This window comes from Methylomonas rapida (assembly GCF_024360925.2).
Lineage (GTDB): Bacteria > Pseudomonadota > Gammaproteobacteria > Methylococcales > Methylomonadaceae > Methylomonas > Methylomonas rapida.
Genome location: NZ_CP113517.1, coordinates 402,361 through 628,659 on the forward strand (window position 1 = coordinate 402,361; position 226,299 = coordinate 628,659).

At 51.9% G+C, this 226,299-nt stretch carries 230 protein-coding genes, 3 tRNA genes, 1 other RNA gene and 1 pseudogene (1 of these 235 only partly in view); 118 read left to right on the forward strand and 117 right to left on the reverse strand.

What is annotated here, in order from left to right:
• Positions 1–35: 35 nt before the first annotated feature.
• The 26 genes from tkt to NM686_RS01970 all read left to right on the forward strand — a co-directional run bounded on the left by tkt (position 36) and on the right by NM686_RS01970 (position 23,888).
• On the forward strand, positions 36–2,045 hold the full coding sequence (gene tkt, locus NM686_RS01845) for a transketolase (RefSeq protein WP_255190250.1): 2,010 nt from the start codon (positions 36–38) through the stop codon (positions 2,043–2,045).
• A gap of 67 nt (positions 2,046–2,112) precedes the next feature.
• Positions 2,113–2,808 carry a hypothetical protein gene (locus NM686_RS01850; protein WP_255190251.1) on the forward strand — a complete coding sequence of 232 codons (696 nt, stop codon included), beginning with the start codon at positions 2,113–2,115 and terminating at the stop codon, positions 2,806–2,808.
• A gap of 275 nt (positions 2,809–3,083) precedes the next feature.
• Positions 3,084–4,070, forward strand: a complete 987-nt coding sequence (locus NM686_RS01855; RefSeq protein WP_255190252.1) for a transaldolase — start codon at positions 3,084–3,086, stop codon at positions 4,068–4,070.
• A 107-nt stretch (positions 4,071–4,177) separates the two neighbouring features.
• Positions 4,178–5,254, forward strand: a complete 1,077-nt coding sequence (gene fbaA, locus NM686_RS01860; protein WP_255190253.1) for a class II fructose-bisphosphate aldolase — start codon at positions 4,178–4,180, stop codon at positions 5,252–5,254.
• A 267-nt stretch (positions 5,255–5,521) separates the two neighbouring features.
• Complete coding sequence (locus NM686_RS01865) at positions 5,522–6,046, forward strand: flagellar basal body-associated FliL family protein (protein WP_255190254.1); 525 nt, start codon at positions 5,522–5,524, stop codon at positions 6,044–6,046.
• Positions 6,047–7,027 carry a flagellar motor switch protein FliM gene (fliM, locus tag NM686_RS01870; protein WP_255190255.1) on the forward strand — a complete coding sequence of 327 codons (981 nt, stop codon included), beginning with the start codon at positions 6,047–6,049 and terminating at the stop codon, positions 7,025–7,027.
• Between the two features lie 21 nt (positions 7,028–7,048).
• Positions 7,049–7,498 carry a flagellar motor switch protein FliN gene (gene fliN, locus NM686_RS01875; RefSeq protein WP_255190256.1) on the forward strand — a complete coding sequence of 150 codons (450 nt, stop codon included), beginning with the start codon at positions 7,049–7,051 and terminating at the stop codon, positions 7,496–7,498.
• A complete protein-coding gene (gene fliO, locus NM686_RS01880) occupies positions 7,498–7,938 on the forward strand; it encodes a flagellar biosynthetic protein FliO (RefSeq protein ID WP_255190257.1) in 441 nt (146 codons plus the stop codon). The genes fliN and fliO overlap by 1 nt, the downstream gene beginning before the upstream one ends.
• Positions 7,939–7,960: 22 nt before the next feature.
• Positions 7,961–8,683 carry a flagellar type III secretion system pore protein FliP gene (gene fliP, locus NM686_RS01885; protein ID WP_269022252.1) on the forward strand — a complete coding sequence of 241 codons (723 nt, stop codon included), beginning with the start codon at positions 7,961–7,963 and terminating at the stop codon, positions 8,681–8,683.
• A gap of 15 nt (positions 8,684–8,698) precedes the next feature.
• Positions 8,699–8,968: a flagellar biosynthesis protein FliQ gene (fliQ, locus tag NM686_RS01890; RefSeq protein ID WP_255190258.1), complete on the forward strand. Its 270-nt coding sequence runs from the start codon at positions 8,699–8,701 to the stop codon at positions 8,966–8,968.
• Positions 8,965–9,741, forward strand: a complete 777-nt coding sequence (fliR, locus tag NM686_RS01895) for a flagellar biosynthetic protein FliR (protein ID WP_255190259.1) — start codon at positions 8,965–8,967, stop codon at positions 9,739–9,741. The genes fliQ and fliR overlap by 4 nt, the downstream gene beginning before the upstream one ends.
• A complete protein-coding gene (gene flhB, locus NM686_RS01900) occupies positions 9,741–10,868 on the forward strand; it encodes a flagellar biosynthesis protein FlhB (protein ID WP_255190260.1) in 1,128 nt (375 codons plus the stop codon). The genes fliR and flhB overlap by 1 nt, the downstream gene beginning before the upstream one ends.
• Before the next feature lie 18 nt (positions 10,869–10,886).
• Complete coding sequence (flhA, locus tag NM686_RS01905; protein WP_255190261.1) at positions 10,887–12,992, forward strand: flagellar biosynthesis protein FlhA; 2,106 nt, start codon at positions 10,887–10,889, stop codon at positions 12,990–12,992.
• Between the two features lie 19 nt (positions 12,993–13,011).
• Complete coding sequence (gene flhF, locus NM686_RS01910; RefSeq protein ID WP_255190262.1) at positions 13,012–14,436, forward strand: flagellar biosynthesis protein FlhF; 1,425 nt, start codon at positions 13,012–13,014, stop codon at positions 14,434–14,436.
• Between the two features lie 31 nt (positions 14,437–14,467).
• Entirely contained in the window at positions 14,468–15,301 is an 834-nt protein-coding gene (locus NM686_RS01915) for a MinD/ParA family protein (RefSeq protein WP_255190263.1), read from the forward strand.
• 11 nt (positions 15,302–15,312) lie between these two features.
• On the forward strand, positions 15,313–16,044 hold the full coding sequence (locus NM686_RS01920; protein WP_255190465.1) for an RNA polymerase sigma factor FliA: 732 nt from the start codon (positions 15,313–15,315) through the stop codon (positions 16,042–16,044).
• Between the two features lie 102 nt (positions 16,045–16,146).
• Positions 16,147–16,521 (forward strand): chemotaxis response regulator CheY, encoded by a 375-nt coding sequence (cheY, locus tag NM686_RS01925; RefSeq protein WP_255190264.1) that lies wholly within the window; start codon positions 16,147–16,149, stop codon positions 16,519–16,521.
• 17 nt (positions 16,522–16,538) lie between these two features.
• Positions 16,539–17,261: a protein phosphatase CheZ gene (locus NM686_RS01930; RefSeq protein ID WP_255190265.1), complete on the forward strand. Its 723-nt coding sequence runs from the start codon at positions 16,539–16,541 to the stop codon at positions 17,259–17,261.
• Between the two features lie 10 nt (positions 17,262–17,271).
• Complete coding sequence (locus NM686_RS01935) at positions 17,272–19,506, forward strand: chemotaxis protein CheA (RefSeq protein ID WP_255190266.1); 2,235 nt, start codon at positions 17,272–17,274, stop codon at positions 19,504–19,506.
• 110 nt (positions 19,507–19,616) lie between these two features.
• Positions 19,617–20,363 carry a flagellar motor protein gene (locus NM686_RS01940; protein WP_255190267.1) on the forward strand — a complete coding sequence of 249 codons (747 nt, stop codon included), beginning with the start codon at positions 19,617–19,619 and terminating at the stop codon, positions 20,361–20,363.
• A gap of 11 nt (positions 20,364–20,374) precedes the next feature.
• Positions 20,375–21,241, forward strand: coding sequence for a flagellar motor protein MotD (motD, locus tag NM686_RS01945; RefSeq protein ID WP_255190268.1), 867 nt, complete (start codon positions 20,375–20,377; stop codon positions 21,239–21,241).
• The gene (locus NM686_RS01950; RefSeq protein ID WP_255190269.1) at positions 21,238–22,044 is read left to right on the forward strand and encodes a ParA family protein; all 807 of its coding nucleotides are present in this window, start codon (positions 21,238–21,240) and stop codon (positions 22,042–22,044) included. The genes motD and NM686_RS01950 overlap by 4 nt, the downstream gene beginning before the upstream one ends.
• Positions 22,041–22,757, forward strand: a complete 717-nt coding sequence (locus NM686_RS01955; RefSeq protein WP_255190270.1) for a chemotaxis protein CheW — start codon at positions 22,041–22,043, stop codon at positions 22,755–22,757. Before NM686_RS01950 ends, NM686_RS01955 begins: the two co-directional genes overlap by 4 nt.
• A 25-nt stretch (positions 22,758–22,782) precedes the next feature.
• The gene (locus tag NM686_RS01960) at positions 22,783–23,256 is read left to right on the forward strand and encodes a chemotaxis protein CheW (protein ID WP_255190271.1); all 474 of its coding nucleotides are present in this window, start codon (positions 22,783–22,785) and stop codon (positions 23,254–23,256) included.
• A gap of 24 nt (positions 23,257–23,280) precedes the next feature.
• Entirely contained in the window at positions 23,281–23,454 is a 174-nt protein-coding gene (locus NM686_RS01965) for a hypothetical protein (protein WP_255190272.1), read from the forward strand.
• Positions 23,454–23,888, forward strand: coding sequence for a DUF2802 domain-containing protein (locus tag NM686_RS01970; protein WP_269022260.1), 435 nt, complete (start codon positions 23,454–23,456; stop codon positions 23,886–23,888). Before NM686_RS01965 ends, NM686_RS01970 begins: the two co-directional genes overlap by 1 nt.
• 13 nt (positions 23,889–23,901) lie before the next feature.
• Here NM686_RS01970 and NM686_RS01975 read toward each other — a convergent pair whose 3' ends face one another.
• From NM686_RS01975 to NM686_RS02005, 7 genes are all read right to left on the reverse strand, one after another.
• Positions 23,902–24,720 carry a glycosyltransferase family 2 protein gene (locus NM686_RS01975; RefSeq protein ID WP_255190274.1) on the reverse strand — a complete coding sequence of 273 codons (819 nt, stop codon included), beginning with the start codon at positions 24,718–24,720 and terminating at the stop codon, positions 23,902–23,904.
• Positions 24,717–25,466: a glycosyltransferase family 2 protein gene (locus NM686_RS01980; protein ID WP_255190275.1), complete on the reverse strand. Its 750-nt coding sequence runs from the start codon at positions 25,464–25,466 to the stop codon at positions 24,717–24,719. Before NM686_RS01980 ends, NM686_RS01975 begins: the two co-directional genes overlap by 4 nt.
• A gap of 172 nt (positions 25,467–25,638) precedes the next feature.
• Positions 25,639–26,463, reverse strand: coding sequence for a glycosyltransferase family 2 protein (locus NM686_RS01985; RefSeq protein WP_255190276.1), 825 nt, complete (start codon positions 26,461–26,463; stop codon positions 25,639–25,641).
• Positions 26,464–26,467: 4 nt separating this feature from the next.
• Complete coding sequence (locus tag NM686_RS01990; RefSeq protein WP_255190277.1) at positions 26,468–27,739, reverse strand: O-antigen ligase family protein; 1,272 nt, start codon at positions 27,737–27,739, stop codon at positions 26,468–26,470.
• Between the two features lie 41 nt (positions 27,740–27,780).
• Positions 27,781–28,629, reverse strand: a complete 849-nt coding sequence (locus NM686_RS01995) for a glycosyltransferase family 17 protein (protein WP_255190278.1) — start codon at positions 28,627–28,629, stop codon at positions 27,781–27,783.
• Between the two features lie 12 nt (positions 28,630–28,641).
• Positions 28,642–29,646: a hypothetical protein gene (locus NM686_RS02000; protein WP_255190279.1), complete on the reverse strand. Its 1,005-nt coding sequence runs from the start codon at positions 29,644–29,646 to the stop codon at positions 28,642–28,644.
• Positions 29,647–29,777: 131 nt separating this feature from the next.
• The gene (locus NM686_RS02005) at positions 29,778–30,875 is read right to left on the reverse strand and encodes a glycosyltransferase family 9 protein (protein ID WP_255190280.1); all 1,098 of its coding nucleotides are present in this window, start codon (positions 30,873–30,875) and stop codon (positions 29,778–29,780) included.
• 81 nt (positions 30,876–30,956) lie between these two features.
• On the opposite strand from NM686_RS02005, the gene msbA reads away from it, so the two are divergent.
• Complete coding sequence (gene msbA, locus NM686_RS02010) at positions 30,957–32,696, forward strand: lipid A export permease/ATP-binding protein MsbA (protein ID WP_255190281.1); 1,740 nt, start codon at positions 30,957–30,959, stop codon at positions 32,694–32,696.
• Positions 32,697–32,800: 104 nt separating this feature from the next.
• Here the strand turns inward: msbA and NM686_RS02015 are convergent, their stop codons facing one another.
• The 4 genes from NM686_RS02015 to NM686_RS02030 all read right to left on the reverse strand — a co-directional run bounded on the left by NM686_RS02015 (position 32,801) and on the right by NM686_RS02030 (position 36,211).
• The gene (locus NM686_RS02015) at positions 32,801–33,880 is read right to left on the reverse strand and encodes a phosphotransferase enzyme family protein (protein ID WP_329959160.1); all 1,080 of its coding nucleotides are present in this window, start codon (positions 33,878–33,880) and stop codon (positions 32,801–32,803) included.
• On the reverse strand, positions 33,874–34,461 hold the full coding sequence (rdgB, locus tag NM686_RS02020) for an RdgB/HAM1 family non-canonical purine NTP pyrophosphatase (RefSeq protein ID WP_255190283.1): 588 nt from the start codon (positions 34,459–34,461) through the stop codon (positions 33,874–33,876). The genes NM686_RS02015 and rdgB overlap by 7 nt, the downstream gene beginning before the upstream one ends.
• Positions 34,462–34,481: 20 nt before the next feature.
• Positions 34,482–35,231, reverse strand: coding sequence for a ribonuclease PH (rph, locus tag NM686_RS02025; RefSeq protein ID WP_255190284.1), 750 nt, complete (start codon positions 35,229–35,231; stop codon positions 34,482–34,484).
• A gap of 83 nt (positions 35,232–35,314) precedes the next feature.
• Entirely contained in the window at positions 35,315–36,211 is an 897-nt protein-coding gene (locus NM686_RS02030) for a serine/threonine protein kinase (protein ID WP_255190285.1), read from the reverse strand.
• 56 nt (positions 36,212–36,267) lie between these two features.
• Here NM686_RS02030 and NM686_RS02035 point away from each other — a divergent pair, with 56 nt between their 5' ends.
• Positions 36,268–37,119 carry a YicC/YloC family endoribonuclease gene (locus NM686_RS02035; RefSeq protein ID WP_255190286.1) on the forward strand — a complete coding sequence of 284 codons (852 nt, stop codon included), beginning with the start codon at positions 36,268–36,270 and terminating at the stop codon, positions 37,117–37,119.
• Between the two features lie 361 nt (positions 37,120–37,480).
• Here NM686_RS02035 and NM686_RS02040 read toward each other — a convergent pair whose 3' ends face one another.
• Complete coding sequence (locus NM686_RS02040) at positions 37,481–38,398, reverse strand: DUF3466 family protein (RefSeq protein WP_255190287.1); 918 nt, start codon at positions 38,396–38,398, stop codon at positions 37,481–37,483.
• A 139-nt stretch (positions 38,399–38,537) separates the two neighbouring features.
• On the opposite strand from NM686_RS02040, the gene NM686_RS02045 reads away from it, so the two are divergent.
• The gene (locus NM686_RS02045) at positions 38,538–39,788 is read left to right on the forward strand and encodes an ISL3 family transposase (RefSeq protein ID WP_255187011.1); all 1,251 of its coding nucleotides are present in this window, start codon (positions 38,538–38,540) and stop codon (positions 39,786–39,788) included.
• A 176-nt stretch (positions 39,789–39,964) separates the two neighbouring features.
• On the opposite strand, the gene NM686_RS02050 is transcribed toward NM686_RS02045, so the two are convergent.
• From NM686_RS02050 to NM686_RS02060, 3 genes are all read right to left on the reverse strand, one after another.
• Complete coding sequence (locus NM686_RS02050; protein ID WP_255190290.1) at positions 39,965–40,702, reverse strand: hypothetical protein; 738 nt, start codon at positions 40,700–40,702, stop codon at positions 39,965–39,967.
• Between the two features lie 491 nt (positions 40,703–41,193).
• Positions 41,194–41,988, reverse strand: a complete 795-nt coding sequence (locus NM686_RS02055; protein WP_255190291.1) for a UDP-2,3-diacylglucosamine diphosphatase — start codon at positions 41,986–41,988, stop codon at positions 41,194–41,196.
• Between the two features lie 35 nt (positions 41,989–42,023).
• On the reverse strand, positions 42,024–42,812 hold the full coding sequence (locus NM686_RS02060) for a phosphate signaling complex PhoU family protein (protein WP_255190292.1): 789 nt from the start codon (positions 42,810–42,812) through the stop codon (positions 42,024–42,026).
• 277 nt (positions 42,813–43,089) lie between these two features.
• Between NM686_RS02060 and trxC the strand changes: the two genes are divergently transcribed.
• Positions 43,090–43,524 carry a thioredoxin TrxC gene (gene trxC, locus NM686_RS02065; protein ID WP_255190294.1) on the forward strand — a complete coding sequence of 145 codons (435 nt, stop codon included), beginning with the start codon at positions 43,090–43,092 and terminating at the stop codon, positions 43,522–43,524.
• Positions 43,525–43,537: 13 nt separating this feature from the next.
• On the opposite strand, the gene NM686_RS02070 is transcribed toward trxC, so the two are convergent.
• Positions 43,538–44,068, reverse strand: a complete 531-nt coding sequence (locus NM686_RS02070; RefSeq protein ID WP_255190295.1) for a globin family protein — start codon at positions 44,066–44,068, stop codon at positions 43,538–43,540.
• A 214-nt stretch (positions 44,069–44,282) separates the two neighbouring features.
• Positions 44,283–44,885, reverse strand: coding sequence for a peroxiredoxin (locus NM686_RS02075; protein WP_255190296.1), 603 nt, complete (start codon positions 44,883–44,885; stop codon positions 44,283–44,285).
• Positions 44,886–45,128: 243 nt separating this feature from the next.
• On the opposite strand from NM686_RS02075, the gene NM686_RS02080 reads away from it, so the two are divergent.
• Positions 45,129–45,641 carry a hypothetical protein gene (locus tag NM686_RS02080; protein WP_255190297.1) on the forward strand — a complete coding sequence of 171 codons (513 nt, stop codon included), beginning with the start codon at positions 45,129–45,131 and terminating at the stop codon, positions 45,639–45,641.
• 191 nt (positions 45,642–45,832) lie between these two features.
• On the opposite strand, the gene nadC is transcribed toward NM686_RS02080, so the two are convergent.
• The gene (gene nadC, locus NM686_RS02085) at positions 45,833–46,660 is read right to left on the reverse strand and encodes a carboxylating nicotinate-nucleotide diphosphorylase (RefSeq protein WP_255190298.1); all 828 of its coding nucleotides are present in this window, start codon (positions 46,658–46,660) and stop codon (positions 45,833–45,835) included.
• 100 nt (positions 46,661–46,760) lie between these two features.
• Between nadC and ampD the strand changes: the two genes are divergently transcribed.
• Positions 46,761–47,303: a 1,6-anhydro-N-acetylmuramyl-L-alanine amidase AmpD gene (ampD, locus tag NM686_RS02090; protein WP_255190299.1), complete on the forward strand. Its 543-nt coding sequence runs from the start codon at positions 46,761–46,763 to the stop codon at positions 47,301–47,303.
• On the opposite strand, the gene nudE is transcribed toward ampD, so the two are convergent.
• A complete protein-coding gene (nudE, locus tag NM686_RS02095) occupies positions 47,292–47,864 on the reverse strand; it encodes an ADP compounds hydrolase NudE (protein ID WP_255190300.1) in 573 nt (190 codons plus the stop codon). The two genes, ampD and nudE, sit on opposite strands and share 12 nt — an antisense overlap.
• Positions 47,865–47,979: 115 nt before the next feature.
• Between nudE and yrfG the strand changes: the two genes are divergently transcribed.
• Entirely contained in the window at positions 47,980–48,654 is a 675-nt protein-coding gene (gene yrfG / locus NM686_RS02100) for a GMP/IMP nucleotidase (protein WP_255190301.1), read from the forward strand.
• Here yrfG and rhlB read toward each other — a convergent pair.
• A complete protein-coding gene (gene rhlB / locus NM686_RS02105; protein ID WP_255190302.1) occupies positions 48,584–49,912 on the reverse strand; it encodes an ATP-dependent RNA helicase RhlB in 1,329 nt (442 codons plus the stop codon). The genes yrfG and rhlB overlap by 71 nt on opposite strands.
• Positions 49,913–50,013: 101 nt before the next feature.
• On the opposite strand from rhlB, the gene trxA reads away from it, so the two are divergent.
• The 3 genes from trxA to NM686_RS02120 all read left to right on the forward strand — a co-directional run bounded on the left by trxA (position 50,014) and on the right by NM686_RS02120 (position 53,687).
• A complete protein-coding gene (gene trxA / locus NM686_RS02110; RefSeq protein ID WP_255190303.1) occupies positions 50,014–50,340 on the forward strand; it encodes a thioredoxin TrxA in 327 nt (108 codons plus the stop codon).
• A gap of 177 nt (positions 50,341–50,517) precedes the next feature.
• Entirely contained in the window at positions 50,518–51,774 is a 1,257-nt protein-coding gene (gene rho / locus NM686_RS02115; protein ID WP_255190304.1) for a transcription termination factor Rho, read from the forward strand.
• A gap of 218 nt (positions 51,775–51,992) precedes the next feature.
• Positions 51,993–53,687, forward strand: a complete 1,695-nt coding sequence (locus NM686_RS02120) for an ABC transporter ATP-binding protein/permease (RefSeq protein ID WP_255190305.1) — start codon at positions 51,993–51,995, stop codon at positions 53,685–53,687.
• A 100-nt stretch (positions 53,688–53,787) separates the two neighbouring features.
• Here the strand turns inward: NM686_RS02120 and hemE are convergent, their stop codons facing one another.
• The 17 genes from hemE to NM686_RS02205 all read right to left on the reverse strand — a co-directional run bounded on the left by hemE (position 53,788) and on the right by NM686_RS02205 (position 75,921).
• Positions 53,788–54,852, reverse strand: a complete 1,065-nt coding sequence (gene hemE, locus NM686_RS02125; RefSeq protein ID WP_255190306.1) for a uroporphyrinogen decarboxylase — start codon at positions 54,850–54,852, stop codon at positions 53,788–53,790.
• Between the two features lie 161 nt (positions 54,853–55,013).
• A complete protein-coding gene (locus NM686_RS02130) occupies positions 55,014–56,555 on the reverse strand; it encodes an AAA family ATPase (RefSeq protein WP_255190307.1) in 1,542 nt (513 codons plus the stop codon).
• Positions 56,545–57,627, reverse strand: coding sequence for a 3-dehydroquinate synthase (gene aroB, locus NM686_RS02135; RefSeq protein ID WP_269022270.1), 1,083 nt, complete (start codon positions 57,625–57,627; stop codon positions 56,545–56,547). Before aroB ends, NM686_RS02130 begins: the two co-directional genes overlap by 11 nt.
• The gene (gene aroK / locus NM686_RS02140; RefSeq protein WP_269022899.1) at positions 57,608–58,153 is read right to left on the reverse strand and encodes a shikimate kinase AroK; all 546 of its coding nucleotides are present in this window, start codon (positions 58,151–58,153) and stop codon (positions 57,608–57,610) included. The genes aroB and aroK overlap by 20 nt, the downstream gene beginning before the upstream one ends.
• Positions 58,154–58,366: 213 nt before the next feature.
• Positions 58,367–59,092, reverse strand: coding sequence for an orotidine-5'-phosphate decarboxylase (gene pyrF / locus NM686_RS02145; RefSeq protein ID WP_255190308.1), 726 nt, complete (start codon positions 59,090–59,092; stop codon positions 58,367–58,369).
• Positions 59,093–59,480: 388 nt separating this feature from the next.
• Positions 59,481–61,169, reverse strand: coding sequence for a glycosyltransferase family 4 protein (locus NM686_RS02150; protein ID WP_255190309.1), 1,689 nt, complete (start codon positions 61,167–61,169; stop codon positions 59,481–59,483).
• A 525-nt stretch (positions 61,170–61,694) separates the two neighbouring features.
• A complete protein-coding gene (xrtD, locus tag NM686_RS02155; RefSeq protein WP_255190310.1) occupies positions 61,695–63,260 on the reverse strand; it encodes a VPLPA-CTERM-specific exosortase XrtD in 1,566 nt (521 codons plus the stop codon).
• A gap of 1,118 nt (positions 63,261–64,378) precedes the next feature.
• Positions 64,379–65,392 carry a hypothetical protein gene (locus NM686_RS02160; RefSeq protein ID WP_255190311.1) on the reverse strand — a complete coding sequence of 338 codons (1,014 nt, stop codon included), beginning with the start codon at positions 65,390–65,392 and terminating at the stop codon, positions 64,379–64,381.
• 283 nt (positions 65,393–65,675) lie between these two features.
• Positions 65,676–66,587, reverse strand: coding sequence for a glycosyltransferase family 2 protein (locus tag NM686_RS02165; protein WP_255190312.1), 912 nt, complete (start codon positions 66,585–66,587; stop codon positions 65,676–65,678).
• A complete protein-coding gene (locus tag NM686_RS02170) occupies positions 66,584–67,138 on the reverse strand; it encodes an LbetaH domain-containing protein (protein ID WP_255190313.1) in 555 nt (184 codons plus the stop codon). Before NM686_RS02170 ends, NM686_RS02165 begins: the two co-directional genes overlap by 4 nt.
• Before the next feature lie 19 nt (positions 67,139–67,157).
• A complete protein-coding gene (locus tag NM686_RS02175; protein ID WP_255190314.1) occupies positions 67,158–68,348 on the reverse strand; it encodes a glycosyltransferase in 1,191 nt (396 codons plus the stop codon).
• Positions 68,321–69,553: a glycosyltransferase gene (locus NM686_RS02180; RefSeq protein WP_255190315.1), complete on the reverse strand. Its 1,233-nt coding sequence runs from the start codon at positions 69,551–69,553 to the stop codon at positions 68,321–68,323. Before NM686_RS02180 ends, NM686_RS02175 begins: the two co-directional genes overlap by 28 nt.
• Before the next feature lie 56 nt (positions 69,554–69,609).
• Complete coding sequence (locus NM686_RS02185; protein ID WP_255190316.1) at positions 69,610–70,422, reverse strand: hypothetical protein; 813 nt, start codon at positions 70,420–70,422, stop codon at positions 69,610–69,612.
• A gap of 1 nt (position 70,423) precedes the next feature.
• Positions 70,424–71,704 (reverse strand): hypothetical protein, encoded by a 1,281-nt coding sequence (locus NM686_RS02190; protein WP_255190317.1) that lies wholly within the window; start codon positions 71,702–71,704, stop codon positions 70,424–70,426.
• Positions 71,705–71,745: 41 nt separating this feature from the next.
• Positions 71,746–73,179: an oligosaccharide flippase family protein gene (locus NM686_RS02195; protein ID WP_255190318.1), complete on the reverse strand. Its 1,434-nt coding sequence runs from the start codon at positions 73,177–73,179 to the stop codon at positions 71,746–71,748.
• A 134-nt stretch (positions 73,180–73,313) separates the two neighbouring features.
• On the reverse strand, positions 73,314–74,546 hold the full coding sequence (locus NM686_RS02200) for a glycosyltransferase family 4 protein (protein WP_255190319.1): 1,233 nt from the start codon (positions 74,544–74,546) through the stop codon (positions 73,314–73,316).
• Positions 74,547–74,988: 442 nt separating this feature from the next.
• Entirely contained in the window at positions 74,989–75,921 is a 933-nt protein-coding gene (locus NM686_RS02205; RefSeq protein WP_255190320.1) for a DUF4351 domain-containing protein, read from the reverse strand.
• Between the two features lie 739 nt (positions 75,922–76,660).
• On the opposite strand from NM686_RS02205, the gene gmd reads away from it, so the two are divergent.
• The 7 genes from gmd (at position 76,661) to NM686_RS02240 (ending at position 85,807) form a co-directional block, all read left to right on the forward strand.
• Positions 76,661–77,782, forward strand: a complete 1,122-nt coding sequence (gene gmd, locus NM686_RS02210; protein ID WP_255190321.1) for a GDP-mannose 4,6-dehydratase — start codon at positions 76,661–76,663, stop codon at positions 77,780–77,782.
• A 4-nt stretch (positions 77,783–77,786) separates the two neighbouring features.
• Complete coding sequence (gene fcl / locus NM686_RS02215; RefSeq protein WP_255190322.1) at positions 77,787–78,752, forward strand: GDP-L-fucose synthase; 966 nt, start codon at positions 77,787–77,789, stop codon at positions 78,750–78,752.
• A gap of 494 nt (positions 78,753–79,246) precedes the next feature.
• A complete protein-coding gene (locus NM686_RS02220; RefSeq protein WP_255190323.1) occupies positions 79,247–80,287 on the forward strand; it encodes a LysM peptidoglycan-binding domain-containing protein in 1,041 nt (346 codons plus the stop codon).
• 58 nt (positions 80,288–80,345) lie between these two features.
• A complete protein-coding gene (dprA, locus tag NM686_RS02225; protein WP_255190324.1) occupies positions 80,346–81,443 on the forward strand; it encodes a DNA-processing protein DprA in 1,098 nt (365 codons plus the stop codon).
• A gap of 8 nt (positions 81,444–81,451) precedes the next feature.
• A complete protein-coding gene (locus NM686_RS02230) occupies positions 81,452–81,919 on the forward strand; it encodes a DUF494 family protein (RefSeq protein ID WP_255190325.1) in 468 nt (155 codons plus the stop codon).
• Between the two features lie 16 nt (positions 81,920–81,935).
• Positions 81,936–84,254 (forward strand): type I DNA topoisomerase, encoded by a 2,319-nt coding sequence (gene topA / locus NM686_RS02235; RefSeq protein WP_255190326.1) that lies wholly within the window; start codon positions 81,936–81,938, stop codon positions 84,252–84,254.
• 167 nt (positions 84,255–84,421) lie between these two features.
• On the forward strand, positions 84,422–85,807 hold the full coding sequence (locus NM686_RS02240) for an IS4 family transposase (RefSeq protein ID WP_255187523.1): 1,386 nt from the start codon (positions 84,422–84,424) through the stop codon (positions 85,805–85,807).
• 207 nt (positions 85,808–86,014) lie between these two features.
• On the opposite strand, the gene NM686_RS02245 is transcribed toward NM686_RS02240, so the two are convergent.
• Positions 86,015–86,470, reverse strand: coding sequence for a DUF192 domain-containing protein (locus NM686_RS02245; RefSeq protein ID WP_255190327.1), 456 nt, complete (start codon positions 86,468–86,470; stop codon positions 86,015–86,017).
• A 114-nt stretch (positions 86,471–86,584) separates the two neighbouring features.
• Here NM686_RS02245 and NM686_RS02250 point away from each other — a divergent pair.
• The 14 genes from NM686_RS02250 (at position 86,585) to cydB (ending at position 101,029) form a co-directional block, all read left to right on the forward strand.
• Positions 86,585–86,668, forward strand: a tRNA-Leu gene (locus NM686_RS02250).
• 115 nt (positions 86,669–86,783) lie between these two features.
• Positions 86,784–88,085 carry a trigger factor gene (gene tig, locus NM686_RS02255; RefSeq protein ID WP_255190328.1) on the forward strand — a complete coding sequence of 434 codons (1,302 nt, stop codon included), beginning with the start codon at positions 86,784–86,786 and terminating at the stop codon, positions 88,083–88,085.
• A gap of 8 nt (positions 88,086–88,093) precedes the next feature.
• A complete protein-coding gene (gene clpP / locus NM686_RS02260) occupies positions 88,094–88,726 on the forward strand; it encodes an ATP-dependent Clp endopeptidase proteolytic subunit ClpP (protein WP_329959161.1) in 633 nt (210 codons plus the stop codon).
• Between the two features lie 97 nt (positions 88,727–88,823).
• Positions 88,824–90,095 (forward strand): ATP-dependent Clp protease ATP-binding subunit ClpX, encoded by a 1,272-nt coding sequence (gene clpX, locus NM686_RS02265; protein ID WP_255190329.1) that lies wholly within the window; start codon positions 88,824–88,826, stop codon positions 90,093–90,095.
• A 149-nt stretch (positions 90,096–90,244) separates the two neighbouring features.
• Positions 90,245–92,659 carry an endopeptidase La gene (lon, locus tag NM686_RS02270; RefSeq protein WP_255190330.1) on the forward strand — a complete coding sequence of 805 codons (2,415 nt, stop codon included), beginning with the start codon at positions 90,245–90,247 and terminating at the stop codon, positions 92,657–92,659.
• A gap of 208 nt (positions 92,660–92,867) precedes the next feature.
• Positions 92,868–93,140: an HU family DNA-binding protein gene (locus NM686_RS02275; RefSeq protein ID WP_255190331.1), complete on the forward strand. Its 273-nt coding sequence runs from the start codon at positions 92,868–92,870 to the stop codon at positions 93,138–93,140.
• A 13-nt stretch (positions 93,141–93,153) separates the two neighbouring features.
• Positions 93,154–93,229: transfer RNA gene (locus NM686_RS02280), tRNA-Val, on the forward strand.
• Between the two features lie 6 nt (positions 93,230–93,235).
• Positions 93,236–93,312 (forward strand) — tRNA-Asp (locus NM686_RS02285).
• Positions 93,313–93,408: 96 nt separating this feature from the next.
• The gene (locus NM686_RS02290) at positions 93,409–95,277 is read left to right on the forward strand and encodes a SurA N-terminal domain-containing protein (protein WP_255190332.1); all 1,869 of its coding nucleotides are present in this window, start codon (positions 93,409–93,411) and stop codon (positions 95,275–95,277) included.
• Between the two features lie 211 nt (positions 95,278–95,488).
• Complete coding sequence (locus NM686_RS02295) at positions 95,489–96,022, forward strand: hypothetical protein (protein WP_255190333.1); 534 nt, start codon at positions 95,489–95,491, stop codon at positions 96,020–96,022.
• Between the two features lie 412 nt (positions 96,023–96,434).
• On the forward strand, positions 96,435–97,127 hold the full coding sequence (gene phoB, locus NM686_RS02300) for a phosphate regulon transcriptional regulator PhoB (protein ID WP_255190467.1): 693 nt from the start codon (positions 96,435–96,437) through the stop codon (positions 97,125–97,127).
• Between the two features lie 5 nt (positions 97,128–97,132).
• Positions 97,133–98,407 (forward strand): phosphate regulon sensor histidine kinase PhoR, encoded by a 1,275-nt coding sequence (phoR, locus tag NM686_RS02305; protein WP_269022279.1) that lies wholly within the window; start codon positions 97,133–97,135, stop codon positions 98,405–98,407.
• A 127-nt stretch (positions 98,408–98,534) separates the two neighbouring features.
• The gene (locus NM686_RS02310) at positions 98,535–99,926 is read left to right on the forward strand and encodes a cytochrome ubiquinol oxidase subunit I (protein WP_255190335.1); all 1,392 of its coding nucleotides are present in this window, start codon (positions 98,535–98,537) and stop codon (positions 99,924–99,926) included.
• A gap of 2 nt (positions 99,927–99,928) precedes the next feature.
• Entirely contained in the window at positions 99,929–101,029 is a 1,101-nt protein-coding gene (gene cydB / locus NM686_RS02315) for a cytochrome d ubiquinol oxidase subunit II (protein WP_255190336.1), read from the forward strand.
• A gap of 34 nt (positions 101,030–101,063) precedes the next feature.
• Here the strand turns inward: cydB and ssrS are convergent.
• The 3 genes from ssrS to NM686_RS02330 all read right to left on the reverse strand — a co-directional run bounded on the left by ssrS (position 101,064) and on the right by NM686_RS02330 (position 101,785).
• Positions 101,064–101,243: non-coding RNA, 6S RNA (ssrS, locus tag NM686_RS02320), on the reverse strand.
• A gap of 21 nt (positions 101,244–101,264) precedes the next feature.
• Entirely contained in the window at positions 101,265–101,561 is a 297-nt protein-coding gene (locus tag NM686_RS02325; RefSeq protein ID WP_255190337.1) for a cell division protein ZapA, read from the reverse strand.
• Positions 101,558–101,785, reverse strand: coding sequence for a TIGR02449 family protein (locus tag NM686_RS02330; RefSeq protein WP_255190338.1), 228 nt, complete (start codon positions 101,783–101,785; stop codon positions 101,558–101,560). Before NM686_RS02330 ends, NM686_RS02325 begins: the two co-directional genes overlap by 4 nt.
• Positions 101,786–101,893: 108 nt before the next feature.
• Between NM686_RS02330 and NM686_RS02335 the strand changes: the two genes are divergently transcribed.
• From NM686_RS02335 to sixA, 4 genes are all read left to right on the forward strand, one after another.
• Complete coding sequence (locus NM686_RS02335) at positions 101,894–102,418, forward strand: UPF0149 family protein (RefSeq protein ID WP_255190339.1); 525 nt, start codon at positions 101,894–101,896, stop codon at positions 102,416–102,418.
• A 9-nt stretch (positions 102,419–102,427) separates the two neighbouring features.
• On the forward strand, positions 102,428–103,738 hold the full coding sequence (gene pepP / locus NM686_RS02340) for a Xaa-Pro aminopeptidase (protein WP_255190340.1): 1,311 nt from the start codon (positions 102,428–102,430) through the stop codon (positions 103,736–103,738).
• A complete protein-coding gene (ubiH, locus tag NM686_RS02345; protein WP_255190341.1) occupies positions 103,739–104,947 on the forward strand; it encodes a 2-octaprenyl-6-methoxyphenyl hydroxylase in 1,209 nt (402 codons plus the stop codon).
• Positions 104,948–105,008: 61 nt separating this feature from the next.
• On the forward strand, positions 105,009–105,488 hold the full coding sequence (gene sixA, locus NM686_RS02350) for a phosphohistidine phosphatase SixA (RefSeq protein WP_255190342.1): 480 nt from the start codon (positions 105,009–105,011) through the stop codon (positions 105,486–105,488).
• Between the two features lie 62 nt (positions 105,489–105,550).
• On the opposite strand, the gene NM686_RS02355 is transcribed toward sixA, so the two are convergent.
• Together NM686_RS02355 and NM686_RS02360 are read right to left on the reverse strand one after the other, a co-directional pair.
• Positions 105,551–106,066 carry a DUF5658 family protein gene (locus NM686_RS02355; protein ID WP_255190343.1) on the reverse strand — a complete coding sequence of 172 codons (516 nt, stop codon included), beginning with the start codon at positions 106,064–106,066 and terminating at the stop codon, positions 105,551–105,553.
• A 135-nt stretch (positions 106,067–106,201) separates the two neighbouring features.
• A complete protein-coding gene (locus tag NM686_RS02360) occupies positions 106,202–109,465 on the reverse strand; it encodes an EAL domain-containing protein (RefSeq protein WP_255190344.1) in 3,264 nt (1,087 codons plus the stop codon).
• A gap of 84 nt (positions 109,466–109,549) precedes the next feature.
• On the opposite strand from NM686_RS02360, the gene NM686_RS02365 reads away from it, so the two are divergent.
• Positions 109,550–110,656 (forward strand): ISAs1 family transposase, encoded by a 1,107-nt coding sequence (locus NM686_RS02365; RefSeq protein WP_255187025.1) that lies wholly within the window; start codon positions 109,550–109,552, stop codon positions 110,654–110,656.
• A 231-nt stretch (positions 110,657–110,887) separates the two neighbouring features.
• On the opposite strand, the gene NM686_RS02370 is transcribed toward NM686_RS02365, so the two are convergent.
• The 3 genes from NM686_RS02370 to NM686_RS02380 are packed head-to-tail and all read right to left on the reverse strand — an operon-like array spanning position 110,888 to position 112,529.
• Positions 110,888–111,370 carry a protein disulfide oxidoreductase gene (locus tag NM686_RS02370; protein WP_255190345.1) on the reverse strand — a complete coding sequence of 161 codons (483 nt, stop codon included), beginning with the start codon at positions 111,368–111,370 and terminating at the stop codon, positions 110,888–110,890.
• Entirely contained in the window at positions 111,367–112,110 is a 744-nt protein-coding gene (locus tag NM686_RS02375) for a M48 family metallopeptidase (protein ID WP_255190346.1), read from the reverse strand. Before NM686_RS02375 ends, NM686_RS02370 begins: the two co-directional genes overlap by 4 nt.
• A gap of 2 nt (positions 112,111–112,112) precedes the next feature.
• On the reverse strand, positions 112,113–112,529 hold the full coding sequence (locus NM686_RS02380; RefSeq protein ID WP_255190347.1) for a group II truncated hemoglobin: 417 nt from the start codon (positions 112,527–112,529) through the stop codon (positions 112,113–112,115).
• Positions 112,530–112,652: 123 nt separating this feature from the next.
• Between NM686_RS02380 and NM686_RS02385 the strand changes: the two genes are divergently transcribed.
• Entirely contained in the window at positions 112,653–113,318 is a 666-nt protein-coding gene (locus NM686_RS02385) for a Bax inhibitor-1/YccA family protein (RefSeq protein WP_255190348.1), read from the forward strand.
• Between the two features lie 69 nt (positions 113,319–113,387).
• Here the strand turns inward: NM686_RS02385 and NM686_RS02390 are convergent, their stop codons facing one another.
• The 7 genes from NM686_RS02390 to pap form a co-directional block, all read right to left on the reverse strand.
• A complete protein-coding gene (locus NM686_RS02390) occupies positions 113,388–113,789 on the reverse strand; it encodes a septal ring lytic transglycosylase RlpA family protein (RefSeq protein WP_255190349.1) in 402 nt (133 codons plus the stop codon).
• Positions 113,790–113,970: 181 nt separating this feature from the next.
• A complete protein-coding gene (locus NM686_RS02395; protein ID WP_255190350.1) occupies positions 113,971–114,330 on the reverse strand; it encodes a SirB2 family protein in 360 nt (119 codons plus the stop codon).
• Positions 114,331–114,348: 18 nt separating this feature from the next.
• On the reverse strand, positions 114,349–115,632 hold the full coding sequence (locus NM686_RS02400; RefSeq protein ID WP_255190351.1) for a TRAP transporter large permease: 1,284 nt from the start codon (positions 115,630–115,632) through the stop codon (positions 114,349–114,351).
• A 3-nt stretch (positions 115,633–115,635) separates the two neighbouring features.
• Positions 115,636–116,109 carry a TRAP transporter small permease gene (locus NM686_RS02405; RefSeq protein ID WP_269022286.1) on the reverse strand — a complete coding sequence of 158 codons (474 nt, stop codon included), beginning with the start codon at positions 116,107–116,109 and terminating at the stop codon, positions 115,636–115,638.
• Between the two features lie 11 nt (positions 116,110–116,120).
• Positions 116,121–117,125: a TRAP transporter substrate-binding protein gene (locus NM686_RS02410; RefSeq protein WP_255190353.1), complete on the reverse strand. Its 1,005-nt coding sequence runs from the start codon at positions 117,123–117,125 to the stop codon at positions 116,121–116,123.
• 15 nt (positions 117,126–117,140) lie between these two features.
• Positions 117,141–118,025, reverse strand: coding sequence for a TRAP transporter TatT component family protein (locus NM686_RS02415; protein ID WP_255190354.1), 885 nt, complete (start codon positions 118,023–118,025; stop codon positions 117,141–117,143).
• Complete coding sequence (gene pap / locus NM686_RS02420; protein WP_255190355.1) at positions 118,012–119,505, reverse strand: polyphosphate:AMP phosphotransferase; 1,494 nt, start codon at positions 119,503–119,505, stop codon at positions 118,012–118,014. The genes NM686_RS02415 and pap overlap by 14 nt, the downstream gene beginning before the upstream one ends.
• A gap of 199 nt (positions 119,506–119,704) precedes the next feature.
• Here pap and NM686_RS02425 point away from each other — a divergent pair, with 199 nt between their 5' ends.
• The 3 genes from NM686_RS02425 to NM686_RS02435 all read left to right on the forward strand — a co-directional run bounded on the left by NM686_RS02425 (position 119,705) and on the right by NM686_RS02435 (position 122,939).
• The gene (locus tag NM686_RS02425) at positions 119,705–119,902 is read left to right on the forward strand and encodes a hypothetical protein (RefSeq protein ID WP_255190356.1); all 198 of its coding nucleotides are present in this window, start codon (positions 119,705–119,707) and stop codon (positions 119,900–119,902) included.
• 192 nt (positions 119,903–120,094) lie between these two features.
• On the forward strand, positions 120,095–122,374 hold the full coding sequence (locus NM686_RS02430; protein WP_255190357.1) for a Tex family protein: 2,280 nt from the start codon (positions 120,095–120,097) through the stop codon (positions 122,372–122,374).
• A gap of 181 nt (positions 122,375–122,555) precedes the next feature.
• Positions 122,556–122,939, forward strand: a complete 384-nt coding sequence (locus NM686_RS02435) for an exosortase system-associated protein, TIGR04073 family (RefSeq protein WP_255190358.1) — start codon at positions 122,556–122,558, stop codon at positions 122,937–122,939.
• A 156-nt stretch (positions 122,940–123,095) separates the two neighbouring features.
• Here the strand turns inward: NM686_RS02435 and NM686_RS02440 are convergent, their stop codons facing one another.
• Positions 123,096–126,530: an SbcC/MukB-like Walker B domain-containing protein gene (locus NM686_RS02440; RefSeq protein ID WP_255190359.1), complete on the reverse strand. Its 3,435-nt coding sequence runs from the start codon at positions 126,528–126,530 to the stop codon at positions 123,096–123,098.
• Between the two features lie 375 nt (positions 126,531–126,905).
• On the opposite strand from NM686_RS02440, the gene NM686_RS02445 reads away from it, so the two are divergent.
• Positions 126,906–127,046: a hypothetical protein gene (locus NM686_RS02445; RefSeq protein WP_255190360.1), complete on the forward strand. Its 141-nt coding sequence runs from the start codon at positions 126,906–126,908 to the stop codon at positions 127,044–127,046.
• Positions 127,047–127,388: 342 nt separating this feature from the next.
• Here NM686_RS02445 and NM686_RS02450 read toward each other — a convergent pair whose 3' ends face one another.
• The gene (locus tag NM686_RS02450) at positions 127,389–128,669 is read right to left on the reverse strand and encodes an NAD(P)/FAD-dependent oxidoreductase (protein WP_255190361.1); all 1,281 of its coding nucleotides are present in this window, start codon (positions 128,667–128,669) and stop codon (positions 127,389–127,391) included.
• A 439-nt stretch (positions 128,670–129,108) separates the two neighbouring features.
• Between NM686_RS02450 and rnk the strand changes: the two genes are divergently transcribed.
• Positions 129,109–129,531, forward strand: coding sequence for a nucleoside diphosphate kinase regulator (gene rnk / locus NM686_RS02455; protein WP_255190362.1), 423 nt, complete (start codon positions 129,109–129,111; stop codon positions 129,529–129,531).
• 612 nt (positions 129,532–130,143) lie between these two features.
• On the opposite strand, the gene NM686_RS02460 is transcribed toward rnk, so the two are convergent.
• From NM686_RS02460 to NM686_RS02470, 3 genes are all read right to left on the reverse strand, one after another.
• Positions 130,144–130,614: a MarR family winged helix-turn-helix transcriptional regulator gene (locus NM686_RS02460; RefSeq protein ID WP_255190363.1), complete on the reverse strand. Its 471-nt coding sequence runs from the start codon at positions 130,612–130,614 to the stop codon at positions 130,144–130,146.
• Between the two features lie 146 nt (positions 130,615–130,760).
• Positions 130,761–131,267 (reverse strand): DUF5658 family protein, encoded by a 507-nt coding sequence (locus NM686_RS02465; RefSeq protein WP_255190364.1) that lies wholly within the window; start codon positions 131,265–131,267, stop codon positions 130,761–130,763.
• A gap of 78 nt (positions 131,268–131,345) precedes the next feature.
• Positions 131,346–131,732, reverse strand: a complete 387-nt coding sequence (locus NM686_RS02470) for a hypothetical protein (RefSeq protein ID WP_255190365.1) — start codon at positions 131,730–131,732, stop codon at positions 131,346–131,348.
• Between the two features lie 492 nt (positions 131,733–132,224).
• Here NM686_RS02470 and NM686_RS02475 point away from each other — a divergent pair, with 492 nt between their 5' ends.
• From NM686_RS02475 to NM686_RS02605, 27 genes and pseudogenes are all read left to right on the forward strand, one after another.
• Complete coding sequence (locus NM686_RS02475; protein ID WP_255190366.1) at positions 132,225–134,969, forward strand: Hsp70 family protein; 2,745 nt, start codon at positions 132,225–132,227, stop codon at positions 134,967–134,969.
• A 72-nt stretch (positions 134,970–135,041) separates the two neighbouring features.
• Positions 135,042–138,068 carry a DEAD/DEAH box helicase gene (locus tag NM686_RS02480; RefSeq protein WP_255190367.1) on the forward strand — a complete coding sequence of 1,009 codons (3,027 nt, stop codon included), beginning with the start codon at positions 135,042–135,044 and terminating at the stop codon, positions 138,066–138,068.
• 153 nt (positions 138,069–138,221) lie between these two features.
• Positions 138,222–138,557 carry a CCDC90 family protein gene (locus NM686_RS02485; protein WP_255190368.1) on the forward strand — a complete coding sequence of 112 codons (336 nt, stop codon included), beginning with the start codon at positions 138,222–138,224 and terminating at the stop codon, positions 138,555–138,557.
• Between the two features lie 28 nt (positions 138,558–138,585).
• A complete protein-coding gene (locus NM686_RS02490; RefSeq protein WP_255190369.1) occupies positions 138,586–139,167 on the forward strand; it encodes a Uma2 family endonuclease in 582 nt (193 codons plus the stop codon).
• Positions 139,168–139,225: 58 nt separating this feature from the next.
• On the forward strand, positions 139,226–139,654 hold the full coding sequence (locus NM686_RS02495; protein ID WP_255190370.1) for a DUF29 domain-containing protein: 429 nt from the start codon (positions 139,226–139,228) through the stop codon (positions 139,652–139,654).
• Between the two features lie 185 nt (positions 139,655–139,839).
• Positions 139,840–140,343, forward strand: coding sequence for an Rpn family recombination-promoting nuclease/putative transposase (locus NM686_RS02500; protein ID WP_255190371.1), 504 nt, complete (start codon positions 139,840–139,842; stop codon positions 140,341–140,343).
• Positions 140,312–141,418: an ISAs1 family transposase gene (locus tag NM686_RS02505; RefSeq protein WP_255187025.1), complete on the forward strand. Its 1,107-nt coding sequence runs from the start codon at positions 140,312–140,314 to the stop codon at positions 141,416–141,418. Before NM686_RS02500 ends, NM686_RS02505 begins: the two co-directional genes overlap by 32 nt.
• Before the next feature lie 21 nt (positions 141,419–141,439).
• Positions 141,440–141,985, forward strand: a complete 546-nt coding sequence (locus tag NM686_RS02510) for a DUF4351 domain-containing protein (RefSeq protein ID WP_255190372.1) — start codon at positions 141,440–141,442, stop codon at positions 141,983–141,985.
• Positions 141,986–142,338: 353 nt separating this feature from the next.
• Positions 142,339–143,328: a UDP-N-acetylglucosamine 4,6-dehydratase (inverting) gene (gene pseB, locus NM686_RS02515; protein WP_255190373.1), complete on the forward strand. Its 990-nt coding sequence runs from the start codon at positions 142,339–142,341 to the stop codon at positions 143,326–143,328.
• Between the two features lie 15 nt (positions 143,329–143,343).
• The gene (pseC, locus tag NM686_RS02520) at positions 143,344–144,501 is read left to right on the forward strand and encodes a UDP-4-amino-4,6-dideoxy-N-acetyl-beta-L-altrosamine transaminase (RefSeq protein WP_255190468.1); all 1,158 of its coding nucleotides are present in this window, start codon (positions 143,344–143,346) and stop codon (positions 144,499–144,501) included.
• 19 nt (positions 144,502–144,520) lie between these two features.
• Positions 144,521–145,246, forward strand: a complete 726-nt coding sequence (gene pseF, locus NM686_RS02525) for a pseudaminic acid cytidylyltransferase (protein WP_269022294.1) — start codon at positions 144,521–144,523, stop codon at positions 145,244–145,246.
• 61 nt (positions 145,247–145,307) lie between these two features.
• On the forward strand, positions 145,308–146,549 hold the full coding sequence (locus NM686_RS02530) for a class I SAM-dependent methyltransferase (RefSeq protein WP_255190374.1): 1,242 nt from the start codon (positions 145,308–145,310) through the stop codon (positions 146,547–146,549).
• A 58-nt stretch (positions 146,550–146,607) separates the two neighbouring features.
• A complete protein-coding gene (locus NM686_RS02535) occupies positions 146,608–148,323 on the forward strand; it encodes a thiamine pyrophosphate-binding protein (protein WP_255190375.1) in 1,716 nt (571 codons plus the stop codon).
• The gene (locus NM686_RS02540) at positions 148,320–149,051 is read left to right on the forward strand and encodes an SDR family NAD(P)-dependent oxidoreductase (RefSeq protein WP_255190376.1); all 732 of its coding nucleotides are present in this window, start codon (positions 148,320–148,322) and stop codon (positions 149,049–149,051) included. Before NM686_RS02535 ends, NM686_RS02540 begins: the two co-directional genes overlap by 4 nt.
• Positions 148,993–150,267, forward strand: coding sequence for an ATP-grasp domain-containing protein (locus tag NM686_RS02545; protein ID WP_269022296.1), 1,275 nt, complete (start codon positions 148,993–148,995; stop codon positions 150,265–150,267). Before NM686_RS02540 ends, NM686_RS02545 begins: the two co-directional genes overlap by 59 nt.
• Positions 150,264–151,118 carry an N-acetylneuraminate synthase family protein gene (locus tag NM686_RS02550; RefSeq protein WP_255190378.1) on the forward strand — a complete coding sequence of 285 codons (855 nt, stop codon included), beginning with the start codon at positions 150,264–150,266 and terminating at the stop codon, positions 151,116–151,118. Before NM686_RS02545 ends, NM686_RS02550 begins: the two co-directional genes overlap by 4 nt.
• A gap of 168 nt (positions 151,119–151,286) precedes the next feature.
• The gene (locus NM686_RS02555; protein WP_255190379.1) at positions 151,287–152,138 is read left to right on the forward strand and encodes a hypothetical protein; all 852 of its coding nucleotides are present in this window, start codon (positions 151,287–151,289) and stop codon (positions 152,136–152,138) included.
• A 5-nt stretch (positions 152,139–152,143) separates the two neighbouring features.
• On the forward strand, positions 152,144–154,105 hold the full coding sequence (locus NM686_RS02560) for a hypothetical protein (RefSeq protein WP_255190380.1): 1,962 nt from the start codon (positions 152,144–152,146) through the stop codon (positions 154,103–154,105).
• A 113-nt stretch (positions 154,106–154,218) separates the two neighbouring features.
• Positions 154,219–155,067: a flagellin N-terminal helical domain-containing protein gene (locus NM686_RS02565; RefSeq protein WP_255190381.1), complete on the forward strand. Its 849-nt coding sequence runs from the start codon at positions 154,219–154,221 to the stop codon at positions 155,065–155,067.
• A 66-nt stretch (positions 155,068–155,133) separates the two neighbouring features.
• Entirely contained in the window at positions 155,134–155,562 is a 429-nt protein-coding gene (locus tag NM686_RS02570) for a flagellar protein FlaG (protein ID WP_255190382.1), read from the forward strand.
• Between the two features lie 26 nt (positions 155,563–155,588).
• Positions 155,589–156,986 carry a flagellar filament capping protein FliD gene (fliD, locus tag NM686_RS02575; protein ID WP_255190383.1) on the forward strand — a complete coding sequence of 466 codons (1,398 nt, stop codon included), beginning with the start codon at positions 155,589–155,591 and terminating at the stop codon, positions 156,984–156,986.
• A 22-nt stretch (positions 156,987–157,008) separates the two neighbouring features.
• Entirely contained in the window at positions 157,009–157,395 is a 387-nt protein-coding gene (gene fliS, locus NM686_RS02580; protein WP_255190384.1) for a flagellar export chaperone FliS, read from the forward strand.
• Positions 157,382–157,723, forward strand: a complete 342-nt coding sequence (locus NM686_RS02585) for a hypothetical protein (protein WP_255190385.1) — start codon at positions 157,382–157,384, stop codon at positions 157,721–157,723. Before fliS ends, NM686_RS02585 begins: the two co-directional genes overlap by 14 nt.
• Positions 157,724–158,121: 398 nt before the next feature.
• Positions 158,122–158,685: pseudogene (locus tag NM686_RS02590) on the forward strand (transposase); the annotation flags it as partial.
• Positions 158,686–158,971: 286 nt separating this feature from the next.
• Entirely contained in the window at positions 158,972–159,826 is an 855-nt protein-coding gene (locus tag NM686_RS02595; RefSeq protein ID WP_255190386.1) for a flagellin N-terminal helical domain-containing protein, read from the forward strand.
• 26 nt (positions 159,827–159,852) lie between these two features.
• Complete coding sequence (locus NM686_RS02600; protein ID WP_255190387.1) at positions 159,853–162,363, forward strand: 6-hydroxymethylpterin diphosphokinase MptE-like protein; 2,511 nt, start codon at positions 159,853–159,855, stop codon at positions 162,361–162,363.
• 55 nt (positions 162,364–162,418) lie between these two features.
• Entirely contained in the window at positions 162,419–162,619 is a 201-nt protein-coding gene (locus tag NM686_RS02605; RefSeq protein WP_255190388.1) for a hypothetical protein, read from the forward strand.
• Here the strand turns inward: NM686_RS02605 and NM686_RS02610 are convergent, their stop codons facing one another.
• A complete protein-coding gene (locus tag NM686_RS02610) occupies positions 162,620–163,420 on the reverse strand; it encodes a cytochrome C assembly family protein (RefSeq protein WP_255190389.1) in 801 nt (266 codons plus the stop codon).
• 126 nt (positions 163,421–163,546) lie between these two features.
• Here NM686_RS02610 and ffh point away from each other — a divergent pair, with 126 nt between their 5' ends.
• The 9 genes from ffh to NM686_RS02655 all read left to right on the forward strand — a co-directional run bounded on the left by ffh (position 163,547) and on the right by NM686_RS02655 (position 169,609).
• Positions 163,547–164,902 carry a signal recognition particle protein gene (gene ffh, locus NM686_RS02615; RefSeq protein ID WP_255190390.1) on the forward strand — a complete coding sequence of 452 codons (1,356 nt, stop codon included), beginning with the start codon at positions 163,547–163,549 and terminating at the stop codon, positions 164,900–164,902.
• Between the two features lie 84 nt (positions 164,903–164,986).
• Positions 164,987–165,238 (forward strand): 30S ribosomal protein S16, encoded by a 252-nt coding sequence (gene rpsP, locus NM686_RS02620; RefSeq protein ID WP_255190391.1) that lies wholly within the window; start codon positions 164,987–164,989, stop codon positions 165,236–165,238.
• 5 nt (positions 165,239–165,243) lie between these two features.
• On the forward strand, positions 165,244–165,753 hold the full coding sequence (rimM, locus tag NM686_RS02625) for a ribosome maturation factor RimM (protein ID WP_269022302.1): 510 nt from the start codon (positions 165,244–165,246) through the stop codon (positions 165,751–165,753).
• A 6-nt stretch (positions 165,754–165,759) separates the two neighbouring features.
• On the forward strand, positions 165,760–166,503 hold the full coding sequence (trmD, locus tag NM686_RS02630) for a tRNA (guanosine(37)-N1)-methyltransferase TrmD (protein WP_255190392.1): 744 nt from the start codon (positions 165,760–165,762) through the stop codon (positions 166,501–166,503).
• A 9-nt stretch (positions 166,504–166,512) separates the two neighbouring features.
• A complete protein-coding gene (gene rplS / locus NM686_RS02635) occupies positions 166,513–166,860 on the forward strand; it encodes a 50S ribosomal protein L19 (RefSeq protein WP_255190393.1) in 348 nt (115 codons plus the stop codon).
• 96 nt (positions 166,861–166,956) lie between these two features.
• A complete protein-coding gene (locus NM686_RS02640) occupies positions 166,957–167,466 on the forward strand; it encodes a methylated-DNA--[protein]-cysteine S-methyltransferase (protein ID WP_255190394.1) in 510 nt (169 codons plus the stop codon).
• A complete protein-coding gene (xerD, locus tag NM686_RS02645; RefSeq protein ID WP_255190395.1) occupies positions 167,463–168,350 on the forward strand; it encodes a site-specific tyrosine recombinase XerD in 888 nt (295 codons plus the stop codon). Before NM686_RS02640 ends, xerD begins: the two co-directional genes overlap by 4 nt.
• A 3-nt stretch (positions 168,351–168,353) precedes the next feature.
• Positions 168,354–169,133 (forward strand): acyl-ACP--UDP-N-acetylglucosamine O-acyltransferase, encoded by a 780-nt coding sequence (gene lpxA, locus NM686_RS02650; protein WP_255190396.1) that lies wholly within the window; start codon positions 168,354–168,356, stop codon positions 169,131–169,133.
• Between the two features lie 53 nt (positions 169,134–169,186).
• Positions 169,187–169,609, forward strand: coding sequence for a transcriptional regulator (locus NM686_RS02655; RefSeq protein WP_255190397.1), 423 nt, complete (start codon positions 169,187–169,189; stop codon positions 169,607–169,609).
• Here NM686_RS02655 and NM686_RS02660 read toward each other — a convergent pair.
• From NM686_RS02660 to msrB, 5 genes are read right to left on the reverse strand one after another with little or no spacing between them, the layout of a single operon-like run.
• Positions 169,606–171,729 carry a TonB-dependent receptor plug domain-containing protein gene (locus NM686_RS02660; protein WP_255190398.1) on the reverse strand — a complete coding sequence of 708 codons (2,124 nt, stop codon included), beginning with the start codon at positions 171,727–171,729 and terminating at the stop codon, positions 169,606–169,608. The two genes, NM686_RS02655 and NM686_RS02660, sit on opposite strands and share 4 nt — an antisense overlap.
• An 8-nt stretch (positions 171,730–171,737) precedes the next feature.
• Entirely contained in the window at positions 171,738–174,101 is a 2,364-nt protein-coding gene (locus NM686_RS02665) for an EAL domain-containing protein (RefSeq protein WP_255190399.1), read from the reverse strand.
• Positions 174,094–174,651: a YfiR family protein gene (locus tag NM686_RS02670; protein WP_269022307.1), complete on the reverse strand. Its 558-nt coding sequence runs from the start codon at positions 174,649–174,651 to the stop codon at positions 174,094–174,096. Before NM686_RS02670 ends, NM686_RS02665 begins: the two co-directional genes overlap by 8 nt.
• A gap of 57 nt (positions 174,652–174,708) precedes the next feature.
• Positions 174,709–176,007 carry a M18 family aminopeptidase gene (locus tag NM686_RS02675; RefSeq protein ID WP_255190401.1) on the reverse strand — a complete coding sequence of 433 codons (1,299 nt, stop codon included), beginning with the start codon at positions 176,005–176,007 and terminating at the stop codon, positions 174,709–174,711.
• Positions 176,004–176,399, reverse strand: a complete 396-nt coding sequence (gene msrB, locus NM686_RS02680; protein ID WP_255190402.1) for a peptide-methionine (R)-S-oxide reductase MsrB — start codon at positions 176,397–176,399, stop codon at positions 176,004–176,006. The genes NM686_RS02675 and msrB overlap by 4 nt, the downstream gene beginning before the upstream one ends.
• Positions 176,400–176,625: 226 nt before the next feature.
• On the opposite strand from msrB, the gene NM686_RS02685 reads away from it, so the two are divergent.
• Both NM686_RS02685 and NM686_RS02690 read left to right on the forward strand, forming a co-directional pair.
• A complete protein-coding gene (locus tag NM686_RS02685) occupies positions 176,626–177,903 on the forward strand; it encodes an NAD(P)/FAD-dependent oxidoreductase (protein ID WP_255190403.1) in 1,278 nt (425 codons plus the stop codon).
• Between the two features lie 9 nt (positions 177,904–177,912).
• On the forward strand, positions 177,913–178,113 hold the full coding sequence (locus NM686_RS02690) for a YgaP family membrane protein (RefSeq protein ID WP_255190404.1): 201 nt from the start codon (positions 177,913–177,915) through the stop codon (positions 178,111–178,113).
• Positions 178,114–178,246: 133 nt separating this feature from the next.
• Here the strand turns inward: NM686_RS02690 and NM686_RS02695 are convergent, their stop codons facing one another.
• Entirely contained in the window at positions 178,247–178,972 is a 726-nt protein-coding gene (locus NM686_RS02695; RefSeq protein ID WP_255190405.1) for a UDP-2,3-diacylglucosamine diphosphatase, read from the reverse strand.
• A gap of 170 nt (positions 178,973–179,142) precedes the next feature.
• Complete coding sequence (locus tag NM686_RS02700) at positions 179,143–179,655, reverse strand: peptidylprolyl isomerase (RefSeq protein ID WP_269022310.1); 513 nt, start codon at positions 179,653–179,655, stop codon at positions 179,143–179,145.
• A gap of 179 nt (positions 179,656–179,834) precedes the next feature.
• On the opposite strand from NM686_RS02700, the gene cysS reads away from it, so the two are divergent.
• Positions 179,835–181,271, forward strand: a complete 1,437-nt coding sequence (gene cysS / locus NM686_RS02705) for a cysteine--tRNA ligase (protein ID WP_255190406.1) — start codon at positions 179,835–179,837, stop codon at positions 181,269–181,271.
• Between the two features lie 10 nt (positions 181,272–181,281).
• Positions 181,282–181,911 carry a methenyltetrahydrofolate cyclohydrolase gene (fchA, locus tag NM686_RS02710; protein ID WP_255190407.1) on the forward strand — a complete coding sequence of 210 codons (630 nt, stop codon included), beginning with the start codon at positions 181,282–181,284 and terminating at the stop codon, positions 181,909–181,911.
• A gap of 8 nt (positions 181,912–181,919) precedes the next feature.
• Here the strand turns inward: fchA and tpx are convergent, their stop codons facing one another.
• The 13 genes from tpx to queF form a co-directional block, all read right to left on the reverse strand.
• Positions 181,920–182,426 (reverse strand): thiol peroxidase, encoded by a 507-nt coding sequence (gene tpx / locus NM686_RS02715; protein WP_255190408.1) that lies wholly within the window; start codon positions 182,424–182,426, stop codon positions 181,920–181,922.
• A 29-nt stretch (positions 182,427–182,455) separates the two neighbouring features.
• Complete coding sequence (der, locus tag NM686_RS02720; protein ID WP_255190409.1) at positions 182,456–183,847, reverse strand: ribosome biogenesis GTPase Der; 1,392 nt, start codon at positions 183,845–183,847, stop codon at positions 182,456–182,458.
• 2 nt (positions 183,848–183,849) lie between these two features.
• Positions 183,850–185,064: an outer membrane protein assembly factor BamB gene (gene bamB / locus NM686_RS02725; protein WP_255190410.1), complete on the reverse strand. Its 1,215-nt coding sequence runs from the start codon at positions 185,062–185,064 to the stop codon at positions 183,850–183,852.
• An 11-nt stretch (positions 185,065–185,075) separates the two neighbouring features.
• Positions 185,076–185,729 carry a YfgM family protein gene (locus tag NM686_RS02730; RefSeq protein ID WP_255190411.1) on the reverse strand — a complete coding sequence of 218 codons (654 nt, stop codon included), beginning with the start codon at positions 185,727–185,729 and terminating at the stop codon, positions 185,076–185,078.
• Between the two features lie 21 nt (positions 185,730–185,750).
• Positions 185,751–187,049 carry a histidine--tRNA ligase gene (gene hisS / locus NM686_RS02735; RefSeq protein WP_255190412.1) on the reverse strand — a complete coding sequence of 433 codons (1,299 nt, stop codon included), beginning with the start codon at positions 187,047–187,049 and terminating at the stop codon, positions 185,751–185,753.
• A gap of 20 nt (positions 187,050–187,069) precedes the next feature.
• Positions 187,070–187,837 carry a type IV pilus biogenesis/stability protein PilW gene (gene pilW / locus NM686_RS02740; RefSeq protein WP_255190413.1) on the reverse strand — a complete coding sequence of 256 codons (768 nt, stop codon included), beginning with the start codon at positions 187,835–187,837 and terminating at the stop codon, positions 187,070–187,072.
• The gene (gene rlmN / locus NM686_RS02745; protein ID WP_255190414.1) at positions 187,827–188,942 is read right to left on the reverse strand and encodes a 23S rRNA (adenine(2503)-C(2))-methyltransferase RlmN; all 1,116 of its coding nucleotides are present in this window, start codon (positions 188,940–188,942) and stop codon (positions 187,827–187,829) included. The genes pilW and rlmN overlap by 11 nt, the downstream gene beginning before the upstream one ends.
• A complete protein-coding gene (gene ndk, locus NM686_RS02750; RefSeq protein ID WP_255190415.1) occupies positions 188,917–189,348 on the reverse strand; it encodes a nucleoside-diphosphate kinase in 432 nt (143 codons plus the stop codon). The genes rlmN and ndk overlap by 26 nt, the downstream gene beginning before the upstream one ends.
• 54 nt (positions 189,349–189,402) lie before the next feature.
• A complete protein-coding gene (gene secD, locus NM686_RS02755) occupies positions 189,403–191,250 on the reverse strand; it encodes a protein translocase subunit SecD (protein ID WP_255190416.1) in 1,848 nt (615 codons plus the stop codon).
• Between the two features lie 75 nt (positions 191,251–191,325).
• Positions 191,326–191,676: a preprotein translocase subunit YajC gene (yajC, locus tag NM686_RS02760; RefSeq protein WP_255190417.1), complete on the reverse strand. Its 351-nt coding sequence runs from the start codon at positions 191,674–191,676 to the stop codon at positions 191,326–191,328.
• Between the two features lie 121 nt (positions 191,677–191,797).
• Positions 191,798–192,655, reverse strand: coding sequence for an archaetidylserine decarboxylase (gene asd / locus NM686_RS02765; protein ID WP_255190418.1), 858 nt, complete (start codon positions 192,653–192,655; stop codon positions 191,798–191,800).
• Positions 192,652–192,936 carry an EscU/YscU/HrcU family type III secretion system export apparatus switch protein gene (locus tag NM686_RS02770; RefSeq protein WP_255190419.1) on the reverse strand — a complete coding sequence of 95 codons (285 nt, stop codon included), beginning with the start codon at positions 192,934–192,936 and terminating at the stop codon, positions 192,652–192,654. The genes asd and NM686_RS02770 overlap by 4 nt, the downstream gene beginning before the upstream one ends.
• Before the next feature lie 4 nt (positions 192,937–192,940).
• Positions 192,941–193,330, reverse strand: coding sequence for a preQ(1) synthase (gene queF / locus NM686_RS02775; RefSeq protein ID WP_255190420.1), 390 nt, complete (start codon positions 193,328–193,330; stop codon positions 192,941–192,943).
• Between the two features lie 223 nt (positions 193,331–193,553).
• Between queF and NM686_RS02780 the strand changes: the two genes are divergently transcribed.
• Entirely contained in the window at positions 193,554–193,904 is a 351-nt protein-coding gene (locus NM686_RS02780; protein WP_255190421.1) for a hypothetical protein, read from the forward strand.
• 48 nt (positions 193,905–193,952) lie between these two features.
• Here the strand turns inward: NM686_RS02780 and NM686_RS02785 are convergent, their stop codons facing one another.
• Positions 193,953–194,525, reverse strand: coding sequence for a methyltransferase family protein (locus tag NM686_RS02785; RefSeq protein WP_255190422.1), 573 nt, complete (start codon positions 194,523–194,525; stop codon positions 193,953–193,955).
• A 64-nt stretch (positions 194,526–194,589) separates the two neighbouring features.
• Between NM686_RS02785 and NM686_RS02790 the strand changes: the two genes are divergently transcribed.
• The 3 genes from NM686_RS02790 (at position 194,590) to NM686_RS02800 (ending at position 198,105) form a co-directional block, all read left to right on the forward strand.
• The gene (locus NM686_RS02790) at positions 194,590–195,285 is read left to right on the forward strand and encodes an ABC transporter ATP-binding protein (protein WP_255190423.1); all 696 of its coding nucleotides are present in this window, start codon (positions 194,590–194,592) and stop codon (positions 195,283–195,285) included.
• Between the two features lies 1 nt (position 195,286).
• A complete protein-coding gene (locus NM686_RS02795) occupies positions 195,287–197,701 on the forward strand; it encodes an ABC transporter permease (protein WP_255190424.1) in 2,415 nt (804 codons plus the stop codon).
• A 182-nt stretch (positions 197,702–197,883) separates the two neighbouring features.
• Entirely contained in the window at positions 197,884–198,105 is a 222-nt protein-coding gene (locus NM686_RS02800) for a CNNM domain-containing protein (protein ID WP_255190425.1), read from the forward strand.
• Between the two features lie 75 nt (positions 198,106–198,180).
• Here NM686_RS02800 and NM686_RS02805 read toward each other — a convergent pair whose 3' ends face one another.
• The 33 genes from NM686_RS02805 to NM686_RS02960 form a co-directional block, all read right to left on the reverse strand.
• Complete coding sequence (locus NM686_RS02805) at positions 198,181–198,945, reverse strand: DNA adenine methylase (protein ID WP_255188554.1); 765 nt, start codon at positions 198,943–198,945, stop codon at positions 198,181–198,183.
• Positions 198,911–199,099 carry a Com family DNA-binding transcriptional regulator gene (locus NM686_RS21750; RefSeq protein ID WP_407942360.1) on the reverse strand — a complete coding sequence of 63 codons (189 nt, stop codon included), beginning with the start codon at positions 199,097–199,099 and terminating at the stop codon, positions 198,911–198,913. Before NM686_RS21750 ends, NM686_RS02805 begins: the two co-directional genes overlap by 35 nt.
• Before the next feature lie 130 nt (positions 199,100–199,229).
• Positions 199,230–199,925 carry a DUF4376 domain-containing protein gene (locus NM686_RS02810; RefSeq protein WP_255188555.1) on the reverse strand — a complete coding sequence of 232 codons (696 nt, stop codon included), beginning with the start codon at positions 199,923–199,925 and terminating at the stop codon, positions 199,230–199,232.
• Between the two features lie 8 nt (positions 199,926–199,933).
• Complete coding sequence (locus tag NM686_RS02815; protein WP_255188556.1) at positions 199,934–200,770, reverse strand: hypothetical protein; 837 nt, start codon at positions 200,768–200,770, stop codon at positions 199,934–199,936.
• A complete protein-coding gene (locus tag NM686_RS02820; protein ID WP_255188557.1) occupies positions 200,763–201,338 on the reverse strand; it encodes a hypothetical protein in 576 nt (191 codons plus the stop codon). The genes NM686_RS02815 and NM686_RS02820 overlap by 8 nt, the downstream gene beginning before the upstream one ends.
• The gene (locus NM686_RS02825; RefSeq protein WP_255190428.1) at positions 201,338–202,384 is read right to left on the reverse strand and encodes a baseplate J/gp47 family protein; all 1,047 of its coding nucleotides are present in this window, start codon (positions 202,382–202,384) and stop codon (positions 201,338–201,340) included. The genes NM686_RS02820 and NM686_RS02825 overlap by 1 nt, the downstream gene beginning before the upstream one ends.
• Complete coding sequence (locus NM686_RS02830; protein ID WP_255188559.1) at positions 202,381–202,779, reverse strand: phage GP46 family protein; 399 nt, start codon at positions 202,777–202,779, stop codon at positions 202,381–202,383. Before NM686_RS02830 ends, NM686_RS02825 begins: the two co-directional genes overlap by 4 nt.
• 7 nt (positions 202,780–202,786) lie before the next feature.
• Positions 202,787–203,251: a phage baseplate assembly protein domain-containing protein gene (locus NM686_RS02835; RefSeq protein ID WP_255188560.1), complete on the reverse strand. Its 465-nt coding sequence runs from the start codon at positions 203,249–203,251 to the stop codon at positions 202,787–202,789.
• Entirely contained in the window at positions 203,232–204,278 is a 1,047-nt protein-coding gene (locus NM686_RS02840; RefSeq protein ID WP_255190476.1) for a phage baseplate assembly protein, read from the reverse strand. The genes NM686_RS02835 and NM686_RS02840 overlap by 20 nt, the downstream gene beginning before the upstream one ends.
• Entirely contained in the window at positions 204,271–205,455 is a 1,185-nt protein-coding gene (locus NM686_RS02845; protein ID WP_269022317.1) for a DNA circularization N-terminal domain-containing protein, read from the reverse strand. The genes NM686_RS02840 and NM686_RS02845 overlap by 8 nt, the downstream gene beginning before the upstream one ends.
• The gene (locus tag NM686_RS02850; protein ID WP_255190478.1) at positions 205,455–207,530 is read right to left on the reverse strand and encodes a phage tail tape measure protein; all 2,076 of its coding nucleotides are present in this window, start codon (positions 207,528–207,530) and stop codon (positions 205,455–205,457) included. Before NM686_RS02850 ends, NM686_RS02845 begins: the two co-directional genes overlap by 1 nt.
• Positions 207,531–207,847: 317 nt before the next feature.
• On the reverse strand, positions 207,848–208,150 hold the full coding sequence (locus NM686_RS02855) for a phage tail assembly protein (RefSeq protein WP_269021840.1): 303 nt from the start codon (positions 208,148–208,150) through the stop codon (positions 207,848–207,850).
• 74 nt (positions 208,151–208,224) lie between these two features.
• Positions 208,225–209,565, reverse strand: coding sequence for an SGNH/GDSL hydrolase family protein (locus NM686_RS02860; protein WP_255190480.1), 1,341 nt, complete (start codon positions 209,563–209,565; stop codon positions 208,225–208,227).
• Between the two features lie 41 nt (positions 209,566–209,606).
• Positions 209,607–209,972, reverse strand: a complete 366-nt coding sequence (locus tag NM686_RS02865) for a phage tail tube protein (protein WP_255190481.1) — start codon at positions 209,970–209,972, stop codon at positions 209,607–209,609.
• A gap of 67 nt (positions 209,973–210,039) precedes the next feature.
• Positions 210,040–211,500 carry a hypothetical protein gene (locus tag NM686_RS02870; protein ID WP_255190482.1) on the reverse strand — a complete coding sequence of 487 codons (1,461 nt, stop codon included), beginning with the start codon at positions 211,498–211,500 and terminating at the stop codon, positions 210,040–210,042.
• Positions 211,497–211,985, reverse strand: coding sequence for a phage tail terminator protein (locus NM686_RS02875; protein ID WP_255190483.1), 489 nt, complete (start codon positions 211,983–211,985; stop codon positions 211,497–211,499). Before NM686_RS02875 ends, NM686_RS02870 begins: the two co-directional genes overlap by 4 nt.
• A gap of 1 nt (position 211,986) precedes the next feature.
• The gene (locus NM686_RS02880; RefSeq protein ID WP_255190484.1) at positions 211,987–212,490 is read right to left on the reverse strand and encodes a phage protein Gp36 family protein; all 504 of its coding nucleotides are present in this window, start codon (positions 212,488–212,490) and stop codon (positions 211,987–211,989) included.
• Positions 212,490–213,137, reverse strand: coding sequence for a hypothetical protein (locus NM686_RS02885; RefSeq protein ID WP_255190485.1), 648 nt, complete (start codon positions 213,135–213,137; stop codon positions 212,490–212,492). The genes NM686_RS02880 and NM686_RS02885 overlap by 1 nt, the downstream gene beginning before the upstream one ends.
• A 105-nt stretch (positions 213,138–213,242) precedes the next feature.
• On the reverse strand, positions 213,243–214,139 hold the full coding sequence (locus NM686_RS02890; RefSeq protein ID WP_255190486.1) for a Mu-like prophage major head subunit gpT family protein: 897 nt from the start codon (positions 214,137–214,139) through the stop codon (positions 213,243–213,245).
• Between the two features lie 36 nt (positions 214,140–214,175).
• Complete coding sequence (locus tag NM686_RS02895; protein WP_255190487.1) at positions 214,176–215,183, reverse strand: phage protease; 1,008 nt, start codon at positions 215,181–215,183, stop codon at positions 214,176–214,178.
• Positions 215,184–215,539: 356 nt separating this feature from the next.
• Complete coding sequence (locus NM686_RS02900) at positions 215,540–215,941, reverse strand: hypothetical protein (protein ID WP_269021843.1); 402 nt, start codon at positions 215,939–215,941, stop codon at positions 215,540–215,542.
• Positions 215,942–215,943: 2 nt separating this feature from the next.
• On the reverse strand, positions 215,944–216,396 hold the full coding sequence (locus tag NM686_RS02905) for a regulatory protein GemA (RefSeq protein ID WP_255190489.1): 453 nt from the start codon (positions 216,394–216,396) through the stop codon (positions 215,944–215,946).
• Positions 216,393–216,572, reverse strand: a complete 180-nt coding sequence (locus NM686_RS02910; RefSeq protein ID WP_255190490.1) for a hypothetical protein — start codon at positions 216,570–216,572, stop codon at positions 216,393–216,395. Before NM686_RS02910 ends, NM686_RS02905 begins: the two co-directional genes overlap by 4 nt.
• The gene (locus NM686_RS02915) at positions 216,572–217,081 is read right to left on the reverse strand and encodes a host-nuclease inhibitor Gam family protein (protein ID WP_255190491.1); all 510 of its coding nucleotides are present in this window, start codon (positions 217,079–217,081) and stop codon (positions 216,572–216,574) included. The genes NM686_RS02910 and NM686_RS02915 overlap by 1 nt, the downstream gene beginning before the upstream one ends.
• 76 nt (positions 217,082–217,157) lie before the next feature.
• Entirely contained in the window at positions 217,158–217,709 is a 552-nt protein-coding gene (locus NM686_RS02920; protein WP_255190492.1) for a hypothetical protein, read from the reverse strand.
• Positions 217,706–217,942: a hypothetical protein gene (locus tag NM686_RS02925; protein ID WP_255190493.1), complete on the reverse strand. Its 237-nt coding sequence runs from the start codon at positions 217,940–217,942 to the stop codon at positions 217,706–217,708. Before NM686_RS02925 ends, NM686_RS02920 begins: the two co-directional genes overlap by 4 nt.
• Positions 217,943–217,967: 25 nt before the next feature.
• Positions 217,968–218,168 (reverse strand): hypothetical protein, encoded by a 201-nt coding sequence (locus NM686_RS02930; RefSeq protein ID WP_255190494.1) that lies wholly within the window; start codon positions 218,166–218,168, stop codon positions 217,968–217,970.
• Positions 218,165–218,386 (reverse strand): DUF551 domain-containing protein, encoded by a 222-nt coding sequence (locus NM686_RS02935; protein WP_255190525.1) that lies wholly within the window; start codon positions 218,384–218,386, stop codon positions 218,165–218,167. The genes NM686_RS02930 and NM686_RS02935 overlap by 4 nt, the downstream gene beginning before the upstream one ends.
• Positions 218,387–218,395: 9 nt before the next feature.
• Complete coding sequence (locus NM686_RS02940) at positions 218,396–219,334, reverse strand: AAA family ATPase (protein WP_255190526.1); 939 nt, start codon at positions 219,332–219,334, stop codon at positions 218,396–218,398.
• Positions 219,331–219,543: a hypothetical protein gene (locus tag NM686_RS02945; RefSeq protein ID WP_255190527.1), complete on the reverse strand. Its 213-nt coding sequence runs from the start codon at positions 219,541–219,543 to the stop codon at positions 219,331–219,333. The genes NM686_RS02940 and NM686_RS02945 overlap by 4 nt, the downstream gene beginning before the upstream one ends.
• Before the next feature lie 9 nt (positions 219,544–219,552).
• Positions 219,553–221,217, reverse strand: coding sequence for a transposase family protein (locus NM686_RS02950; RefSeq protein WP_255190528.1), 1,665 nt, complete (start codon positions 221,215–221,217; stop codon positions 219,553–219,555).
• 12 nt (positions 221,218–221,229) lie between these two features.
• Positions 221,230–222,339, reverse strand: coding sequence for a hypothetical protein (locus NM686_RS02955; protein ID WP_255190529.1), 1,110 nt, complete (start codon positions 222,337–222,339; stop codon positions 221,230–221,232).
• Positions 222,332–222,535 (reverse strand): helix-turn-helix domain-containing protein, encoded by a 204-nt coding sequence (locus NM686_RS02960; protein ID WP_255190530.1) that lies wholly within the window; start codon positions 222,533–222,535, stop codon positions 222,332–222,334. Before NM686_RS02960 ends, NM686_RS02955 begins: the two co-directional genes overlap by 8 nt.
• Positions 222,536–222,591: 56 nt before the next feature.
• Between NM686_RS02960 and NM686_RS02965 the strand changes: the two genes are divergently transcribed.
• From NM686_RS02965 to NM686_RS02990, 6 genes are all read left to right on the forward strand, one after another.
• The gene (locus NM686_RS02965) at positions 222,592–223,032 is read left to right on the forward strand and encodes a helix-turn-helix domain-containing protein (protein WP_269022321.1); all 441 of its coding nucleotides are present in this window, start codon (positions 222,592–222,594) and stop codon (positions 223,030–223,032) included.
• Positions 223,016–223,294, forward strand: coding sequence for a hypothetical protein (locus NM686_RS02970; protein ID WP_255190532.1), 279 nt, complete (start codon positions 223,016–223,018; stop codon positions 223,292–223,294). Before NM686_RS02965 ends, NM686_RS02970 begins: the two co-directional genes overlap by 17 nt.
• The gene (locus tag NM686_RS02975) at positions 223,291–224,097 is read left to right on the forward strand and encodes a hypothetical protein (protein ID WP_255190533.1); all 807 of its coding nucleotides are present in this window, start codon (positions 223,291–223,293) and stop codon (positions 224,095–224,097) included. Before NM686_RS02970 ends, NM686_RS02975 begins: the two co-directional genes overlap by 4 nt.
• 105 nt (positions 224,098–224,202) lie before the next feature.
• Positions 224,203–224,493, forward strand: coding sequence for a hypothetical protein (locus NM686_RS02980; RefSeq protein ID WP_255190534.1), 291 nt, complete (start codon positions 224,203–224,205; stop codon positions 224,491–224,493).
• Positions 224,494–224,544: 51 nt separating this feature from the next.
• Positions 224,545–224,859, forward strand: a complete 315-nt coding sequence (locus NM686_RS02985) for a hypothetical protein (protein WP_269022323.1) — start codon at positions 224,545–224,547, stop codon at positions 224,857–224,859.
• A complete protein-coding gene (locus NM686_RS02990; protein ID WP_269022325.1) occupies positions 224,852–225,031 on the forward strand; it encodes a hypothetical protein in 180 nt (59 codons plus the stop codon). The genes NM686_RS02985 and NM686_RS02990 overlap by 8 nt, the downstream gene beginning before the upstream one ends.
• Here the strand turns inward: NM686_RS02990 and NM686_RS02995 are convergent.
• From NM686_RS02995 to NM686_RS03010, 4 genes are all read right to left on the reverse strand, one after another.
• Positions 225,028–225,426 carry a single-stranded DNA-binding protein gene (locus tag NM686_RS02995; protein ID WP_329959163.1) on the reverse strand — a complete coding sequence of 133 codons (399 nt, stop codon included), beginning with the start codon at positions 225,424–225,426 and terminating at the stop codon, positions 225,028–225,030. The two genes, NM686_RS02990 and NM686_RS02995, sit on opposite strands and share 4 nt — an antisense overlap.
• Positions 225,427–225,556: 130 nt before the next feature.
• The gene (locus NM686_RS03000; RefSeq protein WP_255188614.1) at positions 225,557–225,739 is read right to left on the reverse strand and encodes a hypothetical protein; all 183 of its coding nucleotides are present in this window, start codon (positions 225,737–225,739) and stop codon (positions 225,557–225,559) included.
• Positions 225,736–225,867 (reverse strand): hypothetical protein, encoded by a 132-nt coding sequence (locus NM686_RS03005; protein ID WP_255188615.1) that lies wholly within the window; start codon positions 225,865–225,867, stop codon positions 225,736–225,738. The genes NM686_RS03000 and NM686_RS03005 overlap by 4 nt, the downstream gene beginning before the upstream one ends.
• Before the next feature lie 173 nt (positions 225,868–226,040).
• A protein-coding gene (locus tag NM686_RS03010) for a DUF2786 domain-containing protein (protein ID WP_255190508.1) crosses the window boundary here: on the reverse strand, positions 226,041–226,299 show its end. It continues 455 nt past the right edge of the window; the window shows 259 of its 714 coding nt (coding positions 456–714); its start codon lies off the right edge, out of view; its stop codon occupies positions 226,041–226,043.

Here is a 226,299-nt window from a genome sequence, read left to right on the forward strand (position 1 = left end):
ACGTCGAACCTAAACAAAATAATAAGGAGACCAACATGCCTTCGCGCCGAGACTTAGCGAACGCCATCCGCGCACTCAGCATGGACGCCGTACAAAAAGCCAACTCAGGACACCCTGGTGCCCCGATGGGGATGGCTGACATCGCAGAAGTATTGTGGAACGACTTTCTGCAACACAACCCCACCAATCCCAAATGGGCCAACCGTGACCGTTTCATCCTGTCCAACGGCCATGGCTCGATGCTGATTTATTCGTTGTTGCACTTGAGCGGCTACAACCTGCCGATCGAAGAACTGAAACAGTTCCGTCAATTGCACTCCCAAACCCCAGGCCATCCGGAATACGGTTATACCGACGGTGTCGAAACCACCACCGGTCCCTTGGGTCAAGGTATCACCAACGCGGTTGGTTTCGCGTTGGCCGAACGCACCCTGGCCGGCCAATTCAACCGTCCTGGCCATGACATCGTCGATCACCACACCTACGTATTCCTGGGCGACGGCTGCTTGATGGAAGGTATTTCCCACGAAGCCTGCTCGCTGGCCGGCTCCATGGGTCTGGGCAAACTGATCGCCTTCTACGACGACAACAACATCTCGATCGACGGTGAAGTGCGTGGTCACGGCAACGTGCACGGCTGGTTCCACGACGACACCCCGAAACGCTTCGAAGCCTACGGCTGGCACGTGATTCCAAAAGTCGACGGCCACGATCCGGAAGCGGTGAGAAAAGCCATCGAAGCCGCGAAAAAAGTCACCGACAAACCGTCCATCATCTGCTGCCAAACCATCATCGGTTTCGGTTCGCCGAACAAACAAGGCAAGGAAGAATGCCACGGTGCCGCGTTGGGCGAAGCCGAAGTGGCTGCGACCCGCGAACAACTGGGCTGGCCGCACGCCCCCTTCGAAATTCCGGCCGACATTCGCGCCGGTTGGGACGCCAAAGCCAAAGGTGAACGTCTGGAAAGCGCCTGGAACGAAAAGTTCGCCGCCTACAAAGCCGCGCATCCTGAACTGGCCGCCGAATTCGAACGCCGCATGGCCGGTGAACTGCCGAAAGACTGGCACGAAAAAGCCAATGCCTTCATCGCTGCCGTCAACGACAAAGGCGAAACCATCGCCAGCCGTAAAGCCTCGCAAAACGCCCTGAACGGCTTCGGTCCGTTGTTGCCTGAACTGATGGGCGGTTCCGCCGACCTGGCCGGCTCCAACCTGACCTTGTGGTCCGGCTGCAAAGACGTCTGCGCGCCAGGCCATGACGGCAACTACGTCTACTACGGCGTGCGCGAATTCGGCATGGCTGCGATCATGAACGGCATCGTGCTGCACGGCGGTTTCCGTCCGTATGGCGCCACCTTCCTGATGTTCAGCGAATACGCCCGTAACGCGCTGCGTATGGCCGCACTGATGAAAGCGCCGAGCATCTTCGTATTCACCCACGACTCCATCGGTCTGGGCGAAGACGGCCCGACTCACCAGCCGGTCGAACAAACCGCCACCCTGCGCATGATTCCGAACATGCAAGTCTGGCGTCCCTGCGACGCGGTGGAATCGGCCGTGAGCTGGAAAGCCGCGATCGACCGCCAAGACGGCCCGAGCACCTTGATCTTCTCGCGGCAAAACCTGCCGCACATGGCGCGCAGCCAGGCGCAGATCGATGCGATCAGCAAAGGCGGTTACGTGTTGCGTGGCGAAGGCACGCCCGATGCGATCATCATCGCCACGGGCTCCGAAGTCGAACTGGCCGTCAAAGCCGCCGAAGCGCTGGAAGCCAAAGGCAAGAAAATCCGCGTGGTGTCCATGCCGTCGACCAACGTGTTCGAAGCACAAGACCAAGCCTACAAAGACAGCGTATTGCCGCCTAGCGTCAGCAAACGCGTGGTCGTTGAAGCCGGTGTCACCGATGGCTGGTGGAAATATGTCGGCAGCCATGGCAGAATCGTCGGTCTGGACCGCTTCGGCGAATCCGCGCCGGCCGGACAACTCTTCAAAGAGTTCGGCTTCACCGTGGACAATGTCGTCGCCAATGTGGAAGCAGTGCTGTAAATAATGAAAAATTGAGGCCCGGCAAAGCGGGCCTCAATACCGTTTCAACGAATCATAGGTGATAAACGTGAAAAAAAATGAATTAACAAAAGCCGTATTGGCAGCTCTGGTTCTGGCTAGCTCCTCTGTAATGGCCGAATCCGACTACCCCGCGGCCGACTTTCAACCTAAAGTTGTTTACAACGACCCTGAATACAAACAAGCCGAGCCTGCTGCAAAAGCTGAGGCTGCCGCGCCTAAAGTAGCGGCTCAGGCTGCGCAAGAAGTTGAGGCTGATTCAGCATATCCTGCGACCAATTTCCAGCCGAAAGTGCTTTATAGCGATTCAGAATATAAACATAGTTCAGCCGCTCCGGCTGCTTCAGGTTCGACTTCGAAAGCCTCATCCGCGCCAAAATCCGCTGCCAGCGCCGCCAATGAAGTCATTCAAACGGAAAAAGCAGGCTCGACCGATTTTTCCATGATTGGTTTGCTGGTTCTGGCTGCTGCCGGTTTCTTGGTTTATAGCAAAAAATCCGGCGGTAAATCCTCTGCCGTAGCGGCAACTGAAGATTACAGCAGAGCGGGCGATTCGACAGGTGTTGAAAAATACCTGGAAAAAATCGGTGCAAACAAAACCGGCGTGGCCAAATATCTAGAAAAACAAACAGCAAATCCTGCGACAGGGGTTGCAAAATACATGGCCAAGCAAATCGTCAAAGACAAAGAGGCTGCCGCTGCTCGCGCTACTGGCGTTGAAAAATATTTGCGCGATAAAGCCTAATGCTTATGTGGGTAGTTCTGATTGAAAGCGTTGTTTGAGATCCAGGCTACCTGCATTAACACGACTTGGATATTGCTAAAGGGATCGCCACAAGTTGCGCCTTATTTGACTACCTTGTGTAGGCTGAGGTCGCGAGGAGTGGCGATTTTGCTTTTAAAGCCAAGCAGGCAAAGCGACTGAATTTTATGGGCAATTCCTGGCGTTTACCTTGGCGGTGAACGACGCAGAATTGCCGAAGTAGATTTAAATCCATTCATATTAACGAGGATATTTTCATGGCAAGAAACTTACTTGAGCAACTCCGCGAGATGACCGTTGTTGTTGCCGATACCGGTGACATCCAGGCGATCGAAACCTTCAAGCCGCGCGATGCAACGACCAACCCGTCTTTGATCACCGCCGCGGCGCAAATGCCGCAATATCAAGGCATCGTTGACGACACCTTGAAAGGTGCGCGTGCGACGTTGGGTGCCAGTGCTTCAGCTGCCGAGGTGGCTTCATTGGCGTTCGATCGTTTGGCGGTTTCTTTCGGTTTGAAAATCCTGGAAATCATCGAAGGTCGCGTTTCCACCGAGGTTGATGCGCGTTTGTCTTATGACACCGAAGGCACTATTGCCAAAGGCCGGGATCTGATCAAACAATACGAAGCTGCAGGTGTTTCCAAAGAGCGCGTACTGATCAAAATTGCCGCGACCTGGGAAGGCATCCAGGCAGCTGCCGTTTTGGAAAAAGAAGGTATTCACACCAACTTGACCCTGTTGTTCGGTCTGCACCAGGCGATTGCTTGTGCCGAAAACGGCATTACCCTGATTTCTCCGTTTGTTGGCCGTATTCTGGACTGGTACAAAAAAGACACTGGCCGCGACTCTTATCCTTCCAACGAAGATCCTGGCGTATTGTCTGTAACTGAAGTTTATAACTACTACAAAAAATTTGGTTATAAAACCGAAGTCATGGGCGCGAGCTTCCGTAACATCGGCGAGATCACCGAATTGGCGGGTTGCGATCTGTTGACCATCGCGCCTTCTCTGCTGGCCGAACTGCAATCCGTTGAAGGTGATTTGCCACGCAAACTGGATCCTGCAAAAGCAGCCGGTTCTTCGATCGAAAAAATCAGCGTTGACAAAGCGACTTTCGACCGCATGCACGAAGAAAACCGCATGGCCAAAGAAAAACTGGCCGAAGGTATCGACGGTTTTGCGAAAGCGCTGGAAACCTTGGAAAAATTGTTGGCGGATCGTTTGGCTGCTCTGGAAGCATAAAAAAAAGAGCGAATCGCGTGCGAAATCGCGCACGCGTTGCTTTTCCGATTTGCAAGGCCGCCGAATCGAGTACGCGGCCTTCGTTCATTATTGATAGGATAAATTTCATGACAAAAATCTTAGATGTTGTAAAACCCGGCGTTGTCACCGGTGAAGATGTGCAAAAAATTTTCGCAATCTGCAAAGAAAACAACTTTGCCTTGCCAGCCGTCAACGTGATCAGTACCGATACCATTAATGCGGTATTGGAAGCGGCCGCCAAAGCCAAATCACCTGTTGTTATCCAGTTTTCAAATGGCGGCGCGGCTTTCGTTGCCGGTAAAGGTTTGAAATTGGAAGGTCAAGGCTGTTCGATTCATGGTGCCATTTCAGGTGCTCACCACGTTCACCGCATGGCGGAACTCTATGGTGTACCTGTCATTCTGCATACCGATCACGCGGCGAAAAAATTGCTGCCATGGGTAGATGGTATGCTGGATGAAGGTGAAAAATTCTTTGCGGCCACCGGCAAGCCTTTGTTCAGCTCGCACATGCTGGACTTGTCCGAAGAGAGCCTGGAAGAAAACATCGAAATCTGTGGTAAATACTTGGCGCGCATGGCAAAAATGGGTATGACCCTGGAAATCGAACTGGGCTGCACCGGCGGTGAAGAAGACGGCGTGGACAATAGCGGCATGGATCATTCCGCGTTGTACACCCAGCCGGAAGACGTGGCTTACGCGTATGAGCACCTGAGCAAAATCAGCCCTAACTTCACGATTGCGGCTTCTTTCGGCAACGTGCACGGCGTTTACTCGCCAGGAAACGTCAAGCTGACGCCAAAAATTCTGGATAACTCGCAAAAATACGTATCCGAAAAATTCGGCTTGCCAGCTAAATCATTGACCTTCGTATTCCATGGCGGCTCTGGTTCGTCTCCGGAAGAAATCAAGGAATCCATCAGCTATGGCGTAGTGAAAATGAACATCGATACCGATACCCAATGGGCAACCTGGGAAGGCGTGATGAACTTCTACAAGAAAAACGAAGGCTATCTGCAAGGCCAGATCGGCAACCCGGAAGGTGCCGACAAGCCGAACAAAAAATACTATGACCCACGCGTATGGCAACGTGCCGGCCAAGAAGGCATGGTTGCACGTCTGCAACAAGCATTCCAGGAATTGAATGCAGTAAACACGCTGTAAATCTTGCAAGGCGACAAAGAGGCGTTGTGCCTCTTTGTCGTTTTCTTCTGTCGTTGCCTGAGTGTCGAAAGTTTGACCCTTGCGACGAAGTCAAAAAGTTCTACATTTGAACTATCTTTGTAAAGCTTGATTCATCTTGATGAGCTTTTCTTCTAAAACAATGTTTTTTCTTGTATTATCGACAGGATAGCGGCCATCGATAATTAGCAAGCCATTAAATCAGTGTTGGTGGCCTATTTAATGCTTCTAATTTCCTAAAGGTAAAAAATGGCCAACGATAAGCCCAAAGAAGGTGGCAAAAAATCCCCCATGAAACTCTTTTTGATTCTGGCAATAGTGTTGCTTTTGCTGGGTGGAGGAGGTGCCGGGTACTACTTCTTCTTATATCGTCCAGCGGAGTCAGGCGAACATGCGCCGGCCGGCGCGGATACAAAAGACAAAAAGGAAAGCGCGGACAAGGCCGAAGACCATGAGCCGGAGACATATCACAGCTTGAATATGCCTTTGCTGGTTAATTTTCCGCCCGGTTCCAGTGCCAAAATTATCAAAATCTCAGTGGCAATTTTGGTGAGAGGGGAAACTGGCGTGGATGTGATAAAAAAACATGAACCCATGATCCGCAACAATCTTTTGATGGCCATTAGTTCGATCGGTGCGGAAAAGGCCAAAACCAAAGAAGGCAAACAGGAGTTGCGAGCGATGATGCTAAATGAAGTTGGAAAGGTAATGGAAAAAATGGCGGGAAAAAACACCGCCAAAGATATTTATTTTACTGAATTTGTAATGCAATAAATGTCAACCGCAGACCTTCTCTCGCAGGATGAAATCGACGCGCTGCTGCATGGCGTCGATGATGGCGACATCGAAACCGTTTATGAAGATGACGAGGCCAATAACGCGGCGCGGTTATATGATTTCAATAGTCAGGAGCGCATCGTTCGCGGCCGGATGCCGACATTGGAAATGGTCAATGAACGGTTTGCGCGTTATTTTCGGATTGCGTTGTTTAATTTTCTCAGGAGAGCGGCGGAAATTTCGGTATCAGGGATTCAGGTGCAAAAATTTTCTGAATTCATCCAGGGTTTATTCGTTCCGACCAATCTGAACGTCATTCGGATGGCGCCGTTACGCGGGCGCGCACTGATTGTGATGGAGCCTCGTCTGGTTTTTACCGCTGTGGACAATTTCTTTGGCGGCGGTGGTCAGTTTTATAACAAGGTCGAAGGCCGGGAGTTTACCCCGACGGAAATGCGGATCATCCGCTTGATTCTCGACATGATTTTCAAGGATTTAACCGAAGCGTGGAAACCGGTGATGGATGTCGGTTTCGAATACATCAATTCGGAAGTCAACCCGCAGTTTGCCAATATCGTCAGTCCTTCCGAAATCGTGGTGATTTCAACCATTCATGTGGAACTGGAAGGCGGCGGCGGCGACATCAATATCGCATTGCCGTACACGATGATAGAGCCGATTCGCGAATTGCTCGATGCGGTGACCAGTGACAGGGGCGAAGTCGACGGACGCTGGCAGGAGTCGTTGAGGGCCGAAATCATGCGTAGCGAGGTGACGTTGAACAGCAAGCTGATAGAAAAAGAAATGTCTATCAGCGAGGTGATCGAATTGAAAAAAGGCGACGTAATCCCTATTGAAATGCCGGAAACCGTCTTGCTGGAAGTTGAGAATGTTCCGGTGTTCAGGGGTAAACTGGGGTTGTCCGACGGCAATTATGCCATTGAAATCATAGAGAAAGTGTCATTGGACAATTTTTGATGCGTTAGGCAGGCTAGGAATATGAGCGAAAACGACGAATTAAGCGATGATTGGGCGGCGGCGATGCAAGAGCAATCCGAAGCCGGCGACGATTGGGCCGAGGCGATGCAGGAGCAGCAGGCAGCCGCCGCCAACAGCGCAGGCGGCTATGCGGCCGCGGAGTTTCCGAATCTGGAGGATTTAAAGCAGAAGCATTACGCCAATTCCGAGGAAGTCAAGCTGGATGTAATTTTAGACGTGCCAGTGACGGTATCGCTGGAAATCGGGCGCACCAAAATCAATATCAGGAATCTGTTGCAACTCAATCAGGGCTCGGTGGTTGAATTGGACCGCTTTGCCGGTGAACCGATGGACGTGCTGGTAAACGGGACGCTGGTAGCGCATGGCGAGGTGGTGGTGGTGAATGACAAATTTGGTATTCGGCTGACCGATATCATTAGCCCATCCGAACGTGTGAAAAAGTTGGGTTGATGGCGAGAAGACTATTGCCGGTATTGCTATTGAGTCTGTTGACTACGTTTGCCGCTCAAGCGGACACGGGCGAGGTACACAAGCCGTCGGCCAATATCGTGTCTCATGCCGATGTCATGCAATGGATGCTGGGCTTGGGCGCCGTGTTGGTGTTGTTTGGACTCTTCGTGTGGTTGCTGCGGAAAAGTGGAACTTTGGTCGGCGGCCACAAAAATGAATTAGCCGTGCTTTCCGGTTTGTCGTTGGGCATGCGAGAAAAGCTGGTGCTGGTTAAAGTAGGCGAGAAACAGTTGTTATTGGGCGTGACGCCGGGGCGGGTGGAAAAGTTGATGGAACTCGAAGGCGAATCCCGTCTGTTTTCAAGCCAGTCGGATAAGGGCGATAATGGCTCGTTCGCGAAAAAGCTGCAGCAGGCCTTGCAGGGAAGAACCGATGCATAGCCGGTGGGCATTATTTTCAATCATGGCGGCAGTTTGTTTGCTGCCTCAATATACATGGGCCGCGACGCCTGGAATAGACGCCATTACCGTAACCACCAACCCGAAAGGGGGTGAAACCTATACGGTCACGATACAAATCCTGGCGATCATGACGATGCTGACCGTGTTGCCGGCCTTGTTGCTAACCATGACGTCGTTTACCCGTATCATGATCGTTTTGGGCCTATTGCGACAGGCTTTGGGTACGCAATCGGCGCCGAGCAATCAGGTGTTGCTGGGGTTGTCGCTCTTTCTGACCGCCTTTGTCATGATGCCGGTGCTGGATAAGGTCAATGAAACCGCGGTTCAGCCTTATCTGGCAGAAAAAATCGACGTGACCACCGCATTGCAAAACGCCTCCGAGCCTTTCAAGCAATTCATGTTGAAGCAAACTCGAGAGGCTGATATCGACATGTTTGTCAGGATTTCCGGTAAGGATGCTATTAGCAAACCGGAAGATGTGCCGTTTTCGTTGCTGGTTCCGGCGTATGTCACCAGTGAGTTGAAAACGGCATTTCAAATAGGATTCTTGATTTTTTTGCCTTTTTTGGTGATTGACTTGGTGGTCGCGAGCGTCTTGATGTCGATGGGCATGATGATGTTGTCGCCCATGATAGTCTCTTTGCCATTCAAACTGATGTTGTTTGTGCTGGCCGACGGTTGGACCTTGGTGCTGGAAATGTTGGCAGCCAGCTTTTATGTCTGATTCGGAGTTGCCGGCATGACACCAGATACCATATCGACTATTGCGCAGGATACGGTTTGGGTTTCCCTGAAATTGATGGGGCCGATTCTTTTGTCATCCCTGGCGGTTGGCTTGGTGGTGTCGATGTTTCAGGCCGCGACATCGATACAGGAACAGACCCTGACTTTTATTCCGAAACTGGCCGCCATTATCACTGTATTGATGATAGCTGGGCCGGGCATGCTGCAAATGCTCATCGATTATTTCCAAGATTTGATGCGCGAAATTCCTCATTTGATAGGATGAGTTTTCGCGAAGACGAACTCATCGCCTTTCTTGCCTCATTCGTCTGGCCCTTCATGCGAGTGAGCTCTATGTTCATCACCATCCCCGTACTCAGTAATAAAAACGTGCCGGCTAGGTTACGGGTGGTGCTGAGCATGTTGATCACGTTTGTGATTTGGCCCGTGCTACCCGAGATGCCCGCTGTCGAGTTGTTCAGTGCGGACGGCTTGCTGGTTACGATTCAACAGGTGGTGATTGGTATCAGCGCAGGCTTTATTTTGCAAATGGTGTTTTCCATCATGCTGTTTGCGGGACAAGCGATTGCCTATGGCATGGGATTGGGATTCGCCTCTATGGTCGACCCCGCCACGGGCATACAAACACCGGTTATCGCGCAACTCTTTGTGCTGGCTTCCAGCTTGCTGTTTCTGGCGGTCGACGGCCATCTGCTGTTGATTGAAATGTTGGCGCAAAGTTTTAAAACCTTGCCGGTTGCCGAGGTGGGGTTTGATCAGGCCGATTTATGGCGGATCATTGCCTGGAGTAGTCAAATATTTGCCGGCGGCTTGTTGTTGGCCTTGCCTATCCTCTCTGCCTTGCTTTTTGTCAACATCAGTTTCGGCATTGCCTCCAAAGCGGCGCCGCAACTGCAACTGTTTGGCGTCGGCTTTCCGATTACCATTTTGTTGGGCATGGTATTGATTTGGATTGGGCTCGCCAGCCTGCTGGAAAGTCTTGCCGGTTTGCTACATGAAGGCCTTATGTTTATCAGTGATTTGCTGAGGATACGCTGATGGCGGAAGATTCCGGTCAGGATAAAACCGAAGAACCTACCGGTAAGCGCATATCGGATGCGCGCAAGAAAGGTCAGGTCCCCCGGTCCAAAGAACTCAACACGTTCATCACCTTGATCGTCAGCGCGGCCCTATTTGTTTCAATGGGCCAATATATGGTACGCGGCTTGCTTAAAATGATGAAGCACCAGTTTGATTTGTCGCGCCCCGTGATATTTGATCCCGCTACTCCGTTGATTTATTTCAAATTGGCAATAATGGAGGGCTACACGGTGGTGGCGCCCTTGATGATCATCCTGATGATCGCCGATTTATTGACGCCGATGTTGATGGGGGGCTGGAATTTCTCCAACGAAGCGTTTGAGCCGAATTTCGCCAAGCTCAATCCCCTGACGGGTATTAAAAAGATCATCGGCATCCAGGGCGTCGTGGAGTTGATCAAAGCCATCATTAAAGTGTTGTTGATAGGTTTCGTGGCATGGAATTTGTTCAAAATCTATTTCGACGATTTCATGAGTTTGAGTCAGTTCGATCCGGAGCAAGCCATTGCCCGTGCCGGTGAAATCATCGTGACATCGGTATTGGTGTTGAGTGCGACCCTTTTATTACTGGTGCTCATAGACGTGCCGTATCAATTGTGGCATCACCGTCAGCAATTGATGATGACCAAACAGGAAGTGCGCGATGAAATGAAAGAGTCGGAGGGCAGTCCCGAGGTAAAGGGTAAAATCCGGCAAATGCAAATGCAGGCCGCGCAGCGGCGCATGATGGAAGCGGTGCCGACTGCCGACGTGATCGTGACCAATCCGACGCATTTCGCGGTGGCATTGAAATATGATCCCAACGGGAATGGCGCGCCGATACTGGTGGCCAAGGGCGTGGACCTGATAGCGGCGCAAATCCGTAACATCGCATTGTCCAACAAGGTTACCTTGGTGGCGGCTCCGACCTTGGCGAGAGCGTTATATTATTCCACCGAGTTGAATCAGGAAATTCCGCGCGGCTTGTTCCTGGCGGTGGCGCAAGTACTGGCCTATGTTTTTCAGCTGCGGGCGGCAACCCAAAATGGCTGGATCAAGCCGGTTCCACCGACTGACGTGCCGGTGCCGGACGAATTCAGGCAATAAGATAGCATCGAGTCCAGCATGGATTTTACAAAAATCATTAATACCTTGAAGACGTTGACCAGCATGGGGCTGGGCGCGCCATTAGTCATCCTGATGCTGTTGGCGTTATTGGTGTTGCCGCTGCCGGCGTTTTTGCTGGATTTGTTTTTCACCTTCAACATTGCGTTTTCGCTGATTATTTTGCTGGTGGTGATATACACCTTGAAGCCGTTGGAGTTTGCGTCGTTTCCGACCGTGATTCTGGTGGCGACACTGTTGAGGCTGGCACTGAACGTGGCGTCGACCCGGGTGGTCTTGATGAAGGGGCATGAAGGCGCGGATGCCGCCGGCAAGGTGATCGAGGCTTTCGGTTCGTTTGTCATCGGCGGGAATTTCGCGGTTGGCGTCGTCGTGTTCGCCATTCTGGTGGTGATCAACTTCGTCGTGGTGACCAAGGGGGCCGGCCGGGTGGCCGAGGTGAGCGCACGGTTCACGCTGGACGCGATGCCCGGCAAGCAGATGGCGATCGATGCGGATTTGAACTCCGGCCTGATCAATCAGGATCAGGCTAGGGCGCGGCGCGAGGAGGTGGCGGCCGAAGCCGACTTTTACGGTTCCATGGACGGTGCCAGTAAATTCGTGCGCGGCGATGCGGTAGCCGGCATCATTATTCTGTTTGTCAACATGATAGGCGGATTGGCGATAGGGGTTGCTCAGCATGATATGAGTTTTGCCGATGCCGCCAATCTTTATGTGTTGCTGTCGATTGGTGATGGCTTGGTGGCGCAGATTCCGGCCTTGTTGTTGTCTGTCGCCTCGGCAATGGTGGTCACCCGGGTCCGGGGCAGCACGCAGGACTTGGGTCAGCAGGTGTCCACGCAATTATTCCAGGACCCGAGAGTCTTGAGTGTCAGCGCCGGTGTCATGGGGTTGATGGGCATCATTCCCGGCATGCCGAATCTGGTATTTATCTTGTTGGCGGCGGCGCTGGCAGGAGGCGCTTATCTGATCGACAGGCGGCGCAAGCTCGAGGAGGAAAAGGCGCTGGAAATGGAGCGCATCGTGTCGCCGCAGCAGCAACTGGCCAAAGCCGAAATCAAGGAGTTGGGGTGGGACGATGTGATGCCGGTCGATACCATCGGTTTGGAAGTGGGCTATCGCTTGATTCCATTGGTCGATAGAAACCAGGGCGGACAGTTGATGACGCGCATCAAAGGTGTGCGGAAAAAACTGTCGCAAGAACTGGGTTTTTTGATCCCGTCAGTGCATATTCGGGACAATTTGGATTTATCGCCGGCCGCTTATAGGATTTCGTTGATGGGCGTTACCGTTGGAGAAGCTGAAATCATGCCGGAGAAGGAAATGGCGATCAATCCGGGGCGGGTGTTTGGATCCTTGCAAGGCATTGCGTGCAAGGATCCGGCCTTTGGCCTGGATGCGGTATGGATAGATGGCGCGCAGAAGGATCATGCCCAAACCCTGGGCTACACCGTGGTCGATCCCGGGACGGTCGTGGCAACTCATCTCAGCCATATTTTGCAAACCAATGCACACGAGTTGTTCGGCTACGAAGAAGCGCAGCAATTGATGGACAATCTGGCCAGGGTGGCGCCCAAGCTGGTGGAGGATTTGGTGCCCAAAACGCTGCCGCTGGGCATCATCGTCAAAGTCTTGCAAAATCTGTTATTGGAAAGAGTGTCGATACGCGATATTCGCTCGATTGCCGAAACTTTGGCGGAGTATGGGACCAAGAGTCAAGATCCGGACATCTTGACGTCGGCGGTCCGGTCGGCCCTTGGGCGCTCAATTGTCCATGAAATCAATGGGGTACAGATGGAAATCCCCGTGATCACCCTGGATCCAACTTTGGAACAAATCTTGCAAAGATCATTGCAGACGGCGGGCGAAGGCGGTGCAGGATTGGAACCCGGTTTGGCGGAACAAATGCATCAGTCGCTGGAAGAAAGCGCTCAGCGCATGGAAATGGAAGGACAGGCTCCGATTTTGTTGGTTTCCTCGTTCATTCGGCCTTGGCTGGCGCGCTTCGTCCGTCATTCGATTCCCGGCTTGCATGTGCTGGCGTACAACGAAATCCCGCAGGACAGACAAATTCGGGTGGTTTCGACCGTTGGCCAGCGTGCTTAATGATTAACGAGGATAGGCGATGAAAATAAAACGCTTTTTTGCAGCAGATATTCGTCAGGCCATGCGCATGGTGAAAGAGGAATTGGGCGCCGATGCCGTGATCATGTCCAATCGCTCGGTGGATGGCGGCGTCGAGATTGTGGCGGCGCGCGATTTCGACGAGCAGGTCATCCAGAAAAATCTGAAGCAACAGCAGGAAGATGAACTGGTGGCCAAGCGTTTGAAAAAATACGATTTGCCGGAATTCGCGGGCGACAATAAACCGTCGCATCTTGTCAGCAGCGCGCGCAAAAAAGGCAATGAAGCGGAAAGCCCCGTGCGCCGCAACATGGACCAGTATTTGGGCTATGCCGAGAAAGTGCAATTGGGCAATGTCAATGCGCAAAAAATCGCCGAAAAGCTCGCCGTCGTGGAGAAACCGGCTTGGGCAACGGGAGCCGCGACGCACAAAGTTGTCGCCGCGGAAGCGCCCAAACCTAACGTCGTGACGGCGTCCAAGCCCGCACCTGCTGCCGCGCATGATGGCTTTTTAGAAGAAATGCGCAAGGAAATGAAGGACATGCGCGCCATGCTGGACGCCAAATTATCCACTATTGCCCAGTTGCCGCGGGCGAACGAGCAACCGATACGCCTGGAGTTGCTGGATCGTTTGAGCGATTGCGGTTTTTCCAAAAATCTAGCCAACAAAATCGCCAATCGTCTGGGTAGTCACAAGCAAATCGAAACCGCGTGGACCAAGTCCCAGGAGATGCTGGCCAGAGTCGTGCCGATTGCCGATGATCGCTTGCTGGAACATGGCGGGATTGCGGCGCTGGTGGGGTCTACCGGCGTGGGTAAAACCACGACGATTGCCAAACTGGCCGCGCAATTCATCCTGAAGCACGGTACCCGGCAAATAGCCCTGATCACCACCGATAATTACCGGATCGGCGCGCATGAGCAAATCAATACTTACGGCAAGATTTTGGATGTACCGGTGCGGGTGGCTGGCGACGCCGAGGAATTACGTCAACATATTGACAGTTTCTCCGATAAACGTCTGATTCTGATCGATACCGCCGGCATGAGCCAGCGCGATCTGCGTTTGGCCGAACAACTGAAAACCTTGCAGCATAACGACCTGCCGATTCAGTCGTATTTGGTGATGTCGGCAACTACTCAATACAAAGCCGCTCTGGAAATCATGGATGCGTTTCATGCGCTGGAACCGCAAGCCACTATACTGACCAAATTCGATGAAGCGGCCAGCAAGGGTACGGCCTTATCGGCGCTGATCGAGCGGCGCATGCCTTTGTCATTCGTTACCGATGGCCAGCAAGTACCGGAAGATATTTATGCACCGGATGCGGATGCATTGATTCAGCAATGTCTGCTGTTGGAAAAAGACGATGATGACTTGGATGCCATGGATTATGATAACTGGATGGCGGAAAGTCATGCATAAACCATTCGACCAGGCGGCTGGAATAAGACAGATGAAAAATATGAAACCGGTACGAGTTATTGCCGTGACCAGCGGCAAGGGCGGCGTTGGCAAGACTAATTTATCGGTCAATATCGGCGTGGCGCTGTCCAAGGTGGGGAGGCGTGTCGCGATTCTGGATGCGGACATGGGCTTGGCCAATGTCGACATCTTGCTGGGCATGTTTCCGGAATTCAACTTGTCGCATGTATTGAGCGGCGAAAAAACCTTGAAGCAAATCATGATGACCGGGCCCGCCGGTTTGAAAATCATTCCGGCTTCATCCGGTATCCAGCGCATGTCGGATTTGTCCTCGGTCGAGCAAGCCGGCGTAATCCGTGCCTTTAGTGAAATAGACAAGGAATTGGATGTATTGATCGTCGATACCGCGGCCGGCATTTCCTCCAGCGTGGTGAACTTTGCTCGCGCCTGCCAGGAAATTATCGTCGTCGTGTGTGACGAACCCACCTCGCTGGCCGATGCCTATGCTTATATCAAGCTGTTGAACCGCGATTATGGCTTGAACAGCTTCCATATCGTGACCAATATGGTGCAATCCGCCGAACACGGGCAGGCCTTGTTCAACAAATTGAGCAAGGTGACCGATCGTTACCTGGATGTGGCCTTGCAGTTCGTGGGGGCTGTACCGAGTGACGACTACCTGAAAAAAGCCGTGCAAAAACAAACCCCGGTGGTGGAGGCGTTTCCGCAGAGCAAATCGGCACTGGCGATTAGAAATCTGGCGCGCAAGATCGATCATTGGCCGATCAAGTTCAAGGCCGGTGGTTATTTGGAATTCTTTGTCGAACGCATGATTCAATACAGCGCCAGGGAGGATGTGGCGTGAGCGGAGCGGCAATGTATGCTGCGATGCAGGCCGGCAACACCGACGACATGGTGTCCCAGCACGCGCCGCTAGTCAAGCGCATTGCCTATCATTTGATGGGGCGTTTGCCCGATACCGTGCAAATCGAGGATTTGATTCAAGCCGGCATGCTGGGGTTGCTTGAAGCCATCAAACACTATGATGCCGGTCAAGGAGCCAGCTTCGAAACCTATGCCGGCATTCGTATCCGTGGGGCGATGTTGGATGAATTGCGCCGCGCCGATTGGACGCCGCGTTCCGTGCATAAAAAAGCCCGCATGGTTGCCGAAGCGATTCGAGAGGTCGAAAATCAAGTAGGCCGCGATGTCAAGGATAGCGAAGTGGCCAGTCACATGGGGATCAGTCTGGAAGAGTATCGGCAGATACTGCAGGATACCCTGTCCTGTAAAACCTTTAGCGTCGAGGAATTGGTCCAGGGCGAAAGCGGCGTCATCGACGACATCCACGACGAAACGCAGCCTGAAGAGCAATTGATACAACAGCATTTTCAGCGGGCCTTGGCCAGGGCGGTTTCCGAACTGCCGGAGCGGGAGCGCTTGGTGGTGTCTCTTTACTATGACGAAGAATTGAATTTGCGCGAAATTGGGCAAGTCTTGGGCGTCAGTGAATCGAGGGTCAGTCAGATTTGCAGCCAGGCCATGCTGCGGCTCCGGGCCAGGCTTGCGGATTGGCTGGAACGGAAAGATAATGACGCAAGACGCTGATTTGTCATGATTACTCTGATTTTGGTGCAATTTTGCCTGCGGTTGACGCGCTTTTTAATAATGATGAAATAATCTGGGTGGAGATTATCCTTGGATAAAAACATGAAAATTCTGATTGTTGATGACTTTTCGACAATGCGCAGAATCATAAAAAACCTGTTGAAAGATCTGGGTTTTACCAATACCGTCGAAGCCGATGACGGCAAAACCGCGCTGCCGATTTTACAAAAAGGAGGCATCGATTTTCTGATTACCGACTGGAACATGCCGGGCATGACCGGGATCGATTTGCTGAAAGCCGTGCGCGCCAATCCCGCTCTGGCGAATTTGCCGGTATTGATGGTGACGGCCGAAGCCAAGCGGGAGCAGATCATTCTGGCGGCGCAGGCCGGCGTCAATGGCTATGTGATCAAGCCCTTTACCGCGGCGACGCTGAAAGAAAAAATCGAGAAAATTTTTGAACGGATCGATGGCTGAGATCGGGAGATTAAACGATGAGTAAGGATCTTCTGAGCCTGGCAAGAGACTTGGTGGCGGCTTTGGAAAAAGGGGACGAGGCTGTTTCCGATGCATTGCTGGATGAACTGGCCGGCCTGCGCGAAACCCAGCTATTCAAGGAAATCGGCCGGTTGACCCGTCAATTGCACGACACCATGGTCAGCTTCAGCGTCGACGCCAGGATTGCCGCGATGACCGAGCACGACATTCCCGATGCGAAGGAGCGTTTGCATTACGTCATCGCCATGACGGAGCAAGCGGCCGATCAGACACTGACAGCGGTGGAAAACCTGTTGCCGATTTCGCAAACCTTGAATGATCAGGTCGAGCAATTATCCGCCAAATGGGGACGTTTTCTGGACAGGGAAATGCCGCTGGCCGAATTCAAAGCCATGACGGCGGAAATCACCGAACATTTCAAGCAGTCCCAGGGCGGCTTGGCCCAAGTACAAGCCGGATTGAACGAGATTTTGATGGCCCAGGGATTCCAGGACATTACCGGCCAGATCATCCGGCGCGTCATCGAACTGGTGCAGGAGCTGGAAATCAGCATGGTCAAGCTGATCAGTATCTCCGGGCGCAAAGTCGCCTTGGGCGAAACGGATCAAACCCATCCTGAATTGCCGGGGCCTGTCGTTCCCGGCGTGGACGATAGGGGGGGGGATGTGGCTACCAGTCAAGTCGATGTCGACGACCTGCTGTCCAGTTTGGGTTTCTGAGGAATAGGCCATGGCGATTGATCTGGGCGACGAAATTCTGCAGGACTTTCTGGTCGAGGCCGGCGAAATATTGGAGCAGTTGAGCGAACAGTTGGTCGAGCTGGAGCAGTCGCCGCAAGACTATGATTTGCTCAACGCCATTTTTCGCGGGTTTCATACCGTCAAAGGTGGTGCGGGATTTTTAGCCATCGATGCCTTGGTGGAAATCTGCCATAACGCGGAAGACGTATTCAACGTGCTGCGGCAAGGCGATCGCCACGTTACGGCGGATTTGATGGATGTCATCCTGCAGGTGCTGGATGTCGTCAACGAAATGTTTGCGCACGTGCGCGCCGGAGAGACACCGCAAGCCGCGCCCGCCGATCTGTTGACCCGACTAAGAGCCTATGCCAGCGCGGAAGCCGCCGATACCGAGCCCGTCTCGCCACTACCTGCGCAAATTGAAGAACGGCGCGCCGAAATGCTGTCGCCTCAAGATTTGGTGGCGCAAGAGTTCGATGCCATGCTGGATGATCACTCGCTACAGGCCGGAGAGGAGCCGGTTTTCGGTGATGACGAAATCACCGAGCAGGAATTCGAAGACCTGCTGGATGCGTTGCACGGCAAGGGCGGTTCGCCGACGCCCAAGCAATCCGGCGCGCCGGCGGCCGATGACGAGCTGATCACCGAGGACGAGTTTGAGCAGTTGCTCGACGAACTGCATGGCAAAGGCAAATTCAAAGCACCGGTGACGCCGGCGACCGAGGCTACTGATTCCGGCGACATCACCGAAGAAGAATTCGAAGCGCTTTTGGATCAGTTGCACGGCAAGGGCAAATTCGACGGCAGTATCGCGCAAAAAGCAGTGACGCCGCCGGCGGCACCCGCAACCGAGGCAAAGCCGGAAGCGGTGGAACCATCCAGGCAAGAAGCCGAGGCGGAGCGGTTGAAACCGGAACCCGCGGCCGCGAAATCCCCGCCAGTTCCCGCCCCGCAAGCCAGGGAAGAGATTCGCGAGGAAGCGGACAAAAGCGTAAGCAAAATCGCCATGCCCGACAATTCGGCGGACAAAGCCAAAGCGCCTTCGGCGCAGGCCGATACCACCGTCAGGGTCGATACCCAGGTGCTCGACGACATCATGAATATGGTGGGCGAACTGGTCTTGGTGCGTAACCGGTTTCAGACCCTGAAAGCGAATCTGGAAGGCGGCGAACAGCTGGCCAAGGCCATATCCAACCTGGATGTCGTTACCGCCGATCTGCAATTGGCGGTCATGAAGACGCGAATGCAGCCGATCAAAAAAGTCTTTGGCCGTTTTCCGAGAGTCGTGCGCGATCTGGCCAGAAACCTAAAAAAGGAAATTCGCCTGGAATTGATAGGCGAAGAAACCGATTTGGATAAAAATCTGGTGGAAGCCTTGGCCGACCCCCTGGTGCATCTAGTCAGAAACGCTGTGGATCATGGTATCGAGATGCCTGATGAGCGCGTGGCCAAAGGCAAGCCGCGCGAGGGCGTCGTCATCCTGAAAGCTTCTCAGGAGGGCGATCATATCCAGTTGTCGATCCAAGACGATGGCAAAGGCATGAATCCTGATGTACTGCGGGCCAAGGTGGTGGAAAAGGGCTTGATGGATGAAGAGACCGCCGCCAGACTGGATGACAAGGAATGCTACAATCTGATCTTCTTGCCGGGATTTTCCACTAAAACTGAAATATCCGACGTATCCGGCCGCGGCGTCGGCATGGACGTGGTCAAGACCCGCATCGCGCAAATGAATGGCGTGGTGGAGGTCGATTCGGTCGAAGGCAAGGGCAGCAACATCATCATCAAAGTGCCGTTGACCCTGGCGATCATGCCAACCTTGATGGTCAAGTTGGCCGGTCAGGCTTTTGCGCTGCCGTTGGCCAGTGTACTGGAAATCCTGGATCTCGATCTCACCAAAACCAACAAAGTCGACAATCAATTGGTGGTCATGGTCAGGAACAAGGCCTTACCACTATTCTATTTGAGCGAGTGGCTGGTCAAGGAACCCAGTTACACGCCTAACAAGCAAAGCACGAGCAGTCACGTGGTGGTTGTGAATGCCGGCGGCAGGCAAGTCGGATTTGTCGTGGATCAGTTGATTGGCCAGGAAGAGGTCGTCATCAAGGCCTTGGGCGCCAAATTGCATGGTCTGGAAGGTTTGGCGGGGGCGACTATCACCGGTGACGGTAAAATAGCTCTGATTTTGGATGTGCCTGGGTTAATGAAAAAGTATGCCGGCTAACGCATGCCGCCTTTATGCGGAGCGAAGATTCATGGCGTTTGCCGACCAGCGCGCATTAATGGCAACTGGCGAATGCTTGCGGCCGACGCATTGACTTAAATAGTGAAGCGATGGATATTTTAAGCATCATCGGAGTTCTGGTCGGCTTTTCCTCCATCATCGGCGGCAACTTGATGGCGGGCGGTGAGTTTGATTCCCTGGTCAATTTGCATGCCTTTGTCATCGTCGTGGGCGGTACATTGGGCGCGACCTTGCTGCAATTTCCATTAAAAGTATTTTGGCGAGGATTGACCATTTTTGTCTGGATTTTCGTGCCCGAAAAGCTTTTATTGCAAAAGCAAATCGACAAGATCGTGCGCTGGAGCACGATAGCCAGAAAGGAGGGTTTGTTGGGCTTGGAGACGATCATCGACGGTGAAAAGGACGGATTTGCCAAGAAAGGCTTGCAGCTTTTAGTGGATGGCAATGAACCCGAAGTGATACGCGATTGCATGGAGGTCGAGCTGGCCACCAAGGAACATCTGGACATGCAGGCGGCAAGAGTATTCGATGCCATGGGCGGGTATTCGCCAACGATAGGCATTATCGGTGCGGTGATCGGTCTGATTCATGTGATGCAAAACCTGGCCAAGCCGGAATTGCTGGGCGCGGGCATTGCCACCGCCTTTGTCGCAACCATATATGGGGTCGGGCTGGCAAACCTGTTCTTTATTCCTGTCGCGAACAAATTGAAGGCGCATATTTTCCGCGCATCGCAAGCCAAGGAAATGATCATCGAAGGCATTTCCTCGATTGCGGAGGGTGAAAATCCTCGCAATATTGAATTAAAGTTGTCCGGCTTTCTGGTCGAGACCTAGGACGCTCAGCCATGACCAGGCGCAGGAGAAGATTCGTCGAGGAAAGTCAGCATCAAGATCGCTGGATGGTGTCGTTTGCCGACTTCATTACCTTGTTGTTTGCGTTTTTTGTCGTGATGTATTCAATCTCGTCGGTCAACAAGGGCAAGTACGAGACTTTTTCCGAATCCCTGGATAAGGCCTTGTTTCACAGCGAAAAAGTCATCAAAGAGGTTCAACCGATTCAAGTGGGCACGATTCCGACCCAAATTCAACCGATTGAATTGCCCAACTTGATTACCGTGTCGGAAGAAGAGCATCAACTGAGTGAAGAAATCATGGAAGAAAAACGCCGTTTGAACGAAGTTTCCGATGAGTTTCAGCGGGCGTTGCAGCCTTTCGTCGAGAGCCAGCTGGTGGGAATCAACAAGCATGACTTTTGGGTGGAGCTGCAAATGAACAGCGAACTATTGTTTGCCAGCGGTAAGGCCGAGTTGTCGCCCAAGGCCATGCCGGTGCTGGAAAAAGTGGCGGAAGTCGTGCGTGATGTGCCCAATGTGATCAATGTCGAGGGCTACACGGATAATGTGCCGATCTCAACCGGCATTTATCCCTCCAATTGGGATTTATCTTCGGCACGGGCCACCAGTGTGGTGAAGGAATTGATCAAAAACAACATCCCGCCAGAGCGCCTGTCGGCCGTGGGTTATGGCGAGTATCACGCGGTGGGCGATAACGCGACCGAGGAAGGGCGCTTCAAGAATCGCCGCGTCGTGTTGGTGTTGATGTCGCAGGCTTTCGCCCGTTATGGCATGAGCGACAAGGAGCGCGCCCGGGTTTTGAAGTTGGCGCCGCAAGAGGATGTGTCGAAACCTGTCGAAAAGGCGCCGGCGCTATGATGAAAATATGGGCGGTTTCCAATCAAAAGGGCGGGGTGGGTAAAACCACGTCCGTGGTGACCTTGGGAGGGCTTTTGTCTTCGTGGGGCTTTAGAACCTTGCTGGTCGATTTGGACCCGCACGGGTCGTTGACCAGTTATTTCAAGATGAATCCCGACCAGATCGAGTTCAGCGTCTATGACCTGTTCCGTGACGCCAGCGAGAGAAAGAAAAACGTCAATCCCGAAAATTATGTGGTCAAGACCGAGTTTGATGGCTTGAGCGTACTCCCCGCCGCCACAGCGATTGCCACTTTGGATAGGCAGGTGGCGCAAATGGGTGGAATGGGCTTGGTGATTGCAAGCGCCCTGGCCAAGTTAAAGGATGATTACGATTATGCCATCATCGACAGTCCGCCCATGTTGGGGGTGTTGATGATCAATGCCTTGGCGGCTTGTGACCATTTGATCATTCCTGTGTTGGCGGAATTTTTGGCTTTGAAAGGCCTGGATAGAATGGTGCATACGATCAATATGGTGTTTCATTCCCGGAAGACGCCACCCAGATTCACTATCGTTCCAACCATGTATGACAAACGAACCAAGGCTGCGCGCGAAAGTTTGGCGGCCTTGCTGCAACAGTATCCCGACAATGTCTGGAATTCAGTGATACCGGTCGATACCAAGGTGCGCGACGCCAGCCGGGTGGGGGCGCCATTATCGTTATTCGATCCGAATGCCAAGGCCGTAGAGGCTTATTCCGAATTATTGGAACTATTATTGCTGGATAAAGCCGGTGACAAATCTTTGGCGAATCGAGCATGACACAAGTCCAACCCAAACAACCTATCGTTCACCAGCAGCTGGCGCTGGACACTTATTTGAGCACACTGCTGGATGCTGTGCCTGACGCGGAAGAGAGTCTGTCTGTCACGCTAGAGAAACAACGCGGCAGAGTTGTAGACGCCGCCGAGTCTTTGCCGGAATCTCGACCCCAATCACACGCCGTCATCGTCGAGCCTGCGCTCGAGCCAAGGCTCAATGCTCTCGTGGCACTGGAAACTCCGGCTAAATTGCACCCACTTTCAGTGATGCCCGAGTGGGCGCAATACGAGTTTCAAGCCCTGTTTTTCAAGGTTGAGCATTTGATCTTGGCGACGCCTCTGACGGAACTTTCGCGGACAATCAAAATCGAGCGCAAGCCCGGCAAAATCCCGGGGCAGCCGTCCTGGTTCATGGGCTTGCTGGATGAAGCCGATAGTCGCATCGGCGTGCTGGATACGGGGCAGCTGATTTTTGGCAAGAGCCGCGGCAGTCAGCGAGACTTGGAGGCCAAGCCGTTCAAGAGTATTTTGATTACCCGGGACAAACGCTGGGGTTTGGCCTGTGACGAAATTTTATCGATAGGCCGCCTGAAGCCGGAAAAAGTCAGATGGCGAACTTCCAGGCAAAAACGGCCTTGGCTGATCGGCACCGTCATCGAAGAACTGACGGCAATTATCGATTTGCAGGAATTGGTACCGCATCGAAAAAGATAAACTTAACTTATTTGGATGAAATGACATGAGCGAAGACAAAAAACAAAGCGATCCCATCATGCAATGGGTGACTTTTTGCCTGGGCGAGGAAAAATACGGTATCAATGTGATGCAGGTGCAGGAAGTCTTGCGCATCAGCGAAATAGCACCAGTGCCCGGCGCGCCGTCTTATGTATTGGGTATCATCAATTTGCGCGGCAATGTCGTGACGGTGATCGATACCCGCAATCGTTTTGGCTTGCCGTCGAAAGAGCCGGACGATGCCTCGCGCATCGTGATCATCGAAACGGACCGGCACATCATCGGTATTTTGGTTGACAGTGTCGCCGAAGTCGTGGAAATGCGCGCGTCCGAAATCGAAACGGCGCCCAATGTAGGCAACGAAGAAAGCTCGAAATATATCCAGGGCGTGACCAGTCGCGACAACAAATTGTTGATTCTGGTGGACTTGAATAAATTTCTCAGTGAAGATGAAAAAGCCGAGCTGGACATGTTTTGAAACATTCAGATGCCAGGAGGATTTGTGTCAGAAATAATGCCCATACCGCCCAGTCCTCCTTTGCCGGGCGTGCAAAAAATCGAAACGGATAAACAGCGTAAAAAACCTACGGCTAAACGGCAATCAAAAGAGGATGCTTCGCTAAATCGACAAGCGCCTAACGATCAACCAGCCCAGCACATTGATGAAATTGTCTGATGAATGAGGTCTTCTTGCTTGTCACCGTAAGCGCTTTCGCCTCACTGTTGATGGTGGGCGCCATCATCTTGCATCGCTTATGGCGCCAGCATAGCAAGCTGAAGCAAGAGGTAGAGCACCTGACCTTGCAGTTGCAAGGGGGGCTAAAGGATGTGGCGGGTTTGTGTTCAGCCGCTGTCGCCGTCGATCGCCGCTTGGCCGCCAATGAAAATGGTGTGAGCAGCTTGCTGAATGCTTTAAATCGCCAGCCGCCGGAAGCCGCTCAGCCGCCTGTGTTTGAGGAAGCCGTTCAGGAAAATGCCTCGCAAGGTTACGAACATGCGATCCAACAAATTCGTGATGGCGCCAATGTTGATGATCTGGTCAAGCATTGCGGACTCACCCGTGATGAAGCCATGTTATTGATGCGCCTGCATGGCAAGCCGCGGCGATGAGTAACAAGTCTTGTCAAAGATATTGGTCCACGCCTAACTGGGCGCGCGTCAGGCTCTTATCGTTCACTCGCGCCAATAAACGCTGATAATTGACATCGTGCTGGCTTCGGTCGTTCTGTCGATGCCACAGATGCAACACCGGTATCGCAAAGCGGCCTTCCTTGCGTTTGATATTTTGATGGATCAGGCGTATGGCGAGATCGGAATCTTCGTAGCCCCAGCCTTCAAAACATTCATCGAAGCCATTGACGGCGATGAAATCGGTTTTCCATACAGCCAAATTGCAGGTCATGGCTTTTTGCCAACCTTGCGGATTTCGATAGCGCCAATGATGCCATGGCAGATACAGCAAGGGCAGCAAGCGGTTGATGTCGCGCTTGAGCCAGTTGACCAAAAAGAAAAAGATGCTTTGTTGATGCAGCTGGATTTTTTCTTGGATTACCTGGTTAGTCAAGACTCGGTTCAATAATAGCCGATTGCCCGGCACGAAATAACCAGGTTCCGCTAGCAGCCGATGTCGGGCGATGAAGTTTGGGAGCATCACGCAGTCACCGTCTACAAACAGCAGGTATGTGCCACGGGCTGCGGCGACCGCCTTGTTCCGAATGCCGCCAGCCCTGAACCCCCTATCCTCATGATACACATGGCTTATGGGGATTGGGCTGTTTTTCATCATGCGCTTGACTAATTCCTGGGTCGCTGCCGTGGAACCATCATCGGCCACGATGATTTCAAAATCATCGTCGCGTTGCGCCAGCAAACTCTGGAGGCAAGCTTCGAGGGCTTCTGGCCAATTATACGTGGTGACGACTACCGAGATGGCGGCATTCATTTATTTTTGTTGGTCAGGTGAAGTTCGCGCAATTTCAAATATTTGTAATAACTGCCTTCGGCATTGGAAATGGCCAGCATTAAACCTTCCGCGCCATCCAGAAATGCAGCTTTAATGAAATAAGTGCGCATGAATGTCCACCAGCCTTTGAGTAGTGCGTGAGGTAGGTTGCTGGATTTACCCCGCTGGAATAATTTCCGCGCCCCTAGAGAAGAATAGGTGTTGACCTTATGCAGGACCTCATCGTTATTGACGTAAGCCTCATGCAAAATCGGATTTTGTAATCTTTCTATGATACCCGTTACTTCGATGTGTTCATGGACGACATCGTCGCTAAAACGGCCAGTCGTGCGCCGGAATAAACGTAATACATAATCTGGCCACCATCCCCCATGTTTCATTTGCCTGCCACAATAGCTGGACAAGCGAGGGATTTCAAAGCCCTGAATATCTGTTTTTAGCATCGCGTCTTGTATTTCTTGTTGCAAGGCTGCACTGATTTCCTCATCCGCATCCAGCGATAGCACCCAGTCGTATTTCGCTTTTTCCAGCGCGCGCTGCTTCTGTGGACCGAAGCCTGGCCAGTCAGTCACGAAAACTTGATCGGTAAATCGTTTGCAAAGATCAACCGTGTTATCGGTGCTGCCTGAATCCAGCACTATGATTTCATCGGCCCAGCGCACCGAGTTTAGGCAGCGCTCTATATTTTGGGCTTCGTTATGGGTGATGACAATGACGCTAAGCATGGTAAATAGTAATCGCTAGGAATGGATAATGTATTTTTCCGGTTGTGTACAAATATTCTTCAAGCGCCTTGCAGTAATTAAACAATTGAATAAATATTTTTCACAAATGCCCCATGTACTACAGGTCGAGACATTTTGTTCAAGGATGCGGTAGCACTAATTAAAAATAAAATTACAACCATTCAAAGCCGCCATTGACTCGATTGCCATGCAGTGTCATGCCATGCAATTTCAATTCATTGTCACGCCAGAGTTTGGCTTGATGTTGCCTTTGTATTTTACCGAGTTTGCGCTGCAACCAGCTCTGGTTTAATAACCGGTAATTATAGCGATAGCCCAAACCTTGTTTGCTATCAAGGCCGCGCTCCCGTTTCATGGCGGTTTGAGTAATGGATCCGTAATGATGCAACCAGGATGAACCGGTTATGGCACAAGGAATACCCGCTTTCTCGGCCTCATGAAAAAACAAAGTGTCCTCGTAGCCTAATAATTTCGGCACGGGTTGAAAATAACCTATCTCGGGCCAGACTGAATCATGAATGGCCAGACAGACCGCATGCCGTCCACCCAGTCTCAAGACGGTTGACATTTTCCGACTTGCGTCATTAGCGAAATTATCGAAGTCGTAATCCAGTGGACCTTCAATCAATGCGGGGGAAATGATTTTTAGTTTATTTTTCTCGGCGGTTTCAATAAGGTTTTCAAGCCAGTTTTCAGAAACGATCACATCATTATTCATGATAATGGTCCATTCCGCTTGTAGCTTGAGGGCTCCCTGATTCCAGGCAACGCCACACCCTAAATTGGAATCATTTAATATAAGATCGCCAATTGGAAGTGCTTTCAAGTATTCCCTGGTATTATCAGTGGAGCCATTGTCTATAATAATCAACCGGCTTAAGTCCAGCCCGTGTTTTATCATGCTATCAATACACTGGCGGGTATATTCAACCTGATTATAACAAGCAAAAGTCACTGCATATTTAAGAGGATTCATCAGTTCAGGGTTTAATCGATAAGGAAGTGGATAAGTCTTTGAGACGCGCTACCTGTGAGGCAAGGCCGGCAATGGTCAGGCCATAAAACGTGCTGGTATATTTCAAGGTAAATACTTCTATACTAATACTGGAAAATATCAGGCAAGTGGTAAAAGCAATGCCTAGATTACAGGCTAATTCGGTTTGCTGGTTGCGTCTATTTTGCCAGAATAATCTTAATGGGATAAAAAATAAACACAATGTCGAAAGCCCTCCTAACGCTCCTGAACGCAGCAAATTGGCCAGAAATTCGTTATGAGGCCCGTTAACAATGGTTTCCTTGATATATGGGGTTGCTATATTCTGTAACCAAGGATCGTTAAGGTGATTTTTGAAGCCTATATCGCCATATCCATGGAATGGGCTATGTTTATAAAGTTCCCAAGATACTTGCCACATACTTAAACGAACACCTGTTGATGTATCGGGATTTGAGTTATCCAGCCAGCTCATAATTTCGCTAAATGCAGAGCCCAATCGTGTGGTTGTTTCCGGAAATAAATAGAGGCCGAACAGGCCAAATAACAAAATAAATGGTAGTATGAAAAAAACAGTTGAACGCATATTCAGGCTGTTTAATTTGAAATTTATCCAAAGTAACAGCAATGGAGGAATGCCAAACCAGCTGCCCCTCGTTTTTGAGCCTATCATCAGATAGACTCCAGCAATCAAACCTAATAATAAAAGTAATTGTTTGCCTTTTTTGGGTTCATGTGGGTTTATCGAGAACAAACAAAATGCGGTTAAAACTAGCACATAAACCCCGAAGGCGTTAGGGTCGACAAAAGGCGTGGCAAATCTTCCACCCCAATGGTCTATTGTCTTGAGGTATTGATGAGCGATAGGCAATAGAATCAAGAGAGCCAAGGGGGCGCATAGGCTCAGAATGGCTGCATAATCTATTTTTTTGTAAATGAAATAAAGAAATATCGGGATGGAAAAAAACATGCGAGCGGGCGCGTCATAAGCTTTGAACAGCCAGTCCTGTCTTAATAATTGGCTGATTAAAATTGCCAGGACGGGTAGCGCCAAAGTAAAGGCGATAGCAGCTAATGTATTGAATGGTAAGGAAGTTATTGCGTGATTGTAGGCGGTCTTGAATTGTATTAAAGCTGGAATCAATATTAAAAATAAACAGGTGTTTGTCCATCCTTTTACCGACAAGAAGCCCAATATACTGCTGGCAATGAGGATTATTAAATAAGCATCAAGCCAGTTTGATTTTGTTTTTTTCAAGATTGTTCGATAGTTAAAAATCATGTGCTTTTAAAAGTAAGTCATTCCGTGTTCACTGGCCGTAGCCATCTTGCATATTTGTCCTGGTTTTGGATTAGATAGGCAGGAAGGTCATCGTTGATGGGTTGGCATTTAAATCGTGCCGTTGGATTCAATATATCCAGGCCATTATTGATTTTTTCTTTTATTTTTTCCGGATCTTTATATTCCGGAGTGTTATATTCCTGGTGAGCAAAGCTCTCCAGTTTCTTTATCATTTGAGAAATATCGGCAATCCAGGTGAAGTGCCAGCCACCATTCGCTATGTATTGAGTCTTGAACTTCTTGAGCCAATAGCGCTTCAATCCGCGTAACATGCCGGATGACTTATAGTTACGAACCCGTTCCGCGCCGCGAAAAAATTGTTTGAAGTTTTTGAAGGTTACAATCCTTGAACCATGCCATATGATGGGTGTTCCATTGTTAACGCATATATTGTTTAAATAATAAGAGTATGCGTATTGTTCAAAATCGCCGCGCAAGTATTTTTCAGGATTGAATTGCTTTATGGCTTCTGGTCGGGGTATTTCATCCAGGTCCGAAATCATGATCCAGTCGTGATCTTCGGCATCAAATAATCCGTTTTCAATATAATCTCGTTGATATCTTTCGTTACGCCAGGCATCAGTGGTATCAAAAGGATGTTCTTGAATCAAAAGATAACGAATCTTCTGTTTGAATTTTTTGAATTTTTCTAAATCAAAATTTATCGGTTTTTCATTGCCTGAAATGGTTTTTGTCGATTCAACAATGACAAAGTAGTCAACATGGTTCCAGAGTGTTTCCAGGCGTAATTCCAGCAGCATGTCTTCATTAAAATAACAAAAGCAATCGTAAATTTTAGGATTCATTTTGTATGATGGTTATTTTAAGAAATAATCTTCGATTTGCGACCTAAATATTGCGGGCTCGCTTTTCAAATATGCTCTATAGTCATTGAGCGCATTGAAGTGGGCGTCAAAATTTTCAAATATGTCTTGGGCCAGTTTCTTGAATGAGGGTAAAAAATCTGGTTTTGAACTATCCATCTTATAAATATCAGGAATTGGCAAGTCTATCTTGTTACCCGCCGACCCCAGTATGCCGGTAATCAAGCAGCATCCATGCATGGCGGCTTCTCTTGGCATCCGGTCGCGGCCTGGATGGTGGCCGAAATCGATATAAAGCTTGGCGGTGCTAAGTTTTTCGGATAATTCTTCCCGATTTAATCCGGAAAGAGGAATAAACTGCCACTGAGGATTATCCTTTATGATTTTCGCAGTGACTTTTTTGCCCTTGGTTGGGTTGTACAGGATAATATTTTTTTTGTTTTCTGTGGATTTTATGTGTTTATCCGTTAAGAATTCTTCATTTATCGAATCAATCAAAGGGATGGGTTGAATGCCACACGACTTCAGGTATTGGGTGGAATGTTCTGTTTGCGAGAAATGGATGATACCTTTTAAAGCTTTTGCCCCTCCCAAAGGTCTTTTGCCTTTCAGAACACGTTTGAAATAACGGAATTTATCGTAAAGTGGAGAGATATGCCTCCGTTCCAGAAAGTTCTCCAAGGATAGCCACCAAAGAGCGGCTTGTGCATGTTTTACTTTTAAGGCAAGTTCTGGATAAACTTCGGGGAATATGATCAGATATCCGGCGCGATCTTCATACATCGAAACAGGGGCGGTGTATTTTAGGTAGGGTGTCGGCGTATTGGCCGCCTTGTTGAATGGTAAATATGTGATGAATGCCGGGAGGCCAAGGCTATTCATATGATCAACTAATTGATGCAAGGCCTCCGGTCCACCCGTTACCGCATTTGACGGACAAACCACCAGGATTTTATCGAATTTTCTGGTTTGATTGGTTGGCGGGTTACTGCTATTCATATAAAATCCTGTATGGGTACTATATTAAACCGGTTGATGAATTAGTTCATCATTAATTGATTTTGGAAAAAATATTTATTTTTAATAATTCGAAAAATAAAATGACAAGAGGCTTGATAATTACGGAATGACTAATTTTTAATTAAATCCAGGCGAGTTGATTTAATGGCCTCGATTACTTTTTGGACTGTTAATGTATCCAAGCATTCGCTATGGCTTTCTCTATTATTTTGACAGCCTTCCCGTTGGCAGGGCACGCAATTTTTAGCGTTTTTACCCTGGATCAAATAAACATTATTGACCCTGCCGGAGCCCGTGGGTGCAAATGGGGAGTGGTTTGCCTGGAAATCGAATGGCCATGGCGCCCATTTGTGGGGATCGGTTGGCCCAAAAATGGCAAAAGTCAATGTTCCTGTCGCGGCCGCCAAATGTGTAATGCCCGTGTCGGGGCCTATGAAAAATAATGCATGTTTTATCAGTGCGGATAGCTGCGCCAACGATAGTTTGCCGGCAAGATTTGTCACTGGGGACTCCAGTTTTTTTTCGAGTGCTTCCAGTTTTCTTTGCTCGGCGGGGTTTCCGCTGCCCGTTAAAACCACCGTGATTTGTTGCTTGGCAAGATAGTTTATCAATTCCCGCCAGCCGTCCATATGCCATTCCTTGTAGCGCCATTGCGGCACTGTGTGAATCACTACATAAGGCGAGGAGGGTAAGGGTAAATCCACAAAATCGGCGCTTGGCGGCGTCAGCTTGGGAATGGCCTTAATGCCCAATATTTGACAAAAACGCAAGTTTTCCAGCACGACATGATTGTAATCAGCGGGAAAAACCAGCCAGGCCGATAATAAGCGTTTTTTCCACCATGCTTTTGTTGGTTCATCCGGCACGAAGCCAATGCGGCTTTTCCCGGCGATGACGGCAATCAGTGTTGGCCTATCTCCCGCTTGTGTTGAAATCGCAAGATCATATTTTCGAAAAAGGCTAACGAGCAGTTTGCCGAATGCTATTATCCCGCTTTTGTTTTTTAGGCAAATGATCTGATTTATGTGGGGATTGCCCTCCAACATGCCGGCATTTGACTGAAAAGTCAAAACATCTAGTATCGCCATCGGATAAGCTTGTTTCAGCGAGCTGATTAGCGGCGTGGTTAACAGTGTGTCGCCCAAAAATCGTAAGGTTATCACTATAATTCGATTCGGCTCTGTTTTGATAAGCTGTTTGACTGGCATTTCAGCATGGACTCATTAGAAGCATAGGCAACATTTTAAAGGTAAAAGCTATTGAATACCCTGGTAAATTCAAATAAGAAAATGACAGACGGTCAAATCTACAAGCGCCTAATGAGCTTTGTACTCCCGTATTGGCGCATGTTTGTGATAAGTGCCATCGGATTTGCAATCTATGCGGCAACCGAACCGGCAGTGGTGATGGTCATCCAGAAAATGATCGATAGCTTTGGTGGAGCAAGTGCCGATAAACAGCAAATTCAATATCTGCCGGCGCTGTTCATCGGATTATTCATCGTGCGCGGCATTGGCGCTTTTTTGGGCAATTACTATCTGTCTCGCATATCGGGCAATCTGATTCACAAGCTACGCTGCACCATCTTCGACCATTATACCCGCTTGTCGGTACAGTATTTCGACACCCATAACAGCGGCTATATGATTTCTCGTATCACCAACAACATTGGTGAAGTTACGCGAGCGACTTCTGATTCGGTAAGATCCTATGTCAGGGAAGGGTTCACGGCGGTGGGTTTGCTTTGGTATTTACTCTATACCAACTGGAAATTGTCATTGATATTTTTGGCTATTGCTCCCGTAGTGGTACTGATGGTGCGTTACGTCGGCAAGCGGTTGAAGCGTTTAAGCCGCAACATGCAGGATACCGTGGGCGACCTGACGCACATTACCTCGGAAATGGTTTCCGGTAATCGTATTGTCAAAAGCTTTGGCGGAGAACGCTACGAAAGGCAGCGATTTAAGGATTGCAGTTTGGAAAATCGCAAGCAGTATCGAAAGCTGATCATGACAATGTCGCTGAATAATCCCTTGATGCAGCTTTTGATTTCGATTGCCTTGGCCGGCATGATGTATTTGGCCATGATGATCATGAAGGCATCCAGTGCTGGCGAGTTTGTCGGCTTCTTTACCGCCGCCTTTTTGCTGCCTAAGCCTATTCGAAATCTGAGCGATGCCAATGCGGAGATTCTACGCGGACTAGCGGCGGCGGAAACCCTATTCGAAGTACTGGATGAACCGATTGAAAGGGATGAGGGTGATTATGAAGTCGAGCGCTGTCAAGGGCGCATCGAGTTTAAAAATCTGATTTTCAGTTATGCAGGCAGTGAAACGCCGGCGCTAAAGGGGATCAATTTAACAATAGAACCAGGGCAAACCGTTGCCTTGGTTGGCGCTTCCGGTGGCGGCAAAAGTTCCTTGATTAATTTATTGCCGCGTTTTTATGATTATGCCGACGGTGAAATTTTGATCGATGGCGTAGAGCTTAAGCGCTATAAATTGGATTGCTTGCGGCGGCAGATCGCCTTGGTCACGCAACACGTTACCCTGTTTAATACCACCGTTGCCAATAATATTGCCTATGGCACCTTGCAAAATGCCGAGCGCAGTCGAATCCAAAAAGCCGCGACGGATGCTTATGCGATGGATTTCATCAATAAAATGCCGCAAGGGCTAGATACCGAAATCGGTGAAAACGGCGTCAAATTATCCGGCGGTCAGCGCCAGCGATTGGCGTTGGCGAGGGCTCTACTGAAAGATGCGCCGATTCTGATTCTCGATGAAGCGACATCGGCTTTGGATACCGAGTCGGAGCGCTACATTCAGGCGGCACTGAATCATGTCATGAAAGGGCGCACGACGTTGGTGGTCGCTCACCGGTTGTCTACTATCGAAAATGCTGATGTGATCTTGGTAATGGAGCATGGACAGATTATTGAGCGAGGCTCTCATCGCGAGTTATTGTCGCGTGATGGGGCTTATGCCAAGTTACATAAAATGCAGTTTCAAGATGAGGATAGAGCTTGATGGCGGCAAATCACGAGCAAAATCCAGTGGGTTTTATCTGAATCCGTGACTCCATATACTGAACTGAAGCATGCTGGCGCCGATATTGAGCCGGTCGCGGTTGGTTAACGGCTCAGATGCAAGCCCTTCAGGTGACTAATGCAGCGTTGTAAGGACGCTTGTTGCTGTTCGATGCTGTCACACAATGCAAATTGAGCCAGAGCGCGCGTTAAATTTTGTTGGGGCTCGGCAGTTTTGAAGTAACGATCCCCGCTCAGGTAATCGTTGAAAAAACGCAGCCCTAATTCAAATGGAATCAGCCAAATGGCGTCATACAGATAATCGCAATCCTGGGCGCTGAAAAAATCGCCGGATTCCCGCAGGTAATTTTGCAGAATGACGCGGCAGCGCTCCAGGTCGAAGCGATTGCTGTGCTTGTCATGGCAGCACGAACGCAGGCAATCGGCGATGTCGTAATGCAGCAAGCCCGGTTTGACGGTGTCCAGATCGATCAGGCTGACGATGCGTGTGCTGCCGGGTTCGAACAAAAAATTGTTCAGCTTGGGGTCGCCGTGTATTACCCGTTCCTGTAACGCGCCGCTGGTTTTGGCGTCTTCGAGAACATCAGTCTTGCCTTGATGGGTCTCGATGAAATCGATGCATTTTTCAAAGGCCTCATCGGATATGATCTGGAGTGGTTGCTCGATTAACCGTTTGTACTCTAGCAAATAACCCGGCGTGATATGGAAACCGGGCAGGGTGTCGTGCAGCAGCGAGGGGCATAGGTCCGCACAGAGATGATGGAAATGGGCGAGGGCAAAGCCGATTTGGCCAGCTTCATCGATATGATGAATACGATTTCTGCTCTCCGCCGGCTGGATCAGTTGCAAAGCGCGCCATAGCTGCTCATCGTCATCGAGGTAAAAAGGTTCGCCCGGTTGGGTCGGGAGCAGTTCGGGAATTTGCAAGAACACCTTTGCCGTCGGTTTTTGCTGGATATGGCGGCCTAGCTGTATCAGATTGTCCATGACCAGCTGCGGTTGAGGAAAGACTTGCGGATTGATGCGCTGGAGTACGAACTCCTGAGAATTGCTCCTGACCCGGTAGGTGTCATTGATCAGGCCGTTACCTAGCGGCTCGATAGCGAGTGCAGTCTGGTGGCCGGCAAATTGCGCGGCAACTTGTTGCAGTTTCTTGTTCACCACCGGGCAAGTTGCTGACGGAGCAGGCGCAGAGCCTGGCCGCGATGGCTGAGTTGATTTTTGGTCTCGGGCGCCAATTGAGCCGACGAACATTGGTGATCTTCCAGCCAAAAAACCGGATCGTAACCGAAGCCGTTCTCACCGATGGCTTGCGGCAAGATAACCCCTTCCCAAGCGCCCTGGGCGATCAATGGCGTCGGATCGGCGGCGTGGCGCAAATAGACCATCACGCAGATGAAGCGGGCGGTGCGTCGTTCGCTTGGAATGCCCTGCATATCATGTAACAACTTGTCCAGGTTGGCTTGGTCGGAAGCGCCAACGCCGGCATATCGTGCCGAAATCACCCCCGGCGCGCCGTTCAAGGCATCGACCACCAGGCCGGAATCGTCGGCGATGGCCGGTAATTGGCAGTGCAACGCGGCATTGCGGGCCTTGATGATGGCGTTTTCGACAAAGGTCAAGCCGGTTTCTTCGGGTTCCACCACGTTGAAATGCGACTGCGGCAAGATGTTGTCATTTTGCAAGATGGCTTGAATCTCGCGAATCTTGCCGGGATTGCCGCTGGCTAATACGATAGTAGACATACAATTATCAATAAGCGGGTTTAACGGGCGCTATCGCGGTTATCCAGGCTTTTTGCAATCTTCAAGGCTTCTTGCTGTTTTTCGAGCAATTGGCGAATGCCTGCTTCGGCTAATTCCAGCATGGCGTTGAGTTCTTCTTTTCGGAAGGCATGTCCTTCGGCCGTACCTTGTACTTCAATGAAGTGACCTGCTTCATTCATGACCACATTCATGTCGGTTTCGGCCTGACTGTCTTCGGCATAGTCCAGGTCCAGTACCGGTACGCCATTAAAAATGCCGACCGATACCGACGCCACCTGGCCATGCAACGGATTTTTCTTGATGCGATTGATTTTTAGCAGATGCTGTATCGCGATGGATAAGGCGACAAAGCCGCCGGTAATCGATGCTGTACGCGTGCCGCCGTCGGCTTGGATCACATCGCAATCGATGGTGATGGTGTTTTCGCCCAAGGCCTTCATGTCCATGGCTGCACGTAGCGAGCGGCCAATCAGGCGCTGGATTTCCAAAGTGCGGCCGCCTTGTTTGCCGCGTCCGGCTTCCCGGTCCATCCGGCTATGCGTCGAGCGCGGCAGCATGCCGTATTCCGCCGTGACCCAGCCTTCGCCTTTGCCCTTTAAAAAACGCGGCACGCTGTTGTCGACACTAGCCGTGCACAAAACCCGGGTGTCGCCAAACTCGACCAATACGGAGCCTTCGGCATGTTTGGTGTAATGGCAGGTAAAACGTATTTCGCGCAGTTGATCGGGAGTGCGTCCGCTTGGTCTCATGATGATCTCGCCAGATAAAAACTGCGGCATTATACTGGCTTTGGGTGGCGAATTTTGAACTATTGACGGGCGAAATACCGGGTTCAAGGCGTCAGCGCCTGTTTCAATTCCTGCACGCTTTGCGGGCGGTTTTCCGGTTGAATCGCCATTGCCCAGTCTATGGCTTGCAATAAATAGTCCGGGATTTTGCGCTTATATGCCTTCGCAGCCGGTATCAGCGCGTCTTGCAACAGACGGTCGGTGGATGCCGGTGGGACACGAAAATCCAGACAAGCGCGCATGCTGGCGCCGATGGCATAAATATCGGTCCAGGGGCCGAGATTACCGTTATTGATGTATTGTTCGATGGGCGAAAAACCGGTACTCAATACTTTTGCGCGTTGGTTGTTGGTGTGGCCAGGAAACTTGCGAATCGCGCCAAAATCCAGTAGCAGCGGGTCGTTATCCGCGCGAATCAGGATATTGGCGGGTTTGATGTCCAAATGTATCAGTTGGTGCTGGTGGATGAGCTCGACGCCTTCCAGCAGTAATTTGAAGGCGGTGAGTAAAAAGCTTTCCGTGATCGGTATGACCTTTTTGTGCAGCAGGCGATCCAGCGTGATGCCGTAATCATAGGTCATTACCATGTACACGGTCTCATGGGCCTGGAAAAAATTGATGACTTCGACGATGTTATGATGTTTCAACGTGGCCAGTACCTTGGCCTCCTCAAAAAATAGCGCGCGGCCACGCATGAACATCGTGCGGGTTTCTGCGCTATTCGGCACGACCACATTGTTCCAGGTCCGATGCGCCAGCTTTCTGGGTAGATATTCCTTGATCGCTACTTGAACCTGATCTTCCAATTGCCTCGCCAGGTACACGGAGCTGAAGCCGCCATGCGCAAGCTCACGCTCGATCATGTACTGATCTATAATGGTGCCCGACTGTAGATAATTCCACTGTTGTGGATACGTTTCCGGGTCGTAGTATTCGGCCATTGTTTGTTCGGTTTGCGGATTCTTGCCGCGATTATAGGTGAAAAATGATTAGAAGCATGACTGCATTCGCTGACGGCGAAATGAATGTCGATAACTTGACCATTCTCTGCGAATTACGGTCTGTGAACCATCGTTATGCCGATGTCGGCGTCAAATTGCCCGAGCGTTTGCGTTTTGCCGAAGCCGATGTGCGCCGGTTGGTTGCCGATAAGCTCAAGCGGGGTAAAATTGAATGCGCTTTGAGCTATAAAAAACAAGCGGAGAGTCAAAGTTTCAACATAAATTTAACGACGGTACGCAATTTGTTGGCCGCCACCCTTGAAATAGAAGCTCAAATGACTAATCCGCGGGCGTTTTCGGCCTTGGATGTCTTGATGTTTCCGGGGGTGCAACATGAAACCGAAATCGAAAAAGAGGCCTTGCGGGAAAAGATCATTGGCTTGGTAAACGAGACGCTTGATAAACTGCTGGATACCCGCGCTCGAGAAGGCGCGCAACTGGCAAATTTGCTGGCCGATCGCTGTGAAAAGGTATTGCGGTTGGTGGAACAGGCCAATAATCGCATGCCAGAGGTGATGAGTCATTTGCGTAACAAACTGATTTCTCGGGTCAATGAATTGGTCGCGGAGCCGAACTTCGATCGCCTGGAACAAGAGTTGGTGCTGCTGGCGCAAAAACTGGACGTGGCCGAAGAGCTGGACCGTTTGCAAGCTCATGTCGCCGAAGTTTTGCGGGCGCTGAAACAAGCCGAGCCGATAGGCAGGCGCCTGGATTTCTTGATGCAGGAAATGAATCGTGAGGCCAATACGCTAGGCTCAAAATCCGCCGATCGGGAAATGACACAAATTTCGATCGATCTTAAAGTGTTGATCGAGCAGATGCGGGAGCAAATCCAGAATATTGAATGAGGTTTCAGACTGTCCTAACCAGTCTCATTAAGCCACTATAGCCCGTGTAACACGTAAGATGTGGTCAGACCGTGTAGGGCGTATTGGCGATAGCGTAAAGCGCCGGATGAAGACAAGCATGCCCCGTTGGTTATTGCACCCTACTGTGCTTAATTTGATTGCGGTCATCCGTTTTTCTGGGTTGGCTGTGAAGTTTCGACCCCAAGCGGCCATCGGCTGTACCGAAAACTGAAAGACTCAGCTAGTGTTTAAAGCGGTCATCAACAACAGGTTTGTGTGGGAGATAGTTTCAGGGGTAAATTATTGAGCACCATAAGAAGCCACCTCCCAAGCGAGGATTTTGAACCGCTTGAAATGTTCTTTATTGTCGGATGTTTTTTCTACGATTAAAACCAATAAAACCAACAAGAGCAGAAGCAAAAAGCCAAATTGAAGCAGGTATTGGTACTGAGGATACTGGCGTCAGTAAATAGGCTTGACCTGACCCACTTAGCGCCACAATTTGACCAGAATCATTGATTCCAAATGCATCAACTAGGTAGCTGTTAGGTATTGTAACCAAACTACTGAGAGTAACTGGAATTGTCGAATTAGATTCCCATAATGCAGCATAATATCGAGAGCCGCCATATATAGTACCAACAATTTCTCCGTTATTATTGATGCTGCGAGCTATACCGTCGCCAAGCGATATAGGTGTTAATGAGCCGGATTGCCAAAGAGTTGCACTATTGCCAAAATATCCAACAATCTGGCCATTATTATTAATAGCGTTAGCCTCACTAACACCTCCAGTTAAGGTTTGAATTGTAAAAGGTGGTGCTGAGTTAGGTTGCAATAATGCTCCTCTAGTAGGGCTGAAAACATTCCCGACGATTTGCCCATTATCGTTTATGCCCGTAGCACCAGCATCTCCTGCAAGCGTAATAGGTGTTGTCGATCCAGGTAGCCATAATACGGCGTTACCATTGTCCATTCCTACCATTTGACCTATGCTGTTAATATCGTAAGCCAAACCATTTCCACTCGTGGTAAGGTAATTGGGCGTAGTCGATCCGGGTTGCCAAAATGCAGCATTACCGTTGGAGCTCCCTACAACTATTCCATTGTTGTTTACCCCAAGAGCTTGACTAAACACCGAACCGTCACCTAGGCTGATCGGGATTGTTGAATTGGCTTGCCAAGACACAGCTTGCCAAAGGCCACTACTGTTTTGCGCAACCCCAACAATCAACCCATTAGCATTAATAGCCTCTGGCACCGTTAAGCTACCACCCAAAGAGCCCAATTCAGTAACGTTATAAACCGAATTAGGGCTCTTCCGTATTTTGCGGAGAAACCACTACATGTAGTGCTATAGTCTTTGCCTGCCACAGTGAGTTTTGCTAAGGTCGACAATTTAACGCTGGAGTATCGTGATGACACAGTCGCTACTTCAAATACCGCTGGATATACCTGATGTTTGTATCGAAAAAGTTGAAACCACCGCCAAAGGCGAGTTCATCATCACGGTCAGTAGTACGTTAACCAGTGCAACCTGCCATCAATGCGGCCAGAGGATCGATAAGTTTTATGGCTATGGCAGAGAAATCACCTTGCGTCATTTGTCGATTTTCGATCGGCCGGTTTGGATCAAGCTAACCCCCAAGCGCTATCGATGCCCTGACTGCCCCAAAGGTCCGACGACCACGCAACAATGTGGCTGGTATAACTGGAAAAGCCCCCATACCAAAGCGTATGAGCAGTGGATATTGCGTGAATTGATCAACAGCAGCGTGACCGACATGGACGTGAAGCACGGCATCAGCGCCGAAGCGGCGGAAGGGATTATCAATCGGCACGTGGCCCAACAAGTTGATTGGTCTGCCATCCAAGGCATTCGCTTGCTGGGACTGGATGAAATCGCTTTGAAAAAAGGGCATCAAGATTTTGTGGTCATCGTGTCGGCTATCGATACCGAGGACCATAAGCGGATTCTGGCGGTGCTGCCCGACCGCAAAAAAGAAACGGTTAAAGCCTTTTTGCAGAATATTCCCGAGGCACAGCAACACGCGTTACAACGCGTCTGCGTGGACATGTATGAAGGGTATCGCAACGCCGTCTATGAGACATTGCCCGGCGTCGAGGTGGTGGTTGATCGCTTCCATGTCGCCAAGCATTATCGAGACGGCGCCGACCAGGTCCGCAAGGCGGAAATGAAAAAACTCAAGAATACCCTGTCTGCCGAGGATTATGCCAAGCTGAAAGGCGCGATGTGGGCTTTTCGGAAGCGCTGGATGGAACTCTCTGCCGATCAGCAAACCGTTTTGCTTTTTCTATTCCAGCAAGCCCCCATTTTGCGAGAAGTCTATATCCAACGGGAGCTTTTGACGGGTATTTTTGAGCGCCGACTCAATAAGGCTGAGGCCGAAAAAGCCTTGGATCGCTGGATGGAGCATATCAAAGTCTTGAAGTTGAAGGGCTTTGATGCGTTTGTCAAAACCTATCAAAACTGGCGAAATGAAATCACCAACTATTTCATTCGCCGGGAAACCAGTGGCTTTGTTGAAGGGCTTAACAACAAAATCAAAAGCATCAAACGACGCTGCTTTGGCATTTACAATACCGTCCGCCTGTTTCAGCATATCTGGCTTGATATCGAAGGGAGACGGTTGTTCGGTTATGCATAACCCTATATGTCGGGGCTACTCCGCGAAATACGGAAGAGCCCGAATTAGCTTGTGTGGTGTTGCCTATCGCCATTGCAATAGCAAAGACAACGAACATTGTCGATTTATTACATCCAATCATAAAAAATCCTTTCAAATAAAATTTCAGTTGCGGGGCTAATTTTCCTGTTTTCCAACTAACGCTTATTCCGAATTTTGTCTATGGCGTTTATTTTTCTATCAGATTTATCTTTGTCCAAAAAACAAATCTCTGTGATTTTGGCTGTTCTAATGATCTCGTCAATAACTGGCTTATCATTAGTCAAAAAATCCTCTAGGCATTTCAGATAATCGGCACTGCTGTAGTTTCGGTGTTCATAATAACGGTTCCAACGCCCTTCTACGCCGTCATCCACCCGATTGCATTCGAAACCGCCTAACTCCTCTATGATTTTAGTAATAACAGGCACTTTCGTTTCCCATTTATCCGATCCCAAGATATTCGATAACTGGATGCAACACAAAGGAATTGATGAATTCGATTTGCCCAAAGAGTTCGGGTAATGGTCGCTGAGATAGACATGAAAACAAATGTTTGGAGTCTTGTTGTAAGTATCACCTCCAGTGTAAAAGCTAATCGATAGGTAGTTGTCATTCCCAGTAAACCAATAGCCTTGGCTTAATCGTTCGTGCGCTTTTTGACGAGGCATAAAAATAACACCGCGTTCCTTCAAAAATTGAAATAGCTCATCGTGTATTTTCAATATTCGTCGATTGCCCAAATTATCGTCAGCATCAGGAACTAATGTTTTTCTTGCCTCAACTCCTTCATATTCATTCAGTAACATTTCAATCACCGACTCAGGCGTTGCGAAGCCGACGGCGTGTTTTTCTAGTCTTGCAAATAATGAGTCAGAGACATTAATAGTTGGCATGGCACACCTTTTTCTAAAAAATTCAGAATTATTCTAAAGCATAGAATGCTAACTCGCAAAAGAATTTTTTAGAGTTCATAAGAATAATAAGAATTTTTAGAATTCCTTAGTGGCTAAGGCTTGCAAACGACTATCGAGCAGTTTTTACTTAAGATCACTCTACCCGACAAATTCTGAGTCAGTGGACTTCCCCAAAATCGTCTCCACTATAGAAAATATACTTGTAGATTATTGATTTAAATAGGCTTTATTGCTATCCCTAGCTCTTTATTAGGGGCATTGCTATAAAATATAAGGCAAGTTAGATGCAGATAACAGTCATTCAACTCTCATAAAATTTGGACTACTGACCGTCTGGAGTTGGCCGAAACCGTAAATCGCCGATTTCAGTCAGTCTATCTCGATAGCTGACGTTCAAATTTTAAGGGATTCGATGATGCCAAAATCGCTGCTCAAAGTGTTAGAGCAGGTTGATGGCTGAGAGTCGCGTTTTAGCTAATATCCGATAATGGCGCTTGCGATGAGTGAGCGATTGTTTCCACTTCCTGTTTTTGCCATCTGATCAATTCCAGGTGGCCATCCTGGTGTTCGATGATGGCAGTGCAGCTTTCGACGAAGTCGCCGGTATTCACGTATAAGAAGCCTTCGATGTCCTTGATTTCGGCGTGATGAATGTGTCCGCAAATCACGCCGTCCACGCCTTCATGCTTGAGGGTTTTGACGATGGTTTCCTCGTAGTCGGACATGAATTTCACGACGTTTTTGACCTTGAATTTGACGAAGGCGGCCAAGGAAAAGTGAGACTGCACGCCAAGAAAGCGTCTGATGGTGCGCAGGATTCGGTTTATTTCGATCAGCCAGTCATAACCGACGGCACCCAGTTTGGCCATCCAGCGATGATGTTGGGCAATGGTGTCGTATTCATCCCCGTGTACCACCAGGAAGCGTTTGCCTTGCTTGGTGGTATGGATGTCCGATTTCTTGATCACGATGTCGCCGAAGACATACTCGTCGTAATCCCTGACATTTTCATCGTGATTGCCGGGCACATAAATGATTTGCGTGCCATGGCGCGCCTTGCGCAAAATTTTCTGGATCACGGTGTTGTGGTCGCGCGGCCAGTACATTTTTTTCGATAGCGCCCAAAAATCGATGATGTCGCCGACCAAGTACAGCTTGTCGCTATCGTTATGTTTTAAAAAATCCAGCAAGGTATCGGCTTGGCATTGGGTGGAGCCGATATGGAGATCGGAAATCCATATCGTGCGGTAAATCGATGTCGTCATAATGTATCTCTCGGACTAAATCTTGCCAAAAGGGCTCATTGACGCAGCTGAAGTGCTTTCCCTGGAGCAAAACTGGCTCGATGCTCGTGCGCATAATCATGGCGGGAGGGCGCATTGTCGGGTGTCGAAAGCCGGCGCATGTCCACGCTATCCAGCATCAGGATTTGATATTCGGCGATATGGCGGGAAAGTCCGGCGCAACGTTCCAGTGCTTTCAGAATGCGCAGCGCGTCCAGTGAGTGATCGATGCCCGAAGAACTTCGCGTCATGATGACCAATTGATGTTCCAGGCTTTGTTGTAGCAGGGTATCGCAGTTCCAGCCATAACGCATCAGTTTGTAAGCTTGATTGGAATAGCGGGTTTCTTGAACTACCGCCATTTTGTCGAGCATGATTTTGATCATCCTGCCAATCTTGATGATGTCCGTCAATAACTCCGCATTGTCGGCGGCGCCGTGGCAAGCGAGCAGCGATTCGCTCAGTCTGGCAAAATCCGCGACTTCATTGCCGATTTTTTCCAGCGTGCCGGCCATTTTGGAAACGATCATCAAGGTGCGCAGATCGCTGGGCAGCGTCAGGCTTGCATCAAGCAAGAGATGAACTTCGTTTTCGATGCGGGCTTGATAATCATCGACTTTGCGGTCGCGGGCAATCACGCGCAAGGCCAGGTCAGCGTCGGCGTAATCCAGTGCATGCAGGGTCTGTTCCAGCTGATACATCAGCAGTTCGGTCATTTCCAGCAGTAGGCCTTGCAAAGCGCCGAGTTTGCCGTCGAAAAGATGCAGCGGGCTTTCGGGCTCGATTTCGCTAGTCTGATTGGTCATGGGTCCTGTCCTGAATCAAGGCGCAATTAGGAATGAATCGAATTGTAGGTATTTTGCGTTACAACAATGTGACAAGGGTTCTCGATGATTCGATTCGCATGAGTCGCTGCTTGGCAAACAGCGTTTTGGGTGCTTGTGGGAGGCAATCGAGCGCCTTACACTATGATGCGTCCTCGGTATATTTGGCTTGGTCCATGCCGGTTAGGGCCTTTTGCTGGCTTGGCGCGATACGGCAAGCCAGGCGGAATGGCTTGTAGACTTCAAAAGGAGTAATGCCATGCATGAATTTTTACATCTGGTTTGCCCGGATTGTTTGGCCGTCAATCGCTTGCCAAGCGGTCGGTTGCAGCAGGAGCCCAAATGCGGGAAATGCCACCGGCCACTGTTCACTGGGCATCCCGTGGAGTTGAAAACCGGAAATTTCGATCGCCACTTATCGCGCAGCGATATTCCGTTGCTGGTCGACTTTTGGGCGGCTTGGTGCGGGCCATGCAAAATGATGGCGCCGGCCTTTTTGCAAGCCGCACCAATGCTGGAGCCTGCCGTCAGGTTGGCCAAAGTGGATACCGAAGCCGAACCGCAACTTGGTAGCCGTTTCAATGTCCGCAGTATTCCAACGTTGATATTGTTCGCGGGTGGACGCGAACTGGCCAGGCAATCCGGAGCGATCGGGGCTCAAGATATTGTGCGTTGGGTAAAGGCTCGGTTGTAACCAGTCGTTGGGATCAGGCCGCGCGCCTGCCCAGTAAACCGTCGCGAGCGTTTTTGCCCATTTCCAGTAACCGATTGGCTAAATTGGCGGAAGCATCTACTTCTTGTAAGGCGGCGGTCAAATGTTCCATCGCGACGTCATAGTGACTATCGTTCGGTGCCAGTTTGAGCAAATGTCCGTGCGCTTCACACAATGGCATGGGTTTAGCGGGTTGCTCGCCGCCGATGACGTCCAGCAAAAACATAAAGTCGTTGCCGGTGACCAGGCTGGGTTTGGCATTATTTCTGGCGAAGGCGGCCATGAAGTAGGCATCCAACAAGGTTGTCCAATCGATATCTTGATCGGCCGGCTTGAACGTCGCGGCTTTGACTAACGCTTTGAGTGGTGCGCTTTGTTCGGCCGCCGGTTTGTTGTTGAAGAAGCGATTGACCCGATAATCTCCCAGCATTTTGTCGTGGAATGCATCGACGATACGGTCGAGCACGTCCTCATTCGCAAGCGGTGCAAATTCTGGCTGTAACGGTAGGGCGTGGACGGCGTTCATTGTTTCCCCTTGTTTTTGGATTTAGGTTAGCGATGTTCCGCTTGCGCCGGCGTGCCTAATGGCGATGTCTCCTGGCGCGTTCGAAAGAACAGGTTGTTTGCGAAGGTCAGTTTTCCAGTAGAAAGGGGTTTGTCAAATCGAGCGAATTTTTCTGTCGAGCATAAAAAAGGCGCAGTGCCGAAGCAATGCGCCCGTTAGCTTTGTCGGCTAGTGATTACAGCTTGTCAGCGTTTTTGCTCAGGTACTCGGCAACGCCCGCGGGGCTGGCGTTCATGCCGGAATCGCCTTTGTTCCAGCCGGCTGGGCAAACTTCGCCGTGGGCTTCGTGGAATTGCAGCGCGTCGATCATGCGGATCATTTCATCGATGTTGCGGCCCAGTGGCAGGTCGTTGACGACTTGGTGACGAACCACGCCGTTTTTGTCGATCAGGAAGCTGCCGCGGAAGGCCACGCCACCAGCGGATTCGACGTCATAGTCTTTACAGATGCTATGAGTGATGTCGGCTGCCAATGTATAACGGACAGGGCCGATGCCGCCTTGGTTGACGGGGGTGTTGCGCCAGGCGTTGTGGGTAAAGTGAGAGTCGATGGAGACGCCAATGACTTCCACGCCGCGGCTTTTGAATTCATCGATACGGTGGTCGAATGCAATCAGTTCGCTTGGGCAAACGAAGGTAAAGTCCAGCGGATAGAAGAAAACAACGGCATATTTGCCGCGAGTCGCTTCAGAAAAACTGAACGAGTCAACGATTTGGCCATCGGCCAATACTGCAGGAACTGTAAAGTCAGGTGCTTGCTTGCCAACTAAAACGCTCATTGCTTTTTCTCCAAAGTTATTTAAAAACAAACGGTTATGAGTGTGTTTGCGCCTATCGGGTAGGGCTGTGGGCTATTCTACACTAAATTACTCGGGAATCATCCTTTGATCCTAGTAAATTTCGCTTGCGCAACTGACAAATTAACGTTAATTTGTAAGCCGACGCTTACATGACTAACGGACGGTATTTGACTCAATGAGACTATCTTGTGGGCTTTATTGACTTAGATGGGTTGATGACGTATGGCAAAGGTTAAACACATTACAGAACCCGATGCTTTTGGCTTTCAGGTTCGGATTGTCCGGCGCGGCAAAGAAAGTAGCCGTTATTTTTCACATAAATTGTGGGGTAGCAAAACCAAATCGTTGAAAGCGGCCATAACGTGGCGCGATCAGATGCTGGTGGTATTGAAGGGCAGCAAGACCCGCTTTTTGAAGCCGCCCAAAAACAAAACCACCACGGGCGTGACAGGGGTTTCCAGAACCATCAAATTCGATCACCGCAAGGATAAAAGTTATTTGTGCTACACGGTGTTTTGGGTAAAAGACGGCAAATCCCGTAACAAAACCTTCCAGGTTGGCAATGTGCAAACGGTGACGGCCGATGATGAATTGCATGCTTTTCGTACCGCGCGCTTGTTCCGGAGTTGCTACGAACATGCGATCGATCACGATGCGTATTTCGACGATAGCAAATTCGTCAACTGGAAAAAGACCCGTTTGTACGAGAACGAAAATTTGAACGCCGTTTCTTGATGGGGGCGGTGGCCTTCGATAGTGGCTGGCTGAACGGGGTGTTCGTTCTGCCAGCTACCGATTTGCTTCTACAGTAACGCTCATGAAGGCTTGGCATCGCCCCGGCAAATGAAAGTTCTGGCTGTAGGAGCGACGCACAGTCGCGATAAATGGCTTCAATTCGCGACTATGCGTCGCTCCCACAATGACTTTCAGAGTAATTCGATGCGCATCGACAAGTCGATTGCGATGATATTTTTGGTCAATGCACCGATAGAAATGTAATCGACGCCAGTGTCGGCCACGCTACGGATGTTTTCCAAGCCGATGTTGCCCGATGCCTCCAGTTCGACTGCGCCCTGGGTGATCGCGACGGCGCGCTTCATGTCTTCCAGCGAGAAATTGTCCAGCATGATGCGATCGGGTTTGGCGGCCAGTGCTTCTTCCAGTTCGCTCAAGGATTCCACTTCCACTTCAACGGGCACGTCGCTCAGGGTTCTGGCCTTGTTGATTGCGGCGCTGATCGAGCCGGCTGCGATGATGTGGTTTTCTTTGATCAACACGGCGTCGAACAAGCCGATCCGGTGATTGGTGCAGCCGCCGCATCTGACGGCGTATTTTTGCGCCAATCTCAAACCGGGCAAGGTTTTGCGGGTATCCAGCACTTTGCAGCCGGTTCCGGCGACGGCATGGGCATAACGACGCGCGGTCGTCGCGGTTGCCGACAAGGTCTGCAGCAAGTTCAGCGCCGTTCTTTCGCCCGTCAACAAAGCCCTGGCGGGGCCGCTGAGGCGGCAAAGCACAGCGTTCGCGGGTACTTCATCGCCATCATCGAAAAACCATTCGATGCCAATGTCTTGGCTGAGTTGCCAGAAAACCGCATCAAACCAGGCCAGGCCGCAAAGCACCATGTCCTCGCGTGTGGTGACTCTTGCCGTTGCCCGTGTGGTTTCCGGAATGATGCTGGCGGTGATGTCGCCGCTGCCCAAATCCTCGGCAAGATAAGCGGCAATTTCTTCGTGGGAGGGGCGTAGGTTCATGATCTGTCTTGGCTGGCGTGAAACATGAGTCCATTATAAACCAACCGGGCCGGACCCTTGGCCGTGAGAAAATACCGCAAACGTTAAATCGCTACCCGACATGCAAATCCATAATCATCGAATCGATTGCGCCAGACAGCTAAATTCCCCGAATTGCGATGAACGTCCCGATCCAGAGGACATCACGTTGCTGGTGATTCATTGCATCAGCTTGCCGCCGGAGCAATTTGACGGTGATTATATCGATCAATTGTTTTGTAACGGACTCAACCCGGATGAACATCCTTATTTTGCCGAAATTCACGGGCTCAAAGTGTCGGCCCATGTCTTGATCCGGCGGGATGGTTCGCTGGTGCAATATGTGCCGTTCGATAGGCGCGCCTGGCATGCCGGGGTTTCTTGGCATCAGGGGCGCGAGCGATGCAATGATTTTTCGATCGGCATCGAACTGGAAGGTTCGGTCAATCAGGTCTATAGCGACAGGCAATATGCTCAACTGGCCGAGTTGGTGCGCGCATTGTTGGCGAACTACCCAGCCTTGAGCCGGGAGCGAATTGTTGGGCACAGTGACATAGCGCCTGGCCGGAAGTCCGATCCCGGCCCCTTTTTTGACTGGCAAAGGCTGAATGATTTATTGGTCTAGGCTGGTTGGCTGGCGCTTGCGCAGGTGCTCGGCCGCCAAATACAAGGCGGCAATCGAACGCGCTTCGCTGCATTCGCCGCTGGTCAATAGACGTTCTATCTGGCTTAACGACCACGGAACCACTTCCAGTTCTTCCGGTTCGTCACCGGCTAGTTTTTCCGGGTACAGGTCTTCCGCCAGAATGATGTCTATCGTATGTTCCAGATAGGCGGGAGCCAACGAAACGGTATGCAGATGATGCAGGCGGCGGGCCCCATAACCTGCTTCTTCCTTCAGTTCACGATTGGCCGCGTCCAGATTGTCTTCCCCAGCATCGATTTTGCCTTTGGGCAGACCCAGTTCGTAGCGATGCAGGCCGGCGGCGTATTCTCTGATCAGTAGCACGGTGTTGTGATCCAGCATGGGCACCACCAGTACGGCGCCTGATGTGCCGCTTTTGGCCAGGCGTTCGTATTGACGAAGTTCACCGCTGCTGAATTCCAGTTCCAATGATTCGATGCGGAATTGCCGCGTTTCGGCGATTACTGCGCGGTTGTGAATGATGGGCATTTTTCTGGACATGGGACTTGCGAGAGGGCTGATAGTCGAAAATGACATCGTAACAGAGCCGTAATGACAAAGCCTCGGCTTTTTCGCTACCATTGAAGCTCGATATATCTCGTTGGAGAGGTCTGTAATGCTCGCGTGGCCCGACATCAAAACCGTGTTATTGGACATGGATGGTACTTTGCTGGATTTGAACTTCGATAATCATTTTTGGCAGGAATTCGTGCCGCTACGTTTTGCCGAGTTGCACGGGTTGACGCTGGAAGAGTCCAAAAGGCAGCTCAAGCCCCGCTTCAAGGCCATGGAAGGCCGGCTAGAATGGTACTGCCTGGATTACTGGGGTGAAGAATTGAAGCTGGATCTCGCCGGGTTGAAGCAGGAGTTGGCGGGCTTGATCGCGGTGCATCCGCATGTCACCGAATTTCTGGAAGCCGTGCGCGGCAGTGGGCGGCGCTTGTTGCTGGTGACCAATGCCCATCGCGGCAGTCTGAGTCTGAAAATGGAAAAAACCTGTTTGCATCGGTTTTTCGATGACATCATTTCATCGCATGATTTTGGTTTGGCCAAGGAGCAGCAGGGATTTTGGCAGGCTCTGCAGGATAAGCACGTGTTTGAGAAACACAGCACGCTGTTGGTCGATGACAGTTTGGCGGTGCTGCGTTCGGCGCAGGCTTTCGGCATTGCTTATCTGGTGTCGATCAGCAGGCCGGATAGCCGGGCGCCGGTCCGGACGATTACGGAGTTTCCGGCTGTGGAGGATTTTCGGGCGATGATGCCGGGGCTGGTACCGGGCGAGGGCCTTTGAATTCCCTGGGCGGCCTGCGGTCGCCACGGGGCGGGCGTTTGCCATGGGGGGCTACTCGCTCGCGCGGTTCGCGGCGTTGCGGTTTGATGACCTCTTCGAGCAATAAGTCCGGCGTAATTGGTTCCACCGGGATTTTTTCGCCGATATAGTCCTCGATGTCCGGCATCGAGTAGGCATATTCCTCGCAAATGAAGCTGATCGCCTCGCCGCTGGCGCCGAAGCGGGCGGTACGGCCGATGCGATGCACGTAGTCTTCCACGTCTTGCGGTAAATCGTAATTGAACACATGCGAAACGTCGGGAATATGCAGACCGCGAGCCGCCACGTCGGTGGCAATCAACAAGTTGACCCGGTCTTCCTGAAAATCGTTGAGCAGACGCTGGCGCTTTTCTTGCGGTACGTCGCCGCTGAGCATGGCCGCCTTGTAGCCGTTGGCCTTCAGGTAATCGTCCAGTTGTTCGGCGCAGCGCTTGGTGTTGACGAAGACGATGCTGCGTACCGGTTGGTGGGATTTCAGCAAGCCGAGCAACAGCGGAATTTTCTGCTCGTTGGCCGGGCAGAAGGCAAACTGGTTGATGGATTTGGACGTCACTTCCTCGGTTTCGATTTTCACCATCACCGGGTTGTTCATGTGCTCGTAGGCCAGTTCGGTGACTTTGTAGGACAAGGTCGCCGAAAACAGCAGATTCAATCGCTTTTCCGGCGGCGGCATGCGGCGCAGCAAGAAGCGAATGTCCTTGATGAAGCCCAGGTCGAACATGCGGTCGGCTTCGTCCATCACCGACACCTGGATATTGTCCAGCGTGAAGGCGCCTTGTTTGTAAAAGTCTATGATGCGTCCCGGCGTGCCGATGATGATGTCGACATTGCCCTTGAGCTTGTCGAGCTGTTTTTGATAGTCGGTGCCGCCATAAATCAGCGCAAATTTCAGATTCAGACATTGGCTCAATAGTACGGCATCCTTGTGAATCTGGATCGCCAGTTCGCGCGTGGGCGCCAGAATCAACGCGCGCGGATTCTTGATTTTTTCGCTTTCATCGTTGATCAGGCGTTGAAAAGTGGCCAACAAAAAAGTGGCGGTTTTTCCGGTTCCCGTCTGCGCCTGGCCGGCAACATCCTTGTCCCGCAGCGCCAACGGCAGAGCTTTGTCCTGGATGGGGGTGCAGTGAATGAAACCGGCTTCTTTCAAGCCCTTGATGATGGAGTCGGACAACTCCAGATTGCTAAAACGCGTTTCCGTCAAATGTGTTTTTTTCATAGCACGATAGGATAACGTAAAATGCCGATAGGTTGAAATCGATTGACAATTGCAGCGAGACAAAACTATAGTTTTGCCTTTGTAAACTATTGGAGAATGGCGTGAGCGACTTAGTCCTTCATGTATCAGATGCTGATTTTAGCGATGCCGTATTGAAAGCCAGCGGCCCTGTTTTGGTGGATTATTGGGCGGAATGGTGTGGCCCTTGCAAAATGATTGCCCCGGTTTTGGATGAAGTGGCCTCTGAGTACCAAGGCAAATTGACCATTGCCAAGCTGAACATCGATGAAAACCCCAAAACTCCACAACATTATGGCGTGCGCGGGATTCCAACGCTGATGCTGTTCAAGGGCGGTGAAGTCGAGGCAACCAAGGTTGGCGCTCTGACCAAGTCCCAGCTCACTGCGTTCATTGACAGCAATATCTAGTCAATACGTCTTAAATAGCCGGTCTTTTCATAAAACGTTTTGATAAGTCCGGCTATTGCGTTAGAATCTTTCGCGCCTGCTTCTTCGTATCCTCAGCTTCCGTAACTAAATCCAACAACCACGTCTGCCATAAACGGCTTCCTGCCGTTTTGCATTTCTTCTTTTCTCATAACCCTTATGAATCTTACCGAGCTAAAACTTAAACAAGTCAGTGAAATTATTTCCATAGCCGAATCCCTGGGCCTCGAAGGTATCGACAGAGCCCGAAAGCAAGAGCTCATCTTTGCCATTCTGAAAAAACAGGCAAAAAGTGGCGAAGACATATTCGGTGACGGGGTTTTGGAAATACTGCAGGACGGTTTTGGGTTTTTACGGACGCCTGGTTGCTCTTATTTGGCGGGTCCCGACGATATTTATGTGTCTCCCAGTCAGATCAGACGCTTCGGTTTGCGCACCGGCGATACCGTCAGCGGCAAGATACGGCCGCCCAAGGAAGGCGAGCGTTACTTTGCGATGCTGAAAGTGGAAAGCATCAATTTCGAATCCCCCGAGCACGCCAAGAACAAGATTTCTTTTTCCAACCTGACCCCGCTGTTCGCCAACAAACGTTTCCGTCTGGAACAAGGCAACGGCACCAGCGAAGACTTGACCGCCCGCATCATCGATTTGATCGCGCCGATAGGCAAGGGCCAGCGCGGTTTGATCGTGTCGCCGCCCAAAGCCGGTAAGACCATGATCATGCAAAGCATCGCCCATGCGATAGCCGAGAAGAATCCGGAATGTTATCTGATCGTACTATTGATCGATGAACGTCCGGAAGAGGTGACGGAAATGGAACGCTGCGTGCGCGGCGAAGTGGTTTCCAGTACGTTCGACGAGCCGGCCACGCGGCACGTGCAGGTCGCCGACATGGTCATCGAAAAAGCCCGGCGTCTGGTCGAACACAAACACGACGTGGTCATTTTGTTAGACTCGATTACCCGTTTGGCGCGGGCTTACAACATGGTGGTGCCGTCATCCGGCAAGCTGTTGTCCGGCGGTGTCGATGCCAATGCGCTGGAAAAGCCCAAGCGCTTTTTCGGTGCGGCCCGAAACATTGAAGAAGGCGGCAGTTTGACCATCATCGCCACCGCGCTGGTGGAAACGGGGTCGCGGATGGATGAGGTAATCTACGAGGAATTCAAGGGTACCGGCAACATGGAGTTGCACCTGGAACGCAAAATCGCCGAGAAACGGATTTACCCAGCCATCAACATCAACCGCTCAGGTACTCGCCGCGAGGAATACTTGGTCGATCCCGACGAGTTGCAAAAAACCTGGATTTTGCGAAAAATTTTGCAGCCGATGGACGAACTGGCGGCATCGGAATTTTTGTTGGGCAAACTCAAGGATTTCAAAACCAACGCCGAGTTTTTCGATTCGATGAAGCGCTAGCCTCACTGGGGTGCAGCCTGAAAAGCCGATATGGGAGGCATCCCATGTCGGCTTTTTTGTTGAGCAATTGACTCATTTCAGTGGTTTAAGTCGCGTTTTAACGTGATTTGACGGTTTTTGAAGTCTAATTTCCAGTCTCCGCCGAAACCGCGGTGCTATTGTTATTGATGGCGCAAATTTGTATATTGCCCCCTCACCTTGAAAATAGGAGTACGGCTTTGCAAACCACCAGCAAATTTTTTATTCAATTCATCCGGCTTGCTGGATCTTTTTGGGATTCCGAGAATAAGGCGACTATTCGCAGCTTGTCGCTGGCCCTGGTGGTTTTGACCATACTACAGATCGTCGTTTCCGTGGTGATTACGGTGTGGAGCGCGGCATTGTTCGACGCCCTCGATCAGCGCTCGATGTCTGGCCTGTTTACCCAAATCGGGCTGATCATCTTGATTTTCATCGCCAACATGGCGATCACCGCCACGCACTTGAAGGTCAAACGTCGCATACAGCTCGATTGGCGCGGCTGGCTGACCGACAAACTGATCGGACAATGGATGCACAAGGGCCGCCATTATCTGGTGACTCACATTCCTGGCAAGCACGACAACCCGGATGGACGTATCGCCGAAGACATCCGCATTTCCACCGAATACGCCATCGATCTGCTGCATAGCCTGTTTTACAGCATTCTGTTGCTGGGTAGCTTTACCGAAATTCTCTGGAGCTTATCGGGCACGATTACGATCGATTTGGGCATTACCCAGTTTTTTCTGAAGGGGCATCTGGTCTGGCTGGCGATCATTTATGCCGCCAGTGCTTCGATATTGGGCTGGTGGATTGGCAGGCCGTTGACCAAGGCCACCGACGAGCGGCAAACGGTGGAGGCCAATTTTCGTTTTGCCCTGGTGAAGGCGCGGGAAAATTCGCAAGCCATTGCGATGATTCGCGGTGAAAGCAATGAAGTGCCGCATTTTCATGATTTGTTCGGCGACATCGTTGCGGCCTGGCATCAGCAGACCAAGGCCTGGGAGAAAATCATGCTGTTCAGCTCCGGCTATTCGGTGTTGTCCATGGCGTTTCCCATTTTGGTGTCGGCCCCCCGGTATATTCTCGGCAGCATCAGTCTCGGTGCGTTGATGCAGTCCGCCCAATCCTTCCAGCACATGGTTTCGGCCTTGTCATGGCCCGTTGACAACATGGGCAAGGTGGCGGAATGGCGGGCGTCGGTGGAGCGGGTGCTCGGCCTGGCGAGTGCGTTGGAGCAATTGGAGCGCGAGATCAGTAAATCCGAACCCAACCGTCTGCATCTGGAAAAGAAGGCGCAATCGGTGTTGCGTTTGAACGATCTTTGCCTGTTGAGGCTGGATGGCATCGTGTGCTTGCCTTGCATCAATGAAGAAATCAAGGCGGGCGACAGAATATTGATTACCGGCAACGCATTTACCGGCAACAAATTGTTCAAAGCCATTTGCGGACTTTGGCCGTGGGGTAACGGCACGATTGAGCTTCCCGGCGAGGAAGCCATATTTTTCATGCCACCTCGACCCTATTTGCCGACCGGTACCTTGAGAATGGCCATTTGCTACCCCTACAGCGAGGATGCCTTCGGCCAGGAAGAACTGGAAAAGGCTCTGGAGCTTGCCGGTCTGAAGGGCATGATTGCGCAACTGGACGAAAGCGCGGATTGGGAAAAGAACCTGGAGCGCGAAGAACAGCAACGTCTCGGCATGGTTCGATTGTTGTTGCAAAAGCCGAAATGGATTTTGATGCAGGAAGCCTTCAGCTCGCTCGATCCTACCAGCGAGGTCGACATGATGCGATTGATCAATCAAAAACTGCCCGATTCCGCGTTGCTGACCATTACCAAGCAGCCGGCGATACAGGCGCTGCATCACCGCGAAATCAACGTTTGTTAGGGAAGCGCTGATTTTGGTGTTGTGAGGATTTCGTCAAAATAACTTTCCGATGTAGGGTACGCACAGCGTACCCTACGCTCAATCGAGAAAATGGGCTTGCCTACAGGTGATATTGCGGACTCAATTCCTTCACCGCATCCACCATCGCCTTGACGTGTTCGGGATTGATGTCCGGCAGGATGCCGTGGCCCAGATTGAAAACATGACCTGAACCCTGGCCGAAACTTTGCAGCACCTGGCCTACCTTCTCGCGTATCACGTCGGGTTGCGCGTACAGCGTGATCGGGTCCATATTGCCTTGCAAGGCAACTTTGTCGCCGACGCGGGCTCTGGCGTTACCGATGTCGGTCTGCCAATCCAGGCCAAGAGCGTCGTAGCCGGTTTCCGCCATTGCTTCCAGCCACAAACCGCCGCCCTTGGTGAACAAAATGGTCGGGATGCTTTGGCCGTCGCGCTGGGTGTGCAATAACTGGCGAACTCGTTGCGCATAGCGGAGCGAAAACTCCATGTAGTCGGCATGGCTGAGCATGCCGCCCCAGGTGTCGAATACCATCACGGCGTCGGCGCCGGCCGCGATTTGGGCGTTTAGATAAGACGCGACCGATTGAGCCAGTTTGTCCAGCATTTGATGCATCAATTGCGGCTGCTCGAACATCATGCTTTTGACTTTTTGGAAGCTCTTGCTGCTTTTGCCTTCTACCATGTAGGTCGCCAGCGTCCATGGGCTGCCGGAGAAGCCGATCAGCGGCACCCTGTCATGCAGGTTGGTTTTGATCAGGCGCACCGCGTCCATCACATAACGCAATTCCGTTTCAGGGTCCGGGATGGGCAAATTGGCCACATCGGCCGCGCTGCGAACCGGATGCGCGAATTGGGGGCCTTCGCCTTCCGCGAAGGACAGGCCTAGCCCCATGGCATCCGGTATCGTCAGAATGTCGGAAAACAGAATCGCCGCATCAAAGCCGAAGCGGTCGATGGGCTGCAAGGTGACTTCGCAAGCCAGCTCCGGATTGGTGCACAATTGCATGAAATTACCGGCTTTGGCGCGGACTTCGCGATATTCGGGCAAATAACGTCCGGCTTGCCGCATCATCCACACCGGGGTGCGTTCCACGGGTTGTCTGAAGAGGGCGCGCAGAAATAAATCGTTTTTTAAAGTTGTCATCGGTCTCGTAGAGTTGTGGGCAATCAAGCAGCTAAGGATTCCGGCAAAATCACATCCCCATTTTACTCCCTCGCCCTCTCCCGAGAGGGGAGGGGGCTTTTACGACACTTTCCTCTGGGTGAGGGAATAAACAGGGACGTTATTTTTGGCCATAACCTGAATTATTGTTTGCGGCGGCTTTCCTTTTGTATCACGTTAAAGCGCTTGACCAGGCCTTGGTTGAATTCGTTCGGCATGTCGGATTTGTTATTCAGGGCATCGATGGATGACGGGAAGGAGCCATAAATCAGTACGTATCTTTCCTGACCTTCCTTGCCGATGCTGTAATACTTCAGGCTGTCGCGGTATTCGGCGTATTTTTTCAGGAAGCGACTGACCCCTTGTTTGTTCGACAATACCATGATCTGCACCGTGTAATTGCTGGCGGGCTGCGACATGATCCAGTCCAGATCGCCGCCGTCAGTTCCGGTTTTGCCGGCGGTGGGTTTTTCCGTTGTTTTGGCGGTTGCCACAGGTGTCTCCACTGTAGGGTTTTCCGCGGGTCTGGGTGGCTCGGCTGCGGGCTCAACGGCAGGCACCGATGGTGCGGGTTCGGGTATTGCAGGCAGTTTTGCCTCGACGGGTGCGGCAGGCGGTACGGGATCGGGACTTGGGGCTGGTATTGACGCGGCGGTTGCTGTCGGCGTGATCTCGATCGTGGGCGGCGTTTCCGGTGCCGTGGGAAGATGCTCTGAGGGCAAATGCTCAGGTATCAAGGCATTGGCCGGTGTCATGCTGTGCGTGTCGACCGTCGGCGCTTTTGTAATTTGTTCTGTAATTTTTTCTACTGACGCAATCGGGGTTGGCTCGCTGCTGGCTGGCTCCGCTTCGGCTGGTGCATCGGCGACGTTGTCTTCGAAAACCATTGGCGGTAACAGGGTATAGGCGGCAAAGCCCGCCGCGGCGACGATGACCAAAACGCCTAGCCATAAACCCAGCTTGCGTTGCTTGCCCTGATAGTGTTCGACCTTGGGCAGTTCGGCCAGCAGCTTGCCCGGAATACCTTGGGTTTGTCGGAACAACTCTTCTGCGAGTTCATCGGTGACGGCTTTGAAGGAAAGTTGAGTGCCTGGTTGTGCTGAAAGATTTTGCAGATATTCCAGGCATTGACGCTGATTGAGCGGGGGCAATTCGATCAGATGACAAGCATCCAGGGTTTTATCGGAACTGGATTTCGTTTGAAACTCGTCGGAATTCATCGCAAAAACCAGCCTCAGACCCGGCAGAGAATAGGCAAAATCGATCAACTCCCCGATCAGTCCTGGTACCAGTTCGCCGGCGTCATCTATCGCCAGCACCACTTTTTGCTTGGCGCAGAAGGCGCGCAATGAGGACATGTCGAAACGCAGATTGGCGCTGCTCAGGTTCAAAAACTGGCTCAGCCGAGTCATGACCGATTCGAAACTCAAGGCGGACGAGCCCGGTAGCAGGCAAATCGGCCAGACGTCCTGATGGCTATTGATCAAAGCCTGAAACAGCGTGGTCTTGCCTATGCCTTCTGGGCCGCACACTATCAAGGATTGCTGCAGATTGGTCAGCAAATGGATCAGCAGATCCAGCTTTTGCGAACGATCAGGCGTCAGCAGTATGCGTTCCGATGTCCTGTTGACGCCAAAGCTGCCAGGGCGTTTCGGGCTATAGGTCAGGTTGTCGTTATCCAGCATACGTGTTCAAGGTCGCTTGCAATTGCGCCAGGTCGACATTGACCGGCAACGAGGCCTTGCCGAGCGCTTGCAGCAGAATCACGCGGATTTTGCCGTCGACGTTTTTCTTGTCGACCGCCATCAAATCCACGTATTGAGCAGTCGTCATAGTTGCGGGTGGTGTTATCGGCAGATTGGCCGTCTTGAACAGGGCAATCACGCGAGCGACGTCGGCATCGTTCAGCCAACCCAGGCGCCGCGACAAATCGGCGGCAAAGCAGGTGCCAATCGCCACCGCCTCGCCATGCAGATAATGGCCGTAGCCACTGCCGGTTTCGATCGCATGGCCGAAGGTATGGCCTAAGTTCAAGGTGGCCCGGACGCCGGATTCGAATTCGTCTTCCCCGACCACTTCGGCCTTGTTGGCGCAGGAGCGCTCTATCGCGTAGGCCAGAGCTTCCTTGTCGCGGGCCAATAACTTGGGCATGTTGGCTTCTAGCCATTGCAAAAATTCCGGATCGCGGATCAGGCCGTATTTGATCACTTCGGCCAGGCCGGCGGATAATTGCCTGTCATCCAGCGTGTCCAGCACATCGGCATCGGCGATCACGCACTGCGGCTGGTAAAACGCGCCTATCATGTTCTTGCCCAAGGGGTGATTGACGCCGGTCTTGCCGCCGACCGACGAATCCACTTGCGCCAGCAGGGTGGTCGGAATCTGGATGAAGGCGATGCCGCGCTGATAGCAGGCCGCCGCGAATCCGCCCATGTCGCCGATCACGCCGCCGCCCAGTGCGATGAGCGTAGCATTGCGGCTAAATTTTTTCGTTAGCAACTGGTCGAAGATTTTTTCCAGATACTGCAGGCTCTTGTATTGCTCGCCGTCCGGCAGAATCACGGTTTCCACGTGATGATCCGGCAGTGCGGCCTGCACTTTGGCCAGGTAAAGCGGGGCAATGGTTTCGTTGCTGACGATGGCGACTTGTTTGGAGCGGATGTGACGGGCCAGTAAATCCGCCTGGCCCAGTAAACCGGAGCCGATGTAAATGGGATAGTCGCGGGAGTTGTCTAGGTTAACGTGCAATACTTTCATGATTTTCCAGAGCAGCCTGATATTGCTGCAAAATGGTTTTGACCACTGTCTTTCCTGGCAGCGAGCCGGAATCGATCGTAAAGTCGGCGCACTCCAGATACAGCGGTTCGCGTTGCGCCAGCAAGGATTGCAAGCGCTCGCGCGGATTGTCGGTGCGCAACAACGGCCGTTGGGTGTCGTGTCGCGTTCTGAATAAAATTTTATCGATGGAGCAATGCAGATACACCACAAAGCCGCTGGCTTTCAAGGCTTCGCGGTTTTCCGGCTTCAACACCGAACCGCCGCCGGTGGCCATCACGATACCTTTGATCGACGTCAACTGCTGGATTACGACCTGCTCGCGCAAGCGAAAACCTTCTTCGCCTTCGTAGGAAAAAATGGTCGGAATATCCACGCCCATGCAGTCCTCGATGACTTTATCGCTATCATAAAACGGGCACTGCAATGCTTTGGCCAATTGCTTGCCGATGGTGGTTTTACCCACGCCCATCAGGCCGATCAAGTAGATATTCTCCAGTTTTTTCATCGATAGCGGGTCAAGGCATGCAAAGGCAAACATTATGCCCACTTTTTGTCATGAATAAAATGCAGGGCATCTTTAATGGAAAAAGCTAAAGCTTTTTCACTCCAGTCGAAATTCAGCAATTGGGGGAGTGCAATAGCTTTAGCTATTGCCCAATAGCGCTGGCATTTTTTGCGTTCACGACATCATTCGCCGGACGAAGGGCTAGAAGTTGCCTTACGCAAACTGCGCCGCAATCTGCGTCTGAATCTTTTCCGCCATGGCCCTACGGTCCGCCGCATCGCGAATCGGACGGCCCACCACCAGATAATCGGCGCCGTTTTGTATGGCTTGTTCGACGCTGACCGCGCGTTTTTGGTCGTCGTCCTCACGGTTGTCGACTGGACGTATGCCGGGCGTGATCACCAGCAGTTTTTGCCCCAATTCCTGGCGTATCATCGATACTTCCAGGCCGGACGAAACGATACCGTCGCAACCTATCTGCAACGCACGTTTGGCGCGCGACAACACCAATTGTTCGACGTCGCAGTGAAAGCCCAGATCATCCAAATCGCCTCTATCCAGGCTGGTCAAAGCCGTGACTGCCAACACTTTAAGGTCGCCCTTGGCCTTGGCAGCCGCTTCCATGATGGAGTCGTTGCCGTGTATGGTGGCTAAATCCACGCCCTTGTTGCTCAAGGCCTTGATAGCTCTGCCCACGGTGGCGGGTATGTCGAAAAACTTCAGGTCGACGAATACCTTTTTCTCGCGCGCTTTCAGCCATTCGATAAAGCCGAAATAATCCCCGGACATAAACAATTCCATGCCTACCTTATAAAAAATCACGGCATCGCCCAGTTCTTCGACCAGTGTCTTGGCCTCGTCGATGCTAGGAACGTCCAGCGCCATGATCAGGCGTTCGCGGACGGGGATGGGTTTGCTGGAGATGAATGAATCAGTCATGTAGCAGGTTCCATTGGAAGGTTGAATATGGAGAGGGATTTTAGACGATGAAGCTCCCTCGCGTCTTGAGGAAGTTCAATTGCCGCTATTCAGAAAGGAACACCAGTTTGTTTATCTTAAAAATTAGTTGAGGCGTATTGGAACCGTTCGTGGTGAGACCGTCGAACCCTGAGCGGTTTTTCCACGCACCAACTTATTGGGTGAGCCTATCAAAACCCGTCCCTTCGACTGGCTCAGGGTGAACGGGGTTTTGATAGGCTCGACTGCGTTTTTTAGGTTTGTAAGGCGTTGGAAAGCAAAGCAAAATCAGTTGTAGGAGCGACGCACAGTCGCGCTTTAAAGCCTAAATTCACGACTATACAGTCTCTCCCAGTGCTTTGTTTTATAGCTACCGGGATGGAGAAAATACGGACAAATGCGAAAAACCCCGTTGGGTTCCAAAGGCTCTGGAGTCCAAATCGTAATCGTTCAGCAAGATGGCAAACACCATAAAGCCGCACACCAAGCCACTCAGTTTGAGTAACTTGTAAGGGCGTAACGGGAAATTGAACAAGTATTCAATCCCGTAGGCCAGGCATAACAATCTGAACAGAAAAATGACCGGAAATTGGGTGTCCGCCAGCAAGACGGTCGCGACCGCGAAAAAAGAAATCAACAGGTCCTGTGTCGAAAAGGAAAAAACTTCCCGGCGCGTTACCCGGGTGCCGATAAAAACCACCAGCATCAGGGTCGCCAGAAAACTATTGGCGATAATATCGATATAGGGATTGCCCAGCTGTTCGCTGGTCAATATGAATCCCGAAAAAGTGGCAGTAATATAAATGCATAGTTTGATCAGCGAATTGACGAAATTGGCTTTGAGCAACAGAACCAATAACGCCGACAAAATCAGGCTGGCCAGAAAAAAGAAGTCTTTTTCGGAAAACAGCGGGAATGATTTGAACATCACGAAAATCATCGCCCATAAATACAGCAAAACCGCAAATTCGATATAGAACCGCGCTCCCCAATATAACCAGCCGAAGCGCCTTAAAATACCTTTGCGGCGGTCGCTGGCATTGATTTCAGGTCTTAGCCGCCAACCCGTTTTATCGGCTTGATAAAAAAACAGCAATATTCCGCCGCAAATCAAAGCATAGGCGCCGATGACGGCTAAATCGCTTTGATAGCGCAGCAGAAACGCGGCCAATAAAAAGATGGACTGCAACGCATAAATGCAGGAAACGGCTTCGGCATGAGTAAAACCGTGCGCCAACAAGCGATGGTGAATGTGGCGTTTATCGGGAGAAAACGGCGATTGGCCGCTATAGATACGCTGGCTCATCACCATCAGCGTATCCAGCACCGGCAGGCCTAAAAGCAACAGGGGCAAGGCAGGATTGAGCGTGACATAGACGTTTTCGACCAGATAAATGCACAGAAACGCGGCCATGAAGCCGATGAACTGACTGCCCGTATCGCCCATGAAAACGATCGCGGGATGGCTGTTGAAGCGCAAAAAACCCAGGATGCCGCCAATCAAGGCCAGCGCGATCAGCGCCAAATCCTTGCCGCCCACGTGCTCGGCGAAAAAGGCAATCGCGGCCAATGTCATCAACATGATGCCGGCCGCCAAGCCATCCAAGCCATCGGAAAGATTGACCGCATTGGTTACGCCCACAACGAAAATAAACGTCAAGGGATACGCAATCCAAAGAGGGGCGTCGTCCAGGCCAAAAAACGGCAGGCATCTCAAGTAAATGCCCTGATATAAAACGAAAATAACGGCCAAGAATTGCCCGAAAAACTTCCATTTATAATTCAAGTTGAATACGTCATCCAGCAAGCCAAAAAGCACGATAATGGAACCGCCGATTAACAAGCTGCTGAAGGGGGCGGCGAATGGCGCGAGCACGGAAACGGTGATAAGGGTGGCCAGCGACAGGCCCAGTCCGCCACATCTGGGGATTGCTTTTTTATGAACCTTGCGTTCGTCGGGTTGATCCAGCATACCCAGGCGCCCGGCCGACTTGATCAAGACAGGCATGGATAACACGCTGATCAATGTGGCCAGAGTAAAGCTTAAGAATAATTCCATTTTATCAATCCAATTGCGACAGAGGCTTTAAGTGTTTTTAAAGCATCCAGTTCATTCCAAAAATACCAAGTCAAACAGCCTAGAAATAATTTCCGCTTATGGTTTCCATGCACTGCGTGGGAACCTGCTCAGGGACGCTCTAGCGTCCCGAACCGCAGAGCGGTTCAGGCTGCATTCCCACGCGGCGCATGGGAACGATGAGCCCGGAGGGCGGGAAGATATTTCAACCAAATCCTAAACTGCATTGAAGCCAAACAGCGTAGGAGCGACGCCTCGTCGCGACTTGAGAAGTCTCAATCGCGACGAGGCGTCGCTCCTACAGAATATTTAAAGAGTGCTCGATCCAGTTTTCCATTCGACTCCCCGTTGGAGGCTGCAAAATCCCCCCTCTCCTTGCGGGTGAGGGGAATACATAATGTACACACCTGATTTATACCCCACTCATCCTGACCTTTTCCCGCCGGGAGAAGGAATTGGCTTACCTTTTTCGACACCCTCAGAAGTCGGGTCAGCAAAATCCGCAAGCTATTTTGGACCAGATTCCAAACCGGCATTCACAGGCACGATGTCCTTGCCGGGCAAATAATCCGGCAACACCGTCACCAAATCCTTCATGAAGGCCTGCAAACGCTGATCGGCCACTTCGATATCCTGCCCTTTGTCCAAGGATGTGACCAATCTGACCAATGAGCCATCGGTACGATGCAGGGTAATCGCGTCGTAGAACAAATACCATTTCACCAGGTATTCGTTGGTAATCGAGCGGCCGCGTTGCTGAAACCAATAATAGACCAGTTGTTTGTAATCGCCTTTTTCGATCACCGCGCGATTGACCATGAGCGGCGTGCCCTGAATTTCCAACTCCGGAAACTCGCGTTGGCCAAAACTGGTAATCTGCCAGCCATCGCCGGGAATACAACTGCGCGGCGAATGCACGGACGCGCCCTTGCGCTGGGATTGATAATAAGCCGAATAAAAATTGACACTGCCCTTGCCGTCGGCCGATGCGTAATTTGCCACGACATAATCGGTCAACTTCAAGGTATCCAGATACTTTTGCTCGATATAGTCGCGCCGCCCTTGCCAGCCAGCCAGTTGCAACGGAAAGTTCAAAAAAGCCTTGCGTTGCGGAATGATTTCCTCATCGCCGCGTAAAAACTGGCCGGACACACCCACGACCAGGATTAGCGCCAGCACGACATAGATCGACTTGTTCAAATAAAAGCCCATTTGCCCGGTCTTGCCAGGGGCAAACCATTCTTCGGGCAATTGCACCAGGTCCGTAAACGCGGTTTTTTTACCGCTGAGCCGGGAAAAAAGCCACATTTCGATGAACAGCAGCACCATGCACAATAAAAACACCGCCCAGCCTTCGAAATCGTGCAAAAAGCCCTCGGCCATTTCGGTGCCCCAATTATTGACCAATAAACCGATTACGCCGATACGGAAGCTGTTCATGAAAATGGTCAATGGCACCGAAGACAAAAAGATCAGGACTTTTTGCCAAACCGGGCCCTTGAACAAATAAGCGCATAAAAAAGACAGGCTGGCCAGTGGGAACAAATAACGCAAACCGCTACAGGCCTCCACCACCTGCAGTTTGTAGCCACCCAGATCGATCACGTTGCCTTCCAGATACACCATGATGTCGCAGGCGCGGATAAACTCCACGCCCAGCCAGGATGACATCAGCTGCAGCTTGGAAGACAGATTGTTGATGATGAACTGCGGGAAGGGCACCATGAAAACCAGAAAAACCAGCGGCACCCAGGCGATTTTCAAGCCGGATTTGCCAAACGCGGCGGCAAAAATGCCAACGACCGCCAGGATGAAGGCATAGTGCTGAATGGTGCGGATGGTTGCCAGTCCGCCGAGGACAAACAAAAACAGCCCCAACAGCAGAAGCCCCAGGCCGAGTAACGAAGCTTTGAAATCTTCGACAAAGCGCAATTCCCGTCGACGCATCCATATCAAATAGACGCTGATGGCCGGGATGAAGAAGCCGTGGCTATATTCTTCGCTGCCCATCCAGATAGCGGTCATTTCGGCCAGGCTTTCGCTGAATACCACGCCCAGCAGAACGAGAGCCAAACCCCATAGCGCTAATACGAGTGTTTCAGGGTTGCGTGAGATTGAAATAGTGTCTTTTAGAGAATCCATTGATAAAAACTAATGTCAAGTCCATAAAAATTCCGCCGGGGCGGAATGCCCAAAAGTATCGTGTCAGGCGCTAAGGCATCTCGTTATACACAAATTTCTAATGGTTCCCATGCTCCGCGTGGGAACCTGTTCAGGGACGCTCTAGCGTCCCGAACCGCAGAGCGGTTCAGGCTGCATTCCCACGCGGAGCATGGGAACGATGCGCTCGGAGTACGGGAAATTATTTTCAACCAAATCCTAAGGCATCTCGTTATACACAAATTTCGTCTATCGGCCGGGAAGTCGATAACCATTGCCAGAAATAGTGAACCCAAAGCATCCCTGTTGCCAGGATTCCTGCAATCCCCGCCCGGATGACGAGTTTGTGTATAAAGGTTTACGCTTTCGGATGTCGTTTATGACCATATTACTTTGAAAGTCATTGTAGGGGCGACGCACTGTCGCGATAAATGGCTTCAATCGCGACTATGCGTCACTCCTATAGCTAGAACTTTCATGTGCCGGGGTGATACGTCTTTTTCATGATCCGTTACTCTGAAAGTCATGGTGGACGAAGCGCCGGAACGCTTGGAAAAAGCTAAAGCTTTTTTACTCCAAAATCACGCTGGGAGAGTGCGATTTGCTTTAGCTATCGCACTGAGTGCAAATCTTCCCGGCTTGCTCGGCCTGACCCGGTAGCGGTAACTTTCATTCTCCGGGGTATTGCCGTATTTTCATGAACGTTAGGGTGGTATCCATGATGATTTTCATAATACCAAATAAGGTGTCACTTATTTAAGCAAAAATGCAACAGCGTAATTTCTCGTCGCTAGACCAGCGCAAACGCTAACATGAACCTGATTTTGGTCAAGCCTTCGATCAACTTCAGCGATAACTCAGGAATGAACATGAAATAATCCTCCAAGGATGCGGATCGGCAGCAATTACGTGGTCTGCGCTTGATGTGGCGCCGGTTCCTCTCCAGCTACGCCTGTCGATGCGGGTTATTTTGCCGCAATGCGTGATCGGGACAGATTGATAGGCTCTCTGCTTTGCCGGAAATGCCTTCGCTACCGCATGCTGATTTGATCGACTTCGATCATGAACGTATGGCCGTCAACGGTTTGGATATTATAAGTACCGTTGGGCGTGTAGACATTGCCAACAACCTCGCCATCCTGGCTTTGGGCGAAATACATTCTATAGAACTGGTTATCGTCGTCCATCGTCCCCACCCAGCTTAAGGTGCCGTCTTCCAGGGCCACCATGCTTTCCTGTTTGACCGTAAACAATCCCACGGGCAAATCCACTGCCATCTCGCCGCCTTCCGGCAGGGCGGCCAGTTCATCGGTTGGAATACTGATCTCCAATTCTTCTCTGGGAGGATCGATGACCCGTGCTTGAAAAGGGGCGTCATCGGTGAGTTGGGGTTGTGCGCTTTCGACGGCAGCCGGTTTCCTGCTGCCCTTATAGCCGGTGATATAGACCGTTTTGATGGAGGCGTTTTCTTGAATGATCGAGTAGTTATAGTTTTGCAACAACTGGCCCAGTGCCGATTTCCAATCCGCGGCGGCCAGTTTTTGATTGATCACATCGTTCTCGATGCCCGCATCGAATTTGAAGTTGATCCCGGTTTGTTGAGCGATTTTTTGGGTGACATGGGCCAGATTCTGATGGTTAATCACCATGGAAACCAACGCGGGTTGTCCGGCAAAGGACCGCTGGCTCATGTTTTCAGCCTGAATGCTAGCCGACATCGTCAGAGAAAAAATCAATATCACCGCGATGCTACGCCGGTTAGGCATGACGCTAGAGTGCCTGTCGTGAGTGCGAGCATCTTCTTTTAAGTAAATATGGTGCTGCTTGCAAATGGCTTGTAAGGCGCGAAAAGCCCGTGGATTGGCGCCGCTTAAATGGCTTTGACAAATCAGCGCGGCTTGGCCGTTAATTATGCAAGGTTGTAGGTAATTACAGGCGGGAAAGGCCTGATACCAATGCCGTAACTCGTGAGCCAAATAACGCGCTTGAACGACCGGTTGCGTAGCCGAGCGGTAAACCTGTTCGATGATGTCGATGGCATTCATATCTTGTCTCGATGATCGGTCAAGCGCGTCTAAAACCAGAGAACGAGCGGTTGCCGGCAAAACGCATGAGTCATAAGGGTATGGCCGCGGAACTTCCCGGAATTTCGATTATTACGCTGCCCTCTCCTCGCGAAGGGGGGGTAAAAGCCCTCTCTCCTCGCGGGAGAGAGCGGGGGTGAGGGGAATAATAGTGTAACACCTGATTTAACTCCCTCATCCTAACCTTCTCCCTGAGGGAGAAGGAACTGTATTGCTTGTTTCGACAACCTCCGAACCGAGGTGCCTATATATTCAATCCCGTTTTAGCTTTTAAAATGGCTTTGATCGCTTCCGGATCGCGTTCCTGGCCAATCCAGCGTTCTGCTTCCAGCATTTTCAAATCCACCAGGCAACGATACCAGCATCCCTGCATGAAATGGAATGCAAAGCCTTTGGTTCCATCCAGAAAGCCAAGCTTAAAGAAATAACGATAGAAGAAATACAAAATAGGCCGTATGAAATAGGGAAGTCTGGCGTAAACCGCTGTTTTTAGCCAGCGTTTGAGTTTTGCTTGGCCGGCGGTTTGGCTATGCATGGCGTTGTCAGTAGCCATAAAACCATATTTTAAATTTAACAAATCCAGCATTTCCCGAGTGGCATAACCATTATGCTTGTTGACCCACCAACTGACGCTGTTCAAATTGTCATCGACGATATTGCCACGCAAATGCTCGGACGTGCCGCGCTCCAATACAATGTGCTCATCCATCCAGCGCTGTTCAATACGTCCCGTTCCCCGTCGCCACAACCGCAATACATCGATGGGATACATCGCCCCATGGCTAATCCATTGACCTAAAAAAACGTATTTACGGCGCATGAAAAAACCACAAACGTCTGTATTTGCTTGGGTTAACGCGCTTGCTATTTCATGCTTTAGATCTTCTTCAATATATTCATCTGCGTCGATACGCAAAATCCAATCGGTATCGATCCCTGTATTATCAAGTCCCCATTGAAATTGCGCGGCATAATTGATCCATGCATTTTGATAAAAATCAGCCCCAAAATAGTTGGCGATTTGTTGAGTGTCATCACTAGAATAACTATCCACCACCACGATTCTGCTGACAAAGCCTTGCAAGCTTTCAATGCAGCGGCGCAGATGCAGGCTTTCATTGTAGGTCAATATGATGGCGGTAATATCCAGGCTCATGAATGTTCCTTGTTTAGAATGCGTTGTTTGATAGGTGTGGCAGGATTACCCGCTACAACAGTCCATGGTGGAACATTCCGAATCACGGTTGATCTTGCACCGACTACAGCCCCCTCTCCAATCGTAACGCCCGGACCAACGAAAACATCCGCAGTAACCCAAGCATAATTACCTATTTTAATGGGTGCGGTAATCAATGGCATATCGGTCCTCGTATAATCGTGGCTTGCAGAACATAGATAGGAATATTGGCTAACAGTTACATGAATACCTAACTCGATTTTATCTACTGAATAGCAGTCAACATAATGACTTAAACAACTATGTTTACGCATTATTAAATTCCAAGGCGCCCAAATCTTGGCTGATGGATAAGGGTGAACCCCTTCTTCAATAGTAGCGCCAAATAATCTTAATAGGAAACGTCTCCAAAAATGAAAGGGTATTGGGCTTGGTCTATATAGTGTTAGCCAAGTAATATTCCAAATTATACGAGTCAGTTTATTTGACTTGGATAATTTTTGATAAACAACACGATTTCTATCCAGCATTCTCGATTATAAAAAATGATTATTTTAGATGGACGCAATCAGGTTTAGAGTTATTACCTAATAACCAGTTATAAACATCAGTCATTTGATTTGAAATGAATTCCCAGCTGAAATGTGATTTTACTAATAAATTTCCATTTTCCCCCATGCTACGGAGTTCGCTGTTATGCATCCCAAAAAGATTAATTAGCCCATCTTTAATAGAAAAAGCATTAGGATTAACCGAAATAGCAGCATTTTTGTTAAAACCAGAAGGTAAGTTGCATTGTGGTGTCATAATTACTGGGAGACCATAGGACCACGCTTCTAAAACAGTCATTGGCAGACCTTCACTAAAAGATGGCAAAATGTAAGCATCTGCACAAAGATAGCATTCAGCTTTATCTTCGTTAAATTGAGGCCCTATGAAATGCACAAATTCAGTTAAGCCGAGCTTTTTGACTTTGTCTTTAAGGAAATCTTCATGGCTGAGTTGATCCCAGCCAGCAATAACTAAATTCCAGTTGTCCAGTTTATTAGAATCTCTTGTAAGAACAAGGGCATCAAGCAACTCCGAAACGCCTTTTTTAGGGTGTAGTCTCCCTAAAAATAATAAAATCCTTTTATCATAACCTATATTCCTTCTCCATTGAGGAATAGAATTTATCTTGTTATTTTGAGTATTGATTCCATTTGGAATGATGCAAATTGGATTTCTTAATCCATATTCACGAATCGAATTTGCTTCTTCTTCGCACAAGGCATGAATGCATGAGGCATTCTTTAAATGTTTTGCCTCATAAAAGAAAGACGCAAGCCGCTTTTTTAAATTAGAGTTCTTTAAAGCCCATGGGTCTAGCATTCCATGTGGTGATATTATATAAGGCTTATTGCTAGACTCTGCCCATTTCAAAGAAGCAATTGATGTATACATCCACAATCCATGAGAGTGTAATATATCGATTTCGGATTTTAATAAAAATTCAATTAATTTTGGCGCAAATCCAAATGAAGATGGGCCAATTTTATTTAAGTTGTGTACGGATACAGCCCCCCATCCTCGCATATCTTCTTGAGTAAATATATCATTTAGACCTATCACATTAACATTGAAAGTATGTGAGCTATTTAAGCCTATGGCCAAGTTTCTCATTGCATCATACAGACCTCCCGAGTTCCGAGAAATAGAAGCACTCAAAAAACCTATTTTCCCCGCATTATTAATATCCATAATATAATATTATTTAACCAAGAAGTAGAATGTGGTGGTTTTTTTGCTGCATTATTAGCAGCCATCATAATATTTTTTGCAAAGACATCCGTGGACCATTGATCGATAATTCTACGACTCGAATTACCCATTTGTTCGATATCGCATCCGTTGGATGTGATTGTTAGCATTAAATCAGTAAGACAACTTGTTTCGTAAGGATCAAAAGTAAATCCATTAACGCCTTCAATAACCAAATCTGCAGCACAACCACATTTATTTGATACCAAAACGGGTAAACCGCTTGCCATCGCTTCATTAACTACTAGTCCCCATTGCTCTGTTGTACTCGCTTGTATATATGCATTAGCTGCGCCGTAATATATAGGTAGCTCAGGATATTGTACAAAACCTGGGAAATGAATAAACTGATTTAAACCTAAGTTAGCTACGTGGTTCTCAAGTTTATTGCGTAGCGGCCCATCACCTAAAATAACTAGATGCCAAAAATCTAAAGAATCTGTTGTGCTTTTGTATTTTGCATATGCATCAATTAGTCTAAAAAGATTTTTCTTTTCGACAAAGCGGCTGCTATTAATAAAGTAGTTACTTGGTAGGGAGTAAGACTCTCTATAATATTTGATGTCGTTTTTTACTTTTTTTGATCCTCTAGAAAAATGCTCGTTGTCAACTGTGTCATAGCCGATAAATAAGTCGTTTTTAGGTAATCCTAGTTTGTTAAGATAATCGACATGTAATGATCCGCCGCCAATTCCTGCTGAAAATAACTTTACAATACAGGTTTTAATCCACTCTTTCCATGGCTTACGAGTTTCATCTGACTCAGTACTCGCAGACATAACAATTGCTGGTGTATTATTTTTCACGGCCCATTCGAGCGTTAATAATGCAGGTAGTGTTGACCATCCTGGGATTGCAATAACATCAGGGGATTTTTTGTTTAACGTTGCCCATAATTTAGACTTAATTTCATCGCGACTTTTTAGGTCAATATCTTTGTCGCTAAAGAGTGTTATATGTTCGAAAGATTTAGCTGGAGGAACTATGTCCCATGCATAAGTATTGTCAACACAAGTGTACTCAATTGCTGTTAGGTTACAAAGGGTGCTTAAGGCGTTTAATCGGGCGTGGTGATAAGGGCCAAAACGGTGAAAAGTAATTAAAAAATTCATTTTATAAACCATGTCAATGGAATAAGCAAGCATGTTTATCTGATTGATAAAATTAGATCAGAAATCTAGGAAAGTTTTCTTAATAAAGTTTATTTCCCAATAATATTGTTATCTATAATAAATTTTCGAGTTTCTATCCACCATTCTGCATTCGGATCCCAGGTTTCTTGCCAGCCACCCCATATTATTGCTCCGTCAGCAAATGCAAGGGCTGTCTCCAGTTGAACTCTCCAGAAAGATGCTGGTATGTATTTGTTCTTAAGTAACTTATTTGAGTCGTGATATTTTGGCCATAAAAAAACAATCACAGGTTTTCCGTTTGCAAGGCGTCTTGCTTCTTTGATCTGTGCTTTCGCATATTCTACCCAGCCATATTGATCATCATAAAATGTATAAATGGAAGGATATAGGGCATCTACCGTATCTGCTAAAGATTGAAGAGCATCATTATCTTTTTGCCAACTAATATATTCCTTACTTGTAGGCTTTTTTATTGCGCGCCAATAATCTCGCACAGGCGGTGCGCCATAATAGCCAATAAGCTTGGTGGTGCCACTTGCTTTTAAATCTTGTATAACTTTCTGGTACTTTTTAACGGATTGAGCGACTAGATTTTTATTGCCTGTTACTGGCCAACGCTCAATATCGATTACGGCTTTGTCAATTTTTGAATTATTGATTTGTCTGCTTGCATTGATAATATTGGTTAAGGCCGGGGTTTGGTTTTTATCTTTGCTTGATAATAACGCGGATTCGTATATTATCGGAATGGGGGCTATATTATAGTTTCTTAAGTCGGGCTTGTTTTTATAAAGAAATCCGTCGTATATTTTAAAATCGGCATGGGTTGAGAATGACAGGCAATACAAAATTAAGCCTATAAGAAAAGATAAATTTTTCATGCTAACCGCTCCTATGAGTGTTTTCTACGATTTTTTCATATTTTGCTAATATTATTGCCGCCATGAAGAACTCCATGTTTCCCAGTAGACTACCCTGTTTTAAAGATAATAAAAATGAGTAGAAAACCATTGATAACAACACGGCAGCGTACTGATTCATTTTAATGTCAAGTTTGATTTTTTTGTATGTACGGATAATAGTCTTTAGTAGAAAAATCAAGATCAATATGTAAAGACTAAAGCCGATAATACCTTCTTCTCCCAGAATTTCAAAGGGTAGGAAGTGGGGGTAAATACCTAGGATGCGCGGGTCAAAGGAGGCTGAATTTCCAAGGCCTATAAACATTTTTATTCCGCTGCGACCCCAGTGATCCAATAACACGAAGGCATTGTCAAATCGCCCGCCCATGCTTTGTTCCATCTCACTGTCTTTCCAGCGAGAACTGCCTTTCCAGAATTCATCTAATGACCATGTAACAACCCATGTTATTGATGCCAATAGAAATAAAATTGTAAAAAATCCTTTTATATTAGAAACCTTGTTCACTAATGGCCAGGTTAGCATTAGCGAAAAGAAAACACCTATTAGCTGTCCACGTGATCCAGATCTTATGATTAAAACCAAGCATAACGCGGCGATAGGCCACTTTAGAATTTTTAATATTTTTATTGAGTGTTCTTTAATCAATAATGCAGAAAAAAATACATACCCCCCTAACTGAGCTACCGTCAATGGGTTGCCTAATTGTTCGTTTAAGTAATGACTGAATCCGCCGCGACCACCGGTGAGAACTATTCGTCTGTGAAACCATTCTACCTCGAATGCAAGCATGTATACGAGAATGCCTCCAATTATTACAAAGTAGCTTAATACGGGTTTTATGTCTTCATGTTTACTAAATAGAAGTGGATTTATGATGAGTAATGTAATCAAGTAGGGCCAGAATTTTCGCCATAAGTCATAGCTTAAATCTATCCTGGGTGACCATTGGACAGAAATAAAGCTATACGCAAATAAGATCAATATAAGAATGGCTAACATAGGATAATTTTTAAAAGGATTTCCTCTTTTGAATCCCATCAGCAAGAAGCCAATGAGCGCGTTAACGCCAATGAATATGTTGATTAGCCAAGATTTTTCAATAAAAATGATTTGATTGCTTTGTGCCCACTGTTCTAAGCCATACATGCACCAAATGCCAATCATAGCGATGGAGGGTCTATTTATTGTCCCCGCTACAAGTAGTAAGCATATTAGCGAGAAGGCTGCCCAGAAAAGCATCTTATATCCTTTGTTGTTTGACTTGTATGGTGTGGTATTGGTTATTTTATTAATTTTATTATTTGTTTTTTCTCAAGTGATATTTGTAAAATTATAAAAAAAAGTATGAAAAAAAGGCTGGTTATGTATGGTTCTTTTACTAAAAAATAATTGTTGTTCATTAGTTGCATTGTGATTGCATCTGAAAGCATATATGAAATTCCGGCAATAAAAGCCGAAGGCATTATTGAGTTTATTGGCTTTCTAATGCTTATGCCGGCATGGAGTGATACATGTATGCATTGAACCATTGTTGAAAAAAACCTATAAATACATGTTCCTGCTGCAATCAAGTAAATGTCCCCAAACCAAGCTAAAATGCCAGCTATCAGCATGTCGAAAATTACGTAAAGTCCTAGAGTTAATAATCGCTGTCCCCATAAACCTTTGGCTTCTAGCACTGATCTATTGATTGCTATTGTCATCAACGCTGGAATTGTCAAAATTAATGACTGGACTATTGGTACTGCATCATTCCATTTGTTTTGCCAAACAAGATTGATGATTTCCTCGGACATTATGCACCCAATAATGCTTATCGGTATTGCTGTCATCGAAATGGATAGCAAGGTGTTGTTGTAAGATTCGTTTAAATCTTTGATGTTGTTTTTAAGCGATGACAGCAGTGGAAAAAATACGGTTTCAATTGCATAGGTAAATATTACGGAAACTGATGTTACTAGTTGAAAGCCGAAAAAATAAATGCCAAGACTTGTTGTGTCTTCAAATAAGCCAATTACAAAATATTGGCCGCTATAGCCTAGTGCAATAGCTAGGGAACCTAGCATTATCCATTTTGATTCTTTAAATATGTCTTTAAAGAAAAGCCATGTTAACGCCGATCCTTTTGGGATTTCTTTTACAAAATAAAAGCTGATTGCTGCCGTAAAAAAAACTTCAATTAGAATTGGCCATATAAAAGACATGTAGCCAAATTTCAGTATGGCGAAAACTACAGTGCTGCCTTGCCTGACTACTCCGGAAGACATGTCCACAAAGGAAACTAGTTTGAAATTATGGTCTATCAGTAGTTTTGCTCTAAATATATTGTTGATTGTTGAAAAAGGTATAGATATAGCAATCATGCTAATCATTAGGGATAATTCTTCTTGTTTGTATAACTTTGCAGCAAATGGGGCTGCAATTGTTAATAATAGCCAAGAAATAGAATTAAACAAGAAGGAAAGCTTCGTTATTGCGGGGGCTAAAGTTTTGTATTCCTCGCCTCTTTGTATAAGTATTTGTTGAGTACCACCATTTCTGAGTAATGCAGCTGAAGAGGATAATGATATGGCCAAGGCATATAAGCCGAAATCATCCTTTGTAAGAAACCAGCCTAAAACAACCTGGGCAATCAAGCTTGATAACTTACCTAATCCTGTAGATAAAAACATCCATAGTAAAGCAAGAATTGTTTTGTTTTTTTTATTTTTCATTAAAAATAAGGTATTAAAGCCATTATTTAGCAACTAATTGTTGAGAAAGGGCATGGGTCGATAAATTATTAATCTCTCCGATGCGTTGCATTCGTAGGTTTTTTTAAATTATTATGCTCAACCGCTTAGTTAAATTATTTTGTTAATTTGTTCCTGAATTCTTCAGTTGCTTTGTTTTTTGAAAAGAAGGTTTCGAAGCTCTTTCTGATTTTTATATTGCTATTTTTTGCGGTTTCAATTGGATTATCAAATAATTTAATCAAGTTTTTGATTAATTGATCAGCTTGTGCAAGGGGGACTACCATTCCGCAATTCAATTTTTTTATGATGGTAGCCAACTCCCCATCCTCCGCGCCAATAAAAATCACAGGCCTTCCCACGGCCAAAATCCCGTAAAACTTGCTGGGTACGATCAGGCTTTCCAGCTCCGGTTTCAAGCTAATCAAATGTAAGTCGGCCACCGACAGGCTTTCGGAGAGTTTTTCGCGCGGTTGGTAGGGTTTGAACATAACGTTGCGCAATCCTCGGTCCGCGCAGTCTATTTTCACTTGCGGCAATTGGGCGCCGCCGCCAATCAATAAAAAGACGATGTCCGGGTTGTCTTTCAGCGCTTCGGCAGCATTCAGGATGGTGGCAAAGTCATGGCTGCGACCCAAATTTCCGGAATAGCCGACCACGAATTTGCCTTGCAAACCCCATTCGCTGCGTAAGGGGTTTTGCTCATGCGGGACGGGGTGCAATTGCTCTTCGTCGGCCCAGTTGTGAATCACGCTGATTTGATTGTCGGGGACGCCTTCACGTCTTAACCGATCGGCCATTAACTCGCCGATGGCGATGTTCATTTTGGCCTGGCGTAGGGTTTGGTTTCTAAGCGCTTTCAATAGCTTGTATGGCAGGCCACGCGCCAGTTTTACGCCCAGTTCGGCAGCTACTTCGGGAAACAGGTCTTGCAGCCAGTTGACCAGATGCGCCCGTTTAAGGGCGGCAACCCAGGCCGCGATCACGGAAATCAGCGGAGGGTCGGTTTTGGCGATGAGTGTATCGCCGGCTTTTGTCAGTTTGATTAAGGTGACAAATGCAGCGGCATAAAAACTCAGGTAGTCGATGGCGCGGCCCAGCAGGTTTTGTCTGCCAAAGCGGGTGGTGGTTACTCGGTGAATATGCACGTTTTGCATGAGTTCTTGCGCGGGCAATTGGGCGACCGCATCGTCGTAACGTTGCCGGCTGGTGACGATGTGTATGGCGTGGTTCGGGCTATCTTTTGCCAGGCCAAAAGCCAGGTCGCTGAGCATTTGGCTGGTGGCCGAGTGATCCGGGTAGAAATACCGGTTGATGAAGATCAGTTTGGCTTGACGAGTTCGAGTCATGGTTGCATGGTCCGTTGCTGGGGTGCTGTTTTTTGGGATTTTTGTCTGTGCCGCTTTTGCGCGTGACAAATCCGGGTTATTCAGTTAGTGGTCATATTTCATCTTTCGTAGGAGCGACGCCTCGGCGCGATTCCAGGGCGCTTGGTCGCGACGAGGCGTCGCTCCTACAGGAGGCGGTTGTAAAAGTTAGCTCTCCTCGCGGGAGAGGGCGGGGAATAAATAATATGCACACCTGATTTATACGCCCTCATCTCAACCTTCTCCCTGTGGGAGAAGGAATTTTTTGATTTTTACGACGACCTCTTGTGAGAAATAAGCTAGGCAATGGTGGGTGCGAATTCATTCGCACTGTGCGGATAAATCTGCACCTACACCGAATACTCGCATAGGTTATTTCATGCTCATGCCTTACTAAGGTTTAGCTTTAATGCGGTCTGTTACATCATTGCTGTTGCAGCCAGCTTTGCAGATCATTCGGGGTGTCAAAATCCAGCAATGCTTCGGCTAGGTCTTCTAGTTTTTCCACGGCCATGTCCGGTAGTAATTGCAGCGTCTGCTCCACCTCTGGATTTAGGCCAAATTTTCGGCGTAGTAGGCGAGTCAACAGGGTAATGCATTCTGCTTGTCGTCCTTTTTTTTCTCCAATCTGTTCGCCTTTTTTTTCTCCAATCCGTTCGCCTTGTTCTGTCCAAATTTGCACTATACCCATGATGTCACCTTCTTTTGTCTGATAATGCTGTTGGTATTCAATGAGTTCCTGTTCGGTAAGATCGGCATAATAGTCGATAAAATCAATGTATTTTCGGATTTTATCGGGGTTGCTTTCATGGTGTATCAGTCCCAATTGAGCCGCCAGATAGATCGCCAGCCGATTTTGCCTTGGGTGATCCATGTTAGGCAAATTAAGACGGGCGACAATGTTGTTGCTGTCTTTGTAATCGTCCGCCGATAGCCGGTTAAGGTCGCAGCTCAGGTAGTTAAATTCCAGATAAAGGTGTCTGTCTCCGCCCAATTGCAGCGTTTTTGGCCGATTGCCGGTGTTTAGAAAAATCACAACCGGCACCACCCGGTCGGTTTTCATCAGTTCCGCCAAATCCAGACAGTAATGCGCCAGGCGGTGAATGGAAAAACGGTTGTTCGCGCTTTCTTCTTCAAGCACAAACAACAAGGCTTCGCGCTTGCCGTTGGGCCATTCCACCAGTAACGGGGTGTCCAGTTCGCGGAAGCGGTCGCCCAGGCGGTTTTTCAGTTGTTCTTGCCTGATCGGAATGATGCGGGCTTGGGACAGGTCGTCGATTATTTCGTCCCGGGCGAAGAATTCCAGGGCTTCGCGCGGGTAGTCGAGAATCAGGTTCTTGAAGTTCTGATCGTGCATGGCTTAATCGTGCTCAAGCTTTAGCTTGCTGGGCGTTTTAACGTTGATTTTGCTGCCGGTCCTTTGCATGGTTTTCCTTTTATCGCGCGGTCAAACGTTTTTCATGTGAGCCCAAAATGCGTGATTTTGGGGGAGTGAATTATCGCTTGAGTCGGAAAGTGTGCGGAATGAAAGCATGTTTGCAATGTCCTTTGCCGGGGTTATGGTGTCTGTTGGCGCCCTGCCATTTTTTGGTGGCAAGAGTATAACAAGAAACCTTCGTTTGGCGATGCGGCTTGGCGCATCTCGTTATACCCCCCCCAATGTCGTCATATCCGTCGGGAAGCGGGTATCCAGTGCCAGGGATGGTTAACTCAAAACATCCCTGTAGCCTCACTGCCATGTGGAGCGTTGCACTCTCAGGCGTGATTTTGGAGCGAAAAAGCTTTAGGAATGTGTGAGAAATAAGCTCGACAATGGTAGGTGCGAATTCATTCGCACTGTGCGGATAAATCCACGTCTACACCGAATACTTGCATAGATTATTGCATGTTCATTGCTTAGCTTTTTCCAAGTGTTCCGGTGCTTCGTCCATCATGACTTTCAGAATCACGACGCTTTGGCTTTTTCAGCTATTTTTGGCGTTATGCTTGGTTCCTCTGCTACGATAACGTAAGAACCGAGTTTTAAATCGTATTGCTTTCTGATGAAACGGCATTGACGGCCGGTTCTGGTTTTCAATCAAGTATTAGGAGTTCAAATGGAAAAGCGGGTTGCTTTAATTACAGGGATTACCGGCCAGGATGGTTCCTATCTGGCCGAGTTTCTGTTGGAAAAAGGCTATGAAGTGCATGGCATCAAGCGGCGGGCGTCGCTGTTCAATACCGAGAGGGTCGATCATATCTACGAAGACCCGCATGTCAAGGACCCCAAGTTTTATCTGCATTACGGTGACTTGACCGATAGCTCCAATCTAACCCGCATTCTCCGCGAAACCAACCCTTCGGAAGTCTATAACCTGGGGGCGATGAGTCATGTCGCGGTATCTTTCGAGTCGCCGGAGTACACGGCTGACGTCGATGCGCTGGGTACCTTGCGTTTGCTGGAAGCCATGCGCTTTTTGGGCATGGAAAAATCCACCCGGTTTTATCAGGCGTCCACCTCTGAGCTGTACGGCTTGGTGCAGGAAATTCCGCAAAAGGAAACCACGCCCTTTTATCCGCGTTCGCCTTATGCGGTGGCCAAACTCTATGCCTACTGGATTACCGTCAATTACCGCGAAGCTTACGGCATGTATGCCTGCAACGGGATTTTGTTCAATCACGAATCGCCGCGCCGGGGAGAAACCTTCGTCACCCGCAAGATCACGCGTGGCTTGAGCAATATCGCCATGGGGCTGGAACAATGCTTGTACATGGGTAACATGGATTCGCTGCGCGACTGGGGGCATGCTAAGGATTATGTGCGCATGCAATGGATGATGCTGCAGCAGGAGCAGCCGGAGGATTTTGTCATCGCGACCGGCGTGCAGTATTCGGTACGGCAGTTCATCGAGATGTCGGCCAAAGAATTGGGTATCACGCTGCGTTGGGAAGGCGCGGGCGTCGATGAAAAAGGTTACGTGGTCGAGGTGGTTGGCGACAAGGCGCCGCAGGTGGCGGTCGGACAGCAAATCGTGGCGATCGATCCGCGTTATTTCCGTCCGGCGGAAGTGGAAACCTTGTTGGGCGATCCGACCAAAGCCAAGGAGAGGTTGGGTTGGGTGCCGCAAATCACGCTGCAGGAGATGGTCAGCGAAATGGTGGCTTACGATCTGGAGCAGGCGAAAAAACATGCCTTGTTGAAAGGGCAGGGCTACAACGTGTCGGTCAGCAAGGAATAATCGCATGAGGAAAAAAATCTATCTGGCCGGCCATCGCGGCATGGTGGGTTCGGCGATTTTGCGCCAATTGCAGGCGCGCGGGTATGACAACGTCGTCGTGCGCACGCATGCCGAATTGGATTTGACCGATCAGGCTGCAGTACGCGACTTCATGCAGAGCGAAAAGCCAGAGCAGGTCATTCTGGCGGCCGCCAAGGTCGGCGGCATCCATGCCAATAATGAATATCCCGCCGAGTTCATTTATCAAAATCTGATGATGGAGGCTAACATCATTCATCAGGCCTGGGCGGCAGGCTGCTGGGAATTGTTGTTCTTGGGCAGTTCTTGTATTTATCCTAAATATGCCGCGCAGCCCATGCAGGAATCCGCGCTATTGACCGGTGTGTTGGAATCGACCAACCAACCCTATGCCATCGCCAAGATCGCCGGCATCAAGTTGTGCGAGTCCTATAACCGGCAATACGGCACGGATTACCGTTCGGTGATGCCCACTAATTTATACGGCGAAAATGACAACTTTCATCTGGAAAACAGTCATGTGATTCCGGCCATGATTCGCAAGTTTCATGACGCCAAAATGGCCGGCGCCAAGACGGTGATATTGTGGGGCACCGGTAAGGCGATGCGCGAGTTTTTGCATGTCGACGATATGGCGGCGGCTTGTTTGCATGTATTGAATATGGATCAGTCAGCTTATCAATCCGTCACCGAGCCGATGTTGTCGCATTTGAATGTTGGGACCGGCGAGGATGTGACGATAAGGGAGCTGGCCGAAACCGTGCAAAAAGTGGTGGGCTTTGACGGCGAAATCGTTTGGGATGCCAGCAAGCCCGATGGCACGCCAAGAAAGTTGATGGACAATGCCAAGCTGCGGTCCCTGGGATGGCGGTCCACGATAGGGTTGCAGGACGGATTGCAAGCAACTTATCGCTGGTTCGTCGAGCATCAAGCCGCGTTCAAGAGCCAATAAGGCTAAAAACGGCTGTCGAAAAGTCTCTCTCCTCAATCATTCCAACGGGTTTATATCCCCCTCATCCTAACCTTCTCCCGGCGGGTGAAGGGGCAGATTTGCCTTTTTAGCGAGAGCCTCGGCGAAAAAAGTTGCAGCTTTTTCCGCTCCGGAGTGCAATAGCTTCAGCTATTGCACAGACTGGCCATGTTATTCTGAAAGACATGCTGGTAGGAGCGACGCACAGTCGCGATAAATGGCTTCAATTCGCGACTGTGCGTCGCTCCTACAGCTAGAACTTTCATTTTGCCGGGGCGATTGCCTAGCCTTCATGAGCGTTACTTCATTTGTCGCCTATTGAAGTATTGGGTGCGTATATTCTATGAGATCGAAATCCCAGTGTTCTCTATGCTCGATTAATCAATTAGTTAGTGCGCGGTACTAGATTTCTAGCCGAATTCATCTAAACTTTGATCCCACACTGACTCTTACCCATGGCTGGCAGGATTAACGATATGGCTTTACGTGCAATGCGAGGATTGATCATTCCCTTGCTTTTTAGTGCTTCTCTCTGGGCGGATACGCTCAGGATCAATCCGAATCATCCGGATCAATACACGGTGGTGAAGGGTGATGCCTTATGGGATATTTCGGGTAAGTTTCTTGACCACCCTTGGCAATGGCCCGAGTTGTGGCGCAACAATCCGCAGATCAAAAATCCGCATTGGATTTATCCCGGCGACACGTTGTACTTTTCCTATGTCAACGGTGTGCCGCAGTTGAGCCTGACGCCGCCGTCCGGATATGGTGTGCAACCCGATTTGACGCCCCATATTCGTGAATCCGCGATCGAGCAGGCCGTTCCGATGATTCCGAGCGATGCGATTGCGCAGTTTCTGTCGTCGCCGAAAGTGGTTTCCGCGGAAGAAATCGCCCAATCGCCTTATGTACTGGAAATTGCCGACGAACATTTGATCGCGGGCAGCGGCGATCGTATTTATGTTCGCTCGATCGAGAATCCGGAAGGCTTGGGGTATACCGTGTATCGCGAGGGCAAGCCGTATGTCAGCCCCGAGACCCAGGAAGTTTTGGGCTATGAGGCGCAATATGTCGCCGATACCTTGGTCGAATCTCCCGGCGATCCGGCGACGCTGCGTATCACCAAATCCGATAGCGAAGTACGCCGCGGCGATCGTTTGATGTTGACTGTGGAAGGCGAGATGGCGCTGAATTATTTCCCCAGGCCGCCAGAACATGCCGTGACCGGCAGTATTCTGCGCGTCATGGGGGGAGTGTCCCGCATCGGCCAGCATGACATCGTGGTGATCGATAAAGGCGCCGCGGATGGCTTGGAAGTAGGGCATACGTTGGATATTTATAGAAAAGGGCGCGTCGTCATCGACAGGCATCAATCCGAAGGGCCGCAAGAAGTCAAGTTGCCGGACGAATTGGCCGGGGAGTTGCTGGTATTTCGGCCTTTCGAGCGGGTCAGTTATGCGCTGGTCATGAAGGCTACGTCCGCGATCCATATTCTCGACAAGGTACAAACCCCTTGAGACTTGGAACCGCGCTTCACGGCGCGGTTTTTTGCTTGAGTCATACTTTTCCCCGTTTTTGACAAAATCTCTGCATCCTCACCTCAAATATTGGTTGGCGCTGGCGCGTATTCCCGGCGTCGGCCCCCTCGCGGTTCAGCGTTTGCTGGCGCATTTTTCCGTCGAACACGTTTTTCAAGCTTCGCCCGATTCGTTGAGAGGGTGCGGTTTTAGCGACAAACTCATCGAGGCTTTAAAGAATCCGCCTTGGGACAAGGTGGCGCTGGATTTGCAATGGTTGTCGCAGCCGGAAAATCATGCCTTGACGCTGGAAGATGCCGATTATCCGGAGCAATTGAAGGAAATCGCCGATCCGCCGCCGCTGCTGTTCATCAAGGGCAACAAGGATTTGTTGCGCCGGCCGCAAATCGCAATGGTGGGTAGTCGCAATCCTTCCAATCTGGGCGTGAAAACGGCGCTCGAATTTGCCCAGGCTCTGGCGGAAGCCGGTTTCGTGGTTACCAGCGGCATGGCGCTGGGGATTGATGCGGCGAGTCATCAGGGGGCTTTGAACGTCGGGGGCTTTACCGTTGCAGTGGCTGGCACGGGTCTGGATAGAGTTTATCCGGCCTGTCACAAACAATTGGCTACGGAGATTGCCGCGACGGGCGCACTGGTTTCCGAGTTTCCGCCGGGGACCACGGCCAAGGCCGGTCATTTTCCGCGGCGCAACCGCATCATCAGCGGGTTGTGCCAGGGCTTGCTGGTGGTGGAGGCCGCGCAGCAGAGCGGTTCGCTGATTACGGCCCGGTTGGCGCTGGAGCAAAACCGCGAAGTGTTTGCGATTCCGGGTTCGATTCAAAATCCGCTGGCGCGCGGTTGTAATGCGTTGATTCGGCAAGGCGCCAAATTGGTCGAGACGGTCGAGGATATTTTTGAGGAATTAGGTCAATTTAATCAAATATATAATCCCGTCGAAACGCAAATCCAGCAGACGGGGCTTGACCTGGAACAACAAAATCTATTGAAATTGATCCCGTACAGCCCGATAACGGTTGACAATTTGGTTCAGGACAGTGGCTATGCGGTGGAAGTCGTTTCGTCGATGCTGCTGGTTCTGGAACTGCAAGGCTACATCGCCGCGGCCCCCGGCGGTAGCTATTATCGAATTCAATAAAGGCTCTGATGAAAGAAGATATATTTGATGTGCTGATCTATCTATTTGAAAACTATCTGGATGGCGACAGCGACAATTATCCCGACACCGATGTGATTGCCAGCGAATTACTGGATGCCGGGTTCCAGCAGCCCGATGTCAGCAAGGCCTTCGACTGGTTGGAGTCTTTAGCCGAAATAGAAAGCATCACGCCGTTGGTGCCTTCGTCGTTCCGCATTTTCAGCAGTCAGGAAGAGGCGGTTTTCGATCTGGAATGCCGCGATTTCTTGTTGTTTTTGGAGCATGCCGGCATTTTGAATCCCGCGAATCGGGAAATTGCGATCGATAGAGCGATGGCGCTGAAGGACGAAGACATCACGCTGGATAAATTGAAGTGGATCGTATTGATGGTGCTGTTGAGTCAACCGGGGGATAGTGCGGCATTTTCGCGCATGGAAGATATCGTTTACGATCTGATTCCCACTTCTTTACATTGATTGAAACACGGACAGCATGAGCAAAAGTTTAGTCATTGTAGAGTCTCCCGCTAAATGCAAAACCATCGAAAAATATCTGGGCAAGGATTTTCAGGTGCTGGCCTCGTACGGCCATGTCCGTGATCTGATTCCCAAAGAAGGCGCGGTCGATCCGGACAACGGTTTTGCGATGAAATACCAGGTCATAGACCGTAATCAACGTCATCTGCAAGAAATCGCCAAAGCCTTGAAAGGCGCCGACACCCTGTATCTCGCCACCGACCCGGACAGGGAGGGCGAGGCGATTTCCTGGCATGTGTACGAACACCTGAAGGAAAAGAAATTATTGAAGGACAAGGATGTGCGGCGCGTGGTGTTTCACGAGATCACCAAAAAAGCCGTCACCGAGGCGATAGCTCATCCGACCGAATTGTCCACCAACATGGTCAACGCTCAGCAAGCGAGGCGGGCGCTGGATTATCTGGTGGGCTTCAATCTGTCGCCGTTGCTGTGGAAAAAGATACGCCGTGGCTTGTCGGCGGGGCGGGTGCAGAGCCCGGCGCTCAGGATGATCGTCGAGCGGGAAATGGAAATCGAGGCTTTCAAAACCCAGGAATACTGGTCCCACACGGCGGATGCCAGCGCGCAGGGGCAGCCGTTCAAAGCCAAGCTGACGCATTTCAACGGCGAGAAACTCAGCCAATTCAGCATCACCGACGCAGAGCGTGCCAATCAGGTCAAGCAGGCCTTGCTGGGCGCCGGCGATGGGCAATTGATCGTCGCCAAGCTGGAGAAAAAACAACGCAGTAAAAATCCGGCGCCGCCGTTCATAACCTCGACCTTGCAGCAGGAGGCCGCGCGCAAGCTGGGCTTTACCACCAAACGCACGATGATGGTGGCGCAGCAATTATATGAAGGTATCGACCTCGGCGGCGAAACCGTGGGTCTGATTTCGTATATGCGTACCGATTCGGTGAATCTGGCTGATGAGGCTGTCGCCGATATTCGCGCGTTGATTGCCGAGAAATACGGGCCTGAGAATGTTCCCAAGGAACCGCGGCAATTCAAGACCAAATCCAAGAACGCCCAGGAGGCGCACGAGGCGATTCGGCCGACGTCGGTGCAGCGTTTGCCGGAGCAAGTCAAAAACCGTCTGTCGATAGAGCAATACAAGCTGTATGACTTGATCTGGAAGCGCACGGTCGCCTGTCAGATGATGCATGCCACGCTGAACTTGGTGGCGGTCGATTTGAACTGCGGTAGCGATAAGAACGTGTTTCGCGCCACGGGGTCTACCGTGACCAATCCGGGTTTCATGATGGTTTATCTGGAGGGCGTGGATGACAGCAGTGAAGCGGCCGATGATCAGGACAGGTTATTGCCGCCGATGGAAGAAGGGCGGCCCGTGGTATTGAACGACATTACGGCCAATCAGCATTTTACCGAGCCGCCGCCCCGCTATAGCGAGGCCAGTCTGGTGAAGGCGTTGGAAGAGCACGGCATCGGCCGGCCTTCGACCTATGCGGCGATCATCTCGACCTTGCAGAATCGCGAGTACGTGACGATAGACAGCAAGCGTTTTTACCCGACCGACGTCGGGCGTATCGTCAACAAGTTTTTGACCGAGCATTTCACCAAGTACGTCGATTATGGTTTTACCGCCAATCTGGAAGACGATTTGGATGCGGTGGCGCGTGGCGAAAAAGACTGGATTCCGTTGATGAACGACTTCTGGCGGCCATTCACGCAATTGATCAGCGAGAAGGAAGATTCTGTCCAGCGCAAGGATGTCACGCAGGAAAGCATAGACGAAAAGTGCCCCGAATGCGGTAGCCCTTTGTCGATCCGGCTGGGGCGCAATGGGCGTTTCATCGGCTGCACCAATTACCCCGCTTGTTCCTATACCCGTAATTTGGGCGAGGACAACGCGGCTGCCACGAATGAGCCGGAAGTGGTGGAGGGACGGGTTTGTCCGAAATGTGCGTCGACATTGGTCATCAAGACCGGTCGCTACGGCAAGTTCATCGGCTGCAGCGCTTATCCGACTTGCAAGCACATCGAACCGCTGGAAAAGCCGCAGGATACCGGCGTCGAATGTCCGCAATGCAAAAAGGGTTCGATACTGAAGCGCAAGGCGCGTAGCGGCAAGATATTTTATTCCTGTTCGGAATATCCCAAATGCGATTACGCGCTGTGGGATGCGCCGATCAAGGAAGAATGTCCCGATTGCCACTGGCCGATTCTGACCTTGAAGACCACCAAGCGGCGCGGCACCGAAAAGGTCTGTCCGCAAAAGGAATGCAAATACGCAACGCCGTATGAGGGCGATCCTAACGACGTCAATGGGCCGAGTTGATCATTTGAGGCGATTGTCGTAAAAACCCGAAGGTAGATCGGGTTAGCGTCGCTTAGGATTTCGTCAGAAATAACTTCCACTTATGGCTCCCATGCTCCGCGCTCATCGTTATACACAAGTCCCTCAAAGACTAAACTACAAGGAGACACAGAAACAGGAGAAAGGCGATGAGCAACTGGGCCGAAGAAGAAGTGCAAACTGCCAATTTGGAAGATCAACGTCTAAACAAGAGATTGGCCTTGCTATTGGAGCAATTGGGCGAGCATCCACAACTCAGTATTCCGGCGGCCTGCGGAGGCTGGAAGGAGACGATGGGAGCCTATCGCTTCTTCAATAACGCTAAGACGACATTCGAGAAGATACTGGCGCCGCATCGAGATGCCACGATCGAGCGCATGAAGAGCAGCCCAATCGTGCTGCTGGCACAGGACACCACCGAGGACGATAAGAATATTTGCTTGGGGCCGAAGGGACTTGGCACAGTGAAAGACGTGGAGAAACACTTGCGCCGCCTGCATCCGACAGTTGCCTTTACGCCATCGCGTATTTGTTTGGGTGTCGTGAAAGCATCGTATTGGCCTCGAGAGATCCCAAGCCAAAGGAGTGAACGACTTCACAAAGGCGTAGACGAAAAAGAGAGTCGCCATTGGCTGGAAAGTTACCAGGACAGTTGCGCTTTACAGGCGCAAATGCCGGACACCCTGCTGATCAATCTTGCCGACAGGGAGGGCGATATTTACGAGTGGTTTGCCGAATACCATGACTACGCACCTGCGGTACGGGCTCAATGGATCGTACGTGCGGCGCAAAACCGAGTGTTGGCTTCGCCGGAGAACGGTACGAAATGCCTGTGGGCCGCCGTGGAGCAAGCTCCTGTATTGGGTTACTCTGAGGTGAACGTCAAACCGCGACCGAACCGCACGGCGCGACTGGCGCATATCACGTTACGCGCCATTACAGTGACCCTCAAACCGCCTAAGCGGATAGGGTATCGGCTACCGGAACTCACCATCAATGCGGTGCTGGCACGCGAAGATGCACCACCGTCTGGCGTGGAACGTTTGGAATGGCTATTGTTGACTAGCTTGCCGATCGATTGTTTCGAACAGGCGGCAACGATCGTCATGTGGTACGCCGTGCGGTGGTGCATTGAAGTGTACTTCCATGTGCTCAAGAGCGGATGCCAGATTAAGCGACTGCATCTGGAAACCGAGGACCGACTGCTACCTTGTTTAGCGTTGTACATGGTTATTGCCTGGCGGGTATTGTTCACGCTGATGTTGGGACGGACTACGCCGGACATGGATTGTGAAATTATCTTCGATCCACAGGAGTGGCGGGCTGCTTACATTGTGGTTAAGCTTTGCCCGCCGCCGCTTACGCCACCTCGCTTGGGCGAAGTGATTCTCTTGGTGGCGAGCTTGGGCGGTTATCTCGGACGCAAGCATGACGGGCCGCCGGGTGCCAAAGCCATGTGGATCGGACTGCAGCGTTTGCGCGATTTTGTCATTGCATTGGAAGCTCAGCAGGTTGTCGCACAGAGATGTGTATAACGATGAGTGCTCCGCGTGGGAGCCGGCGTCAGGGACGCTCTAGCATCCCGAACCGCCGGGCGCTTCAGGCTGCATTCCCACGAGGAGCATGGGAACGATGAGCCCGGAGTGCAGGAAATTATTTTCAGCAAAATCCTAACCCGATAAAATCAAAATGCTAGGTTTCTTTGCGTTTAGCCCAAAATCCCATCGGTTGATTGCGGGACGTTATTTTTGGCTAGGCCCAGGCGATTCGGGGCGGCGCTCGTGCTCGTACTCTAGGAGAACTTCCTGCCCTGGCTGAATACCGTGTTTGTCGATAAAGCCAGCATTGACTTCCAGCATGTATTGCGCAGGTGCCGACGAGGCAGAGATCGGGCACGGGTCTTGTGCGCAGGGCGGTAAATTACGCAGCACCGAAACGATTTTGCCGTCATCGGATAAAAATATGATGTCGAGAGCTATCAGGGTGTTTTTCATCCAGACATGGCGGATGGTTTGATCGGAATGGACAAACAGCATGCCTTGGTTTTCGGCAAGGTGATTTCTGTGCATCAGGCCCAGGGCGCGTAGCGCTTCGGTGTCGACGATTTCGATATCGATGCGGTGATCATTGGCGAACGTCGCGCTTCCCCATTGCGTGAGGTCTTGGCTCGAAGCGGATTGCACGCTCAAGCTTGTCATTAGGACGAGGAATCCGCAAAAAATGGCCGTCAGTGGAGTGTTCATGTCAGGGAAGATTGATTTTGGGTTGTTTTTGTGGGGCGGCCTTATTATAATGCCGCGTTCATTTATATTGCGAGCGTGGCGAAATTGGTAGACGCGCTGGATTTAGGTTCCAGTGGTAACCCCGTGAGAGTTCGAGTCTCTCCGCTCGCACCATTTCTTTCTGTTATTCGCAGCGATCCGATCCAGCATCTTTTCCTGAGTCATGAATCCCGCTGATCGACCAGTCTCCCAATTCCAATTCTTTCTTTTTAACTTTTGAGGTAAACCAATGCAAGTTTCTGTCGAGAAGACATCAGAATTAAGCCGAAAAATGACTGTTAGTGTGCCTGATGCGGTGCTTCAGGAAAAAATGGAAACTCGCTTTAAAAAACTGGCTCGAGAAGTTAAGGTTGATGGTTTTCGTCCCGGTAAAGTGCCAGTCAGCACGGTTAAAAAGCTTTATGGCGAGCGCGTCAAACACGAAGTGGCCGGCGATCTGATTCAATCGACTTATTTCGAAGCGTTGCAGCAACAAGAATTGGTGCCTGCCGGCCATCCGCTGATCACGCCCGCGGACAAAAGCGAAGGTTTTGAGTATGTGGCTGAATTCGAAGTTTACCCTGAAATCGGTCTGGACTCGGTCAATGGCCTGGAAATCAGTCGTCCAGTCGCTAGTGTGACCGACGCCGATGTCGAAAACATGATCGAAAAGTTGAGGCAGCAAAAGAAAACATGGCAGGTCGTCGAACGGGCCTCACAAGAAGGTGACAAAGTCACCATTCATTTCTCAGGTGTGTCTGAAGGCGAAAATTTCACCGACGGCAAGGTGGAAAATTACGCGATCGAGATCGGCGGCAAGCAGATGATTCCCGGCTTTGAAGACGAGCTGAAAGGCTTGGCCGCCGGTGAAAGCAAAAGCTTCAACATCACTTTTCCGGAAAAATACAACAGCGAAAAATTGGCCGGCAAAGCCGCTGATTTCGAGATCGAGATGATCAAGGTCGAAGAGCCGGTATTGCCTGAACTGGATGCCGACTTCATCAAGGCCTATGGTGTAGAAGCGGGCGATGTCGTCAGTTTTCGCGCCGACGTCAAGGAAAACATGGAAAGAGAGTTGGCGCAAGGTCTGAAAAACAAGCTCAAAACCGCCGTGTTGGATGCACTGTACGAAAACGTCAAGATCACGCTGCCCAACGCGTTGATCGATCAAGAAGTTCAAGCGTTGATGAAGCCTTATGCGGAACGTGCCGGCAAGGCCAAGTTGAAATTGGAAGATTTGAATTTGCCGCGCGATGTCTTCGAAGAACAAGCCAAGCGCCGCGTGGCATTGGGTTTGATTTTGGGCGAAATCATCCAAAAGAACGACATCAAGGTGGATGCCGATAAAGTGCGTGCCGTGATTGACGACATGGCGAAAAGTTACGAAAAGCCAGAAGACGTCGTAAATTGGTATTATGCCGACAATAGCCGCTTAAACGACGTTCAGCAAATGGTGCTGGAAGATCAGGCCGTGGACTGGGTTGTCGAGCGTGCTCGGGTTACCGACCAAAACGTCGGTTTTAACGATGTCATGGAACGGCAGCAAGCATAGGAAACTGAATGATTGATCTAACTGGCATGAATACTATGGTTCCCCAGGCCGCGGGCGGTCTGGTGCCCATCGTGGTGGAGCAAACGGCGCGCGGCGAGCGGTCGTTTGATATTTATTCCCGCTTGTTGAAAGAGCGGGTTATTTTTCTGGTGGGACAGGTCGAAGACTACATGGCCAACCTGGTCGTGGCTCAATTGCTGTTTCTGGAGTCGGAAAATCCGGACAAGGATATACACCTGTATATCAATTCGCCCGGCGGTTCCGTGACGGCAGGCATGTCGATCTATGACACCATGCAATTCATCAAGCCCGATGTCAGTACCATGTGCATCGGTCAGGCGGCCAGCATGGGGGCCTTGTTGTTGGCGGGTGGCGCGGCTGGCAAGCGTTATTGCCTGCCGCATTCACGTGTGATGATCCATCAACCCTTGGGCGGTTTCCAGGGGCAGGCATCGGACATCGCCATTCATGCCAAGGAAATTTTGTCCATCCGCGATAAGTTGAACAAGATTCTGGCGCATCATACGGGGCAGCCGTTGGAAAAAATCCAGCAAGACACCGATAGGGATAATTTTTTGAGTTCCGAACAAGCGGTCGAATATGGTCTGATCGATAAAGTTCTGAGCAGCCGTAACGTTTAAGCCAAACTCGCCGTAATGCGGCGAGTTAATTGGGAAAGTTGATATTTTTGATATATTCTTCAGCCACTGAAGCAATGTATTACCCCGGGGTCTGTTCATGAGTAGAGACAAAAAAGGTAAAGACGAAGATAAACTTCTTTACTGTTCTTTTTGCGGCAAAAGCCAAAACGAAGTTAGAAAGCTGATTGCCGGGCCGTCCGTGTATGTCTGCGACGAATGCGTGGAGCTTTGTAACGACATCATTCGTGACGAATTGGCCGAAGACGAAAAAAGCGTCGGCAGCGGTGCCTTGCCGAAGCCAAAAGAAATCAAGCAAGAGCTGGATAATTACGTCATTGGTCAGGAAAAGGCCAAGAAAATTCTATCCGTCGCGGTTTACAACCACTATAAGCGGTTGCGCAGCAACAGCAAAAAAAGCGATGTCGAGCTGGCGAAAAGCAACATTCTGTTGATCGGCCCGACCGGCTCCGGTAAGACGCTGTTGGCGGAAACGCTGGCACGCTTGTTGGACGTGCCTTTCACGATCGCCGACGCCACGACGCTGACGGAAGCCGGTTATGTCGGTGAGGACGTCGAGAATATCATTCAGAAAATTCTGCAAAAGTGCGATTACGATGTCGAGAAAGCGGAAACCGGTATTGTCTACATCGATGAAATCGACAAAATTTCACGCAAGGCCGACAATCCATCCATCACGCGCGATGTGTCCGGCGAAGGCGTGCAGCAGGCCTTGCTGAAGCTGATCGAAGGCACGGTGGCTTCAGTGCCGCCGCAAGGTGGACGCAAGCATCCGCAGCAGGAATTCTTGCAGGTGAATACCGCCAATATTCTGTTCATCGTCGGTGGCGCTTTTGCCGGTTTGGATAAAGTCATCAAAAATCGTACCGAAAAAGGCGGCATTGGTTTTTCGGCGGAGCTCAAACCGAAGGAGGAGAGTCAAAATGTCGGTGAGATTTTTGCCGATGTGCGCGCCGAAGACTTGATCAAATACGGATTGATCCCGGAGTTTGTCGGTCGATTGCCGGTGGTGGCCACGCTGGACGAATTGGATGAACACGCCTTGGTGCAAATCCTGACCCAGCCTAAAAACGCCCTGATCAAACAATACAGGCATTTGTTCGAAATGGAAGGGGTGGAACTGGAGTTCAGAGAAGACTCCTTGGCGGCGATTGCGCGCAAATCCATGGAAAGAAAAACCGGCGCGCGTGGATTGCGCACCATCGTCGAAAACGTGCTGCTCGATACCATGTACGAACTGCCTTCCAGCGACAGCATCACCAAGGTCGTGGTCGACGAAAGTGTCATCAATGGTCAATCCGAGCCGATTCTGGTGTATGAGCCGGAATTGAAGCGTGCGTCATCCGATTGAAGCTTTCGGCGCTGATGCGTGACAAGGAAAGGGGCTTTACCGCAAAGCCCCTTTTTTTTGCCGAATGGACGAAGATACTTGTTTTCTCTGCGATCGCCCTCATATACGATTGCAGCTAAATTGCTTTCCTGCCAAAGGACACGAATCAAATGACTCAAGTAAAAAATAAAGACGATCTTATTCCTGTGTTGCCGCTTCGGGATGTGGTGGTATATCCGCATATGGTGATCCCGCTGTTCGTCGGCCGGGGAATGTCGATCGATGCGCTCGATGCCGCCATCAAACAGGACAAACAAGTACTGTTGATCGCGCAAAAACAGGCGGATATCGACGAGCCCGAGTTTGACGATTTGTATAAGGTAGGGACGCTGGCCAATATTCTGCAGTTGCTCAAGTTGCCGGATGGCACCGTCAAGGTGTTGGTCGAGGGAACTCAGCGTTGCTCGGTCGTGCAATATCAAGAATTTGAAGGCTATTGCGCGGCGGGCGTACTCGAGCTGGAAGATCAAATCACGATCGACGAGCAAGAACTCGACGTATTACAACGCACGGCGATCAACTCGTTCGATCAATATGTCAAATTGAACAATAAGATTCCGCCAGAAGTTCTGAATTCTCTGTCCGGTATCGATGATCCCGGTCGCCTGGCCGACACCATGGCGGCGCATATGGCGCTGAAGGTGGAAGAAAAACAAAAAATGCTGGAGATGGTCGATGTCGCCCGGCGCCTGGAAAATTTGATGACGCTGATGGAGGGCGAAGTCGATATCCTGGAAATGGAGAAAAAGATTCGCGGCCGGGTCAAGAAACAAATGGAAAAAAACCAGCGCGAGTATTATCTGAACGAGCAAATGAAGGCGATTCAGAAAGAGCTGGGCGAGATGGACGAAGCCAGCAACGAAGTCGAAGAGCTGGAAAAGAAAATCGAGGCGGCCGGCATGTCGGGCGAAGCTAAAAGCAAAGCCATGGCCGAGCTGAACAAGCTGAAAATGATGTCGCCGATGTCGGCCGAAGCGACCGTCGTGCGCAACTATATCGATTGGATGGTCAGCGTGCCATGGAAGAAAAAAACCAAGGTACGCCATGATCTCAAGGTCGCCGAACAGGTGCTGGAATCCGAACATTACGGTCTGGAAAAGGTGAAGGAAAGGATTCTGGAATACCTTGCGGTACAACAACGGGTGAAACAATTGAAAGGGCCTATTCTGTGCCTGGTTGGGCCGCCGGGCGTGGGTAAAACCTCGTTGGGCCAGTCCATCGCGCGGGCGACGAATCGCAAATACGTGCGCATGGCCTTGGGCGGCGTGCGCGACGAAGCCGAAATCCGCGGGCACAGGCGGACGTATATCGGTTCGATGCCAGGCAAGATTTTGCAGAATCTCGCCAAGATCAAAACGCGCAATCCGATGTTCCTGCTGGACGAAATCGACAAGATGGCGGCGGATTTTCGCGGCGATCCGGCGTCGGCCTTGCTGGAGGTGCTGGATCCCGAGCAAAATCACACCTTCGCCGATCATTATCTGGAAGTGGATTTCGATTTGTCCGACGTGATGTTCGTGGCAACGGCGAATACCCTGAATATTCCGGCGCCGCTGATGGACAGAATGGAGGTCATTCGTCTCGCAGGTTATACCGAAGACGAAAAAATCAATATCGCCACGCGCTTTTTGATTCCCAAGCAGATCAAAAACAATGGTTTGGCCGAAGCCGAGATTGAAATTACGGAGGCTGCCGTCAGGGATATGATCCGTTATTACACGCGCGAAGCCGGCGTGCGTAGTTTGGAACGGGAAATATCGAAGATCTGCCGCAAAGTGGTGAAGGATTTATTGCTGCATAACGGTAAAGAAAAAATTTGTGTCGATAGCAAAAACCTGGATAAATATCTCGGCGTGCGTCGCTTCAGCTATGGCATGGCCGAGGATAGCGATCAGATCGGTCAAGTGACCGGCTTGGCTTGGACCGAAGTGGGCGGTGAATTGCTGACTATCGAGACGGCCGTCATGCCGGGCAAAGGCAAGCAGCAAGCCACCGGTAAGCTCGGCGACGTGATGAAGGAATCCATCGATGCCGCCATGACGGTGGTCAGGAGTCGTGCGGAAATACTGGGCATAGACAAGGAGGTTTTCCAGGGTAGCGACATTCACGTTCACGTGCCGGAAGGCGCAACACCGAAGGATGGTCCAAGCGCGGGCATCGGGATGTGTACAGCGATTATTTCGGCGCTGACCAAAATTCCGGTCAGGGCCGATGTGGCGATGACCGGCGAGATTACGCTGCGCGGTGAGGTATTGCCGATTGGCGGTTTGAAAGAGAAGCTGTTGGCCGCGCATCGCGGCGGCATCAGGACCGTGGTGATTCCATCCGAAAACGAAAAAGACTTGGCTGAAATACCCGATAACGTCAAAAGCAATTTGACCATCAAATGCGTGCGCTGGATAGACGAGGTGTTAGAGATCGCGCTGCAAAGAATCCCTGTTCCGATTGCGGCCGCGGAAGGTCAAACCGCCGAGGGGCCCAATGGCAAAAACGAAGCGAAACCGCAGGCGGTGCTCGCGCATTAATTTTGAAGTCGATTCGCTGCTAAACCATGAAATTCGCGGCCTGCGGCGATTACAACGCTTGACATGGCTCGTGGCCCATTGATATAAAGTCCCACCTTCTTGATATGAAGGTGGCTATGAATGGGAGGGGGCGAGCCTGTTGGTGCCGAAATCAAATCGCTTGTTTGCTTGAGCATAATTAATACAACGACATCCTAAGGGGAAATAAATGAATAAATCGGAACTGATCGATGCTATTGCTGCAGCATCTCATTTGACAAAAGCCGATGCCGGCCGTGCTTTAGATGGTTTTATCAAGTCTGTTGAAGAAGCGCTGAAAAAAGGCGATTCAGTAGCCTTGGTTGGTTTTGGCACCTTCGAAGTTAAAGAAAGAGCGGAGCGCAAAGGTCGTAATCCGCAAACCGGCGAAGAAATCACTATCAAGGCCGCAAAAATTCCTTCATTTAAAGCTGGCAAATCTTTAAAAGATGCGGTAAACTAGTCGCTCTTTAGTCGGGTGCTTAGCTCAGCTGGGAGAGCATCGCCCTTACAAGGCGAGGGTCGGGGGTTCGAACCCCTCAGCACCCACCAGACTTAGGAGCGGTAGTTCAGTTGGTTAGAATACCGGCCTGTCACGCCGGGGGTCGCGGGTTCGAGCCCCGTCCGCTCCGCCAAAACAGAAACCTCGGGCCGTACGGTTCGAGGTTTTTTTTTGCGTGTTCATTTTGTCGCCTGTTTGGTCAGGTTAAACGCTGTTTAAGGACAGAGCTATGCTATTAGAGATTAGAGAAAAGGTGCAGGGTGTATTTGCATCGATCATTTTAGTGCTGATTTGTGTGCTTTTTGGCTTATGGGGTATCCAGAATTATTTGGGCGGCGGTAAGGAGGCCCCCGTCGTTACCGTGGGCGATAAGGATTTTTTTCAGCGCGACGTTACTCAGGCCTATCAGCAGTTTGCTCAGAACCTGGCAGGCATGAAATTCGACGAAGAAACGCTGAAAAAGCAAGCCGTGCAAAAACTGATACGCGATGAAGTGCTGTTGCAATATGCGCAAGAACAGAATTTGGTTATCACGGACGAAACCGCTAGAAATTTCATTCAATCACTAGAATATTTCCAAAAAGACGGCCAGTTCGATAAGGGCCAGTATCAAGCGTTGCTGAGTTCGCAAGGCATGTCGTCCGATGATTTCGTCAATCGGGTGAAAAAGGCGTTGATGATGGAACAGGTGCAGCATGCCGTGGTCGAGAGCGGTTTCGTGACCAAAGCTGAAATCGAAAGCTTTTTCAAGCTCCAGAATCAAACCCGGGATGTCGAGTATCTGACGGTACCCCTGGCCTCATCCAGCGAATTGCCGGCGGATGACGAGATAAATGCCTATTATCAACAACATCAAGAGGCTTACCAAACCCCGGAGCGGGCCGTCATCAGCTATGTGGAATTATCCTTGGATGATTTGGCTAAGGATGTCAGCGCGTCCGATGAGCAATTGAAAGCCTATTACGAAGAGCAAAAGGCGCAATACACTACGCCGGAAAGACGCAAGATCAGTCACATCCTGTTTGCGTTTGGCAAGGACAGTGCCGATGATCAACAAGCCTTGCAAAGAGCATTGAAGGCCAAGCAAGATTTGGCAAACAAGGATTTTGCCGCGTTGGCCGCGGAAGTATCCGATGACAAACTGACCGCGAAGAATGGCGGCGATCTGGGTTTGTTCAATGTCGGCGTGATGGAAAAATCCTTTGAAGAGGCCGCTAGCCAGTTGAAGCAAGGCGAAGTTTCGGAGCCGGTCAAATCCGCCTTTGGTTATCATTTGATCAAGGTGACCGAGTTGGCGCCGGGCGAGATCAAGCCTTACGAGGCGGTAAAATCGGAATTGACCAAGGCGTATAAAAAAGCCCAAATCGAAAGTCGCTTTAGTGAGCTGGGAGAAAAACTCAGCGAAGTGAGTTACGAAAATCCGGATAATCTGGATGCCGCAGCGAAGTTGCTTGGGGTGCCGGTCAAGACATCGGCGCCGTTTACCCGTGATGCCGGTGAAGGTGTTGCTGTCGATGAAAAAGTCCGCTTGGCGGCTTTTTCCGAAGATGTGTTGAAGGGTAATAATAGCGAGCCGATCGAGATTGGCAGCGAGAAATTGGTGGTTTTGCGCATGCAATCTCATACGCCTGCTGCCGCCAAGGATCTCAAGGAAGTCAAGGCGGACGTGATTGCTGCGATACAAAAAGAGAAGGCGCTGAAGCAAGTCGTGGAAAAGGCCGATAAGCTCAAGGCTGAATTGGTTGCCGGTAAGCCGATTGCGGATGTGGCTTCCGCGACTGCTTTGACGGTCAAGAAAGTGGCTGGCTTGAGTCGCAATGCTGGCGATGTGGACCCGGCCGTCAGGCAGGCAATTTTCCGGGCGGCCAAGCCGCGGGCAAATCGTCCGAGTATCGTGGTGATCGATGAGCCTGCTGGCGGTAAAATTGTCGCCAGTATCTCTCAAGTTAAGGAAGGTGTCATGACTGAGGCCGACAAGGCCAAGCAAGTGCAGCTGGAGAAAAATATGGCGACCGCATTTGGCAGGACGCAATTCGAAGCCGTGCTGAACCAGTTGCAAGCCAACGCCGATATTACGATACGATCTCCCAAGCAATAACCGATACCCATTATGACCACGATCCGCCGGATCGTGGTCATTCCCCTGAGCTTTGCAACAGGTAAATCTGTCCCTGCTTCCACTCAATTTCTCCGTTCGTCCGGAGCGCTATTCTGTTGATGTGGCGCTTTGCCCTAGTTGCGACGAAATATACCGATTTTCATGACAAGACCTGATAGGATTTTGCTTTGATCATTGCCTGGAGGATGTCATGAGCTCATCTCAAATACCTTTTTTCCGACGTTTGGTTTTTTTGCTGGCGGCGGCATTATTGGCCTTGCCTGCATTGGCCGACAAGCCGGAGAAAGGCAATTCAGGCAAGCACAAGCACAAGCCTCATCAAGAAAGACGATACGACGATTACCGCTACGATGACAAGCGTAAAAGCCGTTCTCACAGAGAGCAGTATCAAGATCGCTATCTCAATGAGCGTTACTTTAGCGATCAGCATCGTGTCATCGTGCGCGATTATTACGTCGAGGAGTATCGCCGTGGCCGTTGCCCGCCGGGACTCGCCAAGAAAAATAACGGCTGTCTGCCGCCCGGCCAAGCCAAACGCTGGGTCATGGGGCGCCCTTTGCCGCGAGACGTGATTTTTTACGATTTACCGGACAGGGTCGTGCGCCAGATTGGTTATCCTCCGGCTGGCTATCGTTTTGTCAGAGTTGCTTCCGATATTTTGCTGATCACGGTCGGGGCCGGTTTGGTGGTCGACGCGATTGCAGATTTGAATGCCATGCCGTAATGAGTCGATGGCCAGGTATCATGCCGAGGCCTATCTTGATAACCCTAAAAACATCAGTAGTCCACGAAAAGCACGAAAGACACGAAATAAAACAGATGGTTACGCCACTTGATTTAGTTACCCGCAAGTACCCGCAAGGTGTCGGCATTTTGAGCAATAACTTTTTGAAACTGTTCGTGATTTTTGTGTGTTTCGTGGACCAAATGATTTTTATAGGATAACGGGCGCGCCATTGAAATAGCGCGCCCGTTTGCATTTCTTCTTCAGACTTAATGACTTCAGCCATTCGAGGTCACGTTTTACTTTAGGATTCGCATGAATTGAACGTCTGTGGCCATTTTCTGCTTGTCATAAAACGGTAATATGGCGTTGTTAAATTTCCGGGTTGATTGGGCTGAACGAAAACATGATTATGTCGAATTTGAATATCCTGGTTGTGGAAGATGAAGACGCTATCAGGGAAATGTTGATGATGGTGTTGGAGCAGGCGGATTTTCACGTACTTGCGGCCGTCAGCGCGGAAGAGGCCTTGAAGGTGTTGGCGGAAAATCGTGTGGATCTGCTGCTGTTGGATTGGATGTTGCCCGGTATCAGCGGCGTCGAACTGGCCAAGCGCTTGAAGCGAGAGCCGGGGTATAAGGATTTGCCCATTATTTTGCTGACGGCGCGAGGCGAGGAAGAGGACAAGATTCGCGGGCTGGAAATCGGTGCCGACGATTATGTGACCAAGCCGTTTTCACCCAAGGAATTGATTGCCCGTATCAAGGCCGTGATGCGGCGCAGCGGTAAACTCGGCGAGAGCGGACAATTGAGCATCGGCGATCTGATGCTGGATGCGGAACAACATCGTTTGACGATTGCCGGCAAGAGTCTCGATGTCAGCCCTACCGAATTCCGCTTGATGCAATTCTTCATGAGCAACCCCGATAAGGTGTTCAGCCGCACGCATTTGCTGGATCAGGTGTGGGGGCGTAGCGTGTATATCGAGGAGCGGACGGTCGATGTGCATATCAGGCGCTTGCGCAAATTGCTGGCTGAGTTTGGGCGAGAAGAACTGATCCAAACCGTGCGCGGTTTTGGCTATCGCTTCTCCTTGGCTGAATGATCGCGATGGGACGCTGGAAGCGAGAAATCGGCATTGTGATGGCGCTGGTCGTGGCCGCGCTGTTGCTCAGTTTTTTCATTGGCCACCTTAGGGATATGTTGCTGGTGGTAGCGCTGTTTTTGTTGGTCCGGCAAAGCATGGCCGTCGATGAATTGGAACAGTGGTTGAGTCAGGGGGCTTTAGGCGACAATCGGGCCCGCAAAGGCATTTGGGGTGATATTTATTATCATCTGTGGAAAATCAAAAAAACCGAGAAAAAACGTAAGAAAAAGCTCAGTCGCATGGTGGACCAATTTCGTAAATCCACCGATGCATTGCCCGATGCGGCGGTGGTGTTGGGTGAGTACGCCGAAATCGAATGGAGCAACAAGGCGGCTCGAGAAGTGTTGGGGCTGAAAAAATCGGATAAGGGCCAGCGCATACCCAATTTGATCCGGGCCCCGCAATTCATAGAATATTTAAAGTCCTACGATTACCGGCAGAAGATTTGCATCGCTTCGCCGGTTAACGATGGCATCATCCTGCAGATCAGTATCGTTCCCTACGGAGCGGGGCTCCGCTTGCTGTTGGCGCAAGATGTTACTCAAATCAAGAATATGGAACGCATGCGTACCGATTTCGTCGCCAATGTTTCGCACGAATTGCGCACGCCGTTGACGGTGCTGAAAGGTTATCTGGAAACCTTGTTGGAAATGGATAATGTGCCGGCCAGCTATGCGCGTTCGTTTGCGAACATGGCTACGCAGACCGAGCGCATGCAAAATCTGGTTGACGATTTGCTGTTATTGGCCCGCCTGGAAACCAAGGCGAAGAAAGCGGAAACCGTCGTCATGCGTGATTTGCTGAGCCAGATTTGCAAGGAAAGCGATCTGCTGGAAAAAGACGAACGTCGCATCGAGTTGAGTATGGCCACCGATGTAAACGTTTTGGGCGATGCGCAAGAATTGCAAAGTGCGTTCACTAATTTATTGGTCAATGCGTTGAAATATTCGCCGGCAACTTCGCCGGTCAAGGTGAGTTGGCAGCAAAATCCGGACGGCTCGCTTTGCCTGGAGGTGGAAGATTTTGGCGAAGGCATCGCGCCTGCCGATATTCCGCGCATTACCGAGCGCTTTTACCGTGCCGACGTCAAGCGCGGCCACAAAATCTCGGGCACCGGCTTGGGGCTTGCCATCGTCAAGCATGTGCTGGTCCGACATGATGCCAAGCTTGAAGTCGATAGCGAGCTGGGAAAGGGTAGTCGTTTTCGCTGTATCTTTCCCGCGCAACGCGCTTGCTAAACGATGCGGGTTTGAATGCTCGACGTTGCAATCAGGTTCAACCATATTTTCGCTGTAAAAATCCGCCTACCGGCAAAAAGATGTCTCTATAATTGTCGACATTTGCAATCAAAATGAAGAGGCTGGAATGCTTGTCGATACCGTCGTCGAATTATCGCGCTGGCAGTTCGCGATAACTGCGATACTGCATTTTCTATTCATTCCGTTGACCTTGGGCTTGGCCTTGCTGTTGGCTGTGATGGAATCGGCTTACGTTTGGAGAGGGCGTGCGCTGTATAAAGCCATGGCGCAATTCTGGGGCCGGGTGTTTGCGATCAATTTCGTATTGGCGGTTTCAACCCGCTTGGTGCTGATTTTTCAATTCGGGCTAAACGGTTCGTATTTTGCCCATTATGTCGGCGATGTCTTTGCATTGCCGTTGGCGATAGAAGCGCTCGGCAGTTTTTTTCTTGCCGCGGCACTGTTCGGGCCTTATTGGTTCGGCTGGGATGCGATGGGCAAGAAACAACATTTATGCTTGACCTGGCTCATTGCACTCGCCGTCAACGTGTCGGCGTTTTGGGTCTTGATGGCCAACGGCTGGATGCAAAATCCTGTTGGGGCGGCGTTCAATTACCAGTCATATCGCATCGAATTGAGCGATTTTGCTCAGCTTTTGCATAATCCTGCGGCCCTGGCCAAATATCTGCATACCGTTGCCGCCAGCTATGTCGTGGCCTGTGCAACGGTGCTGGGGATTGGCGCGTATTGGCTGAGACTGCGTCAAGACGATGCCTTGGCGCGGTTGAGTTATAAATTGGCCGCTGGTGCCGGGGTGCTGGCGCTAGGCGTGACGATAGGCTTGGGCGATTCAACGCCAACCCTGGACAATCCGGTTCAACAAGCGAAACGCGCGGCCATTTCAGGCCAGCCCGACAGTGGACTGTTGCCGGGCATCGAGGCGCGTATCCGTAACGGGATGCAGGCTTATGCGTTGTTGGAGCAGTTGCGCGACGGCGACACAAAGCCGCAGTTGCTGGCCGATTTTGAACGCTTCAAGCAAGACTTGGGTTATGCGATGCTGTTGCAGCCGCTGCACAAGCAGATCGACGAGGCTTCGGACAAGCATATTAAGCTGGCGGCGCAGTCAGCCTTGCCGGCTCATCCGGGCTTGCTGCGCGGGCTATATCTGCTGATGATTGGCTGCGGCATCGTGGTGGCGTTTGGATTCGTGTTGGCGGCATGGGGCGGCATGGGCGACAAGGCCATGCCCGATTGGTTGTTGAGTATCAGCATTTATCTGGCGCCCTTGCCTTGGCTGGCTAGTGTCGCGGGTTGGTTTGTGGCGGAGGCTGGCAAACAGCCTTGGGCGGTCGCCGGTCTGTTGCCAACATTCTGGGCCGTGTCCTCCCAATCGGTCACGCAATTACTGGTCAGTTCCGTCGGTTTTAGCCTGGCGTATTTGATTTTGCTGGGCTTGGCGGTGTTTCTGTTGCGGCAAACCGTCATGAGTCGCCGCATCGTCAACAAGGAGGCCTAATCATGGCATGGGATTTGGAGAGTCTGCGCTTGCTTTGGTGGGTCTTGCTCGGTATGGCGATGATGGGTTTTGCGGTCTGTGAAGGCGTAACCTTGGGCATCACACTGTTGCTCCCCGTTCTGGCTGTCGCTGACGGTGAAAAACAAGATTTGATCGGCCGTATTGCGCCCTCGGGTTTGGCCAATCTGGCTTGGCTGAGTGCGTTGGTGATGATCGTGTTTGCCGCTTGGCCGATTGCTTACGCGGTTGCTTTGGCCAGTTTCTATCCGGCGCTGTTTTTGCTTTTGCTGGGATTGCTGTTTCGACCACTGGCTTTTTTCTTTTTGGAGGACTGCGGCCCGCGATGGCGGGAATATGGCTATAAGGCCTTGTTTGTCGGCGGCTTGCTGCCCGCTGCACTGTTGGGATTGTTGGTTGGCAATCTCTTGAAAGGCATTCCGTTTCATCTGGATAGCGATATGCATATTCGGTTTTTGGGGGATTTTGCCGGATTGTTCAATCTGTTTTCGATCCTGGTTGCGGCGACTACGTTGGCTTTGTTGGCGCTACACGGGGCCGTGTTTGCGCAGCTAAAAACCAGTGGTGAGCTCAGGCTGCGGGCGAAAGCCATGGTGCAGCGTGCCGGTCTGGCGTTTGTGCTGTTGTTTGCCGTTGCTGGCTTATGGATCACGCATTTGGAGGGCTATCACATCAGCTCGGAGATTTTGCCCAATGATCCTGCCAACCCGCTGGCCAAGTTCGTCAAGCGCGGCGAGGGTTTGTGGCTGGACAATTACGAACATCTGCCGGTGCTGTGGCTGATTCCTGCCCTTGCTTTCATCGCGGCAATAGCGGCTTTAGGGTTGGCAAAATGGGATAAGTCTTACTGGGCCATGTTGGCCAGCTCGCTATGCGTGGCCATGGTGGTATTGACCTTCGGCATGTCGATGTTTCCGTTTTTGTTACCGTCGAATATTTCGTTGAATAGTTCGCTGACGATTTGGGATAGCAGTGCAAGTCCATTAACCCTGCACGTGTTGTTGTGGGTTGCCGCGATTGCGTTACCGGCGATGGCGATTTGCAGCCGATGGCTGTTTGGCTCGTTTGCGGAAAAGGTGGGGTAGCTTAAGTTGCCGAAGGACTGGCGGGATGACTGATAGATCTCCCGCCTGCGCCGTCTGATGCTTTCGTCCTTGAACCGGAGGTTCAAGTGGAAACCAAATCCAGCCAATCAGGCTTCCTGTCTAAACAGGCATGCACACCATGACGGGCAAAAAGTTTCCGGGGTAAAAACAGGTTCAGGAAACACCCAGCACTGCTCGAACGCTGCAGGAGATAGGACGCATATTCTAACCGGATTTAAGGATTTTCTAAAACGTTTTCTATTTTTTGCCGCAAATCGCTCAAGCGTTTGCATAGTTCGGCATTATCATCACCGCTGTTTTTATTGGTGTTGGCATCATGCGCCAGGTTCAAGGCCGCCAGCACCGCGATGCGGTCCGCGCCGGCGACTTTGCCTGTATCGCGGATCTTGCGCATTTGTTTGTCCAGCGCTTGTGCCGAGCGAATCAGGCCTTCCTGTTCGCCTTCGGCGCAGGCGATTTTGTATTCCTTGCCCAGAATATTCAACGAAACGGGGTGGATGGGTTTGCTCATGAGTCGTGTTCCATGGCTTTCAGGCGGGCGATCATGGCTTCGACGCGCGCCTTGGCCTGAGTGGTTTTTTCCAGTAGTTTGGCTTTTTCTTTGACCAGCGCGTCTTGTTTCACTTTTAGCGATTTGTTTTCGCTTTTGATCAGATTGAACTGCGCAATCAGCGTATCCAATTTCGCTTCCAGCGCCGCCAATTCGGTTGATGGGTCTTTTTCAGATTGAGACATAGCAGAGTGTTGGCCGATACGACATAAAAATCATCGAAAATGGCGAACAATGTTAGCATAAGCGCCGGTTTTAAACAGCTCAAACACAGTGAAATAGTTAGGAAGGTCATGTATCAGGCAGTCAATGCAATTCTGGAGAAACACGATGCCGATGTCGGCGCGGCCGAGGCCCATGGTGTCGCGGTAGGCATGTTATGTGTCGAGGTAAAGGCTGATGCCGCCAACTGGCTGCATCAGTTGTTTGCCGACGAACATGCGTTACCCGATGATGACAAATCCTTGTTGCTGAATTTGTTTGAGCGCACGCGGGATTTGCTGGAGCCTGAAACCGAAGAATTTGCCTTCGATTTATTCCTGCCGGACGATGACGAGCCGTTGAATGAACAAGTGGAGGCACTGAGGAGTTGGTGCGAGGGCTTTTTGTTCGGCGTCGGATATGCGCAATCGAATGCCGATTGGCCGGGCGACAGCGCGGAAGTCATGCGCGACATCGTCGAGCTGACCAAGATCGATAGCGATGTCGAAGGCGAGGAAGACGAGGCGGCTTTGCTGGAGATTCACGAATATCTGCGTGCCGCGGTGCTGACGGTTCGGGATTTATTCAGCGAAGACAAAAACGCGCAATTGCACTAAGGAGGGTCGATGAAACAAGCCGAATTCAAGAAACGCCGCGCCGCGCTGATGAAGCAAATCGGCAAGGGCAATATCGCCATCATTGCCAGCGCTTCGGAGCGCACCCGCAACCGCGACGTGCATTATCCCTTTCGCCAGGACAGCGATTTTTTCTATCTGACGGGATTCAACGAGCCTGAAGCCTTGGCGGTGTTCATCCCCGGCCGCGAACAGGGTGAATATGTGCTGTTTTGCCGCGAGTTTGACGAGAAAAAAGCCTTGTGGGAAGGCGCCCATGCCGGTCTGGAGGGGGCGACCAAATATTACGAGGCCGACGATTCTTTTCCGATAGCCGATCTCGATGACATCTTGCCGGGCATGCTGGAAAACAAGGGAAAGGTGTTTTACCCGATGGGCAAGGATAGCGAGCTGGATCACAAGTTGCTCGAATGGATCAATCATATCCGCAAGCAATCGCGTACCGGTATTTCCGCGCCCGGCGAACTGGTGTCCCTCGAGCATGTGGTTCATGAGATGCGCTTGTTCAAAAGTCCCGAAGAACTCAAATTGATGCGCCATGCGGCGGAAGTTTCCGCGCGCGCGCATGTCAGGGCGATGAAAGCCTGTAAGCCCGGCCTTTACGAATATCAAATCGAGGCCGAGCTGGTGCATGAATTCATCCAGGAAGGCTTGAGGTCCGTGGCCTATCCGTCCATCGTCGCCGGCGGCAAGAATGCTTGCGTGCTACATTACACCGAAAACAAGGACAAACTGCACAAAGGCGATTTGCTGCTGATCGATGCCGGCGTCGAATGCGATCATTACGCCTCGGACATTACCCGCACGTTTCCGGTTTCCGGCAAATTCAGCGAGCCGCAACGACTTTTGTATCAGCTGGTGCTGGATGCTCAGGCTGCCGCGCTGGAGCAAATCAAACCCGGCGTGCCCTGGAACAAGGCCCATGACGCGTCAGTGGAAACCTTGACCAAGGGTTTGCTCGAATTGGGGCTGTTGAAGGGGCGGGTCAAAAAGTTGATCAAGGACGAAAAATACAAACAGTTTTACATGCATCGCATCGGCCATTGGCTGGGCATGGATGTGCACGACGTCGGCGATTACAAGATCAAGGACGAATGGCGCTTGCTGGAGCCGGGCATGGTATTGACCGTCGAACCGGGTTTGTATGTGCCGGTCGATTGCGAAAGCGTCGACAAGCAATGGCGAGGCATAGGCATCCGTATCGAGGACGATGTGTTGGTCACGAAGGACGGTCACGAGATTTTGACCGGCGGCGTGCCGAAAAGCATAGCAGACATCGAAGCGCTGATGCAGGGCGGTTAAATGCAACACCATTATGATTTGATCATCGTTGGCGCCGGTTTGGCCGGTAACTGCCTGGCGCTGGCGCTGAAAGACAGTGGTCTGAACATCGTCGTGGTCGAGGCGGCAAGCCACCGGCAGCTCCACGAGTCGCCGGCCGGTGACCGAGCGCTGGCGCTGGCCGCAGGCACCGTGCAAGTGTTGCAAATGTTGGGCGTGTGGGACGGTGTGGCCGATAAGTCCACCGCGATCAAAAACATACACATTTCCGACCGTGGTCATTTCGGTAAAACCCGATTGTCGGCGACCGAACAGGGGGTGGAGGCGCTGGGCTATGTGATTGCCGCCCGCGACCTCGAGGATCATCTGGCGGATTTGGTTGAACAGGCCGGGATAAGCCGATTTTATGAAACTCGGGTCGTGGGCCTGATGTCCGGCAACGATGCGGTCAATGTGAGTTTGAAACAGCAACAACAGTCACTGAACTTGACGGCGCAGTTGTTGGTGGGCGCGGATGGTGGACAATCGACGGTACGCAAGCTGCTCGACATTCCGCAAGAGGTGATCGAATACGGACAGACGGCGTTGGTGACTACGGTGGAGTCGATGTTGCCGCATCAAAATACCGCCTACGAGCGTTTTACCGAACAAGGTCCGTTGGCTTTGTTGCCGATGGCGGGAAAACGGGCCGCGGTGGTGTGGACGCGCGAGCACGAACAGGCGGAAGCCCTGATGGCGAGTGGCGAGGCCGAATTGTTAGCAGAATTGCAGGCCTGTTTCGGCTATCGACTCGGCGCGCTGAAACTGGTGGCGCCACGGCGCGCGTTTCCGCTCAACTTGATTCGGGCGGAACGGATGATTTCCGGGCGCGCCGTGATCATAGGCAATGCCGCGCATCAATTGCATCCGGTGGCGGGGCAGGGGTTTAATCTGGGTATACGCGATGTGGCGCAGTTGGCAGATATGTTGATCAAGCAGCGACAGCTGCATAGCGATCCCGGAGCCGAAGAATTGTTAAGCGACTATGCCAGGCAGCGGCGTCAGGATCATGACAAAATCATCGGCTTTACCAACCATGTGGTGCGGATATTTTCCAACGATTGGCTGCCGGTTGCCGCGTTGCGTAACACCGGCTTGACGCTGTTGGATCACTTGCCTTTTGCGAAAACGCTTTTGACTCGGCATGCGATGGGACTGGCCAAGCCTCTGCCCAAGCTGGATAAGCAGTAAATGCGTCAATTGCGCCGATACGCCTTTTTCTTTGCTTAATTTATCGTGTAAGGAGGTCTTCATGCTGATTACTTGTTTGCGACATGCGACCGCGGAGCCGCATACAGTAGTGGATGCCGACCGGGCGCTGGTCAAGAAAGGCAAAAATCAAGTCAAGCGTGTGGCCGACTTCTGCCGGAAGAACGCCTTGCTGCCTGGAGCGTTATTCTCCAGCCCGTTACGACGCGCGGAACAAACCGCAACCACGCTGAAAAATCAATTACCGGATTGCCCGCCCGTGTGCCTCGTCGATTGGCTGGGGCCGGCCGCGACCGTTTCCGGCATCGCCGCTGAACTGCAAAAACTGGCCCAGGCAGGCGTGAACGATGTCTGGCTGGTGGGGCATGAACCCGATTTCTCGGAATTGATCGGTCATTTGCTCGATGTGCCGGCGGCGCGTTTCCTGATCAAAAAAGCGTCGCTGACACGGATAGCGGTGGATTTTTCTGGCAACCAGGCGGGACAACTGCTCTGGACCATACCTTGTGGCTTGATGGATTAAGGCGAGAGCGCTCGTTCTCGGATTGGAAGCGATTACGCGGCTAGATGGTTTTTCGCCGGCGACTAGGCGTTCACGACCAGAAAAACATTGTTGCTAACGACCCAGCAATAAAAGGTCACGGCGCCCGTCAGCGTCGCGGTGCTCAAGCGGCTTTTTATTTTGCGCCTGCCGAAAAACAGGTAGGCGATCACGGCAATGCACATCAGTTTCATCGCCGTGATGGAATATCCCAGCCCGAATTGGTCGGCAAAGAAAACCAAAACCGGATTGGCTTCGTCGACGCTGCTGAACTTCAGGCCCAGATAGGTGATGATGCCGTCGGCCATGTGCAACAGGCCAAACAAAACCAGCAACAAGGCGTTGGCACAATCCCTGGAGGTCGTTTGCCGAGTGGTACTGGTTAGGGTTGCAAGGCCATTGTTACCAATTTTTGCCGGCATGAGTTTGAGCTGCCGATTTTGCGCCAGGGGTTGTCGGTAGTTTCGTTTGAGCTGGGTGTGAAAACTTCGAATCATGCTCATGCACTCCCGGTTTGCCTTGATGATACTGCGCTGGATTTGCTGATTGGTAGTATGCATGAGCAGTCTCCTGGAGTGCTTTGAATATTAGCTTATACTAAATGTCCCTTTGTGGCTAACAATACTTCTGTGATGAGGGTCTCATCCTCCAGAATCCGTTAAGCATTCCCGAATTGCGGCTGGAGTGAAAAGGCTTTAGCTTTTTCCAAAGGGGCAAGTTATTTGTAACGGGGTATTAAGCGTCGCACAAGTCCTTTGACTTAGGTTATTTTCGCGAAAGGAGGTGATGAAAATATAACTGGTGCGAGGGTCTTCGGCCAATTCCGCAAGGCTGAACCGGCGTCTGGGCTGTTGCGTAAAGTTTATTTTATCGAGGTGATTGTCGAGTTCCTTGAATCCCATGCTCCATTCCGGAAACATGCGGTGATATTCGTTGCCTTGGACAATGATGTCGATGCCGTGGTGTCGGGGGTCGGTTTTGATGATGTCCAACAGGTTTTGCACGGCTTCTCGTTCGCCTTCCAGGTATTGCATGAAAAAACCATCCTGATGCAACAAGCAGCCGGTTATGCCGTGACGGCTGTTGGAGGCGCGAGTTTGCTCCAGCAGACTGTTGATTTGGAGCTGATCGAGTGGCGCCGAGGCTTGGCTGGTATATAGCAGGAAAAAAATAGGCGGTTCCGCGTCCGTGGGCGTGAGGGATGATTCACGCTCGACAACCTCGATGAACTGATCTTCCAGTAGTGGACGATAAAACAGATAGCCCTGAATGTAATCGCAACCGAAATTGCGTAGTTCCAATAACTGAGCCTGGTTTTCCACGCCCTCCGCGACCATCTTTAGACCAAGCGCCCGGCCGAGACCGATAACGGCTCTGACCACGGCGCGACTCTCGGTTTGATTTTCTATGCCATCGACGAACGCCCTGTCGATTTTCAGTACATTCACTGGCAGGCGTGTCAATTGCGCGAGCGATGAATAACCCGTGCCGAAATCATCGACGGCTACCCGGAATCCCAGGTTGGCCAAGCCGCGTAACATGCGCAGATTGGTTTCGATATCCGCCATCAGCGAGGTTTCGGTGATTTCTAGCAAAATCCGCTTCGGATCGGCATTATAGCGGGTCACCAGTTTCTCGATGTCGGCCAGCAGATTTTTGTCGTTCAGTTGCCGCGCCGATACATTGACGGAAATATAGGCTGGGGCATTCTCGCCCCAGCGTTGGCGCCATTCCGCTTCCGCGCGACAGGCTTGGGCAAAAACCCAGGCTCCGATCGGTACGATCATGCCCGTCATTTCCGCAATCGGAATGAAAACGGCCGGAGAAATTTCACCCTCGTCCGGATGCCAGCGCAACAGGAGCTCGGCGGCCACGATACGGTTACTGTTGGCGTCCACTATGGGCTGAAAACGGATCGATAATTCTTCCCGTTCGATCGCCATTCGCAAACCCTGCGTAATCGACAGTTTTTTTCTGACCTTTTCTTCCAGGCTGCTGCTGAAAAAATGCCAACCATCCCGGCCTTGCTGTTTGACTTCGTACATCGCGGTGTCCGCCGAACGTAGCAAGTCGTCTGGCGAATGGGTGGAGCCGTGGCCCACGGCAATGCCGATACTGGCGCTGATATACAGAGAATGGCCGTCGCATTCGACTGGCTGCCGCAGGGTGTGGTTGATACGTTCGGCTAATGAGGAAATCGTGGCCGGTTGCTCCAGCTGTTCGCAGAGAATCGCAAATTCATCGCCCGACAATCGGGCTACCGTGTCGCCGGGACGAACGACGTCAATCAGACGGTTGGCGAGAATCTTCAATAAATTGTCGCCTGCCTGATGGCCATAGGTGTCGTTGATCAGCTTGAATCCGTCCAGATCGACGAACAACAAAGCCAGACTCAAACCCTGGCGCCGGCTGCGCTGTAGGGCATGATCCAGGCGCTCCCGAATCAGGTTTCGATTCGGCAGGCCGGTCAGATTGTCGTGAGTGGCCTGCCACAGTAAATCGGACTGGATGCGTTTTTGCTCGCTGATGTCGCGCATCGTGGCGACCAGCATCCATTGGCTGCCGTTACGAAATTTGCCTATCGATGCTTGCAGCGGAAAAAACGAACCGTCCTTGCGGTAGCCCGTCACCTCCCCGCGTCGACTCATCGGGCGTTCGGTTTCTTGGCCTAGCACGAAGCCCCGCACCATTTCGACATGCCGTTGCCTTTGGTGCGGCGGTACCAGTAAATGCACCGACAGGCCCGCCATTTCCTCGCTGCTATAAAGGAACATTTCACAGGCTTGCGGGTTGGCGTGCTGGATGATGCCGTTTTCGTCGGTGGCCAGAATTGCCATGTCGGCTATGGATAAAATCTGATGTGCCGTGTTCAGCTTGCGCAGGCTCGCCTCGGCTTCGGCCTTGACTTGATCCAGCAGCGTTGATGACGTTGCTATCTCCTGAGGTTCGATCCGTTCATTGTTGTAACGCTCGGGGATGATGGGCGGATTGTTGCCGAAGCGTTCGATAATGCTAAAGCTGCCGTCACGGTTGCTGCGGGCCAAATAGGTGTTCACGCAGGCATGATGGGTTTTTGCATCCATTTGCACCCAGCCCTGCGGGCCGAGCACGGTCGTGCGCTCGAGGGCGTCGACCAAGGCTTCGGCGTCGGCACTGCCGGCGCGAGTCGCGGCTTCGGCAAAAGCATGCACGCATAGATAAGTGGCTTCGCCAAAATTGGTCACCACACCATTGCCGTTCGGCCAGATGCCGTTCACGCCTGGCATGGCCGCGAGTTTTTGCAGATAGCTGTGGTTCTGCGGAGTGTCCAGCGTCATGAAGTAGGTGTTGCTGGAAAAAAAGCCCTCGCGTACATCGGGCAGCAATTGTTGCGCCAGTGCTTCGTCGTAATGCCCCATGACCACGGCCATGCGTTGTTTTAACCCGAGCTCGCTGAAGCGGTTCAATAAGGCAATTTGATCGCCGCCGGCAAAATAGGGCACGAATACATCGGCGCCGGAGCGCGCGACTTTTTGCAGCAGTTGTTCGATCTCCCGCGGTTCCGCGTTGATCGGCAAGTAATCTTCGCCCACCACGTCGCCGTCCAGGCGGCTGAGGGCCTGTTTGGCCGCGGCTATCGAGCCGCGGGGCCACTCGTAATTACTGCCGGCAAAATACATTTTCAAGCCAAAGCGTTGCGCCATGGCAGGAATCATTTTTTCGATTTGCTGGTTGGGCAGCGCGGCAAAGTGAAAGAAATAACGATTGGAAATGCTGCCTTCGTAAAAAGAAAAGTTCAAATAAGGCACTTGCAGCGGTTCCGCTACCTGATGGGCAACGGCAATGCGCGAGTTCGACAATAAATTGCCTATCAGCGCGACGCAGTGATGATTATTGACCAGGTTCAATGCCGCCGGCACGGCGGTACCCGGCAGACTGCCGTCGTCCTCGATGCACAATTCCAGTGGTCGGCCCAGCACGCCGCCGTGCTGGCAGGGCAATCGCGCTTTGTAGCACTTGCACGGGCAAGGGGTTTAGTATAGCGATTTTGCCTAATATCCCAGATGCTCCCAGATCCAACCCCCTATTTTGCTGACCTCACAGACCCGCGGCGAGAGGGCAAAAACAAACTCCACAAACTCACGGATATCGTGATGATCGTCTTATGCGCAGTATTGAGCGGCATCGAGGATTGGGTCGGCATGGAAGAGTTTGCCGAAGAAAAAGAAGATTGGCTGCGGACCTTTTTGGAATTACCGAATGGAATTCCCTCGCACGATACCCTGAGTAATGTCTTGGGCCGCCTGAATCCCCAAGCGTTTGCCGAGACCTTTCAACGTTGGGTGCAGGCGGCATTGCCAAGCCTTTCAGGACAGCAAGTCTGTTTGGACGGCAAGACCTTGCGCGGCAGCCGCGAAGGGGATAAGGCCGTGCATTTGATGAGCGCCTTTGCGGCTGAAGCGCGTTGGGTGTTGGCGCAACAGGCGGTGGATGAGAAGACTAACGAAATCAAGGCGATCCCCGATTTATTGTCGATGTTGGACATCAAAGGAGCTCTGATCTCGATCGATGCCATGGGTTGTCAAAAAGCCATTGCGAAAACCATCGTTACGGCGCAAGCGGATTACGTGTTGGCACTGAAGGATAATCATCCGAACCTTTGCGAGGATGTCAGGTTGTGGCTGGATACTGAAAATGCCAACGACCGCTTACCGGTCTACGAAACCATCGACAAAGATCACGGTCGCCTGGAAATACGCCGTTACAGCTTGAGTAGCGAGATTGCTTGGTTGACGCAAAAACCTGACTGGGCCGGGCTACAAGCCATTGGTCGGGTTGAATCGATTCGCACCCTCGGTGACAAGACCTCGGTTGAGTGTCGCTACTATTTGTGTTCGTTTACGGATTTGCAGCGCTTTGCCGAAGGGGTACGGCAGCATTGGGCGATAGAAAATTCCCAGCACTGGGTGCTGGATGTGCAGTTTGGCGAAGATGCGAATCGCGCCAGAACAGATCATTCCGCCGAAAACTTGGCGTTGATGCGACGGATGGCACTCAATTTACTACGAAATAACGGACCTACTAAAGACAGCTTGAAGCGCCGCAAGTTGCGAGCATGTTTGAACGATAACTATCGCTTTAAATTACTCTTCGGAACATCTGCAACATAGCGCGATTGCCCTGGCCGTGCTGGTTGATTTCGTTACAGGCTATTTGGGCGGCCCTGACGATCTCAAGTCCATACATGCTCACCAGTCCAGTCAGGGGAGGCATGAGGCCTAGGCGTAGAGTGCTGGTGGAATTTGGGTCGGACACGATCTTATGATGGATAGGTTTTTGACGAGAACGTGTGTTTGCTGAATAGCCACGTTTTTGTGGGGTTTAATACACCCATTCCAAGGTTAAAGCAAGCTTGCGAGCCACAATCTGATGCGCAAGCCCCATTCGCTGGTGTAGCCCATGCTGGTGAAAACAATGTCGCCTTGGGGATTGATGAAGAACAGCGCCGGTACGGCGCGGACACCGTAACGCTGGCCTATGGCGCCGTCGTGGTCGTTGACCACTGACCATTGCAACTGATTTTTGCGTAGATAGGTCGCAATCTGCTCGCGGTTGCCGGAACGCACGGCGACGGTGGCGCTGGGATAATCGCGCGCGACAGCGCTGATGTTGTCCTGCATGGCTCGGCAGACGCCGCACCATTCCGCCCAGAAATACAACAAGGCCGGGCCTTGCGCGAAAAGCGCCATGACTGAGCGGTCGTCCAGCGTGTTTTGTTCGATCGGCGGTGGCTTTCCTGTCACCAGATTCCGGTTCATCAGAAATTGGCCGGCAAAAATGAACAAGAGCGCGAATAGATAGAACGCCGATTTTTTCAGCATCATAGTCCTTGCATCAGGCTGGCGCCGTTTTGTTTCAACCAGTGTCTGTGCTCAAGGTAATCGGGCATATGCTCGCCGACCAACTGCCAGAATGCCTTGGAGTGATTCTTGTGCTTGATGTGGCAAAGCTCGTGCACGACGACATATTCCAGAATAACCGGCGGTGCCAGCATCAGCAGCCAATTCAGGTTGATGTCGTTTTGCGGGCCGCAACTGCCCCAGCGGCTCTTCAGGGTTTTGATGCGCAGGTTGCGTGGCACGAGATTGTGCTGTTGTCCATGTTTTGCGATCAATTGCATTGCATGGTGCCGCGTTTGTTGCTTCATCCAGTTTTCCAAAGACCGTTTGATCAGTTCGGAGCCGTTATCGCGATGCATGGAGGGTAAATACGCCAGAAATTGTGGCTCGGCTAACAGCTGTAGGCGTACGGTTTTGGCCGAAGTCGGCTTGATCGTCAACGGGATTTGCCGGCCTTGATAAGGTACGGTCACGCCGTCCGTGTATTGCGCGGGTGCCAGGCTGTTGACCTGGCCGGCGCGTTGATGGATGCGTTTCAGGGCTGCTCTTATCCAGTCTTGCTGGGCATCGACGAAGGCTTTGATGCGACACTCCGAAACTTGCAATGGAGCGACGACTTCGACTTCATTGGCTCTGACGACGATGCGGGTTTTCTTCGCGCGTTCACTGCGGCGCAATCGATAAGGCAGCGGGGCGCTATCGCCGGTTGGCAGATTGTTTTGCATATTCAACTTCGATCGTCTGCGGTACTCGGCGATTCGGTTTCTTGGTTGATCATGTGCGTGGCCAGTTGTTGCAGCGCGTTTGTGATGTTGGTGTGCAAGCGCGGGTCCATCGGAACTTCGGCCAGGGCTTTGTTCATGCACAGCATCCATTGGTCGCGTTCGGCTTCGCCGATTTTGAACGGGAAGTGGCGCATTCTCAGCATCGGGTGGCCGAATTCCTGGATGTAGAGGTTAGGTCCGCCCAGCCAACCGGACAAGAATTTGAAAAGTTTGTCCTTGGCCGAGTTCAGATTGGGTTGATGCATGGCGCGAATGCCTTGTGCTTCCGGCAAAATGTCCATGTAAAAATAAAATCTGTCGACCAGGCTGCGAATGGCCTGTTCTCCGCCTATAAAATCATAGGGCGTTTGTGCTGACATCGGTATTTACGCTCTCTTGGCTGTTTGTTGTTTATACTAGGGTTATGGACTGCAATTTTTGGAAACTCTGACGCCATTGCAAGGTCCTAACGTTTACTTATCCATCACTAGGAGGACATTACCATGCGTTTAAACACCATCGCTCGCTCGGAAGCGGGCATTCTGGAGACCAATAAGGTTCTCAGAAATACCTATTTATTGCTGTCGATGACGCTGTTGTTCAGTGCCGCGATGGCGGCTGTGGCCATGACCTTGAATCTGCCGCATCCGGGGTTGATTATTACATTGGTCGGTTATTTTGGCCTGCTGTTTTTAACCAGCAAGTTTAGTAATAGTGCCTTGGGCATTTTGTTCGTGTTCGCGCTGACCGGTTTTATGGGCATGACTCTGGGCCCCATTCTGAACATGTACGTTCATGCGTTCAGCAATGGCCATCAGTTGATTCTGACTGCATTGGGCGGTACCGGCGTGATATTTTTGGGCTTGTCCGCTTACGCATTGACGACTCGCAAAGACTTCAGCTTCATGGCGGGTTTTTTGATGGTCGGTGTATTGGTGGCGTTTTTTGCTGGTTTGGCCGCCGTCTTGTTTTCCGTGCCGGCTTTGAGTCTGGCGGTTTCGGCGATGTTCGTCTTGCTGATGTCCGGCATGATTTTATTCCAAACCAGTGAGATCATCCACGGCGGAGAAACCAATTACATCATGGCGACTGTGTCATTGTATGTATCGCTCTATAATCTGTTCACCAGCCTGTTGCAGTTATTGGGTATCTTTGGCGGCGATGAATGAGCCATAAATCGGCCTAAATGAAAAGCCCGGCTAGGCCGGGCTTTTTTGTGTGAGGTAAAAAGTCAAATTTTAAGCCATGCCTAAAATTTCAATTTTTACTTTAGTGAGTCCGGCGGAAACAAAGCCGAGCTCTTTGGCTGCTTTTTTTGAAACATCAATTAAACGTCTGCTTGGATGATGCAGTCGGTCATTGACTTTGACAATCACGCTGCGATTGTTTTTCAGGTTGGTAACGCGTAACCGGGTGCCTATGGGCAGCGAATTGTGCGCCGCGGTCATGCCGTTTTTATCATAAGCTTCTCCACTGGTTGTGGCATGGCCATGATATTTGTCGTTGTAGAATGAAGCGGTCCCTTCTTTTCGGACCTGGGTTAGTTCTTGCTTTTCAACTTTGGCAAGACTGATTGAATTAAAGGATATTAACGAAACTGAAAGCATGGCTTTGACCATCCATCGGTTTTTCTTTCGCATCCTCTACCTCCTTACGTATAGTAAATGATAAAAGAGGGTTCAGGTTAACCCGCTAGACGGCATTTGGCAACCCTCTGTCTGTCTCTAATGCGCATCAAATGTTGCCTTTAAGCAACAGCGGTTGCCGAAAACCCCCGTGTGAGCGGGTATTGGCAGTAGTGGTTTGAAGATGAATTTTTTATTAAAACCCGAAAAAATTTTTGCTGATGGCGATTTTTGCGATGTAAAGCAAGCAGATTACCGCGCCCGTTGCCGCGAGCCAGCGTTTTGGGCCTCGATGACGCATTGCTGCCATGCCCAAGCCGATATAAATGATCAATAACATGAGCTTGCCGACTATCCATCCGTAATCGGCTGTCAGCCAGTTGCCTTGGAATACGAGCGCAATACCCGTCATCAGCAGCAAGGTATCGATGACATGTGGTGCGATTTTCAGCCATTTTTGCTGAAAAATCGCTGGCTTGAATTCGGCGAGCAGAACGCGGCCGACGAAACTGATGAAAACCAGCGTAACCAGCAGCAGGTGCAGATTTTTGAGCATGGTGTCGATGAGTTTCTGTTACCTGGCAAGAAACCAGGTGCTCAGCCAGGGTACGTAGGTGATGATAAATACCGCCAGCAACAGCGTCAGCATGAAGGGTAGGGTCGCTTGATAGAGCTCGGTGATGGATTTATTGAAGCGATAGCTGGCAATGAACAAATTCATGCCTACGGGCGGTGTCAGATAACCTATCTGCATGTTGGCGAGAAAAATGATGCCCAAGTGAATCGGGTGGATGCCATAGCCTACCGCCATCGGCACGATCAGCGGCACGACGATTACTAGGGCTGAAAAAATATCCAGAATGGCCCCAAGTATCAGCAAGAACAGATTCAACAGCAGCAAGAAGCTGATGTGACTGTCGACATGGCCTTTGACCCACTCGAACAGGCGCATCGGTACTTCGGCGTCGATCAAGAAGTTGGTGAATGCCATGGACACGCCTAGAATCAACAGAATGCCGCCCAGCATTTGCATGGCTTCGCTGATGATGCGGGTTAGGCTGTTGAAGCGGATTTCCTTGTAAATGAAGACTTCCACGATCAACACATACAATGCCGTCGCGGCCGCGACTTCGGATATCGCCAGGTAGCCGCCGAATATGCCGGCAATGATGAAAAAGGGTAACGGTAATTCCCAGCCAATGGCCTTGATGGCGGCGAAGGCTTCGGGCCAATTGAACGCAGTTTTGTCGAGCTTGGCCGTGCGATTTGCCCAGAGCGCCCAGAATGTCAATAACACTATCATCAACAAACTGGGCAGCAAACCGGCCATGAAGAGCTCCGGCAACGTGAATCTTTCGCCGATGTTGATTTGCTGAACGATCACGCCGTACAAAATCAGCGGTACCGATGGCGGCAATAACAAGCCCAGGCTGCCGGATGTGGTGACGAGTCCCAGACTGAATCGGGCCTCGTAACCCTCTTTGATCAATACGGGCAACAATAAAGCGCCCAAAGCGATGATCGTAACGCCGGATGCGCCAGTAAATGCGGTAAATGCCGCGCATGTCATCAGCGAAATGACCGCCAGACCGTACGGCATCCAGCCGAACAAGGCGCGTGTCAGCCGCAACAGACGTTCGGAGGTGTTGCTTTCCGAGAGTACATACCCCGACAAAGTAAACAGCGGCAGTGCGACCAATAAGGGGGTGTTGGCGATACGGTACAGCTCCGCGCTGATGACGGTGAGATCGATGTCGGTGCTGTAAAAACCCAGCATGGTCGCTGCCAGGATCACCGCAAACAGCGGCATGCCTAGCAGCAACATCAACACCAGGAGTGCGGCAAGGAAAATTGTCATGGTTTAGGGGGAGGGTTGGTCGGGCAGCAGCGCGGCGATGACATAGCGCACGGCGATGATCGCGAAGGCGAATGGGATGATCGCTTCGCAGAGCCAGGTGGGGATGGCGGCAAAGGCCTTGTCGCCGTATGCCTGTTCCTGAATCACGAAGTCCAGACTAAACCAGGTCGCGGCAAGGCAGATCAGCCCGGTCAGGCCGTCGGTGATGCGTTGCAGTGGCTGTTTCCATGACGCCGGCAGGCGGTTGGCCAAGGCATCGATTGCAATGTGGTTACGCCGGCGGGCGGCTATCATTGCGCCTATCAGCGCGATCCAGAGCACGCTGATGCGGGTGTAGGCCTCCGCCCATAGCAGGCCGCCGCCGAAAAAGTTGCGCAGCAGGACTTGGGCCACGGCTATCACGATCAGCGACAGCAGCAGCGCTCCCAGCAGCAGCGTTTCCGTTTTGAGCAGCAGTCGATGCAATTTGCTTAGCATGCTCATGGCGCTCAGGGGGTTGCCTGCGCCCTGATTTCTTGCAAGTAGGCATGTAACTTGGCGGTTTTTTCCGGACTCAGATTCGCGCTTTTTTCAAAGGCGTCGTTGGTGGCCGCAATGGTCTGTTTCAGTTCGGCGACGGATTCTGGCGATGGTTTGACGAACTCTATGCCTTGGTTTTTCAGCGCCTCGATGGCTTGCTGGTTGTCCTGGCGGCTGCGCTGGTCGATTTCCTTGATGACGCTCGCCATGACTTCGCGGACGATTTTTTGATCCTCGGCGGCGATTTCGTCAAATGCGGACTTGTCGATCGCCAGTACGCCAAACAAGTACAGCATGGGCAAATCGGTGACATAACGAATCTTGCTATGCCATTGCAAGGCTAGCGCGCCTACCGGTGAACCGGAAACCACGTTGAACATGCCGGTTTGCAAGCCCATCAGCACATCGCGCAAGGGCAGCGGAATAGGGGAGATGCCGAAGGCCTGCAAGGCGTTGACGGCGATTTTGTTGTCATCCGGAGCCCAGGCCTTTTGGCTGCGCATGTCGGCCAGGGTGCGGATGGGGACGGTCGACATCATGTAGGCAAAACCGACATCGGCAAAACCCAAGGCCACTAATCCGTGCTGCTCGATGCCTTGCATCAATTCGCTATCCATTCTTTGTCTGACATAGTCCACTTCCTGTTCGTTGCGGAACAACAGAATCTGATTGTAGAGCTGAATGTCTGGATATACGCCGTTCAGGGCACCGCTGGTGACCGCGGCACCCTGCAGTTGATGCAGGCGCATCTTGCGTAATACGGTGGCATCGTCGCCCATCACGCCGCCGGGATAAAATTTCAGGCTGACGCGCCCGGCGGTTTGTTTTTCGATTTCATCGCCGCCGGCGCGCATCTTTTGCATCCAGTAAGAGCCATCGGGCGATAGTGTCGCAATTTTTAACGTAACCGCGCTTACGCTTTGCGCGCCCAACAACAGGGCAAGGGCCAAAGATTTTAGTAATATCTGTTTCATTAGATGTCGCTGCAGTTAGAAATAATCGTCGGCGCTATCCAGCAATTGCTGTGCTTGCTGTTGCGCCAGGGTGTTTATCAAGGTCAAGCCGGGAGCGGTTGGCTTTGCATTTAGGGTACTTTTTAACAGAGTGTCGTGCAAATCCCGGTCAAACACCATGCGGGCGTAATGTTTCGCGTAGAGCACGCGTGTCATCAGATTGTCGGGCGCCAGCGCCGAGGCGCGTTGAAAATGCCGTTGCGCCAGTTCCGGTTTTCCGCCCAGGTTTTCGGGAACCAAACTCTCCAGGACGCCCATATAAACATGGGCGTTGCCTTGTTTATAGGTATCATCCAGTTCCAGTACGCGTTGCATGAGCAGTTTGACTTGCGCCAGTTGGGCAATGGCATTCCAATTGTCTTTATTCGCTTGTATCCAGGCCGCCCAAGCCGTGGCAATGCCATAGAGTCTGTCGGTATCGTCCGCGTCGGTCTGTTCGATCAGGGGGCGTAAATCATCGAACGATTTTTGTTGCAAGCTGCACCATTTGTCGTCATGAACACAGGCCGCGCGTAATGCGAAGTCCAGGCTTTTCTGACTCAGGCGCCGTTTGCGTACCGGGTCGTCGGGCAACAAGCCGAGATAGGCGCCGTACAAATTGGCCGTGGAGAACAACAGACTTTCGTTATCGGCATCGCCCAGGATTTGAGCTTCTTGCAACAATAGATAGGCCGGCAAGGCGCCGGTCACCGTTTCGGGGTCGTCATGTTCCATGACGGCTTGTTTTAGCCGGGTGGAAAAGTCTTCGGTTGCCGAGCTGATCAGATAGCCGCAGCCATTGAGTCCAAGCAGTAAAGGAATTATGGCTAGGGTTCTGCAGGCATGGCGGGACGGCAAGCATGGCGGGCTAATGGATTTCATCGAGCATTTTCTCCAGACGTTCGCAATAGGCTTTAATGATTTTGATGCGAGCATAGTTCTTATCGTTGGCTTCCACCAGTAGCCAGGGCGATTTGCAGGTGCTGGTACGGGCGATCATTTCGTTGACCGCCTTTTGATAATTGTCCCATTTTTCGCGATTTCGATAATCCTCTTCGGTAATTTTGAACTGCTTGTAAGCGATTTGTTCGCGGCTTTTGAAGCGGCGCATTTGTTCGTCGCGGTCGATATGCAGCCAAAATTTCAGGATGACGATACCATGGTTCAGCATGGCTTCCTCGAAATTGACGATTTCGGAATAAGCGCGTTGCCATTCGCCGGCTTTGGCAAAGCCTTCCACCCGCTCGACCAGTACCCGGCCATACCAACTTCTGTCATAGATCGTGATTTGGCCCGCGCGCGGAATATGGCGCCAAAAGCGCCATAGATAATGGTGCGCGCGTTCTTCATCGGTGGGCGCCGCGCTGGGGATGACTTGGTAATGGCGGGCATCCATCGCTTCGGTCAATCGTCTGATGGCGCCGCCTTTGCCGGCGGCGTCCCATCCCTCGAACACTAAAATACTGGAGCGCTTGGCGGCCAGCGCATGCCGGGTTAGCTCGTTGAGTTTGCCTTGGTATTTTTCCAGCTCTTTTTTATAGCTGGATTTGTCTAGGTTTAATGACAAATCCAGCGCATCCAGTAGATTGTATTGTTCGATCTGGCTTTCCAGCGGACTGTCGTTGCCGTTGTGGGCGGCATGCGCGGCGTCGTATTGTTGCATGTGTTGCTGAAGACGTTCCAATACATGCTGACCGACCGTCAGGCTGCTGTAGCGAATATCGGAACCTTCGACGATCAGCCAGGGAGCATAAGCCTTGCTGGTTTCGGTCAGGATCTGTTCCGCCACATTGATAAATGCGTCGTACATTCCCAAATGCTGCCTATCCTTATCGGTGACGCGCCATTTGGAGGCGGGATTCTTGGCAAGTTCTTTCAAGCGTTTGAGTTGAGCCTCTTTTTTTAAATGCAGCCAGCACTTGATGATCAATGCGCCATCATCGGTAAGCAGTTGCTCGAGCTGATTGATTTGGATGAGTTCGGTCTGTAAGGCATGGGCGTCAATTTTTTGCTGGACCCGCTGCGCGATCGGGTCGCTATACCAGGAGCCGACATAGATGCCTATCGTGCCTTTGCTGGGCAGTGTGCGCCAGAAACGCCAGAATTTAGGGCGTTCGCGTTCCTCGTCGGTCGGTTCGCCCAAGGCGATGGTGCGCATGTAATGCACATCCAGCCAGGCATTCAAGCGATTGATCACCTCGCCCTTGCCGCCGCCGTCCACGCCGGAAATGATGATGATGACAGGGAACGGGTATTTTTTCAGCTGAGCTTGGATGGTCAGCAATGCCGCGCGCAACTGGGCGGATTTTTCCTTGTAAACGGATTTCTCTATGGTGTGGCCTAATTCAGCGACTTCAAACACGGCATAAGCTCCTTTTTTTGAGCATCACTTTAGCGAACATTCGGCTTTAAGGCACGATTTGAAATTATGTTTTGACACAAAACAAAATTAAGTGTAAAAAATGTCCCGTCGACCAAAAATAATATTAACTTCGACATGCAACTCGAGTTGCCCCTGTTTAAGGGCATAATTATTACAACAATCAAATGAGGATTTAAAAATGGCTGAACAAGAAAAAGATAACACAATGACCGTTGTCATCGCAGTTACCTTAATTGCTATCATTGGTGTATTCCTGCTGAAAAGCCGTGAAACCGAGCATTTGAAAGGTTCAGGCGAAACTAGCGCTGCCGCTGAAGCTCAAGTTCTGAAGCAACACAAAGATTTCAATAACGACGTCACCAAACAACTGAAATAAAGCAGTTAAAGTTATAAAAACAATAAATTTTTAGTCGATTCAGCCATCTCCCGCCGCAAGGCGTGAGATGGCTTTTTTATTTCTGGGGTGGACATTTCGGTCATCGCCCCCGCAAACGGCCATGGCCGATTCATTTGTCCGTTTCTGCTGTTAGAATGTTCCTCCTGTTCAAACTACCCAGAATTGTCAGATATGGACGTTATCCAGCGTATTGCCGAAGAACTATCCGTTAAATCCCAACAAGTGGCCGCCGCCGTGGCCTTGCTAGACGAAGGCGCTACCGTGCCGTTTATCGCCCGCTACCGTAAGGAAGCGACGGGCGGCCTTGATGATACCCAGTTACGCATGCTAGAAGAGCGCTTGATTTATCTGCGGGAACTGAACGACAGGCGCAAAACCATTCTGGATAGCATACGCGGGCAAGGCAAACTGACTCCGGAGCTGGAACAAGCCATTCTGGACGCCGACACCAAAACCTTGTTGGAAGACTTGTACCTGCCATACAAACCCAAACGCCGGACCAAGGCGCAAATCGCGCGCGAAGCCGGCCTGGAACCCTTGGCCGATGCCCTATTGGAAAACCGCGATCTGATTCCGGAGCAAGCGGCCATTGCTTATATCGATATCGACAAAGGCGTGGCCGATGTGGCGGCGGCGTTGGACGGCGCCCGTCAGATCATCATGGAGCGCATCTCGGAGGATGCTGAATTATTGGCTGAACTGCGCGAACGCATCTGGCGCAAAGGCATCTTACAATCGACTGTCGTTGCCGGCAAGGAAACCGAAGCCGCCAAGTTCAAGGATTATTTCGACTACAGCGAAGCCATCCATAAAATTCCGTCGCATCGGGCACTGGCGCTGTTTCGCGGTCGCAACGAGGATATGTTGACGCTGACGTTGAAACCCGCCGAACAGGATCAGGACGAACACCAATTATGCGCGCAATTCGTCTGTCAGCGCCTGCAGGTGAACGATCCTGCCAAGCCCGCCGACGCCTGGCTTGCGGAAACCGCGCGTTTTGCCTGGAAGGTCAAGCTGTTTACCCGCATCGACATGGATCTGAAATTGCGCCTGCGCGAAGCGGCCGAACAGGAAGCCATTCGGGTATTTGCCAGTAATTTGCGGGATTTGTTGTTGGCCGCGCCGGCAGGACACAAGGCAACCATGGGTCTCGATCCGGGCATTCGCACCGGCGTCAAGGTTGCCGTGGTCGATGCGACCGGCAAATTGCTGGCAACCGAAACGATTTATCCGCATCCGCCGAAAAATCAATGGGATCAGTCCATCGCCACGCTGGCTCGGATGATCGCCCAGTATGGCGTGCAGTTGGTCAGTATTGGTAACGGCACCGCGTCGCGCGAAACCGACCAATTGGTGGCCGATCTGATGAAGCGGCATAAAGAATTGCCAGTCCAGAAAATCATGGTGTCCGAAGCCGGGGCCTCGGTCTATTCGGCCTCCGAACTGGCGGCGAAGGAGTTTCCCGAATTGGACGTATCGCTGCGCGGCGCCGTCTCGATCGCCCGCCGTCTGCAAGACCCGCTGGCGGAGTTGGTCAAGATCGAACCCAAATCCATTGGCGTTGGCCAGTACCAGCATGATGTCAATCAGGTGCAGCTGGCGCGGATGCTGGATACGGTCGTAGAAGACTGCGTGAATGCGGTCGGCGTCGACGTCAATACCGCGTCGGCCGCGCTGTTGAAACAGGTTTCCGGCCTGAGCGCCAGCATCAGCGAAAACATCGTCGCTTTCCGTAATCAAAACGGCCCATTCGCCAATCGGCATCAATTGAAAAAGGTGCCGCGTTTAGGTGACAAGGCCTTCGAACAGGCAGCTGGCTTTTTGCGCATCATGAATGGCGACAATCCACTGGATGCCTCGGCCGTGCATCCCGAAGCCTATCCCGTGGTCAATGCGATCCTGGACGATACCGGCAAATCCATTCGAGACTTGATCGGGCAAAGCCAGTTTTTACGCGGCCTGAATCCGGCCAATTACACCAGCGAGGAGTTCGGTTTGCCGACGGTGACCGATATTCTGCAAGAGCTGGAAAAGCCGGGCCGCGATCCTCGGCCAGAATTCAAAAGTGTGCAGTTCAAGGAAGGCGTGGAAAAAATCACCGATCTCGAACCGGGCATGAGCCTGGAAGGCGTGGTGACCAATGTCGCCAATTTCGGCGCGTTCGTCGATATAGGCGTGCATCAGGATGGCTTGGTGCATATTTCGCATCTGGCTGACGATTTCGTCAAGGACCCGCGCGATGTAGTCAAGGCCGGCGATATGGTCAAGGTCAAAGTGTTGGAGGTTGATGTGGCGCGTCAGCGTATTTCGTTGAGCATGAAGAAAAATATCGACAGTAGCGACATCGTGCGCAGCGAAAAATCGCAAAAAACCGGTACGCATAAGCCCAAACCGCAACCCGTTTTGCAAAATACGATGAGCAACGCTTTTGCCAAAGCGCTGAAAAAATAAAATAACAAGGCTCTGCTATACTTTGGCCCCGAATAGAAAAGGCTTGAAATCATGGGAATTGCAGGGAATAACGCGGCAATGATCTCAGGCCAGATTCCATTGACTCAAGGTTGGCTTTTCATCCGGGCCTGGTTTCGAACCGACTACGGCCCGTTACAGCCATCAATTCACAGGAAAAGATATGAAACACAATCGTACCCTCGCATGTTTATTGCTGGTTGGCTGTTTGACCGCTGCAAATCCGTTGCAAGCCGAACCGACCGAAAGTTACGGTGAAATCGTTGGGCGCAAGCTGGCGAGCGGATTAGGCAATATCACGACCGCGGTAGGCGAGATTCCCAAAAACATCATCATCGTCAATAACGAAAGCAATTTCGTTTATGCATTTACCGGCGGCATGATCAAAGGTTTGCTGAATATGACAGGCCGTATTGGGGTGGGGTTCCTGGATTTGATTTCGGCGCCGATTCCAACCTATCCGGTTATCGATCCCTTGTTCATCTGGGATGATTTTTATGCCGATACGACTTATGGCCCGATATTGGTTTACGAAGAAAGCCGCTGAATGTCAGAGGCCTCATGCTCGTTCGGGCATGAGGCCTCCGCCTTCGTCGTGCATTAAGGATTTTGTGACAAATAAGTTCCGTATTCTCGATGGTAGGGGCGAATTCATTCGCCCGGGGCGATTAAAATCGCCCCTAAACAGATTTCTAGCCAAATCCTAAGCCACCATCTTCAGTTCGCTAAGCCCATTCGGTTTTTTCACCAGCTCGATTTGGGTTTTGATGCGTTTTTTCACGCCTTCGACGTGCGAAATGACCCCTACGGTCTTGCCGTGCGTTTTCAGGTTTTCCAGCGTGCTCATCGCTAGATAGAGCGATTCGGCATCCAGGTTGCCGAAGCCTTCGTCCAGAAATAACGAATCGATCGCCTTGCCGTTGTTGGCTATTTCCGCCAGCGCCAACGCCAGTGCCAAACTGACCACGAAACTTTCGCCGCCGGACAGCGTTTGCGGTAAGCGGCGGGCGTTTTTCTGTTTGGTGTCTTCTATTTCCAAGGCCAGACCCAGTTCGCTGGTGCCGCTGCGCACGTAATAGCGGCCGCTCAACTTTTCCAGGATTTGATTGGCATGCGACAGCAGTTTGTCGGCCATCAAACCTTGAATCCGACGCCTGAATCCGGCCGGGTCGTCATTGATCAGTTTCATTTCGGCCGCAGCCTCGACAAACAAGCGCTGTTGCTCATCGGCTTGCGCCTGCAGGGTTTGTAATTTTTCCTGATATTGCCGTTGCTTGGCGAGTTTGTTGGTCAATGTCTGAACTTCTTGTTCCGCAATGTCGATTCTGGTGTCGATGTTGACCACTTCTCGCTGAATATCCTCGGCTATCCAGCCGTCAGCCACCGCGGTTTCGCTGTCGAGTCTGAGCCCCAGCTCCTGCAACTGCTGTTCGGTTTGCGTCAGGCTGATATTCTCCTTTTCAAGTTGCTGGCGGATGTCATTTTCCTGCGCGAACAAGTGTAGCAGGCTGGTCAAGATTTCAACCGATTCGAACGGGGTGCCGGCTATCTTGTCCGTCAAGGTTTGAAAAATGGTTTTGTATTCGATTTGCGTGATGCGTAATTGCTGTTCCTGCTCGACGATCAATTTTTGTTTTTCGATCACGGCAATATGCAGGCTCAATAATTCCTGCTGGCTCAAGTTTTCCGTGTTGCTGGCAAGTTGCTGCTGATAGTGGTTGATTTTACTTTCGCAGGCTTGCAGCTTTTCGTTCAATTCGGCGATGTCTTTTTGCAGACCTTCTTGCCGCAGCAAATGAATCTGATAGTCTTGGCGCCGGCTGTTCAGGCGGTCGAACAAGGGATTTTCCTTGCCTTTACCGGGTAGTTTTTCGCCCAAGGCGCTCAGTTGTTTTTCCAGTTTTTCCAGCAATGCGCTTTCTTCGGAGCGGCGCTCGGCATATAGTTTTTCGACTTCATCGAATTCAGGTGGTCTATCGTTCCAGCGTGCTTCCAGTTCGGCCACCGTCGCGGTCAATTTTTCTAGCGTGGCCTGCTTGCCGTCGATTTCGGCGCTCATTTTTGCAATGCTGCGTTGCAATTGAGCATGCTGCTTGACCAGTTCATTGAGTTTATTCAGTTCTTCGGTTTCCTCGGCCAACACCTGTTTTTGCAAGGATAAATTGCCAATCTCCATGCCGCCGCGCATGATGTTCATGCGGTTGGCCAAAACCGTCCACTGCGAATGCATTTGCTGCAGGCGCTGTTGTCTGGCCGACATTTGCGAACCGTATTTTTGTGCCGCTTTCAGTTGCGAGCTGGCTTGTTCGACACTCGTTTTCAGGGTCTGAATTTTGTTGCGCTGATCCAGTAGCGCTTTCTTGGCATCGGTATAAACCGGTGGTTTTTGCACGTAAGGATGGCTAATCGAGCCGCATAGATAACACGGCTGTCCCTCGATCAGCTTGGCGCGGTCGGCGCTCATCTTCTTGATCAACGCCTCGTTGCGTAGGGCTTGCTCCAAGACCTTGATGATGTTTTGCTCGCGGCTCAATTCTTCGCTTAGCTCATCAAGCCGAGCCTGCAGCTCGGCTTGATTGGGCGGAATGTCCACCTGTCTTTTGATGCCCAGCCAAGACAGCCAGCCCTTATACGTCAATTTTGAAGTCGCATTGGCCAGTGAAACCATTTCCTGCAAGTCGTTGACGCGGGACTGCTGCTCTTGCTGTAGCTCCTTCAGTTCGTCGAAGCTTTTGCCTTGGGCCAGTTCTTCCAGGGTTTGGCTATCGCTTTCGATTTGCTGTTTCAAATCAACGAGATCTTGCTGGGTCGTTTCCAGTGCTGTCTTGTTCTTTTTCAGCGCTCCCGAGGTATTTTTGATCCAGTTGGCGTTGGCTTTTTGCTTGGCGCCGAGTTCTATCAGCTCGTTCCTGAGGTTACGCAGACGAACGACGTCGGGAAAGTCCTCGAGCAGACTGGCGTCGCTTTGATGTGTTTGTAACCAGTTTTCTATTTCGGCAAGAGGGGCTTGGTTGTTGCTGATTTGTTGTTGTATCGAGGCGGCCAACTCGCGTTGACGGGGGAGTTCCAGCTTTAATTCGCTGATCGACAATTTCAACGCATCGACAAGCTGTTTTTGTTCTGCCAGCGATTTTTCCGGTAGCGTCACGGATGGCGCGTTAATGTCGCTGCCGAGCTGCCGTTGTAACATGGCCAGCTCTTGGCGGTAACTCTCCAGGGTTGTTTGTTGTTGCTCGACCAGGGCTTGTTTGCTGTCAAGCAGATTTATTTCGCCGCGATATTGAAGTGCGTCCTGGCCGTTGGCGATTCTTTCCAAATCCACTTGATGGCGCGCAATCGCTTCGATCAAATCCTGGCGTTTGAATCGCAACTGCTGCTGTTGTTTTTCAAGCGTGGCGATGTTCTGCAGTGTTGCCAGTTGCTGTTGCACCTGTTGCCGCTGCTGCTTGAATTCTTCGGCTTGCTCCTTGAAATCCTGCAGGTCCTGGGTAGCGGCGGCCAACGCCTCTTGACTCATGAACGGGATGGTGGCGATATCTTGTTGTACCTGGCTTAAGCGGGTTTGGGCCTGGGTGAATTGTTGTTCGGCTTTTTGCCGATAATCCGCATAAAGATCCGTGCCGCTGATCTTTTCCAAAATATCCATACGCTCGCTGTCGAGTGCGTTCAAAAATGCGGCGAAATCGCCTTGCGGCAAGACGATGGACTTGCTGAAACGGTGAAAATCCATGCCCGTCAATTCGGCAATGCGGGTGCGTACTTGATTGGGGGTTTCCGCCAGCAGTTCTTGTTGCTCGCCGAGCCGCAGCAACGTCATTTTGGGAAATACGGGCGCGGCGGAGTCGGTATTTTTGACTTCCCAGCTTGAGCGGAATTTTTCGTTGGCCAACGCGAATTCGACCTGGGCAAAGCATTCATCGGTTTGCTTGGTCATCACATGTTCGGCGGGCTTGTCGAAACGGAAGGTCTCGCCGTAAAGGCCCAAGGTAATCACATCGAGGATACTGGTTTTTCCAGAGCCGTTAGGGCCTGTAATCGCAAAAACACCGCTGTCGGCAATGGGGCCTTGGTCGAATGCAACCCTGCCTTCGCCCTCCAGCGAATTGATGTTTTTGAAATAGATATTGAGTATGCGCATAAGTGATTGAAATCAAGGTTATTTGTCGGCGCTATTTTGTTGGGCGGGGTCCGTAGTGGTGTCCAAAAATTACGCGCTGGAAAATGTTGATACATTAAAACGGCATGATACACGATGGCATTTGGTGAAACAAAGTGGCGGCTTTTGGGTTTCACCGGGGCGCCTCGCTGTTCTGGGAAACTGAATTTTTGGAAAAATATTTTTCGCAAACAACATTAACGACAAATTCTAAGCCTTTGATCCCGCGTCGTATAAATAAATCACGCCACAATTGTAGCTAAAAAACCACTTGAAAATTAAATTTAATACTGGAAAATCATAGGCTTATCGGTATTTTTGTCGTTTGTAAGAGGCTTGAAATCAACAGGAGGCCCTATGAAAATTGCGCTTGCCGCCATCGCGGGATTCACTATTAGCACTTTGATCGTCATTTCGCTCTTCCAGCTATTTGCTTTTTTGATTAAGGATTTGGCGAAGATGGTTTCAGAGGCCTGGTATGCGCCTGAACACCATTAAATCGATTCTGAACATACTGTCCGTGCAATAGCATTGAGCTGTGGCAAACTGTCGCGCTTTTTCTGGGCAAGACGCTTTGAGTTCACTAGAATGCGCCCGCTTTGACTTGGGCCAATACGAGCTAAAAGCTTCGTATCTTTTGAGGGGGAGGAAAGCCATGTAGGTACGCGGCATGGCTAAAAGCAGGCATATTGAGGATAGCTCAACAATGAATGTGTCTGAACATTGTCCGTAACGTTCATGAAGGCTCGGCGCCGCCCCGGCAAATGAAAGTCAACGGTGATATGCCTTTGGTTTTTGGGGCTATCGCGTGACTTTCAGAGGCAAAATGCCGAATTTGGCTCATGAAACCAAATAGGTTGACTTCGGTTCGTTGGCCGCCTCGAGTATCTGCTCCATGCTGACCTTGTCGTAACCGCCAGAGAGCAACACAATAAAGCGCTCGCGCAGCATGGGGCTATTCCGGGAACGTAGGATGATATTGTTGGCATCTTTCTGTTCCAGAATGCGGTACCAGTTATAAATCATTTTGAAAATGCGTTCCATCGGTTCCCGGATCCGCGCCTCATAGGCGCTTAACCGCAAAGCGCTGAAATCGCCGCCGTTGGCAAAACCATCAAGAATGGTGTCGGCGGCGTAAAGACCGCTCCGCATCGCCAGCGTAACACCGGCGGAAAAAACCGGATCGACAAACATCGAGGCATCGCCTAGCAGTAAAAAGCCGTCGCCGTGAAAGCGGTCATTGATATAGCCGATAGAAGCGATGGTCTTGACGTCCATCGTTTGCTCGGCGCCTGTTAGCCAGTCGCGCACGCAATCGCAACGATTGATCGCCGTCTCAAAGCATTCTTGCGGAGAAGTTCCCAAGCGTTTGGCGGCGCGGGCATCCAAAACTACGCCGACGCTGGTCACATTGTTCCTTAACGGGATATACCAAACCCAGCCGCCGTCGATGGTATGAATGTCGGTAGTGACCGAGCCATCGATGACTTCGCCAAACGTGACAAAATCATGGGGATTGCGGCGAAAGCCGCCTTTGAAATGCGCGAAATGGCTGATTTTGTTCAGTTCGGGTAGTGGCCGACGCCAGCCTAACTTGCGCGCAATCAACGATTCCCGCCCTGACGCATCGATAACCACCGATGCATGAATGGGGCTAGGTGTCGTGCCGTTAGCCCCGGCATTGACGCCAACGGCTTGATCGCCTTCAAATAGCACGTCCGCAACCGACCACTCACGTCGCACGTCCACGCCACATTCCTCGGCATGTTCGAGCAAAATTTCATCGAAACGCGCGCGTTCGACGTGATAGGTGTAGGGCCGTTCGAAATAGTCGGGATATTCCGCAGTCAGCAATAACACATCGGGCTTTTGGTTGAACATGCCAAAATTGATGCCCTGCTTCACCGTAAAACCCTCGGCCTCAATCTTTTTCGTTATGCCGAGTCTCCGCCAGATTTCCCAACCGGCGGGTAATAACGATTCGCCGATTTGAAACCTGGGAAAACGCGCACGTTCGAACAATACCACGCGCTTTCCGGCCTTGGCTAATAGGGTTGCGGCACTCGTTCCTGCAGGCCCACCGCCGATCACCGCCACATCGAATCTTTCACATTGCGTCATCCGATTTCACCTGAATCTTGAAGCGATTTACTAATACCATGACTGCTTGGGGGAGGGACGGATTTCATATTGCTCAGACTGGAGCAAAACGGCCGGCAACACAGTGATGATTTTGGGAAAATTAAAAGACGTTGATTGTAAGTCACTTTTCAGCTTTTCCAATATGGGGATTGAGGCGTTGCCGAACGGAAAACCGGGTTGGCGACCATTAGAACCATTAGAATATGAGTTCAACTAACCGGACGATGTTTCGCTGGCCGCCGCCACCAGTATCCGCAAGCCAGAGCTCGGAATATCCGGTCGTCGTGATGCAGCCTCATCATTGCAGTCTATCTTTCAATCTGATTCAATGGCAGAAATTACCGGTAGAGATACAGTTATCTATCCAACTGCTTATTAGGCATTCCATTCACATTCGCTTTACCCACAGGAGCGTAAGATGACAGAAATGAATACGAAACCGAAGCTGATAATATCGTCGGTAGATGTAGAGCGTCTGGAGAAGCTTATTGAGTCACTACCGCTGAAATCCTTTCCTGGCAAGAACGAGCTTGAGGCTGAGTTGGCGCGCGCGGAAGTGGTAGAGCCGAAAGACGTGCCGCCCACGGTGGTAACGATGAATTCCACTGTGAGGTTTGAAGTCGAATCCTCAAACGAAGAGTTTTGTCTAACACTCGTATATCCCTCCAGCGTGGACGATTCTGGCGAAAAGATTTCAATTCTTGCGCCTGTGGGTAGTGCTCTGCTTGGGCTGTCTCAAGGGGACGAAATTGAATGGCCCAAGCCAGGCGGTGGGGTATTGCGAGTCCGCATCAAAGAAGTCACCTATCAACCAGAACGCTCTGGTGAGTACCACCGGTGAGTATGGATACTGTTTGGGATCACCTGCTCAGTTGCTTGGTCAAGTACGTTGAAAATCGCACATAACAGAGTCATCAGTTCGGACGGGCAAAAGCAAATCTTCCGCGGCGCGTTACTTCTGTCGGCAGGTTATGGTGGGCGTTAGCTGTCATGAAGACTACATGGAAAGTTCTGCTTATTGGCAGTGATGTCATTGGGTGGCTATTTTGGTTAACGGCTTCATCGTTCCTGATTCAGTATATGCATGAGGTAAACAACCCTATCCGGCATGAACTTGGAATAGGAATGGCAATGGGCTGCTTGTATGGTATTTGGCCGGCTTTGTTTAGTATCTCCGTATCAATTTATTTCAGGAAACAAATGCAGAAATGGTTGTTTTTAGCGTCGGCTTCACTCCTTCCGGCTTACGGCATTGTAATAGGTAGTTATAATGCAGTCGCAACTTAGTAAGTGTCCAGCATCATTACGGGGTGTAAGCATAACCCGTGTGTAATTGACGTTTTCATTTCAGTGACACGTTTTATTGGCGGCGACGAGCCGCGCCTTGGTGGGCATATACGGCTGAGCGTAAAAATGCGTTGCAAAGTCGGCGCGCCTAATCCTTGGTGTCCCGCTAGAATTCATCAGCAAGCTCTTCGGCGCTATCGCCTCGCGCAGTGAGTATGGCTTGATGGAGCCGCACCAAATCGGCCTCCAGTTTTGAGACCTCTTCGGCCGCATAATCATCGAAGAGTCGATTGATATGGGTCAGATGATCAGGAAAGGTTTGTTCGTATATGGCGCGGCCAGCCTCGGTCAAACGTATGATTTGGCTGCGACCGTCTTTTTTTGAAGCAAGCCTTTCGACAAGACCTTTATCTTCCAGACGTCTGACAACCCCTGTCAGCGTGCCTTTGGTAATCAAAGTTTCCTCACCGAGTTTCTTGGGCTGCATGCCCTTGGTATTGCCCAAGCTGATGATCACATCGTATTGCGGCAACGTTAAATCAAGAGGATGAACATGTCTTGCCGCATAAGATAAAAATGCCTGGTGTGTGCGCAATAATTGGCGCAATACGGTTGGAAATGTTGATACAGAGGACATAACACCCAAATAGTTGTTTTAATTAGGACGACCCGATAATAACTATAAGCCGCCTTGTTCTCAAGCTCGGCCTAACAATGCCCAGGCCAAATTCAAGCGGTTAATGCAGGGGGCTCGGCCTGTTTCCAGAGCTTGCGTGCGGATGTTTATAAACCGGCAAGCAGCAACACGTTGTTAATGACCACCCCGCTGTAGAACATGACGGCCAATGCTAGCACCGCCGTCCCCCGATGACCAATCGTGCGTCGCCCGGTAAAAATGACGATGATCGCAGCCAGAATCGCTAGTTTGAGTACGGTAATGGAAATGCCCAGTCCCAGCAATCCAGCAAAGTAATTCAGAACTGGATTCACTTCCGCCAGTTCGGCAAACGTCAACCCCAGGTAGGTGACGATGCCGTCCATAACATGCAAACCACCAAATGATGCAATCAATACCGTGTTGGCGAATAATTTCGGTCTGTCTTGCGAACCTGAAAGGAAAGCAAAAAATCGACCCATTCGGGTTTTCACTATGGCCAGCGGATGAAGCGGGCTGCATTGCTCGCGAATGTAATCGGTTTTCAGTTGATCATGGATGGCTTGAACCAGTGTGTGACACTCCACACCGGCTTGAACGATGCGTTGTTCAATGCTTGCTTCAGATGCGGACATAAGATGCCCCCTGTTGTGTAGATTGCGGATGAGCCGGCTGCGGAAACAATCACGACAGCCGGCCACTATGTTTACGGCTTAATGGCTGGAAACATAAATTTTTTGCATTTCTTCATAGCGGGCCAGCGCATCTTTCAACGATTCGCCAGCCAGTTGCAAATCACCTCCACGTGCTGCTTTCCAGGCGGTATTCAAGCGTTTGCCGGCGTGTTGACGCTTGACATCGAGATCGTTGTTCTCAATGTCTTTTTGCTGTTGCTTGGCATCGCTAACCAGATCCGCTACCGTGTCTTTATCCGCGCCGCTTTCCAAGGCGACGATGGAGGCTTTGACTTTTGAAATGGTGCCTTCCAGCGCGGCTTTTACCTCTTCGTGGCTGAAAGTAGCCGCGGACGCGGAAAAAGACAGGGCACCGATCACGGCGGTGGCAGCGGCAAATGATAAGAATTGTTTAAATGAATACATGATGTAAACCTCGTTAAGCCAGAAAAAGGGATGAATAGTGAGCCGGGTTTTTGCACGTCACGATTAAAGCGAACTTGTGTGTCTGAGGTTCAAATCAATCATTCAGTGCGGGCAAAGTTTATCAAATATAGTTAGCATTAGAACTAAATAGTTTTAATGAATACTTGTTTTGTGGAATGCGTCGCGCTTTTCGCATGGCTTTTCCTTTGAGTTCGAGTCGGTGGCTGCCGTGGATGATCCTAAAAACGGCGCAAGGTATGCCGCAGACCTAAAGATCCCGTCATAATGGTAGTTTTACGAATACTTGCATAGATTATTTCGTATTCATTCTTTAACCTCCGACGGAACCGCTATCGCGTTTCGTTTTACGTGGGTTGGGTGGGCTGCTTCTTTCGTTGAGCAAGTTTCAGCGCGCTAGAGTTGCATTGCTGATGCGTACAGTGTTCAATGACTGATTGAGCATTGAACTCGCATATCGATTTGAAGTTATCCGTGAACACAACAGCGTCCCAATATTTAGTCGGCATAGATTTAGGTACCACTCATACCGTCGTCGCCTATGCGGCGATCAATGACCCGGAAAAAAACATTCGCCTGTTCGAGGTTCAGCAATTGGTTGCGCCCGGCGAAGTCGCGGAAAGGCCATTGCTGCCGTCGGTGCGTTATCACCCGGCACAGGGCGAATTCAGTGATGCCGCCGGATTCCTGACGGCCGAGGATGGCGCCATCTTGGGTGAGGCGGCACGCGTGTTGGGCGCGAAATCGCAAGGCCGTTTGTTGACCAGCGCCAAGAGCTGGTTATCGCATGCGTCGGTCGATCATACGGCCGCAATCCTGCCCTGGGGCAGCGACGAGTCGGTATTCAAGGTCTCGCCGCTGGAAGCCAGCGCCAGTTATTTGCGCCACGTGCGCTCGGTTTGGGAGCAGCGATTTCCGCAGGCGCCATTGTCTCGGCAAAACGTCGTCATCACGGTGCCGGCATCGTTCGACGAGTCGGCGCGTTCGTTGACCCTCAGGGCAGCGCAGATGGCCGGATTGACGGATGTGCGTTTGTTGGAAGAGCCGCAAGCTGTCGTTTACGACTGGTTGCGCCGCCATGCCGGTAGTGTAGGTCCCAGTCTCGGCGATAGCCGCTTATTGCTGGTCTGCGACGTTGGCGGAGGCACCACGGACCTGACCTTGATCAAGATCGAGCATGGCGAGGGCGAGCCCAAGCTGACCCGAATCGGCGTCGGCGACCATCTGATGCTGGGCGGCGACAATATCGACCTGGCGCTGGCGCATCTAGCCGAAAGCCGGTTGCGGGGAGACGGCAAGAAACTTTCGGCCGCGGATTTGTCGCAATTGCTGGAACAATGCCGCATTGCCAAAGAGAAATTGCTGGCCGACGATGCGCCGGAACAAATGGCGGTGACCTTGTTGGGCGGCGGCTCCAAACTGATAGGCGGTACCCGAAGCACTTTCTTGACGCGCGAGGAAGTCAAAGACATCGCCCTGGAAGGCTTTTTACCCTTGTCCGGCTTGCAGGAATTGCCGGACAAGAAGCGTAGCGGCGTGGTCGAGTTCGGCCTGCCTTATGCGGCCGAACCGGCTATCAGCAAACATATCGCGGCCTTTTTGCAGTTGCATGCACAGGCTGCAAAAGCGGCTTTCGGCAGCGACAACATCGTGCCGGATGCATTGCTGTTGAATGGTGGTGTGTTTCGCAGCCAGACCATGGTGCAACGCGTGACCGCGCTGTTGACCGCCTGGCGCGGCGGCCAACAGCCCTTGTTGCTGGGCAACCGCCATCCGGAGCTTGCGGTGGCTTATGGCGCGGTCAGTTACGCAGTGGCGAGGCAGGACAAGAAGCTCAAGATAGGCGGCGGCGCAGCGCGCGGTTATTTCTTGTTGGTCGATACTATCGGCGGCAAAGACGCCGTCAAACGCGGCGTTTGCATTTTGCCGAAAGGCAGCGAGGAAGGCCATGAGGTGCTGTTGAGCGACAGGCAATTTGCGTTGCGCGTCGGGCAGCCGGTACGCTTTAATTTGTTGTCCAACAGTGGCGATAGCGATTTCAAGCCCGGCGAGATCGTCGAGCTGGACGACGAACGTTTCCACAGCCTGCCGCCCTTGGCGGTGGCTTTCGAAGGCCAGCAGAAGGCCGAGGTTGCCGTGCAGTTGGCGGCTACTCATACCGAAGTCGGCACTTTGCGTTTGCAATGCGTCGCGGTGGAAGACGCCAATCAACGCTGGGATGTCGAGTTTCAGATCCGCAAGAAAGCTGCGATGCCTATGACTGCCGACTTGCCGGCCCAGTTGCCGCAAGCCATCGATAAGATCCAATCGGTATTCGGGCCTAAGTCCAAGCAAATCGATCCTAAGGCCGTGAAAACCTTGCGAGCCGATCTGGAAAAGGTACTGGGCATGCCGCGCGGTGAATGGAGTACGCCATTGTTGCGCGAACTCTTCGCCGTCCTTGCCGAGGGCGTCAAATACCGGCGCCGTAGCGAGCAGCACGAACGATTGTGGCTGAGCCTGGCTGGCTTTTGCCTGCGGCCCGGTTTCGGTTATCCGCTGGACGATTGGCGGGCCGAGCAATTGTGGAAGCTGTATCCGGAAGGCCTGCAATTCGTCAACGAAAAGCAAAACTGGGCGGAATGGTGGACCTTGTGGCGGCGTGTAGCCGGCGGTTTGGCGGCCGATGCGCAGCAACGCCTGTTTAACGACATCGCCAAGTTCATCGATCCCGCCGCGGCCCGCCAAGCCGGTGTGGTTAAGCAAGCGGCGCTCAGAGGTTACGAGGATATGGTCAGGCTGGCCGCCGCTCTAGAGCGCTTGCCGGTGGCGGATAAAATCCGACTCGGCGAGTGGCTGTTAAAACGTCTGGCCAAACCCGGCGAGCCCGAACAAAGCTGGTGGGCCTTGGGGCGTATCGGCTCGCGGATTCCGTTCCACGGCAATAATCACGATGTGATTCCTGCCGGAACGGTGGCCGACTGGCTGCAGCAGCTGTTGACAGTCGACTGGAAGAAACAGACCCAAGCCGGTTTTGCGGCGACTTTGCTGGCGCGCCGTTGCGACGATAGAGCGCGCGACATCGACGAAGACTTGCGCGCGCTCGTATTGGATAAGTTGAAGGAAGCCAAGGCGCCGGCGATTTGGCAGGAAATGGTCGCCGAATTCAAACAACTGGACGAGAGCCAGGAAAAACAAATTTTTGGCGAGGCGTTGCCGCCGGGCTTGCGTTTGATTTAGGCGTAGGGTACGCATTGCGTACCACCTTCATTTCGGTAAAATCCGGCTAATTATCATCAGCCACTATTCGCCATGGACAACGATATTTATCTTTACGACACGGAGCGCCTGCACGGCATTGCTTCCGAGGAGCTGGTCAAGCAAGGCTTGAGTTATTTCTCGGATAATCGCGTCATCGGCGTGGCGCTGGAAAATGGGCGGGCAATCGCTCAGGTCGAAGATGTCTACGAAGAGCAATATTGGCTTGAATTGGTGATCGATCCGGAGGGCAGTCTACAAGTCTCATGCGATTGCCATCACGATGCCAGCGTTTGCGTGCATGCCATCGCCGCGCTTTACGCCTATGCCGATCAATATGCGCCGCTCGATAGTGCCGGTCTGGATAGCGCGCTGGACGAGGCGATACAGGAACGGGTCAAAAAAGGCCGCAACGAGGTCAAGGTCAAGCTAATCAGCGGCAATCTGGGGTTCGGTACCTGGCAGGCGACTTCGCTGGTGTCGGCGACCCATTGGCAGCGTTCCTATCAAGTGCAGATACGCTCGCTGGATCAGCGCGTCAATTATTGCACCTGTCCGGATTTGGCCAGCAATCGCCTGGGTACTTGCAAGCATATCGAGGCGGTATTGCATTACGCGCGCAAGCAAAAAGACTACAAACGCCTGAAGGCCGAAGGCAGCCCGGTTTCTTTCGTGTATCTGGCTTGGGAATCCGCCACCCGCCCGCTGCTGCGTTTGTATCGGCGGCCCGAATTGGCTGGCGATTTGGCGGCGCTGTTGGACGAATTTTTCAATGAGCAAGGCCAATTCGTGGGCCGCTTGCCGGAAGATTTATTCCGTTTCTCGCAATTGGTTTATGGTCGCGAAGACTTTTTGCTGGGCGAAGATGCCGTGCAGTATGCCCAGCAATGCGCGGAAGATGCGGCGCAAGCCTTGCGCGGACAAGAGATCAAGCGCCTGATTCAGCAAGGCAACGGCGTGTTGCCAGGGCTCAAGGTTAGATTGTTTCCGTATCAGGTCGAGGGCGTGGCGTTTTTGGCGGGGCGAGGCCGGGCGCTACTGGCCGACGACATGGGCTTGGGCAAGACCTTGCAGGCCATCGCCGCTGGCACTTGGCTGGCCGACCACGCCGAGGTCAAACGCATTCTGATTGTTTGCCCGACTTCGCTCAAACACCAATGGGCCAGGGAGATCGCCAAGTTTACCGGGCGGCCCGTGCAGATTTTACAAGGCGGACCGGATCAGCGCGGCGTGCAATACCGCGCCGATGCCTTGTTCTTCATCGTCAATTACGAGTTGGTGTTGCGTGATCTGAGCATCATCAGCGAAAACCTCAAACCCGATTTGTTGATCCTGGACGAAGCCCAGCGCATCAAAAATTGGCGCACCAAGTTGTCGTCCACGATCAAATTGATTCCGTCGCGCTACGTGTTCGTGCTGAGCGGCACGCCGTTGGAAAACCGCCTGGAAGACTTGTACAGCCTGCTGCAATTGGTCGATGCCCGCGTGCTGGGGCCGCTGTGGCGCTGTCTGTTGGACTTTCATATCACCGACGAACGCGGCAAGGTCATAGGCTATCGTAACTTGTCTGAACTGCGGCGCCGCATCGCGCCGGTGGTGTTGCGCCGCTCTCGCAGCTTGGTCGCCGACCAATTGCCGGAGCGCACCGAAGTCACGCTGGATATTGCGATGGATGCCAAACAGCAGGAACTGCACGATTCCGCGCTGCAAGCCGCCGGGCTATTGGCGAAAATCGCCAAGCGCCGGCCGCTGACGCCCAGCGAACAGAATCGCCTATTATCCGCCTTGCAGCAGGCCCGCATGGCGTGCAACGCGGCAGGGCTTGTGGATAAGGAAACCCAAGGATCGCCCAAGCTCGAGGAATTGACGCGCTTGTTGGAAGAATTGTGTTTGCAAGGCAACCGCAAGGCCGTGGTGTTTTCGCAGTGGGCCTTGATGACGGAGATGGTGGAAGCCCTGGCGCGCGGCATGGGCTTGGGCTGCGTGCGCCTGCACGGCGGTGTGCCGAGCGCAAAACGCGGCGAACTGATGCAGCGTTTTCATGACGACGATGCCTTGCAGGTGTTCATTTCCACCGATGCTGGCGGTACCGGCTTGAATCTGCAAGCCGCCACGGCCTTGATCAATCTCGATATGCCGTGGAATCCGGCGATATTGGATCAACGCATCGCCCGCATTCATCGCTTGGGGCAAAAAAACAAGGTGCAGATTTTTATTCTGCTGGCCGAATATTCTTACGAACAGCGCGTCGCCCAATTGGTGAAGGGCAAGCGGCATTTGTTCGACAACGTCATCGATCCGGAAGCGACCGAAGACACGGTCGGCGTTTCGAAGAAAATGCTGGAAACCTTGGTCGACGATTTGGCGGGTACGCCTATCGAGGATGCGGCCAAGGTCGAAGCTCCGTCGGTGGCGGAACCAGAATTGCCGACACCTACTGCCGAACCGGTGGCCAAGCCAGTTCACCCCGGTGTTGTGGAAGACGACGACAGCGTGCGTCAGGTGGTGACTGGCATCCAAAACACATTCGGCCCGCGTATCGAGCGGGTGCTGGCCAAGGCCGGCGGTTTGTTGGTCGTGGTCGAACAGTGGCGGGATGGCGACGAACAAGCCGCGCAGGACTTGTCGGCGGATGGCCTGCCTGTTGCGGTGATCGACGGCCGCACCTGGCGCAGTTTGCAACGCTTGGGCAGCGCCTCGCCGTTGGCCGAAAGCCGTACGGTGTTCGCGGCGGTCGAACCGGTGCAACTCCAGCAAAACCCTTTGCATGAACTGGCCGCGCAAAAATTGCGCTCTGCCGAAATATTGCTGGAACAACAGTGCTTGGCCGGGGTGATGGATTTGCTGGCGTCGGCCTTGTTGTCCAAATTGGCGGCGTTGAATGGACAAACCCAAGCGCCGTCCGTCATCGAAGCCGCCGCGTGGCTTTACACCGAAATAGTGCCGCGCGGCGTTTTGAGCAACGAACAGGCTGCCCACGTGCTGCAGGTCGTTTCGTTAAGCTTGAGCAGCGCGCTGCCCGAGATTTTGATCCGACAAGCCGCGAGTGATGCGAGGGGATTGTTGGCTGCTTTGGCTTGAGCGGGTATCGGAATAATTGCTGTAATGCATAAACAGCATTGTCGTCTGGATTGGGGGCTTTTACAGCGCCCCCCCAAGTACGCGGAGGACTGACTATAATGGGGCATCAATCCAGCGCCTTTGCGGGTGATGCCCTGAAAATGAGATTTCTCGATGAACGCCATACCCTTTGACACGTTAAAATTTGCCAACTGGCTAAAGGCCGTGGGCTTTACCGAGACTCAAACCGAGACCATAGTCGAAATTCAACGGGAAGCCAACAATGAAACTTTGCACCATGCTATACATGATTTCCACCTGGACGACATTGCCACCAAGCGAGATATAAAAGAGTTGGAGCGCGACATAAAGGCAATGGAGGTTGCGCTTAAGCGTGATCTGGCCGATGTCGAGATGCGGCTTCGGCGTACTGCTCAAAGTGGCGCGCTTGATATAACCGATAGACCGAATAGTCCGTTGTTGCGAAAGGCGGGGTTTCCCGCTGGGTAAACGCTGCATCGGCGAACCCGAGGTGAGTATGAAATCAAATATTGTCGAAAATTATTTGAGTGAAGCCGATTATCTGGCCGGCGAACAGGACGGGCAACTCAGGCATGAATTCATTGCGGGCGAGGTCTACGCGATGACCGGCGCGAGCGAAGCGCATAATAAAATCAGCGGAAATTTTTTTGCGGAATTACGCAATGCACTGAAACAGAAAGGCGCCTCTTGTACAGCTTACATCAACGACATGAAAGTCAAAGTTCAAAACGACTTCTATTATCCCGACGTGATGGTGGTCTGCGATGCCAACGATACGCAAAATGCCTATTACAAAACCCGGCCGCTGGTTATCGTCGAAGTGTTGTCGCCGGCCACGCGCCGAATCGACAAAACCTTGAAACGGCTAGCCTATCAGTCATTGGAGACCTTGCAGGAATATGTACTGGTCGAACAGGAAACCGCCGAAGTCGAAGTCTTTAGTCGGCAACGCGGCTGGCAGCCGGATTATTATTACCCGGGCGATACCGTCAACTTGCAGTCCATCGATGTGACAATTGCCGTCGAAGATATTTATTATCAAGTCGATAGGGTGGATTCGCGGAGATTGGGTCCATGATACCTTTGGTTGCATTTACGGCTTAAAAACCCTATTTAGACATTTTCAGGGCTTTACGATGCATAGGTACGAATCCGATATTATTGCGTGGGCCAATGAGCAGGCCGCGTTTCTCCGTGCGGGCCAGTTTAACAGGCTTGACTTGGAACACCTTGCGGATGAGATTGAAGACGTGGGCAAAAGCGAACGAAGAGAACTGAGAAGCAGAATGGCGGTTTTGCTGGCCCATCTTCTGAAATGGCAATATCAGGAAGGTTTTCGAAGCAAAAGTTGGCAGCGCACAATCAAGGAGCAACGACGAGGCATTGCTGGTTGCTTGAAGGAAACCCCCAGTCTTAAAACCGATCTGGTTCAACCCGATTGGTGGGAATGGGTGTGGTCTGATGCCGTCACTCTTGCGGTAAAGGAAACGGGGCTCGATTGCTTCCCCGAATCTTGTCCGTGGGACTTTGAGGGGGTCATGAATCCTGATTTTTGGCCGGAATAATGGCGCTATGCACTTACCAGCAGGTATAAGGATGACATGTTTCAAGAATACGCATGGTGCCAAGCCAGTTGTAATATGATTTGATCCGAAGAGGTTTCGGATTGGAAAATAGGGTTCAGCTCCTTTTTCTCCGAGGCCGTCGACGGCGTGACCGGTTTTTGCCACGAGTTACAAATCGATGCCGAATGAGTAGCGAATACGACGCTAGTTACAAGCTGTTGTTCTCTGCGCCGGAACTGGTGCGAGACCTGATTTTGGGTTTTATTCCGGACGACTGGTTGCATGGTCTGGATTACAGTACGTTGGAAAAACTGCCAGGCAGTTATGTGACCGACGATTTCCGGCATAGAGCCGACGACGTGGTTTGGCGCGTCAAGGCGGACGAAAGCTGGGTATATTTGTATATCCTGATCGAATTTCAAAGTAACGTCGATCCTTTCATGGCGGTGCGGATGATGATCTATGCGGGATTGCTTTATCAAGATTTGATCCGACGCGGCGAGATATTGCCAGACAAGCGCTTGCCGCCGGTGTTGCCTATTGTACTGTATAACGGCGACAGCAAATGGACGGCGGCTACCGACATCAGGGCAATCGCGCTTTGTAGCACTTGCACGGGCAAGGGGTTTAGTATAGCGATTTTGCCTAATATCCCAGATGCTCCCAGATCCAACCCCCTATTTTGCTGACCTCACAGACCCGCGGCGAGAGGGCAAAAACAAACTCCACAAACTCACGGATATCGTGATGATCGTCTTATGCGCAGTATTGAGCGGCATCGAGGATTGGGTCGGCATGGAAGAGTTTGCCGAAGAAAAAGAAGATTGGCTGCGGACCTTTTTGGAATTACCGAATGGAATTCCCTCGCACGATACCCTGAGTAATGTCTTGGGCCGCCTGAATCCCCAAGCGTTTGCCGAGACCTTTCAACGTTGGGTGCAGGCGGCATTGCCAAGCCTTTCAGGACAGCAAGTCTGTTTGGACGGCAAGACCTTGCGCGGCAGCCGCGAAGGGGATAAGGCCGTGCATTTGATGAGCGCCTTTGCGGCTGAAGCGCGTTGGGTGTTGGCGCAACAGGCGGTGGATGAGAAGACTAACGAAATCAAGGCGATCCCCGATTTATTGTCGATGTTGGACATCAAAGGAGCTCTGATCTCGATCGATGCCATGGGTTGTCAAAAAGCCATTGCGAAAACCATCGTTACGGCGCAAGCGGATTACGTGTTGGCACTGAAGGATAATCATCCGAACCTTTGCGAGGATGTCAGGTTGTGGCTGGATACTGAAAATGCCAACGACCGCTTACCGGTCTACGAAACCATCGACAAAGATCACGGTCGCCTGGAAATACGCCGTTACAGCTTGAGTAGCGAGATTGCTTGGTTGACGCAAAAACCTGACTGGGCCGGGCTACAAGCCATTGGTCGGGTTGAATCGATTCGCACCCTCGGTGACAAGACCTCGGTTGAGTGTCGCTACTATTTGTGTTCGTTTACGGATTTGCAGCGCTTTGCCGAAGGGGTACGGCAGCATTGGGCGATAGAAAATTCCCAGCACTGGGTGCTGGATGTGCAGTTTGGCGAAGATGCGAATCGCGCCAGAACAGATCATTCCGCCGAAAACTTGGCGTTGATGCGACGGATGGCACTCAATTTACTACGAAATAACGGACCTACTAAAGACAGCTTGAAGCGCCGCAAGTTGCGAGCATGTTTGAACGATAACTATCGCTTTAAATTACTCTTCGGAACATCTGCAACATAGCGCGATTGCCCTGCTACCGACATGGCGGAACTGGTGCCGAAAGTACCGGGATTGGTGTCGGAATACTTGCCACAGCTCAAATACCTGCTGATAGACGAAAACAACTACAGCGAAACCGTTTTGGCTGAGCTGAAAAACCTGGTGGCCGCGGTGATCCGCTTCGAGCATCCCAGTAACGATAGGGCATTGATCCAATTGATCGATCAATTAAACGACTGGCTAAGCGGGCAGCCGGAACTCAAACGTATCTTTGCCATCTGGATTAGGTCCGTTTTATTGAGACAAAGCAAAAATACCTTGGTGTTACCCAAAATCAATGATTTAAAGGAGTTAAAAATGACACTGGCAGAACGATTTGAAGAATGGGCTAAGTCTCATGAACAGAAAGGGATGGAAAAAGGGATGGAAAAGGGTGAAGCACTGGTATTGCAAAGGCAGTTGATTAGACGCTTTGGTCCTTTACCCAACGCAGTGCTGACCAAGATTGCAACGGCCGATAGAGTGCAATTAGAGTTGTGGTGCGATAGAGTGCTCGATGCCGCTTCATTGGATGATGTGTTCGGTTAAAAGCGGCATGCCAAGTTTTCCGTGGAACCAACGGGAAGCCAGCAATCAAACCTTGCACCATACGATACATGCTTCTACCTAGGCGACATTGCCACCAAGCGAGATCTAAAAGAGTTGGAAGCGGCATAAAGGAAATGTATGCTGTGCTTAGGGGGCAAAGCTCTAAGCACCGAGTGATCTAGGTGTCTGAAGTATCCTCTTAAATTTGCCTTTCCCCTAAAGTCTCGAATGATAAATCGGCTATCTGTTGGTGTGATAGTTTAATAAGATGATGATATAGGCACTCCTGCGAATAAGAACTTTCAGTTTGCAGCAGTGTGGATATCGCGCTTTTGAGTTGAATTCAATAAATTATGTTAAACGGAAAAAATATATTGATAACCGGCGGCACCGGATCATTCGGCAGGCAATGTACTAAGATGTTGCTTGAATGCTATAGCCCGAAAAAACTGATCATTTTTTCCAGGGATGAGCTCAAGCAGTTTGAAATGCAGCAAGTCTTCAATCAGCGGTGTATGCGATATTTCCTCGGCGATGTCAGGGATCAAAACCGGCTGAAACGAGCGCTGGAGGATATCGATATCGTTATTCATGCGGCGGCTCTGAAGCAAGTGCCTGCGGCCGAATATAACCCTTTCGAATGCATCAAGACTAATGTGTTGGGAGCGCAAAACTTGATAGAAGCCTGTTTGGATGCGGGTGTACAGAGGGTTGTTGCTTTGTCGACGGATAAAGCCGCTGCACCCATCAATCTGTATGGCGCGACTAAACTTTGCTCGGACAAACTGTTTGTCGCTGCTAATAATATCAAAGGTACACGGGATATCCGTTTCAGTGTGGTGCGTTATGGCAATGTCATGGGCAGCCGCGGTTCTGTGGTTCCTTTCTTTTTGAAACAGCGTGAGACCGGCGTATTGCCTATTACCGATCCGGAAATGACGCGTTTCAATATCAGTCTTCAAGAAGGCGTGGAAATGGTGCTATGGGCGCTCGAAAACGCTTTGGGCGGCGAAGTGTTCGTGCCAAAGATTCCTTCTTACCGTATTACTGACCTGGCGACGGCAATCGGTCCAGAATGCGAACACAAGATTGTCGGTATTCGGCCCGGCGAAAAGATCCATGAAGAAATGATTTCCGCCAGCGACAGTTTTAATACCGTTGATTTGGGAAGGTATTACGCCATTTTGCCAGCTGGCGCTGAATATAATATGAAAAACTACTGTACCCGCACCGGAGCTCAAAAGGTGATGCCAGGGTTTCGCTACGATAGCGGCAGCAATGAGCACTTCCTGGGGGTCGAAGAATTGCGAGCAATGATCGATGCTTACGTGCAGGGGAAGTAAGTGCTAGTGAGTGACATGATACCTTACGGACGGCAGAGTATTTCCGAGGACGATGTACGAGCCGTTGTGGAGGTATTGCGATCTGACTTTTTGACGCAAGGACCAGTGATACCGGCTTTTGAGCGGGCGGTCGCAGAATATTGCGGCGCCTGGCATTCCGTTGCGGTCAATAGTGCGACATCGGCATTGCATTTGGCTTGTCTGGCGCTTGATGTAGGGCCTGGTGATTATGTCTGGACCAGTCCTATTACTTTTGTGGCTAGTGCGAATTGCGCGCTGTACTGCGGAGCTAGTGTTGATTTTGTTGATATTGATCCTGCGACCTACAATCTGAGTGTTGAATGTTTGGCGGAAAAATTACATCAAGCCGAGCTACGTGGGTGTTTGCCCAAAGTTGTAATTCCTGTGCACTTGTGTGGATTATCCTGTGATATGGAGCCCATATACCGGTTAAGCAAACAATATGGCTTCAAGATTATCGAGGATGCTTCGCATGCGATCGGCGGCAAATATCGCGGCGAAGCAGTCGGTAATTGTCGCTATTCCGATATAACCGTATTCAGTTTTCATCCGGTAAAAATCATTACCACAGGCGAAGGCGGAATGGCGCTGACCAACGATGCTCAATTGGCGAAGCGGATGGCATTGCTACGTAGTCACGGAATTACTCGCGAACATGAAGATATGACCCATGAAGCCGACGGTCCCTGGTACTACCAGCAAATCGCGCTGGGATTTAATTATCGAATGACCGACATGCAAGCTGCATTGGGCTTAAGCCAGCTTAACCGGCTGGATATGTTTGTTAATCGCCGTCATGAACTGGCAGAAATCTACAAGCTGCATTTGACGGGGTTGCCAGTTAATTGGCAACTGCAAGCGCATGACTGTCGCTCCTCGCTACATCTTTTTGTTATTCGCCTACAATTGTCCCTGATAGGGACATCACATTTGGAGGTCTTCCGTCAGTTGCGTAGTGCCAGTATAGGTGTCAACTTGCATTACATTCCTGTTCATTTGCAGCCTTTTTATCAAAACAAAGGTTTTCAACAGGGCGACTATCCGGAAGCCGAAAAATATTATGCAGAAGCAATTACACTGCCTATCTATCCAGATTTGCTTGATGCCCAGGTGTTGCAGATCGTCGAGGTGTTGAGGGGATGTTTGCAATGAGCGGTGTCGATCAAAATCAATGTCACAACAGTATGATGAACGAATGAAAATAGCCGTGATTCCCGCCCGTGGCGGAAGTAAACGCATCCCACGTAAGAACATCAAGAATTTTTGCGGAAAACCGATGATTGCCTGGTCGATAGAGGCAGCGAAAGCCTCCAAGCTGTTCGACCATATCATAGTTTCCACCGACGATGCGGAAATTGCCGAGGTGGCGAAAGCCTGGGGTGCGGAAGCGCCGTTCATGCGGCCAGCGGAATTGGCGAACGATTTCGCCGGTACCGGCGTAGTGGTGAAACATGCTACGCAGTGGGTGCTTGAGCATCTTGGAAGCGTGGAATTCGTTTGTACATTGTATGCTACGGCGCCGTTTGTCAGGCCCGGCGATTTGCTGGCGGGTTTTGAATTGATGGTCAATAACCAAAAAGATATTGCTTTCACGGTGACCAGTTTTCCCTTCCCAATTCAACGGGCAATCAGAATAAACGCGCAGGGCGACATATCGATGTTTCAGCCAGAACATTTGATGACGCGCTCTCAAGATCTGGAGTCGGCATATCATGATGCCGGACAGTTTTATTGGGCCAGGACAGCGGCGGTGTTGAACGAAGTGCCGGCGTTTTCCAAGGCTGCGGTGGCCTTGATATTGCCCAGGCAGCAGGTTCAGGATATCGATACAGAAGAAGATTGGGAGCGAGCCGAACTGATGTTTAAAGCGTGGCGTCAATTGGAAGTCGAGAGGTAAAAAAACAGGAGGGCGCCCCAGACGATTTCTTTCTTTATTTATATTCGACAATAATTCTAGGATGAATAATAAATCTGATACTTTGCCGTGGACAAGAATCGATAGTTTTGTTGGTAATAAATCTAATCCAGCATTAACTACATATCGGCCATGTCCGATCTGTGGAAGTCTCCATTACCGGAACATACTGACGTTCAACGATTTCCAGTTTTTTAGCGATTCGACTGAATATCCCAAGCGCACGGTAATTCAAAACGTTCAATGTCAAGATTGTCACGCCGTCTATCTTAATCCCTGCTATACCACGATAGGATTCGATTACTTATTTTCGGAAGCTGGGCGAAGTTACGGTTCAACCGAAGGACGTCCAGCCGAACAAAGAGAGTGGCTAGACAAGCGTAATTTGCTTGATGAAGGCACCGTGTTTTTGGATGTGGGTTGTTATGATGGAAGGCTATTGAGCCATCTACCAAAAAATATTCGGCGTGTCGGCGTTGATATTGATGAGCCTGCCATTAAACAAGGCCAGGCAAGATATGGTTCGGAAGGAGTCGAACTTATAAATGGGGCTTTTGAATCCTTTTCCTGCTCGGTGCAGCCAGATGTAATTAGTATGTTTCATGTTCTGGAACATCTAGCCAATCCATATGCGGTGTTGAAACACTTACGATTGATGTCTCATGCGGAGACCAGGTTGGTTGTTGAAGTGCCTATTATTGAGTTTGGTAAAACCAATGATATCAATGGTTTTTTTTCGGTTCAGCATATGACCCATTTTAGCTCTCATTCATTGAGTCAGCTTTTACTGCGGGCGGGTTGGTTTGTATTAGAAAAACAGAAAATATCCGGTTATAACGGCTGCCGAATCCTAGCCAAACCGGGTGAAATTAATAGCGTAATCGGAATAGCGGCTGATATAGGCGCTGTTTATGAGTATTTGTCTCATTGGTATCGAAGTTTAATGGAAATTGAACAAAAGATTTCAGCTTACTCGACAAAGCCACGTATGGTAATTTGGGGAGGAGGAATGCATAGTGAGTTTTTGTATCAAGCTAGCTCATTATTTAGTCAAAACCGACATCAGCAATATATAGTAGTTGATAGTGATCCGCTAAAACAGGGTAAAAGTTGGAGAGGGTTGCCCATTTTTTCTCCGGAAGTACTCAGTGATATCGACTGGAGCGAATGCCATTTGCTTATTTCTAGTTATGGTGGGCAAGAAAGTATTGCGGCTGCGGCTGAGAATAATGGGGTACCTAATTTAGCGATTCAGCGTCTATATGATGCTATTTGTGTATATTAGGCTATTTATCTAATTTGATAAGATTTTTAATTCACCTTAATAGGTATAATTAAGTTATATGTTTGTTGCAGATTGGGTTGCAGAGGTGTTTCAGAATAATGCAATTGATAGGATATTTTTATATCCCGGCGGTACAATTGTACCTCTTATTAATGCCTGTTTAAAAATTGGCATTCAGGTTGAATGTTTTAAGAGTGAGCAGGGGGCTGGCTATGCAGCATTAGCATATGGGCGTTTAACTGGCAAGCCACAAGTTGTAATGGTAACGTCGGGTCCTGGGGTTACTAATGTCCTTAGTTGTTTGGCAGATGCTTATTATGATTCGACTCCTTTTATACTAATTACCGGGCAAATAGGTACCAATGACCTTAAAGTTCGTAAATCGGTAAGGCAGCGAGGTTTTCAGGAAACGCCTACAGTCGATTTAACAAGCCCTATTAGTAAAAAAGCGAGTTGTATGATGTCGCCCGAGGATGTCTTTCGAGATGTTCCAGACGCTTTTCGTCTCGCCATGGCGGGTAGAAAAGGTCCGGTTGTAATTGATTTTCCGATGGATATGCAGCGTCTGGAACTGCATGCGGACGATTTTTCCAAGTTGGTGGGTAGGCATCGGCAGGATGATAAATCTGCAACTGTGAAGCCCGAAATTTTTGCTGATATTGTCGATGCGGCGTCAAAAGCCCGACGTCCTGTTCTGTTATTAGGGCAGGGCGCATTGCAAGCCGCTGCTTACGATCGGTATATCGAGCTTGCTAATCGCCTCAGCGCTCTTGTGGTCACCAGTTTTTTAGGGATCGGCAGTTTCGATACCTCAGATGCGAAACACCTTGGTTACATAGGACATACAGGCCACCTTGTGGCCAATAAAGCAGTTTCTGAGTGCGACTTTTTGCTGGTTCTCGGTTCGCGTTTGGATGTCAGACAGACAGGCACGGTCATCGATAAATTTGTGCCTAACGGGAGGGTCGCGTGGGTCAATTCCGATTCGACCGAACTAGCAAATGCTAGGGTTGATGTTGAATGGAAAATTGAGATGGATGTGTCAGCATTTTGTGAAAAACTCATTGCTAATTATCGGGAACGGGCTGGCGATATTGATAATGAGTGGCATGAGAGTCTGCTATCCCTCAAAAGGGAGCGTAAGGATGACCCTCCACTAAAAGGTACCACCTATATGCAGCCTCGACCAGTTTTGGATGCATTGCAGCGAGTAATGGGCGACTTGCCAGTAACTGTGGTAACTGGTGTCGGTTGTCATCAACACTGGGCTGCAAGGCATCTGTCGTTTCGTCCCAACGCATGCAGGTTATTGACTTCGGGCGGTCATGGAACCATGGGGTATGACTTACCATCCGCTATTGGTGCAGCTATGGCGCAACCAGATCGGCCCATATTATGCGTGGTCGGTGATGGGTCATTGCTGATGAACATCCAAGAATTGGCTTCTCTGAAGGAGCGAGAGTTGAATGTGAAAATATTGGTCATGAACAATAGTCGTCTTGGTCTTGTTTCGCAGTTTCAGCAGATAACCTGGAATGCCGATCCGACTACGGGCGATTTTAAGGCCCCAAATTTTCCGGCGATTGCAAGAGGGTTCGGCCTTACGGCCGATCGTGTGGAAGTCGCTGAAGAACTTGAAGAAAAAATCAAACAATTTTGGAATCAACCGGGTCCCACGCTATTGGAAGTGCGTATTGATTCAGATGCAGACGTGGTGCCGATGTTGTTAGGTGGACAGCATATGGGTGAAATGTGGATGGGCCGGATTTTATGAGTGCCAAAGTCGTATTGGTGACCGGCGCCAGCCGGGGAATCGGCAGGGCTATCGCCCAAGCATTTATCGAAGCCGGCTACAAGGTGGCGGTCGGCTATCACCACCACCGCGAGCCCGCCGAATCGCTGGCCGAAAACCGATCATCGGCCATAGCCGTGCGTATTGACGTGTCCATTGAGACATCGGTCAAGCAGGCGATTGCGGTAACGGAACAAAAGTTCGGTTCCGTGGATGTGCTGGTCAACAATGCCGGCATCGCGCAACCAAAACCTTTTTTGGATCTGACCGATTCCGATTGGGAAGAGATGTTTTCAGTGAATTTGTTGGGTGCCGTGCGGTGCACCCAGCATGTGTTGCCAGCCATGCTGGCCAGAAATAGTGGGCGTATCATCAATATAGCCTCTATCGGAGGGCAAACTGGCGGCGTGTATCAAGTGCATTATGCCGCCACTAAAGCCGGGCTGATTAATTTCACCAAGTCTTTGTCCAGATTATATTCCCATCAAGGGATTACGGCGAATGCCATCTCGCCAGGCTTGATTGCAACCGATATGATCGCAGAGGAAATGCAAGATCCTGCGGCGGCTCAACGCGTCCGGAGTATTCCCGCGGCACGCTTGGGGTCTCCCGAAGAAGTGGCCTCCTTGGCGGTATATCTGGCGTCCTATCATGCCGGCTACATCACCGGTCAAACCATCAATGTCAACGGAGGCATGTATTTTGGCTAAGACGCTTATGATTGTGGGCGCAGGTGTCGAACAGGTGCCTGCTTATGAATCTGCCAAGCGCCGTGGATTGTTTGTCGTCGGAACTGACATGGATCCCGATGCTCCGGGGCTTGCTCTGGCGGACCATGCCATCATTGTGTCGACCAGAAACGCTGAAGAGACTGCTGAAAAGGCGTTAGCATTTCATAAGGTGCATCCGATTGATGGTGTCATGACTATCGCGAATGATGTGCCCTACACAGTTGCCTGTGTGGCGAAAGCAATCGGCTTACGGTCCGTAAGCCTGGAAGCAGCACGTTGCGTAACGGACAAATATTTGATGAAGCAACGTTTCATGGTCGATGATGTGGCGTGTCCCTGGTTTGCACGTGTTGATTCTCCCGATGATTTGAGCCGCTATCTTGACGCTGAGCCAAATACAAGATTTGTGTTAAAGCCGGTAGATGGCCGGGGTGCGCGAGGCGTGTTATTGATCGATAATTCTGTAAATGTTGATTGGGCTATCGAGGAATCTCGACGTTGGGGTGACTCCGGCAAATTGATTTTGGAAAAATTCATCCCCGGGATGCAACTTTCAACCGAGTCGTTTTTGTTGAGCGGCAAATGCTATACCCCGGCTATTGCAGAGCGTAACTATGCTCGATTGGAGCAATTTAAACCCAACATCATCGAGGATGGTGGAATAATCCCAGCGCCAATTGACAATACCATGCGTAAAGCCATTGATGATTTGATTTTGCGTGGTGCGGCAGCGCTGGGTATTCAGGAAGGTATTGTCAAGGGGGATCTGGTCATTGACGAACAAGGGCGACCGATGATCATTGAATTGGCGGCACGCCTTTCAGGGGGATGGTTCGCCACGCATCAAATCCCGGCCGCATCAGGCGTGGATTTGGTATCAGTCGTAATCTCATACTCGCTTGGTGAGCCTATTGTTGAAAGTATGTTACTGCCTACCTGTGAACGCGCCACAGCAATTCGTTATTGGTTCCCGCCCGAAGGTCGTATAGTTAGCATTTCTGGTGAAGCCGAACTGCAAAAGTCCCCTGGTCTTATCTCGTACGGTTTCTTTCGTGGTCCAGGTGAGCTTCAGCCAAAGATTAAAATGCATCCAGATCGGTTTGGTTTTGCTATCGTGAGCGCAGACAGTCGTGATGATGCGCTTTCTCGTATTGATCATGCCCTTGCTTCCATAAGTATAGAAGTGATTTCATGATCAAGTTCATCGCAGAGGTTTCCAGTAACCATCAACGGGATTTGCAACGTTCATTCGCTTTCATTGACGCTGCGGCTCAAGCGGGGTGCGGGGCAGTCAAATTTCAACTATTCAAAATCGAGCAGCTATTTGCGCCGGAAATTCTGGCAAAATCTGAAAAACACCGAAAACGCAAAGAATGGGAGCTTCCGCTTGAATTTGTTCCGCAGCTCGCCAAAAGGTGCTGTGAACTTGGTATCGAGTTTTGCTGTACGCCGTTTTATCTGGATGCGGTTGCTGAACTCGAGCCTTATGTAGCGTTTTACAAAATCGCCTCGTACGAATTACTGTGGGACGATTTATTGATCGCCTGTGCCTGTACCAGAAAGCCAGTGATCTTGTCGACCGGGATGGCGACTATGCGCGAGATTCGTCATGCGGTCGAGGTATTGCGTCGCAACGGCTGCTTAGAGTTGACCCTCCTGCATTGTACTTCGGCCTACCCCACTCCTTATGCGGATGCCAATCTGGCCGCTATCGAAACGCTAAGATTAATAACAGGTTGTGAAGTTGGTTGGTCCGATCATACGGTCGAGCCGGCTGTGATTCATAGAGCTATTCACCGCTGGGATGCCAAGGTGATCGAATTTCATCTCGATCTTGATGGCAAAGGCGAGGAATATGCGACAGGACATTGTTGGCTGCCAGAACAAATCGGCACAGTGATTCGAGACATTGCCAAGGGCATGGTTGCCGATGGTTCTGGGGTTAAAGAGCCCGTACCGTCGGAATTGCCTGATCGCCTGTGGCGCGCTGATCCAATCGACGGATTGCGGCCTCTGAAAACGATTCGCGACTCTTGGCGGCCATAGCGCTGTTTTAGGGGATGCCTGTTGTATAAGCCAAAGCTAGGCTTTTTGTTTGTTTGTCACGCTGGAGCGGGTATTGGCCTTGGGCATTTGTCGCGGCTAAAGGTTGCTGCACGTGCCATATGCGATCAGCTTGGTGCCAAATGTGTTTTCCTGATTCAATGCGATAGCTTGGATCCCGGGTTTCTGAATGATTTTGAGCATTATCTTGTAGCGTTCGATCAGGATTTGTTTTATGCCATGCAAAATCTTGGGTTACTCGCGCGAACTCAAGTGATCGTCTTTGATTTGTTCGTTAAACGCATTCCGCAAAACCTGACAGATAGGCTATCAGCTTTGCATCAGGATGGAGTCAAACTGGTCGGCGTCGATGGCTTGATCGATCATCGCAGCGATTTGGATTTGATATTTATCCCGTCATTTCGTTGTCCCGTGGCTTCAATCCCTTCTGGCGCGCCCATCGTCTACGGGTGGGACTGTTTTTTGTTGAACATCCCTGTTGCTCTCGAGGTTTGGCGACCAGGGAATAAGGTTTTGGTGTTGACAGGCGGGGCCGATGTCACCGGGCTCGGTAAAATTTGGCCGGAATTGTTGAACGATCGTTTGCCCTCGTCGGCCGAATTAGCCTGGGTTACCGGACCATTTGCCCAAGCGCCAGTCTGGCCCGAAGTACCTCGTGTCAAAATGATAAACCACGCTGCGCCGAAAAATCTGAATGCATTGATGGCTGAAAGTCAGTACGCGGCGACTGTGTATGGAGTGAGTTTTTTCGAATTGCTGGGTCATGGCATTCCAACGGTGGTGTTTTCGCCTTACGGCGATAAGGACGCCGAGGAACTTGCCGCTATCGCCGTTGCCGGTGTGGCATTGGTGGCCACCGATGAAAGGGAGGCAACCGAATTGTTGTGCAGTTTAATGGCTGATGAGATTTTGGCGGCATCATTATCCAAGCGCGCTCGCGAAAAACGCTTGCATGCTGGTAGTGAACGTTTTGTCGCCGAAATGTCGAGTCTATTGGGATAAATCGTATGCCACAAGGCTTCATAATTTTTCATTTGAATCTGGCTTTTTCGTCGATAGCCGAAGAAGCTCGTCGTGATGTTATAAGCAAATGCTATTGGCCTTTGTTGGAATTGACTAAACAAACCGGTATTCCTTTTGGTATCGAATTAACCGGCTGGACGCTCAATCAGATTGCCGAGTTGGATATTGACTGGCTGGCATGTTTTCGAGAAATGCTGCAAAGCCGGAAGTGCGAGTTGATCGGTAGCGGTTGGTCGCAAATCATTGGGCCGCTGGTGCCTTATGCTGTCAACGTGCGGAATCAATCTCTGGGAGTCGAGGCTTACCGCCGGCTGTTGGGTGTTGTACCAAATATCGCGCTGGTCAATGAAATGGCCTATTCGACCGGTATGGTCGATATTTATGCCGAGGCCGGTTATCAGGGCATCGTCATGGATAGGGATAATGTTCGACTAGCGTTGGGGCTGGAGCATAGTCCGCTCTCGGCGATGCCGACTCATGCGTTGGGATGCGGCGATAAATCGTTGCCAGTATTGTGGTCGGATTCGATTTTATTTCAGCGCTTGCAGCGCGTTGTGCATGGCGATATTCCAATTGCCGAATATGTATCCTGCGTTAGGCGGCGCATCGAACAGGGCGAGAGAATGCTGCCCGTTTATTGTAACGATGCGGAAATTTTTGATTATCGCCCTGGCCGTTTTGCCGCTGAATCCAGGTTACATCCCGAAGGTGAGTGGTTGCGCTTCGAGAGAGTTTTGACGCGTGTGCAACGAGAATGTGATTTGCACTGGTTAAGTCCGAGCGATGCGCTGGCAAGGCTGGGCGTCGATAAGGAAAAGAGAGTATCGAGGCTATCTTCTGTAACCCAGCCTATCCCAGTCAAGAAACAGGCTAAATACAATGTCAACCGTTGGGCGGTGACGGGGCGGGACGATTTGTGGCTGAATACGGTTTGCCACCAATTGCATCGCGCGTTGCTGGAAATCGGCGAAGACTCTTCCGAATCCTGGCGAGAACTTTGCGAGCTGTGGGCCAGCGATCTTCGTACTCATATCACCGAATCGCGCTGGCAACAGGCACTTTATCGAGTCTCTGCATTGAAGTCTAGGCTGGCAGTTGATGGTCGGATGCAGCGGCAATCCTGTTCGGTTAGGCCGATGCAAGGCGAACCAGCGTCTATTGAACGAGACGAAGAAGGGATCTTGTGGACGATTACTACGCCGGCATTGAAGTTAGTGCTAAATTTGCGCCGGGGGCTGGCAATTCATTCCCTAGCGTTTAAGTCGCACGGTTTTGCCGCCGTAATCGGTACCTTATCCCAAGGCCATTTTAAGTCTATTGAATTGGGTGTGGATTTTTATTCTGGCGGTGTCTTGATCGAAATTCCTAATCAACGAGTCAGGTTAACCGATTTGGAGTGGGTGACGCCAAGAGTTGAACAATTTGGTAACAAGTTGTCGATTTCGGCGACTTTTTCTTTTGAATTTGGCGTATTGCTTAAAACGATTCTGGTCGATACTGCCTCCGAGCATATAAAGTTGCGTTATGAATTTGTTGAGTGGACAAGACCTTTAGGAACTATCCGAGTGGGGAAGCTAACTTTGATGCCGGAAGCGTTTTTGGGTGATCTAGCTGTCGAATGCGTGAATGGAGGTTTCGAGAAAGAGTTTTTTGGCTTGGTTCATGATGTTGATTACGGTCGAGCTGCATCTATGTTGGTTTCCAGCTCGTCTGCCTTTGGTTGTACGGATGGTAGGCTAGCCATTAGCGACACGATGGGACGCGGTATTCAGCTCGAATGGCATCCAGAATGTTGTGCCGCAGCAGCAATGCTGCAGCACGTAAAGGTCCATGAGTCGCATTTGACGAGGGTATGGTTTTCGTTGGCCGAGTTGGATGACACTTCTCGCCCTGGAGGTCGGTTGTTGCCGTTTGAGCTTGATATAAAGCCAATAAAAAAAGATTAAAGTAATCTACGTCCCGGACGATAATTTGACTGAGCGGAAAACTTCCTTTTCATCAATCAAAAAAACATCGTTTCGGAATCCTATTAAATCTGAACCGGTTGGAGGGTAACATCATGGCAATGAATATCAACACAAACGTCGCATCATTAACCAGTCAGCGTTTCTTGGGAAGTACACAGCAGTCGCTGCAGACTTCAATGGAAAGGTTATCTTCCGGGTTGCGAGTTAACTCTGCAAGGGATGATGCCGCTGGCTTGGCCATTAGCGACAAAATGTCATCGCAAATTCGCGGTATGACGGTGGCTGTCAGGAATGCTAATGATGGCATATCAATGGCCCAAACAGCTGAAAGCGCAATGGGGTCCATAACGGATACCTTGCAACGTATGCGGGATTTGGCTGTGCAGTCTTCTAACCGGGCCGCGCTCAGTGGTGAAGATGCAAATAAGTTGCAAACCGAATTTAAACAGTTGCAGGATGAAATATCCAGGATTATTAAAAATACCGAGTTTAATGGTAAGAAAGTATTATCTGGCTCAATGAAGAGCGCTGTTTTTCAAGTGGGCGCTAATACGGCATCCGATAACCAAATTAAAGTTGCCATTAGCAATTTGGCGAGTGCCGCAGGGCTGGCGTCGGCTCTAAAAGCCGGTACATCTATTGGCAGCGCAGCAGGTGCTTCTGGTGCAAGAAAAGCAATGGATGCGATCGATGCGGCCATTAAAAAAATTGACACATTCCGGTCCACGTTGGGTGCGGTACAAAACCGGTTTACAACCACTATCGCTAATTTGCAGTCATCCATCGAGAACCAAAGTGCTGCTCGTGCGCGGATCATGGACGCCGACTTTGCGACTGAAACCTCAAACTTGAGTCGTGCGCAGATTTTGCAACAAGCGGGTACTGCAATGTTGGCTCAGGCTAATCAAAGTACACAGAATGTATTGAGTTTGTTGCGGTAAACATCGTAGGAAGGTTGCGCGTTGCACAACCTTCCTTTTTGAAAAAAACAGTATAGGGTAAATGTCATGAGTAGCGGTATACCAAATATTCTGAAGCTAGCACCCGTGACTGCCGTAAAAACCGATAATCAAGCAGAGTCTCGCTCATTTTCTACGGAAGGGATGAGCGATCGCTTAACCGCATCCTCTAATGTTTTGCAAGTTCCTACTGTTAACTTAAAAGAAGTAAAACCCGACGAATCCCAAAAAGTCGATCCGAATTCATCAGATATTGTGAAAAAAGCGGTGGACGAGGGGAATTCGCTTTTACAAGTAGTTAATCGCAATTTGCAGTTCAAGGTGGACGAAACTACCAAGGAACTTGTGGTTAAAGTTGTTGACAGCGAGAGCGGTGAATTGGTCAGGCAAATTCCTTCTGAGGAGGTGTTGGCTTTTATTCAGCGCATGCAAGAATTGGAAGGACAGCAAGGTTTGATGATCCAAGATCGGGCTTAGAATTGTAAATAAGGGTAGGGTGTGTCATGAGTATAGTATCAACAACTGGCCTAGGTAGCGGTATCGATATCAGCTCGCTGGTGACGCAGCTTGTTAAAGCGGAAGGACAACCGGCACTAAATGCGATTCAACGTCAACAAGATGCCGCTAATGCCCGTCTAAGTGGGCTCGGTACTTTGAAAAGTGCATTGTCTGATTTTCAGGCAATTGTCACCAAACTCAAGGATGGTAGTTTCTTTAAGACCCATAAATCCACATCCTCTGACGAATCCGTTTTAAAGGTAACGGCCGGTGCAGGGTCAGTTGCAGGATCTTACGGCATTGAGGTTGTTCAGCTCGCAAAGTCGCAGAAATCAATTACGACTGCTGAGTTTGCAAATTCGGCAGAAGTGGTTGGTACTGGTTCTCTTACATTCAGCAGTGGTTCCGGCGCTTCCTTCAATGTGACTGTTGATGCTAGCAATAATTCGTTGGCAAGTTTGCGGGATGCGATCAATAGTACTGCTGGCAATACCTTTGCAACGGCTAGCATCGTTAATGTCGATAGTACAGAAAATCCGGGTACAACCATATCTAAGCTCGTCTTGACCGCGAAGAACACAGGGATTGCCAATGCATTTACAGTGACGGGTACCGATGATGATGGTCTTGATGATGGCGCAGGGTTGTCCAGGCTTTTTACGACACAATTAAGTGCTCAAACAGCGGCCAGTGATGCGGTTATTAAAGTCGATGGTCAAACGGCCACGCGTAGCACCAATTCCATCACGGATGTTATCCAAGGGTTAACTTTGGATTTGCAATCGGCAAAAGTGGGAGCCGTTATAAATGCCAATGTCAGTCTTGATAATGAAGCCATTAATAAAACTATTTCCGACTTTGTCACGGCTTACAACAAATTGCATACGGTGACCAAGGATTTGGGCAAGTATGGAGGAAGTGCGAATGGCGCGGGAAACGGCGCTTTATTGGGAGATGCGACCTTGCGCTATGTCACTTCACAAGTTCGGCAAGATGCAAGCAATACTGTCTCTTCAGTGACTGGGAATTACAATTCCTTGGCCATGATAGGTGTCAAAATTGATAAAGATGGCGTTATGTCCCTAGACAGCACGCAACTTAACAAAGCCTTGAGTGCTGACTTGCAGTCGGTTGGCAATGTGTTTTCATCATCGGATGGTGTGGCTACGCGTTTATATGCAAAGGTGGCGAACTTTTTGCAATCTGGCGGGCCTTTAGATAGTCAACAAACTTCTTTGCAGAAACGGTTGTCAGATTTGGAAGATAGGAAAGCCGACGTGCAAATTAGATTGGACAATCTGCAAAAATCGTTACAAAAGCAATTTTCTGCCATGGATTCAGCAGTTGGTCAGTTTAATGCAACGGGTAACTTTTTAAGTAATTGGATCAGTAATTTAAAATAAATACTACCAAAAAGAGGTTTTTATGTATGTTTCTGCACATAAAAAAGGCGCTAAGCAGTATGCTGATGTGCACACTACTAGCAGTCTGGACGAGGAAAACCCACATCGGCTGATTCAAATGCTTATGGAGGGTTTTTTGGCGAGGGTTAATTCCGCTAAAGGCGCAATGCAACACGGAGATATGGAGGCAAAAAGCATCTTTATATCTAAGGCGATTGGTATAGTCGGTGGTTTGAATGAAGCGCTGGATTTCGAGCAAGGTGGCGATCTGGCTGCCAATTTGCGCGAATTGTACAACTACATGAATATGCGTCTGCTTCACGCTAGCCAGGAAAATAGTCTAGAAATACTCGATGAAGTTGCAGGTTTAATGAAAGATATTAAGGAAGCATGGGATGCCATCGCCTGATGGTTTGATTCCTTCTGATTGCAGTTGGATAGAGCAGCAAAAACAAAAGTTAGAGAGTTTTGCCAATAAAATCGAATCCTGCATCGATAATTCAGAATGGGAAATGCTCTCCGTAACGCTGGAGTCCAGGCAAGAGTTTCTGGAAAAATTGTTTTTAGATTCGGTTCCCGAAAACTGGCGTTATGCGATGATACAGCTTGCAGAGTCAATTTTGGAGCGGGACAAGTTTTTTCAGGTTAAGGTCGAAGAGCAAAAAAACATTTCTTCACGGCTTCAACTGGCTTTGGAGCGAGGGCGGCGAGCCGTACAAGCCTATAACAATCATTAGTAATAGCTCTAAGAAAGGCGATTTCAGGAAAAGAAATTTCCTTATTGTCTATTTTTCACCCTTCTTTTCATCAGCGAATTATCATTCGTCCTTTTCGCTTTTGCATGGTAAGCGCGTAGCGGTACCACGACCCCAGCTCGCTGGCAGAACTTAATCGGCGTTAGCAAACGGCAGTAGTTCGTCGATGCGACCCCCCTGCGTCAGAATAGTTGTCGCCTCAAATTTTCAGACTGTATGAAATTTGAGATTTAAACATGAAGTATTCAAAAACCCGTTATTCTGATGAATTCAAAGAACAAGCCTTGGCCAAAGTCTATAGCCGAGGCAATCGCAGCATACAAGCCATCGCTGATGAATTGATGCAAAACGGCGTGCAAAACTTTCCAGGGTCCTGGTGTTGGCAGGTATTTGAGGAAGAAAGCAGCCAATGGGCCAGCGAACTGATGCAGGATATTGTTCAACGCGAAGGCCTGCGGCCTGGGCAGATCATCCTGCATTCCGACAACGGCAGCCCTATGAAGGGGGCTATCATGCTCGCGACCTTGCAGCGGCTCGGCGTCGTCCCTTCGTTTAGCCGCCCGGCCGTGAGCAACGACAACCCTTATTCGGAATCGCTGTTCAAAACCTTGAAATATCGCCCGCAATACCCGTTGAAACCGTTTGCCGACCTGACGGTTGCCCGGCAATGGGTGGCCGATCTGGTGCAGTGGTACAACCACGAACACCGCCATAGCGCCATTGGATTTGTGACCCCGGCGCAACGCCATGCCGGCTTGGACTTAGCCCTATTGGCGAAACGCACCGCGCTCTATGAAAACGCCCGCCGCCAAAATCCGCAGCGCTGGAGTAAAAATACTCGTAACTGGAACAGAATCCATACCGTTCATCTCAATCCCGATCATGCCGAAGCCCAAAACAACTCGAACCAGGAGCCCTCTAACCAAAACAAAATAACCGCATAAGTTTTTACATTGAGGCGACAACTAGCTTGAAATTTTCCGGGATTGGCGTGATGAAAAAAAGGGGGCTAAACGATTACACGTATTGAGGGTTCAATTCCAATGGAATTGGATAGGCATCAACTGAGTTTCAGTGTCATGTGACTAAGGTGTCAAAAAATTGCCGTCTTTTTAGTGCTTATTTAAGTTGTTGATATATATTGTATTTATTTTATGGCATGAAAACTGAATGGACTGGTATGTCGGCAATTACGCCTGTTTCATTCAAAGATAAACCTGGAGAGAGATCATGTCATCATCAATGGTCATCAATACAAACATAGCTTCAATTAATAGTCAGCGTATGCTGAGTAAAACCAATGACACCTTGCAAACTTCAATGGAGCGATTGTCTTCGGGGTTGCGAGTTAATAGTGCTAAAGACGATGCCGCAGGTTTGGCTATTGCTGATCGTATGACCTCGCAAATACGCGGAATGACCGTGGCAATGAGAAACGCTAATGACGGTATTTCCATGGCGCAGACTGCGGAGTCTGGTATGGGAAATATTACCGAAACGTTGCAGAGAATGCGAGATTTGGCTGTGCAGTCTGCCAACAGAGCTGCAATCAGTGGAGATGATGCTAATAAATTGCAAACGGAATTTAAACAACTGCAAGAAGAAATAAGTAGGATTATTAAAAACACAGAGTTCAATGGTAAGAAAATTTTGGCGGGTTCTATGAAGAGCGCGGTATTTCAAGTGGGAGCTAATACCGCGTCCGATAACCAAATCAAAATTACAGTCTCTAATTTGACTTCTGCAGCTGGATTAAAATCTACCTTAATGGTTTCAACTGCCATTGGCAGTGCTGCCGGAGCATCTGGTGCAAGAAAAGCAGTGGATGCGATCGATGCGGCGATTAAAACAATCGATACATTCCGTTCCACGCTGGGGGCAATACAGAACCGATTTACAACCACTATCGCTAATTTACAATCATCTATGGAAAACCAAAGTGCGGCACGGTCACGTATTATGGATGCTGATTTCGCGGCCGAGACTGCGCAATTAAGTCGAGCTCAGATTTTGCAGCAGGCTGGTACAGCCATGTTGGCCCAAGCAAATCAGTCTACCCAGGGTGTGCTGAAATTGCTGCAATAAACCCAATTACGCAAAAAAACAGACCAATGAAAAATGAAGCTAAACCGGTTGTCGAGCATCTGCTAGGGCCGTTGACGAGTAATCGTTTTGGTGACCGGTTTTTGTTTAACATAAATCGACACGTCTTTGACAAGGTTAGTGCCGAGGTAATGTTCGGCGCCCAATTTGACGATGCACTGTTTAAAGAAAATGTATTGAATATTATTGTGGGTACTGATTCAGGCTTGTTGCCCCGTTATATTCAAAATAAATCTTTGCCCAACGGGGCGCGCTATATCTTTATCGAGCCAGACGCGGTTTTGCAGGCTTTACATGAGCATCAGTTGTTGGTTGACCTGGATGAGCGTATTGCTTGTATCAGTCTGGAAAGCTGGGCTGAGGCTACAACGAATTTTAAGATTGCCGATTATTTTTATATCAATGCAGTGCGCTCGTTTAATGCTATTTGTGCCCAAAATGATTTCATTGAGGAATACTCGGAGCTCAGCTGGTATATAGCCGAAATTTTGTCGCAATCATATTGGGAGCATGCTGTTCAGTTGGGTCAGGAGGCTTTTATTGCACGGCAGATTGACAATGTCGCTGAGAATAGAATACCTGCGAAACTGCTGCAAAATGCGTTTTCCGGCAAAACCGTGGTCTTGTTGGCGGGCGGGCCGTCTTTAAATGACGCTTTGCCATGGGTGAAGCTGAATCGGCAACGCGTCGTTTTGTTTGCGGTTTCCAGAATTTCCAGGCAATTGATTGCAGCTGACATAGAGCCCGATTTTGTGTTTTCGGTCGATCCACAGGACATCAGTTTTGATGTCAGTAAGGAAATGTTAAATTTTGGGCCACGCACGACGTTTGTGTGTTCCTATCATGCGGTCCCAACCTTGCTGAACCAGTGGCCGGGACAGATGCTGTATCTGGGAGAGAGACTTCCGTGGGAGTCTGCGCTGAATGTGCCAAATTTTAGTGGTGCGGGGCCGACTGTGACAAATGCCGCTTTAAATACCGCTTATAACTTTGGCTTCAAACGGGTGATTCTGGCTGGGGTTGATTTATGTTATACCCGAGATGGTTTTACCCATGCCAAGGGAAGCAATGAAGCGTTGGCTGGCCCAAAATTCAACTTGACCTCGTTGCAGGTTGAAACCAATGGCGGATTTATGGCACCAACTGGTCTCGATTATGCCCAGGCGATTAACAGTTTGGCTATGCAGGCCAAAATTCTGACGGCGGCGGGATGTCAGATCTTCAATGTGTCTGAAGGGGCTGCAAAGATTGATGCGGTTGAATTCAGGCCGATAACCGAAATTCAACTTGAAGAGCAGTATCTGGATGCGCAGAAAATAGTGGCTGGTAAAGTGTCGAATGTGTCTGATGAAGTCCATTATCTACAAAAAGTCTTGGCCGAATTGAAGAGGGCGCAGTATCAGATTAAGGCTATTGCCCGTTTATCCGCAGAAGCGCGACGAATTAATGACGCCATGTATAGTCCGCATGGTGTTATTGAAAATTACAAAGATAAAAAGAAACTGGACCAGATAGAGAAAAAGTTTAAGCGAGAGCATCGCCATTTCAGCCGTTTGGTGAAGAGATTTGGTATCAGGCGATTTATTCAGATTGCTAAGCCGTACAGCGATGCGGAATGGACGGCAGAGGAAGCCAGACAGTTGGGCAACGTGTTTTACGATGCTTATAAAGAGGGTGCCGGTAACTTGTTGCGATTGATTAATGATGCAATCGAGCGGGTTATTTCTAGGCAGCAGGAGCACGCACATGATCCGGATTTTGCGATGTTGGCTGAGCAATATAGAAAAGATCGCAGTTTTGGGCGCGTCAGACTGTTGAGACAAAAACCTGTAGCAGTGCTTATCCCTCGGGAGATGATTCCTGTATTTGATGAGTATGAGCGGCAATTTGTCGAAATTATTAACGATAAAGATACCCGGCATCTGGCCATTGTTAAGGAGCATAGCAACTTGGGTTTTTTGAAACATCGCGGTGGCTTGTTGTTTAAACATAAAAAAGTCGAAGAGCTGCGAGATCTGTTGGTCAGTCTGGATAAATACCAGTCTCAGGATGATGTAGCCCCCTATAGGCATTTGATTTCTGGATATCTGGCTGAGTTGGGCGGGCGTTCTGAGGAAGCGTTGTATGCCTATCAACAAATTATTGATGGTGGTGATGTGTTGCTGGAAGAGGCCTTAATTCGGATCGCCGCGATTGGATTTGATGAAGATGATAAGTCTAGAGCTGATTTGGCTTTGCAATGTTTGTCTCAGCTCAATCCAGTATATCTGCCGTTGTACGCGGAAATGCGGCGTTTGCATGGTGATGTGATGGTGGCGATTGACGCTTATAACAGCTACATTGGCCAATTTCCGCAAGATACCTTAGTGCAAATGAAGCTGGCGATGCTTTATTTTGAATCTAAAATTTATGATGCAGCAGAGATGATACTTGCTTATATTTTGCAGCAAAAACCCGGTTTGGAGGTGGCGATTAGTATGAGGCAGCAGTTGCTTGCATTGAAAACGGCGAGTAATTAAAAAACAATCAATCTCTGTCGATAACCCCTTGGAGTAACAAATTTGGAGGTGAGTTATGATCGGTTCAGTTTCAGGTGGCAGTGCGTCGAGTTTGATAACGGCGCTGATGAAGGATGGGGTAACGAGGCAAAATATGGAAGTGGCAGTGATTAAAAAAGGTCAAGATGTCCAAAAAATGCAGGGAGAAGCGGCGTTAAAATTGATTAATGCAGCAGCTAATTTAGCAGAGCCGGGCAAAATCGATGTCCACGTCTAGCTAGATTTTCTTTAATATCAATTCCAATACCAATTTACTGCCAAAATAGGCCAGCAATAGCAGTATAAATCCCGTCAAGGTCCAGCGGATGGCGGTGTCTCCTCGCCATCCGTAGCGCAGTCTACCCAGCAATAAGCCTGAAAAAATAATCCAGGCGCTAATCGAGAGCACGGTTTTATGTACCAAATGCTGAGCGAATAAATCCTCGATGAAAATAAAGCCGCTAATCAATGAAGCGGACAGGAAAAACAGGCCCGTTCCTATCATTTGAAACAACAGGGTTTCCATGGCTTGCAAGGGAGGCAGGGCCAGTATCAAGCGTTTGGGGTGGTGGCTTCTCAGTTGCTGATCCTGTATTGCCAGTAAAGCCGCCTGGATCGCGGCAATGTTTAATAGGCTGAATGCAACGATCGACGACAGGATGTGAAAACCCATTTGCCAATTATGCGTCGTCATGCGATGTGTTTTTTCCGGAAAAATCATATCCAGCCCCAGCATGATGGCGGCCAGCGGAAAAAGCGCGATGCCCAGTTTTTCGACTGGTTTGTCGATGGCGGCAAATAATAATAGCAACACGATGAAAAAGGCGACCAATGCGGCCGTATTAAAGAAACTGAAGTTAAAGCCTTCGTGCTGCTGAAAAATCAGCATCAAATAGGCGGCGTGCAGTGTGGCGCCCAGCCAAGCTGCCCGGACCGACAGGCGGTGTTGTTCGCTACGATTGATCAGTTCTTTGATGATAAAAAACGACGCGATGGCATAGCTGAAAACCGACGGGATGCCGATGAGGATGCTGTTCATGGCTGGCTGCTGGAATAATCAAAATGCGTTGCGAAAAGCTTATGTTAAACTAAGCGACCGGATTGTTCTAACCTGTTTCATGTTAGTACCTGTCAGCCTCAACCCTAGAAGAACAAAGACGCAGATATGTTTGACAATTTAACCGACCGCCTGAGCGGTACCCTGAAAAAACTGAAAGGCCAAGGTCGTTTAACCGAGGCCAATATCCAAGATACCTTGCGCGAAGTGCGCATGGCGCTGTTGGAAGCCGACGTGGCGTTGCCGGTGGTGACTGATTTTATCCAGCATGTTACCGAGCGGGCTTTGGGGCAGGAGGTGCAGGCGAGCTTGTCGCCGGGTCAAGCCTTGATCAAGGTGGTACAGGCCGAATTGATCAAGGTCATGGGTTCTGCAAATGAAGAATTGAATCTGCGGACCCAGCCGCCGGCGATTGTGTTGATGGCCGGTTTGCAGGGGGCGGGTAAAACAACGACCGTGGCGAAACTGGGTCGGCATCTGAAGGAAAAGAAAAAGAAAAAAGTCGGCGTGGTCAGTGTCGACGTTTATCGGCCGGCTGCGATCAAGCAGCTGCAAACCTTGGCCGACGACATTGGCTTGAAGTTTTTCGAAAGTGATATTACCGAAAAACCAGTCGATATCGTCAATCGGGCGCTGGATGCTGCTAAACGGCAGTTTGTCGACGTATTGATCGTCGATACTGCGGGCCGGTTGCATGTAGACGATGAGATGATGGCGGAAATCAAGGAGTTGCACGCGGCGATCAAGCCGATCGAGACCTTGTTCGTGGTTGATAGCATGACGGGTCAGGACGCGGCCAATACCGCAAAGGCCTTTCATGATGCCTTGCCGCTGACCGGCGTGGTTTTGACCAAGGCGGACGGCGATGCGCGTGGCGGGGCGGCGCTCTCGATTCGTCATATAACGGGCAAGCCGATCAAATTTATCGGTGTCGGTGAAAAGACCGATGCGTTGGAGCCGTTTTATCCCGATCGTTTGGCTTCCCGTATCTTGGGTATGGGGGATGTGTTGTCCTTGATCGAGGACATCGAACAAAAGGTCGATAAGCAAAAAGCCGAAAAGCTGGCGAAAAAGATTCAGAAGGGCAAGAGCTTCGATCTGAATGATTTGAAGGAGCAGTTGCAGCAAATGCAGAACATGGGTGGCTTGACCGCGATGATGGATAAATTGCCTGGCATGGGCAGTATTCCCAAGGAAGTCAAGGACAAGGTCAATGACAAAGACTTGGCCAGACAAATTGCCGTGATCAATTCAATGACACCGCAAGAGAGGCAATACCCTGGTCTGATCAAAGGTACTCGCAAGCAGCGTATTGCCGATGGTTGTGGCTTGGATTTGCAAGCCGTGAACCGGGTGTTGAAGCAGCATCAAATGATGGAAAAGATGATGAAGAAATTCAGCAAAGGCAATATCGCCAACATGATGCGCGGCATGAAAGCTAATATGCGCGGCATGAGAATGTGATTTTTGCATTTTGTGCTTCACATCTGCGCAAATTGGCGTAGAATAGATTAATTAAATTTTGATTCAATGTTTTAAGGTATCCAAATGGTAAGCATTCGTTTGTCCAGAGGTGGCGCTAAAAATCGTCCTTTTTATCACGTCGTAGTGACCGATAGCAGAAATAGCCGTGACGGTCGCTATATCGAGCGCGTGGGTTTCTTCAATCCGTTGGCGCGTGGCGGGGAGCAAAGACTGGTTTTGGATGCCGAGCGCGTTCAATATTGGCAAGCCAACGGCGCGCAACCATCAGATCGCGTTGCCAGATTGATCAAAGACGCAGCCAAAGCAGCCGCATAAACGATTTGCCAAATAGTGATTATTTGAACGCCGGCGAAATATCCGGCGTTTTTGGTGTAAAAGGTTTGGTAAAAGTTTTTTCGTTTACCGAACCGCGTGAGAACATAGTGCGTTATTCGCCGTGGCTCTTGCAAAAAAACGACCAAAGCTGGGAAGTCAAAGTCGTTAGCGGTCAACGTCACGGCAATGTGGTGGTCGCCGAGTTGGAGAACATTTCCGATCGAGACGCCGCGCTGGCATTGATGGGTGCCAAGATTCTGATTCGCAAACAGCAACTGCCTAAGCCAAAGCCCGGTGAATATTATTGGGCTGACTTGGTGGGTTTGAGAGTCGAAACCGAATCCGGGCTAAAGCTTGGCATCGTCGATCATTTGCTGGAGACTGGCGCCAACGACGTCTTGGTGGTGAGGGATGGTGAACGCGAACGCTTGATTCCATTTTTGCAGCGGCAAACGGTTTTGAAAATCGATTTAGCGGCCGGTGTGATGATCGTCGATTGGGATCCTGATTTTTAAGCCGGGATGCGCTTCGATGTAATCAGTATCTTTCCTGACATGGTAAGGGATGCGGCCAGTTATGGCGTGACAGGGAAGGCGATAGAAAAAGGGCTAGTCGGGTTGTCTGTATGGAATCCGCGCGATTACACGCATGACAAGCATAAAACCGTGGATGATAGGCCTTATGGCGGCGGCCCCGGGATGGTGATGAAATTTCAGCCATTACTGGACGCGGTCGATACCGCCAAGCAGCAAGGTATTTATGCTCGCCGGCGCGTGGTGTATCTGAGCCCACAAGGCAGATTGATTACTCAAGCCTTGTTGCAGGAAGCTAGCCAGGAAGAGCAGTTGATCTTGATTGCAGGACGCTACGAAGGCATAGACGAACGCTTTATCGAGCAGACTTGCGATGAAGAGTGGTCGCTGGGTGATTATGTGATTAGCGGCGGCGAACTGGCTGCATTGATCGTCATCGATGCGGTAACGCGGTTGATTCCCGGCGTGCTGGGGGACGAAGATTCTGCCAAACAGGATTCCCACTACGATGGCTTGCTGGACTGCCCGCATTTTACCAGGCCCGAGCAGAGCGATTTGGGCAATGTTCCCGACGTGCTGTTGGGCGGAAATCATGCTGAAATCAGGCGGTGGCGGATGAAACAGTCGTTAGGTAGGACCTGGTTAAGACGTCCGGATTTGCTGGAAAAAATACAATTAACCGCAGAGCAAGACGCTTTGCTGAGAGAATTTAAAACTGAAGTTGATACTTAGGGTGTGGTAATGAGTAAAATTATTGAAGAATTGGAAGCTGCACAGCTGAAAAAAGATGTGCCTGAATTTGGGCCTGGCGATACCGTGGTTGTTAACGTACGCGTGGTTGAGGGTACTCGTGAGCGTTTGCAGGCGTTTGAAGGCGTGGTTATCGCCAAGCGTAACCGTGGTTTGAATTCTGCATTTACGGTCAGAAAAATTTCTCATGGTGTCGGCGTCGAGCGTGTTTTCCAAACCCACAGCCCAGCGGTTGGCAGTATCGAAGTAAAACGCCGCGGTGATGTACGTCGCGCTAAACTGTACTATTTGCGTGATTTGACCGGTAAAGCGGCGCGTATCAAAGAAAAACTTTCTTGATACAACAGCCAAGCGAGTTCGTATAGCTTACGAATTCGATCCAAAAAAGGCGGCTTCGTGAGCTGCCTTTTTTTTGCGTGCCATTCGGGAGCGTTTATGTCGATCAGCATTCTCTGGCAAGCGGAAGCAATCGGCCCCAAAACGCAATTGACTATTGAGTTGTTGGGTGCCGAATTGCTGGTGACTCTTAGCGGCGATGTCATTGTCGACGCGGAATGGCAAATGGCCAAGGATGGTTCTAGCCCAGACAAAACTGGCCTGGGCGAGCAATTGCGACTGGCTCTGCTCAAGCCATCGGATTATGCATTGCGGCTCGGTTTGCTACGGCAAGGCACGCCTTTCAGCCGTAAAGTTTGGCAGGCATTGAGCGAAATTCCCTTGGGACAGGTGCTGACCTATTCGGCGCTGGCCGAAAGGCTAGGTTCGGGGCCGAGAGCAGTGGCATCGGCCTGTCGTAACAATCCCTATCCCGGCATCATCCCTTGCCATCGAGTGGTATCAAAGTCCGGCATAGGCGGATTCATGGGACAACGCGAAGGGCCCTGGGTGGAATTGAAGCGCCAACTATTGAGTCAAGAGCTTGACATTGCTCACGGTCGGCTATGAGTGGTTCAACAAAAAGCATAGAGGCGTTCTTGAATGCGTTATGGCTGGAATTCGGTCTTAGCGATAATACCCTGGCGGCTTACGGTAGCGATTTGAATCAGTTTGATCAATGGCTAAAAAGCGTTACTTTGCAGGAGGTCTGCGCCACCGATATTTCAAGCTTTTTGCTGCATAGACAACAACAAGGTCACAGTAACCGTTCTTCCGCGCGGATGCTGTCGAGTTTGCGGCGCTACTATGGTTATTTGTTGCGGGAAAAACAAATCAGCGTCGATCCGACCCAGTTGATCGATGCGCCGCATATCGGGCGGCATTTACCGGATTCGCTGTCCGAAACCGATGTGGAGCTACTATTGAGGGCACCTGAAACCTTGCATGCCTTGGGTTTTAGGGATAGAGCCATGCTGGAATTGCTTTATGCCGCTGGTTTGCGCGTATCCGAGCTGGTAGAAATGACTTTTCAGCAGGTCAATTTTCGCCAAGGCTGTATCAGGATTACGGGCAAAGGCGACAAAGAGCGACTGGTTCCCATCGGCGAAGAGGCCGTCTCCTGGTTGGAGCGTTATCTGGCGGGACCCAGGCGGGATATTTTAGGCAGCAGGCAAAGCGATTATTTGTTTGTGACTTCGCGCGGAAGCTGTATGACAAGACAGGCGTTTTGGCATATCATCAAGCGTTACGCCAAACAGGCCGGCATCGACAAGCCTTTGTCGCCGCACACCTTGCGCCACGCATTTGCCACGCATTTGCTCAATCACGGGGCGGATTTGCGTGTCGTGCAGTTGTTGCTGGGGCATTCGGATTTGTCGACCACGCAAATTTATACTCATATCGCGCAATACCGCCTGAAACAGTTGCATTCAAAATTTCATCCAAGAGGATAATTCATGTCAGCACTCATTCATCCTTCCGCCTATATTGCTCCTGGCGCCAAGTTGGGCGACAACGTGCGGATCGGGCCGTTTGCCGTCATCGAAGATGGCGCGGAACTTGGCGCCGATTGCCAGGTCGGCGCGCATGCGGTGGTGCACGGGCAGGTGAAAATGGGAGATGGCAACATATTGCATCCACATGCCGTGCTAGGCGGTCTGCCGCAAGACCTGGGTTTTGATCCTCAGACTGAATCCTGGCTGGAGATTGGCGACAACAATGTATTTCGCGAAGGCTTCACCGCGCACCGGGCGACCAAGGCGGGTGGTGCAACGAAGGTCGGTTCCGGCTGTTATTTCATGAACAACAGTCATGTTGCCCATGATTGCACGGTCGGTGATAAAACCATTTTTGCCAATAACGTAGCGATTGGCGGACATGTCGAAGTCGGTAACAACGTCTTCATGGGCGGTGCCGTAGTCGTGCATCAGTTTTGTCGTGTCGGTTCCTATGCGATCGTGCAGGGTACTACCGGAATCAATATGGACGTAATTCCATTCATGTTGATTGGCGGCCGTCCGGCCAGACATTACCGGCTCAACATCGTGGGCTTGCGTCGGGCGGGGATTGTCGGCGAAAACTACAAGGTATTGTCGAGCGCGTTTCGCTTGCTAAAAAACAAAAAAAGCCTGGATCAATTGCAATCGACAGAAGAACTGCAATACTTGAAAGAATGGTTGGCTAAAGATTCGAAACGTGGTTTGCATGGTTTTGTCGATATTTCCAGGGAAGACTGATCATGCCGCCGACTTGGAGCCCCTGGTTGGTTTGAATTTGTGGTAAGGCCTTGATGAAAGTCTTTGTAATTGATAGATCGCCGCAATTGTTGGTGTCATTCCCGGCAATTGACGCCGAGGTAGTCTATTTCGGTGACGAAATTCAGGCGTTGAATGCCGTGGGGCAGCAGCAGCCGGAGTTTATTGTGCTTGATTACGCCGTGCGGGAGCAGCAAACTCCCGAATATATTGGTTTGTTATTGGCCGCGGCCAGGAAAGCCAAGCTGGTGGTGGTCGGGGGTAATGTCGGGGAGGAAGACGTGTTTCGCTGCTTGGAGAGCGGTGCCAACGGTTATCAAGACAAGCAACAATTGCCCCACTACATGGCTAAGATGATACGAGTCGTGGTTGCGGGCGAGGCATGGATTAGCCGAAAAATGGTGGCCCGTGTGCTGCATGCCTTAAGGCAATCAACCATGCAACTCGCGCCGGCTTAAAAATGCACGGAGGCCTCGAAATAAAAACTCTGCCCCGGAATCGGCAGGTTATTCGGGTAACTACTGACAGCCGCTTCCTTACCGTTGCTGTCGAAAAGATTGCGTGCCGACGCGGTCAGGTCCAAATAACCCAGCAAATTCTTGGCGTTCACGGTTAGATCGATCGTCTCGTAGTCGTCCAATACCCTCGTATCGTCAACCGCGCTCAGGCGATGACCTATCCAGTTGATTTGCGTCTGTATCTGCCATTTAGGCATGAAGCTCCAGGCCAATGCGCTATAGACATGATGTTCAGGTACATTGGCAACTCGCCGGCCGCCCGCTTTCTCGCGGGCATACTGCCAGGCGTAATTGCCGCGTAAATTCCAGTCTTGCAGGAACTGCCAATCCCATTCGAATTCGCTGCCGTAACCTTCCTGGCCTTCGGTATTGACTTCGGTCAATGGCGCGCCGCGAGTGACGAATTCTCCGCCAATTAAATCATCAATTTGATAGTAGTAGAGATTGAGCGTGTTTCTCAGTTCTTTATAAGGTCGATAATCGAACGCTAATTCCGTGGTTTCAATGGTTTCCGGTTGCAGTGATGGATTGCCGGTAAATTGCGGACTGTTTTTTTGATATTGCTCCAGAAAGCTGGGCGCGCGATAGGCCTGTCCGTATAAAATCTTGCTGGTCAACTCAGGGTTGATGTTCCAGACCAAGGCGGCGCGCGGATTCAGCGTGCCGCCAAAGTCGGAGTAATAGTCGAAACGCAATCCCGTCGTCAAATGCCAATCCTGGGCGATTTGCCATTCGTCTTGTCCGGCCACCGACCAGATGTCGCGATGCTGATCATCCAAAAAAGCAAAGGGTGTGCCGGTCACAGCCTGTACTTCGCCGGCTACCCTTGTGGCAATTTGGGTCGCATCCAGTACCCCCGCGCCGAAATTTCGACGCTCCTGGGTATTGAGTTCCTCGTAGCGGAAACCGGTAATCAGCTTTAGGACATGGTCGGAAAAACCTTTGTAGATATTGGTCAATTCAAAACTGGGGACGGTATTTTTCCTGCCGGAGACATAACGCATGCCATCAGGGAAGGCGACTAGGCCAAGCGGCGCTGAAAGACTGACATTGCCGCTGGCATCAATGGGTAGCACCGATCCAGGAGGAACATTATAAATATTGGCCAAGACATCGGTATGCAAAAAACTGGCGTGGGCTTGAAATTCCCAGTCTGTCCACAAGTCTTCGCTCGAATAGCGGACATCCGCCAAATAATTGCTGCCGTTGAGTGAGCCGCGATCATCCAATACCCCGTTGCTACCAGCACGAAAACCGGCATCGGTCTCATTGAAAGCCCAGAAGCTCAGCTCCCAATGTTTGCGCTGCAGGTTCAAATGACCGTTCCAGCGCTCGTTTTGGGTTTGCATGGGGGCTGGGGTTAAGGAATAAGGGGTTCCGCTCAAGGCGTCGGCCTCGATGATCCGGTCCGGATCGATGCCGTTATGGCTGTACTGCAAGCTGGCCGCTATATCCCAGCCTTGCCACTGGCCGCCATATTGTCCCCAGGTGCTTTTGGTATCCGCATTGCCGCCTCGGGCACCGACAGTAACGCCATTCAAGTCGGTGGCTTTTTTGGTGACAATATTGATCACCCCCGCAAACGCATCGGCCCCGTAAAGCGCCGAACCCGGGCCGCGGATGACTTCCACGCGTTCAATGTTCTCGACCGGAATAATCATGCCGGCCATGTGCGTGCCTTGTTGCGGCGTCGAGAAACGGGTGCCGTTCATCAGCAGCAACACTTCCGAATTGGTGTCGTTGCGAATGCCGCGCATGCTGTAGCTGTAATCGTTCGTCACTGGCTGAATCGTGGCATGAATGCCGGGTATGGTTTCCAGGACTTCATGCAATTCGGTCGCACCCATCGCGGCAATTTGTTCCGCCGTGATCACGCTGGTAACCGCGGCCGATTGCGATAACGCTTTGGCGGTGCCGGAGGCTATGCTGACTGAAATATCAGCCAGCTCGGCGGGGGATAATTCCATGAAATCATCCATGCTTTGCTGGGCATAGCCATAGCTGACTATGCAGTTCAGCAACACGGAATGCATAAACTGATGTGTTAGACGGCTTCGCATGCGTTTTCTCACAGTTCTCGCAAGGGTGCTGGCTTGGCGATACCATAGCCTTGGGCGTAATTGACGCCTAGGGTTTTCAAAAGATCGAAAATGTTTTGATTTTCGACGAATTCGGCGATAGTCTTTTTATTCATGACATGGCCGACTTCATTGATGGCCTTGACCATGGTCCAGTCAATCTTGTCTTCCAATATGTCTTTGACAAACAATCCATCGATTTTCAGATAGTCCACCGGCAGGTTTTTCAGATAGGCGAACGACGATAAACCGCTGCCGAAATCGTCCAGCGAAAACAAGCAGCCTTTTTTGTGCAGCGTGTCGATGAACTGCTTGGCGTAGGATAAATTGCTAATCGCAGCGGTTTCGGTGATTTCGAAGCAAATTTTATAGGTCGGGATTTGCCACTTGCGGAATTGTTCGCCGATGAAGTCCAGCATGGTTTCGTCGGATAAGGACAAGCCGGAAAGATTGACGGAGCAGACTTCCAGGCGCTCGATGAATCCAGGCGTGCTGCTCAGATACTCAAATAAATTGGCGATTACCCAGCGATCCAGCGCGGGGGCCATGTTGTAACGTTCCGCGGCGGGTAAAAAAGCGCCCGGCGGTATGATGTTGCCTTGCTCGTCGCGATAGCGCAGCAGGGTTTCGAAATGCAAGCCTTCTGGCTGATCGCTGGTCGGCTTGATCAATTGACCGTACAATTGAAAACGATCTTCATCGATGCCGATACGGATTTTTTCCACCCATTGCATTTCCCCTTGTCGCGCCGCCAATTCATCATCGCTTGCGCTGAACACATGGACCCGATTGCGGCCTTTTTCCTTGGCGGCGTAACAGGCAGCGTCCGCTTCCTTCAAAACTTCGACGGCATTGCTGCTGGTATGGCTGATCGGAGCTATACCGATACTGACGCTGATGCTGAAGCTGCGGTTTTCCCAGCCGAACTGGAAATCGGCGATGACATTCCGCAGTTTGTCTCCCGTGATCAGCGCTTGCTCTTGAGAACAATGCGCCATCAAAATGCCGAATTCGTCGCCACCCAGACGGGCCAATACATCGGTTTTACGCAAGTGCTGTTTCAACAATTCGCCAAGTTGCCTTAGCAATTCATCGCCCGCCAAATGGCCGCAGGTATCATTGACGACCTTGAATTGATCCAAATCCAGATAGCACATGATATGCGAGCTGCCTTCACTCTGGGCTTGCTGGACGAGGTTTTGCAGATAAGCATCGAATTGCCGGCGATTGGTTAGACCGGTCAGTTCATCATGGCTTGCCTGATAAGCAATTTTATCGGCGAGGCGCCGGGTTTCCGTGATGTCTTCACAGACCAGCAACAAGTGTTTCTGGTCGTGTTTGGCGTCAACCAGGCGGGCGGACTCTCTCACCCAAATCACATTGCCATTGTGGCAGATCAGGCGTTTTTCCTGCTTGTGGACCTGATGAGGCGCATTTAGGCAGCGGTGGAAGAAATTGCGGCTATCGTTCAAGTCTTCCGGATGGGTGAATTTAAAGATAGAGGCGCCTCGCAATTCATCGACACTCAGACCAATCTGTTTGGCGCCAAACTGATTGACCGACAATATTTGTCCGCGCACGTTGAGGTCGAACACCATGGTTGGATTATTGTCGTACAGCGCCTGGAAATTGTTTTTCAAGTCAACCAGGGATTTGTTTTTGGTTTCGACCGTATCCAGCATGTCATTGAAGGCATCGACCAAAACACCGATTTCGTCATCGCTATGCTTCGTCGCACGCAGGGAATAATCATGGTTTTGACTGATTTTTTTGGCCGTATTCGCCAGAAAGGTGATGGGTTTGGCAACGCGGCTGAGCAGCGGGATGGTCAAGAGAAATGCCACGCCCAATGCTATGAACAGAACGACCAGGACCAGTCCGATAAATTTTAACTGGCGTATCAAGGCGTTAGTTAAATCGGAGATTATCAGTACATCGCCAATCTTATCCTGGTCTGCCAGCATCGGCTGGATCACCGACAGCCTTAGTTTATCCACATGGGTAAGCTGCCCATGCGAATTGGCCGGACAAGTGGCGGATGTCGCGAGATCCAGGCTGGCAAACAATTGACCTTGTTTCTCGTAGACACAAGCATTTTGCAGATCGGGCAGTCTGGCCAACGAATTCAGGTTTTCCTTGGCTAGTGCTGGGTCATCAAACATGACGGCGGCGATACTGCGATTGGCGATCAAAGTCGCCGCGGTCATTAGCTCGTTTTGCGCTTTTTGTTTGACCTCGTTGATATTGACGATGACCAGAATCAAAAAAGCGATCAGCATTGCAAAAACGCTGGATGCAAGGGTAATTGAAAAGAGTTTGGATTTGATGGAAAAACGTGAGAATAAGCTACTCATGTTCATCCCCTTCGGCTAAGGTCGAAACTTCGATCAGTTTGGCGCTGATGCCAAGTCCGCTACGTTTCAACGCCTTTAGGTTGATATGCAGCCTGATTTTTTCCTCTTCCAGCACAAAACCGATCATGCCGCCGGTTTCGGCAAAAAAAGCATGGCTACCCACCGTCAGCGTGCCCTCGGGTAACGCGTTGGCTATCTCGGCCGGTAATTGTTCTTTGTCGAAATAGACGATATGACAGCCGCTTGCCTGTTTGGCGTGTTCATAGCGGTGTACCCGTATGGGTTTGTTCAGTGCTGTCTTGCTCTCCAGGCTAGCCAGCAATCCGTCGAAAGGATCGCTGCCGACGATGCAGAGATTGAACGTTTCGCTATCTTTTTCCGGCCAGCTAATGAACTTGGTGAAATTGTAGAGATAAGCTGCCTTGATTTTGTATTCCAAATCGTCGCTGCCATGCGCGGCGTTGAAAATCAGGCAAAATAGCAAGGTGGTCTTGATGACAGCGTCGACTATCGCCCTAGCAAACAAGCTGTCATACGCAAAAAATACCAAAATTGGTCCCTATCGGATTGAATGATCCGACAAGGATAGTCGAAGTTTTTGTGAAAGCTAGGGCGAGAAAAACTGATTTAACGCTTTGATCATGTATGAGTGATCCATTACGCCGGCGCTTTCACGGGCGCTATGCATCGCCCACATCGGATTGCCGACATCTACAGTGGCGATGCCGAGTTTTGCCGAAGCGATCGGGCCTATCGTGCTGCCACAAGGCAGGTCGCCGCGATGGGCGTATTTTTGAAAAGGCACTTCGGCTTGCCGGCAGATGTCTATGAAGGCCGCCTCGGATAGGCATGAAGAGGCGTAGCGGTGATTGGCATTGATCTTGACGACGGGGCCTTGATTGACAAAGATCTTGTGGCCCGGCTCGTAGGCATTCGGAAAGTTCGGTTGGTAAGCATGAGCCATGTCCGCGCTGATCATCAGGCTATTGGCTAAGGCGCGTTGATAATCTTGTTCCTTCAAATTCATGGTCGCCGAGATGCGCTGCAATATGTCCGGCAAAAAACTGCCGGCGGCGCCTTTGCAGCTTTCACTACCGATTTCTTCATGATCGAAAAATGCGCAGACCAGGGTATTGCCGCTGTTTAGCGCGTCTTCGTGCAACAGCGCCGTCAGGCCGGCGTGACAAGATGCCAGATTGTCCAACTGGCTGTCGGCGTAAAATAATTGCTCTTCCCCCCAAAAAGCGCCTTTTTGCGTGTCGTAGACGTTGAATTCCCAGCTCAAAATTTGCTCGGCACTCAAGCCCGAGGCCTCGCTCAACATCGAGGTAAAACGGTCGCCGGGCAATTGTTGAGCGCTGGTGCGTGCAAACAGCAGGGGGAGTTCGGTTTGTTTGTTGAATTTCAGGCCGTCTTCGTTGACCGACCGGTTCATGTGTATGGCCAGATTCGGCAAGCGCAATAACGGTTGCTCGAAGCGCAGCAAACGGGTCGAGATTTGGCCGTCGTCGGCGCGATAAGCGATACGGCCGGCCAAGCTCAAGTCGCGGTCGCTGAAAGTGGCCAATATCGGACCGCCATAGACTTCCACCGCCAACCGTAGCAAAGGATCGCTATTGATCACTGGCTGGGGTTTGATGCGCAGGCCGGGAGAATCGGTATGGGCGCCGAGGATTTTGAAGCCGTTTTGGGCCAAGTCCTTGCCGCCGATTACAAACACGACAATCGACGAATCGTCGCGCACCACATAATATCGGCCGCCGCTCAATGACCAGGCCTCTCGTTCATCCAGACATTGGAAGCCGAACGCGTGCAGGCGCTGCCGAATGCTGTCTATGGCATGCCAAGGGCTAGGGCTGGCGTCGATGAAATCCAGCAAATCTTTAACCTGTTCTCTATCGTTCATGCTTGTTCTTCCAGTGTCAAGGCCACGGAGTTGATGCAATAACGCAGCCCGGTAGGATGCGGGCCATCGGGAAACACATGGCCCAAATGCGCGCCGCAATGGCTGCACGTCACTTCGATGCGGTGCATGCCGTGGCTGAAATCTTCATGCTCCCGCAGGCTTTCGCTGGTTATGGGTTCCCAAAAGCTGGGCCAGCCGCACCCGGAATGAAATTTGTGCGCGGATGCGAACAAGGGCTGGCCGCAGCAGACGCAGTGATAAGTACCCGGTGTCGTGCAATCGGTGTACTTGCCGGTAAATGGCGGTTCGGTGCCTTTTTCGCGGCAAACATGAAATTGCTCGGGCGTGAGTTTTCCCCGCCAGTCTTGTTCGCTAACTTGCTGATCGGCCATGGACGTCTTCCTCATTAATCAAACAATGCGGGCTATTGTACGCGGAGCGACTTTTTCTGCATAACGAACTATCATAGGAGGACAAGAAATTTTTGTTTAAAGTATTAATAAATTCTAATATTATTCAGGTTCCGGTTTTTGAAGTTGAAACTATAACAATAACAAGCATGTGCCTTATGGTGCCGCTTCGAAAACCATCAATCCAAGCAGCAAAGAGGTGATAGTCATGGCGAAAATTGTAGTATTGGGTGCGGGTATCGGCGGCGTGCCAATGGCCTATGAAATGAAAGAAATCGTCGGCAAGGAACACGAGGTCGTCGTGATTTCCGATACACCGACTTTCCACTTCGTGCCGTCCAATCCCTGGGTGCCGCCCAAATGGCGGAAACCGGAGGATTTGAAAATCGAGCTGGCGCCGGTCATGCAGAAAAAAGGCATCAACTTCATCCAAAAAGCGGCAACCAAAGTCGATCCCGGCAACAACAAGGTCGATCTGGATGACGGTACTTCTGTCGAGTATGACTATCTGGTCATCGCCACAGGGCCGCGTCTGGCGTTCGACGAAGTACCGGGCTTGGGGCCGCACGGTGGCTACACGACCTCGGTTTGTCATGTCGATCATGCCGCGGTGGCCGCGCAGGATTGGGATAGGTTCATGCAAGACCCAGGCCCGATTGTCATCGGCGCGGTGCAAGGTGCCTCCTGTTTTGGCCCGGCCTACGAATATCTGATGATCATCGAAACCGAGCTGCGTAAACGCAAGATTCGCGACAAGGTGCCGATGACTTTCGTCACCTCCGAACCTTATATCGGGCACTTGGGGCTGGGCGGCGTCGGCGATACCAAAGGTTTGCTGGAAAGCGCGTTGCGCGACAAGACCATCAAATGGATCACCAACGCCAAGGTCGACAAGATCGAGCCCGGCATGATGTCTGTCACCGAAGTCGATGATGACGGTAACGAGAAGAAAAAACACGAATTGCCGTTCAAGCATTCGATGATGTTGCCAGCCTTTACCGGCGTCGATGCGGTGCGGAACAGCGGCGCGGAAGGACTGACCAATCCGCGCGGTTTCGTCATCGTCGATCAGTATCAACGCAATCCGACTTATAAAAATGTGTATTCCGTCGGGGTTTGCGTGGCGCTGCCGCCGGTGGAAAAAACTCCGGTTCCGACTGGTACGCCGAAAACCGGCTACATGATCGAATCGATGGTGACGGCCACCGCGCACAATATTCGCGACCAATTGGCCGGCAAGGAGCCGTCCGACGTGCCGAGCTTGAGTGCCTTGTGTCTGGCAGATTTGGGTGACAGCGGCGTGGCGTTTTTGGCGGTGCCGCAGATTCCGCCCCGAAACACGACTTGGTCGGCACAAGGTAAATGGGTGCATCTGGCCAAGATTGCGTTTGAAAAATACTTCATGCGCAAAGTCAGAAAAGGCATCAGCGAGCCGTTCTACGAACGTATGATGCTGAAGCTGATGGGCGTGGTACGTTTGAAATAGGAGGTCATTATGTCTATCGATCGTATGGTAATGGCCTTTGCCGGCTCATTCATCTTGATTAGTCTGGCGTTGGCGCATTGGCATTCGCCGTATTGGCTGTGGTTCACCGCCTTTGTCGGTGCCAATCTGCTGCAGGCATCGTTCAGCGGTTTTTGCCCGCTGGCGATGATATTGAAGAAGCTCGGTGTCAAATCGGGATGCGCGTTTTAAAAAATTTAATTGCCGAGTGAACTACTGGGTTAAGCCAGTGTCAATGCAAGCGGAGATAGTAGAGTCCGGTGGCCTGAAAGAGTAATTCGATCTGTCGCCGGATTTTTTTGTCTTTCGTTTGCCGATGGGTTTTTTATAGTGTATCTCTACGAAAAGCCCGGCCATCCCAGTACAGACATTCCGCCCTGTCTTTCTTCCAATCCGCCAACACGATGCGTTGCGCGGGGCGGCCTTCGATGAGTAAATCATGTATCGCCGGCCTGTGCGTGTGACCGTGTATCAGAGTCTCGCAGCGATGACGTTGCATCGTCTCGATGACCGTCTGTTGATTGACGTCCATGATGTCCTGGGTTTTCTTGCGTTTGTGCCAGAAACTGCGCAAGCGATACCAACGCGCGGCCAGCAAGCGCAACCATAGCGGTTTGGACAGTACGTTTTGCTGCCATTCCGGGGTGTGCGACTTGATCCTGAAAGCCTGATAGGGCAAATCGTCCGTACACAACAAATCGCCGTGGGTCAGCAAAACCCGTTTGCCGCCGAGTTCTATCACGGCAAATTCGTCCAGCAAGGTCATGCCGCATGCGTCGGCGAAGCGCTGGCCCAGCAAAAAGTCGCGGTTGCCTTGCAGCAAAAAAACTTGAGTGCCGGTATCGGTCAATGCTTTTAAGGCTTGTTTGATCGCTTTGTTGGGCGGAGTATTGTCGTCGTCGCCTATCCAGGCATCGAACAAGTCGCCCAGGATATACAGTGCCTTGGCTTGCCGGGCGCGGCCGTTCAAAAAATCCAGGAAACGCCTGGTAATCTCGGTCTTTTCCAGCGAGATGTGCAGGTCGGAGATGAAAAGGATGTCTTGTTTCAAAGTCCGGTTGTTAATTTAAAGCGGCAGGCAGTCCACGAAAAGCACGGAATACACGAAATGGGAGCTATTCCTTTTTTGCCAAAAAACCGTTTTCACAAAAGTATTTCGATTTAACGGTCTATTTTTTTCGTGTTTTTAGTGTATTTCGTGGACCGAAAGCTTAGAACAGCTTATTCGACGATTTCGGCTTTTTCGATGATGATGTCGGTTTTGGGCACGTCTTGGTGCATGCCGCGGTTGCCGGTCGGTTGTTTGGCCATTTCGTCGACCACTTCCATGCCTTCGACCACCTTGCCGAAGACCGCATAGCCCCAGCCGCTCGGGGTTGGGCTGGTGTGGTTCAAAAAGCCGTTGTCTTTATAATTGATGAAAAACTGCGCGGTGGCGGAATTGGGGTCATTGGTCCGTGCCATCGCGAGGGTGCCGCGGTCGTTTTTCAGGCCGTTGTCGGCTTCGTTTTTGATCGGCGCCTTGGTGGTTTTTTGATTGAAACTGGTGTCGAAACCGCCGCCTTGGGCCATGAAGCCTGGAATCACGCGGTGAAAGATTGTGCCGTCGTAAAAGCCGCTTTTGACGTAGTCGGCAAAATTGGCCGCGGAAACAGGGGCTTTGGCATTATCCAGTTCGATGACGATGGTGCCCAGCGAAGTGGTCATTTTGACTTTGGTTTGGGTGTCGGACATTTGTTTTTCCGTTGCAAAAGAAAGAGTTGAAAACAAAAACAGCATCAAATAAACAAGGGTATTGCGCATAAAGGCTCCTTAAATCGCTGTAAGCCGCGAATTCTAGGCGTTTTCAGCTTGAAAGAGAAGCCGAAATCTTGATAGATTGCTCGGTCTTTTGCTGTATTGACCTTATCGCCATGTTGAAAATCTACAATACCCTGACCCGAAGCAAGCAAGAATTCGTTCCCAGACAGCCCGGCAAGGTCGGTATGTATGTCTGCGGCATGACGGTTTACGACTATTGTCATATCGGCCATGCTCGGGTGATGGTGGTGTTCGATACCGTAGCCCGTTATCTGCGTCATTCTGGCTACGAGTTGACTTACGTGCGCAACGTCACGGACATCGACGACAAGATCATTCAGCGCGCTAACGACAACGGCGAGGAATTTACCGCGCTGACCGAGCGTTTCATTGCCGCGATGCACGAAGACGAGCAAGCATTGGCCGTGTTGCCGCCGGACATCGAACCCAGGGCCACCCGTTCCATCGCTTCCATCATCAACATGATCCAAAAATTGTTGGAACGCGAATACGCCTACATCGGCAGCAATGGCGACGTGTTTTATGCCGTCAACCGCTTCCAGGGTTACGGTAAATTGTCCGGCAAGAATATCGAAGATTTAAACGCCGGGGAACGGGTCGATGTGGACAATGCCAAGCGCGACCCCCTGGATTTTGTGTTGTGGAAAATGGCCAAGCCTGGCGAGCCGTATTGGGATTCGCCCTGGGGCCAAGGCCGGCCAGGATGGCACATAGAGTGCTCGGCAATGTCCACTTGCTGTCTGGGTAACCATTTCGACATTCACGGCGGCGGCATGGATTTGCAGTTTCCGCATCACGAAAACGAAATCGCCCAATCCGAGGGCGCCACCGGCGAACCCTTCGTCAACTACTGGATGCACAACGGTTTCGTAAGGGTCAATGAAGAAAAAATGTCCAAATCCCTGGGTAATTTCTTCACGGTGCGTGAAGTGTTGAAGCAATATTCGCGTCCGGATGTGATTCGTTTCTTCGTCTTATCCAGCCATTATCGGAGTCCGTTGAATTACTCTGATCAACAATTAGATGAAGCTGTTGCCGCATTGACTAGGTTATACACGGCGCTCGAAGCTGTAGAGTTATCAGATCAAGAAATGGAATTGGACTATTTGCGGCGCTTTGAAGAATCTATGGATGATGATTTCAATACACCGTTGGCAATTTCAGTTTTATTTGAATTGGCAAATGAACTAAATAAGGCCAAATCAGGAGATGATAAAACTAGACAATCAAATTTAGCTTACACGCTGAAAAAATTAGGTGGATTATTAGGGATATTGCAAGCTGAGCCACGTGATTGGCTGCAAGGTAAGGCTTCGGTGTCTGAAGAAGTTTATCAACTGACAATTCCTGTTAACATCAATGTCGTGGAATTGACGGAAGAATATATCAATCAACAGATTCAACTTCGGTTGGATGCCAAGAAGAAAAAGGACTGGGCTACTGCTGACAGGATTCGGGACGAATTAAAACAACTCCGTATTCAATTGAAAGACAGGCCTGACGGCACTACCGATTGGTACAAAGAGTAAGAGATATCACGTGGAAGAAATCAAAGATAAATCCCTACAGACCTATCTGGACGAACTGGCCAGTAAACAGCCAACACCCGGCGGTGGTAGCGCGGCCGCGTTGATGGGGGCACAGGCCGCCGCCTTAGTCAGCATGGTGTGCAACTTGACGCTAGGCAAACCCAAATACGCCGAAGTCGAAGCGGACATGCAAGCCCTGCTGGCCGAGTCCGAGGCCTTGCGGGAAACCTTGACCGGCATGATCAAGGCCGACGTCGACGTGTTCAACAAATTGATGGCCTGTTACGGCCTGCCCAAAGCTACCGACGAGGAAAAAGCCCAGCGTAGTGCGCAAATCCAGTGGGTATTACGCGAAGCTACCGAGGTGCCGCTGGAATGCGCCAAGGCTTGCGCCAAAGCCATTGCATTGAGCAGGATCGCGGCCGAAAAAGGCAATCTGGGCGTGATCAGCGATGCCGGCGTCGCCGTGATGTCGGCTTATGCCGGTCTGAAAAGCGCGGCACTGAACGTAGAGATCAATGCCGCCAGCCTGAAAGACCGCGCTTTTGCGGATGTCAAGCTGGCCGAGCTAAATACAATCATGCAGACTGCCGACCACGAGGCCGAAGCGATTTATCAGATCGTCAAGGGCAAGTTGTAAGCCGGGCTTTAGTCATTTCCGTTCAAAGCGGCCAGTGCGCTGGTGTAATCCGGTTCGTCGGCGATTTCCTTGACTAATTCCGTATAAATGACCCGGTCGTTTTCGTCGATGATGACGATGGCGCGCGCGGTCAGGCCGGCCAGGATGCTGTCCAAGAGCTCGACGCCGTAATCGCGGGCGAAGCTGGAGCGGAAAGTCGATAAGGCTGTGACATGCTTGATTCCTTCGATTTCGCAAAAGCGGGCCTGGGCGAAGGGCAGGTCGGCGGAAATGACCAGCACTACGGTATTGTCCAGATGCGCGGCCTTTTCGTTGAATTTGCGGGTTGAGGTCGCGCAGGTCGGCGTATCCAGGCTAGGCACGATGTTCATGACCTTGCGTTTGCCGGCAAAGGCTTCCAGGCCGACGTCCTGCAATTTGCGATTGGTCAGCTTGAACTCGGGCGCCTGGCTGCCGATGGCGGGCAAGTCGCCGCAGGTGTTGATGGGTTTGCCTTGGAAAGTGATGCTAGCCATAACGATGCTCCTGAGTGGGTATGATTTTTCTATTTCTTCCGCTTGGTGAAATCGATCAGGCGTTTCCGCTTCTTGATCTGCCTGTCGCTCAGTTTGTTTTTCTGGCCGTGGAACGGGTTTTCCGGCGACTTGAAGACTAGGCGTATCGGCGTGCCTTGCAGTCTTAGCTGCTCGCGGTAGTAGTTCATCAAATAACGTTTATAGGCGGCCGGTAAGGCATCGGTCTGCACACCGTGGATCACCACGACCGGCGGATTGCGGCCGCCCTGATGCGCGTATTTCAGCTTGATGCGGCGGCCGCCGACCAAGGGTGGCTGGTGCGCGGCGATGGCGTCGCTCAAGATCCGGGTCAATACCGGCGTGGACATGTCTATCATGGCCGAGTCGTACAGGCTATGAACGACGTCGAACAATTTGCCGACGCCGCTGCCGTGCAGCGCAGAGATGGGGTGCTTTTCGGCGAAATCCAGAAACGACAGTTTCATCTCGATCTGTTTCTTGACGAAGTCGCGGTGCTCGGCGCTGAGACCGTCCCATTTATTTAGGCCTATGATCAAGGCCCGGCCGGCTTCCAATACCAGACCCAGAATGTGCGCGTCCTGATCGGTGACGCCTTCGCGGGCGTCGATCAAATAGATCACCACATGCGCCTTTTCAATGGCCTGCAACGATTTGATGATACTGAATTTTTCCACCGTCAACGACACGCGGGAACGGCGGCGCATGCCGGCGGTATCGATCAGCGTGAACTTCTGGCCGTTGCGCTCAAACGGAATATAAATGCTGTCGCGGGTCGTGCCGGCTTCATCGAACACCACCACGCGCTCTTCGCCGAGCAGACGATTGACCAGCGTGGATTTGCCGACGTTTGGTCGGCCGACGATGGCTATCGCAATGCCGGGGTCTTGTTCCTCGAACTCGTCTTCAAGCGGCGGGATCAAGTCGTCGATGCGGCCTAGCAGTTCGTGGACATTGCGACCGTGCGAGGCGGCAATCGGCACGGGCTCGCCCAACGCCAAACTGTAAAAATCGTGGGTGACCGTGTTGCTGTCGATGCCGTCGATTTTGTTCACGACCAACACCACGGGTTTGCCCAGCTTGCGCAGCATGTCGGCGATGGCTTGGTCGGCGGCGTTGATGCCGTCGCGGGCGTCGACCAGGAAAAACACCACGTCGGCTTCCTGCAGCGCGATTTCGACCTGCTTCTTGGCGAAGGCGTCTATGCCTTCCTGGTCGTCGGTGATGCCGCCGGTATCGACGACCAGGCAGTCGCGCTCGCCGCGTTTGACGCGGCCGTATTGGCGGTCGCGGGTCAGGCCGGGATAGTCGGCGACCAGAGCCTCGCGGCTACGGGTCAGGTAATTGAAAAGGGTGGATTTGCCGACATTGGGTCGGCCGACCAGAGCGATTACGGGTAGCATAGTTATCTCGCCTTCAAGGCCGCGAGGGTGCCGTCTTTTGCGTAAATGTAGACCGTGCCGTCGACGATGACCGGTTTGGCTTCGATCGGCGAACTAGTGATTTGAGTGCGGCCGAGCATGCGACCGTCACTGGTGGAAAGCCAATGCACATAGCCTTCGAAGTCGCCGACCACGACATAATTGTCGTAAACGATGGGCGCCGTCAGCTGGCGGTTGTGCAGCTCTTTTTGTTTCCATAACGAAGCGCCGTTGCGCTGATCGAGCTGCGATACTTCGCTATGTACATCCGTGATGTACAGATAACGGAAATCGGCGCTGATGCCGGCATGAGAGGAAATATCCTGGTTACGCCAGATCACGTCGCCGTCCACTTCGGACAGGGAAACGGTGCCGCCGGTGAAACTGGAGACATAAATGGCTCCCCGGTTCGCCACGGGATCGACATCCAAATCGACCAGACGCTCGACTTCCGAGCGGCCGGTCGGCATCGCGATGGTGGCTTCCCATAGACTTTTGCCGTCGCTGAGTTGCAGGGCTTGCATCTTGCCATTGGCCGAGCCGGCCATGACGCTGTCATCGATGACGATAGGCGCGCCGGCGCCGCGGATGCTCAATGCCGGCACGCTGTTTTCCGCCAGCCATACCTGCGAGCCGTCGGCTTCGCGTAGCGCAATCACCTTGCCGTCGGTGGTGCGAATAATGACGATACCCTTGGCTATCACCGGTACGGCTTGTACTTCGCTGGGGACGGTGGTCTGCCATTTTTGCGCGCCGGTAGCGATGTCGTAGGCCACGACTTCACCGGATGTGCAGCCCATGACCAAGACGTCGCGACCCAGGCCGGGGCCGGCCGAATAAGCCAGTTCGCTGCTGGATTCCCAGATCAAATCACCGTTGAGGGTGCTGCGCGCCTGCAGCGTGCCCTCGCGATCGGCGGCGTAGATGCGGTCAGCCTGAACGGCTGGAATCAGCTTGAGGAATTGCTTGTCCGCGCCATCGCCGACCGAGGCTTTCCACAGGACTTCGACCTGCAATTCGGCTTGATATTCGGTCAATACGGCGGGTGGGTCGCTGGTGTCGTCCTCGCCGAATATCGTATCCGACAGGCCCGAGATCAAGTCGCGGCCCGCGTCCAGACCCGCGCAGCCGGATAACAACGGCAGGCAGGCCAGGACGAGCCACAGGTAGCGCAGGGTTTTAAGCTCGGTCGTCAGCATAAGGGCGATGATTATTTCGCGGCTTCGGGATTAAAGTCGGGCGTGGCAATGTCGTCCAGTTTGAACTGTACGAACGAGGTGGCTTGTCCTGTCTTGATGGCATTTTGGTAGGCGTTGCGCGCTTCATCCAAGCGGTCCATCGCGACATATAAATCGCCTTCCAGTTCATCGTAATTGACGGCGAAACCTTCTGCCTTGGCGGGATCGACGGCGGCAATCAGTTTCAAGCCCTCTTCGTATTGGCCGGTGGCCAGCATCAATTGAATCAGACGCAGGCGCGCCACATGCTGTAATTCCTCGCTACCGGGATTTTGCACTTGCTGTTGCAAAATGGCCTTGGCGCCTTCCAGGTCGCCTTGTTCGACTTTGCTTTTGGCTTTTTGCAACGCGGCAAAATGGGCGTAAGCCATTGAACCGTGTTCGGTAGCCAGTTGATCAGACAGTTTCTCGACCCCGGCATGGTCGTTTTTGCCGGCGCTATCGAGCAGGTTCTGGTAGAGCGCCGACGCCTGGCCGCGTTGTTCCATTTGATGATTTTGCCACAGGTTCCAGCCGGTTACGATGACGATGGCCGTTACCACGCCGGCAATCAAGGACGTGCTATTGGCTTCCCACCATTTTTTCAGCTGTTCGACTTGTTCTTCTTCGGTATCGTAAATTGCCACGGTAATATTTCTCGGTTGAGGTTATGCAAGAGGTTTGTTTTGATGCCAATCCTTGAGTCTTTGCAGCAAGGCGTCGTGACTCAGGGTGATCTGTTCCTGTTCGATACGCAGCGATTTCAGCGCTGCTTCGCCGCGTCCCGCTTCGTCGTCGCCCATGATGATGGCGAATGCAGCGCCGGACTTGTCGGCTTTTTTGAACTGGCTCTTAAAGCTGCCGCCACCGCAGTTGACTTGCAGTTTGAGGCCGGCGATTTCGTCGCGGATGCGTTCGGCCAGCAACAGACCGGCTTTTTCCGCCTCATCGCCGACTCGAACCAGGTAAACGTCCACGCTAGGCGCGATGTCCACGCTGTCGAGTTGTTCGACCAGAGCCAGTATGCGTTCCATGCCCATCGCGAAACCGATGGCGTGATTGGCTTTGCCGCCCAGTTGTTCGATCAGGCCGTCGTAGCGGCCGCCCGCACAAATGGTGCCTTGGGCGCCGAGTTCGTCGGTGACCCATTCGAACACGGTTTTGCCGTAATAATCCAGGCCGCGCACCAGGCGGGTGTTGATCCGATAACTGATGTTCAGCTCGTCCAGCATGCTTCTCAGGCTGTTGAAATGCTTCAGGCTGTCCTCGCCCAGATATTCCAGTAACACCGGCGCTTCGCGCAGCATCAATTGCATGTCGGGGTTTTTGCTATCCAGGATGCGTAGCGGGTTGGTTTCCAGGCGGCGCCGGCTGTCTTCGTCCAACACATCGATATGCTGTTTGAAATATTCCACCAGCTTGCCGCGATAGGCCGCGCGTTCCTCGGTGGTGCCGAGGGAATTCAATTGCAATTCCACCTTGTCGCGGATGCCGAGTTTCTTCCAGAGGCGGTCGGTCAGCAGAATCATCTCGGCGTCGACATCGGGCCCCGGCATGCCATAGGTTTCCACGCCCAATTGATAAAACTGGCGATAACGGCCTTTCTGCGGGCGTTCGTGGCGGAACATCGGGCCGTAATACCACAAGCGATGGGTTTGATTGTGCAACAGACCATGTTCCAGGCAGGCGCGCAAACAGCCGGCGGTGCCCTCCGGACGCAGGGTCAAGGAGTCGCCGTTACGGTCGTCGAAGGTGTACATTTCCTTTTCGACGATGTCGGTGACTTCACCTATCGAGCGTTTGAACAGTTCGGTTTTTTCGACGATGGGCAGGCGGATTTCCTGGTAACCGTAAGCGGCTAGCACCTGCCGGGCATTGTGCTCCAGCCACTGCCAATAGGGGGATTGTTCGGGCAGAATGTCATGCATTCCGCGGATGGCCTGAATGGCCTGTTGTTGTTTTGCCATAAATGATTATCGACGCCGGATTATTTGCTGATCGCGGATTTGACTTCGTTGGCCTCGGTGGAGGTCGGAAATGTGTTGAGTAACTGTTCTTTATAATTTTCCGCGCTCTGACTATTGCCCAATGCGCGTTCGGTCTGGAAACCATACCACAAGGTTATAGGACTGTGTTTCGCGACGGCGGTATAGCGCTCCAAAAACGCTCGTGCCGACATATATTGTTGTTTGTTATAACTGATTTTCATCATTTCCTGCAGCGCCGGCGGATAGGCCGGATTGGCTTGCAAGGCGCGGCGGAAATAGTCTTCGGCCTGGTTGGCGTCGCTTTGCTGGCGGCAAATGCCGATGTTCGTCAACGCCAGCCATGGCCGCTTGTTGATGGAGGAATCCAGCGACTCTTGCAGCAAGGTCAGGCCCTTTTCCTGCATGCCGCGCTGACACAAAAACTGGCCGTAATTGTTTTTGATGCTGTAATTGTCGGGATCCTTGCCGATGGCTGATTCGTAGTAGTCGGCGGCTTCCTCGTCATTCTTCATGCGTTCGTAATAGATCGCCAGCGCATTCAGGGTTTCCGCATTGCTGGAATCCAGGTCGTAGGCCGTTTCCAATTTTTCCTTCGCCACTTCCAGCATGTTCATTTCCAGATAGCGCACGCCCATTTGCAGATTCAGATCGGCTTTTTCCCGATTGCTCATGCCGTTGCCGCCGAAGTCCGGCACCAGCGCGCAGGCGCTGGTCAAATTGCAGGCCACCAGGATGGCCAGAAAACGCAATTTGACGCTAGACCGCATGATTCTCCATCCTGGCGTTTTGCAGTTTCAAATGCCTGCGGCTTTTATCCTGCACTTGCCCGACCAATTGTCCACAGGCCGCATCGATGTCTTCGCCGCGGGTCTTGCGTATCGTCGTGACGATGCCGGCGTTATGCAGCACATCGCGGAACTTCAGGATGGTCGCGGTATCCGAGCAGCGGTAAGGCGATTGTGGAAACGGATTGAACGGAATCAGATTGACCTTGGACGGTACGTTTTTCAGCAACTTGACCAGGGTTTTGGCGTCTTCCAGGCTATCGTTGACGCCCGCCAGCATTACGTATTCAAAAGTAATATGCTTGCGCGGCCCGATTTTGGCATATTCGCGGCAGGCTTCCATCAACTCGGCCAATGGGTATTTCTGATTGATAGGCACCAGTTGGTCGCGCAGTGCGTCATTGGGCGCATGCAGCGATACGGCCATGCTGACGTCGCAAGCCTGTCCCAAACGGTGCATCGCCGGTACCACGCCGGATGTGCTGATGGTGACGCGGCGCTTGGACAGGCCATACGCGAAGTCGTCCATCATCAGATTCATCGCCGCGACGACATTGTCGAAATTCAATAAAGGCTCGCCCATGCCCATCATCACGACATTGGTGATGCGTCTTTCGGGCCCCAGGCGTTTCTGTGCCAGATACAGCTGGCCGATGATTTCGCCGGCGCTTAAATTGCGGTTGAAGCCTTGCTGCGCCGTGGAGCAAAAACTGCACGCCAGCGCGCAACCTACTTGTGACGAGATGCATAGGGTGGCGCGGCGTTCTTCCGGGATGTAAACGGTTTCCACCTTGTTGCCGCAATGGGTCTGCATGGCCCATTTGCAGGTGCCGTCGGACGCCAATTGCTCGGCGACGATTTCCGGCGTTTTGATTTCGCAGTGTGCTTTTAAATGCGTGCGCAGGGATTTGCTCAGGTTGGTCATGTCGTCGAAATCGACGACGCCTTCCTGATAAATCCATTTCAATAATTGAGTCGCGCGAAAGGGTTTTTCGCCCAGACCGACAAAAAAGGCCTGCAGGCCTTTTCTGTCGAGATCCAGCAGATTGATCAACGCCGGCTTAGCGGATGCGGTCGCAGAGTTCATTCGCAGAGAAGAAGTAAGCGATTTCTCTCGCGGCGGATTCTGACGCATCGGAACCGTGTACGGCATTTTCGTCGATGCTGACCGCGAAGTCGGCGCGAATGGTGCCTGGGGCGGCCTCTTTAGGGTTGGTGGCACCCATCAGTTCGCGGTTTTTCAGAACGGCATTTTCGCCTTCCAGCACTTGCACGATCACAGGGCCAGAGGTCATGAAGCTGACCAAGTCCTTGAAAAAGCCGCGTTCCTTATGTTCGGCATAAAAGCCTTCGGCTTGTTCTTGGGTCAGTTGCAGCATTTTGGATGCAACGACACGCAGGCCATTTTTTTCGAAACGGCTGACAATTTCCCCAATCACGTTTTTAGCGACGGCATCCGGCTTGATGATTGAGAAAGTACGTTCAATTGCCATTATGTAAACTCCAGTTAGGGTGAATGTTAAAAAAATTGGTGCATTATAGCGCGTTTAGATCGACAGTTTTTCCACGCGACGGTCGCCGCCGTAGAACCAGTTCACCAGCATGCGGCTGCCGGAGATGGCGGTAAACATCGACGTCAGAATGCCGAGGCACAGTACGACCGCGAAGCCTTTGACGGGACCGGTGCCGAAACCAAACAACAACAAGGCTACCAGCAAGGTGGTGATGTTGGAGTCCAGAATCGTCGCGAAGGCCTTTTCGTAACCCAGGAAAATACTGGCCTGCGGACTTTGTCCATTGCGGACTTCCTCGCGTATGCGTTCGTTGATCAACACGTTGGCGTCCACCGCCATACCGAGCGTCAACACGATACCGGCCATGCCCGGCAGGGTCAGGGTGGCTTGCAGCAATGACAGAATGGCCGTCAGCAATACCAGGTTGAACAGCAAGGCAAAGTTCGCGATCAGACCGAAGCCGCGATAGTAAATGGCCATGAAGGCGACGACGACCAAAAAGCCGACGACGATGGACATCATGCCCTGGTCGATGTTTTCCTGGCCGAGACTGGGGCCGACGGTGCGTTCTTCGGCGATTTCAACCGGGGCCGCCAGCGCGCCGGCTCTCAATAGCAGTGCCAGGTTGCGGGCTTCCTGAGGGCTATCCAGGCCGGTGGTTTGGAAGCGTTTGCTGAACGAGTCGCGAATCGTCGCGACGCTGATGACTTTTTCGATTTTTTCCTTGTGCTGAACTTTCTGGCCATTGATCAGGCGGGTTTCCGATTTGTACTCGATGAATACCACGGCCATCGGCTTGCCGATGTTTTCCTGGGTCAATTTGCCCATTTTCTTGGCGCCCGCGCCGTCCAGCGTAATGAATACGGCGGCCTGGCCGTCTTGGTCCATGCCGGAGGAGGCGTCGGTGATTTGGTCGCCGGTGACGATCACCGAGCGTTTCAACAGAATGGGGGCGCCGTTCTTGTCTTTATACAGGCGGCTGCCCACGGGGACATGGCCGGCGACGGCGGCATTGACATCGTTTTCGACATCCACCAGACGATATTCCAGAGTCGCGGTGGTGCCCAGCAGTTCCTTGGCGTGGGCGGTGTCTTGCACGCCGGGTAACTGCACGACGATGCGGCTGGTGCCTTGTTGCTGGATGACGGGTTCGGCAACGCCCAATTCATTGACCCGATTACGCAACGTGGTGATGTTTTGTTCCAGCGCGGATTTTTTGATCGCGAAAATTTCGCGTTCGGGCAGCGTCAACAAGAATTCGTTGGTGCCGCTTTCGCTTAGGTCCAGATTGCGAAAATCCTTGTTCAATACCGCGGCAGCGGCCACCCGATTTTCTTCGTCGGCCAGCACGACCTTGATGCCGTTGGCTTCCTTGGAGACCGATTGGTAACGGACCTTGGCTTCGCGGAAGGCGCCGCGGATATCATTGCCGTAGCGTTCCTCGGCTTGTTTCACCGCGGTATCCATGTCCACTTCCAGCGTGAAATGCACGCCACCACGCAGGTCCAGGCCAAGATACATCGGTTTTGCACCCAACGCGGTCAACCATGCCGGCGTGGCTGGCGCCAGATTCAGGGCGACGGTTGCCCGACCGGACATCTTGTTGCTGAGCATGTCGGCGGCTTTCATCTGATCGTCGGTGTTGTTGAAGCGGGCCAGGATTTTGCCGTCCTGGAATTCGAACGCCTTCAATGGGTAGCCGGCGTTTTTGATGCTGGCGGCTATTTCGTCGGCCTGGCTTTGTTGCAGCGGTGTGGCGTTGCTGGAAGCCAGCTGAACTGCAGGATCGTTGCCGTAGACATTGGGTAGTGCGTAAATAATGCCGAAAACCAGAACGGTCAAGACTAGAATGTTTTTCCAGAGCGGGAAATAATTTTGCATAAGTTTCCGTTTAGAGCAGTGTCAGCCTGGCTGCTGCAAAAAAATCAACAATGAGGGGGCTTGAACAACGATGTCTCAAGCTTTGGGTTTTTGTTTGTTGACGGTTTTAAAAGTGCCTTTGGGCATCATGTTGGCGATGGCGTGACGTTGTACTTGCAGAAAACTGTTTTCGCCCACTTCCAGTTTGACGAAATTGTCATCCAGTTCCACGACTTTGCCCAGGATGCCGCCGGTGGTGACGACTTCGGAACCTTTGCCCAGTGCCGCCAGCATTTGTTTTTGTTCTTTGTTGCGTTTGGATTGCGGGCGAATGAACAGGAAATAAAAGAATATCAAAATGCCCAACGGGAACAGCATGCCTTCGAATCCGGGTTGTTGCGCTGCTGGTGCGGCTTGGGCCATGGCATCAGAGATAAAAAAGCTCATCGTTATCCTCTTTAAATTATTATCGTCGTGTTGTAATGGATGTCCGGCCCGTGGCCAGAGAGTCCGGCATTATGCCACACTCGGGCCGGTTATCGCATGTCGGTTTGCTTTTCAGTTGTTATCAAAAACAACGACCTATGTGTTCGCCGAGTTTCACGAGTTTGCCCGCGACCAGGTCGGCATCCCAGGCGGTTTTGTCCTTGCCGAACAGCACGATGATGGTGGAGCCCATATTGAAGCGGCCCATTTCGGCGCCTTTTTCCAGTACCGGGGCGTTTTCCTGATAACGCCAGGTTCTGGGCTCGCCGATGGTGGGCGGCGTGACCACGCCATGCCAGACGGTTTCCACGCTGGAAACGAAAATCGCCCCGACCAACACCAAGGCCATCGGGCCGGCTTCGGTGTCGAACAGGCTTACCACGCGTTCGTTGCGGGCAAACAGGTTGGGCACGCCTTCGACGGTCGCGGCGTTGACGCTGAACAAACGGCCGGGTACATGCACCATTTCCTTCAGTGTGCCTTTCAATGGCATGTGCAGGCGGTGATAATCCCTGGGTGACAGGTAAATGGTGGCGAAAGAGCCGTTTTCAAAGGCCTTGGCGCGTTCGGCGTCGCCGCCCAGCAATTCCAGGGCGCTATAGTCATGACCCTTGGCTTGAAAAATCCGGCCATTAGCGATGGGGCCGGCCTGACTGACGGCGCCGTCGGCAGGACAGGCAATCGCGTCGGCTTCGGCGGCGATGGGACGCGCGCCGTCTTTGAGTTCGCGGGTAAAAAAAGCGTTGAAGCTGGGGTAATGAGCCAGTTCCTGGAATTTGGCTTCGGCCATGTTGACGCCGTACAGGCTGATGATGGTCTTGATGAAGGCGTTTTTCCAGGTGGGATTGGTGCAATGCGTCAATTTCGACATCAGCGTCGAGAGCGCGTGGTGCGGCAGGGCGTATTGCGGCAGAACGGTAAAAAGCTGTTTTAATGTCATGTGTTGGAGTCGGGCGTTTTCCCGCTGATGAAATAAGCAAAGGCGATCACTTCGGCGACGGCAACATAGAGCGGCTGCGGGATTTCGTCCCCGAGCGGCACTTGCGCCAAAATCCTGGCCAGTTCGGGTTCGTTTTGCAGCGGCACGCCATGTTTTTCGGCGATCGCCAGGATTTGCTGAGCGGTAAAGCCTTCCCCCTTGGCCGTGACCTTGGGCGCGTTCTTGCCGTCGTATTGCAGCGCGACGGCAATGTCGGCGTTGTAGAAGGTTCTACCGCTCACGGTTTTAAGGCAGATTGACCAATTGCGGCGCTTGCCAGTCGGGATTGCGGTGTTCGGCGATCACGGTGGTGTAAATGCCGCCGCGCACGTTGAACTCGGCGCGCAGGCGCATGAAGTTGGGTGAAATCGCCGCGACGATGTGATCGAGAATCTCGTTGGTGACGGCTTCATGAAACGCGCCGCGTTCGCGGAACGTCCACATGTAGAGCTTCAGCGATTTCAATTCGACACAGAGCTTGTCCGGTACGTATTCGATGATCAGTTTGGCGAAGTCGGGTTGTCCGGTCATCGGGCACAAACAGGTAAATTCCGGAATGTCGATGCGGATGGTAAAGTCGCGCGCCGGTCTTGGGTTTTCGAAGGTGGTCAAGTCTGAACTGGGTTTCGTGGTCATTGTTCGTTTTTAATCAATGTAAACAGTGTCGGCGGCATCAGGGCTTAACCTGTCGCCGGGCGGAATTTTATCAGCTATCGCCAATTAAAAAATTAAAGTTTAACTTCAAGGGCTTGCATCAACCTAACCAAAGGGTTTGTGCCGTGGCAAATTTCGATAAATGCGGTAGAATCATACTGCTAGCCCGTATTCGGCTGGTCATTCGCTCAATCAGGAGGCGAAAATGGACATCAGCAGCATAAAAAACAACGTAACCAGTCAGCTGGCGCCCCTAAAATCCAGAACAGCGGGGACGGAAAATCTTGCCGAGGCAAAACCCATGCCCGGCCGTGATGGAAATGCTGACACCGACAACAGTGTGGCGCGCGATAGCGCCACCCTTTCCAGGGAATCGCTACAATTGGCCAGCACCTCTACCGTGCAAGGCACCAGCAATCAAACTCAAATTCCCGATCGGCAGAAAGCGCAGGAAGTACTCGGTCAAATCGTCACGATGATTACCGGTCAGCCCAAACAGGCACTAGACGCTTTTTCCAATGCGTCTCCAGCTAAAACCGTCAAGGTTTTGGCCTGAGGCATCATCGATTGATGGCGTGGCGGCACGTGGTACACGGAGAGGGCTTCAAAAGAGCCACGGGATCAGTTTCCATGTGCTGTCGCGGTACTCGCGATACTCGGTGGCGAACTTTTGTTGCAGTAGTCGTTCTTCGATGCCGATGCGATAGTTGAACGTCAAAAAAACCGGAACCGTCACCACAAAAAGTGCCAATCCATCGCCCATTGCCAAGCCCGCAGCGGCAAGCGCCAATAACAACCCAGAATAGGCCGGATGTCTCAACCAGCGGTAAGGCCCGCAACTGATCAGAACATGCCGGTGTTGTATGGTCGGATGGGTGGTAAAAAACTGGCCCAGGGTTTTGATGGCCCAATAGCGAAGGCCAAGCCCGGCGGCGAACACCAGCAGCGCAACGGCTTGTCTGGGTAAATAATCGATCGGAATCGGCAGCCAGGCCAGTTGCTTGAAGCTAAAGGCCAGGCCCAAACTGGCCAGCGCGCCCCCCCATAACCAGGTTTGCGAACGCGTTTCCCCATGCACGATGTCAGTCTGTCGAGCCTTGGTTTTGCGTGCCAAACGGATTTCGGCCCCTATCCAACCTAAACAAAGCAGTAGCCAGAGGATGCGTATCGATGTCATGAATTGCCTTTTGCGATGAGTCTGTGATGATCGTCGTGTAACATACCCGAATTTGCCGTTCGCCATGAACAAGATCATCGAATTAAAGCAGGTTTACAAAGATTATCCGCAGGCCGGCGTGTTGCAAACCGTGTTGCACGGCATCGACCTGGAGATCGTTCCGGGCGAGTTCGTCGCCATCGTCGGCCCGTCCGGCAATGGCAAATCCACCTTGTTGAACCTGTTGACCGGCATAGATCATCCCAGTCGCGGCGAAGTCATCGTCAACGGCACGGCCCTGCAATCCCTGAGCAATGAAAAATTGACGCGCTGGCGCGGCGCCAACATCGGCATCGTGTTTCAATTCTTTCAACTGTTGCCGGCTTTGAGTCTGTTGCAAAACGTCATGTTGCCGATGGATTTTCTCGGCATATTGGACAAAGCCCGGCGCAAGGCGCGAGCGATGCAGTTGCTGGAACGGGTGGGCCTGGCCGATGCGGCCCATCGCCTGCCCAGTCAGGTGTCCGGCGGACAGCAGCAACGGGCGGCCATTGCCCGCGCCCTGGCCAGTGATCCGCCATTGATCGTCGCCGACGAACCGACCGGCAATCTGGATGCCGCCACCGCCGACGCGGTGTTCGATTTGTTCGCCCATCTGCGCGACCAGGGCAAAACCTTGGTCATGGTCACGCACAACGAAGACCTGGCCGACGCCGCCAGCCGCAAGCTGGAAATCCGTAGCGGCCGCATTCACGCCGATACGCCGGCGCGGGCAGGTTGATGTGCATACCCTTTGGCATAAAGTCAGGGCCGATTTGTGGGTCTCCAAATCCCGCAGTTTGTTGGCCGTGATCAGCATCGCCGCCGGTGTGTTTTGCGTTGGCACCCTGTTTGGCATGATCGATCTGCAACTCGGCAAAATGGACGCTGCGCACAGACAGTCGGCGCCTTCGCATATCAATCTGATGCTCCGTACCGATGCCGATTTGAAGCTGTTGATGGCCATCGAATCCCTGCCCGGTGTGGCAGGCGTCGATACCCTGACGCAACTGACGGTGCAGTTTCGCCGTCCCGGCGAGGCCGAATGGCACTTGGCGACCTTGATCGTGCGCCCGGATTATGCGAACCAGCGTTTCGATAAAACCGCGCTGCATAAGGGCGAGTGGCCGGCGCGTGATCATCTGGCCATCGAGAACCTGTCCGCGACTTTTGCCGGCCTGGGGATCGGTGACGCCATCGAATTCCAGACCGCCGGCGGCAATAAAACCCTGCCTGTTACGGGCGTGCTTCGTCATCCCTTCGTCAAGCCGCCCAAATTCGGTGGCCAGGTGCATTTCTTTACCGACATGGCCACGGCCGCCAGCTTCGTTGTGCCGGCTCACAGTTTTCGCCAATTGCTGGTGCGGGTCAAGGAGCCTTATAGCGCGGAGGCGGCGCGCGCCGTAGCAACCAACATTCGCGCATTGCTCGGCGACAATGGTATTGCCGTCAACGCCACCTTGCTGCAAGACCCGGAAAAACACTGGGGACGGCCGTTTCTGGCGGGCGTCAACCAGGTGTTGCAAATCATGGCGCTGGCGGCCTTGGCATTGGCCAGCGTATTGATCATGAATACCGTCTCGGCCCATATCACCCAGCAAACCGATCAGATTGGCGTCATGAAGGCCCTGGGCGGTTCGTCCTTGACCATTGCCATGTTGTATTTGAGCGAAACCGGGCTGTTGGCCTTGCTGGCCATCCTATTGGCCGCACCGCTGGCGCTGCTGGCGGCTTATTACAGTTCCTGCCATTTGCTGGGCCTGTTCAATATCGCCTGCGGCGGATTCGATTTTTCGCCGCGCGCCGTGCTGTATATGTTGCTCGGCGGCCTGCTGGTGCCGCTATTGGCGGCCTTGGGGCCGGTTTGGCGCGGCGCAGCGATGACGGTGCGGGTCGCTATCGCCAGTTACGGGCTGGGCGCGGATTTTGGTTACAGCCGCTTCGATCGCATCATCGAATGGCTGGGCGAGCGCTTGTTGCCAACCTTGCAGGCCGCCGCGCTGGGCAATCTGTTTCGGCGCAAGGCCCGGTTGCTGCTGACCCAAGGCGTGTTGATCATCGCCGGCCTCACGTTTTTGGTGCTGAGCAGTTTGATGGCCTCGCTGAACCTGACGCTGGACAACGAAATGGCCAGAAGCCGCTTTTCGGTCAGACTGGGCTTCGTGCAGGATCAGCCCGAACAAAAAGTCAGCGACATCGTGCGCTCGTTGCCGGCGACCCGGTCGCTGGAATTCTGGCAGCGCATGCCGATGGAATTGTCCAAAAACGGCGCAGCGCTAAGGCAACAGGGGAGTCTCGGCGCGCAATTGCTGGCCTTGCCGGCGGCGTCCACGCTGTACCAACCGTTGATCGAAGCCGGCCGCTGGCTGCAAACCGAAGACGCCGGACAACACGTGTTGGTCTTGAGCGCCGATACCGCCGTGCTGAATGGCATCCAGGTCGGCGACAGCCTGGATATGGCCATGGGGCCGGTCAAACAAAGCTGGCGGGTGGTCGGTATCTACCGCTGGCTGGCCGGCAGTAATTTTACGGTCGAGCCGGTCTATGCGCCGCTGGAAACCTTGCGCGACATCACCAGGCGCAAGGACGCGGCTTCATTCGTCTTGCTGGACGCGGCGGTAGCCGATTTGGCCGAGGAAACCGATTATCTGCGGCAGTTGAAACAAGCCTTTCAAGACCATGCCATGCAACTGGACGTTTACACCACCCAGAGCAAATGGCAGCAGCGCCAGTTCGCCCGCAATCAATTCAACCCGGTGCTGGGCACCTTGCTCGGGTTGGCCTGCATGATTGCGGCGGTCGGCGGTATAGGCCTATCCGGGGTACTGGCGATCAACGTATTGCAGCGCACCCGCGAAATCGGCGTGCTGCGCGCGATTGGCGCGCCGTCCGGCGCGGTGTTTCGCTTGTTTTTGCTGGAAGGCATGCTGCACGGCATCATGGCCTGGTCGCTGAGCGTGCCTTTGGCTTATCTGGCTGCGGAGCCAGTGGCCAGGCAGTTGGGCAAGACCATGCTGGGCATGGCATTGGATTTTGCCTTTGACCTTAAGGCGGTGTTTTACTGGCTGGGAATCGTCTTGGTGCTGGCCTTCCTGGCCTCCTACTGGCCGGCCATGAAAGCGACGCGGTTGACGGTTAGGGACAGTTTGGGGCATTGAACCTAACGCCCATGAAGGCTGGGCATCACCCCGGCAAATGAAAGTTATTTCTACCGGGGCAAAACGAACAAGATGTACGCATCGCGTGCCTTTAGAAGACCATCATGGTGGCAAAGACCAGAAGGTACGCGGTGCGTATCTACGTGGCTTTGAATTTTATTTTGGCGAAGAGCGGTTATTGCATGTCTTTTGAACTTGGCTTGATTTTATTGTTGATTGCCCTGAACGGCGTATTTGCGATGTCGGAAATGGCCATCGTCTCGTCCCGCAAGGTTCGCTTGCAACAAATGGGCGAACGCGGCAACCATGGCGCGTCCAAGGCATTGGAGCTCGCGGAGCAACCCACCCGCTTTCTTTCGACGATACAGGTGGGAATTACCTCGATCGGAGTAAAGCGCGTTTGAATTCAGGACAAAATGCGTTTGAATTCAGGACGGGGAATAAACGCATAAATGGCTTGAATTCAGGACGCGCAATATTCACTCAAAATTTCTGATTATCAACTCGCGCGACGGTTTTCTTTTTTCACCACCGCCAACGGTGTAATCAATACCAACAGACTCGATAAACAACCCATCAAACGCCTGCCGCATTTCCGGAATATCGTTCACCGACACGATCATCTTGCCTTTGATCGACACGGCCAGCTCGGCCATCTTGCCGTACTGATCAAGACCAAAGCCGACCCCATAACCCTCCGTGCCCCAATAAGGTGGGTCCATGTAAAACAGGGTATGCGGTCGATCATAGCGACGGATACAATCATCCCAGGCAACATGCTCTATAAACACCCGCGATAACCGCAAATGCGCCGCCGACAATTCCTCCTCTATTCGCAGCAGATTCAACCTGGGCGGACTGGTCGTGGCCGTGCCAAAGGTCTGATTGGCCACCTTGCCGCCGAAAGCCATTTTCTGCAGATAATAAAACCGCGCGGCGCGCTGAATATCGGTCAAGGGTTCACCCGGCGATTGCTTAAGCCATTCGTAAATCTGCCGACTCACCAACGCCCATTTAAATTGCCGGACAAACTCCTCCAAATGGTGTTTGACGACCCTGTAAAGGTTCACCAAATCACCATTGATGTCATTTAAAACCTCGACGTCGGCGCGATCCTTCATAAAGAACAGCGCGGCACCGCCAGCGAAAGGCTCGACATAACAGCCGTGAGCCGGAAACAACGGCAGTATGTGTTTAGCCAAGCGGCGCTTACCGCCGATCCACGGAATAATTGGTTTGACCATCGCAATTCTCATCAGGCGCTCGCGGCGCGCGGGTTAGAGGCTCGACGGCCTTCAAATCGTTGAGCGTTCCACAGCGGGAACATTTGATTGCCAGGCGCAAATATTGCGCCTCGGCTAGTTTTCGGTCGCAATGACCGCAACGTATCGTTTCCATAAAAAGCCACTTTGGTCTAGGCTTAGCTAGCTGTGTGCACAGCACGGTGCCAAGGCCTGAAGCAGCTCACCCTGCGAAAGGTGGCTTGTTCGGGTGCGACAACACCCGGACAAGTCGCACCGTCTAAACATTAAGGATTGATCGCTTCGCCGAAGACAAGCGGCCAATCCTGCAAATAATCGTAGGTTTCCGGTGTAGCACTAGCCAAAGCACCGGCCCGATGGGTTTCAGCCGCCGCGAATATCGCCGCTTGCTGAAAGCCGGCGGCCTCTACCAAATCGAACGCGACTTGAGCCGTAATCGTTACTTGTGTCCCGTCCATGGTCGACCAAACCACGGGCAGACCGCCAATGGTCAGGTTATCGGACAAAGCACCGCCCGCCGCCAACAGATCGCGCGCTTTATCCTTAAGCCCCAAATGCTGCACCAGAGAGAACTCGTCTGAGTGAAACCATTTTTGTTGCCCGCCAATCGTGACCGGCACGCCCGCACGCCAGCGGCGATTGCGCTCACGGTCGATTGCGGACAGCAAACCATCCAAGGCAAACGGCTGCGTAAACAACGCATGCTCGGGCGGCGCCAAACCCAGTTCCTCGATACGATGCTCGGACCCGTCTGCGAGGTAGTAAACCGCGCTGCGATGATCCGGCACAACCTCCCAGGCCGAGCCGTTAAAAACTGCGGCTTGATTTGCGTAAACCGACGGCGGTTGAATGGTGGTGGCATTGGCCGGTACTAAAAAAACACCAGGCTCTAGTGGCGATGCGTCGGCCACGCCGGTTGCTGTAACTTCGTGGGTTACAGGATGGTAGTGATAGATTTGCATGGTTAATCTCAATATTTGATGCAGGCGAGTAGAGCAATGTTTCGCGGCCTAGTCGTACCTAGAGACCCAGTCACAGCAGCACTGTTTGTTGCCCCGCCAATTGTGTGTATATATGTGCCGGATGTATATTCTGGATACGCATCTAATCCAATACCTGCACGACCACTTGAATTGCTAGATATACCCGCCATAGTGCTATCCGAAACCGCATCAAATGTTGACTGGGTGCCACTCTGCCACGATCCGATAGCCCGACCTGAATCAACCCCGCGCCCATCATCCAAAAACCTCGGAAACTCGCCTCTTACATCAAACGCCGTGAACGTCGTCCCGTCCGCATTGTCTTTAACGGCAATCGTGCCGGCTGCCCAGGTGCCTTCGGCTACCATGATGCCGTTATGCATCGCCCAACCGCGCAAGGCGGCATAGGCCGTGCGGCTCAAATTAGCGACACCAGACTTGATGTAGCCCGCGCGCGGGGTCGGCTGGGTGTCCAGCAACAGATTACCCACCAACACACTGGCATAGCCGGTATAAGCCGCCCCATTGGCGGTAAACGCCTGCCAGATCATGATGGAGTTATAGTCGTCATGCCAGATTGGGCCGATATTCGCGTTAGGCAAGGCCTCGCCAGTAGCAAAATGCCGAATCCTGGCCCCCAGCACATCCGCCAACTGATGATCCGACTCACCCAGCGCCGCCCCATCTTTCTGAGCCGCCGCCGCCAACTCGTTTTGCACGTCGTTAAGCCAAATGTCCGTCACTTCGGTCGGCGGCCGATTCGTGGCGGCATCCTCGGTGACAAACTGATTCAACACGTGGCCGGCGCCACTGATCTTACGCATAACTCACCTCTCCACCGCTGCCGGTGATGTCCTCAAACCATAAATAAACGTGCGCTTGCTTGAAATCGGCCAGCGCATCCCATAAAACCTTTGGATCGGCCACCGACCGGTAATAACGCACCCGCAGAATGTAGCGGCCGCGATGGCTCCAACAGCGGTCCCCAACCCGGCTGCCGGCTCTCAACGGCCGAGTCAGCAAATGATCGACCCGCACCAAATCGACCGGAAACGTCGTAGCCGGACCATTGGCGCTCCACAACCTGTCGCCAACGTGACTGCCGACGCCGAACATCTTGCGCGGCATGGCCTCTGTTACGCCGGCCAGCGCCTCACTCGCCACCCTGCGATACTCGCTGATGTGCCAGCTGCTGATCTTGGGGCGGTGGGTTTCGATAGCGTTATCCAACACCGCTTGAGTGGCGGCCTCGACGCGGGCCAGCTCAGCCGCCATGCCTAACAACAGATCACGGCCCAAACCGCCAGCCGGCCAATCCCAGGCGGCGCCAGGCGGCAGTAGCTCTTTTTGTACGTCGGCAAAATCCGCCACCGAATGCGTGACTATCTTCATCAGACCCAAACCACAGGTTGCAGTACGAACACTTCGCCAGCACCAATGGCGATATCGGCCACCGGCGCGATGCGGGTATATTGGGTAGTCACCGTGGCGATCGCGGCATCGATCTCGGCCAAGGCCAGCAATGACGTCTCGCTGGATTCGGCCAACACCAGCGCCGAAAGGGCCGCGGCAATCGCGTTGCGGTTATCAACCGTGTCGTAGCCGGGAAATAGATCGATCGACACCGTTACGGCATGCACGATCGGAGCGACAACACTCCAATCGGCCGTTGCCGGGGCAATATCCAGTAAAAAGGCGATGACGGCAGCCAATACCGCAGGCGTTGGCTGCCGGTCGGTCAATGTGTTACAGATCGGCCGCACGATCACCGTGCCCATGCCCAACACTTGCGGCTGCACCAGCGCGGTCGTCACGGAGGGATGCGCGGTTTTAGCCCAAAACCGGTAGTCGTCTGGCTTGCCGGAGCGCGCGCCGCGCGTCACCATCGTGCGCCACTCGTCGGTCACCCGCGCCCGCCAGGCTTCCAGGGTTTCAATTTCCGCGCCGCCAGTCAGGCCAGCGCCGTCAACCGTCAAGGTACTGGCAACACCGGGCACCGGATCGACCAGCGTCAAGGTTTGGCCAGCAATCAGGTTGCCGGCGCTGCCGGCCGTGTTGCAGCGCACCGCCACCGGCGTGGAACCCGCGCCCAGCGTCACCGCCGCCAATACCGTGTAATCCAGGCCGTTTTGACCGCGCAGCACGGTATCGGCCAATAGCGCGGTACCGATAGTGCCGGTCGCCAGCACATTGCCGGTGGCTTGGGTGGCGGATAACCGGTCCACGCCATACAGCGCCGCCCAGTCATATAAACGCTCCAGCTCGCAGGTCAACGGCGAGCATTGCTTATCGATCCACTCCAGATAACCATGCTGGCCGTGGCAGGCCCGCGCCCAGGCGGCCGACAAAGGCCCGCGCAACACCGCCGGCACAGCAGCCAAGTCGGTTTCGATGCGGGTTTTCAGCTCGGCATAACGGGGGCGAACGTAATCGGTCACAACGGCACACTCAGAGTAAAGGTGCGGCCATTATGCAAACCACTGATACGCAGGAACACGCCGGAAACGTTTCCCGCGCCGGCCGGGTCCTCCGTGACCGAAACATCAGACAGACCATGATCGATCAAGGCTTGCTCCACCCTAAAAATAGCCTCGCGCCGGGCCGATTGACTCAAAGGCTGCCGGCGCACATGCCAAATGCCGGTACCGGCAGCCGGATCGGCCCACCAGCCGCGCCGCTCGTAACGATCCGGCACCCGACTGTCCGGCGCTTCCTGGTCGGTGAACAGCACCGCATACACCAGGGTTTGAATCGCCGCCTCGGCATCGTTCAGCGCCGGGTCGTCAAACACCAGGTCGAACACGCCGTTATCGATTTGGACCAGTTTCAACATGAATACCTCACACCGGCTCGCCGGAATTGCCACTACCGGGTTGTACGTTTTTATGCAAATGATGCAGGACGGAGATATTGCCGACGATGACGTCACCGTCTGGTATTAACACATTAGGTGCATTCGCGATTGTCACGTCATGCCCCCCACCATCGATCGCTATGCCGTTGCGGCCTAACTTCACCACATGTCCAATATCGTCATGCAATGCCACTTCCCCTTCGACCAGCTCCAACTGATAACGCTTGTCGCCAATCACGATCGCCACGCCATAAGAGCGGTCGCCGGACGGAAACAGCAAATAAGCCTGCGCGCCGGGTTTGGGCCGGTAACTGAAGCCGTAAGGTTCCACCCTGGCCAGATTGTTCAGCACCTCGCCATCCAGTATCCTGGCCTGCAGTTTTTCCTGGCCAATCAGCGTTGCCACGCCATGCGCAAACAGCAACTGCAGCCTATTCCAAATCTGTTGCATAAATCAGCCTCTCGTCCTGGCTTTTAGCCTTATGTTTAGCACCTCTCTTGGCTTTGCCCGGCGCCGGATCGCCCAGGAATGCCTCACGCTTCATCACGCTCAATCGGGTCATGCTGCCGCGCTGATCATCCAGGGTAAACGCGCGATCGCCGATCAGATACACACCGTCTATGTCTTCATCAGGGATGATCACCCGCACCTGACTATTGATATCCCACACGCCGCCGGCATGCGTCCAGCCGACCACCTCCAAATCAATCCGATTGGCCCGTGCCTGACGCCGATTGCGCTCCGTGGTAGCGCGCCGGTCGCAACCGCCCACACCCTGGCCGGTTTTGTCGGCCATGATATGCAGCGGGCGAAAAAACGTGATACCGCTATCCTTCACCGCGCCTTTCAAAGCCAAGTCATTCCGGTAGTCATACCCCTTCACCAAATAATCGGAATAGCGTAGCTTGTATTCATCCACCACCGTGTAACTCTCGATATGCTCGCCATACACCAGCGTAGCCACCGGCGCTGCGCTGCTCGGTTCCGTCAACAGCAAACCGCCGTCCGGCGTGGCGTACAACAATAAATTGGCCGCACGGGCCGCATTGATCAAGGCATTGGCCGGCGATTCGCATTGCAAACTAAAGTCCGGCACCACGGCCGCTTTTGCCGTCACTTGCACAGGCACGTTAAACGTACTGCAAAGCCGCTTTACAATCTCATCCAAACTCAAGCCGGACAGGGTTTGCGAATACTGGCAATCGATCAGCTCCCGGCCCAACGAGCGCGCCTCGATGTCGATGCTATGGCTGTTTGCGTCCACATGCCGGCGAATCGAATCCGGGCGGATCGTCGTCACCACCGTGCCTTCAATCAACACCTCGATCACGGTATTGGCATCCACCCCCAAACGCTGGCCAGTACCGGGCCGGGTCACCGCCAACGTCACCGAGGCGGCCAGATCATCCACCGACGCGGAGATATGCACCTGCTGCCAGTACGCATAGCGCTGACCATTGAATTTAATCTCAACCATACACACGCCCCCGCACGAACAGCGGATGCCGCACGCCATTGCGGGCAATCAACACAGCCTCATCGATCTGCATGCGATGCGCCAAAACCGTGGACGGCAACGGCGATACGATGTCGCGGATCTGCTGCGGCTTGAGGTCTTGCGCCATCACCGCGTCCATCAACGCGGCTCGCGCCGAAATCGCCGCCTGAAACACCGCATCGGGCAAGGCCGGCAGCAACGCATCGTAAGCCGCGTCAATAGACTGTAGCGCAGCGTCCCGGTCGGCCTCGGCGGCAAAGTCCACCAGCGTCGCCTGCATGGCGGTCGCTAAAAACAGCCGGCTTTGCAAGGCCTGTTCACGGGCCAGATTGCCACGCACCGCGCTATCGGTGGCCGCCACGCCGGTCACGACATACACGGGACGGCTGGACAAAGCGGTCAAGCGAGACACCCAGCGCGGCCGGTCGCTAGCGGAAAGCGAGATACCCCCCGCATCGGCGCTGGTGTTGCCCTGGATATCACCCAGGCCGACGGCATGGGTCAGGCTGCGCAAGGTGGCGGCATAGCGGTCAGGCGTCGCCGCCAGACTGCCGACATCACCCTTAAACCCGCTGACCAAATTCAACGCCTGCTGCGCCCAGCTCAACGGCAGTGCGGCAAACGAAATAGCCTGCCTGACCATTTCCAGACCGCCTTGCACAGTCGAGACAAACGCATTCAAGCCATCGGCGCTCATGGCCAACAAATCGAAATCCGCCTCGGCCGCGTCGGCAAAACCCTCGATCGCCGCAGCGGCGGCATCCACCTTATCCGGCTCTGCGACCGGCGGCGGCTCGCCCCCCGGCACAAACTCAATCGCCAGCGTACAAAAGCCTTGCTCCTGATGGGTTTCGCGCCGGCTCCAACTGCGGGCGCGCACCCACAACCGGCCCAGCCACGGATGAATCAGCCACTCCGCGCCGGGCTTGATCAATTCGGCAATCAGCGCATCGCACGCGGTGTCGTAATTCGCGCCGATAAAATAGGCGTTCAGCGTCCAGCCATTAGCCTGACCGCCCAAATCCTCCACCACCGGCCACTCCGCGCCGGGAAACTCATGCACCGCCAGGCGGCGGCCGCCTTTAGCGTCGTGGCTGTCGGTCAAAAACTCGAGGTCGCGGAATTGGGCGGTTTGCCAGCGGTCTTGGTAACTCATTAGGGTGATCCTGGTGCGCCGGTGCGGATGTTGCCGGTGTTGCTTTGGTTGATCGTGGTGGACATATTGCCGGTTTCCTTGCGCTTAACCACAAGTCCCGGAGCCACATCTAGTGTTAAATGGGCATCAACTTTCTGCGGCGCACGGGCGGCGTCATATTTCAACATGTCGCCAACGCCCTCATACAATAACCCGATGCCGCCACCGGCCAGCGCACCAATACCAGCTCCAACACCGGGAATGGGTATTAGGTTCCCGGCCACCGCGCCGTATGCCGCTCCATTCATTGCAGCTTTACCATAGCGATTGATAGCCGAATCTTTCTCTGTCACGGCATCCAGCGCCATATCGCCTACCATGGCCCCAGCCCCATACAAGCCAGCGGCGGCTCCACCTTTAATGACCTGGCCGGTAGCGCTGATTAGCGGCCGAGAAAACTTCCCGCCGCCCATCGCCCATGCAGAAACACCCGCCGCCGTGCCCAAGGCAATAATCGGCGGCGTAGCGCCGACCACGGCGGCACTTAAACTCGGGTACTTTTGCGACAAATCGACAAACATTTCCGCCGCTTTGGTAATCGTCGGTATCAGCTTGTCCATCGCCTCTTTTTGCCGAATCGCCGCTTCTTGCTCGGCATTCCGCAGGGTCGCCGCGCCAGTGCCGGCCATGGTTTGGTAGTTGATGTCGTTGGCCCCTGTTTCGGTATCGTTTCGGCTAATAAAACCGCCTACCCGATCCGTCAGCGCTTTATTGCGCATCCCAAATAGCGCACCACGTGCTTGCATGTCCTGAAAAAAACGACCAATGACGCCGCCTTCAGCCAACTGCGAAATCGATTCGATAGCCGCTTGCTGGTCGGTTTTATTGCCGGCCGCATTCAGCTTGGCCAGCGCCGCTTTCATTTTCGGATCGCGCGCGGATATCTTGTCGATCAGGTTTAGCCAAGCGTCGACGGCATTGATACCTTTGATGCGTTGATCGATCAGAAACTTGTTCAAATCGCCGCCGCCGGCCTTGTCAAAATCCTTTGCGGTATCGTTGGACGACAACTTGGTCAGCAGGTTGAGCACATTGTTACCAGCCGTCGAAGTATCGCCGGCGGTCATGATGGCGGCCTGGTTCATGGTCAAGATTTTTTGTAGCCCTGGCAATCCAACCAGACCGGCGGTTTTGCCGACCGCCAATTGGCCTGGCAAAGCTCGCGCCATATCCTTGATCTCAAAGCCACCGGCCTGGCCGGATGCAGTGATCATGTTCAGCGCCCGCTTTAAATCGCGCTCGTTGCCGACGACGTTTTGTCCTACCAATGCACTGGCCAGATTGGCGATATCGACCGGCGCCGCCGACGATCCATACGCCGTGCGCATCACCGTCGGCAAGAACGCCAGCGATTGCTCGCGGGACAACGTACCCTTGGCAATTAACGCATCCAGCGCCTCGGCGGCCTGGTCCCGCGTGCCACCACCCCCTTGTTTCAGATCGACAGAACGGTTAATGACGGCTTCCAATTCCTTAGCGCCTTGCAGCCGACCGGATGCGTTACGTTCCGGAAAGGCGGTATTGGCCATGCTGGCCAGACGCTCGTCGAAACTCATCGCCGTCATCACCGGCGCTTTCAACGCGTAACCGGCAGCCGCGACACCCGCGCCCACCGCCACGCCGGCTCTGATCCGCCCCTGCGCCGTTTCAAAATCCTTGGCGGCCTTGGCGGCTTTTTGCTGCTCGGCCGTCAGCTTGCCCATTTCATTGGTCAGTCGGGTGATCTTTTGCCGGGTCTTTTCGGCGGCGCGGGTGAGTTCATCTTGGCTTGCGGTGCCGGATTTTCTAAGTTCTTGGTAAGCGTTGACGGTTTTCCGCATTTCTTCGCGGATTTTGCTTTCAGATCGCATGCCCAACTGCTCGCGAGCCAAGGATAGGCGCTCGTAGCTTTGGCGCTGCTTGTTGTTGGATTGGTTGACCCGCTGTTCAGTATCTCGGGTGATCTTTTCGACGTGTTTGGCAACCTTGTCGATCGCCGAAGATGCCCCGGCGTCCGATACCTTGATGCGTAACTCGACAGGGACTTGATTGGACATAAAAAAACTCCGGATACGGGATGTAACCGGAGTTTACGGGGATAAAGCAGATATGATCAGGCTGGAAATGTTTCCAGGGATATAGTCTCCCCTTGGGAGAGGGCCGGGGTGAGTGTGTATTTACTCGTTCCCACGCTCCCGCGTGGGAATGCATAGCGTGCTTTAGTGCCGGTATGGGTTCCCACGGCGGACCGTGGGAACCAGGGGCTAATCAAACTTCCGCCCCTCCATAGCCGCCGCCATCTTGGCCCACATAAACAACTCGACCAACGGCAGGGCTTTAATGACCGGCAGCGGCTGATGCAGGCCGCGCGCGACTAATCCGACAGCGGTGAGGATTCTGATGACTTTTTTTCGGCTGTTTGCGCCGCCACCGCCGCATCCGCCTCGAGCATGTCGCTGGCGATCTGCTCCGCCCGCACATAATCCGGCCCGCGCAGCTGCTTGATCAACGCTTCGTCGGTGCCGGTCAACGACGCAATCAACGCAATCCGCTGCGCCACGCCGCCGCGCTGGTCGAAGGACAGATAATCTTCGGCGGTGGTGTAGTCGCGAAAGCTGAGTTCTGTGATTTGTTTTTTGCCGAGATTTAACGGCGTGGATAGTATGAGTTTTGGCATGGTGTTTTGCTTGTGTAGTTGGATGCCATTCGGCGGAACCGCGATGCGTTCCGCCTTACGGGTTGCGGGTTTGTCTAAGCTAGTGTCTTGCTATGATTGATCATCGCATGCTGTCCAAATCGCACCGTTACCTCGGCGGCTATTTTGCTGTAAAAAGAGGTTTGAATATAAATACCTGTCGTCCCATCTGGTATTGCCATTTTAGGAGTTGCTATGACGCCTCGCCAGCCGGCCTTATTGAGCGCCGGGTGTATTGAGTTAGTCGTAAATCCTTTTGCTGTTTTATTTGCGCCTGCAAATGTGATCAAAATGTATGGATAGTGCACATTCGCCGGGTTGCTGCCGGCATCGACTTCAATCTCGCAGAGATATTGCACGACATCACCAATTGCAAAACCTGCGTTTAAAGCAATGGCGGAACCGTTTGAATAAAAATCCAGTAGCTTGCCGGCCCCGTCTGGCGTCCATACGACTTGTTGCCAGTAGCCCGGACCATCAGTGCGCGCCACTTTTGACGCAACCGCAGTGCCACCGTTTGCGGTAGTTCTGATGCTAAAGCCGTTTGCGACATTACCTGTCACGTTTGCGCCTTTTGCGCCTGACGTACCAATGTTTATAGAATTCGGGTCGATAGCCGTTTCGTCTGCTGTTCCCAACGCGGCAATACCAAACAACGGGGATTTGTTGGGTAGGTAAGGGTCAAGCACGCTAGCGGCTGTTTGTGCAATTAAAAATGCGCCCGGCAAATCAGGATGCAACCCATCAACCGCCAATGTGCTCTTAGCCGCACCCGTTAATACATCCGGATCGGCGCATTGATAATGCTGTGGAATCACGACAACATCGAACAAACGTGGCGCTGTATGCAGCATCCACTGATTGAATTTGGCCCAAACCGAGCGTTTCGCGGTGGTGTCTAGCTGATTAGATGGCCCAACCGTGTTTGAGATAACCCGCATCCCTGCGGCATTGAGCGTTGCAAACAAATAGCTATATTCAGCAACTAATTCATCAAATGATTTTGTGCCTGGATTGAAGTCATTGACGCTTGCTCGCAGAGCACACCAATGAGCGCCAGATGCTATGGCAGCTCCGATTCTGTTCCTGTAAACAGAGGCTCCAGTTAATGCGCCAGTTCCGCTTATGCCGTCAATGTGGATAAAGTCCAACCGTTGACTCATCAGTAAGTTTGTTAAATTCCAGACCGCATAAGATTCAGTCGACAACGAGCCAGCTGTATCAGTGATTTTTGCGCGCTCATCAAATGAATCTCCTACGATAGCGACTTTATTTTTAGGGTTTGATATTGACAGTCTATGCAACCTTGACTCGTCGCATAAATACAGTATCCCTTTAATCCTAACCATACCATCCTCATACCCAGCCGCCCCACCATCAGTCTCAAACTCGGCCATCGAGTCATATTCCCAAATCTCCCGTGCGCGTCGCTTGCCCATTACGCAATCCTCTCTGAGGTATTGCTCATCAGCGTAAGCTTGCTTTCACCCTCGCCAAACCCGGCCGGTTCGCCGGCGCGGAACGCTTGCGGCATCATATAGACTTGGCCACTGGTCAGGCGCACCACGACATCTTCGTTCTTGATGTTGTTGATCGCATCCATATCCACGCCGGCTTGCAGATTGATGTTCAGATCCAGCTTGGCGGGGCTGCTGGAGGTTTTGTAGCCGCCGTCTTCCGGCAGCCGGCCGGGGACATGGTCGCGGGTTTCGCCGGACGGGGTAAAGGTGCCGGGCTCTTTGGCCAGCGGCAGTTTGCCGATGGAGGGTACCGAAACGGTGCGGATATTGTTTAATTCAGCCATGGTTTAAATCTCCAAAAATGTCTGCTGTGTTCCCACGCCGGAGCGTGGGAACCCTGTTGGATCGGGGTTAAACCCGCTTGGCAAACTGTGCCCGGCCGGCCAGGATGTAGAACGGCGACAGCAGTACCGGTTTGTCCAAATAGTTGAAGCGGCTCGGATTGGTCGGGTCTTGCTCCACGACCAGCGTATCTTTGTAATAGGCATAGTTTTGCACCCAGCCGTATTCGCGCATCAAGGTGTTCTGGTACAGGCTCAGCAGATACGCCCGCACCGAATCCTCGGTGGTAATGCGCAATCCGGGTTTATAGCCCTCGTTGGTCTTGGCCGCCGCCGTGCCGACAAAGGCCTTGATGGCGCCCATGCGCTGCACGTAGCGAATCCGCTCCAGCACCTCCGGCGTGTTGACGTCCAGATACGCATCGTCCGGCGAGCCGTCCGGCCGTTTCTGGTGCAGGGTGATCAGGCGCTTGATGGTGCAACTGCCATCCGCGCCGATCTGCATCACGCTCATACCCTTAAACAGCAGGCTGTTGGCGTTGGTCCAGTCGTGGTAGGTCGTGCCGATCATGCCGGTCAAGGTAGTGCCTTCCAGGGATTCCACCGGGTTGTTGTACAACTTCGGCGCGGCCGCTGCCGTGACGATCGCGGCCGCTTCCCAGGTGGGGGTTGGGTTGATCTCCAACGACAGCATGCAAATGTGCTCATAGTTTTTGGTTTCGCCAAAGCCGGCTGCCGCCGCGTAATCGCCGCGATGGGCGGTAAACGCTCTAAAGCCGGCCTGCACCGGCGGTTGATAACGGCGCTGGCTTTCGGTGTGCCAGGCAGCCAGGGTGGCGGCGTCGTTGATGCCCAGTGCGATATAGCGGTACCAGCGGTTGGCGCCCAACAGCGTGGTCAAATCGCCCGGCGCCGGGTCGCCCGATCCGCCGGCCATGGCCGACAAGGTCAGCCCCAGCCCGGTCGGCTTGAGTTCGCCATACAGATTCAAGCGCAAATCGATGTTGTTGCCGCAGGTGCCTTTGTGGCGGGCGGTCAAAGTCACGACGCTAGCCACGGCGGCGGCCGTGACCGGAATATCGGCATCGGTAAACGCGGCGGCAATCGCGGTGGCGATTTGCGCGGTGGTCATCGTGCTGGCAATGCCGACGCTGACCAATTTGCCGCCTATATATAATGATAGGGTGCCGTCGGCAGTGGCGACGTTGGTCACCGTGATAGTACCGGTCGCGGCCACGCCAGCCACGTTGTCGGCATACGGCAGCATGTACAAGTCCAGGGTTTCGTCGATGGCCCGGTAACGCGCGGCCATTTGCGCCAGCATCGAGCCGGCGCCGGCTTTTTGCACCGCGTCGTACACCGAGCTGATCCGGGTAATCTCGCCGGCCACGGCGGTTCCGGCGGCCAATTTTTGACCGACCAGCAGCACGGCGGGAATATCGTCGCCCAGGCCGGCCTGGCTGCCGTCGATTTCGATATAGACGCCGGGGTAGCGCAGCGCCTGCGGAATGTAGTCGTAACTGATAGTCATAGGTCGGGTGCTCCGGTGTAAACCAGCTCGCTATACGGGCCGGGGTCGGGTAAATAGTTGGTAATCAGGGCATCGAATTGGTAACGGTCTGCCCAGTAAATGTCCTGCTGGGTGTATTCCAGCACCTTGCCGCCCACGAACCGGATCGGCGTGATGTCGGCCTCTATCTCCCAGCCTTGCAGCAACTTGCGCACGGCGTGTCGATAGGCCAGCAACACGTCGTCGGTTTCGCCGGCGCGCTGGGTGCGGGTGTTCTCGATGGCGATGATGGCATCGAACGCCAGCGTCATATCCTCGGCGCGGCCTTCGTTATCGGCGGCATCGGATTTGTCGGCGGCGCGGACCAGCCAAATCGCCGGCAGCGGTAAGGCGGTCGGCTCGATTTGGGCAAACTCGGCGGCCAGGCCGAAATCGCGAAACCAGGCGCCGTCAAAATGGGCGGGCTTGGGCTTGAGGTGATTGAGTACCGGTGTCAACGAGATCACGTTACCAGTCCTCGATTACAGTTGTCGCGCTGCCATAACGCCGGGTTGAACTCTCGAACTGCACCAGGTCATCGGATACGACCGGGTCCAGCGGGCCGGGTGGCGGTGCGGGCACCAAGTCCAGCTCGCCGCGCTTGAACATCTTGAGCATGTCCATGACGCCGTCGTAAGCCCGTTGCACTTCGGCGGTCATCCGCTCCGCGCCTTGCAAATAAAACAGGGCGATAGTCGACGCCATCCGCGCCAGCAGACTGGTTTGGGTACCGTCCGGAACGCCGGCGCTGATCAATACCTGGTCGGCATCAGCCAAGGCTTTGTCGATCGCATCCAGCGCACCGGCCAGTGCGGTTTGCTCGTCAGCGCTGTAGACGGCCAAACTGCCGCCGTTAATGGCGACGCGCAGCGCGGCTTCCGGAGGCATCACCATGTCGGCCGGCACTGCCAGTTGCGCGAGGCGGCGGGCGTTGGTACGGGCCAACAGATCGGCGCGGGTAGCGAAGGGCATTACTCAGCCGCCGCTTGGGTTTTGATTTGGTTCCAGGCTTGGTCGCGCTCGGCGGCCAGCACTTTGAAACCGGTCAAGGCCGTAATGGCATCGATCCCGGGTTTGCCGTCGCTCAACCAATGCTCGGCATTGTTAGCGTCCAGTTGGGCAATGGCGGCTTTGATGGCATCCATACGAGGATCGGCTTCGGTTTTTTCTTCGACGTTCGCTTGTTGTTCGCCTTCCGTGGCAGCGGTGCCATCCGCTACAGCGTCTGCGGCATCTGCCGCCGGGGCGGTTTCGCCCGTTTCAATGGCTTCATCATTTTCCGTTTCAGCTTCGGCCGCATTGGCCTCCGGGGAGGCGGTACCGGTATCGGTTCCTTCCGCCGCTGTCTCCCCAGTCGATCCCTCATCAGTTGCAAGGCTCTCGGGTGTGTTATTCGGGTCTTGTGCGGTTTCAATCGCGCCGGTTTGGGTGGCGGCGGCAACTTCGACCAACACGGTCGGCGAGTCGCTCACTTCCAAATAGGGGTCTTCTTGCAACGCCGCCAGGGTGGCATCATCAATCCCGTCCAGCTCGCGCCAGTTGCGGGTAAAACGCAGGCCGGCGCGGTCGCGTTTTTCCAGATCGGTGCGTAGGTTTACGCGGGCATATAATTTAGGCATCTCAATTCTCCATTGGATGTAGGCTGGGTTAAACAACGTGCAACCCAGCGTGATGGCTTTGTGCTGGGTTTCGCTTTGCTCTACCCAGCCTACGTCGGATCATGATTACGCAACCCAAGGGGTTACCAGCAAATCAACCTTTTTGTAGTTGATGTTGGTTTCGCCCGTCGCCAGACGATCACGCAACAACAGGTTTTCCGCCGCCACGCGGTTAGTCGGGCCGCAGACCAGCAAAGTCGGCACCGTGCCCAACTTGATGCCGCCATCGCCCACCTGGCTCAGCATGCGGTTATACAGGTCGGCAAAGTTGGTGGCGTCCAAGGTGGCCTTACTGCCGTAACAGCATTGCCAAAAGCCATAGGCCGCCGCACCGCGCCACCGGCCGCCAAACGAAAACACGTCGTTTTCGAACACGTTGGTCGAGCTATTGCCATCGGTTTGCGATTCCAGCTTGGCCGGCACGCGTTCTTGCAGGATCAAGGCAGGCGCATTGGGCGCAAACAGGTACCACGGCGCACCGGCACCGGCCTGAATGTTGGACGTAGAGACCGGCGTGCCAGTACCGTCGGTGTTGGGATAAACCGGGTGATCCGTGTCAAAGAAAAACTGGTCGTCGTAACAGTTGGTAGACCAGCCGGCCAGCAGCGCGGAAAAGATGATCTCATCCATCAAGCGCGCGGCGGCTTCGCCGTGACCATAAGCCACGGTGGCGTAATGGCCGAAGTCGTCGTCTTCCACGTCGGTACGCTGCACATCGATGGTGGCCTCGTACTTGTCATTGGTGACGGTGTAGGCTTTTTCTGCAATGGCTTTATGCAACCGCGCGCCGACCCATTTGCGGAAAGACGGCCATTTGGTCAACCAGGCATAGGTCGAGCTTTTGCTGGTGGACTTCATCAACCGGGCAATCATCTTCCAATTGCTCGGGGTATTGACCAGACCTTTATCGAAATTGGCCTGCAGCGTGGTTTTGAGTGCGTCGATTTGCGCTTGTGTCAGCATCGTGTGCTCCTAAAGTCAGGTAATCGGTGCCGGCGATTAGCGGGCGTGTTTTTTCTGCGCGGCCAGGAACTCTTCTTCCGTCACGCCCATTTTTTCCGCAATGGCCTTTTGCTCGGCGGTGAGCGCAGCGGTGCCGGTGGTGTGGCCGTCGCTGGCCTGGCGCTGGGTAATGGGCAGCGGGCCGCTGGTCTCCAAAAACTCGGTCAAGGCGGCCAAACTTTGTTTTTCCGCCCAAGGCTTCAGCGCCGGCGCCATGCGGCCATCGGTCAAGGCGGCGGTAATCAGGTCGGTTTTTTTCTGCGCTTCGGCCGCTGCATTGGCGTCGCTGATTTGCTTGTTCAGCGCGGCCAGTTCGGTGGTTAATGTGTCGCGCTCGGTTGTCAATGCCGCCAGCTGGGTTTTTAATGTGTCGCGCTCGGCAGTCAACGCCGCCAGCGAGGTTTCGGTTTGGGCATGCGTCACGCGCAGCGCGGCGAGTTCTTCTTCGGGTCTTGGCATGTCGGAGGTCTCCGGGTTGAGATTGGGTAAGGAAAAGCGTTTCGAAAGGGCGGCCATGCCGTCGTCATCGTCCAGGCCGTCCAGGCCATCAATGGCGGGGGTATTGGTGAGTGCGACGGAAATCACGTCGAGCACTTCACCTGTGGCGCTGTAGTAGTAAAAAACGGCGCTGATGTAGCGATACTCTTTGTCGGTGATGCGCTGCTGGGCGGTCGTGGTCCAATCCACACCCACAGCGTACAGGCCTTTGCCATCGCGCCACGCCATGTCGTGAAACCAACCGGCGGCAATCACCGGCTGACCGTTCCACTCGGAACGCAGGGATTGGTGTTCGTAATCGATCAGAGTGTCGTTTTTGCGGTCGCGCAGGCGTTGAATCACATTTGCGGCAATCTCGGCGTCCAACTGCCAGGCCTCGCAGTCTTCCGGACGACCATCGGCGGCGCGAAACGGACCGACCGGCAGCAAATGCGCTTCGGTTGGCACGGTGCCGGCAGCGGCAATTTCAAACGCAAGGGATGCGACTTTGACAGCGGGTTTGGACATAGCGGCCTCAAAAAATCAGTTGAGGCGATTGTCCGGGTTTGAGGGGTGTTTGATCAGGCTGGAAATGTTTCCAGGGGATACGTTCTAGTATACGATTGCGTATCGCGTGATAACGCGTTTGTAACCGCGTTCAAAACCCGTTTAAAAGCCCGCAGACGCGTTTAAACAATTTTGGGCTAGGCAAGGATGGCGACCTGGTCGCGCGCGGCGCTTAAATCGCCTCAGATTCGTTTGGCCCCGTCTCGTGGGGCCATGCCGATCGATGCGCCGACGGGAGGTAAATGCGCCGGGTCGATTGCGGGTGTTTTGGTGGCTGGCTCACCGCCCGCTGGAGCCTTTGCCTCCGAGAGGCTTGTTCATAAATCGAATATGCTCATATTCCAGTCGTCGGCTTCACGGCGGATATTTTGGATTTGCCTTGAGCACAGGTTGTACATTCGCGCCTGCTGGGCGATGCTTTCTTTATGCATATTGGCGGTGATGGCGTGGTTACGGTGAACAGCCAACAGCTTGTTTGCCTTTGGGCAAGTAAAACGCCGGTTGGCGTCCAGGTGCGGTTGCAGGGTATGGGCCAGCCGCGCCAGCTCGTCATCGGTCAGCGATAACGCCGAGGATTTGTGCAGAGGAATATGGACATTGACGCCGCCATGGTCGCGCAGCCATTCCTGGGCGCGAACAAACCCGAGCGCGCGCACAATCGCCCGCAATACGGGCGGCAGGGTGGCTAACAGTTCGGGGGCGACGTCGGGGAAATCCATTTTTAGCGTGCCATCCAGGCTTTCAGGGCTTCGATAATGGCCTGGCGCTCTTCGGGCGTCAGGCTATCCAGGTCGGGGACATTGTGGGCGGTTTGGCGGGCGCAAAAGGCCAGCAGCGCCGGGCGGCCGGCGTTGTTGACTTTGCCGGCCTGGCCTAGCTTGCCCCATAGTTTAACGATCATGCCGATCTGCGGCGTGACTTTGTTGGGTTTGGCGGCCGCCGCCGGCTGGTAGGTTTTACGCCGTGGCCAGCCGCGCGCGGCGTAGTCGTCCAACACTGCCGCTAGCTGCGGCACATTGAGCGTACTGGCGCTGACGCGGCCGTTTTGACCGGTGGCGCCGTGGCGGGACAACAGTTGGCGATGCATGTCGTCATCCCAGCCCGGCAGGTGTTTACCGGCCCAGCTGTTGGCGATGCCGACCAGTTGCCGATAGTGCTTTATGAGGTCGCTCATGACTGCGCGTCCTGCAGTTGCGCTACCAGCTCGTCCGCTTCATCCTCCGCCCTGGCGGCTGCCCGCATATCCTCGTTGTAGGCGGCGCGGCTGTCGGCATGCTGCGCGGCGTCGCGCAGGTGTTTGGCGCGTAGGCGCAGTTCTTGAATGCGTTCTTGGGTAGCTATGCGGTCCATTACGCCACCTCCTGCTCGAACGGCACAACGGCAAAATCTTCCACGCCGCTGTTGATGGTGATGCCGGCAATGCCTTGCACGGTTTTGGGGTCGGCCAGCATGGCTTCCTTGTTGGGTTCTTCCTTGGTGCGGATGAAACGCTCCAGCTTGAGCGCCTTCAGGGTTTCCAGCACCTTGTCCACCGCACGGATGCTGACACTGGGCGGCCGCTGACGCCAGCTGACTTCGCCGGTGATCAGATTGGCGGTTTTGCCGCCGTCTTTGCACAGTTCGGCCCGGTTGGCTTCGCACCAGGTCTGAATACCGGTCACCAGGCTATCGACACGGCTTTTCAAGGCCTCGATCTGGTCTTTGCGGCTGGCGGTGATGGCGGCGATCTCGTCGTTCACTTCGGTTTCGATGCGGATCAATTCGCGCTGGGTGTCGCCCAACAATTTGATAGCGATCTGGGTTTGTTCTTTGCTTTGACAGACAAAACTGGCTGCCGGGGCTTTGTGTTTCTTGGCCATGTTGGCTCCTATGGTTGGGGTTTTTCTCGTTCCCACGGTCCCCCGTGGGAATGCATATCGGTCCAGAGTCGACACCCTACGAGGTATCCGGCGCTATGCCGCCTTTCCAGTTGGCAGGCGGCTTGCTCTTGGCCTTCTTCTGCGCGGTCGCCGCCAGTTCCGCCACCGACACCGGCGCGCCGCCGACATTGCTGCGGTTGCGTTGCTGCTCGATCTTGTCTTGCTCCAGCTTGGCCGCCGCCCGTTCGCCGCGACCGGCGATCATGCTCAGCAGATAGCCGTTGCTCTTCAGCGGCAGCACCAGCGATTCCGGCCGGTTGACGACCAGTTTCATCATTTCCGCTTCCCACATCGCCGCCGGCGCCGAGTAGACGATGCCGTTGCGCTTGACTTGCGCGGCCTTGATCTGCGGCACCAGCTCCTTGGTCAGCGCCAAGCGGCGGCTCCAGCGCAGCTCCTGCTTGGTGGGCTTGAACAGCTCCAGATACCGCAGCAGCGCCCCGACCAAACTGATCGGCAAGCCGCCCAGCAACTCGGTCCACTCGTTGCCGGCCACCATTTCCATGGCCTGGACGATGTCGACGTCCTTGCCGCAATACGGGCAGGGTATGGCGCAGGCATTACTCACCGTGCACACTCCAGCACGACGGCGGCCGGCCACTGCCACCACATCAGCGCGCAGACCACGCCCAGCCCGACGGCGGCAATCCAGCCGGACCATTTGTCTGATTTGGCATAGGTCATTTGCGCATGCAGCCAGGCGGCGTAGGCTCGCTCGGCGTCGATGATGCGGAGCAGATAGCCGGCGTAACCGCCTTCCGGCTGGTGGGTAACGGTGTATTGAGGCTTCGGTTCTGTCATGACTCACTCCTATTCAGTTGCAGGGTTAATGCACGCGGCGGCCAACGCTTTGCACATTGACGGCGCGCTCCACGCCATGCGCGGCCAGGTATTGGTTTAAGGTATCCACCAGAAAACAGCCCATGCTGTGCGCGACGGTTTTGTCATCCGATGGGTGGCGCATGTCGTGGGCTTTGATGACCACGCCTTTTTCGTTGTCTTCGATGCTGATTAAGAACGTGCTCATAGGTCTATCTCCTGCTTGGGTCCGGCGGGCATGTCTGCCCAGTGAGTGACCGCACCGTTGGGGTGCTGGTTGCCTTGTACGTCGTAGAAAAAATGCTGAAAGAAATAACCCAGCCAGACGGGCTCATTCAGCGTGGGGTGGTACAGCAACACGGTCATTTCGTCGTCGGGTAACGACTCATTCACGTCCAGCCATTCGATGCCTTCCATTACGATCATGGCCACCTCCTACGCTACCGATTGCAGGCATAACGCCTGTTTAGCCACCGCATCCACCAGCGCTACGTTCAACTCCCGGTTGCCGCGAAACTGGGTAATCGCCGCCACCAGTCCCTCGATCAACATCCGCGCCGAACCTTTGCTATAGGCATACAGCCGCTTGATCACCTCGTCGGACACGTCCTCATCGCCAAAGGCGGCTTGTACCAATGCGCCGGCGTCTTCGACGGTGATGGCCTTGATGGTTTCCGGCCAAAAGCCGGTGCGGCTGCGGATTTGGTCGAACTGGCCGTGGGCCGGGCGAATCAGGCCGGTCAGGTGTTCGGTACCGGCCAGCACGATGCCGATGTTGGCCAGGTCACGCAGGCGGCGCAGAGTGTGCAGCACATGCGGCGTCAGCGTGTCGGCTTCGTCGACGATCAACAGGCTGTCGGTGTTTTGCAGGCTGCTGATGACGGCCTGAAACTTGTCGTCGATGCTGCCCTTGCCCTCGTACCCGGCCACGGTGCGGGCCATTAACTTGATCAGGCTTTGCACGGTCATGGTCGGTGTGGCCTCAATCAAATACGTGTTGGGCGTGGTGCGCTGATAATGCTTGACCGCAAAGGTTTTGCCGGTGCCGACAAAGGCGCTCAGCACCGCAAAGTTGCGGTAGCGGCGGGCCATCTGGCAGGCGGTTTGCGCCAGCCTGAACACGCTGGTTTCCACGGGTGCCAAGGCATCGCTGGCAGTGTCGTCGGCGTGTTTCATCGCATTGGCGACATTGACCAGCATCTTGCTGGGGCTGGTGGCATAACTGCCGCCCAGGATCTGGCTCAAGGTGCTGGCGGAGACGCGGGCCAGCCGGGCCAGTGCCGCTTGTTTGTATTCGCGCTCGGACAACCAAACCTTGATCTGTTCGATCTGGCCGATGTCGTCCGGCGTGTAGTGCTCGGGGTAGGTGCTCATGACAACACCTTGCCTTGCATGCTCATGACGGGTCGTGCATGGCATATAAACTTGCCGGCGCCGTCATGCACTAACAGCTTGTTATCGTCTGCCAGGCTGACCAGCGCATAATTGCCCTCCATTTTATCGAGGTCGTCCGCATAGTATGTGACAGCCTCGTACATGATTTGTCCGCGCCTCACGCGGCGCATATATAGTGTTTCGCTCATGGGGTTACCTCAGTCAAAGTTAAAAAGATCAATCTCAATCTCGGGTTCCGGCAGCGCCGGGGTTTGGTCTAACAGGGTTTGTGCATCGCTGGCGACGGCGTCGGCGTCGATGACCAGGCCTGCGCGGGCTTTCAGTTCGTCCAGCTTTTTCTCGATGCGCTTGGCTTGATCCACCACCCGCTTGTCGCGGCGCTCTTCCAGACGGGTTTTGTCGACCGCGTCGATGGCATTGATTAAATGCGCATCGCAGATCCAGCGGCCGTCTTGGGTGCGGATGACGGCGACGCGGTTGTCCATCAGGTCGTACTCCAGTACCACTTGCAGGTGGTTGTAGGCATGCAGGTCCGGATGGCCGTATTGGCGTTTGTTGTGAGTGATGCTGGCCCGCTTGACCGTCAACACCACCGCCTGCCGCTTCATTTCCAGCAGGTCGGCATGCGGCGGCAGCGGTGACAATTCGCCCCACACCTGGGCGCGGCTGACGCTTTTATCTTCCGGATGCTGGCGTTGTACGTAGCGGGCGATCCAGGCGTTAAAGGCGTCGGCAAATTCCATCAAGGTGGGCGGTTGCAACTTGCCGGCTTTGACGGCCTTAAGGGTTTCGGCGCGGGCTTCGTCGCTCATGTCGTCGCCGCAGTAAAACGCCGGCCGCCAGGCTTTTAAAAAGTCCCGTTTCACTTCCACGAAAAATCGTTCGATCCAGCCTTTGCCGTGCGGGTTGCCGGGTATGGCGTGGATGACTTCGATGTTGTGGCGGGCGTAAAAGCCGGTCATGTCGTCGGACATGAGTTTGTTTTTATGGCCGGAACCGTTGTCCACATACAGAAACAGCGGCACATGGTTCCAGCGGGCGAAGGTTTCCGCCCAGAGGTTTTGCACGGCGGTGGTGCCCTCGTGCTCATCGGCCCGCCAGCCCACAATAAAGCGGCTGCGCAGGTCCATCGCCACGGTCAATTCCGGCCGCCAGGGGAATTTGCCGTCGATGGGGTTGACCAGATAAATATCGGCCATGTACCCGTCGGCCACGTAGACGTCACCCGGCAAGGCGCGCTCGGTGCAGCGGCGGATGTAGGCTTTTTCGGTCAGGCGATACAGGCGGCGACCAATCCTCGCCGGGCTGTGCCTGCCCAACATGGCCGGCACGCTGCTTAGATAATTGCGTACTTGGTCATAGGTGCAGGCAAAGCCGTCTACCTCGGCCAGTTGCCGCCAGACCACGGACATTTCCGGCTGACTGGGCTGGTTGTAATACTCCAACGCCGGCCCCCACCACGCCGGTTGTTCGGTGACGACGCGGCCCTTGTGTTGCTCCAACAGATCGACTCTACCGCCGCCGGCTTTGACGAGTTTCAGCCACTCGAACAACACGCTGCGGGTCGGTGCGGCGCGATTGGCCTTGGCGGCCGTTTTCATGGCGTTCTGCAGGTAGGCATGCAGCGCGCCGGTTTCCGCGCGGGCCAGCAAAGTTTCGATGGCCTTGTTGGCGCTAAAACCGTTGCGCTCCATATCAAGAATAGTGTTGACGATATCGAACCGCGCCGTAGCGACCGCGCGCTGGCTGTCGTTGGCCTCTTTCCAGGGATCGCGCTGGCGTAGCGCGATGACCTGGGCTGTGGGGCGCACGGCGGGGCTGTTATCGTTCATCCTTTGTACGAGTGGGTTGGTGGTGGCCATGGTGCATACCCTCTATTTGTCCTTTTTGGGGCGGCCTGGGCGGTTGGGCCGTGTGTCTTCACGCTTGGCTTTGGCGGCTTCGTGCTTGCGCTCGATCAGCGGGTAATCCAGCAGCCAGCGTTGCGCCTCGTCGTCGGTCAGCCTATGTTTGCTGGTGATGGTGTTGGGCAGATCGACCAAACTATGCAGGCGGATATGTTCGATCACCGAGGCGGCGCGGGCGGCGATGACGTTGGCCGTAACCCACAGCTGCTCGATGCGCAGGTCTTTCTCGGCCACTTCCATATCGTTCAATTGCTCGTTAAACACCGCTTGCAGGCTGTTTAACGCCAGTTCGCATTCGGCTTGGTAGGCCAGACACTCTTCGCGGACCGCGTGGGTTTTCCAGTGAAACTCGTAGTCGCGGTTGTCGCGCTGTTTGAACTTGTTGATCAGGGCGTCGCGGTGTTCGACCTCGGCGTTCAATTGCTGATTGCGCCGTTCGGCAGTTTTCAGCAGATCGCGCAGTTGGTCATAGGTCATGGTTTCGGCTTCGTCGAGTATGTCCTTGCCACTCTCGGCCGCTTGGTCGATGACTTCCTGTGGCATTTTCGCCAGCAACAACACCGGCTTTTTGCCGAGTTTCAGCATCTGTGCGCGCTTGGTCACAGGCAGGCGGCTGAAGAATTTGGCGATGCGGATAGCCTCGTACACTCGTTCTTTCGGCATACCCGCCGCATCGATCCATTCGATAAAAGTGCCGAGTGCGCCGCGTCGCACTCGCTCATCATCGTCGCTTTCCAATCCGCTGGCCGCGTTTTTAATCGATTCCTGAGTCGCCCAAAACGCAAAACCGGCGCGGCATGAATGCCATACGCTACGATTCAATTCTTCGATTCCGGTTTGGAACAGTTCCTCTGATGAAAGCCCGTTAATACCGAATTCGTTAAGGCATTCCGCCAGCTGATTATCGAGTGCGCCGCGTCGCACTAATTTTTCGTGACTGCTAACACCCTGCATTTCCGCATCGATATTCACCAACTCGCCGTCTAGAAATGTCCGCACTGACGGCAGGTCCATCTCTATTTCGTTGGCGTCCATCGGCGCCGCGCCGATACCCAAATCTATTTCCTGTTCAGACATTCTCTGCCTCCTTGATCAACTTGTTTAACTTCTCCGCAATCTCGCGGCCCTCGCCAAAGTGCGCGCGGCTGGTGCCGCGAATTACGTTGGATGCGTTGCGGTAGCCGTAACCCTGGTCTTTTGCCCATTGCTTGAGAGTGCTACCTTGTTTTCGCAGCGCATGAAGCGCTGCGTCTCTATCGACTGCTGCTGACATGTGATAAGCTCCGTTGTGTAATTCAGTCGCGTACATTGTGTTACTCGATTGAGTACTTGTCAAGCTTTTTAGGTGTGCATATGAGTACTTTTGGTGATCGATTGAAAGAGGAGCGGGAACGGTTACGGATGACTCAAACAGGACTGGGCGAATTGGGCGGCGTGCGTAAGCAGGCGCAATTGCATTATGAAAAAAATGAGCGCTTTCCAGATTCGAACTATCTGACGGCTGTAGCAACAGCGGGCGTGGATGTGGTCTATGTGTTGACCGGCATGCGGGCGCAAAACGCCGCCATCACACCCGCGGAAGTGGCGTTGCTGGATAACTATCGAAACAGCACTGTCGATGTGCAGATTGGTGTGGGTCGACTATTAGCGGAAACCGGTCGGGCCGTTGAACGGGCTGAGAAGGTGCAGTATTTGCCACCAGCAGGCGGTTTGGTCATAGGAAATCACTTGAATGCCGTGCATGGTGAGCTGCTTGGCCCGGAAGATTGAAGGCCTGATTGCTTACTTTGGTTTGCAAGATTGGTGGCTGACAGAATTTAGCGAAACCGAGCGCGAACGGATTGAACAGGATGGCTTCGGTAAACCCACGCTAACCCACGGCACCATCAAAGCGACAAGCCACACGGCGCATAGCGTTATTGTTGCGATGGCTGGGTTTTGGCGGCCCACGCCGGAAGAAGAGCGGTTAATATTGCGACTGATGGCGAAGGCTAATGAAATACAACCAATGAATTTAAAGGAGACTGAATGAATGCAACAACACTATTTTTAGCGGCGATCATTTTTTATGCAGCTTGGGTATGGATAGCCAAAAAAAACGGCCAATCAGGCATTATTCAATGGGCCGGCGGTTTTTTAGCGACAACAGTGATTTTTAGCTATATAGGAGCGTCTATCGGCAATGTAATCCCGCAACAGCCGACCGTAGAAATAGCCAAAGCCCCCATTATTGCACCAGAAGAGCCGCAGGTTATCGAAGCGGATTACCAAGCTACAAACCAATCGCAACAGGAGACTCAACCCTCTGAAGATGAAAAACGTCAAGCGACACTTGCATTGATTCGTTCTTTTTCGTTGCAAGACGTCATCACGCTAACAAAACCGCAAATGGAAGACATTCAAGGAGAAGGAGTTAGCAAAGGCACGGCTCTGCTGGCATTTTGGGCAACCGCCTCGTTAAAATGGAACGAACTGATGGCATTACCCAACAGCAAACACGGTTTGATCATGAAAGACTCGTCTACAGAACTGGGCAAGCGGCTATGCGTAAAAGGTTTGGTGATTGAAATCGCGAGGGATAAATCGGTAGAAGAGCCGTTATTTACCGGTGGCATGCTCGATAATGCAGGGCGTATTTACCGGTTTGCAGCGGTTGGATCAACCGGCGATATCGTAGGAAACTCACACGCCGGATTTTGCGGTATCGTCACCGGTCAGCAGCATTACGCCAACAGTATTGGCGGCGTGGCACATGCTGTGATGCTAGTCGGACTGTTCGATTTGCCCGAAAACAAGCCAGCTGAAGTCAAAGCCAAAAAAACTAAAGGTAAATAAATATTTTTTCGTTTCATATTTACAAAACGAAAAAAGAGTGTATTATTTAAACCGTGGAAAGCATCCACACGGGCGCATCGCCGAACTTGGTGCAGGAGAAAAATCATGAACACATCAAACCAATTTGCCACCAAAAAACAAGCTGTTGATTTTTTGAACTCTATCGAATGGCTCGACACCCATTCCGACGATAAAAAATGGTCAAGCACTGGCACTTACTATACTAGTCACGGCGAATATAGCCGTCCAGACTACCAACCAAGACGTTATGCCGATGGCTGGGCTATCCATGTTACTTATTTTTATTATCCAGGCACTTTCAACACCCCATCTGATGGCCGTATGGATGATGAATCTTTTGCAGAGATGTTTTTAAATGACGCTAACCCTTGGTAAGTATCAATAATCTTTATGGCCGCCTCACTTGGGGCGGCATTTGGTGATCAAATGAAAATCAAACTCTACTTCCCGCCCGAATCTATTGATGCGATTAAGGGCATGGGATTGCGTCAAATGTCGCCGGAAACATTACGCTGGACTGCAAATCATCCATCCAGTAATTATGGCCTTGGTGTATTACTGCGTGGGAAATCCGGCGAAATACTCGATGGTCGATCTTTTGCGGCCATGGTTAAGGCCTTTGGCGCGTGGATTGAAGTAGATAGCGAGGATACAGCGAGACGTGTGCATAATGCCTTGGTCACAGCGGCAACCGAAACAGAGGCGGCGGTTAAGGTTAATGACTTGAAAAAAAATGATTAACGAAAAACAATCTGGAAAAATCGGCAATCAAAATGCAGCTAAACCAGAAAACAAACGGCGTAAAGCGATTACGATTTTATTGCCGCCGGATTTGATTGATACGTTGCGGGCCAATGGCAATATGACAGCGCAAATTGAGGCGGCTGTCAGAGCTTATTTAGCCGGCAACTAATACGGCAAATCATCGTCATAATCATCACCCGCCGGGACATTCGTTGCCGCAGGCCCGGTTCCGTTGCTTTTACTCGTTAGCATGTGCATCTCACTGGCGATAATCTCCGTGGTGTAGCGTTCCACGCCGTCTCTGTCTTGCCATTTGCGCGTCTTTAAACGGCCTTCCACATAGATTTGCTGGCCTTTTTTGACGTATTCAATCACCACTTTGGCTAGGCCGGCAAAGAACACGATGCGGTGCCACTCGGTTTCTTCCTTGCGCTCGTGGGTGTTGCGGCCTTTCCAGCGGCGAGTGGTGGCTAAGGTAATGCTGGCGGTGGGTGTGCCGTTGGGCAGATAGCGCACATCCGGGTCGCCGCCCAAACGGCCAATGAGTTGGGCTTTGTTTAGCATGCTGACCTCCAGTGTTGGGTTAAGCAGCGCGTCAGTTGGGTCATGATGGCCGGGCTATATAGGATTAAACACAGCAGCACGGCTATGATCAGGGCGCTGCCGGTAAATAACGGTCTGTTTAAAAAAGCTCTCATCGACACTCCTTTGGAGGTGGTTTGTCATCCGCTGGCAGGTGCAACATGGCCCGCCACACGCGGTTGAATTTCTGCGGGTTGGCGGCTATGGCTTGCCATTGTTCTTCCGTGCGCCCACGGCTCAAGTAAAACTGTTTGATGCGTTGGTATTTGCGGTCGGCGCGGGCTTGCCAGTTCATTTGACAGTCGTTGCATACACAGCCCAGAACACCCCGGTCACTACGCCAACGAAAAACAATGCCAAAGGGCTTCCGGTAACCACTGCCAGCACGCCGAAAATTAACCAGGCGGCGAAAAATTCAATCATAAATTGCACATTGCATATTTATTTCGGTTGGCATTCGAACACCTGGCTGCCAACGTAAAACCTGCCTAGGAGTTTGCACTCTGTAGCAACCTCATGATGGGCCATGCCCCAAATGCACCATCCGAACAGCCATATCAGTAAATGCTTTAGCATCAACTGCAAAAACAGGCTTTTCAATGTCCCACTCCCAACAATGCCCCGCGCTTGGCTTGCACGGGCTTATGCAGCGAGACATCCTTGGCGGCATCCAAACCGGCCGCTTGGGCTTTCCAGTCGTGACCATGTTTGGAGGATGCGCCAGATCGGTCGTCCGATTTCAATCGATCGCCAAAGGTAGCCTGTTTGTAAGCGGCGATGGCAGCGCGCTCTTGCTCGGTGCCGGCGAATTCCTCCACCTGGCGAGCGATGCCCGTTACCCATGCTTGGCAAAAC

Excerpts from the sequence above, each read along its gene's own strand:
- tkt (WP_255190250.1), top strand. The coding sequence starts at position 36 with ATGCCTTCGCGCCGAGACTTAGCGAACGCCATCCGCGCACTCAGCATG.
- NM686_RS01855 (WP_255190252.1), top strand. The coding sequence starts at position 3,084 with ATGGCAAGAAACTTACTTGAGCAACTCCGCGAGATGACCGTTGTTGTT.
- fbaA (WP_255190253.1), top strand. The coding sequence starts at position 4,178 with ATGACAAAAATCTTAGATGTTGTAAAACCCGGCGTTGTCACCGGTGAA.
- NM686_RS01865 (WP_255190254.1), top strand. The coding sequence starts at position 5,522 with ATGGCCAACGATAAGCCCAAAGAAGGTGGCAAAAAATCCCCCATGAAA.
- fliM (WP_255190255.1), top strand. The coding sequence starts at position 6,047 with ATGTCAACCGCAGACCTTCTCTCGCAGGATGAAATCGACGCGCTGCTG.
- fliN (WP_255190256.1), top strand. The coding sequence starts at position 7,049 with ATGAGCGAAAACGACGAATTAAGCGATGATTGGGCGGCGGCGATGCAA.
- fliO (WP_255190257.1), top strand. The coding sequence starts at position 7,498 with ATGGCGAGAAGACTATTGCCGGTATTGCTATTGAGTCTGTTGACTACG.
- fliP (WP_269022252.1), top strand. The coding sequence starts at position 7,961 with ATGGCGGCAGTTTGTTTGCTGCCTCAATATACATGGGCCGCGACGCCT.
- fliQ (WP_255190258.1), top strand. The coding sequence starts at position 8,699 with ATGACACCAGATACCATATCGACTATTGCGCAGGATACGGTTTGGGTT.
- fliR (WP_255190259.1), top strand. The coding sequence starts at position 8,965 with ATGAGTTTTCGCGAAGACGAACTCATCGCCTTTCTTGCCTCATTCGTC.
- flhB (WP_255190260.1), top strand. The coding sequence starts at position 9,741 with ATGGCGGAAGATTCCGGTCAGGATAAAACCGAAGAACCTACCGGTAAG.
- flhA (WP_255190261.1), top strand. The coding sequence starts at position 10,887 with ATGGATTTTACAAAAATCATTAATACCTTGAAGACGTTGACCAGCATG.
- flhF (WP_255190262.1), top strand. The coding sequence starts at position 13,012 with ATGAAAATAAAACGCTTTTTTGCAGCAGATATTCGTCAGGCCATGCGC.
- NM686_RS01915 (WP_255190263.1), top strand. The coding sequence starts at position 14,468 with ATGAAAAATATGAAACCGGTACGAGTTATTGCCGTGACCAGCGGCAAG.
- NM686_RS01920 (WP_255190465.1), top strand. The coding sequence starts at position 15,313 with ATGTATGCTGCGATGCAGGCCGGCAACACCGACGACATGGTGTCCCAG.
- cheY (WP_255190264.1), top strand. The coding sequence starts at position 16,147 with ATGAAAATTCTGATTGTTGATGACTTTTCGACAATGCGCAGAATCATA.
- NM686_RS01930 (WP_255190265.1), top strand. The coding sequence starts at position 16,539 with ATGAGTAAGGATCTTCTGAGCCTGGCAAGAGACTTGGTGGCGGCTTTG.
- NM686_RS01935 (WP_255190266.1), top strand. The coding sequence starts at position 17,272 with ATGGCGATTGATCTGGGCGACGAAATTCTGCAGGACTTTCTGGTCGAG.
- NM686_RS01940 (WP_255190267.1), top strand. The coding sequence starts at position 19,617 with ATGGATATTTTAAGCATCATCGGAGTTCTGGTCGGCTTTTCCTCCATC.
- motD (WP_255190268.1), top strand. The coding sequence starts at position 20,375 with ATGACCAGGCGCAGGAGAAGATTCGTCGAGGAAAGTCAGCATCAAGAT.
- NM686_RS01950 (WP_255190269.1), top strand. The coding sequence starts at position 21,238 with ATGATGAAAATATGGGCGGTTTCCAATCAAAAGGGCGGGGTGGGTAAA.
- NM686_RS01955 (WP_255190270.1), top strand. The coding sequence starts at position 22,041 with ATGACACAAGTCCAACCCAAACAACCTATCGTTCACCAGCAGCTGGCG.
- NM686_RS01960 (WP_255190271.1), top strand. The coding sequence starts at position 22,783 with ATGAGCGAAGACAAAAAACAAAGCGATCCCATCATGCAATGGGTGACT.
- NM686_RS01970 (WP_269022260.1), top strand. The coding sequence starts at position 23,454 with ATGAATGAGGTCTTCTTGCTTGTCACCGTAAGCGCTTTCGCCTCACTG.
- NM686_RS01975 (WP_255190274.1), bottom strand. The coding sequence starts at position 24,720 with ATGAATGCCGCCATCTCGGTAGTCGTCACCACGTATAATTGGCCAGAA.
- NM686_RS01980 (WP_255190275.1), bottom strand. The coding sequence starts at position 25,466 with ATGCTTAGCGTCATTGTCATCACCCATAACGAAGCCCAAAATATAGAG.
- NM686_RS01985 (WP_255190276.1), bottom strand. The coding sequence starts at position 26,463 with ATGAATCCTCTTAAATATGCAGTGACTTTTGCTTGTTATAATCAGGTT.
- NM686_RS01995 (WP_255190278.1), bottom strand. The coding sequence starts at position 28,629 with ATGAATCCTAAAATTTACGATTGCTTTTGTTATTTTAATGAAGACATG.
- NM686_RS02000 (WP_255190279.1), bottom strand. The coding sequence starts at position 29,646 with ATGAATAGCAGTAACCCGCCAACCAATCAAACCAGAAAATTCGATAAA.
- NM686_RS02005 (WP_255190280.1), bottom strand. The coding sequence starts at position 30,875 with ATGCCAGTCAAACAGCTTATCAAAACAGAGCCGAATCGAATTATAGTG.
- msbA (WP_255190281.1), top strand. The coding sequence starts at position 30,957 with ATGACAGACGGTCAAATCTACAAGCGCCTAATGAGCTTTGTACTCCCG.
- rdgB (WP_255190283.1), bottom strand. The coding sequence starts at position 34,461 with ATGTCTACTATCGTATTAGCCAGCGGCAATCCCGGCAAGATTCGCGAG.
- rph (WP_255190284.1), bottom strand. The coding sequence starts at position 35,231 with ATGAGACCAAGCGGACGCACTCCCGATCAACTGCGCGAAATACGTTTT.
- NM686_RS02030 (WP_255190285.1), bottom strand. The coding sequence starts at position 36,211 with ATGGCCGAATACTACGACCCGGAAACGTATCCACAACAGTGGAATTAT.
- NM686_RS02035 (WP_255190286.1), top strand. The coding sequence starts at position 36,268 with ATGACTGCATTCGCTGACGGCGAAATGAATGTCGATAACTTGACCATT.
- NM686_RS02045 (WP_255187011.1), top strand. The coding sequence starts at position 38,538 with ATGACACAGTCGCTACTTCAAATACCGCTGGATATACCTGATGTTTGT.
- NM686_RS02050 (WP_255190290.1), bottom strand. The coding sequence starts at position 40,702 with ATGCCAACTATTAATGTCTCTGACTCATTATTTGCAAGACTAGAAAAA.
- NM686_RS02055 (WP_255190291.1), bottom strand. The coding sequence starts at position 41,988 with ATGACGACATCGATTTACCGCACGATATGGATTTCCGATCTCCATATC.
- NM686_RS02060 (WP_255190292.1), bottom strand. The coding sequence starts at position 42,812 with ATGACCAATCAGACTAGCGAAATCGAGCCCGAAAGCCCGCTGCATCTT.
- trxC (WP_255190294.1), top strand. The coding sequence starts at position 43,090 with ATGCATGAATTTTTACATCTGGTTTGCCCGGATTGTTTGGCCGTCAAT.
- NM686_RS02070 (WP_255190295.1), bottom strand. The coding sequence starts at position 44,068 with ATGAACGCCGTCCACGCCCTACCGTTACAGCCAGAATTTGCACCGCTT.
- NM686_RS02075 (WP_255190296.1), bottom strand. The coding sequence starts at position 44,885 with ATGAGCGTTTTAGTTGGCAAGCAAGCACCTGACTTTACAGTTCCTGCA.
- NM686_RS02080 (WP_255190297.1), top strand. The coding sequence starts at position 45,129 with ATGGCAAAGGTTAAACACATTACAGAACCCGATGCTTTTGGCTTTCAG.
- nadC (WP_255190298.1), bottom strand. The coding sequence starts at position 46,660 with ATGAACCTACGCCCCTCCCACGAAGAAATTGCCGCTTATCTTGCCGAG.
- ampD (WP_255190299.1), top strand. The coding sequence starts at position 46,761 with ATGCAAATCCATAATCATCGAATCGATTGCGCCAGACAGCTAAATTCC.
- nudE (WP_255190300.1), bottom strand. The coding sequence starts at position 47,864 with ATGTCCAGAAAAATGCCCATCATTCACAACCGCGCAGTAATCGCCGAA.
- yrfG (WP_255190301.1), top strand. The coding sequence starts at position 47,980 with ATGCTCGCGTGGCCCGACATCAAAACCGTGTTATTGGACATGGATGGT.
- rhlB (WP_255190302.1), bottom strand. The coding sequence starts at position 49,912 with ATGAAAAAAACACATTTGACGGAAACGCGTTTTAGCAATCTGGAGTTG.
- rho (WP_255190304.1), top strand. The coding sequence starts at position 50,518 with ATGAATCTTACCGAGCTAAAACTTAAACAAGTCAGTGAAATTATTTCC.
- hemE (WP_255190306.1), bottom strand. The coding sequence starts at position 54,852 with ATGACAACTTTAAAAAACGATTTATTTCTGCGCGCCCTCTTCAGACAA.
- NM686_RS02130 (WP_255190307.1), bottom strand. The coding sequence starts at position 56,555 with ATGCTGGATAACGACAACCTGACCTATAGCCCGAAACGCCCTGGCAGC.
- aroB (WP_269022270.1), bottom strand. The coding sequence starts at position 57,627 with ATGAAAGTATTGCACGTTAACCTAGACAACTCCCGCGACTATCCCATT.
- aroK (WP_269022899.1), bottom strand. The coding sequence starts at position 58,153 with ATGAAAAAACTGGAGAATATCTACTTGATCGGCCTGATGGGCGTGGGT.
- pyrF (WP_255190308.1), bottom strand. The coding sequence starts at position 59,092 with ATGACTGATTCATTCATCTCCAGCAAACCCATCCCCGTCCGCGAACGC.
- NM686_RS02150 (WP_255190309.1), bottom strand. The coding sequence starts at position 61,169 with ATGGAATTATTCTTAAGCTTTACTCTGGCCACATTGATCAGCGTGTTA.
- NM686_RS02160 (WP_255190311.1), bottom strand. The coding sequence starts at position 65,392 with ATGAATGCCATCGACATCATCGAACAGGTTTACCGCTCGGCTACGCAA.
- NM686_RS02165 (WP_255190312.1), bottom strand. The coding sequence starts at position 66,587 with ATGAGCCTGGATATTACCGCCATCATATTGACCTACAATGAAAGCCTG.
- NM686_RS02170 (WP_255190313.1), bottom strand. The coding sequence starts at position 67,138 with ATGCTGGATAGAAATCGTGTTGTTTATCAAAAATTATCCAAGTCAAAT.
- NM686_RS02175 (WP_255190314.1), bottom strand. The coding sequence starts at position 68,348 with ATGGATATTAATAATGCGGGGAAAATAGGTTTTTTGAGTGCTTCTATT.
- NM686_RS02180 (WP_255190315.1), bottom strand. The coding sequence starts at position 69,553 with ATGCTTGCTTATTCCATTGACATGGTTTATAAAATGAATTTTTTAATT.
- NM686_RS02185 (WP_255190316.1), bottom strand. The coding sequence starts at position 70,422 with ATGAAAAATTTATCTTTTCTTATAGGCTTAATTTTGTATTGCCTGTCA.
- NM686_RS02190 (WP_255190317.1), bottom strand. The coding sequence starts at position 71,704 with ATGCTTTTCTGGGCAGCCTTCTCGCTAATATGCTTACTACTTGTAGCG.
- NM686_RS02195 (WP_255190318.1), bottom strand. The coding sequence starts at position 73,179 with ATGAAAAATAAAAAAAACAAAACAATTCTTGCTTTACTATGGATGTTT.
- NM686_RS02200 (WP_255190319.1), bottom strand. The coding sequence starts at position 74,546 with ATGACTCGAACTCGTCAAGCCAAACTGATCTTCATCAACCGGTATTTC.
- NM686_RS02205 (WP_255190320.1), bottom strand. The coding sequence starts at position 75,921 with ATGCACGATCAGAACTTCAAGAACCTGATTCTCGACTACCCGCGCGAA.
- gmd (WP_255190321.1), top strand. The coding sequence starts at position 76,661 with ATGGAAAAGCGGGTTGCTTTAATTACAGGGATTACCGGCCAGGATGGT.
- fcl (WP_255190322.1), top strand. The coding sequence starts at position 77,787 with ATGAGGAAAAAAATCTATCTGGCCGGCCATCGCGGCATGGTGGGTTCG.
- NM686_RS02220 (WP_255190323.1), top strand. The coding sequence starts at position 79,247 with ATGGCTTTACGTGCAATGCGAGGATTGATCATTCCCTTGCTTTTTAGT.
- NM686_RS02230 (WP_255190325.1), top strand. The coding sequence starts at position 81,452 with ATGAAAGAAGATATATTTGATGTGCTGATCTATCTATTTGAAAACTAT.
- topA (WP_255190326.1), top strand. The coding sequence starts at position 81,936 with ATGAGCAAAAGTTTAGTCATTGTAGAGTCTCCCGCTAAATGCAAAACC.
- NM686_RS02240 (WP_255187523.1), top strand. The coding sequence starts at position 84,422 with ATGAGCAACTGGGCCGAAGAAGAAGTGCAAACTGCCAATTTGGAAGAT.
- NM686_RS02245 (WP_255190327.1), bottom strand. The coding sequence starts at position 86,470 with ATGACAAGCTTGAGCGTGCAATCCGCTTCGAGCCAAGACCTCACGCAA.
- tig (WP_255190328.1), top strand. The coding sequence starts at position 86,784 with ATGCAAGTTTCTGTCGAGAAGACATCAGAATTAAGCCGAAAAATGACT.
- clpP (WP_329959161.1), top strand. The coding sequence starts at position 88,094 with ATGATTGATCTAACTGGCATGAATACTATGGTTCCCCAGGCCGCGGGC.
- clpX (WP_255190329.1), top strand. The coding sequence starts at position 88,824 with ATGAGTAGAGACAAAAAAGGTAAAGACGAAGATAAACTTCTTTACTGT.
- lon (WP_255190330.1), top strand. The coding sequence starts at position 90,245 with ATGACTCAAGTAAAAAATAAAGACGATCTTATTCCTGTGTTGCCGCTT.
- NM686_RS02275 (WP_255190331.1), top strand. The coding sequence starts at position 92,868 with ATGAATAAATCGGAACTGATCGATGCTATTGCTGCAGCATCTCATTTG.
- NM686_RS02290 (WP_255190332.1), top strand. The coding sequence starts at position 93,409 with ATGCTATTAGAGATTAGAGAAAAGGTGCAGGGTGTATTTGCATCGATC.
- NM686_RS02295 (WP_255190333.1), top strand. The coding sequence starts at position 95,489 with ATGAGCTCATCTCAAATACCTTTTTTCCGACGTTTGGTTTTTTTGCTG.
- phoB (WP_255190467.1), top strand. The coding sequence starts at position 96,435 with ATGTCGAATTTGAATATCCTGGTTGTGGAAGATGAAGACGCTATCAGG.
- phoR (WP_269022279.1), top strand. The coding sequence starts at position 97,133 with ATGGGACGCTGGAAGCGAGAAATCGGCATTGTGATGGCGCTGGTCGTG.
- NM686_RS02310 (WP_255190335.1), top strand. The coding sequence starts at position 98,535 with ATGCTTGTCGATACCGTCGTCGAATTATCGCGCTGGCAGTTCGCGATA.
- cydB (WP_255190336.1), top strand. The coding sequence starts at position 99,929 with ATGGCATGGGATTTGGAGAGTCTGCGCTTGCTTTGGTGGGTCTTGCTC.
- NM686_RS02325 (WP_255190337.1), bottom strand. The coding sequence starts at position 101,561 with ATGAGCAAACCCATCCACCCCGTTTCGTTGAATATTCTGGGCAAGGAA.
- NM686_RS02330 (WP_255190338.1), bottom strand. The coding sequence starts at position 101,785 with ATGTCTCAATCTGAAAAAGACCCATCAACCGAATTGGCGGCGCTGGAA.
- NM686_RS02335 (WP_255190339.1), top strand. The coding sequence starts at position 101,894 with ATGTATCAGGCAGTCAATGCAATTCTGGAGAAACACGATGCCGATGTC.
- pepP (WP_255190340.1), top strand. The coding sequence starts at position 102,428 with ATGAAACAAGCCGAATTCAAGAAACGCCGCGCCGCGCTGATGAAGCAA.
- ubiH (WP_255190341.1), top strand. The coding sequence starts at position 103,739 with ATGCAACACCATTATGATTTGATCATCGTTGGCGCCGGTTTGGCCGGT.
- sixA (WP_255190342.1), top strand. The coding sequence starts at position 105,009 with ATGCTGATTACTTGTTTGCGACATGCGACCGCGGAGCCGCATACAGTA.
- NM686_RS02355 (WP_255190343.1), bottom strand. The coding sequence starts at position 106,066 with ATGCATACTACCAATCAGCAAATCCAGCGCAGTATCATCAAGGCAAAC.
- NM686_RS02365 (WP_255187025.1), top strand. The coding sequence starts at position 109,550 with ATGCTCCCAGATCCAACCCCCTATTTTGCTGACCTCACAGACCCGCGG.
- NM686_RS02370 (WP_255190345.1), bottom strand. The coding sequence starts at position 111,370 with ATGATGCTGAAAAAATCGGCGTTCTATCTATTCGCGCTCTTGTTCATT.
- NM686_RS02375 (WP_255190346.1), bottom strand. The coding sequence starts at position 112,110 with ATGCAAAACAATCTGCCAACCGGCGATAGCGCCCCGCTGCCTTATCGA.
- NM686_RS02380 (WP_255190347.1), bottom strand. The coding sequence starts at position 112,529 with ATGTCAGCACAAACGCCCTATGATTTTATAGGCGGAGAACAGGCCATT.
- NM686_RS02385 (WP_255190348.1), top strand. The coding sequence starts at position 112,653 with ATGCGTTTAAACACCATCGCTCGCTCGGAAGCGGGCATTCTGGAGACC.
- NM686_RS02390 (WP_255190349.1), bottom strand. The coding sequence starts at position 113,789 with ATGCGAAAGAAAAACCGATGGATGGTCAAAGCCATGCTTTCAGTTTCG.
- NM686_RS02395 (WP_255190350.1), bottom strand. The coding sequence starts at position 114,330 with ATGCTCAAAAATCTGCACCTGCTGCTGGTTACGCTGGTTTTCATCAGT.
- NM686_RS02400 (WP_255190351.1), bottom strand. The coding sequence starts at position 115,632 with ATGACAATTTTCCTTGCCGCACTCCTGGTGTTGATGTTGCTGCTAGGC.
- NM686_RS02405 (WP_269022286.1), bottom strand. The coding sequence starts at position 116,109 with ATGCTAAGCAAATTGCATCGACTGCTGCTCAAAACGGAAACGCTGCTG.
- NM686_RS02410 (WP_255190353.1), bottom strand. The coding sequence starts at position 117,125 with ATGAAACAGATATTACTAAAATCTTTGGCCCTTGCCCTGTTGTTGGGC.
- NM686_RS02415 (WP_255190354.1), bottom strand. The coding sequence starts at position 118,025 with ATGAAATCCATTAGCCCGCCATGCTTGCCGTCCCGCCATGCCTGCAGA.
- NM686_RS02425 (WP_255190356.1), top strand. The coding sequence starts at position 119,705 with ATGGCTGAACAAGAAAAAGATAACACAATGACCGTTGTCATCGCAGTT.
- NM686_RS02430 (WP_255190357.1), top strand. The coding sequence starts at position 120,095 with ATGGACGTTATCCAGCGTATTGCCGAAGAACTATCCGTTAAATCCCAA.
- NM686_RS02435 (WP_255190358.1), top strand. The coding sequence starts at position 122,556 with ATGAAACACAATCGTACCCTCGCATGTTTATTGCTGGTTGGCTGTTTG.
- NM686_RS02440 (WP_255190359.1), bottom strand. The coding sequence starts at position 126,530 with ATGCGCATACTCAATATCTATTTCAAAAACATCAATTCGCTGGAGGGC.
- NM686_RS02445 (WP_255190360.1), top strand. The coding sequence starts at position 126,906 with ATGAAAATTGCGCTTGCCGCCATCGCGGGATTCACTATTAGCACTTTG.
- NM686_RS02450 (WP_255190361.1), bottom strand. The coding sequence starts at position 128,669 with ATGACGCAATGTGAAAGATTCGATGTGGCGGTGATCGGCGGTGGGCCT.
- rnk (WP_255190362.1), top strand. The coding sequence starts at position 129,109 with ATGACAGAAATGAATACGAAACCGAAGCTGATAATATCGTCGGTAGAT.
- NM686_RS02460 (WP_255190363.1), bottom strand. The coding sequence starts at position 130,614 with ATGTCCTCTGTATCAACATTTCCAACCGTATTGCGCCAATTATTGCGC.
- NM686_RS02465 (WP_255190364.1), bottom strand. The coding sequence starts at position 131,267 with ATGTCCGCATCTGAAGCAAGCATTGAACAACGCATCGTTCAAGCCGGT.
- NM686_RS02470 (WP_255190365.1), bottom strand. The coding sequence starts at position 131,732 with ATGTATTCATTTAAACAATTCTTATCATTTGCCGCTGCCACCGCCGTG.
- NM686_RS02480 (WP_255190367.1), top strand. The coding sequence starts at position 135,042 with ATGGACAACGATATTTATCTTTACGACACGGAGCGCCTGCACGGCATT.
- NM686_RS02485 (WP_255190368.1), top strand. The coding sequence starts at position 138,222 with ATGAACGCCATACCCTTTGACACGTTAAAATTTGCCAACTGGCTAAAG.
- NM686_RS02490 (WP_255190369.1), top strand. The coding sequence starts at position 138,586 with ATGAAATCAAATATTGTCGAAAATTATTTGAGTGAAGCCGATTATCTG.
- NM686_RS02495 (WP_255190370.1), top strand. The coding sequence starts at position 139,226 with ATGCATAGGTACGAATCCGATATTATTGCGTGGGCCAATGAGCAGGCC.
- NM686_RS02500 (WP_255190371.1), top strand. The coding sequence starts at position 139,840 with ATGAGTAGCGAATACGACGCTAGTTACAAGCTGTTGTTCTCTGCGCCG.
- NM686_RS02505 (WP_255187025.1), top strand. The coding sequence starts at position 140,312 with ATGCTCCCAGATCCAACCCCCTATTTTGCTGACCTCACAGACCCGCGG.
- NM686_RS02510 (WP_255190372.1), top strand. The coding sequence starts at position 141,440 with ATGGCGGAACTGGTGCCGAAAGTACCGGGATTGGTGTCGGAATACTTG.
- pseB (WP_255190373.1), top strand. The coding sequence starts at position 142,339 with ATGTTAAACGGAAAAAATATATTGATAACCGGCGGCACCGGATCATTC.
- pseC (WP_255190468.1), top strand. The coding sequence starts at position 143,344 with ATGATACCTTACGGACGGCAGAGTATTTCCGAGGACGATGTACGAGCC.
- pseF (WP_269022294.1), top strand. The coding sequence starts at position 144,521 with ATGTCACAACAGTATGATGAACGAATGAAAATAGCCGTGATTCCCGCC.
- NM686_RS02530 (WP_255190374.1), top strand. The coding sequence starts at position 145,308 with ATGAATAATAAATCTGATACTTTGCCGTGGACAAGAATCGATAGTTTT.
- NM686_RS02535 (WP_255190375.1), top strand. The coding sequence starts at position 146,608 with ATGTTTGTTGCAGATTGGGTTGCAGAGGTGTTTCAGAATAATGCAATT.
- NM686_RS02540 (WP_255190376.1), top strand. The coding sequence starts at position 148,320 with ATGAGTGCCAAAGTCGTATTGGTGACCGGCGCCAGCCGGGGAATCGGC.
- NM686_RS02545 (WP_269022296.1), top strand. The coding sequence starts at position 148,993 with ATGCCGGCTACATCACCGGTCAAACCATCAATGTCAACGGAGGCATGT.
- NM686_RS02550 (WP_255190378.1), top strand. The coding sequence starts at position 150,264 with ATGATCAAGTTCATCGCAGAGGTTTCCAGTAACCATCAACGGGATTTG.
- NM686_RS02560 (WP_255190380.1), top strand. The coding sequence starts at position 152,144 with ATGCCACAAGGCTTCATAATTTTTCATTTGAATCTGGCTTTTTCGTCG.
- NM686_RS02565 (WP_255190381.1), top strand. The coding sequence starts at position 154,219 with ATGGCAATGAATATCAACACAAACGTCGCATCATTAACCAGTCAGCGT.
- NM686_RS02570 (WP_255190382.1), top strand. The coding sequence starts at position 155,134 with ATGAGTAGCGGTATACCAAATATTCTGAAGCTAGCACCCGTGACTGCC.
- fliD (WP_255190383.1), top strand. The coding sequence starts at position 155,589 with ATGAGTATAGTATCAACAACTGGCCTAGGTAGCGGTATCGATATCAGC.
- fliS (WP_255190384.1), top strand. The coding sequence starts at position 157,009 with ATGTATGTTTCTGCACATAAAAAAGGCGCTAAGCAGTATGCTGATGTG.
- NM686_RS02585 (WP_255190385.1), top strand. The coding sequence starts at position 157,382 with ATGCCATCGCCTGATGGTTTGATTCCTTCTGATTGCAGTTGGATAGAG.
- NM686_RS02595 (WP_255190386.1), top strand. The coding sequence starts at position 158,972 with ATGTCATCATCAATGGTCATCAATACAAACATAGCTTCAATTAATAGT.
- NM686_RS02600 (WP_255190387.1), top strand. The coding sequence starts at position 159,853 with ATGAAAAATGAAGCTAAACCGGTTGTCGAGCATCTGCTAGGGCCGTTG.
- NM686_RS02605 (WP_255190388.1), top strand. The coding sequence starts at position 162,419 with ATGATCGGTTCAGTTTCAGGTGGCAGTGCGTCGAGTTTGATAACGGCG.
- NM686_RS02610 (WP_255190389.1), bottom strand. The coding sequence starts at position 163,420 with ATGAACAGCATCCTCATCGGCATCCCGTCGGTTTTCAGCTATGCCATC.
- ffh (WP_255190390.1), top strand. The coding sequence starts at position 163,547 with ATGTTTGACAATTTAACCGACCGCCTGAGCGGTACCCTGAAAAAACTG.
- rpsP (WP_255190391.1), top strand. The coding sequence starts at position 164,987 with ATGGTAAGCATTCGTTTGTCCAGAGGTGGCGCTAAAAATCGTCCTTTT.
- trmD (WP_255190392.1), top strand. The coding sequence starts at position 165,760 with ATGCGCTTCGATGTAATCAGTATCTTTCCTGACATGGTAAGGGATGCG.
- rplS (WP_255190393.1), top strand. The coding sequence starts at position 166,513 with ATGAGTAAAATTATTGAAGAATTGGAAGCTGCACAGCTGAAAAAAGAT.
- NM686_RS02640 (WP_255190394.1), top strand. The coding sequence starts at position 166,957 with ATGTCGATCAGCATTCTCTGGCAAGCGGAAGCAATCGGCCCCAAAACG.
- xerD (WP_255190395.1), top strand. The coding sequence starts at position 167,463 with ATGAGTGGTTCAACAAAAAGCATAGAGGCGTTCTTGAATGCGTTATGG.
- lpxA (WP_255190396.1), top strand. The coding sequence starts at position 168,354 with ATGTCAGCACTCATTCATCCTTCCGCCTATATTGCTCCTGGCGCCAAG.
- NM686_RS02655 (WP_255190397.1), top strand. The coding sequence starts at position 169,187 with ATGAAAGTCTTTGTAATTGATAGATCGCCGCAATTGTTGGTGTCATTC.
- NM686_RS02660 (WP_255190398.1), bottom strand. The coding sequence starts at position 171,729 with ATGCGAAGCCGTCTAACACATCAGTTTATGCATTCCGTGTTGCTGAAC.
- NM686_RS02665 (WP_255190399.1), bottom strand. The coding sequence starts at position 174,101 with ATGAGTAGCTTATTCTCACGTTTTTCCATCAAATCCAAACTCTTTTCA.
- NM686_RS02675 (WP_255190401.1), bottom strand. The coding sequence starts at position 176,007 with ATGAACGATAGAGAACAGGTTAAAGATTTGCTGGATTTCATCGACGCC.
- msrB (WP_255190402.1), bottom strand. The coding sequence starts at position 176,399 with ATGGCCGATCAGCAAGTTAGCGAACAAGACTGGCGGGGAAAACTCACG.
- NM686_RS02685 (WP_255190403.1), top strand. The coding sequence starts at position 176,626 with ATGGCGAAAATTGTAGTATTGGGTGCGGGTATCGGCGGCGTGCCAATG.
- NM686_RS02690 (WP_255190404.1), top strand. The coding sequence starts at position 177,913 with ATGTCTATCGATCGTATGGTAATGGCCTTTGCCGGCTCATTCATCTTG.
- NM686_RS02700 (WP_269022310.1), bottom strand. The coding sequence starts at position 179,655 with ATGTCCGACACCCAAACCAAAGTCAAAATGACCACTTCGCTGGGCACC.
- cysS (WP_255190406.1), top strand. The coding sequence starts at position 179,835 with ATGTTGAAAATCTACAATACCCTGACCCGAAGCAAGCAAGAATTCGTT.
- tpx (WP_255190408.1), bottom strand. The coding sequence starts at position 182,426 with ATGGCTAGCATCACTTTCCAAGGCAAACCCATCAACACCTGCGGCGAC.
- der (WP_255190409.1), bottom strand. The coding sequence starts at position 183,847 with ATGCTACCCGTAATCGCTCTGGTCGGCCGACCCAATGTCGGCAAATCC.
- bamB (WP_255190410.1), bottom strand. The coding sequence starts at position 185,064 with ATGCTGACGACCGAGCTTAAAACCCTGCGCTACCTGTGGCTCGTCCTG.
- hisS (WP_255190412.1), bottom strand. The coding sequence starts at position 187,049 with ATGGCAAAACAACAACAGGCCATTCAGGCCATCCGCGGAATGCATGAC.
- pilW (WP_255190413.1), bottom strand. The coding sequence starts at position 187,837 with ATGCGGTCTAGCGTCAAATTGCGTTTTCTGGCCATCCTGGTGGCCTGC.
- rlmN (WP_255190414.1), bottom strand. The coding sequence starts at position 188,942 with ATGAACTCTGCGACCGCATCCGCTAAGCCGGCGTTGATCAATCTGCTG.
- ndk (WP_255190415.1), bottom strand. The coding sequence starts at position 189,348 with ATGGCAATTGAACGTACTTTCTCAATCATCAAGCCGGATGCCGTCGCT.
- secD (WP_255190416.1), bottom strand. The coding sequence starts at position 191,250 with ATGCAAAATTATTTCCCGCTCTGGAAAAACATTCTAGTCTTGACCGTT.
- yajC (WP_255190417.1), bottom strand. The coding sequence starts at position 191,676 with ATGAGCTTTTTTATCTCTGATGCCATGGCCCAAGCCGCACCAGCAGCG.
- asd (WP_255190418.1), bottom strand. The coding sequence starts at position 192,655 with ATGACATTAAAACAGCTTTTTACCGTTCTGCCGCAATACGCCCTGCCG.
- queF (WP_255190420.1), bottom strand. The coding sequence starts at position 193,330 with ATGACCACGAAACCCAGTTCAGACTTGACCACCTTCGAAAACCCAAGA.
- NM686_RS02780 (WP_255190421.1), top strand. The coding sequence starts at position 193,554 with ATGGACATCAGCAGCATAAAAAACAACGTAACCAGTCAGCTGGCGCCC.
- NM686_RS02785 (WP_255190422.1), bottom strand. The coding sequence starts at position 194,525 with ATGACATCGATACGCATCCTCTGGCTACTGCTTTGTTTAGGTTGGATA.
- NM686_RS02790 (WP_255190423.1), top strand. The coding sequence starts at position 194,590 with ATGAACAAGATCATCGAATTAAAGCAGGTTTACAAAGATTATCCGCAG.
- NM686_RS02800 (WP_255190425.1), top strand. The coding sequence starts at position 197,884 with ATGTCTTTTGAACTTGGCTTGATTTTATTGTTGATTGCCCTGAACGGC.
- NM686_RS02805 (WP_255188554.1), bottom strand. The coding sequence starts at position 198,945 with ATGGTCAAACCAATTATTCCGTGGATCGGCGGTAAGCGCCGCTTGGCT.
- NM686_RS21750 (WP_407942360.1), bottom strand. The coding sequence starts at position 199,099 with ATGGAAACGATACGTTGCGGTCATTGCGACCGAAAACTAGCCGAGGCG.
- NM686_RS02810 (WP_255188555.1), bottom strand. The coding sequence starts at position 199,925 with ATGCAAATCTATCACTACCATCCTGTAACCCACGAAGTTACAGCAACC.
- NM686_RS02815 (WP_255188556.1), bottom strand. The coding sequence starts at position 200,770 with ATGCGTAAGATCAGTGGCGCCGGCCACGTGTTGAATCAGTTTGTCACC.
- NM686_RS02820 (WP_255188557.1), bottom strand. The coding sequence starts at position 201,338 with ATGAAGATAGTCACGCATTCGGTGGCGGATTTTGCCGACGTACAAAAA.
- NM686_RS02830 (WP_255188559.1), bottom strand. The coding sequence starts at position 202,779 with ATGTTGAAACTGGTCCAAATCGATAACGGCGTGTTCGACCTGGTGTTT.
- NM686_RS02835 (WP_255188560.1), bottom strand. The coding sequence starts at position 203,251 with ATGCAACAGATTTGGAATAGGCTGCAGTTGCTGTTTGCGCATGGCGTG.
- NM686_RS02840 (WP_255190476.1), bottom strand. The coding sequence starts at position 204,278 with ATGGTTGAGATTAAATTCAATGGTCAGCGCTATGCGTACTGGCAGCAG.
- NM686_RS02845 (WP_269022317.1), bottom strand. The coding sequence starts at position 205,455 with ATGAGTTACCAAGACCGCTGGCAAACCGCCCAATTCCGCGACCTCGAG.
- NM686_RS02850 (WP_255190478.1), bottom strand. The coding sequence starts at position 207,530 with ATGTCCAATCAAGTCCCTGTCGAGTTACGCATCAAGGTATCGGACGCC.
- NM686_RS02855 (WP_269021840.1), bottom strand. The coding sequence starts at position 208,150 with ATGCCAAAACTCATACTATCCACGCCGTTAAATCTCGGCAAAAAACAA.
- NM686_RS02860 (WP_255190480.1), bottom strand. The coding sequence starts at position 209,565 with ATGGCCGAGTTTGAGACTGATGGTGGGGCGGCTGGGTATGAGGATGGT.
- NM686_RS02865 (WP_255190481.1), bottom strand. The coding sequence starts at position 209,972 with ATGGCTGAATTAAACAATATCCGCACCGTTTCGGTACCCTCCATCGGC.
- NM686_RS02870 (WP_255190482.1), bottom strand. The coding sequence starts at position 211,500 with ATGACTATCAGTTACGACTACATTCCGCAGGCGCTGCGCTACCCCGGC.
- NM686_RS02880 (WP_255190484.1), bottom strand. The coding sequence starts at position 212,490 with ATGCCCTTCGCTACCCGCGCCGATCTGTTGGCCCGTACCAACGCCCGC.
- NM686_RS02885 (WP_255190485.1), bottom strand. The coding sequence starts at position 213,137 with ATGCCTAAATTATATGCCCGCGTAAACCTACGCACCGATCTGGAAAAA.
- NM686_RS02890 (WP_255190486.1), bottom strand. The coding sequence starts at position 214,139 with ATGCTGACACAAGCGCAAATCGACGCACTCAAAACCACGCTGCAGGCC.
- NM686_RS02895 (WP_255190487.1), bottom strand. The coding sequence starts at position 215,183 with ATGTCCAAACCCGCTGTCAAAGTCGCATCCCTTGCGTTTGAAATTGCC.
- NM686_RS02900 (WP_269021843.1), bottom strand. The coding sequence starts at position 215,941 with ATGGATTTCCCCGACGTCGCCCCCGAACTGTTAGCCACCCTGCCGCCC.
- NM686_RS02905 (WP_255190489.1), bottom strand. The coding sequence starts at position 216,396 with ATGAGCGACCTCATAAAGCACTATCGGCAACTGGTCGGCATCGCCAAC.
- NM686_RS02910 (WP_255190490.1), bottom strand. The coding sequence starts at position 216,572 with ATGGACCGCATAGCTACCCAAGAACGCATTCAAGAACTGCGCCTACGC.
- NM686_RS02915 (WP_255190491.1), bottom strand. The coding sequence starts at position 217,081 with ATGGCCAAGAAACACAAAGCCCCGGCAGCCAGTTTTGTCTGTCAAAGC.
- NM686_RS02925 (WP_255190493.1), bottom strand. The coding sequence starts at position 217,942 with ATGACAGAACCGAAGCCTCAATACACCGTTACCCACCAGCCGGAAGGC.
- NM686_RS02930 (WP_255190494.1), bottom strand. The coding sequence starts at position 218,168 with ATGAGCACGTTCTTAATCAGCATCGAAGACAACGAAAAAGGCGTGGTC.
- NM686_RS02935 (WP_255190525.1), bottom strand. The coding sequence starts at position 218,386 with ATGATCGTAATGGAAGGCATCGAATGGCTGGACGTGAATGAGTCGTTA.
- NM686_RS02940 (WP_255190526.1), bottom strand. The coding sequence starts at position 219,334 with ATGAGCACCTACCCCGAGCACTACACGCCGGACGACATCGGCCAGATC.
- NM686_RS02945 (WP_255190527.1), bottom strand. The coding sequence starts at position 219,543 with ATGAGCGAAACACTATATATGCGCCGCGTGAGGCGCGGACAAATCATG.
- NM686_RS02950 (WP_255190528.1), bottom strand. The coding sequence starts at position 221,217 with ATGGCCACCACCAACCCACTCGTACAAAGGATGAACGATAACAGCCCC.
- NM686_RS02955 (WP_255190529.1), bottom strand. The coding sequence starts at position 222,339 with ATGTCTGAACAGGAAATAGATTTGGGTATCGGCGCGGCGCCGATGGAC.
- NM686_RS02960 (WP_255190530.1), bottom strand. The coding sequence starts at position 222,535 with ATGTCAGCAGCAGTCGATAGAGACGCAGCGCTTCATGCGCTGCGAAAA.
- NM686_RS02975 (WP_255190533.1), top strand. The coding sequence starts at position 223,291 with ATGAATGCAACAACACTATTTTTAGCGGCGATCATTTTTTATGCAGCT.
- NM686_RS02980 (WP_255190534.1), top strand. The coding sequence starts at position 224,203 with ATGAACACATCAAACCAATTTGCCACCAAAAAACAAGCTGTTGATTTT.
- NM686_RS02985 (WP_269022323.1), top strand. The coding sequence starts at position 224,545 with ATGAAAATCAAACTCTACTTCCCGCCCGAATCTATTGATGCGATTAAG.
- NM686_RS02990 (WP_269022325.1), top strand. The coding sequence starts at position 224,852 with ATGATTAACGAAAAACAATCTGGAAAAATCGGCAATCAAAATGCAGCT.
- NM686_RS02995 (WP_329959163.1), bottom strand. The coding sequence starts at position 225,426 with ATGCTAAACAAAGCCCAACTCATTGGCCGTTTGGGCGGCGACCCGGAT.
- NM686_RS03000 (WP_255188614.1), bottom strand. The coding sequence starts at position 225,739 with ATGAACTGGCAAGCCCGCGCCGACCGCAAATACCAACGCATCAAACAG.
- NM686_RS03005 (WP_255188615.1), bottom strand. The coding sequence starts at position 225,867 with ATGATTGAATTTTTCGCCGCCTGGTTAATTTTCGGCGTGCTGGCAGTG.